This window comes from Cellulomonas sp. C5510, from assembly GCF_019797765.1.
Classification (GTDB): Bacteria; Actinomycetota; Actinomycetes; order Actinomycetales; family Cellulomonadaceae; genus Cellulomonas.
This window is the reverse complement of the sequence record NZ_CP081862.1, coordinates 2,630,471-2,861,156: the sequence shown is the minus strand read 5'-3', so window position 1 is coordinate 2,861,156 and position 230,686 is coordinate 2,630,471. Positions and strand designations below refer to the sequence as shown.

The 230,686-nt window shown below is 75.5% G+C and carries 204 protein-coding genes, 1 other RNA gene and 2 pseudogenes (2 of these 207 cut by a window edge); 118 read left to right on the top strand and 89 right to left on the bottom strand.

The annotated features are described in order from the left end of the window. Positions 1 to 397 carry the 5' portion of a TIGR03089 family protein gene (locus tag K5O09_RS13175; RefSeq protein WP_255595421.1) on the bottom strand. 377 nt of this gene lie to the left of the window's left edge, so 397 of the gene's 774 nt are visible here — the first part of the coding sequence; it begins with the start codon at positions 395 to 397; its stop codon lies off the left edge, out of view. Positions 398 to 571: 174 nt separating this feature from the next. On the opposite strand from K5O09_RS13175, the gene K5O09_RS19440 reads away from it, so the two are divergent. Genes K5O09_RS19440 through K5O09_RS13160 form a run of 3 tightly spaced genes read left to right on the top strand, consistent with a single transcriptional unit; the run spans position 572 to position 6,495 of the window. Next, positions 572 to 910, top strand: a complete 339-nt coding sequence (locus K5O09_RS19440) for a WhiB family transcriptional regulator (protein WP_304518591.1) — start codon at positions 572 to 574, stop codon at positions 908 to 910. A 27-nt stretch (positions 911 to 937) separates the two neighbouring features. Next, a complete protein-coding gene (locus K5O09_RS13165; protein ID WP_222169962.1) occupies positions 938 to 4,840 on the top strand; it encodes a glycosyltransferase in 3,903 nt (1,300 codons plus the stop codon). After that, complete coding sequence (locus K5O09_RS13160) at positions 4,837 to 6,495, top strand: DUF5719 family protein (protein WP_222169961.1); 1,659 nt, start codon at positions 4,837 to 4,839, stop codon at positions 6,493 to 6,495. The genes K5O09_RS13165 and K5O09_RS13160 overlap by 4 nt, the downstream gene beginning before the upstream one ends. Before the next feature lie 40 nt (positions 6,496 to 6,535). Here K5O09_RS13160 and K5O09_RS13155 read toward each other — a convergent pair whose 3' ends face one another. Both K5O09_RS13155 and K5O09_RS13150 read right to left on the bottom strand, forming a co-directional pair. After that, positions 6,536 to 7,459: a glycosyltransferase gene (locus tag K5O09_RS13155; RefSeq protein WP_222169960.1), complete on the bottom strand. Its 924-nt coding sequence runs from the start codon at positions 7,457 to 7,459 to the stop codon at positions 6,536 to 6,538. A gap of 12 nt (positions 7,460 to 7,471) precedes the next feature. Then, positions 7,472 to 7,951, bottom strand: coding sequence for a metallopeptidase family protein (locus K5O09_RS13150; protein WP_222169959.1), 480 nt, complete (start codon positions 7,949 to 7,951; stop codon positions 7,472 to 7,474). Positions 7,952 to 8,024: 73 nt separating this feature from the next. Here K5O09_RS13150 and K5O09_RS13145 point away from each other — a divergent pair, with 73 nt between their 5' ends. The 5 genes from K5O09_RS13145 (at position 8,025) to K5O09_RS13125 (ending at position 11,449) form a co-directional block, all read left to right on the top strand. Next, on the top strand, positions 8,025 to 8,405 hold the full coding sequence (locus K5O09_RS13145; RefSeq protein WP_222169958.1) for a DUF3499 domain-containing protein: 381 nt from the start codon (positions 8,025 to 8,027) through the stop codon (positions 8,403 to 8,405). 5 nt (positions 8,406 to 8,410) lie between these two features. Beyond that, on the top strand, positions 8,411 to 8,704 hold the full coding sequence (locus K5O09_RS13140; RefSeq protein WP_255595418.1) for a hypothetical protein: 294 nt from the start codon (positions 8,411 to 8,413) through the stop codon (positions 8,702 to 8,704). Between the two features lie 87 nt (positions 8,705 to 8,791). Beyond that, positions 8,792 to 10,249, top strand: a complete 1,458-nt coding sequence (locus K5O09_RS13135) for a phosphomannomutase/phosphoglucomutase (protein WP_222169957.1) — start codon at positions 8,792 to 8,794, stop codon at positions 10,247 to 10,249. A 3-nt stretch (positions 10,250 to 10,252) separates the two neighbouring features. Continuing rightward, positions 10,253 to 10,447 (top strand): Trm112 family protein, encoded by a 195-nt coding sequence (locus K5O09_RS13130; RefSeq protein ID WP_222169956.1) that lies wholly within the window; start codon positions 10,253 to 10,255, stop codon positions 10,445 to 10,447. Between the two features lie 75 nt (positions 10,448 to 10,522). Then, entirely contained in the window at positions 10,523 to 11,449 is a 927-nt protein-coding gene (locus K5O09_RS13125; RefSeq protein ID WP_222169955.1) for a cation diffusion facilitator family transporter, read from the top strand. A gap of 163 nt (positions 11,450 to 11,612) precedes the next feature. Here K5O09_RS13125 and K5O09_RS13120 read toward each other — a convergent pair whose 3' ends face one another. Together K5O09_RS13120 and K5O09_RS13115 are read right to left on the bottom strand one after the other, a co-directional pair. Beyond that, a complete protein-coding gene (locus K5O09_RS13120; protein ID WP_222169954.1) occupies positions 11,613 to 12,875 on the bottom strand; it encodes an MFS transporter in 1,263 nt (420 codons plus the stop codon). Positions 12,876 to 13,017: 142 nt separating this feature from the next. Further along, positions 13,018 to 15,207 carry a beta-glucosidase gene (locus K5O09_RS13115; protein ID WP_222169953.1) on the bottom strand — a complete coding sequence of 730 codons (2,190 nt, stop codon included), beginning with the start codon at positions 15,205 to 15,207 and terminating at the stop codon, positions 13,018 to 13,020. Between the two features lie 123 nt (positions 15,208 to 15,330). On the opposite strand from K5O09_RS13115, the gene K5O09_RS13110 reads away from it, so the two are divergent. Then, entirely contained in the window at positions 15,331 to 15,981 is a 651-nt protein-coding gene (locus K5O09_RS13110; RefSeq protein WP_222169952.1) for a TetR/AcrR family transcriptional regulator, read from the top strand. A gap of 88 nt (positions 15,982 to 16,069) precedes the next feature. On the opposite strand, the gene K5O09_RS13105 is transcribed toward K5O09_RS13110, so the two are convergent. From K5O09_RS13105 to K5O09_RS13095, 3 genes are all read right to left on the bottom strand, one after another. Further along, on the bottom strand, positions 16,070 to 16,999 hold the full coding sequence (locus tag K5O09_RS13105) for a glycine betaine ABC transporter substrate-binding protein (RefSeq protein WP_222169951.1): 930 nt from the start codon (positions 16,997 to 16,999) through the stop codon (positions 16,070 to 16,072). A 106-nt stretch (positions 17,000 to 17,105) separates the two neighbouring features. Continuing rightward, on the bottom strand, positions 17,106 to 17,963 hold the full coding sequence (locus tag K5O09_RS13100) for a proline/glycine betaine ABC transporter permease (RefSeq protein WP_222172789.1): 858 nt from the start codon (positions 17,961 to 17,963) through the stop codon (positions 17,106 to 17,108). Positions 17,964 to 18,001: 38 nt separating this feature from the next. Beyond that, positions 18,002 to 19,330, bottom strand: a complete 1,329-nt coding sequence (locus tag K5O09_RS13095; protein ID WP_222169950.1) for a glycine betaine/L-proline ABC transporter ATP-binding protein — start codon at positions 19,328 to 19,330, stop codon at positions 18,002 to 18,004. 602 nt (positions 19,331 to 19,932) lie between these two features. Between K5O09_RS13095 and K5O09_RS13090 the strand changes: the two genes are divergently transcribed. The 3 genes from K5O09_RS13090 (at position 19,933) to K5O09_RS13080 (ending at position 24,575) form a co-directional block, all read left to right on the top strand. Then, entirely contained in the window at positions 19,933 to 21,288 is a 1,356-nt protein-coding gene (locus K5O09_RS13090) for a sensor histidine kinase (protein ID WP_255595416.1), read from the top strand. Positions 21,289 to 21,331: 43 nt separating this feature from the next. After that, on the top strand, positions 21,332 to 21,997 hold the full coding sequence (locus K5O09_RS13085; RefSeq protein ID WP_222169949.1) for a response regulator transcription factor: 666 nt from the start codon (positions 21,332 to 21,334) through the stop codon (positions 21,995 to 21,997). Between the two features lie 1,291 nt (positions 21,998 to 23,288). Continuing rightward, positions 23,289 to 24,575: an acyltransferase family protein gene (locus tag K5O09_RS13080; RefSeq protein WP_222169948.1), complete on the top strand. Its 1,287-nt coding sequence runs from the start codon at positions 23,289 to 23,291 to the stop codon at positions 24,573 to 24,575. 23 nt (positions 24,576 to 24,598) lie between these two features. Here the strand turns inward: K5O09_RS13080 and K5O09_RS13075 are convergent, their stop codons facing one another. Then, complete coding sequence (locus K5O09_RS13075; protein WP_222169947.1) at positions 24,599 to 24,922, bottom strand: hypothetical protein; 324 nt, start codon at positions 24,920 to 24,922, stop codon at positions 24,599 to 24,601. Continuing rightward, positions 24,919 to 25,821: an alpha/beta fold hydrolase gene (locus tag K5O09_RS13070; protein ID WP_255595413.1), complete on the bottom strand. Its 903-nt coding sequence runs from the start codon at positions 25,819 to 25,821 to the stop codon at positions 24,919 to 24,921. Before K5O09_RS13070 ends, K5O09_RS13075 begins: the two co-directional genes overlap by 4 nt. A 77-nt stretch (positions 25,822 to 25,898) precedes the next feature. Here K5O09_RS13070 and K5O09_RS13065 point away from each other — a divergent pair, with 77 nt between their 5' ends. Next, a complete protein-coding gene (locus K5O09_RS13065) occupies positions 25,899 to 26,666 on the top strand; it encodes a helix-turn-helix domain-containing protein (RefSeq protein ID WP_222169946.1) in 768 nt (255 codons plus the stop codon). On the opposite strand, the gene K5O09_RS13060 is transcribed toward K5O09_RS13065, so the two are convergent. Genes K5O09_RS13060 through murQ form a run of 3 tightly spaced genes read right to left on the bottom strand, consistent with a single transcriptional unit; the run spans position 26,647 to position 30,284 of the window. Further along, entirely contained in the window at positions 26,647 to 27,762 is a 1,116-nt protein-coding gene (locus K5O09_RS13060) for a MupG family TIM beta-alpha barrel fold protein (RefSeq protein WP_222169945.1), read from the bottom strand. The genes K5O09_RS13065 and K5O09_RS13060 overlap by 20 nt on opposite strands. A gap of 51 nt (positions 27,763 to 27,813) precedes the next feature. Next, complete coding sequence (locus tag K5O09_RS13055) at positions 27,814 to 29,355, bottom strand: PTS transporter subunit EIIC (RefSeq protein WP_222169944.1); 1,542 nt, start codon at positions 29,353 to 29,355, stop codon at positions 27,814 to 27,816. 14 nt (positions 29,356 to 29,369) lie between these two features. Continuing rightward, positions 29,370 to 30,284 (bottom strand): N-acetylmuramic acid 6-phosphate etherase, encoded by a 915-nt coding sequence (gene murQ / locus K5O09_RS13050; protein WP_255595411.1) that lies wholly within the window; start codon positions 30,282 to 30,284, stop codon positions 29,370 to 29,372. Between the two features lie 126 nt (positions 30,285 to 30,410). Here murQ and K5O09_RS13045 point away from each other — a divergent pair, with 126 nt between their 5' ends. Beyond that, positions 30,411 to 31,295: a MurR/RpiR family transcriptional regulator gene (locus K5O09_RS13045; RefSeq protein ID WP_222169942.1), complete on the top strand. Its 885-nt coding sequence runs from the start codon at positions 30,411 to 30,413 to the stop codon at positions 31,293 to 31,295. 112 nt (positions 31,296 to 31,407) lie between these two features. Next, on the top strand, positions 31,408 to 32,694 hold the full coding sequence (locus K5O09_RS13040) for a CdaR family transcriptional regulator (protein ID WP_222169941.1): 1,287 nt from the start codon (positions 31,408 to 31,410) through the stop codon (positions 32,692 to 32,694). Positions 32,695 to 32,733: 39 nt separating this feature from the next. Here the strand turns inward: K5O09_RS13040 and K5O09_RS13035 are convergent, their stop codons facing one another. From K5O09_RS13035 to K5O09_RS12995, 9 genes are all read right to left on the bottom strand, one after another. After that, positions 32,734 to 33,705 (bottom strand): LLM class flavin-dependent oxidoreductase, encoded by a 972-nt coding sequence (locus K5O09_RS13035; RefSeq protein WP_222169940.1) that lies wholly within the window; start codon positions 33,703 to 33,705, stop codon positions 32,734 to 32,736. Between the two features lie 3 nt (positions 33,706 to 33,708). Next, positions 33,709 to 34,962 (bottom strand): pyridoxal-phosphate dependent enzyme, encoded by a 1,254-nt coding sequence (locus tag K5O09_RS13030; RefSeq protein WP_222169939.1) that lies wholly within the window; start codon positions 34,960 to 34,962, stop codon positions 33,709 to 33,711. After that, on the bottom strand, positions 34,959 to 36,152 hold the full coding sequence (locus tag K5O09_RS13025) for a Xaa-Pro peptidase family protein (RefSeq protein ID WP_222169938.1): 1,194 nt from the start codon (positions 36,150 to 36,152) through the stop codon (positions 34,959 to 34,961). Before K5O09_RS13025 ends, K5O09_RS13030 begins: the two co-directional genes overlap by 4 nt. Then, positions 36,149 to 37,240, bottom strand: a complete 1,092-nt coding sequence (locus tag K5O09_RS13020; RefSeq protein WP_222169937.1) for a TIGR03619 family F420-dependent LLM class oxidoreductase — start codon at positions 37,238 to 37,240, stop codon at positions 36,149 to 36,151. The genes K5O09_RS13025 and K5O09_RS13020 overlap by 4 nt, the downstream gene beginning before the upstream one ends. Then, positions 37,237 to 38,058, bottom strand: coding sequence for an ABC transporter ATP-binding protein (locus K5O09_RS13015; protein WP_222169936.1), 822 nt, complete (start codon positions 38,056 to 38,058; stop codon positions 37,237 to 37,239). Before K5O09_RS13015 ends, K5O09_RS13020 begins: the two co-directional genes overlap by 4 nt. Then, positions 38,045 to 38,842, bottom strand: a complete 798-nt coding sequence (locus tag K5O09_RS13010) for an ABC transporter ATP-binding protein (protein WP_222169935.1) — start codon at positions 38,840 to 38,842, stop codon at positions 38,045 to 38,047. Before K5O09_RS13010 ends, K5O09_RS13015 begins: the two co-directional genes overlap by 14 nt. Continuing rightward, a complete protein-coding gene (locus K5O09_RS13005) occupies positions 38,839 to 39,717 on the bottom strand; it encodes an ABC transporter permease (protein ID WP_222169934.1) in 879 nt (292 codons plus the stop codon). The genes K5O09_RS13010 and K5O09_RS13005 overlap by 4 nt, the downstream gene beginning before the upstream one ends. After that, complete coding sequence (locus tag K5O09_RS13000) at positions 39,714 to 40,736, bottom strand: ABC transporter permease (protein WP_222169933.1); 1,023 nt, start codon at positions 40,734 to 40,736, stop codon at positions 39,714 to 39,716. Before K5O09_RS13000 ends, K5O09_RS13005 begins: the two co-directional genes overlap by 4 nt. Before the next feature lie 141 nt (positions 40,737 to 40,877). Continuing rightward, complete coding sequence (locus K5O09_RS12995) at positions 40,878 to 42,512, bottom strand: ABC transporter substrate-binding protein (protein ID WP_222169932.1); 1,635 nt, start codon at positions 42,510 to 42,512, stop codon at positions 40,878 to 40,880. A 345-nt stretch (positions 42,513 to 42,857) separates the two neighbouring features. On the opposite strand from K5O09_RS12995, the gene K5O09_RS12990 reads away from it, so the two are divergent. Further along, positions 42,858 to 43,727, top strand: coding sequence for a hypothetical protein (locus K5O09_RS12990; RefSeq protein ID WP_222169931.1), 870 nt, complete (start codon positions 42,858 to 42,860; stop codon positions 43,725 to 43,727). Positions 43,728 to 43,751: 24 nt separating this feature from the next. Here K5O09_RS12990 and K5O09_RS12985 read toward each other — a convergent pair whose 3' ends face one another. Continuing rightward, the gene (locus K5O09_RS12985) at positions 43,752 to 44,741 is read right to left on the bottom strand and encodes a stage II sporulation protein M (RefSeq protein ID WP_222169930.1); all 990 of its coding nucleotides are present in this window, start codon (positions 44,739 to 44,741) and stop codon (positions 43,752 to 43,754) included. Between the two features lie 68 nt (positions 44,742 to 44,809). On the opposite strand from K5O09_RS12985, the gene K5O09_RS12980 reads away from it, so the two are divergent. Together K5O09_RS12980 and gdhA are read left to right on the top strand one after the other, a co-directional pair. Continuing rightward, on the top strand, positions 44,810 to 45,631 hold the full coding sequence (locus K5O09_RS12980; RefSeq protein ID WP_222169929.1) for an RDD family protein: 822 nt from the start codon (positions 44,810 to 44,812) through the stop codon (positions 45,629 to 45,631). A gap of 129 nt (positions 45,632 to 45,760) precedes the next feature. Next, positions 45,761 to 47,101: an NADP-specific glutamate dehydrogenase gene (gene gdhA, locus K5O09_RS12975; RefSeq protein ID WP_222169928.1), complete on the top strand. Its 1,341-nt coding sequence runs from the start codon at positions 45,761 to 45,763 to the stop codon at positions 47,099 to 47,101. A 6-nt stretch (positions 47,102 to 47,107) separates the two neighbouring features. Here the strand turns inward: gdhA and K5O09_RS12970 are convergent, their stop codons facing one another. Then, a complete protein-coding gene (locus tag K5O09_RS12970; RefSeq protein ID WP_255595408.1) occupies positions 47,108 to 47,548 on the bottom strand; it encodes a MarR family winged helix-turn-helix transcriptional regulator in 441 nt (146 codons plus the stop codon). A 68-nt stretch (positions 47,549 to 47,616) separates the two neighbouring features. Here K5O09_RS12970 and K5O09_RS12965 point away from each other — a divergent pair, with 68 nt between their 5' ends. Next, on the top strand, positions 47,617 to 49,509 hold the full coding sequence (locus K5O09_RS12965; RefSeq protein WP_370635451.1) for an ABC transporter ATP-binding protein: 1,893 nt from the start codon (positions 47,617 to 47,619) through the stop codon (positions 49,507 to 49,509). Between the two features lie 34 nt (positions 49,510 to 49,543). Here K5O09_RS12965 and K5O09_RS12960 read toward each other — a convergent pair whose 3' ends face one another. From K5O09_RS12960 to K5O09_RS12935, 6 genes are all read right to left on the bottom strand, one after another. Next, on the bottom strand, positions 49,544 to 50,065 hold the full coding sequence (locus K5O09_RS12960; protein WP_222169927.1) for a CoA-binding protein: 522 nt from the start codon (positions 50,063 to 50,065) through the stop codon (positions 49,544 to 49,546). 164 nt (positions 50,066 to 50,229) lie between these two features. Continuing rightward, positions 50,230 to 51,393 carry a winged helix DNA-binding domain-containing protein gene (locus tag K5O09_RS12955; RefSeq protein WP_222169926.1) on the bottom strand — a complete coding sequence of 388 codons (1,164 nt, stop codon included), beginning with the start codon at positions 51,391 to 51,393 and terminating at the stop codon, positions 50,230 to 50,232. Positions 51,394 to 51,445: 52 nt separating this feature from the next. Further along, the gene (locus tag K5O09_RS12950) at positions 51,446 to 52,738 is read right to left on the bottom strand and encodes a DUF58 domain-containing protein (protein ID WP_222169925.1); all 1,293 of its coding nucleotides are present in this window, start codon (positions 52,736 to 52,738) and stop codon (positions 51,446 to 51,448) included. 7 nt (positions 52,739 to 52,745) lie between these two features. Beyond that, positions 52,746 to 53,825: an AAA family ATPase gene (locus K5O09_RS12945; RefSeq protein ID WP_370635450.1), complete on the bottom strand. Its 1,080-nt coding sequence runs from the start codon at positions 53,823 to 53,825 to the stop codon at positions 52,746 to 52,748. Continuing rightward, the gene (locus tag K5O09_RS19240; protein ID WP_255595407.1) at positions 53,822 to 55,783 is read right to left on the bottom strand and encodes a DUF4350 domain-containing protein; all 1,962 of its coding nucleotides are present in this window, start codon (positions 55,781 to 55,783) and stop codon (positions 53,822 to 53,824) included. The genes K5O09_RS12945 and K5O09_RS19240 overlap by 4 nt, the downstream gene beginning before the upstream one ends. Beyond that, positions 55,780 to 57,165 (bottom strand): glycerophosphoryl diester phosphodiesterase membrane domain-containing protein, encoded by a 1,386-nt coding sequence (locus K5O09_RS12935; RefSeq protein WP_222169924.1) that lies wholly within the window; start codon positions 57,163 to 57,165, stop codon positions 55,780 to 55,782. Before K5O09_RS12935 ends, K5O09_RS19240 begins: the two co-directional genes overlap by 4 nt. 195 nt (positions 57,166 to 57,360) lie before the next feature. Here K5O09_RS12935 and mtrA point away from each other — a divergent pair, with 195 nt between their 5' ends. From mtrA to secA, 7 genes are all read left to right on the top strand, one after another. After that, positions 57,361 to 58,044, top strand: coding sequence for an MtrAB system response regulator MtrA (gene mtrA / locus K5O09_RS12930; protein WP_222169923.1), 684 nt, complete (start codon positions 57,361 to 57,363; stop codon positions 58,042 to 58,044). Positions 58,045 to 58,097: 53 nt separating this feature from the next. Then, positions 58,098 to 59,864 carry an MtrAB system histidine kinase MtrB gene (gene mtrB / locus K5O09_RS12925; RefSeq protein WP_222169922.1) on the top strand — a complete coding sequence of 589 codons (1,767 nt, stop codon included), beginning with the start codon at positions 58,098 to 58,100 and terminating at the stop codon, positions 59,862 to 59,864. Further along, a complete protein-coding gene (locus tag K5O09_RS12920; RefSeq protein ID WP_222169921.1) occupies positions 59,861 to 61,579 on the top strand; it encodes an LpqB family beta-propeller domain-containing protein in 1,719 nt (572 codons plus the stop codon). Before mtrB ends, K5O09_RS12920 begins: the two co-directional genes overlap by 4 nt. Positions 61,580 to 61,679: 100 nt before the next feature. Next, positions 61,680 to 62,552 carry a ComF family protein gene (locus K5O09_RS12915; RefSeq protein ID WP_222169920.1) on the top strand — a complete coding sequence of 291 codons (873 nt, stop codon included), beginning with the start codon at positions 61,680 to 61,682 and terminating at the stop codon, positions 62,550 to 62,552. Positions 62,553 to 62,720: 168 nt separating this feature from the next. Beyond that, positions 62,721 to 63,380 carry a ribosome hibernation-promoting factor, HPF/YfiA family gene (hpf, locus tag K5O09_RS12910; RefSeq protein ID WP_222169919.1) on the top strand — a complete coding sequence of 220 codons (660 nt, stop codon included), beginning with the start codon at positions 62,721 to 62,723 and terminating at the stop codon, positions 63,378 to 63,380. A gap of 211 nt (positions 63,381 to 63,591) precedes the next feature. Further along, entirely contained in the window at positions 63,592 to 64,890 is a 1,299-nt protein-coding gene (locus K5O09_RS12905; protein WP_222169918.1) for a winged helix-turn-helix domain-containing protein, read from the top strand. Positions 64,891 to 65,027: 137 nt separating this feature from the next. Next, a complete protein-coding gene (gene secA, locus K5O09_RS12900) occupies positions 65,028 to 67,847 on the top strand; it encodes a preprotein translocase subunit SecA (protein WP_222169917.1) in 2,820 nt (939 codons plus the stop codon). A 51-nt stretch (positions 67,848 to 67,898) separates the two neighbouring features. Here secA and K5O09_RS12895 read toward each other — a convergent pair whose 3' ends face one another. Continuing rightward, a complete protein-coding gene (locus K5O09_RS12895) occupies positions 67,899 to 68,642 on the bottom strand; it encodes an Rv3235 family protein (protein ID WP_222169916.1) in 744 nt (247 codons plus the stop codon). 263 nt (positions 68,643 to 68,905) lie between these two features. Between K5O09_RS12895 and K5O09_RS12890 the strand changes: the two genes are divergently transcribed. After that, positions 68,906 to 69,388, top strand: a complete 483-nt coding sequence (locus K5O09_RS12890; RefSeq protein WP_222169915.1) for a hypothetical protein — start codon at positions 68,906 to 68,908, stop codon at positions 69,386 to 69,388. Positions 69,389 to 69,395: 7 nt separating this feature from the next. On the opposite strand, the gene hisN is transcribed toward K5O09_RS12890, so the two are convergent. From hisN to K5O09_RS12870, 4 genes are all read right to left on the bottom strand, one after another. After that, a complete protein-coding gene (hisN, locus tag K5O09_RS12885; protein WP_222169914.1) occupies positions 69,396 to 70,190 on the bottom strand; it encodes a histidinol-phosphatase in 795 nt (264 codons plus the stop codon). Between the two features lie 27 nt (positions 70,191 to 70,217). Further along, on the bottom strand, positions 70,218 to 71,264 hold the full coding sequence (gene rsgA / locus K5O09_RS12880; RefSeq protein WP_222169913.1) for a ribosome small subunit-dependent GTPase A: 1,047 nt from the start codon (positions 71,262 to 71,264) through the stop codon (positions 70,218 to 70,220). 25 nt (positions 71,265 to 71,289) lie between these two features. Continuing rightward, complete coding sequence (gene aroA / locus K5O09_RS12875; RefSeq protein ID WP_222169912.1) at positions 71,290 to 72,609, bottom strand: 3-phosphoshikimate 1-carboxyvinyltransferase; 1,320 nt, start codon at positions 72,607 to 72,609, stop codon at positions 71,290 to 71,292. Positions 72,610 to 72,703: 94 nt separating this feature from the next. Then, positions 72,704 to 73,321 (bottom strand): DoxX family protein, encoded by a 618-nt coding sequence (locus tag K5O09_RS12870; RefSeq protein ID WP_255595403.1) that lies wholly within the window; start codon positions 73,319 to 73,321, stop codon positions 72,704 to 72,706. 77 nt (positions 73,322 to 73,398) lie between these two features. On the opposite strand from K5O09_RS12870, the gene K5O09_RS12865 reads away from it, so the two are divergent. Further along, a complete protein-coding gene (locus K5O09_RS12865; protein ID WP_304518589.1) occupies positions 73,399 to 74,175 on the top strand; it encodes a sigma-70 family RNA polymerase sigma factor in 777 nt (258 codons plus the stop codon). Then, positions 74,172 to 74,471, top strand: coding sequence for a mycothiol system anti-sigma-R factor (gene rsrA, locus K5O09_RS12860; RefSeq protein WP_222169910.1), 300 nt, complete (start codon positions 74,172 to 74,174; stop codon positions 74,469 to 74,471). Before K5O09_RS12865 ends, rsrA begins: the two co-directional genes overlap by 4 nt. A 98-nt stretch (positions 74,472 to 74,569) precedes the next feature. Here the strand turns inward: rsrA and K5O09_RS19570 are convergent, their stop codons facing one another. Beyond that, positions 74,570 to 74,644, bottom strand: coding sequence for a 50S ribosomal protein bL37 (locus K5O09_RS19570; protein WP_123371254.1), 75 nt, complete (start codon positions 74,642 to 74,644; stop codon positions 74,570 to 74,572). 138 nt (positions 74,645 to 74,782) lie between these two features. On the opposite strand from K5O09_RS19570, the gene K5O09_RS12855 reads away from it, so the two are divergent. From K5O09_RS12855 to K5O09_RS12845, 3 genes are all read left to right on the top strand, one after another. Next, positions 74,783 to 75,871, top strand: coding sequence for a type IV pilus twitching motility protein PilT (locus tag K5O09_RS12855; protein ID WP_222169909.1), 1,089 nt, complete (start codon positions 74,783 to 74,785; stop codon positions 75,869 to 75,871). Between the two features lie 70 nt (positions 75,872 to 75,941). Then, positions 75,942 to 76,811 carry a DUF4097 family beta strand repeat-containing protein gene (locus K5O09_RS12850; protein WP_222169908.1) on the top strand — a complete coding sequence of 290 codons (870 nt, stop codon included), beginning with the start codon at positions 75,942 to 75,944 and terminating at the stop codon, positions 76,809 to 76,811. Then, a complete protein-coding gene (locus tag K5O09_RS12845; protein WP_370635448.1) occupies positions 76,811 to 77,464 on the top strand; it encodes a PadR family transcriptional regulator in 654 nt (217 codons plus the stop codon). Before K5O09_RS12850 ends, K5O09_RS12845 begins: the two co-directional genes overlap by 1 nt. A gap of 6 nt (positions 77,465 to 77,470) precedes the next feature. On the opposite strand, the gene K5O09_RS12840 is transcribed toward K5O09_RS12845, so the two are convergent. Next, entirely contained in the window at positions 77,471 to 78,070 is a 600-nt protein-coding gene (locus K5O09_RS12840) for a GDSL-type esterase/lipase family protein (RefSeq protein ID WP_222169907.1), read from the bottom strand. A gap of 125 nt (positions 78,071 to 78,195) precedes the next feature. Further along, the gene (locus K5O09_RS12835; protein WP_222169906.1) at positions 78,196 to 78,345 is read right to left on the bottom strand and encodes a hypothetical protein; all 150 of its coding nucleotides are present in this window, start codon (positions 78,343 to 78,345) and stop codon (positions 78,196 to 78,198) included. A gap of 91 nt (positions 78,346 to 78,436) precedes the next feature. On the opposite strand from K5O09_RS12835, the gene K5O09_RS12830 reads away from it, so the two are divergent. Further along, positions 78,437 to 79,411, top strand: coding sequence for a GlxA family transcriptional regulator (locus K5O09_RS12830; protein WP_222169905.1), 975 nt, complete (start codon positions 78,437 to 78,439; stop codon positions 79,409 to 79,411). Positions 79,412 to 79,528: 117 nt separating this feature from the next. Next, positions 79,529 to 80,674 (top strand): GNAT family N-acetyltransferase, encoded by a 1,146-nt coding sequence (locus K5O09_RS12825; RefSeq protein ID WP_222169904.1) that lies wholly within the window; start codon positions 79,529 to 79,531, stop codon positions 80,672 to 80,674. Between the two features lie 63 nt (positions 80,675 to 80,737). On the opposite strand, the gene K5O09_RS12820 is transcribed toward K5O09_RS12825, so the two are convergent. The 5 genes from K5O09_RS12820 to K5O09_RS12800 form a co-directional block, all read right to left on the bottom strand. Further along, positions 80,738 to 84,664, bottom strand: coding sequence for a multifunctional oxoglutarate decarboxylase/oxoglutarate dehydrogenase thiamine pyrophosphate-binding subunit/dihydrolipoyllysine-residue succinyltransferase subunit (locus K5O09_RS12820; RefSeq protein ID WP_222169903.1), 3,927 nt, complete (start codon positions 84,662 to 84,664; stop codon positions 80,738 to 80,740). 285 nt (positions 84,665 to 84,949) lie between these two features. Further along, a complete protein-coding gene (locus K5O09_RS12815) occupies positions 84,950 to 85,762 on the bottom strand; it encodes an ABC transporter permease (protein WP_222169902.1) in 813 nt (270 codons plus the stop codon). Further along, on the bottom strand, positions 85,759 to 86,742 hold the full coding sequence (locus K5O09_RS12810) for an ABC transporter ATP-binding protein (RefSeq protein ID WP_222169901.1): 984 nt from the start codon (positions 86,740 to 86,742) through the stop codon (positions 85,759 to 85,761). Before K5O09_RS12810 ends, K5O09_RS12815 begins: the two co-directional genes overlap by 4 nt. 98 nt (positions 86,743 to 86,840) lie before the next feature. Beyond that, positions 86,841 to 87,926, bottom strand: coding sequence for a HAMP domain-containing sensor histidine kinase (locus K5O09_RS12805; protein ID WP_255595398.1), 1,086 nt, complete (start codon positions 87,924 to 87,926; stop codon positions 86,841 to 86,843). Further along, positions 87,923 to 88,702: a response regulator transcription factor gene (locus K5O09_RS12800; protein WP_222169900.1), complete on the bottom strand. Its 780-nt coding sequence runs from the start codon at positions 88,700 to 88,702 to the stop codon at positions 87,923 to 87,925. Before K5O09_RS12800 ends, K5O09_RS12805 begins: the two co-directional genes overlap by 4 nt. 187 nt (positions 88,703 to 88,889) lie before the next feature. Here K5O09_RS12800 and K5O09_RS12795 point away from each other — a divergent pair, with 187 nt between their 5' ends. From K5O09_RS12795 to K5O09_RS12785, 3 genes are all read left to right on the top strand, one after another. Continuing rightward, complete coding sequence (locus tag K5O09_RS12795) at positions 88,890 to 90,218, top strand: hemolysin family protein (protein WP_222169899.1); 1,329 nt, start codon at positions 88,890 to 88,892, stop codon at positions 90,216 to 90,218. Then, positions 90,215 to 91,261: a hemolysin family protein gene (locus K5O09_RS12790; protein WP_222169898.1), complete on the top strand. Its 1,047-nt coding sequence runs from the start codon at positions 90,215 to 90,217 to the stop codon at positions 91,259 to 91,261. The genes K5O09_RS12795 and K5O09_RS12790 overlap by 4 nt, the downstream gene beginning before the upstream one ends. Positions 91,262 to 91,522: 261 nt before the next feature. After that, the gene (locus K5O09_RS12785) at positions 91,523 to 92,371 is read left to right on the top strand and encodes a M15 family metallopeptidase (RefSeq protein WP_222169897.1); all 849 of its coding nucleotides are present in this window, start codon (positions 91,523 to 91,525) and stop codon (positions 92,369 to 92,371) included. Positions 92,372 to 92,449: 78 nt separating this feature from the next. On the opposite strand, the gene K5O09_RS12780 is transcribed toward K5O09_RS12785, so the two are convergent. Continuing rightward, positions 92,450 to 93,358 carry an aldose 1-epimerase family protein gene (locus K5O09_RS12780; RefSeq protein WP_222169896.1) on the bottom strand — a complete coding sequence of 303 codons (909 nt, stop codon included), beginning with the start codon at positions 93,356 to 93,358 and terminating at the stop codon, positions 92,450 to 92,452. Positions 93,359 to 93,460: 102 nt separating this feature from the next. Between K5O09_RS12780 and prfB the strand changes: the two genes are divergently transcribed. From prfB to smpB, 5 genes are all read left to right on the top strand, one after another. Further along, positions 93,461 to 94,573, top strand: a complete 1,113-nt coding sequence (gene prfB / locus K5O09_RS12775) for a peptide chain release factor 2 (RefSeq protein ID WP_222169895.1) — start codon at positions 93,461 to 93,463, stop codon at positions 94,571 to 94,573. A 172-nt stretch (positions 94,574 to 94,745) separates the two neighbouring features. Continuing rightward, positions 94,746 to 95,435, top strand: a complete 690-nt coding sequence (ftsE, locus tag K5O09_RS12770) for a cell division ATP-binding protein FtsE (RefSeq protein ID WP_222169894.1) — start codon at positions 94,746 to 94,748, stop codon at positions 95,433 to 95,435. A gap of 13 nt (positions 95,436 to 95,448) precedes the next feature. Then, positions 95,449 to 96,366 (top strand): permease-like cell division protein FtsX, encoded by a 918-nt coding sequence (gene ftsX / locus K5O09_RS12765; protein WP_222169893.1) that lies wholly within the window; start codon positions 95,449 to 95,451, stop codon positions 96,364 to 96,366. 1 nt (position 96,367) lies between these two features. Then, on the top strand, positions 96,368 to 97,711 hold the full coding sequence (locus K5O09_RS12760) for a M23 family metallopeptidase (RefSeq protein WP_222169892.1): 1,344 nt from the start codon (positions 96,368 to 96,370) through the stop codon (positions 97,709 to 97,711). Between the two features lie 97 nt (positions 97,712 to 97,808). Continuing rightward, positions 97,809 to 98,279: an SsrA-binding protein SmpB gene (gene smpB, locus K5O09_RS12755; RefSeq protein WP_222169891.1), complete on the top strand. Its 471-nt coding sequence runs from the start codon at positions 97,809 to 97,811 to the stop codon at positions 98,277 to 98,279. 36 nt (positions 98,280 to 98,315) lie between these two features. Here the strand turns inward: smpB and K5O09_RS12750 are convergent, their stop codons facing one another. Further along, positions 98,316 to 100,472, bottom strand: a complete 2,157-nt coding sequence (locus K5O09_RS12750) for a thioredoxin domain-containing protein (RefSeq protein WP_222169890.1) — start codon at positions 100,470 to 100,472, stop codon at positions 98,316 to 98,318. 457 nt (positions 100,473 to 100,929) lie between these two features. Between K5O09_RS12750 and K5O09_RS12745 the strand changes: the two genes are divergently transcribed. Next, on the top strand, positions 100,930 to 101,577 hold the full coding sequence (locus K5O09_RS12745; protein WP_222169889.1) for an alpha/beta fold hydrolase: 648 nt from the start codon (positions 100,930 to 100,932) through the stop codon (positions 101,575 to 101,577). Next, entirely contained in the window at positions 101,571 to 102,323 is a 753-nt protein-coding gene (locus tag K5O09_RS12740) for a triacylglycerol lipase (protein ID WP_222169888.1), read from the top strand. Before K5O09_RS12745 ends, K5O09_RS12740 begins: the two co-directional genes overlap by 7 nt. A 26-nt stretch (positions 102,324 to 102,349) precedes the next feature. On the opposite strand, the gene K5O09_RS12735 is transcribed toward K5O09_RS12740, so the two are convergent. Beyond that, the gene (locus tag K5O09_RS12735) at positions 102,350 to 103,735 is read right to left on the bottom strand and encodes an NAD(P)/FAD-dependent oxidoreductase (RefSeq protein WP_222169887.1); all 1,386 of its coding nucleotides are present in this window, start codon (positions 103,733 to 103,735) and stop codon (positions 102,350 to 102,352) included. 74 nt (positions 103,736 to 103,809) lie between these two features. Beyond that, positions 103,810 to 104,877: an ATP-dependent DNA ligase gene (locus K5O09_RS12730; protein ID WP_222169886.1), complete on the bottom strand. Its 1,068-nt coding sequence runs from the start codon at positions 104,875 to 104,877 to the stop codon at positions 103,810 to 103,812. 179 nt (positions 104,878 to 105,056) lie between these two features. On the opposite strand from K5O09_RS12730, the gene K5O09_RS12725 reads away from it, so the two are divergent. Further along, positions 105,057 to 106,820, top strand: coding sequence for a methyl-accepting chemotaxis protein (locus tag K5O09_RS12725; RefSeq protein WP_222169885.1), 1,764 nt, complete (start codon positions 105,057 to 105,059; stop codon positions 106,818 to 106,820). Between the two features lie 61 nt (positions 106,821 to 106,881). Here the strand turns inward: K5O09_RS12725 and K5O09_RS12720 are convergent, their stop codons facing one another. Together K5O09_RS12720 and K5O09_RS12715 are read right to left on the bottom strand one after the other, a co-directional pair. After that, on the bottom strand, positions 106,882 to 107,616 hold the full coding sequence (locus K5O09_RS12720; RefSeq protein ID WP_255595394.1) for an ABC transporter permease: 735 nt from the start codon (positions 107,614 to 107,616) through the stop codon (positions 106,882 to 106,884). Then, complete coding sequence (locus K5O09_RS12715; protein ID WP_222169884.1) at positions 107,613 to 108,578, bottom strand: ABC transporter ATP-binding protein; 966 nt, start codon at positions 108,576 to 108,578, stop codon at positions 107,613 to 107,615. Before K5O09_RS12715 ends, K5O09_RS12720 begins: the two co-directional genes overlap by 4 nt. 144 nt (positions 108,579 to 108,722) lie before the next feature. On the opposite strand from K5O09_RS12715, the gene K5O09_RS12710 reads away from it, so the two are divergent. Then, entirely contained in the window at positions 108,723 to 109,580 is an 858-nt protein-coding gene (locus K5O09_RS12710; protein ID WP_222169883.1) for a TetR/AcrR family transcriptional regulator, read from the top strand. A gap of 15 nt (positions 109,581 to 109,595) precedes the next feature. Here K5O09_RS12710 and K5O09_RS12705 read toward each other — a convergent pair whose 3' ends face one another. Beyond that, complete coding sequence (locus tag K5O09_RS12705) at positions 109,596 to 110,069, bottom strand: DUF6328 family protein (protein WP_222172778.1); 474 nt, start codon at positions 110,067 to 110,069, stop codon at positions 109,596 to 109,598. A 321-nt stretch (positions 110,070 to 110,390) separates the two neighbouring features. On the opposite strand from K5O09_RS12705, the gene ssrA reads away from it, so the two are divergent. Then, positions 110,391 to 110,758: a transfer-messenger RNA gene (gene ssrA / locus K5O09_RS12700) on the top strand. A gap of 286 nt (positions 110,759 to 111,044) precedes the next feature. Next, positions 111,045 to 111,356, top strand: a pseudogene (locus K5O09_RS12695) (MMPL family transporter); the annotation flags it as partial. Between the two features lie 39 nt (positions 111,357 to 111,395). On the opposite strand, the gene K5O09_RS12690 reads toward K5O09_RS12695, so the two are convergent. The 10 genes from K5O09_RS12690 to K5O09_RS12645 all read right to left on the bottom strand — a co-directional run bounded on the left by K5O09_RS12690 (position 111,396) and on the right by K5O09_RS12645 (position 118,753). Next, positions 111,396 to 112,940 (bottom strand): NAD(P)/FAD-dependent oxidoreductase, encoded by a 1,545-nt coding sequence (locus K5O09_RS12690; RefSeq protein ID WP_222169881.1) that lies wholly within the window; start codon positions 112,938 to 112,940, stop codon positions 111,396 to 111,398. Positions 112,941 to 113,021: 81 nt separating this feature from the next. After that, entirely contained in the window at positions 113,022 to 113,186 is a 165-nt protein-coding gene (locus K5O09_RS12685; protein WP_222169880.1) for a hypothetical protein, read from the bottom strand. 34 nt (positions 113,187 to 113,220) lie between these two features. After that, positions 113,221 to 113,385: a hypothetical protein gene (locus tag K5O09_RS12680; RefSeq protein ID WP_222169879.1), complete on the bottom strand. Its 165-nt coding sequence runs from the start codon at positions 113,383 to 113,385 to the stop codon at positions 113,221 to 113,223. A gap of 76 nt (positions 113,386 to 113,461) precedes the next feature. Continuing rightward, positions 113,462 to 113,656 carry a hypothetical protein gene (locus tag K5O09_RS12675; RefSeq protein ID WP_222169878.1) on the bottom strand — a complete coding sequence of 65 codons (195 nt, stop codon included), beginning with the start codon at positions 113,654 to 113,656 and terminating at the stop codon, positions 113,462 to 113,464. Between the two features lie 19 nt (positions 113,657 to 113,675). Next, positions 113,676 to 113,825 (bottom strand): hypothetical protein, encoded by a 150-nt coding sequence (locus tag K5O09_RS12670; RefSeq protein WP_222169877.1) that lies wholly within the window; start codon positions 113,823 to 113,825, stop codon positions 113,676 to 113,678. Between the two features lie 56 nt (positions 113,826 to 113,881). After that, complete coding sequence (locus K5O09_RS12665) at positions 113,882 to 114,436, bottom strand: hypothetical protein (RefSeq protein ID WP_222169876.1); 555 nt, start codon at positions 114,434 to 114,436, stop codon at positions 113,882 to 113,884. Further along, a complete protein-coding gene (locus K5O09_RS12660) occupies positions 114,436 to 116,271 on the bottom strand; it encodes an alpha/beta fold hydrolase (protein WP_222169875.1) in 1,836 nt (611 codons plus the stop codon). Before K5O09_RS12660 ends, K5O09_RS12665 begins: the two co-directional genes overlap by 1 nt. A gap of 3 nt (positions 116,272 to 116,274) precedes the next feature. Continuing rightward, on the bottom strand, positions 116,275 to 117,129 hold the full coding sequence (locus K5O09_RS12655; protein WP_222169874.1) for a bifunctional 2-polyprenyl-6-hydroxyphenol methylase/3-demethylubiquinol 3-O-methyltransferase UbiG: 855 nt from the start codon (positions 117,127 to 117,129) through the stop codon (positions 116,275 to 116,277). After that, positions 117,126 to 117,836, bottom strand: coding sequence for an ABC transporter permease (locus K5O09_RS12650; protein WP_222169873.1), 711 nt, complete (start codon positions 117,834 to 117,836; stop codon positions 117,126 to 117,128). The genes K5O09_RS12655 and K5O09_RS12650 overlap by 4 nt, the downstream gene beginning before the upstream one ends. Then, positions 117,833 to 118,753 (bottom strand): ABC transporter ATP-binding protein, encoded by a 921-nt coding sequence (locus K5O09_RS12645; protein WP_222169872.1) that lies wholly within the window; start codon positions 118,751 to 118,753, stop codon positions 117,833 to 117,835. The genes K5O09_RS12650 and K5O09_RS12645 overlap by 4 nt, the downstream gene beginning before the upstream one ends. A 146-nt stretch (positions 118,754 to 118,899) precedes the next feature. Here K5O09_RS12645 and K5O09_RS12640 point away from each other — a divergent pair, with 146 nt between their 5' ends. The 3 genes from K5O09_RS12640 to K5O09_RS12630 all read left to right on the top strand — a co-directional run bounded on the left by K5O09_RS12640 (position 118,900) and on the right by K5O09_RS12630 (position 123,178). Further along, the gene (locus tag K5O09_RS12640) at positions 118,900 to 120,066 is read left to right on the top strand and encodes a sensor histidine kinase (RefSeq protein WP_222169871.1); all 1,167 of its coding nucleotides are present in this window, start codon (positions 118,900 to 118,902) and stop codon (positions 120,064 to 120,066) included. Continuing rightward, a complete protein-coding gene (locus tag K5O09_RS12635; RefSeq protein WP_222169870.1) occupies positions 120,063 to 120,665 on the top strand; it encodes a DNA-binding response regulator in 603 nt (200 codons plus the stop codon). Before K5O09_RS12640 ends, K5O09_RS12635 begins: the two co-directional genes overlap by 4 nt. 470 nt (positions 120,666 to 121,135) lie before the next feature. Next, complete coding sequence (locus K5O09_RS12630; protein WP_222169869.1) at positions 121,136 to 123,178, top strand: fibronectin type III domain-containing protein; 2,043 nt, start codon at positions 121,136 to 121,138, stop codon at positions 123,176 to 123,178. Positions 123,179 to 123,542: 364 nt separating this feature from the next. Here K5O09_RS12630 and K5O09_RS12625 read toward each other — a convergent pair whose 3' ends face one another. Together K5O09_RS12625 and K5O09_RS12620 are read right to left on the bottom strand one after the other, a co-directional pair. Continuing rightward, complete coding sequence (locus K5O09_RS12625) at positions 123,543 to 124,316, bottom strand: Ltp family lipoprotein (protein ID WP_255595391.1); 774 nt, start codon at positions 124,314 to 124,316, stop codon at positions 123,543 to 123,545. Positions 124,317 to 124,586: 270 nt separating this feature from the next. Further along, positions 124,587 to 125,015 carry a type II toxin-antitoxin system PemK/MazF family toxin gene (locus K5O09_RS12620; protein WP_222169868.1) on the bottom strand — a complete coding sequence of 143 codons (429 nt, stop codon included), beginning with the start codon at positions 125,013 to 125,015 and terminating at the stop codon, positions 124,587 to 124,589. Positions 125,016 to 125,100: 85 nt separating this feature from the next. Between K5O09_RS12620 and K5O09_RS12615 the strand changes: the two genes are divergently transcribed. The 4 genes from K5O09_RS12615 (at position 125,101) to tehA (ending at position 127,163) form a co-directional block, all read left to right on the top strand. Next, positions 125,101 to 125,517, top strand: coding sequence for a type IV toxin-antitoxin system AbiEi family antitoxin (locus K5O09_RS12615; RefSeq protein WP_222169867.1), 417 nt, complete (start codon positions 125,101 to 125,103; stop codon positions 125,515 to 125,517). A 70-nt stretch (positions 125,518 to 125,587) separates the two neighbouring features. Then, a complete protein-coding gene (locus tag K5O09_RS12610; protein ID WP_222169866.1) occupies positions 125,588 to 125,848 on the top strand; it encodes a type II toxin-antitoxin system Phd/YefM family antitoxin in 261 nt (86 codons plus the stop codon). Then, complete coding sequence (locus K5O09_RS12605; protein WP_222169865.1) at positions 125,845 to 126,108, top strand: type II toxin-antitoxin system RelE/ParE family toxin; 264 nt, start codon at positions 125,845 to 125,847, stop codon at positions 126,106 to 126,108. Before K5O09_RS12610 ends, K5O09_RS12605 begins: the two co-directional genes overlap by 4 nt. Positions 126,109 to 126,191: 83 nt before the next feature. Then, complete coding sequence (gene tehA / locus K5O09_RS12600; RefSeq protein ID WP_222169864.1) at positions 126,192 to 127,163, top strand: dicarboxylate transporter/tellurite-resistance protein TehA; 972 nt, start codon at positions 126,192 to 126,194, stop codon at positions 127,161 to 127,163. Between the two features lie 16 nt (positions 127,164 to 127,179). Here the strand turns inward: tehA and K5O09_RS12595 are convergent, their stop codons facing one another. After that, positions 127,180 to 127,578 carry a VOC family protein gene (locus K5O09_RS12595; RefSeq protein WP_222169863.1) on the bottom strand — a complete coding sequence of 133 codons (399 nt, stop codon included), beginning with the start codon at positions 127,576 to 127,578 and terminating at the stop codon, positions 127,180 to 127,182. Positions 127,579 to 127,681: 103 nt separating this feature from the next. Here K5O09_RS12595 and K5O09_RS12590 point away from each other — a divergent pair, with 103 nt between their 5' ends. Both K5O09_RS12590 and K5O09_RS12585 read left to right on the top strand, forming a co-directional pair. Next, positions 127,682 to 128,296 carry a TetR/AcrR family transcriptional regulator gene (locus K5O09_RS12590; RefSeq protein ID WP_222169862.1) on the top strand — a complete coding sequence of 205 codons (615 nt, stop codon included), beginning with the start codon at positions 127,682 to 127,684 and terminating at the stop codon, positions 128,294 to 128,296. 57 nt (positions 128,297 to 128,353) lie between these two features. After that, the gene (locus K5O09_RS12585; RefSeq protein WP_222169861.1) at positions 128,354 to 129,319 is read left to right on the top strand and encodes a DUF5692 family protein; all 966 of its coding nucleotides are present in this window, start codon (positions 128,354 to 128,356) and stop codon (positions 129,317 to 129,319) included. A 24-nt stretch (positions 129,320 to 129,343) separates the two neighbouring features. Here K5O09_RS12585 and K5O09_RS12580 read toward each other — a convergent pair whose 3' ends face one another. After that, positions 129,344 to 130,708 (bottom strand): FAD-binding oxidoreductase, encoded by a 1,365-nt coding sequence (locus tag K5O09_RS12580; RefSeq protein ID WP_222169860.1) that lies wholly within the window; start codon positions 130,706 to 130,708, stop codon positions 129,344 to 129,346. Positions 130,709 to 130,812: 104 nt separating this feature from the next. On the opposite strand from K5O09_RS12580, the gene K5O09_RS12575 reads away from it, so the two are divergent. Genes K5O09_RS12575 through K5O09_RS12565 form a run of 3 tightly spaced genes read left to right on the top strand, consistent with a single transcriptional unit; the run spans position 130,813 to position 131,703 of the window. Continuing rightward, on the top strand, positions 130,813 to 131,100 hold the full coding sequence (locus tag K5O09_RS12575) for a DUF1905 domain-containing protein (protein WP_222169859.1): 288 nt from the start codon (positions 130,813 to 130,815) through the stop codon (positions 131,098 to 131,100). Positions 131,101 to 131,128: 28 nt separating this feature from the next. Further along, positions 131,129 to 131,365, top strand: a complete 237-nt coding sequence (locus K5O09_RS12570) for a hypothetical protein (protein ID WP_222169858.1) — start codon at positions 131,129 to 131,131, stop codon at positions 131,363 to 131,365. Between the two features lie 35 nt (positions 131,366 to 131,400). Then, complete coding sequence (locus tag K5O09_RS12565) at positions 131,401 to 131,703, top strand: DUF1905 domain-containing protein (RefSeq protein ID WP_222169857.1); 303 nt, start codon at positions 131,401 to 131,403, stop codon at positions 131,701 to 131,703. 16 nt (positions 131,704 to 131,719) lie between these two features. Here the strand turns inward: K5O09_RS12565 and K5O09_RS12560 are convergent, their stop codons facing one another. Beyond that, positions 131,720 to 132,556: a hypothetical protein gene (locus tag K5O09_RS12560; protein ID WP_222169856.1), complete on the bottom strand. Its 837-nt coding sequence runs from the start codon at positions 132,554 to 132,556 to the stop codon at positions 131,720 to 131,722. 113 nt (positions 132,557 to 132,669) lie between these two features. Further along, a complete protein-coding gene (locus tag K5O09_RS12555) occupies positions 132,670 to 133,023 on the bottom strand; it encodes a hypothetical protein (protein WP_222169855.1) in 354 nt (117 codons plus the stop codon). 154 nt (positions 133,024 to 133,177) lie between these two features. On the opposite strand from K5O09_RS12555, the gene K5O09_RS12550 reads away from it, so the two are divergent. From K5O09_RS12550 to K5O09_RS12540, 3 genes are all read left to right on the top strand, one after another. Further along, entirely contained in the window at positions 133,178 to 134,080 is a 903-nt protein-coding gene (locus K5O09_RS12550; RefSeq protein ID WP_222169854.1) for a LysR family transcriptional regulator, read from the top strand. Positions 134,081 to 134,129: 49 nt separating this feature from the next. Then, positions 134,130 to 135,377: an FAD-dependent oxidoreductase gene (locus K5O09_RS12545; protein WP_222169853.1), complete on the top strand. Its 1,248-nt coding sequence runs from the start codon at positions 134,130 to 134,132 to the stop codon at positions 135,375 to 135,377. A 90-nt stretch (positions 135,378 to 135,467) separates the two neighbouring features. Next, the gene (locus tag K5O09_RS12540) at positions 135,468 to 135,890 is read left to right on the top strand and encodes a VOC family protein (RefSeq protein ID WP_222169852.1); all 423 of its coding nucleotides are present in this window, start codon (positions 135,468 to 135,470) and stop codon (positions 135,888 to 135,890) included. A gap of 15 nt (positions 135,891 to 135,905) precedes the next feature. On the opposite strand, the gene K5O09_RS12535 is transcribed toward K5O09_RS12540, so the two are convergent. After that, complete coding sequence (locus K5O09_RS12535; RefSeq protein ID WP_222169851.1) at positions 135,906 to 137,219, bottom strand: NYN domain-containing protein; 1,314 nt, start codon at positions 137,217 to 137,219, stop codon at positions 135,906 to 135,908. A gap of 95 nt (positions 137,220 to 137,314) precedes the next feature. Here K5O09_RS12535 and K5O09_RS12530 point away from each other — a divergent pair, with 95 nt between their 5' ends. Continuing rightward, positions 137,315 to 138,853 carry a PucR family transcriptional regulator gene (locus K5O09_RS12530; RefSeq protein ID WP_222169850.1) on the top strand — a complete coding sequence of 513 codons (1,539 nt, stop codon included), beginning with the start codon at positions 137,315 to 137,317 and terminating at the stop codon, positions 138,851 to 138,853. A gap of 20 nt (positions 138,854 to 138,873) precedes the next feature. Here the strand turns inward: K5O09_RS12530 and K5O09_RS12525 are convergent, their stop codons facing one another. Further along, positions 138,874 to 139,332, bottom strand: a complete 459-nt coding sequence (locus K5O09_RS12525; protein WP_222169849.1) for a PPC domain-containing DNA-binding protein — start codon at positions 139,330 to 139,332, stop codon at positions 138,874 to 138,876. Positions 139,333 to 139,341: 9 nt separating this feature from the next. Continuing rightward, positions 139,342 to 140,370, bottom strand: coding sequence for an adenosine deaminase (add, locus tag K5O09_RS12520; protein ID WP_255595386.1), 1,029 nt, complete (start codon positions 140,368 to 140,370; stop codon positions 139,342 to 139,344). 372 nt (positions 140,371 to 140,742) lie between these two features. Here add and K5O09_RS12515 point away from each other — a divergent pair, with 372 nt between their 5' ends. The 11 genes from K5O09_RS12515 to K5O09_RS12465 all read left to right on the top strand — a co-directional run bounded on the left by K5O09_RS12515 (position 140,743) and on the right by K5O09_RS12465 (position 151,951). Beyond that, the gene (locus K5O09_RS12515) at positions 140,743 to 141,816 is read left to right on the top strand and encodes an ABC transporter substrate-binding protein (RefSeq protein WP_222169847.1); all 1,074 of its coding nucleotides are present in this window, start codon (positions 140,743 to 140,745) and stop codon (positions 141,814 to 141,816) included. Further along, positions 141,813 to 142,670, top strand: a complete 858-nt coding sequence (locus K5O09_RS12510) for an ABC transporter ATP-binding protein (protein ID WP_255595385.1) — start codon at positions 141,813 to 141,815, stop codon at positions 142,668 to 142,670. Before K5O09_RS12515 ends, K5O09_RS12510 begins: the two co-directional genes overlap by 4 nt. Further along, positions 142,667 to 143,452, top strand: a complete 786-nt coding sequence (locus tag K5O09_RS12505) for an ABC transporter permease (protein ID WP_255595384.1) — start codon at positions 142,667 to 142,669, stop codon at positions 143,450 to 143,452. Before K5O09_RS12510 ends, K5O09_RS12505 begins: the two co-directional genes overlap by 4 nt. Beyond that, the gene (locus K5O09_RS12500; RefSeq protein ID WP_222169846.1) at positions 143,449 to 144,240 is read left to right on the top strand and encodes an ABC transporter permease; all 792 of its coding nucleotides are present in this window, start codon (positions 143,449 to 143,451) and stop codon (positions 144,238 to 144,240) included. Before K5O09_RS12505 ends, K5O09_RS12500 begins: the two co-directional genes overlap by 4 nt. Then, positions 144,237 to 145,859, top strand: a complete 1,623-nt coding sequence (locus K5O09_RS12495) for an amidohydrolase family protein (protein WP_222169845.1) — start codon at positions 144,237 to 144,239, stop codon at positions 145,857 to 145,859. The genes K5O09_RS12500 and K5O09_RS12495 overlap by 4 nt, the downstream gene beginning before the upstream one ends. A gap of 11 nt (positions 145,860 to 145,870) precedes the next feature. Then, positions 145,871 to 147,055 (top strand): alanine racemase, encoded by a 1,185-nt coding sequence (locus tag K5O09_RS12490; protein ID WP_222169844.1) that lies wholly within the window; start codon positions 145,871 to 145,873, stop codon positions 147,053 to 147,055. A 24-nt stretch (positions 147,056 to 147,079) separates the two neighbouring features. Continuing rightward, entirely contained in the window at positions 147,080 to 148,291 is a 1,212-nt protein-coding gene (locus K5O09_RS12485) for an amidohydrolase family protein (protein WP_222169843.1), read from the top strand. A gap of 67 nt (positions 148,292 to 148,358) precedes the next feature. Then, complete coding sequence (locus K5O09_RS12480) at positions 148,359 to 149,561, top strand: NAD(P)/FAD-dependent oxidoreductase (RefSeq protein ID WP_255595383.1); 1,203 nt, start codon at positions 148,359 to 148,361, stop codon at positions 149,559 to 149,561. Positions 149,562 to 149,683: 122 nt separating this feature from the next. Next, entirely contained in the window at positions 149,684 to 150,499 is an 816-nt protein-coding gene (locus tag K5O09_RS12475; RefSeq protein ID WP_222169842.1) for a PP2C family serine/threonine-protein phosphatase, read from the top strand. A gap of 223 nt (positions 150,500 to 150,722) precedes the next feature. Then, complete coding sequence (locus K5O09_RS12470; protein WP_222169841.1) at positions 150,723 to 151,337, top strand: ClpP family protease; 615 nt, start codon at positions 150,723 to 150,725, stop codon at positions 151,335 to 151,337. Continuing rightward, positions 151,337 to 151,951 carry a ClpP family protease gene (locus K5O09_RS12465; RefSeq protein ID WP_222169840.1) on the top strand — a complete coding sequence of 205 codons (615 nt, stop codon included), beginning with the start codon at positions 151,337 to 151,339 and terminating at the stop codon, positions 151,949 to 151,951. Before K5O09_RS12470 ends, K5O09_RS12465 begins: the two co-directional genes overlap by 1 nt. A gap of 46 nt (positions 151,952 to 151,997) precedes the next feature. On the opposite strand, the gene K5O09_RS12460 is transcribed toward K5O09_RS12465, so the two are convergent. Then, entirely contained in the window at positions 151,998 to 152,402 is a 405-nt protein-coding gene (locus tag K5O09_RS12460) for a helix-turn-helix domain-containing protein (protein WP_222169839.1), read from the bottom strand. A 191-nt stretch (positions 152,403 to 152,593) separates the two neighbouring features. Continuing rightward, positions 152,594 to 153,124: a MarR family winged helix-turn-helix transcriptional regulator gene (locus K5O09_RS12455; RefSeq protein ID WP_222169838.1), complete on the bottom strand. Its 531-nt coding sequence runs from the start codon at positions 153,122 to 153,124 to the stop codon at positions 152,594 to 152,596. A gap of 124 nt (positions 153,125 to 153,248) precedes the next feature. Here K5O09_RS12455 and K5O09_RS12450 point away from each other — a divergent pair, with 124 nt between their 5' ends. The 6 genes from K5O09_RS12450 (at position 153,249) to K5O09_RS12425 (ending at position 160,197) form a co-directional block, all read left to right on the top strand. Further along, complete coding sequence (locus K5O09_RS12450) at positions 153,249 to 154,217, top strand: EamA family transporter (RefSeq protein WP_370635445.1); 969 nt, start codon at positions 153,249 to 153,251, stop codon at positions 154,215 to 154,217. Then, entirely contained in the window at positions 154,214 to 155,821 is a 1,608-nt protein-coding gene (locus K5O09_RS12445) for a SpoIIE family protein phosphatase (RefSeq protein ID WP_222169836.1), read from the top strand. Before K5O09_RS12450 ends, K5O09_RS12445 begins: the two co-directional genes overlap by 4 nt. Positions 155,822 to 155,850: 29 nt before the next feature. Further along, a complete protein-coding gene (locus K5O09_RS12440; RefSeq protein ID WP_222169835.1) occupies positions 155,851 to 156,297 on the top strand; it encodes a hypothetical protein in 447 nt (148 codons plus the stop codon). A 325-nt stretch (positions 156,298 to 156,622) separates the two neighbouring features. Next, the gene (locus tag K5O09_RS12435; protein WP_255596369.1) at positions 156,623 to 159,094 is read left to right on the top strand and encodes an RHS repeat-associated core domain-containing protein; all 2,472 of its coding nucleotides are present in this window, start codon (positions 156,623 to 156,625) and stop codon (positions 159,092 to 159,094) included. A gap of 143 nt (positions 159,095 to 159,237) precedes the next feature. Further along, positions 159,238 to 159,624 (top strand): hypothetical protein, encoded by a 387-nt coding sequence (locus K5O09_RS12430; RefSeq protein ID WP_222169833.1) that lies wholly within the window; start codon positions 159,238 to 159,240, stop codon positions 159,622 to 159,624. A gap of 225 nt (positions 159,625 to 159,849) precedes the next feature. Next, on the top strand, positions 159,850 to 160,197 hold the full coding sequence (locus K5O09_RS12425; RefSeq protein ID WP_222169832.1) for a hypothetical protein: 348 nt from the start codon (positions 159,850 to 159,852) through the stop codon (positions 160,195 to 160,197). Positions 160,198 to 160,242: 45 nt separating this feature from the next. On the opposite strand, the gene K5O09_RS12420 is transcribed toward K5O09_RS12425, so the two are convergent. Then, entirely contained in the window at positions 160,243 to 161,910 is a 1,668-nt protein-coding gene (locus tag K5O09_RS12420) for an endo-1,4-beta-xylanase (RefSeq protein ID WP_222169831.1), read from the bottom strand. Positions 161,911 to 162,071: 161 nt separating this feature from the next. Here K5O09_RS12420 and K5O09_RS12415 point away from each other — a divergent pair, with 161 nt between their 5' ends. Both K5O09_RS12415 and K5O09_RS12410 read left to right on the top strand, forming a co-directional pair. Next, the gene (locus K5O09_RS12415; RefSeq protein ID WP_255595382.1) at positions 162,072 to 162,965 is read left to right on the top strand and encodes a M15 family metallopeptidase; all 894 of its coding nucleotides are present in this window, start codon (positions 162,072 to 162,074) and stop codon (positions 162,963 to 162,965) included. 84 nt (positions 162,966 to 163,049) lie between these two features. Further along, complete coding sequence (locus K5O09_RS12410) at positions 163,050 to 163,985, top strand: universal stress protein (RefSeq protein WP_222169830.1); 936 nt, start codon at positions 163,050 to 163,052, stop codon at positions 163,983 to 163,985. A gap of 6 nt (positions 163,986 to 163,991) precedes the next feature. On the opposite strand, the gene K5O09_RS12405 is transcribed toward K5O09_RS12410, so the two are convergent. Beyond that, a complete protein-coding gene (locus K5O09_RS12405) occupies positions 163,992 to 165,035 on the bottom strand; it encodes a LacI family DNA-binding transcriptional regulator (protein ID WP_222169829.1) in 1,044 nt (347 codons plus the stop codon). Between the two features lie 293 nt (positions 165,036 to 165,328). Here K5O09_RS12405 and K5O09_RS12400 point away from each other — a divergent pair, with 293 nt between their 5' ends. From K5O09_RS12400 to K5O09_RS12380, 5 genes are all read left to right on the top strand, one after another. Then, complete coding sequence (locus K5O09_RS12400) at positions 165,329 to 166,258, top strand: carbohydrate ABC transporter permease (protein WP_255595381.1); 930 nt, start codon at positions 165,329 to 165,331, stop codon at positions 166,256 to 166,258. A 5-nt stretch (positions 166,259 to 166,263) separates the two neighbouring features. After that, positions 166,264 to 167,202, top strand: coding sequence for a carbohydrate ABC transporter permease (locus tag K5O09_RS12395; protein WP_222169828.1), 939 nt, complete (start codon positions 166,264 to 166,266; stop codon positions 167,200 to 167,202). A 70-nt stretch (positions 167,203 to 167,272) separates the two neighbouring features. After that, complete coding sequence (locus tag K5O09_RS12390; protein ID WP_222169827.1) at positions 167,273 to 168,589, top strand: ABC transporter substrate-binding protein; 1,317 nt, start codon at positions 167,273 to 167,275, stop codon at positions 168,587 to 168,589. A 93-nt stretch (positions 168,590 to 168,682) separates the two neighbouring features. Beyond that, positions 168,683 to 170,449, top strand: coding sequence for a beta-galactosidase family protein (locus tag K5O09_RS12385; RefSeq protein ID WP_222169826.1), 1,767 nt, complete (start codon positions 168,683 to 168,685; stop codon positions 170,447 to 170,449). Between the two features lie 125 nt (positions 170,450 to 170,574). Continuing rightward, entirely contained in the window at positions 170,575 to 171,993 is a 1,419-nt protein-coding gene (locus K5O09_RS12380) for a PAS domain S-box protein (protein ID WP_222169825.1), read from the top strand. Positions 171,994 to 172,028: 35 nt separating this feature from the next. On the opposite strand, the gene mtnN is transcribed toward K5O09_RS12380, so the two are convergent. The 4 genes from mtnN to K5O09_RS12360 form a co-directional block, all read right to left on the bottom strand. Next, the gene (gene mtnN, locus K5O09_RS12375) at positions 172,029 to 172,766 is read right to left on the bottom strand and encodes a 5'-methylthioadenosine/S-adenosylhomocysteine nucleosidase (RefSeq protein ID WP_255595379.1); all 738 of its coding nucleotides are present in this window, start codon (positions 172,764 to 172,766) and stop codon (positions 172,029 to 172,031) included. Beyond that, entirely contained in the window at positions 172,763 to 173,215 is a 453-nt protein-coding gene (locus K5O09_RS12370; RefSeq protein WP_222172770.1) for an S-ribosylhomocysteine lyase, read from the bottom strand. Before K5O09_RS12370 ends, mtnN begins: the two co-directional genes overlap by 4 nt. Before the next feature lie 179 nt (positions 173,216 to 173,394). Next, positions 173,395 to 174,366 (bottom strand): DNA-3-methyladenine glycosylase, encoded by a 972-nt coding sequence (locus K5O09_RS12365; RefSeq protein WP_255595378.1) that lies wholly within the window; start codon positions 174,364 to 174,366, stop codon positions 173,395 to 173,397. A gap of 66 nt (positions 174,367 to 174,432) precedes the next feature. After that, on the bottom strand, positions 174,433 to 175,266 hold the full coding sequence (locus tag K5O09_RS12360) for an alpha/beta fold hydrolase (protein ID WP_222169824.1): 834 nt from the start codon (positions 175,264 to 175,266) through the stop codon (positions 174,433 to 174,435). Positions 175,267 to 175,363: 97 nt separating this feature from the next. Here K5O09_RS12360 and K5O09_RS12355 point away from each other — a divergent pair, with 97 nt between their 5' ends. Continuing rightward, on the top strand, positions 175,364 to 175,984 hold the full coding sequence (locus K5O09_RS12355; protein ID WP_222169823.1) for a TetR/AcrR family transcriptional regulator: 621 nt from the start codon (positions 175,364 to 175,366) through the stop codon (positions 175,982 to 175,984). A 21-nt stretch (positions 175,985 to 176,005) separates the two neighbouring features. Here K5O09_RS12355 and K5O09_RS12350 read toward each other — a convergent pair whose 3' ends face one another. Both K5O09_RS12350 and K5O09_RS12345 read right to left on the bottom strand, forming a co-directional pair. After that, positions 176,006 to 176,974, bottom strand: coding sequence for an alpha/beta hydrolase (locus K5O09_RS12350; RefSeq protein WP_255595377.1), 969 nt, complete (start codon positions 176,972 to 176,974; stop codon positions 176,006 to 176,008). Then, positions 176,971 to 178,431, bottom strand: coding sequence for an MFS transporter (locus tag K5O09_RS12345; RefSeq protein WP_255595376.1), 1,461 nt, complete (start codon positions 178,429 to 178,431; stop codon positions 176,971 to 176,973). Before K5O09_RS12345 ends, K5O09_RS12350 begins: the two co-directional genes overlap by 4 nt. Positions 178,432 to 178,561: 130 nt before the next feature. Between K5O09_RS12345 and K5O09_RS12340 the strand changes: the two genes are divergently transcribed. After that, complete coding sequence (locus tag K5O09_RS12340) at positions 178,562 to 179,452, top strand: DUF72 domain-containing protein (protein ID WP_222169821.1); 891 nt, start codon at positions 178,562 to 178,564, stop codon at positions 179,450 to 179,452. A gap of 263 nt (positions 179,453 to 179,715) precedes the next feature. On the opposite strand, the gene K5O09_RS12335 is transcribed toward K5O09_RS12340, so the two are convergent. Both K5O09_RS12335 and K5O09_RS12330 read right to left on the bottom strand, forming a co-directional pair. Continuing rightward, positions 179,716 to 180,090 carry an RNA-binding S4 domain-containing protein gene (locus tag K5O09_RS12335; RefSeq protein WP_222169820.1) on the bottom strand — a complete coding sequence of 125 codons (375 nt, stop codon included), beginning with the start codon at positions 180,088 to 180,090 and terminating at the stop codon, positions 179,716 to 179,718. Between the two features lie 170 nt (positions 180,091 to 180,260). Then, positions 180,261 to 181,259, bottom strand: a complete 999-nt coding sequence (locus K5O09_RS12330) for a ketopantoate reductase family protein (protein ID WP_222169819.1) — start codon at positions 181,257 to 181,259, stop codon at positions 180,261 to 180,263. 61 nt (positions 181,260 to 181,320) lie between these two features. On the opposite strand from K5O09_RS12330, the gene K5O09_RS12325 reads away from it, so the two are divergent. Together K5O09_RS12325 and K5O09_RS12320 are read left to right on the top strand one after the other, a co-directional pair. Beyond that, positions 181,321 to 182,547, top strand: a complete 1,227-nt coding sequence (locus K5O09_RS12325) for an amidohydrolase (protein ID WP_222169818.1) — start codon at positions 181,321 to 181,323, stop codon at positions 182,545 to 182,547. A 112-nt stretch (positions 182,548 to 182,659) separates the two neighbouring features. Continuing rightward, positions 182,660 to 183,997 (top strand): S1C family serine protease, encoded by a 1,338-nt coding sequence (locus tag K5O09_RS12320; RefSeq protein ID WP_255595373.1) that lies wholly within the window; start codon positions 182,660 to 182,662, stop codon positions 183,995 to 183,997. A gap of 314 nt (positions 183,998 to 184,311) precedes the next feature. Here the strand turns inward: K5O09_RS12320 and ppdK are convergent, their stop codons facing one another. Next, positions 184,312 to 187,023 carry a pyruvate, phosphate dikinase gene (ppdK, locus tag K5O09_RS12315; protein WP_222169817.1) on the bottom strand — a complete coding sequence of 904 codons (2,712 nt, stop codon included), beginning with the start codon at positions 187,021 to 187,023 and terminating at the stop codon, positions 184,312 to 184,314. A gap of 106 nt (positions 187,024 to 187,129) precedes the next feature. Beyond that, positions 187,130 to 188,257 carry an acyltransferase gene (locus K5O09_RS12310; RefSeq protein WP_222169816.1) on the bottom strand — a complete coding sequence of 376 codons (1,128 nt, stop codon included), beginning with the start codon at positions 188,255 to 188,257 and terminating at the stop codon, positions 187,130 to 187,132. Positions 188,258 to 188,527: 270 nt separating this feature from the next. Between K5O09_RS12310 and K5O09_RS12305 the strand changes: the two genes are divergently transcribed. The 21 genes and pseudogenes from K5O09_RS12305 to K5O09_RS12210 all read left to right on the top strand — a co-directional run bounded on the left by K5O09_RS12305 (position 188,528) and on the right by K5O09_RS12210 (position 217,181). Further along, positions 188,528 to 188,974, top strand: coding sequence for a peptidase inhibitor family I36 protein (locus K5O09_RS12305; protein ID WP_222169815.1), 447 nt, complete (start codon positions 188,528 to 188,530; stop codon positions 188,972 to 188,974). A gap of 53 nt (positions 188,975 to 189,027) precedes the next feature. Beyond that, positions 189,028 to 189,939, top strand: coding sequence for a hypothetical protein (locus tag K5O09_RS12300; protein WP_222169814.1), 912 nt, complete (start codon positions 189,028 to 189,030; stop codon positions 189,937 to 189,939). Between the two features lie 55 nt (positions 189,940 to 189,994). After that, positions 189,995 to 191,005 (top strand): PhoH family protein, encoded by a 1,011-nt coding sequence (locus K5O09_RS12295; RefSeq protein ID WP_222169813.1) that lies wholly within the window; start codon positions 189,995 to 189,997, stop codon positions 191,003 to 191,005. Next, positions 191,002 to 191,454, top strand: a complete 453-nt coding sequence (ybeY, locus tag K5O09_RS12290; protein ID WP_222169812.1) for an rRNA maturation RNase YbeY — start codon at positions 191,002 to 191,004, stop codon at positions 191,452 to 191,454. Before K5O09_RS12295 ends, ybeY begins: the two co-directional genes overlap by 4 nt. Beyond that, entirely contained in the window at positions 191,451 to 192,749 is a 1,299-nt protein-coding gene (locus K5O09_RS12285) for a hemolysin family protein (RefSeq protein ID WP_222169811.1), read from the top strand. Before ybeY ends, K5O09_RS12285 begins: the two co-directional genes overlap by 4 nt. An 11-nt stretch (positions 192,750 to 192,760) precedes the next feature. Then, entirely contained in the window at positions 192,761 to 193,663 is a 903-nt protein-coding gene (era, locus tag K5O09_RS12280; protein WP_222169810.1) for a GTPase Era, read from the top strand. Between the two features lie 101 nt (positions 193,664 to 193,764). Further along, positions 193,765 to 195,261 (top strand): alpha/beta hydrolase family protein, encoded by a 1,497-nt coding sequence (locus tag K5O09_RS12275; protein WP_370635443.1) that lies wholly within the window; start codon positions 193,765 to 193,767, stop codon positions 195,259 to 195,261. A 102-nt stretch (positions 195,262 to 195,363) separates the two neighbouring features. Beyond that, the gene (locus tag K5O09_RS12270) at positions 195,364 to 196,152 is read left to right on the top strand and encodes a PP2C family serine/threonine-protein phosphatase (protein WP_255595372.1); all 789 of its coding nucleotides are present in this window, start codon (positions 195,364 to 195,366) and stop codon (positions 196,150 to 196,152) included. Beyond that, positions 196,149 to 197,636, top strand: coding sequence for an FHA domain-containing protein (locus K5O09_RS12265; RefSeq protein ID WP_222169808.1), 1,488 nt, complete (start codon positions 196,149 to 196,151; stop codon positions 197,634 to 197,636). The genes K5O09_RS12270 and K5O09_RS12265 overlap by 4 nt, the downstream gene beginning before the upstream one ends. Beyond that, entirely contained in the window at positions 197,633 to 199,207 is a 1,575-nt protein-coding gene (locus K5O09_RS12260; protein ID WP_222169807.1) for a serine/threonine-protein kinase, read from the top strand. Before K5O09_RS12265 ends, K5O09_RS12260 begins: the two co-directional genes overlap by 4 nt. 344 nt (positions 199,208 to 199,551) lie before the next feature. Further along, positions 199,552 to 204,006: pseudogene (locus tag K5O09_RS12255) on the top strand (Ig-like domain-containing protein); the annotation flags it as partial. A 33-nt stretch (positions 204,007 to 204,039) separates the two neighbouring features. Then, positions 204,040 to 205,059 carry a fibronectin type III domain-containing protein gene (locus K5O09_RS19565; RefSeq protein WP_370635578.1) on the top strand — a complete coding sequence of 340 codons (1,020 nt, stop codon included), beginning with the start codon at positions 204,040 to 204,042 and terminating at the stop codon, positions 205,057 to 205,059. Positions 205,060 to 205,117: 58 nt separating this feature from the next. Continuing rightward, positions 205,118 to 206,071: a MoxR family ATPase gene (locus tag K5O09_RS12250; protein WP_222169805.1), complete on the top strand. Its 954-nt coding sequence runs from the start codon at positions 205,118 to 205,120 to the stop codon at positions 206,069 to 206,071. Positions 206,072 to 206,105: 34 nt separating this feature from the next. Next, positions 206,106 to 207,275 (top strand): DUF58 domain-containing protein, encoded by a 1,170-nt coding sequence (locus K5O09_RS12245; protein WP_255595370.1) that lies wholly within the window; start codon positions 206,106 to 206,108, stop codon positions 207,273 to 207,275. A gap of 125 nt (positions 207,276 to 207,400) precedes the next feature. Beyond that, positions 207,401 to 209,767, top strand: coding sequence for a transglutaminase domain-containing protein (locus tag K5O09_RS12240; protein ID WP_255595368.1), 2,367 nt, complete (start codon positions 207,401 to 207,403; stop codon positions 209,765 to 209,767). Continuing rightward, complete coding sequence (locus K5O09_RS12235) at positions 209,764 to 211,383, top strand: RDD family protein (RefSeq protein ID WP_222169803.1); 1,620 nt, start codon at positions 209,764 to 209,766, stop codon at positions 211,381 to 211,383. The genes K5O09_RS12240 and K5O09_RS12235 overlap by 4 nt, the downstream gene beginning before the upstream one ends. 35 nt (positions 211,384 to 211,418) lie before the next feature. Next, a complete protein-coding gene (locus K5O09_RS12230) occupies positions 211,419 to 212,843 on the top strand; it encodes a PQQ-binding-like beta-propeller repeat protein (RefSeq protein WP_222169802.1) in 1,425 nt (474 codons plus the stop codon). A gap of 174 nt (positions 212,844 to 213,017) precedes the next feature. Continuing rightward, a complete protein-coding gene (gene leuA, locus K5O09_RS12225; protein ID WP_222169801.1) occupies positions 213,018 to 214,787 on the top strand; it encodes a 2-isopropylmalate synthase in 1,770 nt (589 codons plus the stop codon). A gap of 460 nt (positions 214,788 to 215,247) precedes the next feature. Next, positions 215,248 to 215,979 carry a DNA repair protein RecO gene (gene recO, locus K5O09_RS12220; RefSeq protein ID WP_222169800.1) on the top strand — a complete coding sequence of 244 codons (732 nt, stop codon included), beginning with the start codon at positions 215,248 to 215,250 and terminating at the stop codon, positions 215,977 to 215,979. Further along, entirely contained in the window at positions 215,979 to 216,755 is a 777-nt protein-coding gene (locus K5O09_RS12215) for an isoprenyl transferase (protein ID WP_222169799.1), read from the top strand. The genes recO and K5O09_RS12215 overlap by 1 nt, the downstream gene beginning before the upstream one ends. A 69-nt stretch (positions 216,756 to 216,824) precedes the next feature. Then, positions 216,825 to 217,181, top strand: coding sequence for a VOC family protein (locus K5O09_RS12210; RefSeq protein WP_255595367.1), 357 nt, complete (start codon positions 216,825 to 216,827; stop codon positions 217,179 to 217,181). A gap of 29 nt (positions 217,182 to 217,210) precedes the next feature. Here the strand turns inward: K5O09_RS12210 and K5O09_RS12205 are convergent, their stop codons facing one another. Continuing rightward, positions 217,211 to 217,858, bottom strand: coding sequence for a DedA family protein (locus K5O09_RS12205; protein WP_222169798.1), 648 nt, complete (start codon positions 217,856 to 217,858; stop codon positions 217,211 to 217,213). A gap of 206 nt (positions 217,859 to 218,064) precedes the next feature. Between K5O09_RS12205 and K5O09_RS12200 the strand changes: the two genes are divergently transcribed. Next, positions 218,065 to 220,155, top strand: coding sequence for a glucose PTS transporter subunit IIA (locus K5O09_RS12200; protein WP_222169797.1), 2,091 nt, complete (start codon positions 218,065 to 218,067; stop codon positions 220,153 to 220,155). A gap of 152 nt (positions 220,156 to 220,307) precedes the next feature. After that, complete coding sequence (locus K5O09_RS12195) at positions 220,308 to 221,222, top strand: PRD domain-containing protein (RefSeq protein WP_222169796.1); 915 nt, start codon at positions 220,308 to 220,310, stop codon at positions 221,220 to 221,222. A gap of 145 nt (positions 221,223 to 221,367) precedes the next feature. On the opposite strand, the gene K5O09_RS12190 is transcribed toward K5O09_RS12195, so the two are convergent. The 3 genes from K5O09_RS12190 to K5O09_RS12180 are packed head-to-tail and all read right to left on the bottom strand — an operon-like array spanning position 221,368 to position 224,143. Next, positions 221,368 to 222,276 carry a metal ABC transporter permease gene (locus tag K5O09_RS12190; RefSeq protein ID WP_222172763.1) on the bottom strand — a complete coding sequence of 303 codons (909 nt, stop codon included), beginning with the start codon at positions 222,274 to 222,276 and terminating at the stop codon, positions 221,368 to 221,370. A 23-nt stretch (positions 222,277 to 222,299) separates the two neighbouring features. Further along, positions 222,300 to 223,175, bottom strand: coding sequence for a metal ABC transporter ATP-binding protein (locus tag K5O09_RS12185; RefSeq protein ID WP_222169795.1), 876 nt, complete (start codon positions 223,173 to 223,175; stop codon positions 222,300 to 222,302). Continuing rightward, on the bottom strand, positions 223,172 to 224,143 hold the full coding sequence (locus K5O09_RS12180; protein ID WP_370635442.1) for a metal ABC transporter substrate-binding protein: 972 nt from the start codon (positions 224,141 to 224,143) through the stop codon (positions 223,172 to 223,174). Before K5O09_RS12180 ends, K5O09_RS12185 begins: the two co-directional genes overlap by 4 nt. Before the next feature lie 137 nt (positions 224,144 to 224,280). Here K5O09_RS12180 and K5O09_RS12175 point away from each other — a divergent pair, with 137 nt between their 5' ends. Together K5O09_RS12175 and K5O09_RS12170 are read left to right on the top strand one after the other, a co-directional pair. Further along, on the top strand, positions 224,281 to 225,666 hold the full coding sequence (locus K5O09_RS12175) for a glycine--tRNA ligase (RefSeq protein ID WP_222169793.1): 1,386 nt from the start codon (positions 224,281 to 224,283) through the stop codon (positions 225,664 to 225,666). 9 nt (positions 225,667 to 225,675) lie between these two features. Next, complete coding sequence (locus K5O09_RS12170) at positions 225,676 to 226,965, top strand: YibE/F family protein (RefSeq protein ID WP_222169792.1); 1,290 nt, start codon at positions 225,676 to 225,678, stop codon at positions 226,963 to 226,965. A 113-nt stretch (positions 226,966 to 227,078) separates the two neighbouring features. Here K5O09_RS12170 and K5O09_RS12165 read toward each other — a convergent pair whose 3' ends face one another. Beyond that, entirely contained in the window at positions 227,079 to 228,347 is a 1,269-nt protein-coding gene (locus K5O09_RS12165) for a YibE/F family protein (RefSeq protein WP_255595365.1), read from the bottom strand. Between the two features lie 248 nt (positions 228,348 to 228,595). Between K5O09_RS12165 and dusB the strand changes: the two genes are divergently transcribed. After that, a complete protein-coding gene (dusB, locus tag K5O09_RS12160) occupies positions 228,596 to 229,786 on the top strand; it encodes a tRNA dihydrouridine synthase DusB (protein WP_222169791.1) in 1,191 nt (396 codons plus the stop codon). A 391-nt stretch (positions 229,787 to 230,177) separates the two neighbouring features. Here the strand turns inward: dusB and K5O09_RS12155 are convergent, their stop codons facing one another. Beyond that, on the bottom strand, positions 230,178 to 230,686 hold the 3' portion of the coding sequence (locus K5O09_RS12155) for a glycoside hydrolase family 13 protein (RefSeq protein ID WP_222169790.1). The gene runs 1,249 nt beyond the window's last position; 509 of the gene's 1,758 nt are visible here — the last part of the coding sequence; its start codon lies beyond the right edge, outside the window; it ends in the stop codon at positions 230,178 to 230,180.

Below are 230,686 nucleotides of genomic sequence, written 5' to 3'. Positions count from 1 at the left end.
ACCGGCGCGCCAGGGCGGGCAGTGCGACGGCGACCACCGCGGCGTCCCGCGGCGCGGCGGCGTCCGGGCGGTCGGTGACGACGACGTCGCCGTCCGGCGCGTCGGGCGGCAGGACCGTCGCGCCCACGCGCCAGGCGGCGAGCGTCCACACGAGCGAGCGCCAGTGCGGCGGGAGGTCGACCCGCACCGTGGTGCCCGGTCCGGCGTCGAGCTCCTCGACGAGGAGGTTGGTGGTCTTGCTCACCCAGTTGTCGAGCACCGCCCCGGACAGCTCGATGCGCTCGCCGTCGGGGCCGTACCAGGTGACGCGGGGGCGCCCCGGCTCGGTGAGCAGCGCGGACAGCGTCTTGGCGACCGTGGTGGGGCGGCGGGGGCTCGTCGGGGGAGTCGTGGGCACGAACGGCAGCCTAGGTGCCGCACGACGGCGCTCAACCGGACATATCGCCCTCAGTGCCCGCCAATAGCACTCTTCCGCTTGACTACGCCGAACGACACGCGTGTAATTCCCTGGAACGGCTCGTGCTGCGGCAGCCGCCGACACTGATCACCGAGCACGACGGGGGAGGCACACATGTGGAGTCTGCTCGATGACGAGGGACCCTTCCCGTCCGACGCCGGAGCCGACGCTCCCCGCCAGGACCCGGCGCTCGCGAGCGTGCTGCCGTTGTTCGGCGCGCCCGAGGACGACGGCATCATGGGCTGGCAGGAGCGCGCGCTCTGCGCCCAGACCGACCCCGAGGCGTTCTTCCCCGAGAAGGGCGGATCGACCCGCGAGGCCAAGAAGGTGTGCTCCGGCTGCGACGTGCGGGGCGAGTGCCTGGAGTACGCGCTGGCGCACGACGAGCGGTTCGGCATCTGGGGCGGGCTCTCCGAGCGCGAGCGGCGCAAGCTCAAGCGGCGTGTGGTCTGACCCCCGCCTCGCGGGGGTGCTGACGTCGTGAGCGCCCCCGCGCCGGACGCCCCCGCGCCCGTCACCGGGTCGCTGGCTGCGCCGGCGCCCGTGACGGCGGTGCTCGTGACGCACGGTGTCACGGGTTTCCTGGCGACCTCGCTGCGCGCGCTCGCGGCGCAGGTGCGGTCCCCGGCGCGCGTCCTGGTCGTCGACGCCGGCGACCGCCCCGACCCCGCCCTCGCGGCGACCGTCCGCGACGCGGGCCTGCCCGCCGGCAGCACCACCGTCCTCACCGCCGGCGGAGCGCGGACGTTCGGCGACGCCGTGCGCGCCGTGGTCGCGGCCGAGCGCGCCGACGCCCCGCGCTGGCTGTGGCTGCTCCACGACGACTCCGCGCCCGACCCGACCGCGCTCGCCGAGCTGGTCCGGGCCGTCGAGGCCGCCCCCTCCGTCGCCGTCGCCGGCGTCAAGCAGCGCACCTGGACCGCGCCGGCGCGGCTGCTCGAGGTGGGCGTGCGCACCTCCCGGTCCGGCCGCCGCACGGTCGACGTCGAGCCCGGCGAGGTCGACCAGGGCCAGCACGACGGGCGCGAGGACGTGCTCGGCGTCGGGCTGGTCGGCGCGCTCGTGCGGCGCGACGTCTGGGAGGACCTGCGCGGTACCGACCCCGCCCTGGGCCCGTTCGGCGACGGCCTGGACCTGTGCCGTCGCGCGCGGCTCGCGGGCCACCGGGTCGTGGTCGTGCCCGCCGCGGTGGTCCGGCACGCGCAGGCCGGCTACCACGCCCTGCGTGACCCCGGCACGGACGTCGCGCAGGTCGTGGACCTCGACGCGGACGGGGAACCGGACAACGCCGACCCGCGCCGGTCGTACGCCGCCCGGCGCACCGCCCTGCTGCACCAGCGGCTGGTCTGGGCGCCGCTGCCGCTCCTGCCGCTCGTCGCGGTGATGGCCGTCCTCGCGGGCGCCGTCCGGGTGCTCGTGCGCATCGCCGGCAAGGAGCCCGCGCTCGCCGCCGCCGAGATCGCGGCCCCGCTGCGTGCCCTCGGCCGCCCCGCCGCCGTGGTGCGGGCCCGCCGGCAGGCCCGCCGCACACGCCGCCTGCCGCGACGGACGCTCCGCCCGCTGCAGGCCGACGCCCGCACGGTGTGGCGGCAGTGGCGCGACCGGCGCCTCACCCGGGCGGAGGCGCGCCGCGTCGTGCGTGCGCCCTCCGAGCTCGAGCTGCGGGAGCTCGCGGCCCTCGCGCTGCGTCGCCGCGCCGTGCTCGGTGCGCTCGCCGTGGTGCTCGTGGCCGTCACCGCGGTGGCGTTCGGCCCGCTGATCACCCGCGCGCTCGGCGGTCAGACGCTGGTCGGCGGGGCCCTGGTCACCGCTGCCTCCGGAATCGGCGACGTCTGGGACGCGACGACGAGCGCGTGGGTCGCGGGCGGGCTCGGGAACCCCGGCCCGGCGGACGCGCTGCTGACCGCGGTGCTGCCCGGCACGGTGCTCGCCGGGGGGAGTCTCGCGGTCGCCGTGACGGTGCTGCTGCTCGGCTCCGTGCTGCTGTCCGGGCTGGGCGCGTGGTTCGCCGCCGGTGCGGCGACCCGGTCGGTGGGGGTCCGGGCGTGGGCCGCCGTCATCTGGGCGGCTCTGCCGAGCCTGCTGCTCGCCGCCGGTCAGGGGCGCGTCGGGGCCGTGCTGGTGCACGTCGCGCTGCCCTGGCTCGTGCTCGCGCTGGCCCGCGCCGTCGGGGCGCAGCAGGTCGACGTCGTGCTGCCGGGCGTCGCGACCGCCGCCCGGGGCGCCGAGGCGCCGCGACCCGGCGCCGACCCCGGGGCCGGGGAGTGGCCGGACCCCGAGGCCTGGGCGCGGGCCGGCGGGCACGGGGCGGACGACGACGACCGCGGGGACGACGACCGCGAGGGCCGGGACGACCGCGGGGGGCGCGGCCACCGCGCGGAGCAGGACGTCCGTGCGCGGCAGGACGACCACGACGGCGCGGACGCACCGACCCCGGTGCGGGGCACGCCGACGGTGGCGGCGAGCGGTGGTCGCGGGGCCGGCTCCGTGACCGCCGCCGTGGACCGCCTGGCCGACGACGCCCTGGGCCCGGACCGCGTGGCCGACGCCGCCCCCGGCCCGGACCACGGGGCCGGGGCCGCGGACGGGGCCGCGGCGACCGAGGGGCAGCCCGAGGACGACCGGCCGGCGGACGCCGACGGACCCGACGCCGCCCCGGCGGTCGACGCGGGCGGGGCCGGCGAGGCGGGCGGGTCCGGCGACGCCGACGAGGCGGGCGGGTCCGGCGACGCCGACGAGGTCGTCCCGCCCCCCGTGCGGCCGTCCGGCTCGGTCGCAGCAGCCGCCGCCGCGTCGCTGGCGTTCGCCGCCGTCGCGGCCGGGGCTCCCGCCCTGCTGCTGCCCGGCGTGCTCGTGCTGCTGGTCGTGGCCGCGTGCTCGCCCGCGGGTCGACGGCTGCGCGTCGTCCTGGCGGCCGTTCCCGCACTCGTCCTGCTCGGTCCGACGCTCGCCGCCGCCGTCTCGCGGGGCTCCGAGGGCGTGCGGCTGCTGCTCGCCGACCCGGGAGCGCCCACGGCGGCGGAGGCGCCCTCCCCGGTGGCGGTGCTGCTGGGCGTGCCCGCGGAGGCGACGGCGTTCGTGCCGTCGTGGCTGCCGCTTCCCGACGCGGTGGCCGCGTGGTGGCCGGCGGTGCCGGGTGGCGCCGTCGCCCTCCTGGCCCTCCTCGCGCTCCTGCGGGGTGCGCCGCACGCCCGGGCGGTGCGCCTGGGGTGGTTCACGGCGGCCGTCGGGGCCGCCGTGGCCCTCGTGGCGGTCCGGGTCGTGGTGGGGGAGGACGACGGCGCCGCGGTGACCGGGTGGGCCGGCGCGGGGGCGTCCGTCGCCGCTGCGGGGCTCCTGACGGCCGCCGTCGTCGGGACCCGGGGCCTGAGCGCGCGGCTGGGCCGGGCGACGTTCGGCTGGCGGCAGCTGACGGCGGTGGCGGTCGCGGCGGTCGTCGTCGTGCTGCCGCTGGCCGCGTGGGGCGGGTGGGCGCTGGACGTCCGCCGCGGCACCGGGTCCGAGCTGCGGACGATGGACCGTGCGGTGGTCCCGGCGATCGGCCGGCAGACGCAGCAGTCCGCCGACGCGCCGCGCGTGCTCGCGCTCTCCCCGTCGGGCACCGGCGGGGTCACCGACTGGCAGCTCCTGCGGGGCGACGGGCCGCGGGTCGTGGACGACTCCGCCGCCACCCGCACGGCCGGGCTGAGCGGGTCGCTGGGCGACCCGGCGGCGGCGGAGCCCGACGAGGCCACCGCCGAGGTGCAGGACGCCGTGGGCCGCCTGTCGGTCGGCTCGAGCACGGACGTGGCGGCGCAGCTCGCGGCCCTCGCGGTGGCGGACGTGCTCGTGCCCCCGCTGCCCGTCGACCGCTCCGACGACGTCGAGGGCCGGCAGGCCCGGGCAGCCCTGATCGGGCGCCTGGACTCGACGCCGGGGCTGGAACGCATCACCGACGGCCGGAGCGGTGTGATCTGGCGGGTGCAGCCCTCGGCGGACGCGTCCGCCGGCACGGCGGTCACCGCGTGGGCGCGGCTGGTCCCGGACGCGGACGCCGTCCGCGACGTCGAGCGGCTGACGGGTGACGAGGTCGAGCCGGTGGCGGTGCAGCCCGGCGTGGTGGGACGCGTCGACACCCGGATCGGGCCCGGCGACGACGGTCGGCTGCTCGTGCTCGCCGAGCGCAGCGACGGCGGCTGGCGGGCGACGCTCGACGGTCGGCCGCTGCGGGTCGTCGAGGACGGGTGGCGCCAGACCTTCGAGGTGGGCGCGTCGGGCGGGCGGCTCGTCGTGGTGCACGACGCCCCCGGCGGGACGGCGTGGACCGCGGCGCAGGCGGTGGTCGGCGTGCTGGCGCTGCTGCTCGCGCTGCCGGTGCGACGCAGGCGGGCGGGGAGACGATGACGGCCACGAGCACGACCACGCGCACCGAGGGCGCCGCGGCACGGCGGGGCGGGCGTGCGGTGCGCGTCCTGTCCGGGCTGGTGGTGCTGGGCCTGGCCGGCGGCGCCGTGGCGGCCGCGACCGCTGCGCCCGCGCCTCGTGCGCCGGACGTGCCGCCCGTCGCCGTCGCCGTCGACGCCGGCCGGACGACGCTCGTGTGCCCCGGGCCGCTGCGCCTGCCGGACGAGGACGGCGCGGGGGACTCCGAGTTCGACCGCGTCCCGGTCGCCCCGGTCGAGCAGGTCACCGCGTTCGACGCAGCGCTGTCCGGCTCCGCGACCCTGACGCCGCTCGGCGGCGACGCGACCTCGTTCGACGCAGGGGCGGCGGCGCTGTCCTCCCCGGCCGCCCCGGTGGTGCTGCGCGCCGACCCGGTGGAGGGCGAGCCGGCGCGCGTCGCCGGCGTGACGTCCTCGCGCGTGACGGACGGCGACCTGCGCGGGCTCGCCGCCGGGTCCTGCGCGCGCCCGGCGTCCGACCTGTGGCTGGTCGGCGGCAGCACGTCGCTGGAGAGCACCGCGGACCTCGTCGTCGTGAACCCGGGGGCCACGCCCGCCGAGGTCGCGGTCGAGCTGTGGGGCCCGTCGGGGCCCGTGGACCTCGGTGCCGGCGCGACGACGCTCGTGGCGCCGGGCGAGCAGCGCGTGGTCGTGCTGCCGGGCGTCGCGGCGGAGCAGCGCCGGATCGCGGTGCACCTCTCCGCCGCGGGCGGTCAGGTCTCGGCGTACCTCCAGGACTCGCTGCTCGACGGCTTCACGCCCCGGGGCACGGACCTCGTCACGCCCGGCACCTCGCCGGGGACGACCCAGCTGGTCCCGGGGATCCGGGTCCCCGCGGCCGACGTCGACGACCCCGAGGCCGCGGTGCTGCGCCTGCTCGCGCCGGCCGATGGCGGTGCGACCGCCGCCGTGCGCCTGCTGGGCCCCGACGGGGACGTCGTCCTGCCCGGGGCGGAGCGGCTCGAGCTCGCCGCGGGAGAGGTCACCGACCTGTCGCTCGGCGGGCTCCCGGCGGGCACGTACACCGCCGTGGTCGAGGCGGACGCGCCGGTGGTGGCGTCCGCGTCGCTGGCCCGGGAGGGTGACGCCGGCGAGCTCGACGAGCAGCCGCGCCTGGACCGGGCGTGGAGCGCGTCCTCGCGCGCCGGCGGAGGTCTGGTCGCGGTCCCGGCGGGCACCGACGGCTACGTGACGCTCGGCGCGGTGCCGACGGGGGACGTCGGCGACGGGGACGCCGGCCCCCGGCCCACCGCCGCGCCCAGCCCGGAGCCGACCCAGGGCCAGCGCCCCGACCCCGGTGCGGACGACGACGCCCCGACGGGGCCGGTCACCACGGTGACGCTGCGGGCGTACGGCGCCGACGGGGTCGTGGCGGAGCAGGACGTCGAGGTGCCGGTCGGTTCGACGGTCTCGGTCCCGGTCGAGGACCTCGCGGAGGACGTCGTCGGCGTGGAGGTGCTGCCTGCTGACGACCCGGCCGCCGACATCGCCTGGGCGCTCGTCGCGATGGTGGAGCGCGCGGACGGGACGCTGCTGTCGGTCGTGTCCCCGCTCACGGACTCCGAGGCCGTGACGCAGGCGCAGGTGCGCGAGGGCCGCCGCGTCGGCCTGGACTGAGCCGCCGGACGACCCGCCGTCGGCGGGTCGTCCGCCCGGGTCAGCGGGCCGCGCGCAGCTCCAGCGCCTCGCGGACGCGCAGGCCGGCCGAGACGGCCACCCGCACGGGCCAGTGGTACCAGCGGGAGTACCGCCGGTGCAGGTAGCGCTCCGCGGACCGGTGGTGCGCGGAGATCATCGCCGCCGGCCGGGCCTTCCAGGACACGCCGCCCACGTGCGTGACGCGGGCGGACGGCACGTAGAGGTTCGCCCACCCGGCCAGCGCGAGGCGCTCGCCGAGGTCGACGTCCTCGAAGAACATGAAGTAGTCCTCGTCGAACCCGCCGACGGCCTCGAAGGCCTCGCGGCGCAGCAGCAGGCACGCGCCGGACAGCCAGCCGGCCACGCGCTCGGCACCGACCGTCTCCTGGCGCCGCTGGTACGCGCGCGTCCACGGGTTGCCGGGCCAGAGCTTGCCCAGCACCGCGTGACCGGCGCCCTGGGTCAGCGACGGCAGCTCGCGCGCCGAGGGGTACACGCTGCCGTCCTCGTTGAGCAGCGCGGGCCCGAAGGCACCGGCGGCGGGGTGCCGGCCGGCGGCCTCGAGCAGCACGTCGAGCGACCCGGGCTCCCACACGACGTCGGGGTTCGCGACCACCAGCCAGGGCTGGCGGGCGCCGCGCGCGCCGGCGTTCGCGCCGCCGCCGTAGCCGAGGTTCCCGCCCGGGCGCAGCACGCGTCCCCCCGCCGCCGCGGCCACCCGGTCGGCGACCTCCGGGTCGGTGCCGTTGTCGACGAGCACCAGCTCGAGGTCCGCGGTCGTCGCGCCCGCCAGGGAGCGCGTGAAGTCCGTGAGCTCGTCGCCGGGGTGGAAGACTACGGACACCACGCGGACGGCCGGGCGGTCGCCCCTGTGTGCGGGGCGGCGGTCGGCGCCGGCACCGGTGTCGTGGGGCGGGCGGGGGTCCGGTGCGGGGGTCGTCATGGCCGGCTCAGGCTACCGCCCGTCCCCGAGACCGGGGTCCACCTCGTCGGGGGAGCGGCCCAGCAGGTGCGCCACCTGCTCGACGACCACCTCGTGCGTGAGCTCGCCGAGCTCGTCGGCGTCGGCGGCGCGGGACTCGACCGGACGCCGGTACACGACGATCCGGGGCGGCAGGCCCGGCTGCGCGGGGAACGACCGGCCCAGCGGGACGCCGCCGGACTCCCAGGGCGCCGGGTTCGACGGCGGCACGTCCTCGACGGCGAACTCCACGCCGTCGAGCTCCTTGCCCCAGCGGACCTCGAGGCGCTCCACGGAGTCGAGCACGAGGTCGTCGAACCGCTCGGCGCGGGTGCGGTGCGCCGGGAGCGTCGACGGCAGCAGCGGGCCCCGCAGGCCGCGGCCTCGACGGTCCCGCCGGCGCACCGGGCCGGCAGCCCCCGACGGGCCGGCCGGGTCGCCCGGGGCCGCGGGGACGAACCGTGTCGGTGCCATCCGGGCACTGTATCCGGGTGAGGACGCGGGTCGCGCCTGCGTCCCGGGCGCGGGCGGCGGTACGGTCTACCCCGTGAGACCCGTCCGCCAGTGCACCCGCACCGCGTGCGGTCGTCCGGCGGTCGCCACCCTGACGTACGTGTACGCCGACTCGACGGCCGTGCTCGGGCCGCTCGCCACGCTGGCCGAGCCGCACTCCTACGACCTGTGCGCCGAGCACGCGTCGCGCCTCACGGCGCCCCGCGGGTGGGAGGTCGTCCGGCTGACGCCGGAGTTCGTCGAGACGGGCCCGAGCCACGACGACCTGCTGGCACTCGCCGACGCGGTCCGCGAGGCCGGGCGTCCCGCGCCGCAGCCGGCCGTCGCGGCGGCGGACGGGCTGCCCTCGCCCGCCGGGCCGGAGCCGGGCCGCCGCCGGGGGCACCTGCGCGTGCTGCGCGGCGAGGAGGACTGACCGTCGTGGCGGCCGCGGGGGGCGGCGCCTCCGGACGACGTCCGGGCCGTCGTGCACGGGCAGCGGACACGCCGCTGGGGTCGCTGAGCCACGCCGCCGCGGAGCACGCCCCGGGGACCGGTGCCTGCGAGGTCTGCGCGTCGAGCCACCTCACCCGGCTGCACCTGACGCTCGCGGACGGCACCGACGTGACGTTCGTGTCCTGCCACGACTGCGAGCACCGCGCGTGGTTCCCGCTCGACGGCGACGGGACGTCGCTGTCCCGGGACGACGTCGTGCGCCGCTCGGCGCGCGGCTGAGCCCGGGCCCGTCGAGGCCGTTCCGGTCCGGTGGACGGCCGTGCGGGGGCGTGGGCCGGACCACGCCGATGGGATACCGTGACCGTCGTGCCCGAGACGCCCGCGCTCCCTGACCTGACCGGCCTCATCAAGGCCTACGACGTGCGGGGCACCGTCCCCGACCAGCTGAACGCCGACGTGGCGCGCGCCATCGGCGCGGCGTTCGCCGAGGTCGTCGTGCTGCCCGAGGTGCGCGAGGGCGCCCGGCCCCGCGTGGTGGTCGGCAACGACATGCGCCCGTCGGGACCCGAGCTGGTCGGCGCGTTCGCCGACGGCCTCGCGAGCCGCGGCGTCGACGTGGTGCGCATCGGCCTGTGCTCGACGGACGGTCTGTACTTCGCCTCCGGCCGGCTGGACGTCCCGGGCGCCATGTTCACCGCGAGCCACAACCCGGCGCAGTACAACGGCATCAAGCTCTGCCGGGCGGGCGCGCGTCCCGTCGGCCAGGACACCGGCCTCGCGGCCGTGCGCGACCTCGCCGCCCGGTACCTGCGCGACGGCGTCCCGGCCGACGCCGGGCAGCGCGGCGAGGTCACCGAGCAGGACCTCCTCGCCGACTACGCGGCGTTCCTGCGCGGCCTGGTCGACCTGTCGGGCATCCGGCCGCTCAAGGTCGTCGTGGACGCCGGCAACGGCATGGGCGGCTTCACGGCCCCCGCAGTGCTCGGCACCGGCGCCGGCCTGCCGGAGCTGCCGCTCGAGGTCGTCCCGCTGTACTTCGAGCTCGACGGCACGTTCCCGAACCACGAGGCGAACCCGCTGGAGCCGGAGAACCTGCGCGACCTGCAGAAGGCCGTCGTCGAGCACGGCGCGGACATCGGCCTGGCGTTCGACGGCGACGCGGACCGCTGCTTCGTCGTGGACGAGAAGGGCGACCCGGTCAGCCCGTCGGCGATCACGGCTCTCGTGGGCCTGCGGGAGATCGAGCGCGAGAAGGCCGAGGGCCGCACGCCGACGGTGATCCACAACCTCATCACGTCGATGGTGGTCCCGGACCTGGTGACCGCCGCCGGCGCGAAGGCCGTCCGCACCCGGGTCGGCCACTCGTTCATCAAGGCGCAGATGGCCGAGTCGCAGGCGGTGTTCGGCGGCGAGCACTCCGCGCACTACTACTTCCGCGACTTCTTCTTCGCGGACACCGGCATGCTCGCGGCGCTGCACGTGCTCGCAGCGCTCGGCGGACAGCCCCACCCGCTGTCGGCGCTCGCCGAGCAGTACCAGCCCTACGTGGCGTCCGGGGAGATCAACTCCCGGGTGGCCGACGTCGCCGCCGCCCGCGCCCGCGTGGTCGAGGCGTACGTGACGCAGCAGGGCGCCGGGCCGGTCGCGGTCGACGAGCTGGACGGCCTGACGGTGTCGCACTGGGACGGCCAGCCGCAGTGGTGGTTCAACCTGCGCGCGTCGAACACCGAGCCGCTGCTGCGCCTCAACGTCGAGGCGGCGGACGAGGACATCATGGAGAAGGTGCGCGACGACGTGCTCGCCCTGGTCCGGCAGGAGGGCTGAGACGTGGCGGACACGACCGGCCTGGCCCCCTGGGTGCGCGAGCTGCTGCGCTGCCCGGTGACCGGCGCGACGCTCGTCGACGGCGTCGGCCCCGGAGGCGAGCCCGAGCTCGTCTCGACCGACCCGGACCGCCCGTTGGCGTACCCGGTGCGCGACGGCATCCCCGTCCTCCTCGCCGACGAGGCCCGCGCGGTCTAGCATCTCCGCTCGGGCCGCCCGCGCGGGTCGGCCCCGGGGGACCGCGGTCGCCCGCCCACCAGCGGGAGGACCGGCATGGCGCACGGCGGCGGGAACAAGGCGATCATCGCGGCGCTGTCCGCGAACCTGGGGATCGCGGTGACGAAGTTCGTCGCGTTCCTGCTCACCTCGTCCAGCTCGATGCTCGCGGAGTCGGTGCACTCCCTGGCCGACTCGGGCAACCAGCTGCTGCTCCTGCTGGGCGGCCGGCGGGCCCGGCGGTCCGCGGACGAGGAGCACCCGTTCGGCTACGGGCGCGAGCGGTACATGTACGCGTTCATCGTCGCGATCGTGCTGTTCAGCCTCGGCGGCCTGTTCGCGCTGTACGAGGCGTGGCACAAGTTCGCCGACCCGCACCCGATCGAGTCGTGGCAGTGGGTGCCGATCGTCGTGCTGCTCGCCGCGATCGTGATGGAGGGCTTCTCCTTCCGCACGGCGATCCGCGAGGCGAACCACACCCGCGGGAAGCAGGGGTGGGTGTCGTACATCCGCACGGCCAAGGCGCCGGAGCTGCCGGTAGTGCTGCTCGAGGACTTCGGGGCGCTGATCGGCCTCGTGCTCGCGCTGTTCGGTGTGTCGATGACGCTGGTCACGCACGACGGCCGGTGGGACGCGGTGGGGTCCGCGGCGATCGGCGTGCTCCTGGTCGTCATCGCGGTGGTGCTGGCCGTGGAGACGAAGAGCCTGCTGCTCGGCGAGTCGGCGTCCCGCCGCGACGTCGAGGCGATCCGGGGCGCCCTGGTGGGGGACGGCGTGCCGTCGGTCATCCACCTGCGCACCCTGCACCTGGGGCCGGAGGAGCTGCTGGTCGCGGCGAAGATCGAGGTCGACGCCACCGACTCCGCGGCGGACGTCGCGAGGGCGATCGACGCGGCCGAGCAGCGCGTGCGGTCGGCCGTCCCGATCGCCCGGGTCATCTACCTGGAGCCGGACCTCCGCCACGCCACGGCTCCCGCTCCCTGACCACGGCCGCCCCCGTCGTCGCCCCGGCCCCGGCACGCCCCGCCCGCTCCTCCCGGGGGAGGCGATCGGATCCGTGCGACCGGACACGCCCGGCGTGTCGGTGCGAACGGATCCGATCGCAGGGGGCAGGGGGGCAGGGGGGCAGGGGGCAGGGGGGCGGGAGTCAGCGCACGCGGCGGATCGCCAGGATCAGGCCCGCGCCGACGAGGGCCAGCACCGCCGCGGCCGGGAACATCGCCTGGTAGCCCACGGCCGAGATGGCGGCCGCGGCGACGATCGGCCCGACGATCTGCCCGCCGGTGTTCGCGAGGTTGAGCACGCCGAGGTCCTTGGCGGCGGTCTCCTGGTCGGGCAGCACCTCGACGTTGAGCGCCTGGTCGACCGCGTTGAACGCGCCCATGCCGACGCCGGCGACCACCGCGTAGACGAGCATCGTCCACGGGCTGGGGGAGACGGCCGGCACCAGGACGCCGATCGCGACGAGGACGCCGGCGACGACCACGGGCAGCTTGCGGCGGCCGAGCCGGTCCGACACCGGGCCCGAGACCGCGGACATCACCAGGGCGGTGACCATGAGGATCGTCGCGATGGAGGAGATGTACCCGGCGGTCGTGCCCTCACCGAGCGCCATGTAGTCGGTGAGGATGTACAGCTGGTAGCCGGAGACCGCGAACGTCGCCGAGATGATCGCGAACTTCCCGAACAGCGCCAGGTAGTAGTCCCGGCAGTCGCGCCGCGGCAGGCTGAAGGAGTCCAGCAGCATGTCCCGGCTGACGCGGCGGCGGGGGAGGTCCCGGCTGGAGGGCTCGCGCATGATGAGCGCCGCGACGGGCCCGGACAGCAGCGTCAGCCCCGCGAGGACCGCGAAGCCCGCGCCGATGCCACCGAGGAACTGCGCGCCGATGATCTGGCCGCCGTACAGCCCGGCGGAGTAGCCGAAGGCGTACACCGACGAGATGGTGCCGCGGTGCCGCGGGGCGATCCGGTCGGAGATCACCGCGATCAGCGGCGCGACGATCGCGTTGAGGAACACCTGGTAGACGGCCCACGCGACCAGCAGGGAGCCCACCGAGGACGCGCGCCCGACCACGAGCAGCAGCGCGGCGGAGCCGACCGAGCCGGCGAGCAGCCACGGGGTGCGCCGGCCCCACCGGGAGCGGGTCAGGTCGGAGAAGGCTCCGATGACGATGTTCGCGAGCGTCGCGACGATCATCGCGACCGTGGCGAGCAGCGCCACCACGGAGGTCTTGTCGTCCGGGGCGATCTCCGCGATCCGCGCGGGGAGCAGGACGGCGTTGACCCCCAGGTAGGGGCCGAGCCAGAGGAAGCAGCCGAGCGCCAGCGCGATGCCGAGGCGCACGGGCACGCGGGTCTGCTGCTCGTCGGTGGGGGCGGCCGCGTCGGCGGCCGGGAGGGTGGTGGGCATGGGGTCGTCCTCGTCGTCGAGAAGAACAGGGGGTGGTGCCGGGCGGGTGGTGCGGGCCGGCTCGCGCTGTGGCAGGGGTCGGCCGGGTCCGGACCGGTGCGGCGCGGGGGCCGCACCGGTCCGGTGCCTGGTGGTGGGGGCGTCAGAGGGTGACGACCGCCGTGGCGGCGCCGGGGTCGCCCCAGCGCGCGCCGGCCTCGATGCGGACGTCGCCGGCCGGGAGCATGGTCCGGGCCGTGCCGGCGTCCCAGCGGGCGAGCGGCGTCAGGTCGACGTCCAGCGGCACGGCCGCGGAGCCGCCCGCGCGGACCTCCACGGTCGCGAAGCCGAGCAGCTCGCGCTGGCCGGCTCGGTCGCCGTCCAGCCGCGTGCCGTAGACCTGGACCACGTGGCGGCCGTCCCGGTCGCCGGCGTTGGTGACCGTCGCGGTGCCGCGCAGGCGCCGGCCGACCGGGTCCACCTCGCCGACGGCGAGCGCGTCCGTCGTCCACGTCGTGTACGACAGGCCCGAGCCGAGCGGGTACAGGGCGTCGACGCCGCGGTGCTGCAGCAGGCGCTGCCCGAACCAGCGGTCGTACGTGATGGCCGTCGCGTCGATGTCGAGCTCGGGCAGGTGCGCGGCGTCGGCCGGGATCGCGTACGGCAGCCGGCCCGACGGGTTGTGGGCGCCGGTGAGGACGTCGGCGAGCGCGTGGCCGCCCTCCATGCCGCAGTACCAGGAGAGCAGGACACCGGGCACCTGGTCGTGCCACTCCTCCATGAGCACGGCGCCCGCCGTCACCACGACGACGACCGTGCGCGGGTTGGCCGAGGCGACCGCCCGGATCACGGCGACGTCCTCGGGGCGCAGGTGCAGGTCGCGGCGGTCGCCCCCGGCGGCGCCGGCGCCGACGACGCTGAGGCCGCTGCCCATCGCCGTCATGACGTGGTCCTGCCACGCCGTCTCCTGCGGGCCCTCGGGGTCCGGGTACAGCGCGACGAGCTCCCCCCGGGTCGCGAGCGAGCCGTCGACGAACTCGCCCTCGTCCTCCGCGGTGAACCCGACGACGACGACCGCGGCGTCCGCGCCGGCGGCGGTCCGCGCGGCCGCCTCGGGGTCGCTGCCCGGCGCGTGCCGGACGTCGACGCCCGGCAGCGCCGCGGTGATGCCCTCGAGGGGGGTGACGACGGACGGGGCGCGGACGTCGGACGAGCCGTTGTCGCCCGTGCTGGCGCGGTCGGCGAGCCGGCCGACGACCGCCAGCGACCGCAGCGCCGCGGGGTCGAGGGGCAGCGCGGGGGAGCCGGCGACGTCCTCGTTGCGCAGCAGCACCATCGCGCGGCGGGCCGCGTCCCGGGCGAGCGCCCGGTGCGGCGCTGACGCGACGACGTCGGTCGTGGGCTCCGCCTCGACCCGCCCGGCGTAGTACCGCAGCTGCGTGGCGAGGATCCGGTGCCCGGCGCGGCGGACGTCCGCCCAGGAGGCGGTGCCGGCGTCGAGCGCCGCCCGCAGGTGCGCGCCGCGCTGCTGGCGGAACGGCGCCTCGACGTCGAGCCCGGCGCGCAGGGCGGCGGTGCCGTCGCGCATGCCCCAGATGAAGTCCGTGATGACGGTGCCGGTGAAGCCCCACTCCTCCCGCAGGACAGTGGTGAGCAGGTGCTCGTTCTGCCCGGCCCACGTGCCGTTCACGGAGTTGTACGAGCTCATCACGGCGGCGACGCCCTCGTCGACCACCCGCCGGAAGTGCGGCAGGAAGTCCTCGTGCAGCGTCACGTCGTCGGCGGTCACGTCGACCGAGAACCGGGCGTTCTCCATCGAGTTGAGCGCGTAGTGCTTGACGCAGGCCATGGCGTGCCGCTGGACGCCCCGGGTCAGGGCCGCGCCCATCTCGCCGAGCAGCGCCGGCTGGTCGGAGTACGTCTCCTGGGCGCGTCCCCACGCGGGGTGGCGGGGGAGGTTGATGCAGACGCCGCCGAAGAAGTTGCCGCCGAGGGCGCGCAGCTCGGCGCCGATCGCCTCGCCGACCTGCTCCTCGAGGTCGACGTCCCAGGTGGCGCCGCGCGCCATCGAGACCGGGAACGCCGTGGCCTGCCCGACGACGCACCCGCGCGGGCCGTCGACGAACCGGATGCCGGGGACGCCGAGCCGGGGGACCGCGCCCATCACGTACGGCTCGACGTTGTAGCCGTCGGTGACGAACGAGTACATGCCCTGCCAGAACGGCGTGTCGCCGTCGAGGAGGTCGAGGCGCTCGTCGTCGGTCAGGGCCTCGTAGAGGTGCGCGGCCTCCGCCTCGGCGGGGGTGCCGGCCGCGACCGCGGCGGTGGCGCGCTGGAACGGGGTGGTGCTCATGAGTCTCCACTCGTCGTCGAGGGGCGCCCAGTCCTGTTACTGAGTGCTCATTCAGTATTCAGTACGGTAGCGCGGGAGTCGTCTCTGCCACAATGGGCGAGGCAGCACGACCGAGGAGACCAGGTGCCGCAGAGCCCCACCGCCAGCGCGTACTCGCCGCGCACCACCCGCTCGCGGATGAGCGCGTCGGACCGCCTGACGCAGATCCTCACCGTCTCCGCCGGCCTCATCGCCGAGCGCGGGTTCTGGGGGCTGACGCTGCGCGACGTGGCCCTGGCCTGCGGGATCACCGAGGGCGGCGTGCTCCACCACGTCGGGTCGAAGGAGCAGCTGCTCGTCGCGGTGCTCGAGTACCGCGACGCCGTCGACCTGGCCCGGCTCGCCGAGCTGCTCGGGGTCGACGCCGACGTCTTCGACTCCGGCCAGGACGCCGCGGTCGGCCTGCGGGACCTCTGCGCGGCCCTCGTCGAGCGCAACGCCCAGCAGCCCGAGATCGTGCGGCTGTACACCGTGCTCAACGGGGAGTCCCTCGACCCGGCCCACCCCGCGCACGACTACTTCCTCGCGCGCGAGCAGTGGGCGCTCGACCTGTTCGCCGCCGCGGCCGTCGCCGACGGCACCGCCGACGACCCGCGGGTGCTCGCCCGGGAGGTGCTCGCCGCCATGGACGGCGTGCAGCTGCGGTGGCTGCGCGACCCCGAGGGGCTCGACCTGGTGCAGGAGTGGGAGCGGATGGCGGCGCGGCTGATGGGAGAGCCGGGCGCGGTGCGCTGACGGCTCCGGCACCGCCCGCCGGCCCGGACACCACGGAGCCCCCCGCGCAGCTCGTGCGCGGGGGGCTCCGTCGTGGGGAGCGGTCGGCTCAGACGCCGGCCGCCTCCTTGAGGTCCGTCACGAAGTCCGGGTTGTCCTCGAGCCACTGCGCCGCGGACGCCGCCGGGTCGCTGCCGCCGTCCTCGTTGAACATGAGGTTCTCGAGCGAGAACAGCTGCTCGTCGGTCAGCGTGAACGCCTCGATGAGCTTGGTCAGCGTCGGGTAGTCCTCCGAGAAGCCGGTCCGGCCCACCGTGTGGATCTCCTCGGCGTCACCCAGCGCGCCCTCGGGGTCCTCGAGGTCGCGCACCGGGTAGGCGTCGTACGCCCAGTGCGGCCGCCACAGGGTCACGGCGATGTCGTCGCCGGCCGCGGTGGCGCCCTTGAGCTCGGCGAGCATCGCCGGAGTCGACGACACGACGAACTCCATGTCCTCGAGGCCGTACGTCGGGATGACCTCGTCCTGGGTGATGCGGGTCAGGCCGGCGCCCGACTCGATGCCGACGATCCGGTTGCCGACGACGTCCGCGTTCTCCGCCAGCTCGTCGAGCGACGTGATCGGGGAGTCCTCGTTCACCGCGATGGTGAGGCGGGCGTCGTCGTACCAGACGCCGAGCTGCTCCAGGTCGTCGCCGTACTTCTCGAGGTAGTCGGCGTGCGTGGTCGGCAGCCACATGTCGAAGTTGACGTCGAAGTCGCCGCCGGCCATGCCGGTGTACACGACGCCGGCGTCGGCCTCCTGGGACTCGACGGTGTAGCCGTCCTCCTCGAGCATCGTCTGGAACAGGGCGGACACGGCGATGCCCTCGTCCCAGCCGGAGTGGACGCCGATCGAGACCTCGGGCAGGTCGCCGTTGTCGAGGCGGTTCTCGTCGTCGGACGCGGAGCCCGAGCCGCTGTCGGAGGCGCAGGCGGTCAGGGCGAGGCCGAGCGCGAGCGCCGAGGCGGCGAGGGCGGAACGGCGGGTGCGGGTGCGCATGGGCATCCTTTCGTGGGTGCGCGGCAGTCAGCCGGCACCCGGTCGGGGGTCGGGCAGGTGCGGGGCGGGGGCCCCGCGGGGGTGGTGCGGAGGTGGAGCGGGACGGTCAGGCCCGCGCGGCGGCCGCGACGGCCCGGGCCGTGCGGGACCGGGTGCCGAGCGCCGAGGTGACGCGGTCCAGGAAGATCGCGAGGATCACGACCGACAGGCCGGCCTCGAAGCCGAGCGACACGTTGACGCGCTGCAGCGCCTGGACGACGTCGCGGCCGAGACCCGGTGCGCCGGCCATGCCGGAGATGACCACCATCGACAGGGCGAGCATGATCACCTGGTTGACGCCGGCCATGATGGTCGGCATCGCCAGCGGGAGCTGGATCTGCCGGAGGATGCGGCCCTCGGTGGACCCGAAGGCGTGCCCGGCCTCGACGACCTCGCGGTCGACCTGCCGCAGACCGAGCTCGGTGAACCGGACGCCCGGGGCCATCGCGAAGATCACGGTGGCGACGATGCCCGGGACGACCCCGACGCGGAAGATGACGACCGTCGGGATCAGGTAGACGAACGCCGGCATGGTCTGCATGAAGTCCAGCACCGGTCGCACGGTGCGCGAGACCCGGTCGTCCCGCGCCGCCCAGATGCCGAGCGGCACGGCGATCACCAGCGCGACCACGGAGGCCAGCAGCACGAGCGCGAGGGTGTCCATGGCGTTGCCCCACTGGTCGACGCCCGCCACGACGACGAGGCCGACCAGGGTCCCGACGGCGAGCTTCCAGCCCTTCGCGAACAGCGCCACCAGGGCGAGCGCCACCGCGATGAACCAGAACGGCGGGCCGCTCAGCGCGGTGTCGAGACCGTCGTAGGCGCCCTCGAACACCGTCTTGATCGCGGCGAACACCGCGTCGAACGTGGTGGTCACCCAGTCGATGGCGGTCTCGACGGCCTCGCCGAGCGGCAGTCGCGGCATGCCGGTGCCCGTGGTGTCCAGGGCGACGGTCGCGGCGCTCACGCGGTCACCTCCTCGTCGTGGCGGCCCGCGGAGGGGGCGGCGGTGGTGGCGTCGGCGGGCGCCTCGGGGGAGCCGCCTGTCTCGTCAGGGGCGGCCCCCGGCGCCGCCTGGCGCTGGTCGGCGGTCGGCGTGCCCCGGGGCGGGGTGCCGGTGTCGGCCGGGACCATCGCCTCGAGCAGGGTCGCCCGGGGGATCACCCCGACCAGGCGGCCCTTGTCGTCGGTGACCGGCACGGGCAGCGGCGACTCGGCCGCGGGGGCGAACACCTCGGCCAGCGGCGTGTCGACCGAGACCGACGTGAGGCTCGTGTCGATCACGCCGTCGAGCGTCTCGCGGCCCGCGCGGGTCGCCTCCACCGCGTCGGCGTCGCGCACGATGCCGTGCAGCACGCGGGACCGGTCCACCACGTACGCCGCGGCGACCTGCGCGTCGCGCATCGTCCGCAGCGCGAGGCGGGGGCCGCCGGCGGCGAACGCCACGGCGGCCGGGCGCCGCATCACCGACGAGGCGGTGAGCACCCGGGTGCGGTCCACGTCGGCGATGAACTGCGCGACGTAGTCGTCGGCCGGCGCGGACAGGATCTGCTCGCTCGTGCCGACCTGCACGACCCGGCCGTCGCGCATCATCGCGATGCGGTCGCCCAGGTACATGGCCTCGTTGAGGTCGTGGGTGATGAACACGATCGTCTTGCCGAGCGACTGCTGCAGCTCCAGGAGCTGGTCCTGCATCTCACGGCGGATCAGCGGGTCCAGGGCGGAGAACGCTTCGTCCATGAGCAGCACGTCGGTGTCGGCGGCCAGGGCGCGCGCCAGGCCGACGCGCTGCCGCATGCCGCCCGACAGCTCGTGGGGGAGCGAGTCGCCCCACTGGTCCAGGCCGACCATCGCCAGCGCCTCGTCGGCGCGGGCACGGCTCTGCTCCCGGTCCACACCCTGGAGCGCGAGCGGGTACGCGGCGTTGTCCCGCACCGTGCGGTGGGGCAGCAGCGCGAAGTGCTGGAACACCATGCTCACCTTGCGCTGCCGGATGCTGCGGAGCTGGGCCGGGCTGACGGCGCCCAGGTCGTCGTCGTCCAGCAGCACGCGGCCCGCTGTGGGCTTCAGCAGCCCGTTCAGCATGCGGATCAGCGTCGACTTGCCGGAGCCCGACAGGCCCATGACGACGAACGTCTCGCCGGCCCGGATCTCCAGGTCGGCGTCGATCACCGCCGCCGTGCCCCAGGGGCGCACGTCGTCGCGGGACGCACCGTCCCTCAGCCGCTTCACGGCCTCGCCGGGTCGTCGCCCGAACACCTTGTACACGCCCTCGACGCGCAGTCCGGTCACACATCCACCTCGTCTCTCATGACGCGCACCCCGCCTCGGCGGGCCTCGTGAGCCCGGGCGGGCACGCTCCGGGGGGCGGAGCGGGCACGTCGGCGGCCGGTGGCCGCGCGGGTCCCCGGCAGGTGCGGGGGCTGCGCGGCGGCGGCGCTCCACGGGCCCCGCTGCGGCGGCCCGGTGAGGGGCGCTGCGGGGACCCCGGTGAGGGCGTCACGCACCGACCGATCGTCGATCTGGTCGTGCTCCACCGTGCCCCATGTCGGCGGCGGAGTCGAGGCGAGGACGTGCTCATCCGGTGGATCCTGGGACGACCGGCGTCGGACGCATGTGTGCTGACCTGCGACTTTACCGATTCTTGGATCGTTATGGGGTTGTGACCTGGGCGGGTCGCCCGCCGGGTGCACCCGCGCCCCGATCGGGGGACAACCCCCGGGGGGACCGGCGGGCGCACCGGGTGCCGCGCGGGAGGGCCGACGCGGGACGATGGGGCGTCGACGGCGCCCCGCCGCCGACGGTCCAGCCGGCGGCGCGACCGGCCCGGCACGGGCCGGTCCACGACCCGCCCGGCGCACGACCCGCCCCGCACACGAGGAGCACCCGCACCGATGTCCACCAGCCAGCCGACCGCTCCGGTCTCCCGCACCGCCGAGCTCGCCCGAGGCGCGCTCTGGCGCCCGGGGGTGATGGCCAGGACGTGGCGCGAGACGGGGTACCTCGCGCTGGCGCTGCTGCTCGCGCCGTTCGCGTTCGCGCACGCGGTGCTCGCGGTCGTGCTGCCGCCGTCGCTGGCGGTGACCGTGCTCGGGCTGTTCGTCGCCGGCTGGGTCGTCGTCGCGGGCCGCGCGTGGGGCGGGCTCTACCGGGGGATGGCCCGGGGGATGCTCGGCGTCGCGGTGGCGCCACCGCTGCCCCGCCGCAGGGTGCGCGGCTTCTGGCGCCGTGCGGGCGCGCTGCTCGGCGACGGTGCGGGGTGGCGTGCGCTGGCCTTCGGTGCCCTGTCCCTGCCGCTCGCCGTCGTGTCGTTCAGCGTCTCCGTGGCGTTCCTCGCGATCGCGCTCGGAGGCACCACGCACTGGTTCTGGTACCGCTGGCTCCCCGCCCAGGAGGGCCCGGACGGCCGGATGCACCGCGGGGCCCAGCTGGCCGACGGCTACTTCGTCGACACTCCGCTGCGGCAGTGGATCCTCATCGCGATCGGGCTCGTGGCGCTGCTGGTGTGGCACCGGATGACGCTCGCGTTCGGGCACCTGTTCCGGCTGCTCAGCGCCGCGCTTCTCGGGCCGAGCGCCGCGAGCCTCCGGGTGCAGTTCCTCGAGCAGAGCCGCGGGGCCGCCGTCACGGACGCCGACGCCCGGCTGCGCCGCATCGAGCGGGACCTGCACGACGGCACGCAGGCGCGGCTCGTCGCCGTCGCGATGCAGATCGGGGACGCCCGCGAGCGGCTGGCGGGTGCCGGCGCGGACCCCGACGGCGCTGAGGCGCTCGGACTGCTCGACGAGGCGCACGGTGCCCTCAAGGACACCCTCGTCGAGCTCCGGGACATCGCCCGCGGCATCCACCCGCCGGCGCTCGACGACGGGCTCGCGGTCGCGCTGGCGACGCTCGCCTCCCGGTGCCCGGTGCCCGTCGCGGTCGAGGTCGACCTCCCCGGCCGCCCCGCGCCCGAGGTCGAGACCATCGCGTACTTCGCCGTCGCGGAGCTGCTGACGAACGTCGTGCGGCACTCCGGTGCCACCGCCGCCTCCGTCCGCGCCGACGTCGTCGACGGCGCGCTGCGGGTGCGGGTGCGCGACGACGGCTGCGGCGGGGCGCGGTTCGCGCTGCCCGGTGCCTCCGGCGGTTCCGGGCTGGCGGGCCTGTCCGACCGGGTCGCGACGGTGGACGGGTCGGTGGACGTCGACAGCCCCGCCGGCGGGCCTACGGTGGTCACCGTGCACCTGCCGCTGAGCGTGACCCCATGACGGCCCGCGCCCTCGTCCCGCCGCGGACCAGGGAGGGGGCGTCGTGCGGGTCGTGATCGCCGAGGACTCCGTGATCCTGCGCGACGGCCTCGCCGCGCTGCTGACCCGCCGGGGCCACGAGGTGCTCGCGGCCGTCGGCGACGGCGACGCCCTGGTGCGGGAGGTCGCGCTGCTCGCCGCCTCCGGCGGGGCGCCCGACGTCGCGGTGGTCGACGTCCGGATGCCCCCGGGGTTCACCGACGAGGGGCTGCGGGCCGCCCTCGCGCTGCGCGGCGCGCACCCCGGGGTCGGCGTGCTGCTGTTCTCGCAGTACGTCGAGACGCGGTATGCGGCCCAGCTGTTCGGCGGGGACGCCCGCGGCGTCGGCTACCTGCTCAAGGACCGGGTCGCGGACGTGGGGGAGTTCCTCGACGCCCTCGAGCGCATCGCCGCCGGGCGCACCGTCCTCGACCCCGAGGTCGTCAGCCAGCTCATGGGCGCCGCCCGCGTCGACCCGGGCATCGCACGGCTGACACCCCGCGAGCAGGAGGTGCTCGCCCTCATGGCGCAGGGCCGGTCCAACGGCGCGATCGCCGACGCCCTCGTGCTGTCCTACGGTGCCGTCGAGAAGCACGTCACGTCGATCTTCGGCAAGCTCGGCCTGGCCCCCGACGCCGGCGACCACCGCCGCGTCCTGGCCGTCCTCCGCCACCTCCACCTGACCCCCTGACCCCCTCCTCCCGCACCCCCTCCCGCACCCCCTCCCGCACTCCGTGCACCCCGTGCACCCCCTCCTCCCGCACCCCCTTGCACCCGTCGGAGGCTCCGACGGGTGATCGTGGTGGTCCGCGGGGCACCACGATGACGCGCGGACACCTCCGAGCGCGGTGGGAGCCTCCGAACGGAGCGTGAGTGGATCGCGGAGCGTCGAGCGGATCGGGCTCGGACCTCGCACCCGTCGGAGGCTCCGACGGGTGATCGTGGTGGTCCGCGGAGCACCACGATGACGCGCAGACACCTCCGAGCGCGGTGGGAGCCTCCGAACGGGGTGGCGCGGGAGGGGCGCGAACCGCGGACGGGTGGGACGGGTGGGGATAGCGTCGGGGGGTGCCTCGGATGACAGCGACGCAGCTCCTCTGGACGGGGGTCGGCGTCCTCGCGCTCGGCGCCCTCGGCGAGCTCGCGACCCAGACGATCCTGTTCGGTCACGGCTTCGGATACGGCATCGGGTGGACGTACCGGTTCGCCGTGGTGGCCTCCTCCGTGCTCACGGCGCTCGGGGCCGCGATGGCGGCCGGTGGGTTCGTCGTCGGCGCTCTGCAGCGCGGGCAGGTGCCCGGCCCTGCCGCGCGGCCGGCGCCGCCGTCGCCGTACGGCGGACCGGAGGGGCAGTCCGGTCCCAGCGCGTACCCCGGTGCCTACGCCGGTGCCCCGGTCCCTCCCGGCCCCGGTACATCTCCCGGTCCGGGTGCCTACCCCGGCTCCCCGGTGTACCCCGGCGCCTCGGTGTACCCCGGCGCCCCGGTGTACTCCGGCGCCTCGGTGTACCCCGGCGCCCCGGCGTACCCCGGCGCGGGCGCCGCCTACCCACCCGCGGGGTACCCGGCGCAGCCCGGTCAGCCGTCCGGCGGCCAGCCGGCTCCGGTGCACCCGGGTCAGCCGTCCGCCGCTCCGACGGGAACCGCGCCGTCGTCCGACGCGCACCCCGGTTCGGCCGCTCCGTCGGAGGGCTGGGGCGCTCCGGCGTACGCACCGCCGGCCGCCGGGCCGACCGCGGCCACGCCGGAGACGCCTGCCCCCGTCGACCCCTCGGACGCCCCCGGGCGCACCCCGGGGCCCCAGCCGCCCGCCTGACCGGAAGGGATCGGGGCGGGGGACAACCCCCGCTCCGGCCGGGGGACAAGGTGCGCCGTCCCCGGGGGACGGACCCGTTCTGACCTGCGGCTCCGCTCGCCAGGCTGGTGGTGCGCCCGACAGCCGGGCGTCCGCGCCCGCTGCGCGGTTGCCCCGGGAGCGCTGCCATGTCGACCGTCCTGCCGTCCCGTCCGACCACCGCGCCCGCGCCGGCCGGTCCTCCGTCGCGGGACCTGCCGCACGGCGCCCTCCGCCGGGACGGGAGCCTCACCCGGAGCCGGCCCCTGGTCGGCGCCGCCGCCGGCGAGACGAACGTCCTCACCCCAGCGGTGCCGGCGGGTGCGCGCCGTCGCGGACGTGACGGCTTCGTCGACGCGGTGCGGGCGGTCGGCATCCTCGTGGTGGTGGCGCTGCACTGGCTGATGCTCGAGGCCGTGTGGGACGGCGGGACGCTCGAGGTGGGCAACGCCCTGGGCCACGGCCCGGCCTGGCTGCTGACGTGGCTGCAGCCGCTCCCGCTGCTGTTCTTCGCGGCCGGCGCGGCGGCCCGGTACGACCTGGAGCGCGGTCCCGCGGTGCCGGGCCTGCGGTTCGCCGGCGTGCGCCTGCTGCGGATGGCTCCGCCGGTGGCGGTGCTGGTCGCGGTGTGGGCCGGCCTCGTCGCGGTCCTGCCGCGGGTCGGCGTGCCGGAGGCGGCGGTGGACCGCGTGGCGCGGATCGTCCCCCAGCCGTTGTGGTTCGTCGGGGTGCAGCTCGCCCTGCTCGCGCTGGCCCCCACCCTGGTCGCCACGCTGCGGCGGTGGGGCGCGTGGCGGGTCCTGGTCGTGGCGGCCGCGTTGCCGCTGGTGGTGGACCTGCTGCGGTTCTCGGACGAGCTGCCGGTGTCCGGCTGGCCGAACCTGCTGCTGGTGTGGACGGTGCCGTTCGTCGCGGGCCTGGTCCACGCGGGGCGCCGGCTGCGGCCCGCCCCTCCGGCCGCCCGGGCGGAACGTCCCGTGCTCGCTCTGCTGGCCGCCGGTGGCCTCGCTGCCGCGGTCGCGCTCATCGCCGTCGGGCCCTACCCGTCGTCGATGATCGGGCTGCCGGGGGAGGCGGTGTCGAACCTCGCGCCGCCGACCGCCCCGGTCGTCGGGTTCGCGGTCGCGCAGGTGGCGGGCGCGCTGCTGCTGCGGGAGCCGGTCGCCCGGTGGGCGGGCCGGTCGCGGGTGGTGCGCTGGGTCGGTCCGCGGTCGATGGGGTTGTACCTGTGGCACCTGTCGGCCGTGTTCGCCGTCGCCGGCGTGGTGCTGCTGGCCGTCGGGCGGGAGCTGCCGGTGCCGTGGACGTGGGACTGGTGGCTCACCCGCCCCGCGTACCTGGGGGCGGCCGCGGTCGTCCTGCTGGTGCTCCTGCGCGCGGCGGCCGGTGTCGAGCGCCTGGTCGTGCCGCGGCGGCGCGTGGTCGCCGCCGCCTGAGCCGGTGACGCGGCGCGCCCGCGTCACCGGTCCCGGACCGCGCGCAGCGCCTCGAGCGTGGCCTCCTCCCAGTGGTCCACCGCCGCCAGCGGCAGCCCGACCCAGTCCCGGAACGCCCGCCCCCGTCCGCCCGGGCTGAACACCGCGGCGCCGGGACGACCCAGCGTGGCGGTGTGCGCCGGCGAGCCGCTCCCGAGCCGCACGCCGAGCACGCCGTCGTCCAGGCAGGCGATCATCCGCTTCTCGACGGAGAGCACCGGGTGGCCCATCATCCGGCCCCGCCGCACGCCCAGCGGGGCGAGGGCCGCGGCGAGCGCGTCGAAGGCAGCCGCCGCGTCCGCCGTCATCGCGGGTCCCGCGCGGAGAGGGTGGCGCCGTGCCAAGCGGCGAGCGCGTCGGCGAACGCGGCCGGCGCGTCGGACTGGAGCAGGTGCCCGGCGCCGGGGAGCGGGACGACGGTCGCGCCGGGAAGCTCACGCTGCCAGCGCTCGAGCTCGGCGCCGCGGAACGCGATGTCCCGGTCCGCCCACAGCAGCAGGGCGGGCAGGTGCCGCAGCGCGGGCAGCCCCTGCTCGACCTCGGCCAGGAAGGCGGAGCTCCCCGTGATCTCCCGGGCGAGCCCGGAGGTGGCGGCGCGGCGCTCCGGCGTGGCGAGCACGGACCGGTACTGCCGCATCTCCGTGGCGGAGGGCCGCCGCAGCCGGTGGCCGAGGGGCACCATGACGCGCACGACGAGGTTCGCGCGCCGCGCGAGCGCCTGTCCCACCGGCCCGCCCACGAGCGCCGAGAAGCGCTCGAAGTGCCGGTCCCCGGTCACGGGCCACGCCCAGGTGTTGCCGAGCGCGAGCCCGCGGAACCGGTGCGGCACCCGCTGCGCGACCCGCAGTCCCACGGGCCCGCCCCAGTCCTGCGCGACCAGCACCACGTCCCGCAGGTCGAGTCGCTCGACGAGGCCCTCCAGCACCGTCGCGATCGACGCCGGGCGCCCGTCGAACCCGGCCGGCGCCTGCGAGAGCCCGAAGCCCGGCAGGTCGGGGGCGACGCAGCGGAACCGGTGGCCGAGGCGCGCGACCACGCCGCGCCACGCGTAGGACCAGGTGGGGTTGCCGTGCAGCAGGAGCAGCGTCGGGCCGTCGCCGTGGTCGACGGTGTGGATGCGGTGCCCGGCGATGTCGTGCACTGTCCGCCGGAACGGGTACCCGGCGACGTCGAGCCAGGGCGGAGTGGGGATCTCGGGCTGCGACACGGTGCCTCCTCGGCGGACCAGGACGCGCTACGGTTGATAAAATGAACCGTAGAGTCCCGTGACGGAGGAGCGCAAGGGTGTCCGACTACCACCAGTTCTGCGGGCTGGCCCGCGCGCTCGACGTCGTCGGCGACCGCTGGAGCCTCCTGGTCGTGCGAGAGCTGCTCGTCGCCGACCGCCGGCACAGCGAGCTGCGCGCGGCGCTGCCCGGGGTGCCCAGCAACCTGCTCGCGGACCGCCTGCGGGACCTCGTCGCCGCCGGCGTCGTCGCCCGATCCCAGGAGCCCGGCCGCAAGGCCGTCACCTACGCGCTCACCGACCGGGGGCGCGCCCTGCGCGAGCCGGTGCTCGGGCTCGTACGGTGGGGTGCCCCGCTGCTGGCACCCGGCCCCCGGCCCGGCGACGCCGTCCGGCCCCAGTGGCTCGGCCTCGCCGTCGAGGCGCTCCTGGCCTCGCGGACGTCCCCGCGGCCGGAGGTGGTGGTGCTGCGCGGCGACGGCGTCGAGGTGGTGCTCGCGACCGGCCCGGAGGGGACCCGCGTGCTGCCCGGGCCGACGGCGGAGCCGGCCGCCGTCGCCGAGGGCCCCGTCGCGCTGCTGCTCGGCGTCGCGTCCGGCGCGGTCCCCCTCGCGGCGGCGAGGGCCCGGGGCGCCCACGTCACGGACCCGCGCGGCGTGCTCGCCCGCCTGGTCGACAAGGCGGGGGTCGACAAGGCGGGGGTCGGCGCGGCGGGGGTCGGCGCGGCGGGGGTCGACAAGGCGGAGGCCGGCGCGGCCGAGGTCCCGGGGGAGCAGGTTCCACGGGCGCCGGACGAGGCGCCGGCGGTCAGCCCGCCCGGCCGCTGACCGCCGCGGTCCCGGTCCCCGCGGCCCCGGTCCCCGCGGCCCCCGCGGCGGCGTCCGGCACGAACCGCACCGTGTCGCCCGGGCGCAGCTCGTCGACGACCCCCACGTACGGCGGGGCGACGTCGGCGACGCGCGCCTGCCACGGGTGCAGCGGCCGGTCTGCCCGCACGAGGGAGACCTCCCCCTGGTAGCGCCCGGCGCCCGGGAGGTCCATCTGCAGGCTGCCCCGCGCGCGGGTGTCCCCGTTGCGGAGGTGCGACGGCGTGCGCTCCCCACGGGTGCCCTCCAGCCGGAAGGCGACCTCCCCGCTGTCGACGCGCAGCCGCCACGGCCGGTCGAGCAGGAACCGCGCGGCGGGGTCCACCCCGCTCAGCGGCACCGTGACCTCGCCGGTGTCCTCGTGCCGCTCGATCCAGGCCAGGTGGTCGTCCTGCACCACGCCCTCCGCGCACACGAGGGTGCTGCCGGGGCTGAGCCGGCGCAGCTGCAGGTAGTTGCGCCAGACGGTGCGGTGCCGCTGCTCCTCCAGTGTCGGCAGCCCGAGGCCGAGCGGGGCCCGGAACGTCACCTCGCCGGGGACGAACGCGTACAGCGGCAGGTCGCGGGCGGTGAACAGGGCGTCCTGCGCCCGGTACGTCGCCGTCGACAGGCCGGTCTCGGGCCGCGGGTAGTAGTTGTGCCAGCCGGCCAGCGGCAGCCCGGCGAGCGCGTCCAGCTCCGCGGCCTGCACGGTGCTCGCGTTCACGGCGATGCGCGCGCCGGTGCGCTCGGCGATCCGCCGGATCTCCTCGACGTCGAACCCGAAGTCGATCCGGAGCACCGTGACGCCCCAGTCCCGCAGCCGGTCCAGAGCGCCCTCGCCGCCGCCCAGCCGCTCGAGCGTCAGCGGCGACACGTCCCCGCAGAACGTCAGGCCGTGCCCGGCGTGCAGGCGGCGCAGCAGCTCCCCGTGCTCGACCAGGCGGTCGTCCTCGGGGAGGTGCAGCGACGTGAACACCAGGCCGGTGCCGCCCGGGCGCGCGGCGTGCCGCACCGCCTGCGCGACGACCTGCCGCTGCACGTCGGGGGCGTCGGTGGGGTAGAGCGACCGGAGCACGGCGGCGTCCTCTCTCGGTGGTGCGGTGCGGGGAGACGTCCCGGCCGGGGCTCAGCCGAGCCGCTGGACCATGTGCTCCTTGAATCCGAACAGGTAGGTCAGCACGAAGCCCATCACGTAGGAGACCACCAACCCGCCCACGTACCAGAGCCACTGCCCGTTCGTGATGACGGCGGTCATGAGCACGCCGGACAGCCCCAGCGCGCCGGCCCCGAACCCGTCGCTGACCTGCATCCCGAACGCCACGAACGCGCCGCCGAACCCGCCGCCGAGGCACGCGGTGATGAGCGGGTAGAACAGCGGCAGGGAGACGCCGTAGATCAGCGGCTCGCCGACGCCGAGGACGCCGATGGGCAGCGCCGCACGGATGATGCCCTTGAGCCGGGCGCTGCTGGTCTTGACGTAGATCGCGACGGCCATCCCGACCTCGCCGGCGCCCGCCATCGCCAGGACCGGGAGCAGCTCGGTGTAGCCGTGGTCGGCGATGAGCTGGGCGTGCAGCGGCGTGAGGCCCTGGTGCACGCCCAGCATGACGAGCGGCAGGAACAGCGACGCCAGCAGGTACCCGCCGACGATCCCGCCCTGCTCGAGCGCGAAGTCGATGAGCAGCCAGTTGATGCCCTGCATGAGCAGCGCGGACAACGGCATGACGACCAGCACGCACAGCACCGCGCCGACGACCACGGTCACCACGGGGACGACGAACAGGTCGACCGCCGCGGGCACGCGCCGGCGGACCTGGCGCTCGATGACGGTGAACAGCCACGCGGTGACGATCACGCCGATGACGCCGCCGAGCGCGGGGCTGAGCTCGCCGAACACGGGGATCGTGAGGGGCTGCGCGGGCGTCGCGGTGCCGTCGGGGGCGGTCCCCGCGGGGATGCCGGCGAGCGCGGGCATGTACGACACCGCGCCGGCGATGAGCCCGAGCACCGGCGTGCCGCCGAACTCCTGCGCGGTGTTGTACCCGACCAGCAGGTGCAGGGCGCCGACGACGATGGTCCCGAGGCCGGCGAACGCCAGGAACCACGGGTTGCCGACGACGTCGGGTGCCGCGACCTTCCAGATGTTCGTGATCGCGATGATGAGCCCGCAGGCGATGAAGCCCGGGATGATCGGGATGAAGATGGTGCCGATGTGCCGGAACACGGCGTGGACGCCCGTGGTCTGGCGGGCCTTCACCTTCGACTTGTTCTCGGCCTCGAGAGTGCGCAGGTCGGACGCGGCGTCCGGTGCGCCGGGGTGCCCGCCGGCCCCCTGACCGGCGGGCTGCTCCTCGGTCGGCTCCCCGGCGGTCGCGGTCGCCGGTGCGCCGACGGCGGCCGGGACCGCGGACGCGTCGTCCTCCCGCGCGGCGCGCTCGGCGAACGCGTCGCGCAGCCGCTGGGCGTGGCCCGGCCCGACGACGACCTGGAGCTGCGGGCCCTCGACCACGCCGACGACGCCGTCCAGGGCGCGGATCGCGACGGCGTCCACGGCGTCCTGGTCGGCGACGTCCAGCCGCAGGCGCGTCATGCAGTTCGTGAACGACTCGACGTTGTCCAGGCCGCCGACGAGCGGCACGAGGTCGTCGCTGAGCTTCGCGTAGTCCACGGTGGTTCCTCCGGTCAGTGCGGGGCGGGCAGGTCGGACGGCAGTGCGGCGCGCACGAAGCCGTGCGCGGCGGTCAGCCGGTCCCGGGCGGTGGCGGCGTCGGTGCCGCAGAGCAGGGCGACGATCGCGGTCTTGGCGTGGTCGCCCGCGTCGGCCAGCGCGGCGCGCGCCGTGGCGTCGTCGCACCCGGTGGCGTCCCGCACGATGCGGACCGCCCGCTGCCGGAGCTTCGCGTTGCTCGGCCGGACGTCCACCATGAGGTTGCCGTACACCTTGCCGGTGCCGACCATCGCAGCGGTCGAGATCATGTTGAGGACGAGCTTCTGGGCGGTGCCGGCCTTGAGGCGTGTCGACCCGGTCAGCACCTCGGGCCCCGTGTCCAGCTCGATGGCGATGTCCGCGTGCCGGCCGACCTCCGAGCCGGGGTTGCAGGCGACCGCCACGGTGCCGGCCCCCACGGAGCGGGCGTGGTCGAGGCCGCCGACCACGTAGGGCGTGCGGCCCGATGCGGCGAGGCCCACGACCGTGTCCTGGGCGGTGAGCCCGAGGTCGCGCAGGTCCTGCGCGCCGAGCGCGGCGTCGTCCTCGGCGCCCTCGACGGCCCGGAACATCGCGCCGGGCCCGCCGGCGAGCAGCCCGACGACCTGACCGGGGTCGGTGCCGAAGGTCGGGGGGCACTCCGCGGCGTCGAGGACCCCGAGCCGCCCGCTCGTGCCGGCGCCGAGGTAGACGAGGCGGCCGCCGGAGGACAGCGAGTCCACGGCGAGCGCGACGGCCGCGGCGATCGGGCCGAGCTGGGCGGCGACCGCGTCGGGCACGCGCCGGTCCTCCGCGTTCATCACGCCGAGCAGCTCCTCGACGTCCATCGCGTCGAGGCGTGCGGTGCGGGGGTGGGGGCTCTCGGTGCCGAGGGCGCGCAGGTCGGACACGGGGACTCCTTCGTCGATGTCGTCTGGCACCATGTTGCACCAGGATCGTGAGAAGTCAAACAACGTTTCACGAGGCCTGTGCCAGACTGGCGCGGGCGTCGACGGGCGCAGGCAGCGGGAGGGCACGTGGCGGACGGCGCGGTCGAGGTGCTCGACGCCCTGCGCGCCGCGCTCCCGCGGCTGGGCCCGGCGGAGACGCGGGTGGCCGAGGTGCTGCTGCGCGACCCGGAGGCGGGTGTCTCCGGCACCGCGGCCACGCTCGGCGAGCGCGCGCAGGTCTCCCGGGCGTCCGTCGTCCGGCTCGCGAAGACCCTCGGGTTCGCCGGTCTGCCTGCCCTGCGGGTGCGCCTCGCCCAGGACCTGTCCCGGCGGGCCGTCGAGCTCGAGCGCTCCGACATCGCGGAGGGCACGATCGTCGCCTCCGACCCCCTGCCGGAGCTGGTGGCGAAGGTCGCGTTCCACGAGGCCCGGACCATCGAGGAGACCGCCCGCTCGCTCGACCTCGACGCGCTCGACCGCGTCGCGCACGCGGTCGCGGAGAGCCACCACGTCGTCGTCCTCGGCGTCGGTGCCTCCGGCCTGGCGGCGGCCGACCTCGCGCAGAAGCTCCAGCGCATCGGCCTGATGTGCCTGTCGGCCGCCGACACGCACGTGCAGATGACGCACGCGGCGCTCGCGGACGAGCGCACCACCGCGATCGCGTTCTCGTTCAGCGGCGGCACGGTCGACGTGGTGCGTGCGCTGGAGGTCGCCGCCCGGGCCGGTGCCCGCACGGTCGCGATCACGAACGACCCCCGCTCCCCGCTGGCCGGGACGGCGCAGGAGGTGCTCCGGACGCCGGCGCGGGAGGCGACGCTGCGGGCCGCGGCGCTCGCCAGCCGCATGGCGCAGCTCGCCGTCGTCGACTTCCTGTTCATGCGCGTGGGGCAGCTGCGGTTCGACGACCTCGGGCAGGCCCTGCGCGCCACCCGGGAGGCCGTCGACCCGCAGCACCTGCCGCCCCGGACCTGACCCCGGCGGGGCCCACCGCGAAACCGGCCGGACATCTCGGGCAGGGACGATGGTCCCGGGCCGGGCGCCGCACGGGTGCGCCGCGCGCGGGGGCGGAGCGACGGGAGGCGTGATGGCGAGGACCCCTGAGGCGGTGCTCCGGGTGGCGCGGTCGATGGTCGCGGACTTCGAGGGCATCATCGGCGAGGTCACCGACCGGGTGTGGCGCAGCGTGCCCGCGTACCCGCAGGTCGTCGTGGACCGCGCGGACCTGTCCGGCCAGGTGCGGGACTCGATCCTCAACGTGCTGGTCTGCCTGATGGAGGACCGGGCGCCGTCGGCGGCGGAGCTGGACACGGCGGCGGCCAACGGCGAGCGCCGGGCGCTCCAGGGCGTCGCCCAGGCCGCGGTCATCCAGTCGTACCGGAACGCCGAGCGCAGCCTGGTGGACACCTTCCAGGCGCGGTGTGCCCGCATGCAGGTGCCCGTCGGGGCGCTGCGTGCCGGACAGCAGCAGATCGTGGCGATCCTGGACCAGCTCGAGGGCGCGATGCTGCGCACCTACGCCCAGATGCAGCAGCGCATCGCCACGCGCACCGTGCTGACGGAGCCCGACCTGATGAACCGCCTGGTCAGCGGCGAGCCGATCGACGCCGCGGACCTCGCGGGGCTGGTGCGGACGCTCGGCCTGGAGGTCACGGACACCACCCGCGTCGTGGGCCTGGCCCTCGGGGTGGCGGGCGAGGACGACGTCGACCCGGAGCACGTCGCCGAGCTGCGGCACCACGCGGTGGCGCACCTGCAGTCCGTCACCGGCTCGGCGCCCCTGTCCGGGGTCGTCCGGGAGGACGACGGGAGGCCGGTCGTGGTCGTCGCGGTGCCCTGGGAGGGGCCGGTCACCGAGCTCGGCGGGCGGCTCGCGGCCGGGCTCGACCGGCGGCGCACGGCGGTCGCGGCGATCGGCGCGGTCGGGGAGCCGCGCCGCGGGCTCGCGGCCGTCGGCGGCTCCTGCCGGCAGGCCACCGGGGCGCTCGAGGTCGGGCGGCGGCGCGGCGCCGAGCGGGCCGTCGTGCTGTTCCGTGACGTGCTGCTCGAGGTGCTGGCGCTGCGGGACGTCCGCATGGTCGTGAACATCCAGGACCGGTACCTGCGGCCGATCGCCGCGCACGAGCACCTGCTCGAGACCCTGCGGGTGCACCTCGCCACCGACCTGTCGGTCCCGGAGACCGCGCGGCGCCTGGTCGTGCACCCCAACACCGTGTCCTACCGGTTGCGGCGCATCAGCGAGCTGAGCGGCCTCGACCTGCACCGGGTGGCGGACGTGGCCCGGGCCGTGCTGGCCGTGGAGGGCCTGGGCCTCGGCATCAGCGCCCGGGCGAACGGCAGCGCGGCGCTCGACGAGGACCCCGTGGGCCGCTGACGGCGCTCCGGCCCCGGCTCACGCCAGCGGGCCGGAGGCTCAGGCCAGCAGGCCGGCGGCGCGCGCGCAGGAGGCGGCGCGGTCGAGCGCCTCGTGGGCGGGGGAGACGCCGTCGTCCATCACGACGAGGGTGTCGAGCCCGGCCTCCGCGAACGCGTGCATCCCGGCGGTGACCTCGGCGCGCGTGCCGGCGAGCGTGAACGTGCGCAGCACCTCGTCGTCCACGAGGTCGGCGCCGTCGGCCCCGGCGAGCAGTCGCTCGCGCAGCGCCTCGGCCCGCGCCGACGGCAGCCCGGGCACCGCCGTGATGGGGGACGCACCGTGCATGCCGAGGAACCGCGCGGTCCGCGACCGCACCCGGTCGCGCGCCGCCGCCCCGTCGTCGTCGCAGGAGAACGCCGCGTACGCCGTCAGGCGCAGGTCCGGCCGCGGGTGCTGCTCGCGGATCCACCGGACGTACGCGGGGGTGGACAGCACGGAGAGCATGAGCCCGTCGGCGACGCGGGCCCCGACCGCGAGCGCCCGCTCGCCCTTGACGCCGAGCAGCACCGGGACGTCCGGGCGCGCGGGCGTGAACGACAGGGCCGCGTCGAGCGGCAGCCCGTTGACGTCCTCGCGGACGACCTCGCCGGCCAGGAGCCGGCGCAGGGCGGCCGTGTAGGCCTCGAGCGTGCTGATCGGACGGGCGAACGGGATGCCGAGCCGGCCTTCCATCCAGCCCTGGTTGCTGGCGCCGAGCCCGATGACCAGCCGCCCGCCGGAGACCTCGTCGAGCGCGGCGCACTCCATCGCCGCGAGGGCGACGTGCCGGGTCCACGGGTTGATCACGCCCAGCCCGATGCCCACGCGCGCCGTCGTCGCGGCGACCGCCCCGGCCACCGCGAACGCCCCGCGCTCGAGGTAGTCCTCGCTGAGCCAGACCTCCGCGAAGCCGAGGTCCTCCGCGCGCCGGGCGAGGTCGACCGCCGTGCGCGCGTCCCGGTGGCCGGCCGGCGCGTACGCGATGCGCACGCCTCAGCCCCGTCCGGCGGCGGCGTCGAACGCGGCGAGCGTCGGCGCGATCACGGGCACGGGCGCGAGGCGCGCGGCCGTCGCCCCGACGTCCTTCAGCCCGGTGGAGGTGCCGAGCAGGACCACCGTGTCGTCCGCCCCGAGCTCGCCGCGCGCCACGAGGTCCGGCAGCACCGCGTACGTGATGACGGAGGACGCCTCGAGGTACATCCCCTCGGCGGCGGCCAGCGCGGACTGCGCGCGCATCACCTGCTCGTCGTCGGCCGTGGCGGCGGCCCCGCCGCTGGAGCGCAGCGCGTCCCAGGCCTGCCAGGTGGCCGTGGAGGACCCGATGGAGAACGCGACCGTCGGGCCGGCCGGCACGCTCGCGCCGGGGGCGAACCCGTCGCGCAGCGCCGCGACGTGCGGCCCGAACGGCTCCGCCGCGACCATGCGCGGCACGTCGTCCGCCAGCCCGAGCGCGACGAGGTCCTGGAACCCGCGGAGCGTGCCCGCGACGCCGTCGCCGTACGCCACCGGCGCGACGACCGCGTCGGGCACCCGACCGCCGAGCTGCTCCCAGATCTCGTAGGCGAGGGTCTTGTAGCCGTCGACGCCGAACGGGTTGGACCCGGACGGCGGGCTGACGTAGCCGGACACGGGCACCCAGCCGCGCTCCTCGACGCCCGCGCGCATCACGACCCACCGGTCCCGCGGGTCGTCGAACGCCACGACGTCCGCGCCGGAGGACTGCATGAGCGTCTTCATCGTCTCCGGCACGGAGGCCACCGTGAGCACCACGCAGCGCAGCCCGGCGCGGGCGGCGTACGCGGCGGTGGCGGCGCCATGGTTGCCGGTGGACGCGACGACCACGGTGTCGTGCCCCTGCTGCAGCGCCTTGGTCACGGCGACCGCCGCCAGCCGGTCCTTGTACGACCACGTCGGGTTGCGGGACTCGTCCTTGACCAGCAGCGACGGCAGCCCGACCGCGGCCCCGGCGCGCGGGACCGGCACCAGCGGGGTGCCGCCCTCGCCGAGCGACACGAGCGGCCCGGAGGGCTCGACGGGGAGCAGCGACGCGAACCGGAACACCCCCGGACCCGCACCCGGGGCGGGCAGGGCGGTGATCCCCGTCAGGTCGTAGACGGGGGAGGCGTGCACGTGCACCCCCCGGGCCAGGGCCGACGCGGACGGCCGGTAGGCCTCGGCCTCCGCGACCTCGGCGCCGGTCACGCCGTCGCGCAGCACGCCGGTGTAGGCGCTCGTCGTCCCGGTCACGCGGGCACCTCCGTCAGACCGCGGGCGAGCGTCGTCAGGGGCCGGACCCCGTCGGCGGTGACCACCAGCGCGTCCTCGACCATCATCCCGCCCCAGCCGAGCTCGTAGTACGGCGTCTCGAAGCAGAACGTCATGCCCTCCTCGAGCGGCACGTCGTCCCCGTGGCGCACGATCGGGGGCTCGTAGACGTCCAGCCCGATGCCGTGCCCGCAGTGCTGCCGCCGGTACGGCGTCAGCCCGCCCCGCTGGGTGACGTCGACGGCGAGGTCGAACAGCGCGGCGGCACCGACACCCGGACGCGCCGCCGCGAGCTGCGCGTCGAGCCCGGCGAGGATCGCGTCGTACCGCCGGGTCTGCAGGTCGGTCGCCGGGCCGACGACGGCGGTGCGGCCGATGTCCGACCAGTAGCCGTCGAGCACGCAGCCGACGTCGAACCGCAGCAGGTCGCCCGCGGCCAGCGGCCGGTCCGTCGCGACGGCGTCCGCCAGGGCGGACCGCTCGCCCGCGGTGACGACGGTGAACCGGGGGGCGGCACCGCCGTCCACCATCGTGCGGGCGACGACGCGCGCCAGCTCGGCCTCCGTGACGCCGGGGCGGGCGACGGCGAGCGCCGCCACGATGCCGGCCTCGGCCAGCCGGGCGGACCGGGCCAGGAGCGCGACCTCGCCGGGCAGCTTGCGCGCGCGGACGCCCGACAGCCAGCTGCTCGCGTCCACCCAGGTGACCTCGGGCAGGGCGGCCTCGAGCGCCGCCCGCAGCGGGGCCGGGCACGAGGCCTCGTCCAGGCCGACGGTGCCCGACGCGACCCCCGCCCGGCGGGCGGCGGCGGCGATCGCCGGTGCGGCGCCGGGGTGCTCGTCGACCAGGCGGGTGGCGGTGGCGGCGGACCCCGCGGACTCGAAGTAGAACCGGCCGAACGCCACGAAGCCGTCCTCGGCGATGCCGGCGTCGAACGCGGGGGCGGAGTCCGCGACCGGACCCGCCAGCACCGTGCGGTCGCCCGTGACCACCGCCGCCACCGAGGACGTGCCGTGGACCGAGCCGGACATCGAGCGGTAGCCGGTGGCGTAGTCGACGTTCGCGGTGGAGAGGGCGACGACCGCGTCGAACGGCGCACCGGCCAGGTGCTCGCGGAGGCGGGTCGTGCGGGCGGCGACGAGCGCCTCCCGGGGAGTCGGGGCGGTGGTCACAGGGCGGCTCCTGCCGTCGGGGTGGTGCCGGGCGGGGTGGTGCCCGGCCCGGCGCCCAGCGGCGCCAGCGCGTCCGGGGTGCCGGCGTTCACGGGCGCGATGACCTCCTCGGCGAACCGGGCCATCTGGTCGAGCGTCTCGGCCACGGTGTTGCACGCGAACAGCAGCGCGGACAGGGTCGTGACGCCGGCCTCGGCGTAGGCGTGCACCTGGTCCTGGATCTGCGCGGTCGACCCGACGAGGTTGCGCGCGGCGAACCCGCCCTGCTGGCCCTTGAGGGTCGATCCGGCGAGCGACCGCATGTGCTGGTGCAGCTGCGTGGTCTCGAACCGGGCCATCGCGTCGGCCTGCGAGTCACCCATGGCGACCGACAGCTGCGGGGCGACGTCGAAGTCCGGGGGCAGCTCGCGCCCGATCGCCTCGGCCTCCCGCCGGATGTCCGCCAGCCCCGCGGCGACCTCCGCCGGGCTGAGCACCGCCGGGAGCCAGCCCGTGCCGTACCGCGCGGCGCGCCGCTTGGAGCCCACGGCGTTGCCGCCGGACAGGATCGGCAGGGGCGTCTGCACGGGCTTGGGGTAGGACTCCACATCCTCGAACTGGAGGAACTCGCCGTGGAACGACGCCCTGCGGTCCCGCAGCAGCGTCTCGAGCGAGGCGAGGAACTCGTCGGCCTGCCGGCCGCGGTGCAGCGTGGCGCCGGGCCACATCGCGTCCGTCTCCTCGCGGTACGCCCCGATGCCGACCCCGAGCACGAACCGCCCGCCGGAGAGCTGGTCGAGCGTCGCCGCCTGCTTCGCGGCCACCACGGGGTGGCGGAACGCCATGACGGTGATCGCGGTCGCCAGCCGCAGCCGGGTGGTCCGCGCGGCGACGAACGACAGGTAGAGGTACGGGTCGTAGAACCGCGGCGGCGCGTCGAACTCGGCCCGCACGTAGCGCTGCGTGGTGACGTGGTCGTTGCCCCACACCGAGTCGAAACCCAGGCGCTCGGCCTCGACGGCGATCTGCACCGCCTGCTCCGGGTCGGCGTACGGCACGGGGTACATCAGCCCCTCCGTGCCGGTCGGGACTCCCAGTCCGAACTTCATGCGGTCTCCTCCGGGGTCGGGTCGGTGGCCGGCGCGCCGGGCAGCCGGCGGGCGCGGCGCCGCGGGTCGGCCACCGGGACGGCGGCCAGCAGCGTGCGGGTGTAGTCGTCCTGCGGGGTGTCGAGCACCGCGGCGGTCGTGCCGCGCTCGACGACGAGGCCGGCGTGCATCACCGCGACCTCGTGGGCGATCTGCCGCACCACCGAGATGTCGTGCGTGATGAACAGGTACGCGGCCTGCGTGGTCTGCTGGAGCTCGCGCAGCAGCCGGACGATCCGCCCGCGCACCGACTGGTCCAGCCCGGAGGTCGGCTCGTCGAGCACCACGAGGTCCGGCCGCGGCGCGAGGGCCCGCGCGATCGCCACCCGCTGCTGCTGGCCGCCGGACAGCTCGCCGGGCAGCCGGCTGCGCATGGCGTCCGGCAGTCCCACCAGGTCCAGCAGCTCCGTGACCCGGGCCGCGGCGGCCGCCCCGCGCTCGGCGGTGAGCCGGGCGAGCGGCTCGCGCAGGATCGCCTCGACGGTCCACCGGGAGTCCAGGGACTGGTACGGGTTCTGGAACACCATCTGCACCGACCGCCGGCGCTCGCGGTCCCACGGCCCCAGCAGGTCGAACCCGCCGAAGGTCGCGGTCCCGGCGGTGGCTCCGTGCAGCCCGGCGACGACCCGGCCGAGCGTCGACTTGCCCGACCCGGACTCGCCGACCAGCGCCAGCGTCCGGGCCGTGTCGAGGTCCAGGTCGACCCCGCGCAGCGCGTGGACGGTCCGCCCCCGGCCGGTGAACGTCCGGGTGACGCCCCGCAGCTCAAGCAGCGCCATCGCCGGCCTCCTCGCCCGCGGACACCAGGTACCGCGTGTAGTCGTGCTGCGGGGACTCGAACAGCTCGACGACCCCGGTGGTCTCCACCAGGTCGCCCCGGTACAGCACGGACACCCGGTCGCAGACCTCCGCGACGACCCCGAGGTCGTGGGTGACGAGGAGCACGCCGCAGCCGGTCTCGTCCGCGAGCTCGGTGAGCAGCGTGAGGATCTGGGCCTGCACGGTCACGTCCAGGGCGGTGGTCGGCTCGTCGGCGAGCAGCAGAGTCGGGCGGCAGGCCAGCGCCATGGCGATCATCACCCGCTGGCACATGCCGCCGGAGAGCTGGTGCGGGTAGGACCGGCCGACGCGTGCCGGGTCCGCGATGTGCACCCGGCCGAGCAGCCGCTCCGCCTCGGTGCGCGCGGACCGGCGGTCGGCCCCGGCGCCGTCGCGCTGGTGCAGCCGCACCATCCGGGCGATCTGGTCGCCGACGCGCATCAGGGGGTTCAGCGAGTCCTGGGGGTTCTGGAAGATCATCGCGAACCGGTGCGCGACCGAGCGCCGGGCGGTCGCGGTGGCGTCCGCCCCGGACACCAGGACCCGGCCGCCGGTGACCGCGATGCCGTCGGGCAGCACGCCCATGACGGCGAGCGAGGTCATGGACTTGCCGGAGCCGGACTCGCCGACCAGCCCCACGACCTCGCCCGGGTGCACGGTCAGGCTGATGTCGCGCAGCAGCGGGGTGCCCGTGCGGGTCAGGGCCACGGACAGGCGGTCGAGCTCGAGCACGGGGGTGGTCACCGGTCGCCTCCCAGGTCGTCGCCGACGAAGTGCAGGCCCATCACCGTCACCGCGATGAGCAGGCCGGGGAAGAACGCCGTCCACCACTGGCCGGTCAGCATGTTCTGGGCACCCTCGGCGACCATGACGCCCCACTCGGGCGTGGGGGCGTGGATGCCGATGCCGAGGTAGGCCAGGCCTGCGACGTTGAGGATCGAGTAGCCGCACACGAGCGTGAACTGCACCGCGGCGGGCCGGACCGAGTGCGGCAGCACGTGCCCGAACGCGATCCGCAGCCGGCCCGCGCCGGACACCCGGGCACCGTCGACGTACGCCAGCTCCCGCTGCGCGAGCGCCTCGGCGCGCACCAGCCGCACGAAGGGCGGCACCGCGGCGACCGCCAGCGCGACCGCCAGCTGGGGCGTGCTCTCGCCGATCGCCAGCAGCAGGATCATCGCGAGCACGAAGCCGGGGAACGACATGAGCACGTCCACGCACCGCATGACGACGTCGTCCACCCGCCCCCCGAGGTAGCCGGACACCACCCCGACCGCGGACCCGACGACCATGGCGAGCAGCGCGATGCTCACGCCCAGCACCAGGTCCAGCCGGATGGCGTGCACCGCCCGGGCGAACACGTCGCGGCCGTAGAAGTCGGTGCCGAACCAGTGCGCCGCCGACGGCGCCTGCAGGGCGTTCGACGGCTCGACCGCCAGCGGGTCGGCGACCAGGAACGGGCCGACGACGCCGACGACCACGAGTACGGCGAGGATGCCGGCACCGGTCCACAGGAACGGCCGGGGACGGCGGCTGCGGACGCGGGCCACGTCGGCGGTGGAGGGCCGGGCCGTGACGGCGGTCGCGGGTCCGGCGGCGGGCGGGGCGGGCGGGGTCATGCGCGGGCACCTCCGAGCCGGATGCGGGGGTCGATCAGGCCGTACGCCAGGTCGATGAGCACGTTGAGGGCGATGTAGAGGATGCCGATGACGATCGCGTAGCCCTGGAGCACCTCGAGGTCGTTGGCACGCACCGCGTCGTACGCGAGCCGGCCCATGCCGGGCCAGGAGAACAGCTGCTCGACGATGACGTTCCCGCCGAGCAGGAAGCTGAGGACCAGCCCGAGCGAGGTGAGGATCTGGAGCATCGCGTTGCGCATCTGGTCCCGCCAGAGCACGGCGCGAGGAGGCACGCCGAACGCCCGGGCGGTCCGCACGTACCCGGTGCCGGCAGTGGCGATGAGCGCGGAGCGCACCATCTTGACCACGGCCGCCGAGGCGCCGATCCCGAGCGTCAGGGCGGGGAGCACCAGGTAGCGCAGCGCCTGCCCGGCGGTCGCCGGGTCGCCCGCGAGCAGCGCGTCCAGCACGTACAGGCCGGTGACGTCGGGCGGCGGCGTCGTCCCCACCGGCAGCCGGCCGATCGGCCCGGGCAGCAGCTGCCACGTGGAGAACAGCCCGAAGATGAGCAGCAGGCCGAGCCAGAACGGCGCCATGGACGACCCGAGCACCGCGTACACGCGCCCGGCCACGTCCGCGGGCCGCCCGCGGTGCGCCGCGGCGAGCACGCCGACCGGGACGCCGATCAGGACCGCGACCACCAGCGCGGCCAGCGCCAGCTCGATGGTGGCGGGCAGCCGGGCGACCAGCTCGGTGCCGACGTCGCGGCCCGTGGACACCGCCCGGCCGAGGTCGCCCTGCGCGAGCCGCACGAGGTAGTCCCTCAGCTGCACCAGCAGCGGGTCGTCCAGGCCGTACGACGCGCGCAGCGCCGCGACGTCCTCGGGCGTGGCCTCCGGGCCGAGCCGGGCGGCGGCCGCGTCACCGGGCAGGATCCGCGTGACGAGGAAGACGACCAGCACCAGTCCGAGCACCGTCAGCGCCGAGGTGCCGAGGCGGCGCAGGACGTAACGGGTCACGGCGGGGCTCCTGTCGGGCGGCGGGGGCGGGGCGGGGGTGCGGGGCGGGGGGTGCGGGGTGGTGGAGGGCGCCGGCGCCCGCGGCCCGGGGGCAGGGACCCCGTGGCGGGCGGACGCCGGCGCGTCCTCACACCGCTGCGCTCACCCCCGGGTGAGGTACTGCAGCCGCAGCTGCTCGGTGTTGTCCTTGGTCAGGCCCGACACGCCGTCCCGGACGACGAACGTCCACGCCGGGTTGTAGACGGGCACGAAGGGCATGTCGTCGTAGATGACCTGCTGCGCCTGGGCCGAGATCTCCGCGCGCCCGGCCTCGTCGGTCGTCGCGACGCCCTCCTGCAGCAGGGCGTCCAGGTCGGGGTTCGCGTAGGACGTGAAGTTCGTCCCCGCCGCCGAGCCCGCCAGGTAGTACATCTGGTAGAAGGGGTCGGCACCCCAGCCGAGGAAGTTGTTCAGGTACATCGGCAGCGCGCGGGCGTTGGTCTGCTGCGTGAAGTCGGCGTCCGTCAGGGGCTTGAGGTCGATGTCGACCCCGATCTCCTTCAGGTTGGCCTGGACCAGCACCGCCGCCGCGGCCTCGACCGCGTTGGACTGCTTGTAGTACAGCGTCGAGCTGAAGCCGTCGGGCAGCCCCGCCTCCGCGAGCAGGTCCGCGGCGGCGTCCAGGTCCTCCTCGAACGTCCCCGCCTCGTCGGAGTGGGTCTCCATGGAGGCCGGCACGACGCCCGTGGAGGCGTTCGCGTAGCCGTACAGCACCTGGTCCACGAGGTCCTGGTAGGGCACCGCCCTGGCGACGGCCTGCCGGACGCGGGCGTCGTCGAACGGCGCCTCGCTCGTGTTGAAGCCCAGGTACTCCAGGCGGTTGGACGGCTCGGAGACGACCGTCAGCCCGTCCTCGTCCTCCATGGCCTTGACCTGGTCGAGCGGGATGCCCTGCGCGAGGTCGAGCTCGCCCGAGCGCAGCAGCAGCGCGCGCTGCGACGGGTCGGACACGAACTGGATGGTCACGCCGGTGTTCGCGATCTTGTCCGGCGCGTAGTAGTGCTCGTTCGGCTCCAGCACGAGCTGCTGCGTCGGGTCGTACGACGCGACCGTGTACGGCCCGGAGGAGTTGGCGTTCTCACGGAACCACGCGCCGGCCCACGGGTCGTCGTCGGTGGCGTTCGCCTCGCCGGTGGCCTGCGAGAAGACGCCGAGCGGCTGCATCGCCTCCATCTTGGCGAGCAGCGGGCTGGCGAAGCTGCTGGTGACCACCACGGTGCTGTCGTCGGGCGCGGTCACGTCGTCCGGGGACGCGACGCCGGCGAACGGCAGCAGCGCCTTGACGTAGCCGGGGCCGAGCAGGCTGCGCTGGTAGGACCACACGACGTCCTGCGCGGTCAGCGGCGTGCCGTCGGCGAACGCCAGCCCGTCGCGCAGGTGGAACGTCGTCGTCAGGCCGTCCTCGGACACGTCCCAGGACTCGGCGAGCGCGCCCTCGAACTCGGTGGTGCCGGTGCGCACCAGGCCGTCGGTGTCGTAGGTCTGCTCGATCAACTGCTCGACGAGGGACCCGGTCGCCACCATCGCGGCCGGCGTGCGCCAGGCCTGCGCGTCGAGCAGGTCGACGGAGCTGTCGAGGCTGATGACGAGGGGCTCCGAGCCTCCGGCGGCGGTGCTGCCGGAGGCGTCGTCGGACGGGGTGTCGCCGCCGCCGCACGCGGTGAGGGCGAGCGCGGCGGCCACGGCCGCGGCGGCCGCCACGGAGGTGCGCCGCCGCCGGGGGAGGTGTCGCTTCACGGGGGCTCCTAGCACGGTCGAGGCGGTGCGGCCCGCCGGCGCTCGGCCGGGCTGGGTCCGCGCCGTCGGGGAGCGGCGCGGTCCCGCGCCACGTCCAGCCTCGCCGCGGCCGGGGGACCGGGGCATCGGCTGCCGGGCCAAACCGCGCGGCCCCGGGTTGTCGTGGTCCCCGAGCGCCCCCACCGTCCGGTCGGGCCCGGCCACGAGGGTAGGCAGGCGCGTGTTTCGGGAGCGGGCACCCGTCGGAAACCTCGGCGAAACGCGGCCCGCCGGCCCGTGCCCGCTCCGGACGGCTTCCGGGTCGCCTCCCAGCGCGTTCCCAGGGTCGGGTGCTCGACTGGTGCCGTGCTGCACGACCGACACCGTCGCCGGACCGACGCCGTCCCCGGCCCCGCGGAGACCGATCCCGCCGAGACCGATCCCGCCCAGCCCGATCCCGCCGAGACCGATCCCGCCCAGACCGATCCCGCCGAGACCGATCCCGCCCAGCCCCGTCCGGCGGACCCGCCCGGCGCGACCCGCGCCCCCGGCGGCGGACCCTGGCAGGTCGTCCGCGCGGGCGTCGTCGACGTCAACCGGATCGCCCGCATGCTCGCCGAGCACCGGCCGTTCATCGACCTGGACGGCGACGGCCGCCCCGACGAGGTGCCGCGTGCCGAGCACGCGGGCCCCGCGACGCGGATGGTGCTGAGCCTCGGTGCCCTCGAGCACGGCGAGGTGTGGTTCGCGCGCGACGACGCCGGGGACGTCCTGGCCGTCGCGGTGTGGCTGCCGCCGGACGCGGAGCACCTCGCGCACGACCTGCACCGCGTCGTCGCGCGGGAGCTCGGCGTGACGCCGGAGCGGGACCCCGAGCCGGCGCACGCCCCGCTGCGGTCGCTGGTCGGTGCGACCGCCCGCACGCTGGTGCACCTGCGCGACTCCGACGCCGAGCGGGTGCTGATCCTGCTCGCCGACGCGGGGCGGGTCGCCGACGCGAGACGCCGCGTGCTGCTGGCGGACGTGCTCGCACCCGTGCTGCGGGCGCAGGGGGACGAGGGCCGGGAGACCCTGGCCGTGACGGTCGACCCGGCGCAGGTGGCGGACCTCGCGGCGCTCGGGTTCGCGGAGCGCGCGCGCAGCCCGCTCGGCGCGGCGTCCCTGTGGCTCGGAGCGCACCGGCCGTCTCCGGTGCCCGAGCCCGCGGCGGTCGGTCCCGCCGTGACGACGGCGTAGCCCGGACCGCGGGCGCGCGGCCGGTCAGCCGGCGTACGCCACCGCGTAGCCCGCGGCGTCCTCCTCCAGGTCGCCGGTCTCGCCCTCGCGGACGGCCCGACGGCCGAGGACGAGCGTGTACGTCCAGAACGCCGCCAGGGCCATCGCGCCGATGACGATCTTCAGCCACCACGGCAGCGTCGACCCGGTGACGAACCCCTCGACGAGGCCCGAGACCGCGAGCGCCCCGACCAGGCCGATCGCCACGGTGACGAGAGAACGGCCCTCCTCGGCGAGCGCACGCCCGCGGGGCCGGCCACCGGGCGCGATCCACGTCCAGCACAGGCGCAGGCCCGCCGCGCCGGCGACGAAGATCGACGTCAGCTCGAGCAGGCCGTGCGGGGCGATGAGCGTGAGGAACACGTCGAGGCTGCCGTGCGCCGCCATCATCCCGCCGGTGGCCCCGACGCTCACGGCGTTCTGCACCAGGACGTACAGCGGACCGATGCCGGAGATGCCGATGCCGATGCACACGGCCGCGATCCAGGCGTTGTTGGTCCACACCACGCCCGCGAAGCCGATCCCCGGGTCGTAGTAGGAGGCGAACGCCTCGTCGACGTACTGCTGGCGCTGCGCCGGGGTGCCCATCGCCGCGAGGGCGCCCGGGTCGGTGGCGACCCACCACCCGGCGACGACGGCGAGCGCGACGAACCCCGTCATCACGGCGACGGTCCACCAGCGGATCCGGTACAGCGCCGCCGGCAGCGACACGACGAGGAACCGGCGGGCGTCGCGCCAGGCGGGCTCGTGGCTGCCGGCGATCGCCGACCGGGCGCGCGCCAGCAGCTGCGACAGCCGCGCGACCGTGTCCGGGTCGGGTGCGGAGGAGCGGACGGTGGACAGGTCGGTGGCGACCGCCTGGTAGAGGCGCACGAGCTCGTCCGCCTCCGCGCCGTCGCGGACCCGGCGCCGGGACAGCTCGTCGAGCCGCGCCCACGTCGGCTGCCGCAGCGCGGAGAAGGCGTCGAGGTCCACGGCCGCTACCCTGCCACAGGACGGCCGGTCGGCAGCGGGCGGCGCGGGCGAGCAGCAGGAGGTCCGGGGTGGACGAGGGCATCGTCATCGGCGAGGGCGTCCTGCTGGACGCGCGCCCCACGTCCGTGGCGAGCCGGCTCGGCGCGGCGGTGATCGACCTGCTGGTCCTGGGGGTCGTCGCCTTCGGCGTGGTCCTGCTCGCCGTCAACGTGGTGCGGGTCGCACCGGGCGAGGACCTGCTGCGCATCCTCCTGGTCGCCGTGATGGCGCTGGTGCTCGTCGTGATCCCGACCGCGGTGGACACGCTCACGCGCGGCAGGTCGCTCGGCAAGCTCGCGGTCGGCATCCGCGTGGTCCGCGACGACGGCGGGCCGATCCGGTTCCGGCAGGCGCTGGTGCGGGCGCTCGCGGGCATCCTCGAGCTGTGGGCGACGTTCGGGTCCGTCGCGTTCATCGCGTCGCTCGTGCACCCGCAGGGCAAGCGGCTCGGGGACATGCTCGCGGGGACGTACGTGGTGCGGGTGCGCGGCAGGGTGGAGGCCCGTCCGGTGCTGACGATGCCCCCCTTCCTCGCCGGGTGGGCGCAGGGCGCGGACGTCGCGCGCCTGCCCGACGGGCTCGCGATGTCGGCGCGGCAGTTCCTCGGCCGGGCGGCGGGACTCCACCCGGGCTCGCGCGCGGCGCTCGGGCAGCAGCTCGCCGCGGAGGTCGCCCGCTACGTCGCGCCCGGCCCGCCCCCGGGCACGCACCCGGAGGCGTTCCTCGCCGCGGTCCTCGCGACGCGCCGCGACCGGGAGCACGCCGCGGGCGTCCGCGCCGCGGCGCGCGCCGAGCACGAGGCCTCCGCGCTGCACCGGCTGCCCCACGGGGTGCCCGACCCCGCCCGCTGAGGCGTGCCGCGGGCCCGTCCCCACGCCCGCCCCGCGCCCGCAGCGTGGACACCGCCGCAGCGCGGAAGGCGCTCGCCGTACCGTGAGCCACCGGTGGGGGCAGCCACGGAGGAAACGGGGACGCGGACGGTGCAAGGACAGCTCGACCAGGTGCTCGACCAGGTGCTCGTGCGGAACCCCGCCGAGCCGGAGTTCCACCAGGCGGTCCGGGAGGTGTTCGCCAGCCTCGGGCCCGTGCTCGCCCGGCACCCCGAGTACGTCGACGCCGCCGTGCTGGAGCGGCTGTGCGAGCCCGAGCGGCAGATCGTGTTCCGCGTGCCGTGGGTGGACGACTCCGGCCGGGTGCGGATCAACCGCGGCTTCCGCGTGCAGTTCAGCACCACGCTCGGCCCCTCCAAGGGCGGGCTGCGGTTCCACCCCTCGGTCAACCTCGGGATCGTCAAGTTCCTGGGGTTCGAGCAGGTGTTCAAGAACTCGCTCACCGGCATGCCGATCGGCGGTGGCAAGGGCGGGTCGGACTTCGACCCCCGTGGCCGCTCCGACGGCGAGGTCATGCGGTTCTGCCAGTCGTTCATGACGGAGCTGGCGCGGCACATCGGCGAGTACGTCGACGTGCCGGCGGGCGACATCGGGGTCGGCGGCCGCGAGATCGGCTACCTGTTCGGCCAGTACAAGCGGATGACCGGCCGGCACGAGTCCGGTGTGCTGACCGGCAAGGGCGTCACGTGGGGCGGCTCGCTGGTCCGCACCGAGGCCACCGGGTACGGCGCGGTGCTGTTCGCGCAGGAGATGCTGCGCGCCGCGGGCCGGTCGCTCGACGGGCAGCGAGTCGTGGTGTCGGGCTCCGGCAACGTCGCCGTCTACGCCATCCAGAAGGCGCAGCAGCTCGGCGGTCACGTGGTGGCCTGCTCGGACTCCGGCGGCTACGTCGTCGACGAGCGGGGCATCGACCTGCCGCTGCTCCAGCAGGTGAAGACGGTCGAGCGGCGCTCGCTCGCCGCGTACGCGGAGCGCCGTGGCGGGTCAGCCCGGTTCGTGCCGGGCCGGCGCGTGTGGGAGGTCGGGGCCGCGGTCGCGCTGCCGTGCGCGACGCAGAACGAGCTCGACGAGTCCGACGCCCGGGCGCTCGTCGCCTCGGGGCTGGTCGCGGTCGCGGAGGGCGCCAACATGCCCACCACGCCCGACGCGGTCGCGCTGCTGCAGGACGCCGGCGTGCTGTTCGGCCCGGGCAAGGCCGCCAACGCCGGCGGCGTCGCGACGTCCGCGCTCGAGATGCAGCAGAACGCGAGCCGCGACTCGTGGTCGTTCGACTACACCGAGGACCGCCTGGCGGCGATCATGCGCTCGATCCACGACCGCTGCGCGGCGACCGCCGAGGAGTACGGGGCGCCGGGCGACTACGTGGTGGGGGCGAACATCGCCGGGTTCCTCAAGGTCGCGGACGCGATGATCGCCCTGGGCGTGGTGTAGCCGACCTCAGCAGGGGTCGGCGTCGTCCACGAGGCGGTGCAGCAGGCGCAGCAGCTCGGCCTGCTCGCCGGGCTCGAGGCGCGCGAGCAGCTCCTCGGCGTGCCGCCGGCGCTGCCGGTCCGCCTCGGCGAGCACCGCGCGGCCCTCGCCGGTGACGGCGACCAGGGTGGCGCGGCGGTCCGTCGGGTCGGGCAGGCGCTCGACGAGCCCGGCCGCTTCGAGGTCGTCGACGAGCGAGGTCACCGACCGCGGGACGATGTCCAGCGCAGCCGCCAGGGCGGTCTGCCGCTGCGGCTCCGGGTTGCGGGCGGCGGTGCGCAGCAGCCGGTGCCGGGCGGGGCTGAGGTCGACGCGCTCGCGCACGTCCCGGCGCATGGTGTGGAGCGTGCGGCGCAGCAGCCAGAACAGCTCGTCACCGGGGTGCGGGGCGTCGCCGGGCAGCGTCATGCCCCCACGATAGCGAGTTCCTGACATAGAGAGGTATCCTCACTAAAGTTCGACACCCCGGAGGGCCCATGTCCATGCACGCACGCGCCGGCGGGATGGACGCCCGGTCCATGTACCGCTCGTTCCGTCTCGACCCGTCCGTCGCGCAGCGCCGCGTCACCCGCGACGTGCTGCGCCGCATCCTCACCTTCGCCCGGCCCTACCGCCGGCTGCTCACCGTGTTCCTCGTGCTCATCGCGTTCGACGCCGCCGTCGGCGCCGCGACCCCGCTGCTCTACCAGCGGATCATCGACCACGGCATCGCGCAGGGGCGCACCGGCGTGGTGCTGGGCCTCGCCGGCGTCGTCGCGCTGCTGGCCCTCGCCTCGGCCGGCCTGGCGCTCGCCTCGCGCTGGCTCTCGTCGCGGATCGGGGAGGGCCTCATCGTCGACCTGCGCACGCAGGTGTTCGACCACGTGCAGCGCATGCCGCTCGCGTTCTTCTCCCGCACCCAGACCGGCGCGCTCGTGCAGCGGCTCAACGGCGACGTCCTCGGGGCGCAGCAGGCGTTCACCTCGACGCTGTCCAACGTCGTCTCCAACGTGCTGACCGTCGTGCTCGTGCTCGCCGCCATGCTCTCGCTGTCCTGGCAGATCACCCTGGTGTCACTCGTGCTGCTGCCGGTGTTCGTGCTGCCCGTGCGCGCGATGGGCCGCCGGCTCGCCGCGGTCACGCAGGAGGCGTACGGGCTCAACGCCGACATGGGCCAGACGATGACGGAGCGCTTCAACGTCGCCGGCGCGCAGCTCGTGAAGCTCTACGGCCGCGCGGACGACGAGACCGCCGTGTTCGCGGGCCGGGCCTCCCGGGTGCGGGACATCGGCATCACCAGCGCGATGTACAGCGCGGTGTTCCGCATCGGGCTCACCCTCGTGGCGGCCGTGGCGGTCGCCATCGTGTACGGGCTCGGCGGGGTGCTGGCCATCCAGGGCTCGCTGACCGTGGGCGTCGTCGTCGCGCTGACGTCGTACCTCACGCGGCTCTACGGCCCGATCACCGCGCTGTCCAACGTGCAGGTCGACATCATGACCACGCTCGTGTCGTTCGAGCGGGTGCTCGAGGTGCTCGACCTGCGGCCCGGCGTCGACGACGCCCCGGACGCCCGCCCGCTGCCGGACGACCTGCCCCGCACCGCGAGCATCGAGCTCGACCGGGTGACGTTCCGGTACCCGTCCGCGGCCGAGGTGTCGCTCGCGTCGCTCGAGTCCGTCGCGCGGCTGCAGACCGAGGCGCCCGGCACGACGCTGCACGACGTCTCGTTCCGTGTGCCCCACGGCCACGTGGTCGCGCTGGTCGGGCCGTCCGGCGCCGGCAAGTCGACGATCAGCCAGCTGGTCGCCCGGCTCTACGACGTCACGGCCGGGGCGGTGCGGGTCGCGGGGCACGACGTCCGCGAGGTCACCCAGGCCAGCCTGCGCGACGCGGTCGGGATCGTCACGCAGGACGCCCACCTGTTCCACGACACCATCCGCGCGAACCTGCTCTACGCCCGCCCCGGGGCCTCCGACGCCGAGCTCGAGCAGGCGCTGCGCCGTGCGCAGATCGGGGACCTGGTGTCCCGGCTGCCCGACGGCGTGGACACCGTGGTGGGCGACCGCGGCTACCGGCTGTCCGGCGGGGAGCGCCAGCGGCTCGCGATCGCCCGGCTGCTGCTCAAGGCACCCCCGGTCGTGATCCTCGACGAGGCGACCGCCCACCTGGACTCCGAGTCGGAGGCCGCCGTGCAGCGCGCGCTCGCCGAGGCGCTGGAGGGGCGCACCGCGCTGGTCATCGCGCACCGGCTGTCGACCATCCGGGAGGCCGACTCCATCGTCGTCCTGGACGAGGGCCGCGTCGTGGAGCAGGGCACGCACGCCGAGCTGCTCGCGGCCGGCGGGCTGTACGCCGAGCTGTACGAGACGCAGTACGCGACCGCGGGCTGACGTCCGGGGGCGCCCGCGGGCGCTGCGGGTGCCGTCAGACCCGGCGCGGCACCCGACCCGTCAGCGTCATGAGACGGCACATCATCCGGTGCGTCCGGTCCGACGGGGTCCCGAACATCAGCGGGCAGCCGCCGTCGATCACCGTGAGCCCGCGCGCCCGTCCCTCCGCGGCCGCGGCGTCGTCCACGCTGCCCGCGTCGACGGACCGGTGCATCCAGACCTGCCCGATCCCGAGGTCGGCCGCCTCGCGGACGGTCGCGGCGGCGTGCTCCGGGCGGGTCGCCACGACCACGGCCTCGACGCCGCCCGGGATGGCGTGCAGGTCCGGGTACGCCGGGTCGTCCTCGACCGTCTCGGCGTTCGGGTTCACCGCGAACACCTGGTAGCCGGTGTCGCGCAGCCGCCGGTACACGACGTTGCCCCCGTGGCCGCCGGGCGTGCGCGACACCCCCGTGACGGCGATCCGCCGCGACGCGAGGAACCGGTCCGCCGCGTCGCGCAGGGGCGTCGTGCGCCCGTCGTCCGTGCCGGTCGCGCCGCTGCGGTCCCTGGTCATCGTCCGCTCCTCGCGGGCCGGCGCGCGGACGCGCGACCCTGTCGTCGTGCGGCACCCCTCGCGGTGGCACCGGCCCGGGCGCTGCCGTGCACCGGGTTCTGCGCGGCACGCTAGGCGCCGGCAGGTCACCGGGCCAGGGACCTTCGTGCCGGGCCGGTCCGCCGTCAGTCCCCGGCGACCACGGCGTCGTGCTCCACCGCGTCGTCGGCCGCGAACGCCGCGAGGACGCGCGCCTCGGCCCGGGCCGCGCTGCGCTCCGCGCGCGTCCACCGCCGCAGCGGGGTCAGGGTCACGACCGCCCGCGGTGTCCGCCGCGTGCCGGAGCCGCCGCCCCGTCGCTCCCGGCGCAGCCGCCAGGTCCCCGCCACGACGCCGTCCAGCAGCACCGTGCCCGGCGGCACCCCGTTGCGGCTCGCGAGCGCCGGCCGCACCTCGGGCGTCACGATCCGCGTGCGGTCGGCGTGGCCGAGCAGCACGTCGTCGAAGTCCGGCAGCAGGCGCACGGGCACCGGGACGTCCCCGGGGAGCGGGGCACCCGGCAGGTCCAGGAGCACCCGCTCGCCACGGGGCCCGTCCGCGTGCAGGACCTCGACCAGCTCGTCACGCATCCCCTCGACCACCCCCGCCAGCCGGGTGAGCCCCGACCACGCCTGCACGTCGGCGACCGTCGCCGGTCCGTACGCCGCGAGGTAGCGCCGCACGAGCGCGGCCGCGGCCGCCTCCGGGTCGCCCACCACGGCCACCGGGCGTCCGAACCACTGCTCCGCCGTCGTCCACGTCGTCACCAGGCTGCGGCCCCAGACGCCCCGGGGCGTGACCTGCACCAGCGGCAGCAGCCCGCGCACGCCCGTCGCGAGCGAGCGCGGGTCGACGCCCGGCCAGCGCGGGCCGAGCCGGGCGCCCAGGGCGGCCGCCGTGAGCGGCTCGCCGGCGAGCGCCTCCCGCCCCGCGCTCGCGAGGTCGTCGAGGTCGACGTCGCGCAGGTCGGCGGCGGACGACGTCCCGGACCGGACGTGCCGGCGCAGCACCGGGGCGAGCAGGGGCCACAGCGTGAGCGCGTCGTCCGCCGTGACGAGGTGCACCGTGTCCCGCAGCAGCGCCAGCCGCCCGACGCGGCGCCCGAGCATCGCCGTCGCCAGGTCCGCGTGGTCGAAGCCGGCCACCCGCGCGTGCAGCGCCAGGTAGGCGGACGACGGGTTCTGCGACTGCAGCGCGACCAGGTGCGCGACCTCGTCGACCGCACCGGCGGGGGTCCGGGCGTCGAGGTGCTGGCGGGCGAGCAGCGCGCGGCCCAGCCCGCGGGTGGTCACGCGGGCGGCACCGGTCACCCGGTCACCGTACGACGGGGCGCCGACAGGCCGGCCGCGCCCGGCCGCCCGCTCAGAGCCGGCCGGCGGCCTTGAGCGCGAGGTAGGCGTCGGCGAGCCGCGGCGCGAGGTCGTCGGGCAGGGCGTCGACGACCTCGACGCCGCGGGCGCGCAGCCGCTGGGCGAGGGCCGAGCGCTCGAGCTCCGTGCGCTCGGCGGCCGCGGCGTCGAACAGCGCCGCGACGTCCTCCCGACCCGCCCGCAGGCGCTCGACCTCCGGGTCACGGACCGAGGCCAGCACCACCTGGTGCCGGGAGGCCAACCGGTCGACGACGGGCAGCAGGCCCTGCTCGACGGCGGCGGGCTCCAGTGCGGACAGCAGCACCACGAGGGCGCGCTGCGAGAGGCGCTGCTGCACCTGGCCGACCAGGCCCGGCCAGTCCGCCTCGACGAGCGACGGCTCGACGCCGGCCAGCGCGTCCGCCACGGCGGGCATGAGGCGCGGTCCCGAGACGCCCGCGACCCGGGCGCGGACGGTCCGGTCGTGGGCGAGCAGCTCGACGCGGTCGCCCGCGCGGGACGCGAGCGCCGCCAGCAGGAGAGCGGCCTCCACCGAGGCGTCCAGCCGCGGCTCCTCGCCCGTGCGGGCGGCGCTGGTGCGCGAGGTGTCGACCACGATCAGCACGCGGCGGTCGCGCTCCGGCCGCCACGTCCGCACCACCACGTCGGACCGGCGGGCGCTCGCGCGCCAGTCGATCGACCGCACGTCGTCCCCGATCACGTACTCGCGCAGGGAGTCGAACTCCGTCCCCGCGCCGCGCACCTGCACCGCCGCGCGCCCGTCCATCTCCCGCAGGCGCGCGAGCCGGCTCGGCAGGTGGCGGCGGGACGCGAAGGCCGGGAGCACCCGCAGGGTCCCCGGGACGTCGAACGAGGCCTGGCGCCCGGCGACGCCGAGCGGGCCGACCGTCCGCACCGTGACCCGGTCGGCGTGCAGGTCGCCGCGGCGCGAGGGCAGCAGCGGGGTGTCCAGGTGCCGGGCCTCGCCGGGCGGCAGGTCCACCGGGTGCCGGTCGCGCCGCGCGCCCGCGGACGGCTGCCACGCGTCCCGCACCGTCCCGCGCAGGCGGCGCCCACCGGTGTGCGTGACGGTCAGCCGCGACCGGGCGTCCTCGTGCAGCCGTACCGGGCCCGCCACCTCCCGCCGCACGGCGAGCGCGCGGGGCGATGCGGCGAGCGCGGCGTCGACCGCGCACACCACCAGGCACAGCACCGCCCACAGCAGCACCGTCCCCGGAGCCGGTAGCAGCAGCACGGGCACCACGCCGACCGCGGTCAGCGCGACCGCCCGCCAGGTGATCGTCACGGGCGCCTCAGCGGGGGACCGGCACGGACGCCAGGACGGTGTCCAGGACGGACTCGGCGGTGACGCCCTCCAGCTCGGCCTCCGCGCGCAGCTGCACGCGGTGCCGGAGCGTCGGGTGCGCCAGGGCCTTGACGTCGTCCGGGGTGACGTAGGGGCGGCCCGAGAGCCACGCCCAGGCGCGCGACGTCGCCAGCAGCGCCGTGGCGCCGCGCGGGGAGACCCCGAGCGACAGCGACGGCGACCGGCGGGTGGCGCGCACCAGGTCCACGACGTAGCCGAGCACCTCGGGGGCGACCTGGACCCGCGCGACCTCGGCGCGCGCCCGGTCGAGCACCCCGGCGCCGGCGACCGGCCGCACGCCCGCCCGGACCAGGTCGCGCGGGTCGAACCCGGCGGCGTGGCGGGCCAGCACCTCGATCTCGTCGGCCCGCTCGGGCAGCGGCAGCGTCAGCTTGAGCAGGAACCGGTCGAGCTGCGCCTCGGGCAGCGGGTACGTGCCCTCGTACTCGACGGGGTTCTGCGTGGCGACGACGACGAACGGCTCGGGCAGCGGCCGCGGCGTCCCGTCCACCGAGACCTGGCGCTCCTCCATGGCCTCCAGCAGCGACGCCTGGGTCTTCGGGGGCGTCCGGTTGATCTCGTCGGCGAGCAGCAGGTTCGTGAACACGGGGCCCTCGCGGAACGAGAACTCGGCCGTGCGGGCGTCGTACACCAGCGAGCCCGTCACGTCACCGGGCATCAGGTCGGGCGTGAACTGCACCCGCTTGGTGTCCAGGTCGAGCGCCGCCGACAGGCTGCGCACGAGCAGGGTCTTCGCCACGCCCGGCACGCCCTCGAGCAGCACGTGGCCGCGGCACAGCAGCGCGATGACGAGACCGGTGACGGCGGCCTCCTGGCCGACGACCGCGCGGCCGACCTCGGTGCGGACGGCGCCGAGCGCCTCGCGGAGGTCGGCCGAGGGCGCCGGAGGGGCCGCCGGGGCGGGGGGAGCGGCGGGCGCTGCCGACGCCGCCGGGGGAGCGGCGGGCGCCGGCGGGGTCACCGGCTCCGGCTGCCACGGGGTCGGGGCGGGGTGGTCCTGGGTCACGTGGGGTGAACCTCGCTCTCGAGCTGGTCGAGCAGGCGGGCCAGGGTCTCCAGGCCCGCGTCCGACGGGGGTGGCGGTCCGTACAGCAGGTCGCGGACCTCGGTCTCGTCACGGTGCGCTGCTCGCGCGACCGCGGTGATCAGGGAGGGGGCGTCTGCCGACCGCGGCAGGCCGAGCCGGCGGGCGAGCCGCGCGGCCGTGCCGGCCCGGAGCGAGGCGGCCGCGTGACCGTGCGCCCGTGCCACCCGGTAGAGGCGTCCACGGCCGCGCGTGGTCTCGGCGGACCGCACGACCACGGGCAGGCGCTCGACGACGACGCGGCCCAGGCGCCGGCCGCGCCAGAGCGCGAGCGCTAGCACGACGACGAGGGCCTGCAGCAGCACCAGGCGGGCGGGGGGCGGCAGCAGGTCGGCGAGCCCCGGGCCGGCCGCGCCGCCGTCGCCGGTGTCGGTGGCGGAGGGCACGTACCACACCAGCTCGTCGTGCCGACCGAGCGCCCGGAGCACGAGCGCCGCGTTGCCGTCGTCCGCGACCCGGGCGTTCGTCAGCAGTCCGGCGTCGCCCAGGACGGTGACGCGGCGGCCGTCGGACTCGACGTCGGCGTAGAGGTAGGCCTGCGGCTCGGTGCCGGGCAGCGGGAAGCACAGGGAGGCACCGGCGGGCGGGCGGTTCCCGCTCACCACGACCCCCGCCCCCGAGCCCGTGATCGTGCCCGCGGCCGCGGCGTCGGTGTCGGCGCACGTGGCGGTCAGCCGCGTCGGCGTCCCGCTGCCGCTCCAGCCGGTCTCGAGCCCCGGCACGGCGGCCGCCAGCAGGTACGACGGGTCGAGCAGCACCAGGTCCGCGCCGGAGCCGACGACGGCGTCCACCTGGGGGTCGGTCAGCAGCCAGTCGCTGGTGACGAGGAGCGTCGTACCCGGGCCGGCCGCGGCGGCCGCGGCTGCCGTGCTGCGGACGTAGGTCGTGGTCACCCCCTGGTCGGCCAGCACCTCCGCGACCGCGCGGGCGCCGTTCGCGTGCGGGTTGTCCGGCGCGAGGGGGGTGGTGCTGCGGACCGGCGCGGGCAGCACCGCCGCGAGCACCGCCAGGGCCAGCACGCCGGCCACCACGAGCACCCAGCGGTACTGGCGCCAGCGCGACCGGGCGCGGCTCCGGGCGGTCGTCCCGTCGCCGAGGACGGTCCCGTCGGGACGCCCGGGGCCCGGGACGGACGGTCCGGGGGGCGTGATGACGGCGCGGGCCGGGGCGGCGGGCGCGGGTGCGGGGGGGGGTGCCTGCTGTCTCTCGGGTGGCTTGCCGGGGGGCCCCCCCCCGCCCCCCGGCGCCCCGGCGCCCCGGTGGGCCGGGTCGCGGCGAGCCGCGCGTCGAGCTCCCGCAGCGCCGCGTCGTCCGCGGCGCCCGGCACGACGTCGCCGTACACCGAGGTCGAGCAGCTCGGCCGGGACGTCGTCGCGGGGGGGGGCCCCCCCCGGGGGGGGCGGGGGCCCCCGGGGGGGCCCCCCGGGGGGGGCCCCCCGGGGGGGGGGGCCCCCCCCCCCCCCCACCACGGCGCGGAACCGGTCCGCGACCGCCGCGGCCCAGTCGCCCCGGGCGGCCGCCGCGTCCGCGGCGGCGCGCAGCTCGGCCGCGGACCGCCGGTCGTCCGCGTCCAGCACGGAACCCGCGCGCGCGAGCCGGCGGCTGCGTCGCACCGGGCCGGTGACGAGGAACGTGACGACCACGACCACGGCCAGCACCCCCACGACCACGAGGAGGGTGCCGACGTCGCCCAGCGCCGCCCCGTCGGCGCGCGCGAACAGGTCGCGCAGCCACTCCAGCAGGCGGCTGAGGATGCTCGGCTGCTGGTGGTACACGGGGTCGGCGAGCTCGCGCTCGAGCCACCCCCGCGCCTGGTCGGCGTCGGGCACGACCGGGACCTCGCCCCGCAGGGCGAGCAGCCGGAGCGCGGCGGACGTCACCGCCCGGCGTCCCCCGCCGCCCGCGCGAGCTCGACGTCCAGGCCCTCACGGCGCATCCGCACGTCGATGTAGGCCAGCGCGATGACGCCCGCCATGAACACGGTGCTGACGGTGCTGCCGAGCGCCTGGCCCACGGCCGAGAGCGCGATCCCCGCGCCGCTGGTGAGGAACGGGTCGTCGAGCAGCAGCGTCGCGATCGTCGTGAACGGGACCGCGACCAGCGACGCGACGATGCCCACGAGGATCGACACCAGCAGGTACAGGCCCAGCAGCCGCCAGAAGCTGCCGCGCGTCAGGCGCCAGGCCCGGGCGACCGACGCCCAGAACCGGCCGCCCTCGAGCATGAGCGCCGCCGGGGCGAGCATCGTGCGGACCGTCAGCCAGAACGCGGCCACGACGAGCACGGCGGCGCCGACGAGGGCGACCAGCACCGTCAGGCCGGGGCTCTCGGTGGTGTTCCAGAGCAGGATCGTCAGCCCGACCACCGCGCCCGACAGCAGCAGCACCGCGAGCGACTGCATGATCCCGAACGCGATCACCCACCACAGCCGCTTGCCGGAGCCGCGCACGACGTCCCCGACCTGCGCGCGCTGGCCGATCACCGACCGGCTGACCGAGATGATGAGCAGCCCGGTGAGGATGGACGACGCCAGCGCGGTCAGCGGCAGCCCGGCGAGCGAGGCCAGCGACGAGCCGAACGACTCGCCGACCAGGTCGAGCTCGGCCCCGCCCACGCCGCCGGTGGTGAACCAGCCGTTCACCTCGTTGGCGACCAGGCCCGCGAGGTACCACTGCACGAGGGCGCCGAGCGCGGTGGCGACCGTGACGACGACGGCGGTGAGGCCGAACATCGTCTTCGGGTTGTGCCGGATCGCGCGGAACGCGCCGTCGAAGATCTCCCAGATGCTCAGCGGGCGCAGCGGGACGATGCCGGGCTGCGCGACCGGTGGCTGGTAGGGCGCGGGGCCCCAGCCGTACGGCGTCGGCGCGCCGGGCCCCTGCTGGCCGTACCCGGGCTGCTGGCCGTACCCCGGCTGCTGCGGGTACCCGGGCGCCGGCGGGTACCCGGGCTGCTGCGGGTACCCGGGCGCCGGCGGGTACCCGGGATGCTGCCCGTGGCCCGGCTGCTGCCCGTACCCGGGCGCAGCGGGCTGCCCGGGGGCGCCGCCGTACCCGCCCTGGCCGCCCGCCGGCGTCCAGCCACCCGGACGGGCGGCGCCCGGGTGGGTGGACGGATCGCCCCACGGCGTCGCGGCGCCCCCGTCCGGGGCGGGCGGCTGCCACCCCGGGGGCGCGTACTGCCCGTAGCGGGGCGCGGGGCGCGGGTCCTCGCCGGCGTCGGGCGCGTCCTGCGGGCGGCCCTCGTCGTGCGGCGTGCTCATCGCGTGCTCCTGGCTGCTCGGGGCGGGCGGGCCGGGTCGGGTGCCCGGGCGGGGTCGTCGCGCGGGGCCCGGAGGTCCCGCGTCGCGGCTGCGGCCATCGTGCCACGTCAGCCTGGGCGGGGGCGTGCGGTCCGGCCCGCGGCCATCCGGCCGGCGTCTGCCCCGCGAGCTGCCCGCGGATGCCATCATGGTCCGATGAAGGGACGCGTTCTCGTGGTCGACGACGACACCGCCCTGTCCGAGATGATCGGCATCGTGCTGCGCTCCGAGGGGTTCGATCCGGTGTTCTGCGCGGACGGGGACGAGGCTCTGGAGACGTTCCGGGCCTCGCAGCCGGACCTCGTGCTGCTCGACCTCATGCTGCCCGGCAAGGACGGCACCGAGGTGTGCCGCCTCATCCGCGCGGAGTCGGGCGTGCCGATCGTCATGCTGACGGCGAAGGCGGACACGGTGGACGTCGTGCTGGGTCTGGAGTCCGGCGCGGACGACTACATCGCGAAGCCGTTCAAGCCGAAGGAGCTGATCGCGCGCGTCCGGGCCCGCCTGCGGCGCAGCGACGAGCCCGCCCCCGAGCACCTGCGCATCGGGGACCTGTCGATCGACGTCACCGGCCACCGCGTCACCCGCGGCGGCGCGCCGATCCCGCTGACGCCCCTGGAGTTCGACCTGCTCGTCGCCCTGGCGCGCAAGCCCTGGCAGGTCTTCACCCGCGAGGTGCTGCTGGAGCGGGTGTGGGGGTACCGCCACGCCGCCGACACCCGCCTCGTGAACGTGCACGTGCAGCGGCTGCGCTCGAAGATCGAGGCGGACCCCGAGCGACCGGAGATCGTCGTGACCGTCCGCGGCGTCGGCTACAAGGCGGGCGCGACGCCGTCGTGAGCGGGCCCCCGCCGGCACCCTTCTCGCCGGGGGCGCCGGGACGGTCGACGCGGGTGCGCCGCCTGCTGGCCGTGCGGTCCGCGGCGCGGCTGCGCCGTCTGGTGCGCGGCTGGCGCGGCTCGCTGCAGGCGCGCGTCATCACGTGGACGCTGGCCGCGGGGCTGGTGGCGCTCGTCGTGCTCGGCGGGTACCTGTCGATCAGCGTGCGCGACGGGCTGTTCACGGCCCGGGTCGACCAGGTGCTCGCGGAGTCCGCGCGGTCGGCGGCTCAGGCCCAGAAGACGTTCGACGCCTCGACGGCGGCCACCGCCCCGGAGATCCAGCAGCTCCTCAACGACATGGTCAGCGCGCTGCGCTCCGGCGGCTCGGGGGAGCGCGAGGTCTTCATCCTGCGCACGCGCGGGCAGCAGCAGCCGATCCTCGTGACGAGTCCGGCGTCGGACTCCACGCTGCTCCAGCTCGTGTCGGACGAGCTGCGCGACGCGACCGCCCGCAACGACGGCCAGCGCTGGGAGTCCGTCGCGTGGCCGGCGACGTCCTCCGGGACGGGCCGGGTCGAGCCCGGGGTCGTCGTGGGGCAGGTCGTCACCGTGCCGTCCGCCGGCTCCTTCGAGCTGTACTTCCTGTACTCGCTGCAGGCCGAGCAGGACCGCCTCGACTTCCTGCTGGGCGTCCTGGGCATCGCCGGCGTCGCGCTCGTGGCCCTGCTCGTCACGATGACCTGGCTCGTCACGCGGCAGGTCGTGCGGCCCGTGCGGCTCGCGGCGCACGTCGCGGAGCGCATCGCGGACGGCAACCTCGACGAGCGCATGGCGGTGCGGGGCGAGGACGAGCTCGCGCGGCTGGGGCGGTCGTTCAACGAGATGACCGAGAGCCTGCAGGACCAGATCGTGCGGATGGAGAACCTCTCGGCGCTCCAGCGGCGCTTCGTCTCCGACGTCTCGCACGAGCTGCGCACCCCGCTGACGACGGTGCGGATGGCCGGCGAGATGCTCTACGAGTCCCGCGACGACTTCCCGCCGGCCGTGCGGCGGTCGGCGGAGCTGCTGCAGCAGCAGCTCGACCGGTTCGAGGACCTGCTCGGCGACCTGCTGGAGATCAGCCGGTTCGACGCGGGCGCAGCCGTCCTCGACGCGGAGGCGCGGGACGTCCGCGACATCGTGGGCGCCGCCGTGGACCAGGCCGTGCCCCTCGCCGGGCGCAAGGGCACGTGGTTGTCCGTCACCCAGCCCGACGACAGCTGCGTCGCCGACGTCGACCCGCGGCGCGTCGAGCGGGTGCTGCGCAACCTCCTGGTGAACGCCATCGAGCACGCCGACGGCACCGACGTGGAGGTCACGGTGGGCGCCGACGACCGCGCGGTCGCGGTCACGGTGCGCGACCACGGCGTCGGGATGACGCGCGACGAGGCCGAGCACGTGTTCGACAGGTTCTGGCGCGCGGACCCCGCCCGCGCGCGCACGACCGGCGGCACGGGGCTCGGCCTCGCGATCTCCCTGGAGGACGCCCACCTGCACGGCGGCTGGCTCGAGGCGTGGGGCCGGCCGCACCAGGGCGCCTCGTTCCGACTGACCCTACCGCGCCGTGCCGGCATCGTGCTGTCCGGCTCGCCGCTGCCGCTCGAGCCGCCGGCGGACCCGGAGGCGGACCCGCGTCCCGACGACGCCGGCGCGCCGGAGCGTGGCGTCGACCCGGCGGCCCTCCCCGACCTGCCGCCCACCACCGGCTCGTTCGACGTCGTCGAGCGGGCGCGCGAGGCCCAGCAGGCGGTGGCCCGGCGCACGGCCGCTGCCCGTCCCACGTCCCGGGAGGACGGATGACACCCCGGCACCGGAGCCGCGGAGCCCTGGCGGGCCTGCTGGCCGTCCTGCTGCTCAGCCTCGCGGGGTGCGTCGGCATCCCGACCTCCGGGCCCGTGGGCGTCGGCGTCGAGGGCGTCACGGACCAGGGCCCCGTGGAGCCGCTGGGCGACCCGCCCCCGCAGGACGGGTCGCAGGAGGACATCGTGCGGGGGTTCCTCGGGGCGAGCGCCGCCGGGTTCAGCCGGGACACGACCACCACCGCGGACGCCGGTGACGACTTCCGCAACGCCCGCGAGTACCTGTCCGGCGAGGCCCGCCGGTCCTGGAGCCCGCGCGAGCGCGTCGTCGTGTACTCCACCGCGTCGAGCCCCGACATCCGCCTGGAGGGGCAGTACCAGGTCCAGGTGACCATCCGGGTCGCGGCCCGGATCGACGCGGAGGGCCGGTACGCGCAGGCGGGGCCGGACGCGGAGGAGTCGCTGGTCTTCGACCTGGTGCAGGACGACGACGGGCAGTGGCGCATCTCCGGTCTCGAGGACGGCGTCGTGCTGTCGCAGCCGAACTTCGAGGCGATCTACCGGTCGGCGACGGTGTACTTCGTCTCCGGCGACGGCCTGTTCCTGGTGCCGGAGACGCGCTGGTTCCCCGTGCGGAACCTCGCGACCTCCATCGTGCGCGCGCTCATCGCCGGCCCGTCGGACTGGCTGCGCGACGCGGTGCGCAACCCCATCCCCGAGGGGGCCGCGCTGCAGCCCGACGCGGTCTCGGTCGACGACGAGGGGCGCGCGGCGGTCAGCCTGTCCGCGGGGTCGCTGCCGCCCGAGCCCGAGGACCGGGCGCTGCTGCAGGCGCAGCTCGAGGCGTCGCTGCGCATCGCCCGGGTGCGGGCCGTGGACGTGACGGCCGGCGGCGTGCCGCTGGGCGCCGAGCCCGCGGAGCTGGAGCGCGGTCAGGACGGGGGCGGGTCGCTCGAGGCGCTGCACGACGGCGGGCTGGTGCGGCTCGACCAGGGCGAGCTCGTCGAGGTCGAGGGCGTGGCGTCGCTGGCGGGGCTGGACGCCCGGGACCCGGCGCGGGACGGCTCCGGTGACCTGCGCGTCGTGCTGTCCGGCACGGACCGGCTGGTGACGGTGCCGCTGACGGGCACCCCGTCGGAGCTGCTGCTGCGCGAGCCGGACCTGGTCGGGCCGTCCGTCGACCGGCTCGGGTGGGTCTGGACTGCCTCGTCGTCGCTCCCCGGGCGCCTGCTCGCGGTCGACGCGGAGGGCACGGTGGTCGAGGTCGAGGGGGAGTGGCTGCAGGGCCGCACCGTGCGGTCGGTGCGGATGGCGCGGGACGCGACGCGGGTCGCCGTCGTGTCGTCCGGGTCGGACGGCGTGCGCGTCGACGTCGCCGCGGTGGTGCGCGACGGCTCCGGCACGCCGCAGGTGGTCGGCGAGGCGTGGCGCACCGGTGTGACGCTGCTGGACGCGACCCGCGTCGTCTGGGTCGACGAGAGCACGCTCGGCGTCCTGGGGCGCTCCGGCAGCACGACGACCGACGTGTACCACCTCGTGCCGCTGTCCGGCCAGGTGCAGGCCCGCCCGCCGATCGTGGACTCGGTGGACATCGCGGGCGGCAAGGGCGACGGGGTCCTGTACGTCGCCACCGCCGACGGGGCGCTGTACGCCCGTTCGGGGTCCAGCTGGGAGCGGGTCGCGGACGGCGTGCGCGACCCGGCGTTCGCGGGCTGAGCGGGCGCCAGGTCCTCCCCAGGGCGGGGGACCGTGCGGGGGCGCGCTCGACCTGGGGACGCCGGAGGCGCGGCGGGCCGGGGCCGCGCAGCATGGCGGGATGACGCGGCTGCTGCACGACCTGGTGGACCTGGTGCTCCCCGTGACCTGCGCCGGCTGCGCGCGGCCGGGGCGCGCGCTGTGCCCGGCGTGCCTGCACCGCTGGTCCGGCCCGCCCCGCCGGTGCGAGCACGCGGCCGGCCGGCTCGACCGCCTCGACGGGACCGTCCTGCCGGTCTGGGCGCTCGCCGTGGGGGCGGGCACCGTGCGGCGCGCGGTCGTGGCGTGGAAGGACGGCGGGCGGGCCGACGTGTCGCCCTGGTTCGCAGCCGTGGTGCGCCGTGCGGCTCCGGTCCTGGTGGCGGAGGTGGCCGCCGCGCGCGCGGCGCCCCCTGCGTCCGGCGTGCCGGGGCCGCCCGGTGCGCCGCGGGTCGCGCTCCGCGGGGTGGTGCCGCCACCGGGCCGGCTGGTCGTGGTGCCGGCGCCGGCCTCGCGGGCGGGCGCGGCGAGGCGCGGCGAGGACCTGGTGGCCGGCCTGGCCGGGGCACTCGCCGCGGGGCTCGCGGACGCCGTGCCCGCCGTCCCGACCCGGCCTGCCGTGCCGACGCCACGCGTCCGGGTCCCCGCCGCGGTGCCGGTGGTGCCCGCGCTGCGTCTCGCCCGCGGGGGTGCGGACCAGGTCGGGCTCGGCGTCCGCGGGCGCGCGGCCAACCTCGCAGGCCGGGTGCGCGTGCACCCGCGTGCCCGTGCCGCCCTCGCGGGCGCCGACGTGCTGCTGGTCGACGACGTCCTGACCACGGGGGCGACGCTGGCCGCCTGCCGCGCCGCGCTGGAGCGGGAGGGGGCGCGCCCGCGCGGCGCCGTGGTGCTCGCCGTCACCCCTCCGCCCGGCGCGCCGCCGTCCTGGTTGGAACCCACGACCGCGCCGGGCTAGCGTGGTGCCCCAGAGCAGCCGGGCGGCAGGGACGTCACCCGGTTCCCGGGTCTCGGCGGGCGCGCCCGCACGAGGAGGTGGTGCCCGCATCCCGCCCCACGAGGGCGTTCGAGAGCACGCTGCCGGGCGGGGGAGGACCCCGCCCCCCGGACCTCCAGGAGGTATCCCATGGAGATCGTCGTCGCAGGCCGTCACACCGACGTCCCCGAGCGTTTCCGTCAGCACGTGACGGACAAGCTCGCCAAGCTCGAGCAGCTCGCGCCCCGTGCGCAGCGCATCGACGTCGAGGTGACCCACGAGCCCAACCCCCGGCAGGCTGCGGCCGCCGAGCGGGTCGAGCTCACCGTGGTCGGCAAGGGACCGGTGATCCGGGCCGAGGCGTGCGCGGACGACCGCTACGGGGCGTTCGACCTGGCGATCGACAAGCTGACCGAGAGGCTGCGCCGGGCGCGTGACCGGCGCAAGAACCACCGGGGGCGCTCGCAGGCGCCGACCGGTTCCGTCCCGGTCCCCGCCGAGCCCGAGCCGGAGCCGCAGGACCTCGCGCCCGAGCCCTCCGAGGACGGCGTCGTCGAGACCACCCTCGGGGACTCGCCGGTGGTGATCCGCGAGAAGGTGCACCTCGCCCAGCCGATGACGATCGACGACGCGCTGTACGAGATGGAGCTGGTCGGGCACGACTTCTTCCTGTTCGTCGACGCGGAGACGGCGCAGCCCGCGGTCGCGTACCGGCGTCGGGGCTGGAGCTACGGCGTGATCAAGCTCGACGCCGCGGTGACGACGACGGGGAGCGGCACCGCGCACGCCGGGGCGGTCGCCCAGCGCTGAGGCGCCACGCGGGCCGGCGTGTGCCGCCACCCGCACGGCAGCGCCCGCCGGCACGTGCCGGCGGGCGCTGCCGTGCCGGGCCGCGGACGTCGCGCGGCGTCGGCGGCGCGCCGCGCGGGCACCGCGGTCCGCGTCCGTGACGGCGGCGGCGGTGGAGTGCCGGCCCGGCCCCGGCCCGGACGGTGTCGGTGGCGGGCGGCACGATGGGTCGATGAGCACGACGACCCCCGCCGCCCCGCCCCGGGGGACCGCGCACCGACCCGGCGGCACGCTGTCCCTCTCGCAGGCGCGCCGCGTCGCCCTCCGCGCCCAGGGGCTCGACCGCCCCCGTGCACCGCGCACCGGGCCGGCGACCATGCGCCACCTCCAGCAGGTCGTGGACCGGGTCGGGCTGCTCCAGATCGACTCGGTCAACGTCCTCGCCCGGGCCCACCTCATGCCGACGTTCTCGCGCGTGGGGCCGTACGACACGGCGCTGCTCGACCGCGCGTCCGGTCGGGCGCCGCGGCGGCTGGTGGAGACGTGGGCGCACGAGGCGTCGTACGTCCCGCCGGAGACGTACGCGCTGCTCGGCTGGCGACGCCGCGCGTACCTGGACCACGCGTGGGGCTCGATCCGGGAGGTGCCGATGCGGTTCTCGCCGCTCGTCGCGGACGTCCTGGCCATGATCGAGGCCGACGGCCCGCTCACGGCCTCCGAGGTGCACGCGCACGTCGAGGCCGAGCACCCCCGGACGCGCACCGACTGGGGCTGGAACTGGACGGCGTCCAAGCGGGTGCTCGAGTTCCTCTTCTTCACCGGTGAGGTGGCCTCCGCGCGCCGGAACGCCCAGTTCGAGCGGTGCTACGACCTGACGTCCCGCGTGCTGCCGGCCGCGGTGCTCGACGTGCAGGAGCCGGACGAGGCGACGGCGGTGCGCGAGCTCCTCGCCATCGCCGCCCGCGCGCACGGCGTCGCGTCGGCACGCTGCCTGCTCGACTACTTCCGCGTCAGGGGCGCGGGGGCACGACGGGCGCTGGACGAGCTCGTGGAGGACGGCACGCTCGTCCCCGTGCGGGTGTCCGGCTGGGAGCGACCGGTGTACCTGCACGCCGACGCCGACCTGCCGTGTCGCGCCACCGGTCGCGCCCTGCTCAGCCCGTTCGACCCGCTGGTCTTCGAGCGCCGCCGCCTGGAGGAGCTCTTCGGTCTGCGCTACCGCATCGAGATCTACGTGCCGGAGGCGCAGCGGGTCCACGGCTACTACGTGCTCCCGTTCCTGCGCGGCGAGCGGCTCGCGGCGCTCGTCGACCTCAAGGCCGACCGGGCGTCGCGCGTGCTGCGCGTCCACGCGGCGCACGAGCCACCGGGGGCGGGCGACGACGCCGCGGAGGTCGCCGCCGACCTCGCGGACGAGCTCCGCCTGCTGGCCGGCTGGCTGGGTCTCGACGACGTGGTCGTCGGGGGCCGGGACGGCGAGCCCCGTGGGACTCTCGCGGGTGTGCTCACCGCCGCGCTCGCGACGCGCTGACGTCGTCGCCCACGCCCGGGGCGCCGGTTGCTGCCGGTCGGCGTGCCTCACCTACGATGGACAGGGCCCGGCTGTGCGGTCGGGACGCCGGGACGCCCCGCGCATCCGCGCCGGGGCGCAGCGAGTCGGGAGTGCACGTGCCTGCGATCCTCGAGAAGGTCCTCCGCCTGGGCGAGGGACGGATCCTCAAGAAGCTGTCGGGCATCGCCCAGCAGGTCAACCTGCTGGAGAGCGACTTCTCGTCGCTGTCGGACGCGGAGCTCCGCGAGGAGACCGACCGCTTCAAGGCGCGGCTGGCCGACGGCGAGACGCTCGACGACATCCTCGCGGAGGCGTTCGCGGCCGTGCGGGAGGCCGCGCGCCGCACGCTCGGCCAGCGGCACTTCGACGTCCAGCTCATGGGCGGGGCCGCGCTGCACCTGGGCAACATCGCCGAGATGAAGACCGGTGAGGGCAAGACGCTGGTCGCCACCGCGCCGGCGTACCTCAACGCGCTGACCGGCCAGGGCGTGCACGTCGTCACGGTCAACGACTACCTCGCGAGCTACCAGGCGGACCTCATGGGCCGCGTCTACCGGTTCCTCGGCCTGACGACCGGCGTCATCCTCCAGGGCCAGACCCCGGCGGAGCGGCGCGCGCAGTACGCCGCGGACATCACCTACGGCACGAACAACGAGTTCGGCTTCGACTTCCTGCGCGACAACATGGCGTGGAGCACGGACGAGCTCGTGCAGCGGGGCCACCACTTCGCGATCGTCGACGAGGTCGACTCGATCCTCATCGACGAGGCGCGCACCCCGCTCATCATCTCCGGCCCCGCGTCCGGTGACGCGAACCGCTGGTACGCGGAGTTCGCCAAGGTCGTGCGCCGCCTGCAGCCGGAGCGCGACTACGAGGTGGACGAGAAGAAGCGCACCATCGGCGTCCTCGAGCCCGGCATCGAGCGGGTCGAGGACTACCTCGGCATCGACAACCTGTACGAGTCGCTCAACACCCCCCTGATCGGGTTCCTCAACAACGCCATCAAGGCCAAGGAGCTCTTCAAGCGCGACAAGGACTACATCGTCGACAAGGGCGAGGTGCTCATCGTCGACGAGCACACCGGCCGCGTCCTGCCGGGCCGCCGCTACAACGAGGGCATGCACCAGGCCATCGAGGCCAAGGAGGGCGTCGCCATCAAGGCGGAGAACCAGACGCTCGCGACCATCACGCTCCAGAACTACTTCCGCCTGTACGACAAGCTCGCCGGCATGACCGGTACCGCCGAGACCGAGGCGGCCGAGTTCCAGGGCACGTACAAGCTCGGCGTCGTGCCCATCCCGACGAACCGCCCGATGCAGCGCGTCGACCAGGCGGACCTCGTCTACAAGGCCGAGGAGGGCAAGTTCGACGCGGTCGTCGCCGACATCGTCGAGCGGCACGCGAAGGGGCAGCCGGTCCTCGTCGGCACGACGAGCGTCGAGAAGTCCGAGCTGCTCTCCCGGAAGCTGCGCAAGGCCGGGGTGCCGCACGAGGTGCTCAACGCGAAGCAGCACGCGCGCGAGGCGTCGATCGTCGCGCAGGCGGGCCGCAAGGGCGCCGTCACCGTCGCGACCAACATGGCGGGCCGTGGCACCGACATCATGCTCGGCGGCAACGCCGAGTTCATGGCCGTCGCCGACCTGGCCGCCCGCGGGCTCGACCCGAAGGAGAGCCCGGAGGAGTACGAGGCCGCCTGGCCCGAGGCGCTCGAGAAGGCCAAGGCGGCGGTGGCGGCCGAGCACGACGAGGTCGTCGAGCTCGGCGGCCTGTACGTGCTGGGCACGGAGCGGCACGAGTCGCGCCGCATCGACAACCAGCTCCGCGGCCGCTCCGGCCGGCAGGGCGACCCGGGCGAGTCCCGGTTCTACCTGTCGCTCCAGGACGACCTCATGCGGCTCTTCAACTCCGGCATGGCGGAGTCGATGATGACCCGCGCCGGCTTCCCGGACGACCTGCCGCTCGAGTCCAAGATCGTCACGCGCGGCATCCGGTCCGCGCAGTCGCAGGTCGAGGCGCGCAACTTCGAGATCCGGAAGAACGTCCTCAAGTACGACGACGTGCTGTCGCGGCAGCGCGAGGTCATCTACGAGCAGCGCCGTCGCGTGCTCGAGGGCGAGGACCTGCAGGACCAGGTGCAGCACTTCCTGGAGGACGTGGTGGACGACTACGTCGCCGCGGCCACGGGGGAGGGCCACCCGGAGGACTGGGACCTCGAGCAGCTCTGGGCGTCGCTCAAGGCCGTCTACCCGGTCTCGATCGAGGTCGACGAGGTCGTCGAGCAGGCCGGCGGGCTCGGCCGCGTGACGCCCGAGCTGCTGCGCACCGAGCTGCTGTCGGACGCGCGCATCGCCTACCAGGAGCGCGAGCAGAGCCTCGGCGAGGCGAACATGCGCCAGCTCGAGCGTCGTGTCGTGCTGTCCGTGCTGGACCGCAAGTGGCGCGAGCACCTCTACGAGATGGACTACCTCAAGGAGGGCATCGGTCTGCGGGCGATGGCCCAGCGCGACCCGCTCATCGAGTACCAGCGCGAGGGCTTCCAGCTGTTCCAGGCGATGACCGGGTCCATCAAGGACGAGGCCGTCGGGTTCCTGTTCAACCTCGAGGTCAAGGTCGCCGAGCCCGCGCAGCCCGCCGCCGGCGGGACGCCCGTGGAGGACGCCCCGGCCGCCGGGGAGGGCGCGGGCGACGGCGCGGGGCCCGTGCTCGTGGCGAAGGGGATCGACGGGCCCGACCAGCGCGTGCCGCTGCAGTACTCGGCGCCGAGCGTCGACGGGGACAGCGGCGCGCAGGTGACCCGCAGCGGCCGTCGCGCCGCGGGCGCATCGGCCGCCCCGGCCGCCTCCGGGCGCCCGGCCGACGACGGCGCGGACGACGCCGCGAGCGGCAACCGCGAGGCGCGGCGCAAGGCGGCCAAGCAGCAGCGCCGCCGGGGCTGACCCCGGCCGCTGACCGGGGGTGGCCGGGGACCGCCGGCCGCCCCCGGCACGTCAGCCCACGACCAGGGCTGCGGCCCGCCACCGCCCCGCCACCCGGATGAGCCGGACCGCGACGGCCCGCACCCGCCCCGCGTGGGCGACCACCACGGACGCCTCGAGCGCGTCCTGGCCGACCGCGACGGCACGGACCCGCCGGACCGATGGTCGTCGCACCGGGCTCTCGGTGCGGCCCGCCAGGTCGCCCGGCGCCGCGACCGGGTCCAGCACGCGGCTGCGCGGCGCGGTGAGGGCGGCGCGGCGGGCGAGCGTGTCGTAGACCTCCGGGGTGACCCAGCGGGCGAGCTGGGCGAGCGGCCTCGTGCCGGAGAGCACCTCCACGGCGGCGAGCGCGACCATGCAGCAGGCCTGCCGTGGGTCCAGGGTGGCCGCCGGCCCGCCGGCCGGACCCGGGGGCAGCGCGGGCACCGGCACCGGCTCGGTGGGGACCCGGTCGGGGACCGCGTGGCTGTACGCGGCGACGCTGCCCGCCCCGAGGCGCTCGACGACAGGCTGGCGGGCGGGGGCGTCGTCGGCCACCGGTGCGGGCCGGCGGGGCGGGCGGCGCCGGGCCGGGAGCGGGACGGCCGTCCTGCGCGGGCGCGTCGGTCCCGTCGGGGCGGGCCCGTCCGTCGCCGGGGCGTCCCTGTCGGCGCCCCCGGGCGGGAGGACGCGCCGGCCGGAGGAGATCGCCGTCGCGTCCGCCGACGTCGTCGTCGGCGGCGCCGGCACGAGCCGCACCTCCACCACGGTGCTCATAGGTGCACCGCCGGCGGCCGTCCCGTCGTGGCGCGCGGGCGGGCGGTCTCGCCCAGGGGACCGGTCGTGGGGCGCTGGCTGGTCGTCATGTGTCCTCCGTCGGGGCGCTGGGGCGCAAGGGGACGCCAGGTCTACCCGGCACCCCGGCGCCCCCACCAATCCGGCTGCGCAGCCTGGGGACGACGGCGTCGTCTCGACCACACTCGCCCCGGTTCGTCCCGGATGTGCACCGTGCACGGGGCGTGGGCGGGCACACTGGTGCCGTGCGCCTCTACCTGCCTGCGACCCTCGACGAGCTCGACGCCCTGCTGCGCGCGGGCACCCCTCTCGCTGCCCCGCGACGGGCCCACGCGGTCACGCCGGCGCTCGCCGCGCTGCTGCCCGACGAGGACGAGGAGGGGGTGGAGTTCGCCGCGCAGCTCATGGCCGCCGACGACGCGCTCGTGCTGCTCGCAGCGCGCCCCGGGGCGCCGGGGCTGCGCCTGGTCGTGACGGTGGAGGTGCCGGACGACGCCGTCCGCGCGGGGGCGCCCGGGGACGAGGACACGGGCGACGAGGCCGCGAGCCTGGTCTCCCTGACGTCGTCCGTGGCGCTGGACGACGTCGTGTGCGCGCACGTGGACGAGCCCGCGGCTCGTGATGAGGTGGCGCTCGCGCTCGACGGCGACGACGCGGCGCTCGACGCCCTGGCCGAGCGCGACCTGCTCTGGTACGACGTGTCCGAGCTGGACCGCATCCCGCGCTAGGTGCCGTTCAGCGCTCCAGCAGGGGATCCAGCACCTGCAGCGCGGCGCCGTGCAGCCGGCCGTTGGACACCAGGGCGGAGCCTCCGAACGGCCCGTCGACCCCCTGCAGCGAGGTGAACCGGCCGCCGGCCTCGGTGACGATCGGCACGAGGGCGGCCATGTCGTGCAGCGACAGCTCGGGCTCCGCGGACAGGTCCACCGCACCCTCGGCCACCAGGACGTGCGACCAGAAGTCCCCGTAGGCGCGGGTGCGCCACACCTGGCGGGTGAGCGACAGCATGTGCTCCAGCCGGCCCTGCTCCTCCCAGCCGCTCAGGCTGGAGTAGGAGAACGACGCGTCCTGGAGCCGGCCGACCTCGGAGACCCGGAGCCGGCTCGCCGCCGCGAGCGACCGCCCGGACCACGCCCCGGAGCCCTGCGCCGCCCACCACCGGCGACCGAGCGCCGGCGCGCTGACGAGGCCGACCACCACCTCGTCGCCGTCGAGCAGCGCGATGAGGGTGGCCCACACGGGCACACCGCGCACGAAGTTCTTCGTCCCGTCGATCGGGTCCACGACCCAGCGCCGCGGACCGTGCCCGGTGTCGGGCATCTCCTCGCCGTGCACCGCGTCGCGGGGGCGGGTCCGTGACAGCTGCGTCCGCACGAGCTCCTCGGCCGACCGGTCGGCGTCGGAGACCGGCGTGAGGTCCGGCTTGGTCTCGACCCGCAGGTCCTGCGCCTTGAAGCGCGACATCGTGAGCCCGTCCACCTGGTCGGCGATCACGTGGGCGAGGCGCAGGTCGTCGTCGTACCGGGTCATGCGCCCAACCTATCCGGAAGCCGCCGGTCAGCCCGCCGGGTCCGGTGCGCCGGTCCGGCTGACCAGCAGCCGGCGGAACGAGTCCACACGCGCGGCGCGGCCTGCCCGTGCGTCGTCGTCCGGGGCCCCGGCCACCCAGTCGTCCAGCGCGCAGTCGGGCGCGTCCGCCGCGTGGGTGCAGCCGCGGGGGCAGCCCTGCGCGACCTCCGCGAGGTCCGCGAACGCGCCGAGCAGGTGGTCCGGGTCCACGTGCGCGAGGCCGAAGGAGCGCACGCCGGGCGTGTCGATGACCCACGTGCCGGCCGGCCCGGGGACGCGGAGCGCGACCGCGGACGTCGACGTGTGCCGGCCGCGGCCGGTGACGTCGTTGACGACGCCGGTGGCCCGCAGGGCGTCGGGGACGAGGGCGTTGACGAGGGTCGACTTGCCGACGCCCGAGTGCCCGACGAGCACCGACGTGCGGCCCGCCAGCGCGTCCTGCAGCGCGTCGAGGCCCTCGATCGCGTCCCCGCCCCGCCGGGTGACGACGACGCGCACGCCGATCGGCTCGTAGAGCGAGCGCAGCGTCACCGGGTCGGCGAGGTCCGCCTTGGTGAGCGCCAGCAGGACCTCCATGCCGGCGTCGTAGGCGGCGACGACGCAGCGGTCGATCATCCGGGTCCGCGGCTCGGGGTCGGCGAGCGCGGTGACGACGACGAGCTGGTCGGCGTTCGCGACGATGACGCGCTCGACCGGGTCGGTGTCGTCCGCCGTGCGGCGCAGCACGGTCGTCCGGTCGGCGATCCGCACGATGCGCGCGAGCGACCCCGCCGCGCCGGAGGTGTCGCCGACCAGGTCGACCCGGTCGCCGGGGACGACGCGCTCCCGGCCCAGCTCCCGGGCCTTCATGGCGGTGGCGACCCGCTCGCCGGGACCGTCGGCGTCGACGAGGACGGTGTAGCGGCCCCGGTCGACACCGGTGACGAGCGCCCGCTCGGCGTCGGCGTGCTCGGGCCGGGTCTTGGTCCGCGGGCGGGAGCCCCGCCTGCTCGGGCGGACGCGCACGTCCGACTCGTCGAGCGCCCTGCGCGCCACGGTCAGCGGTCCCCGGCGAGGGCGGTCACGCCAGCATCCCGTCCCACAACCCGACGAAGTCGGGGATCGTCTTGGCGGTCGTCGCCACGTCCTGCACGAGGATCCCGGGGACGGCCAGGCCGAGCAGCGCCCCGAACGTGGCCATGCGGTGGTCGGCGTACGTCCGCACGGTGCCCCCGTGCAGGGCGCGCGGCGTGATGACCAGGCCGTCCGCCGTCTGCTCGGCCTGCCCGCCGAGCCGGGTGATCTCCGCGGACAGCGCCGCGAGCCGGTCGGTCTCGTGGCCCCGCAGGTGCGCGATCCCGCGCAGCCGTGTGGGGGAGTCCGCGAGGGCCGCGAGGGCGGCGATCGTGGGGGCGATCTCGCCCGCGGCGTGCAGGTCGAGGTCGAGGCCCCGGACCGTGCCGGTGCCCGTGACGGCCAGCACGTCGCCGTCCAGCCGCGTGGTCGCGCCCATCCGCTCGAGGATGCCGGGCAGCAGGCCGCCCGGCTGGGTGGTCGACGCCGGCCACCCCGGGACGCGGACCGTCCCGCCGGCCACCAGTGCCGCGCACAGGAACGGCGCCGCGTTGGACAGGTCGGGCTCGACGCGGACGTCGCGCGCGGCCACCGGACCGGGCTCGACGCGCCAGATGGCCGGTCGGGAGTCGTCCACCACCACGCCCGCGGCGCGCAGCACCTCCACGGTCATCTCGATGTGCGGCAGGCTCGGCAGGGTCGGCCCCGTGTGCCGCACGGTGAGTCCCTGGTCGAACCGGGCCGCCGCGAGCAGCAGCCCCGACACGAACTGGGACGAGCCGGACGCGTCGACGTCCACGCTGCCGCCGCGCACCCGGCCGGCACCGGCGACCACGAACGGCAGGTGCCCGGGCGCGCCCTCCTCGTCGACCCGGACGCCGAGGGCGCGGAGGGCCGCGAGCACCGGACCCATCGGGCGGACGCGGGCCCCCTCGTCTCCGTCGAACCGGACCGGGCCGTCCGCCAGGGCGGCGACGGCGGGCAGGAACCGCATGACCGTGCCTGCCAGGCCGCACTCGACCTGCCCGGGTCCGCCGAACGGCGCGGGCGTGACGACCCAGTCGCCGGGCGACGCCGGGTCGTCAGCCACCAGGGTGCCGAGGTCGCGGAGCGCCTGGGCCATGAGGAGCGTGTCCCGGGACCGGAGCGGGGCCCGCAGGCGCCCGGGCCCGTCGGCGAGGGCCGCGAGCACGAGGTACCGGTTGGTCAGGGACTTCGACCCGGGCACCTCGACGGTGGCGTCGAGCGGGCGGGCCGCGGTCGGGGCGGGCCAGTCGGCGGCGGCGCCGACCCCGGCGGGGACGTCGTCGCGGGTGGCGTGGCTCATGCCAGCAGGCTAGCGGGACGGGCCGCGGCGACGACGGCCCCGTCCACGCCGGGGCGCGGGTCCCCCTCCGCGCCCGTTCCCGAGGCCCGCGCCCTCAGTGCGTGGCCTCGGAGACCGACCGGCGCGCGGCCCTGCCCGCTGCGGCGACGCCGGCGGCGGCGGCGCTCGACGCCGACGCGGCGGCCGCCCGTGTGGCTCGCGCGTGCTCGACGCGCCAGCGCACCGACGGACGCCCGGCGGTGTCGGCGGCGGCGATGAGGGCGCCGCCGCTCAGCGACAGGCCGCGCAGGAACCGGGTCTTGCGGGCCTTCTTCTCCTCGGCGTCGAGGTGGGCGCGCTCCTTGCGGGACGGCGGGGCGTCGGCGGCCGCGAGAGGGAGGGTGAGGGCGGCGAGCGCCAACGCGGCGGCGCGCGGTGCGCGCCCGGTGGCCAGGAGCAGCGCCGCCAGCGCGGTGGCGCCGCCGTGCGCCCGCACCAGCGTGGTCAGCTGCCCGTCGGACGGGTGGCGGTACGCGTCGAGGGCCCCGCCGAGCGCGCCGCGCGGCACCGAGGCGGACAGACGCTCGACCGCGTCCCGCGCGACGGGGACGTGCGCGGACGGGCGGCGCAGGGCGTCGACCCCCTCGCTGAGGAACCACGACGCGAAGAGCGGTCGGGCGATGCGGCGCAGCAGCATGACGTCCTCCTCCGGCGGTCCGCGACGCACGGACACCTGCGGTCCAACGTAGTGTCCGCCGCCGCGCCGCGCGCCCGGGAATGCCTGCGGCGGGCGGACGTGTTGTGCAGGCCATGAGCTGTACCACCCTGGAACGCCCTGCGCCCGCCCCTGCGGGCGCGACGCTGCCGGTGGCCTCCCCGCTGCCTGCGTCCGCCCCGGACCTGCCGGGCGTGTCCCCCGCGCGCGCACTAGGCTCGGCGCCGATGAGCGAGGACACCACACGCGCCCCCGAGTCCGAGGACGACGCGGCGCGCAGCGAGCGGTTCGAGGCCGAGGCGCTGGTCTACCTGGACCAGCTCTACGGCGCCGCCCTGCGCATGACCCGCAACCCGTCGGACGCCGAGGACCTGGTCCAGGAGACGTTCGCGAAGGCGTTCGCGGCGTTCCACCAGTACCGGCCGGGCACGAACCTCAAGGCGTGGCTGTACCGGATCCTGACGAACACCTTCATCAACACGTACCGCAAGAAGCAGCGCGAGCCGCAGCAGTCGCAGGCCGACGAGATCGAGGACTGGCAGATCGCGCGCGCGGAGTCGCACACCTCGACCGGGCTGCGCTCGGCCGAGGCGGAGGCGCTCGACCACCTGCCGGACTCGGACGTGAAGGACGCGCTCGCGCGGCTCCCGGAGGACTTCCGGATCGCGGTCTACCTCGCGGACGTCGAGGGCTTCGCCTACAAGGAGATCGCCGAGATCATGGGCACCCCGATCGGGACGGTGATGTCCCGGCTGCACCGCGGGCGGGGCCAGCTGCGCGACATGCTGGCCGACTACGCCCGCGACCGGGGTCTCGTGGCCGCGGCGCCGGCGCCCGACGGCACCGGCACGGGGACGGGGAGGGCACGATGACGGGCTGGGACGCGGCGGCGGGGACCTCCGCCGGGGGGCCGTCCGGGGGCTGCGGCCCGGAGTGCGAGCAGGCGCTCGGCCGGCTGTTCGCCTACGTCGACCGCGAGCTCGAGCCGGTCGACGCCGCCCAGGTGCGCGCGCACGTCGAGGAGTGCCGGCCCTGCCTGGACGAGGTGGCCGTCGAGACGATGCTCAAGGAGCTCGTGCGGCGCTGCTGCCAGGAGCAGGCCCCGGCCGACCTGCGCCTGAAGATCCACGCCCGTCTGACCGAGCTGCGGGTGACGCGCACGACGTGATCCCGGCGTCCGCCCGCGCGGGCGGACGAGGACGACGAAGGGCCCGGTGCGTGAGCACCGGGCCCTTCGTGCGCTTCGCGGCGGCGCCGCCCGACGCCTCAGGCGTTGGGGCGCTTGCCGTGGTTGGCGGAGCTCCCGGCGCGGGAACGGCGCTTGCGGCCACGCTTGCTCATCGATCTCTCCCTGGTCTGGCGTGCCGGCCGGACGAGGTGTGCCTCGACGGCCCAGTGACCCCCCATCGTCCCACACCCCGCGGGGCCCGCCGCACGCGGGTGTTCAAGCCCCGGGGGGTTCCGGCCGATGACAGGGGGGTGACCGAGCAGCCGCAGTCCGTCGTCCCCCTCCTGCACGCCCTGGCTCAGGCCGGCGGCTCCGACCTGCACGTGAAGGTCGGGTCCGAGCCCCGGGTGCGCGTCGACGGCCGCCTGCGACGGCTCCAGGCGCGGGCGCTGACCCCGCGGGACACGGCGAACATGCTCGACGAGGTGCTCCCGGCTGAGCTCGCGGAGGAGTTCGCGCACTCGCACGAGGCGGACTTCGCGTTCTCGCTGTCGGGAGTCGGGCGCTTCCGGGTCAACGCGTACCAGGCCCGCGGCACCTACGGGCTGGTGTTCCGGCTGGTCGCGATGGGCGCGCAGTCGATGTCGGAGCTCGGGCTCCCGGACGTGGTGGGGGAGCTGGCGCTGGAGCCGCGCGGCCTGGTGCTGGTCACGGGCCCGACGGGGTCGGGCAAGACGACGACGCTGGCGTCGATGATCGACCTGATCAACACCGTCCGCGAGGCCAACATCGTCACGATCGAGGACCCGATCGAGGTGCTGCACCAGGACAAGCGCGGCATCGTCTCGCAGCGGGAGATCCGGCAGGACACCGCGGACTTCACGGTCGCGCTGCGGGCGGCGATGCGCCAGGACCCCGACGTGATCTTCGTCGGGGAGATGCGCGACGTCGAGACGGTGCGGGCGGCGCTGTCGGCGGCGGAGACCGGTCACCTCGTGCTGTCGACGCTGCACACCATCGACGCCGCGGAGTCGGTGAACCGCATCGTCGACTTCTTCCCGCCGCACGAGCAGCAGCAGGTGCGGGTGGCCCTGGCGCAGGCGCTGCGCGGCATCGTGTCGCAGCGCCTGGTGCGCCGGGCGGACGACCACGGCCGGGTCGCGGTGATCGAGGTGCTGGTCAACACGGGTCGCACGGCGGAGGCGATCGTGGACCCGGGGAGCACCGAGCCGCTGCTGGACCTGATCCGGCAGGGCGACTACTACAAGATGCAGACGTTCGACCAGCACCTGGTGCGCCTCGTGGCGGACGGGTCCGTGTCGTACGACGAGGCCGTCGCGGTGGCCACCAACCCGCAGGACCTGACCGTCGAGCTGCGGGCGATCGGCGTGATCGCCTGACCTCTTGCGGGTGTCCCGGCGGCGTCCTACGGTGACAGAACGCGATATATCTCGAACCGAGGAGCCTGCCGTGGCCACCGAGTCCTGGGTCGTCATCGGCCCCCAGACCGTCGACGTGGAGGACGTGCGCTCGCTGCGCGTCCAGGTGAACGGCGGGCGGGTGGACGTCGTCGCGCACGACGACCCCGCCGCCACGGGCGCCCGCATCCAGGTGCACCGCGTCGACGGCATGCCGCTGGAGGTGACCTACGCCGACGGCGCGCTCTGGGCAGGTGTGCGGTCCGTCACCGGGCTCGACGGCCTGATCGACAAGCTCCGGGGGCCGCACCAGCGCGACCGGGTCGAGGTGCACGTCGCGGTTCCGCGCGGCGCGGCCGTCTCCCTCGCGTCGGTGAACGCCGACCTGCTGCTCGCCGGTGTGCAGCAGGACGCCACGGTGTCGACCGTCGGCGGCGCGGTGGTGGTCGACGGGACGCGCGGCGCGCTCGCCCTCAAGAGCGTGTCCTCGGACGTCGTCGTGCGGGACCACGCGGGTGACCTGTCCGTCGGCACGGTGTCCGGCGCGGCCACCGCGTCCGGCGCCCTGTCACGCGTCACCGTCACGACGGTGTCCGGGGAGGTCACGCTCGACTGCCTCGCGGCGAGCTCCGTCGTGCAGGTGCGGACCGTCTCGGGCGACGTGGCCGTGCGGCTGCCGGCGGGCCACGGCGTGGGTGTCGAGGCGCGCAGCGTGTCCGGCCGGGTGGTGGTCGACGGCGTCGAGCACGGCGAGCGCCGGCCGGGGCGCACGAGCGTGGACCTGCGCGACCCCCAGGCGACGTGCTTCGTGACCACGCAGACCGTGTCGGGCCACCTCACCGTCCTGCACGGCGTGCCGCTCGCGGAGCCCGTGGTGCCGCCGGCCGGCCCCGGGTCGGGCGGTCCCGTCCCGGGGCCCTGATGGCGGTCTTCGCGCACGGGCAGCTGCGGCTCTACCTGCTCTCGCTGCTCGAGGACGGGCCCCGGCACGGCTACGAGCTGATCACGGCGCTGTCCGACCGGTTCGGCGGGCTGTACCGGCCGAGCGCGGGCACGGTCTACCCGCGGCTGGCGCGGTTGCAGGAGGACGGGCTGGTCGAGCGGACGCAGGATGGCCGCACCGCGACGTACGCGCTCACGGAGCGCGGGAGGCAGGAGCTGCGTGACCGGCGCGCCGACCTGGTCGCCCTCGAGCACGACGTGGCCAGGTCGGTCCGCGAGCTGGCCGCGCGGGTGCGGACCGACGTGGTGGGGTCGGCGGCGGGGCTGCGGGCCGAGCTGGCCGCTGCCGCGCAGCAGGCGCGCGCCCGCGGGCACGAAGGGGTCGCGCTGCCGGAGGAGCCGGGGTGGCACGAGGGGCCGGGGGAGCAGGACCGCGCGGCGCGGCGGGAGCAGCGGGCCGCGCGCCGGCGTCGGGTGCGTGCCGAGGCGGACCTCGCCGAGTTCCGGGCCCAGGTCCGGGCGGCCCTGCGTGACGCCGAACAGCGCGGGGGCGTCTCGCCTCTGACCGCCGACACGGTGCGGGCCGTCCTGGTGAGCGCGCGGGTGGCGATCGAGGCGACGCTGCCCCGGTGACGCGGGCTAGACCACGTCCTCCGGGAGCCCGAGCCACGCGTTCCAGTGGGAGTGCAGCACCAGCCACGCCATGAGCCCGTAGCCGGCCTGCCCGGGCAGGGCGCCGTCGCCGGCGGCGAGGTCCGCGAGCCACTGCTCGTGCCCGGCCAGCGGGCCGAACGTGTCGACGTAGGGGTCGCGGCGCCGGGTGGTCACGTCGGCGAACGCGGCGGACAGGTCCGCCAGCGTGGTCGCGTCGATGCCGGCGCCGGGCGGCGGTCCGACGACGAAGGCCGGCATCCGACGCTGGTCCGCGGCGTCGAGGACGTTCGCGAGATTGAGCCGGCTGCGGGCGAGCGACAGGCCGGCGAGGGCATCGGCCCGGCCGAGCGCGACGACCAGCCGCGTCTCGACCTCGGGGGAGGTGCGGCGGGCGACCTCCTCCTCCCACCGGGCGGACAGGCCGGTGGTCGTCTCGCCCGGGACCGCGAGCGTCAGCACGGTGGGCGGGGCGGGTGCCGCCGTGCGGGCGACCACGCGCCCGACCCAGCCCAGGGCTCGCGGGTCGCCTGCTCCGGCGGCCAGCTCGTCCCCGACCACCACCAGGCGCAGCGCCTGCTCGCCCACGGCCGTCCCCGTCCTCTCGGTCTCGCGCGGCGGGTGCCGCGCACGTGCGGGGTCCAGTGTCGCAGCCGTGCGGTCCCGCCGCCGGTGCGACGCGCGCACGCCGGCGGGGGCGCGTGCCGGGCGTGTCACCGCAGGCCGGTGCCCTCCGTCCAGTCGTGCCGGGACGCCGGCGGGGGCCGGTGCCCGAGACCGTCGCGGCGGATGGTGTCGACCAGCCGCGCCGTGAGCCAGACGAGCAGGGTCAGGAGCCCGAGCAGGAGGATCGTGATCGCCATGGCAGGAATGCTGCCGGCATCGAGGTCCGGCCACGAGTGGCAGAACGGCCGCCTCTCGTCGAGATCCCGCCAGAGGTGGCACACTGGCCGGATGTTGCGACGCGTGACCGCCATCGCGGTCCCCGGGGTGGCCGCCTTCGAGCTCGGGCTCGTGTGCGAGGTCTTCGGCATCGACCGCACCGACACCGGCGGGCCGGCCTTCGACTTCACGGTGTGCACCCCCGAGCCGGGCCCCGTGCCGATGAAGCCCGGTCTGCGGCTCGACGTGCCGGCCGGGCTCGAGGCCGCCGCCGACGCCGACCTGGTCATCGCCCTGCCCTTCGGTGCTCCCGCCGAGCTGCCCGCGTCCGCGCTGCAGGCGCTGCGCGACGCCCACGACCGGGGCGCCTGGGTCATGAGCATCTGCTCCGGCGCGTTCGCGCTCGGCGACGCCGGGCTGCTGGACGGGAGGCGGTGCACCACCCACTGGATGTACGCCGACGAGCTCGCGCGCCGGTTCCCGCGGGCGCAGGTCGACCCCGCGGTGCTGTACGTGGAGGACCGCGGGGTGATCAGCAGCGCCGGGACGGCGGCCGGCATCGACGCCTGCCTGCACCTGGTACGACGCGAGCTCGGGGCGCGCGACGCCGCCGCGATCGCCCGCCGCATGGTGGTGCCGCCGCACCGCGACGGCGGGCAGGCGCAGTACGTCGAGACCCCGCTGCCGTGCGACGCCGACACCCTGGCGCCGCTGCTGGCGTGGCTCGTCGAGCACCTCGACGAGGAGCTCACCGTCCCGGACCTCGCCGCGCGGGCCCTGATGTCCGAGCGGACGTTCGCCCGCCGGTTCCGCGCCGAGACGGGCACCACGCCCGCCGCCTGGATCACCCGGCAGCGGCTCGTCCGGGCGCAGGAGATGCTCGAGCGGACGGCGGCAGGGGTCGAGGAGGTGGCCCGGGCGAGCGGGTTCGGCAGCGCGGCGATCCTGCGGCACCACTTCGCGCGGGTGCTCGGTACGAGCCCCCAGGCCTACCGCCGGCAGTTCGCGTGCACGGACGACGCGGAGCGTGCCGCGGCGGTCGCCTGACGGCGGGCACCGGGCGCGCGAGGACTTCACCCACAGAATGAGCACAAAACGGACATAGGTTCGCCTAACGTGGGTCGGAGCCGGGGGAGGCCCGGCGTCCCCGTGCCCGGAGGCGACATGCAGGTCAGACTCCTCCCGCTCGCCGACGTGACCGCCGATGAGGGGAGGGCCTGGCAGAACCTCGCCGCCGACGCCGTGGCCCCCAACATGTGCCTGGACCCCCGCCAGCTCCTGGCCGCCCGGCGCCTCGGGGAGCGCGTCGCCGACCTGCGGCTGCTCGTGGTGACCGAGGACGCCCGCTGGCTCGGCGTGCTGGCGTTGACGACGAAGCGCGTGATGCCGCGCGTCCCCGTCGAGGCGCTCACGACCGGTGGGGACTACATGACGCTCGAGTCCGACCGCCACCACCCGCTGGTGCGCCGAGGTCGTGCGGTCGAGGTGCTCGACGCCCTGCTCCGGGGCGCGCCGGCCGTGGGCCTGCCCGGGCTCGTGCTCCTGCGCCGGTTCCCGCTCGAGGGGCCGCTCGCCGACGCGCTCGCCGAGGTCGTGCGACGCCGCCGCCTCCCCGTCGTCGAGCGGTGCCGTGAGACCGGGGCGTGGGCGCCGCGCGAGGCGCTGACGGTGCTCGACGTCCCCGACCCGGTGGACGGCGCCATCGTCGACCCGCCGCTGTCCACCGCGCACCTGCGACCGGGCGACGCCCAGAAGATCCGCCGCGTCGTGCGCGGGATCCGGCGCGAGACCGGCGAGCCGATCGCCCTCCACCTCGACTCTGCGCGACCCGACGCGGACGACAGGTTCATCGAGCTCCAGTCCGCCGGGTGGAAGGGTGACACGGACCGCGGCGGAGCGGCCGTCGGGCTGGACCCGCGCCGCGAGCAGTGGTTCCGCGATGCCGCCCGGGCGTTCCGGCGCGACGGCGACCTCGCGGTGCTGCGCCTCGCCGCCGGCCCGCACACCCTGTGGACCGGGTACCTCGCGCGCTCCGGTGGCGGGTGGTTCGGGATGCTCGACGCGTACGACGAGCGGTTCCGGCGGTTCAGCCCGGGGTCCGTCGGCCGGATCGCCGCCATGACGTACCTGCTGGGCACCACGGACGCCCCGTTCGTCGACCCGGGGTTCGGGTCGCACTACGCCGTCGGCGCCCGCCTGTGGCCCGCGGCCCGCACGCAGGTCGACCTGCTGCTGCCGGCCGGGGGGCTCGCGGCGCACGCCCTCGTGCGCGCCGTGCCGCTGGCCCGGCGGCTGGGCCTGGCCGGGTGAGACGCCGCCGCCCCCGCGCCGGTCCCGGAGAGGGACGGCGCGGGGGCGGCGCGGGACCGGGGGTCAGCGCTCGAACGCCGCCCGCAGCAGGTCCGCCTGCTCGGCCTGGTGCACCTTCGCGGACCCCGCCGCGGTGGACGCGGACGCCGGGCGGGAGACCGCACGCACCGGGGCGCCGACGACCTGCGGCAGCGCCATCGACATGAAGCCCCACGGGCCCTGGTTGCGCGGCTCGTCCTGCACCCACACCAGCTCGGCGCCGTCGAACGGCGCGAGCGCGGCACGCAGGCCCTCCGGGTCGAGCGGGTAGAGCTGCTCGAACCGGACCACGGCCGTGTGCTCGTCCCCGAGCTTCTCGCGCTGCGCGACGAGGTCCCAGTAGACCTTGCCGGAGCAGAGCAGCACGCGATCGACCCGCGCGGCGTCCCGTGCCGCCACGTCGTCGCCGATGACCGGCCGGAACGTCCCCGACGTGAAGTCCTCGACGGGCGACGCCCCGGCCTTCAGCCGCAGCATCGACTTCGGCGTGAACACCACGAGCGGGCGGCGGGGGCGCGTGTACGCCTGGTGCCGCAGCAGGTGGAAGTACGACGCGGGGGTGGTGGGCTGCGCCACCGTCATGTTGCCCTCGGCGCACAGCTGCAGGAACCGCTCGATGCGGGCGGACGAGTGGTCCGGCCCCTGGCCCTCGTAGCCGTGGGGGAGCAGCAGCACGACGGACGAGTGCTGGCCCCACTTCTGCTCGGCCGAGGAGATGAACTCGTCGATGACGGTCTGGGCGCCGTTGACGAAGTCGCCGAACTGCGCCTCCCACAGCACCAGGGCGTCGGGACGCTCGACCGAGTAGCCGTACTCGAAGCCGAGCGCGGCGTACTCCGACAGCGAGGAGTCGTACACCCAGAACTTGGCCTGGTCCGCCGACAGGTACAGCAGCGGCGTCCACTCCGCGCCGGTCTCGCGGTCGTGCAGCACGGCGTGCCGCTGCACGAACGTCCCGCGGCGCGAGTCCTGCCCGGCGAGCCGCACCGGCGTGCCCTCGATGAGCAGCGACCCGAACGCCAGGATCTCCCCGAAGCCCCAGTCGATGCCGCCCTCGCGGGACATCTGCTCGCGACGGGCGAGCAGCTGGGCCAGCTTGGGGTGCACGGTGAAGCCCTCGGGCGCACGGACGTGCGCGGCGCCGATCCGCTCCAGCACCTTCGCCGGGACGGCCGTCTGCCAGCCGATGATGACGCCCGCGTCCTCGCGCTGGGACTCCGGGCGCTCCAGGCCGGCGACCGGCTCGGCGTCCGGCGACGGCGGGGTCCAGCCCTCCTCGCGGGTCTCCGCGAACACCCGCTCGAGCTGCGCCTGGTAGTCGCGCAGCACGTGCTCCGCCTCCTCCAGCGTGATGTCGCCGCGCGACACCAGCGCCTCGGTGTAGAGCTTGCGCACCGAGCGCTTGGCCTCGATGAGGTTGTACATGAGCGGCTGGGTCATCGAGGGGTCGTCGCCCTCGTTGTGGCCACGGCGCCGGTAGCAGACCATGTCGATGATGACGTCGCGGTCGAACTGCTCGCGGTACTCGAACGCGAGCTCCGCGACCCGGACGCACGCCTCGGGGTCGTCGCCGTTGACGTGGAAGATCGGGACCTGCAGGCCCTTGGCGACGTCGGTCGCGTACTGCGAGGACCGCGACGACGACGGGCCGGTGGTGAAGCCGACCTGGTTGTTGATGACCACGTGGACCGTGCCGCCGGTGCGGTAGCCGCGCAGCTGGGCCAGGTTGAGGGTCTCGAAGACCACGCCCTGCCCGGCGAACGCCGCGTCGCCGTGGATGAGGATCGGCAGCACGGAGAACCCGTCGCCGCCCAGGTCGATCCGGTCCTGCTTGGCGCGGACGATGCCCTCGAGCACGGGGTCCACGGCCTCGAGGTGCGACGGGTTCGCCGCCAGGTACACCCGCGTCGACGCGCCGGACTCCGACTGGAACACGCCCTCGGTGCCCAGGTGGTACTTGACGTCGCCCGAGCCCTGGACGGACTTCGGGTCCTGGTTGCCCTCGAACTCGCTGAAGATCTGCCCGTACGACTTGCCGGCGATGTTCGCGAGCACGTTGAGCCGGCCGCGGTGCGCCATGCCGATGGCGACCTCGTCCAGACCGCCCTCGGCCGCCCGGGACAGGATCGCGTCGAGCAGCGGGATGACGGACTCGCCGCCCTCGAGGGAGAACCGCTTCTGCCCGACGTACTTCGTCTGCAGGAACGTCTCGAACGCCTCGGCCGCGTTCAGGCGGCGCAGGATGCGCAGCTGGTCCTCGCGCGGGGTGGGCGCGTAGCCGGCCTCGAGCCGCTCCTGCAGCCACCGACGCTGCCGCGGGTCCTGCAGGTGCATGTACTCGAAGCCGGTGGTGCGGCAGTACGAGTCGCGCAGCAGGCCGAGCACCTGGCGCAGCGTCGCGCGGGGCCGGCCCGTGAACCCGCCGGTCGGGAACGTGCGGTCCAGGTCCCACAGCGACAGGCCGTGCGTCTGCACGTCCAGGTCGGGGTGCTTGCGCAGCCGGTACGCCAGCGGGTCGGTGTCGGCCATCAGGTGGCCGCGCGACCGGTAGGCGTGGATGAGCTCGGCGATCCGCGCGGGCTTGATGGCCTCGGCGTCCGGGTCGGCCGCCTCCTTGACCCAGCGGATCGGCTCGTAGGGCACGCGCAGGGAGGCGAACACCCGGTCGTAGAACCCGTCCTCGCCCAGCAGCTTGCGGTGCAGGATGCGGAGGAAGTCGCCGGACTGCGCACCCTGGATGATCCGGTGGTCGTAGGTGGACGTCACCGTCAGCACCTTGGACACGCCCATCTTGTTGAGCTGCTCGTCGGACGTGCCCTGGAACTCGGCGGGGTAGTCCATCGCGCCGACGCCGATGATCGTGCCCTGGCCCTGCATGAGGCGCGGCACGGAGTGCACCGTGCCGATGGTGCCGGGGTTGGTCAGCGAGATCGTGGTGCCGGCGAAGTCGTCGACCCCGAGCTTGCCGCCGCGGGCGCGCCGCACGACGTCCTCGTACGCGGTCCAGAACTGGGCGAAGTCGAGCGTCTCCGCCTTCTTGATGCTCGGCACGAGCAGCTGGCGGGTGCCGTCCGGCTTCGCCAGGTCGATCGCGAGACCGAGGTTCACGTGCGCGGGCGTCATCACCCCGGGCTTGCCGTCGACGAGCGTGTAGGCGCTGTTCATCGCGGGCATCTCGCCGAGCGCCTCCACCAGCGCGAAGCCGATGAGGTGCGTGAACGAGACCTTGCCGCCGCGGCCGCGCGCCAGGTGGTTGTTGATGACGATGCGGTTGTCGACCAGCAGCTTCGCGGGGATGGCGCGGACCGACGTGGCGGTCGGCACCTCGAGGCTGGCCTCCATGTTGGTCACGACGCGCGCGGAGGGTCCGCGCAGGCGCTGCACCTCGTCCGCGGCCTCCGGCGGCTCGAGCTCGGCCTCGCGTGCGGCCTTCGCGGCGGGCGCGTAGGGGGCGGTCGCGGGCTGCGCGGTCGCCACCGGGGACGTCGTCGGCACCGGCTCGGGGTCCCGCGGGGTGGGTGCCGGGCCCGCGGGAGCGGACGCGGCGGGGGAGGGGGCCGGGGGGACCGCGCTGCCGTCGCCGGTGTGCGCGGGCCGGGTCGCACCCGGCTGGGCGACGGTGCCGTCGCGCTCGCCGCCGGGCGTCCCGGCGTCCGGGGCCGCCACGGGCGGCGCTGCCGGGGCGGCTGCCGCGCCGCCGTCCTGCCGCGCGGAGCCGGACGCGGGACGCCGGCCGTCCGCGGGCGCCGGGGCGGCGTCCCCCGACGCGCCGTCCGGTGCCCCCGAGGTCGTCGGCTGGGGCGCCGAGGGCCGGTAGCCCTCGAAGAAGTCCCACCACGCCGGATCGACCGCGGACTTGTCCTGGAGGTACTGCTCGTACAGCTCGTCCACCAGCCACGTGTTCGCGCCGAAGTCGGCCCGGTTCACGTCTGGCTCGGCATGCTGGGACACGCGAGGATCGCCCACTTCCTCCGCGGTCACTGACCGCGTCTTCGCCGGATCGGTTCGTGGCCAACCCTACGTCCTGACTGCGTGTCGTCTCCCGTCGGGGCGGGTGACGCGCGGGTGGTTCACGTGCTCGTCACACGGCGGGTCGCCCGGGGGTGAGGGGCATCCCATCTGCGGGTCTGCGGGTGGTCTGGCCCGTGCCAACTCGGTCATGCGCAGGCCGGGGCGGACGCGCGCGCCCCCCGCCGCCGGACGGGCGACGAGGGGCGCGGGCGGCGTCGGGCGGGGTCAGGTGATGTCGCGACGCAGCGTCGTGAGGCGGCCGAGCAGCGCGAGCACCAGCGCGTAGCCGACGAGCACCAGGGCGCCCGCCGCGGGGGACAGCAGATTCCCCAGGCCGCTCGCGGAGTAGAACGACCCGCCGCTGATCGCCTCGCCGGCGGCGCCCGGCATGAACCGCGAGATCCCCGCCGTGGCGTCGTTCAGGTTGAGCACCAGCCGGGCGATCGGCTCGACGAACTGGGTGAAGGCCAGCACGACGATGATCGCCACGACCTGGTTCGGCAGCGCGAACCCGAGACCGACGCCGAGCACGCACCAGATCGTGAGCGAGAGGACCGTCCGGGCGATGACGCCCCACATCTGCGCGTCCCCGAGGAACGCGTCCGCGTCGGTGAAGGCGAACACGGTGGCGCCCGCGGCGACGGTCGCGAGGGTCCCGAGCACGCCGTACAGCAGGCCCATCGGGATCGACGCGATCAGCTTGCCGGCCACGAACCGGTTGCGGTCGGGCTGGGCCAGGAGCGTCGGCGTGAGCGTGCGGTGCCGGAACTCCGCGGTCACCGCCAGGACGCCGACCAGCAGCGGCAGGGCGTACCCGAGCGAGGCGGGCAGGGAGTACACCGCCACGGCGATGTCCCGCGGGTCGACGACCGGCGTGGCCCCGCCGCCCGTGGAGACCTGCGAGCCGCCGTCGAACGTGAAGGCGAACGCCATCATCGTCCCGAGGAACGCCATGTAGCCGACCATGACGATCAGCAGCACCCACCAGGTGCGGGTCGTGACGAGCTTCCGGTACTCGGAGACCAGGGTGTCCTTCATCGCGCACCTCCGGTGGACGCGTCGGCGGCGGTCGGCCCGGTGGCGGTCGGCGGTGCCCCGGGCGGGGCTGCGTGCTCGGCGGCGGACGACGTCAGGCTGAGGAACAGCTCCTCCAGCCCGGCCGCGTGCGTCGCGAGCTCGTGCAGCTCGAGGCCGGCCGCGAAGGCGGCGCGCCCGACGGCGGCGGCGTCCGTGCCCGTGACCTCGACGACACCCGGGGACACGAGCCCGGTCGCCCAGCCCTGCTCGGCCACGAGCGCCTCCAGACGGCCCGCGTCCGGGGAGGCGATGCGCACGCGGGGCTCGGTCATGCGCCCCAGCTCCTCGAGCGTGGAGGCGTGCACGAGGCGGCCGCCGGCGATGATGACGACGTCGTCGACGGTCTGCTGCACCTCGGACAGCACGTGCGAGGACACCAGGACGGTCCGCCCCTGGGCGGCGAGCGCCCGCAGCAGGTCGCGCAGCCAGCGGATGCCCTCGGGGTCCAGGCCGTTCGCGGGCTCGTCCAGCAGCAGCACCGGCGGGTCGCCGAGCAAGGTGGTCGCCAGCGCGAGCCGCTGCCGCATGCCGAGGGAGAAGCCGCCGACCCGGCGCTTCGCCGCGAACCCCAGCCCGACGAGGTCGAGCACCTCGGGGGCACGGGAGTCCGGGACGCCGGCCTGCGGGGTGAAGACGCGCAGGTGGTCCAGGGCCGTGCGGCCGGGGTGGAAGTCCGCGGCCTCGAGGGCGGCGCCGACCGTGCGCATGGGGCGGTCGAGGTCGGCGTAGCGGCGGCCGCCGATGGTCGCGGTGCCGCTGGTCGGCGTCACCAGGCCCAGCAGCATCCGCAGCGTGGTCGTCTTGCCGGCGCCGTTCGGGCCGAGGAACCCGGTCACCCGGCCGGGCCGGACGGTGAAGCTCAGGTCGTCGACGGCCCGGACCTGGCCGAACGTCTTCGTGAGGTGGCTGACCTCGATGGCGTGCGTCGCGTCAGGTGGCATGACCCGACCCTAGGAGCCGGCACCGACCCGGGGGATCAGCCGCGAGGGGGAGACCGCCCGCCGCCGGGCCGGGGCGCCTCCGCCGCCGGACGGAGGCGCTAGAAGGCGCCGGTCGCGGGCCGGGAGGTGCGGCGCGACGGGAGCATCACGCGCATGGTGCAGCCCGTGTCCGTGTCGGCGACCTCGACCGTGCCTCCGTGGAGCGTGACCGCCCAGCGCACGATCGACAGCCCGAGACCGGTGCCGCCCGTGGAGATCTGCCCGGTGATCGCCGGGGTGTTGCCGCGCGCGAACCGCTCGAAGACGCGCTGCCGCTGGTCCGCTGCGATCCCGGGGCCCTGGTCGACGACGTCGATCCGCACCCAGCCGCCCGCGCGGTGCGCCTCGAGCCGGACCGGCGCGCCGCGCGGGGAGTGCCGCACCGCGTTCTGCACGAGGTTCGCGACCACCTGGTGCAGGCGCTCGCGGTCGGCGGGCACCGTGAGGTCCGCCGGCTCGACCTGCACCGGGAACGTGAGGTCCTTCGAGGAGCCCACCAGCCGGCCCTCCTGCGCGGCCTCCTCGAGGAACTGCTGCAGCGGCACCTCCGTGACCTGCAGGTCGACCGCGCCGGCCTCGAGCCGCGACAGGTCGAGCAGGGTGGCGACGAGCCTGCTGAGCCGCTGCGTCTGGGCGAGCGCCGCCCGCATGGACTCCGGGTCGGGGTCGCTCACCCCGTCGACGATGTTCTCGAGCTGGGCCTGGAGCGCGGTGACCGGGGTGCGCAGCTCGTGCGAGACGTTCGCGACCATCTCGCGGCGCAGGGAGTCGGCCTGCTCGAGGTCGTCCGCCATGCGGTTGAACGCCGCCGCGAGCTCGCCGACCTCGTCGCGGCTCGTCGCGCGCACGCGGCGGCTGTAGTCGCCCGCCGCCATGGCCCGCGCGGCCGCGGTCATCTCCCGGAGCGGCGACGTCATGCCGCGGGCGAGCACCTGCGTCATGACGAGGGCGATCACGATGACGATCGGGAACGTCCGCGTCGGCCCGAGCGCGTTGTTCAGCCCGATCCACGTCAGGAGCGCCGCGACGAACACCGCCGCCGCGACCAGCACGCCCAGCTTGATCTTGATGGAGCGCAGCCGGTCGAGCGGCCGCACGTCGGGCAGCCGCCCCACGCGCGGGCGCTGGTGCCGGGGGACCGTCACGCGCCGCCGCTGCCCGTGCCGGCCGGCTCCAGCGCGTAGCCCACGCCGTGCACCGTGCGGATCAGGTCCGCCCCGAGCTTCCTGCGCAAGGCCTTCACGTGGGAGTCGACGGTGCGCGTCCCGGAGGCGTCCACCCAGTCCCACACCTCGGCCAGCAGGCGCTCGCGCGTGAGCACGGTGCGCGGGCTGGCGGCGAGCGCGAGCAGCAGGTCGAACTCGGTCGGCGTGAGGTGCACCTCCTCGCCGGCGCGGTGCACGCGGCGCTGCGCGCGGTCGATGACGACGTCGCCGACCGCGACGGGCGGCTCGGCCTGGGGCGACACGGCGGCGAGCTCGGCGGCGAGCGCCGCGCGCTGCTGGCGCCGCAGCAGGGCCTTGACCCGCGCCACGAGCTCGCGCATCGAGAACGGCTTGGTCATGTAGTCGTCGGCGCCGACCCCGAGCCCGATGAGCATGTCGGTCTCGTCGTCCCGGGCGGTCAGCATGAGGACGGGGACGGGCCGGTCGGCCTGGATGCGGCGGCACACCTCGAGGCCGTCGATCCCCGGCAGCATCACGTCGAGCACGACGACGTCGGGGTTCAGCCGGGCGGCGGCGTCGACGGCCTGGAGACCGTCGCCGACGGTCTCCACCTGCCAGCCCTCGGCGGAGAGCCGCCGCGCGACCGCGGTGGCGATGGCGGGCTCGTCCTCGACGACGAGCACCGACGTGGACGCGGAGCCCGGGGCGCCCGCGGGGCTGCCGGCGGCACCGCCGGGACGGGAAGCGAACGTCATCGACCCAGCGTAGAGCGCGGGTGTGGAGGTTTCGTATGATCGACCCCACCATGAGCAGCTCAAGTCGCTGCCGGCGTCCTCCCCGGGCCGACGAGCCCGGGGGAGACCATGCCGGCCCTCCCTGCCTCCTGAACCTCCTCGCGGGGCCCCGCGCCCGTGCCGGGGCCGACCCCCGCCGGGGTGGCCCGTGCTGACCGAGTGGCTGCTCGTGCTGCTCGGCGTCGTGCTGACCGCCGGGACCGCCGTGTTCGTCGCCAGCGAGTTCTCGCTGGTCACGCTGGACCCGGGCGTGGTCGACCGCCAGACCCGCCCCGACGACCGCCGCGGCCAGAGCGTCCTCAAGGCGCTGCGCCGGCTGTCCACCGAGCTCTCCGGCGCCCAGGTCGGCATCACCGTCACCACGGTGCTGCTCGGCTACACCACCCAGCCGGCGGTGAGCCGGCTGCTGGGCGGTCCGCTGCGGGACTCCGTCCTCGGCGCGGCGGCCGGCGGCGTCGTCGCGGTGGTCCTGACCCTCGTGCTCGTCAACGGGTTCTCCATGCTGTTCGGCGAGCTGGTGCCCAAGAACTTCGCGATCAGCCGGCCGCTCGCGACCGCCCGGTGGGTCGCGCCGCTGCAGCGGGGGTTCACGACGGCGCTGCGCCCGCTCATCACGCTGTTCAACTCGAGCGCGAACGCGCTGCTGCGGCGCGTGGGCGTCGAGCCGCGCGAGGAGCTGTCCGGCGGCCGGTCGCCGCAGGAGCTCGCCGCGCTGGTCCGGCGGTCCGCGCAGGTCGGCACCCTCGACGCGTCGACCGCGGTGCTCATCACGAACTCCATCGACTTCTCCGACCTCACCGCGGTCGACGTCATGACCGACCGGCAGCGCGTCGTCGTGCTGCGCCGGGAGGACACCGCGGCGGACGTCGTGCGGCTGTCCCGCGAGACCGGGCACTCCCGGTTCCCGGTGATCGGCGACGACTCGGACGACGTGGTCGGGATGGTGCACCTGCGCCGCGCGATCGCGGTGCCGCACGAGCGCCGTGGCGAGGTGCCGGCGGCGGCGCTGATGGTCGACGCCCCGCGCGTGCCGGAGACCGTGCACCTCGGCCCGCTGCTGGTGGAGCTGCGCGAGCACGGCCTGCAGATGGCGGTGGTCGTGGACGAGTACGGCGGCACGTCCGGCGTGGTCACCCTGGAGGACGTCGTCGAGGAGCTGGTGGGTGACGTCGCCGACGAGCACGACCGGCGCCGCACGACCGCGTCCCGGCGCGCCGACGGAGCCTGGGAGGTCTCCGGGCTGCTGCGGCCGGACGAGCTCACCGAGACCACCGGCCTGGTGGTCCCGGAGGACGGCCGGTACGAGACGCTCGGCGGCCTGGTGATGGCCGCGCTCGGGCGGGTCCCGGAGGTGGGCGACGAGGTGCAGGCGGGTGCCGTCCTGCTCCGTGTGGAGTCGATGAGCCGCCGCCGGGTCGAGCGCGTCGTCGTGCGCCCGGCCGAGGCGCCGGTCGAGGACGAGGAGGCCGGCCGATGAGCAACGGGCTCGCCCTCGCCCTGGCGATCGCGCTGCTGGCCGGCAACGCGTTCTTCGTCGCGGCCGAGTTCGCGATCATCTCCGCCCGCCGCTCGTCCGTCGAGCCGAAGGCCGAGGCGGGCGACCGCCGCGCCGTGACCGTGCTGTGGGCGATGGAGCACGTCTCGCTGATGCTCGCGTGCGCGCAGCTCGGCGTGACCGTGTGCTCCACCAGTCTCGGCCTGGTGGCGGAGCCGGCGATCGCGCACCTCATCGAGGACCCGCTGCACGCCCTGGGGGTGAGCACGAGCCTCGCGCACCCGATCGCGTTCGTGGTGGCCCTGGTCGTCGTGGTGTACCTGCACGTCGTGCTCGGCGAGATGGTGCCCAAGAACCTCGCCGTGTCCGGTCCGGACCGCGCCGTGCTGGTGTTCGGCCCGCCGCTGGTGTGGCTGGCGCGCGTGGTGCGGCCGGTCATCGGGGGCCTGAACTGGGTGGCGAACCACGTGCTGCGGCTGTTCGGCGTGGACCCCCGGGACGAGGTGGCGTCGGCGTTCACCGCCCAGGAGGTGCAGTCGATCGTCGAGCAGTCGCAGGCCGAGGGCCTGCTGGCCGACGAGCAGGGCCTGCTGTCCGGTGCGCTGGAGTTCTCCGACCGCACCGCCGCCGAGGTCATGGTGCCGGTGGCGGACCTCGTGCCCGTCCCGGCGGACGTCACGCCCGAGGACGTCGAGCGTCTCGTCGCCCGCACCGGGTACAGCCGGTTCCCCGTGCTGGGCCGCGACGGCAGCCCGACCGGGTACCTGCACGTGAAGGACGTCCTGTACGCCGACGACGCGTCCCGGCGGCTGCCGGTGCCGGCCTGGCGGGTGCGGGCGCTCGCGGTCGTGTCGCCCGGCGACGAGGTGGAGGCGGCGCTCGCGGCCATGCAGCGCTCCGGCGTCCACCTCGCGCGGGTCGAGGCGGACGGCAGGGCCGTCGGCGTCGTGTTCCTGGAGGACATCCTCGAGGAGCTGGTCGGCGAGGTGCGGGACGCGATGCAGCGCGGGGCCGTCCGGCGCTGACCGCGGCGGGCGGCGGTGGCGTGCCCGCGGGGGCCGGTTCGCCCGTCCGTGGGACCTTCGTCACACGTCCGGGTGGCCCCGGTGGGTGATCCGGGGCGACACGCCGATGATCCGTCAACGATCTCGCCGTCAGGGGGTTGGAGCGCCGCCGTGCGCCCGTTATGGTTTCGTGATCGTCCCCCCGGGAGTCGTCACCGCGGTTGGTCCGTGCCCGCCTCCCGGGACGGGATCCCTCGACCACCCGCGAGCATCGGAGGCCCCGTGGCGTCGCACAGCGCGCAGCCTGCCGCCACCGGTTCCCCGACCCGTCGCCAGCTCCGTGAGGCGTCCCGCCACGCCGCCGCCCCGCGCGCCGCAGCGCCGGCGGCCGCCGCGCCGGCGGCCTGCGACCACCGCGCGGGGCCGCTCGCCCGGTGGGGCACCCGCGCCGGGGTCCTGGTGACGCTGGCGGCCGTGACGGTCGCCGTCCCGCTCTCGCAGCAGTCCGCGCGCAGCGACGACGGGTACACCGACGCGCAGGCCGACGCGACGCTGCCGAGCACCGTGGAGGCGCTGACGTCCTCCCCGGCGGCCGTGCTGCCGCCCGCGTCCCTCGTCTCCACCGACGCGACCGCCGTGCGCGCGCAGGTCGACGTGAGCCGCTCCGAGGAGCGCGAGATCCTGCCGGGGTGCAGCGGCGAGGCCGGCACCGACAGCGCGAACGGCCAGCTGCCCGCGTCCGACCTCTGCTACCTGTGGGACGGCACGACGCAGATCCGGGCGGACGCCGCCGAGGCGCTCGCCGAGCTCAACGCGATGTGGGTCACGCGGTTCGGCACCGACCTGTGCCTGTCGAGCGGGTACCGCACCCTCGCCGAGCAGCGCGCGGTCAAGGCGGCGAAGGGCGGCCTGGCCGCGCCGGCCGGCCGCAGCAACCACGGCTGGGGCCTGGCGGTCGACCTGTGCAGCTCGCAGACCACCGGCGCCCAGTGGGACTGGCTGAACGAGAACGCCCCGGTGTTCGGCTGGGAGAACCCGGCGTGGGCCCGCCCGGGCGGCAGCGGCCCGTACGAGCGCTGGCACTGGGAGTACACGAAGGGCGTCATGGCCGACGGCGAGTACTACGGCTGACGCCGACCGACCCTCCTGCGTGCACGAAGGCCCCGCCGGTCACCGGCGGGGCCTTCGTCGTCCGTGCGGGGCGGCGTCTCAGACGAGCGTCATGCCCCAGGTCACCTCGTGGCTCGCGCCGGGCTCGAGGCGCACGAGGCGCTCGCCGGTCCGGAAGGCGTCGGCGATGCAGCTCATGGGCTCGGCGGCGACCCCGCGGCGGTCGATCAGCGGGATGCCGTCGCCGGTGCACACCTGCCAGGTGTCCATCGAGCCGTCCATCCACATCGCCGCCCCGTGCCCGTCCGGAGCGCCGAGCACGATCCAGGACAGGCCGTCGGCGTCGCGCGTGACGTCGACGAACGCGTCGTCCAGGGCGGTGCCGGCGAGCGGCTGCGGCGTGCGGCGGTCCTCGGCGCCCGCGAGCGGCCGGGTGCCGGTCGGCAGCAGGCGCTCGTCGTTCGTCACCTGCGACGTCGCGTCGACGCGCAGCGTGCAGTCGTCCACGGCGGCGTCACCGGGGGAGAGCCACGGGTGGAACCCGATGCCGTACGGCGCGGCCGTGCCGGACAGGTTCGTGGTCACGACGTGCACGCGCAGGCCCGCGTCGGACAGCGCGTACGTGACGTCGAGGCGCAGCGACCACGGGTAGCCGGGTGTCGGCACCAGGTCGTGCCGCAGCGTGACCGAGGCGTCGTCGCCCGCGACCCGCTCGAACCGGACGTGCGCGACGAGGCCGTGCAGCGCGGTGCCGCGGTCCGGCTCGGTCACGGGGACCTGGTACCCGGTGCCCTCCCAGGTGTACTGCCCGTCACGCAGGCGGTTCGGCCACGGGGCCAGGACCGCCCCGGAGTAGGCGGGCGCGAGGACGTCCTCGGCGAACGGGAGCACGACGTCGCGCCCCCCGACGGCGTAGGTGCGGACGCTGGCGCCGACCTCGGCGATCGTGGCGCGGTGCGCGCCGTGCGCGAGGGAGTGCTGGCGTCCGGACGGGGCTGGGCTGTTCACGCTCACACCGTAGTGGCTCGCGCCGCGCCCCGGCCGGGACCGCGCCCCGCGTGCGGTGGCCCTGCTCGTGGGGTCTCCCGGCAGCCGGTAGCCTGGACCGTCGTGGCAGCCACCGACTTCCCCGCCGAGATCCGCGACCTGCGCAGCACGCTCCAGTCGATCCAGGCGGTGTCCGACCCCACGGCCCTCCGGGCGAAGATCGCCGACCTCTCCGAGAAGGCGTCGGCCCCGGACCTGTGGGACGACCCCGAGTCCGCGCAGAAGGTCACGAGCGCGCTGAGCGCCGCGCAGTCCGAGCTGGACCGCGTCGACAGGCTCGGCGGTCGCATCGACGACCTGGAGACCCTGGTCGAGATGGCGACGGAGGACGGCGGCGACGCCGAGACGCTCGCCGAGGCCGAGGCCGAGCTGGTGACCATCCGCAAGGACCTCGGCGAGCTCGAGGTCCGCACGCTCCTGAACGGCGAGTACGACCAGCGCGAGGCCGTCGTGACGATCCGCGCGGGCGCCGGCGGCGTCGACGCGGCGGACTTCGCCGAGATGCTCATGCGGATGTACCTGCGCTGGGCCGAGCGGCACGGCTACCCGACCACGGTGCTCGACACCTCGTACGCGGAGGAGGCGGGACTGAAGTCGGCGACGTTCGAGGTGAAGGCGCCCTACGCGTTCGGGCACCTGTCGGTCGAGGCCGGGACGCACCGGCTGGTCCGCATCTCGCCGTTCGACAACCAGGGCCGCCGGCAGACGTCGTTCGCCGCGGTCGAGGTGATCCCGCTGATCGAGCAGAGCGACGACAACATCGAGATCCCCGAGTCGGAGATCAAGGTCGACGTGTTCCGCTCCTCGGGTCCGGGCGGGCAGTCGGTCAACACGACCGACTCCGCGGTCCGCATGACGCACCTCCCGACCGGCATCGTCGTGTCGATGCAGAACGAGAAGTCGCAGATCCAGAACCGCGCGGCCGCGCTGCGCGTCCTGCAGTCCCGCCTGCTCCTGGTCCGCAGGGCCGAGGAGGACGCGAAGAAGAAGGAGCTCGCGGGCGACATCAAGGCGTCCTGGGGCGACCAGATGCGGTCCTACGTGCTGCACCCGTACCAGATGGTCAAGGACCTGCGGACCGAGCACGAGGTCGGCAACACCTCGGCGGTGTTCGACGGGGACATCGACGGGTTCATCGAGGCGGGCATCCGCTGGCGGCGGTCCCCGCAGGACTGAAAACCGGGACGTTCCGGGCTATTCGGGCGGCCTCGCGCGTTGACGGGGCCGGTCGCCCGTTCTCACAGGGAACCGACGGCGTGTCACGGTCCGGTCACGACGGGGCGCTGCCTACGCTCGTCGCGGCCAGGACCGCACCACCCTCCCGTCCCCCAGCACTGGCCGCACCGTTGTGATCAGATTCGAGAACGTCACCAAGGTCTACGCGCGCGGCGCGCGCCCCGCGCTGGACCAGGTCACCTTGGACGTCGAACGCGGCGAGTTCGTGTTCCTCGTCGGGGCGTCCGGCTCCGGGAAGTCCACCTTCCTGCGCCTCGTGCTGCGTGAGGAGCGGCCGTCGGCCGGGCGCGTCTTCGTCGCGGGCAAGGACCTCACCACGCTGTCGTCGTGGAAGGTCCCGCAGCTGCGGCGCCAGATCGGCGCGGTGTTCCAGGACTTCCGCCTGCTGCACAACAAGACCGTCTTCGAGAACGTGGCGTTCGCGCTCCAGGTCATCGGCAAGCCGCGCCACCACATCCTGACGACCGTCCCGGACGTGCTGGAGATGGTGGGGCTGGCCGGCAAGGAGAAGCGCCGGCCCCACGAGCTGTCCGGCGGCGAGCAGCAGCGTGTCGCGATCGCGCGGGCCTTCGTCAACCGGCCGTCGATCCTCCTGGCGGACGAGCCGACCGGCAACCTCGACCCGACGACCTCCCTGGGGATCATGCGCCTGCTCGACCGGATCAACCGCACGGGTACCACGGTCGTCATGGCCACCCACGACGACGAGATCGTCGACCAGATGCGCAAGCGCGTCGTCGAGCTCTCCGGCGGCGAGATGGTGCGCGACCAGTCGCGCGGCGTCTACGGCTCGGACCGCTGAGGGAGGGGCAGACGTGCGACTGCAGTTCATCCTCTCCGAGATCGGCATCGGCCTGCGCCGGAACCTGTCGATGGCGGTGTCGGTCGTCCTCGTGACGTTCGTGTCGCTGTCGTTCGTGGGTGCCGCGGCGCTGCTGCAGATGCAGATCACCAAGATGAAGGACGACTGGTACGGCAAGGTCGAGGTCGCGGTGTACCTGTGCCCCGCGGGCGAGTCCCCGGAGCCGACGTGCGCCGGTGGCGAGGTCACCGACGAGCAGAAGCAGGCGATCCGGGACGCGCTCGACGCCCCCGACGTCGCGCCGTACATCGAGAAGATTTCCGAGGAGTCCAAGGAGCAGGCGTACGAGACGTTCGAGCGCCAGTTCGACGGGCAGTTCTGGGCCCAGATCACGACGGTCGACGACATGAACGAGTCGCTGCGCATCAAGCTCACCGACCCGGAGAAGTTCGAGGTCGTCGCGGACGTGCTCCAGGGCCGCCAGGGCGTCGAGAACGTGCAGGACCAGCGCGAGCTCTACAACTCCCTGTTCCGGGTGCTCAACAGCGCGACGCTGCTGTCCCTGGGCCTGGCCGGCGTGATGCTGCTCGCCGCGGTGCTCCTCATCACCACGACCATCCGGCTGTCGGCGATGAGCCGCCGGCGGGAGACCGGGATCATGCGCATGGTCGGCGCCTCCAACCTGTTCATCCAGCTGCCGTTCATGCTCGAGGGTGCGATCGCGGCCACCATCGGCGCCGCGCTGTCCGTGGCGGGGCTGTGGGCCGGCGTGCAGTACCTGGTCAGCGACTGGCTCGGAGGGCAGGTCGCCTGGATCCCGTACGTCACCACCAACGAGGTGTGGCAGATCGCACCGTTCCTCGTCGTCGCCGCCGTCGTGCTCGCCGCGATCTCGTCCCTGGTCACCCTCAGCCGCTACACGAAGGTCTGACATGCGCCGCAGCCGCCCGCACCGTCCCCGGGGCCGGCGCCCCCTCGCGGGGCTGCTCGCCGGCGTCCTGGCCGTCCTCGTCGGCGTCACCGCCGCGGGCTCGGCGGCCGGCGACGACCTCGACGACCAGCAGTCGCAGCTCGAGCAGCGGCAGCAGGCGAACGACCAGCAGCGCGCCGACGCCGAGGCTGCGCTCGAGGGGCTGAGCGAGGAGCTGGCGCAGACGGCGCAGGAGCTGCTCGCGGTCCAGCAGCAGCTCGGCCCGGCGCGCGAGGCGCTGTCCGCCGCGGAGGAGGCCCTCGCGGGCTACGAGCGGGAGGCCGCGCTGATCGCCGCGCGGCTCCAGGACGCCCAGGACCAGCAGGCGTCGATCTCGGCCACCATCGAGCAGGACTCGGCGCGCGCCGACGAGATCCGCTCCCAGATCGGCCAGCTCGCCCGGCAGGCGTACCAGGGGGGACCGGAGCTCTCCGGCCTGAGCGTGGTCATGGAGGCGCAGTCCGTCGAGGAGTTCACCGAGCAGTACAGCCTCGCGACCGCCGCGCAGCGCGCGCAGTCCGAGGTGCTCGACGAGCTCGCCGCGATCAGCGCCGACAACCGCAACAGCCAGGCGCGCCTCACCGCGGTGGGCGACCGGATCGCGGAGCTCAAGGACGAGGCGGACGCGAAGGTCGCCCAGGCCGAGGCGGCGCGCCAGGAGGCCGCGGACCGCGAGGCCGAGGTCGAGCGCCTGGTCGCCGAGCAGACCGCCAAGAAGAAGCAGATCGAGCAGCAGAAGTCGGCCGCGCAGGCCGAGGTCGACCAGATCGACGCCGAGGCCGCGGCCATCCGGAAGAAGCTCGAGCAGGTCGCGGCCCAGCAGCGCGAGCGCGCCGCCGCCGCGGCCGCCGCCGCGGGGACCGCCCCGCCCCCGGCCCCCAGCGGCACCGTGAGCGGCGCGCTGTTCGGCAACCCGACCTCGATCAGCCCGATCTACGTCACCAGCGAGTACGGGATGCGCCTGCACCCGATCCTCGGGTACTACCGCCTGCACGCCGGCATCGACCTGCGCACGTGGTGCGGCACCCCGATCTACGCCGCCAAGGAGGGCACCGTGCAGTGGGCCCAGTGGCGCAACGGGTTCGGCAACCAGGTGATGGTCGACCACGGGCTGGTCGACGGGAACTCCCTGATGACCTCGTACAACCACATGACGAGCTTCGTGGTCGGGGGCGGCCAGGCGGTGTCCCGCGGCCAGCTGCTCGGCTACTCCGGCAACACGGGGACGTCGGCGGCCTGCCACCTGCACTTCGAGGTCTACGTCAACGGGGCCACGGTGAACCCGCGGCCGCTGCTCGGCCTGTAGCGGAATCCGCTGGGGGTGCGGCGCACCGGCCGATAGGCTGCTGCGTCGCCACGGCACACCGCCGCACGCCCGCACCCGCACGAAGGAGGACGCCCCCATGGCCAAGCAGACCGGCCGGTCGCTCGTCGCGTCCAACCGCAAGGCCCGCCACGACTACCTCATCGAGGACGTGTTCGAGGCCGGCGTCGTGCTGACCGGGACCGAGGTCAAGGCGCTGCGCGCCGGGCGGGCGTCGCTGGTGGACGGCTGGTGCTCGGTGGACGGCGGCGAGGCGTGGCTCGAGGGCGTCCACATCCCGGAGTACTCCCAGGGCACCTGGACCAACCACGCGCCGCGGCGCAAGCGGAAGCTGCTGCTGCACCGCGACGAGATCGACCGGCTCGAGGCGAAGACCCGCGAGAAGGGGCAGACGATCGTGCCGCTGTCCCTGTACTTCCTCGACGGGCGCGCGAAGGCCGAGATCGCGCTGGCCCGCGGCAAGAAGGAGTGGGACAAGCGGCAGGCCCTGCGCGAGCGGCAGGACAACCTCGAGGCGCAGCGGGCGATGCGGGAGAAGCGCGACCGCTGACGGTCGCCCCGGACCCGCACGCCCCGCCGGGGCACGTCAGGCGAGCGACGCCCGCAGCTCCGCCGGGTCGGTGGTCGGGCGGTCGCACACGAAGCCGCGGCACACGTACGCCGCGGCGCGTCCGCCGACCAGCGGCCGGTCCCGCAGCAGCCCCACCGCGTCCGCCGAACCGGCGACCTCGTCCGGGTCGCCCTGCGCGAGCACGAGCCCCGGCGCGGTCGCGCGCGCGGCGGTCCGGACCAGGGCCACCCGCCCCGGGTCGTCGGCCCGGCCCACCACCGCGACCTCGCGGGGACCGTCCAGGACGGCCTCCGCGACGGCGAGCGCCCACCCGACGGCCCGCGGGTGGCGGTGCGCGATTGACAGCGGGTCGGCGAGCGCGAGCTCTCCAGCCTGCCGGTCCGTCGCCGAGCCGGTGAGCGCCGCCCTCATCAGCAGGGCTCCCGCGGCGGCGGCCCCGGCGTTCGGGCTGGGGCCGTCCGCGACGTCCGGGCCGCCGGCGAGGCGGCCGACCACCGGGTCGGTCTGGTCGTCCGCGGTCGCTCGGAAGCCGTGGCCCGGTGCCCGGAACCGCGCCAGCACCGTGTCGAGCAGTGCCGACCCGCGGGCGGCCCAGCGGTGGTCGCCCGTCACGCCGCCCAGCACCAGCCAGCCCTCCGCGACGGCGGCGTAGTCCGCCAGGACGCCCGGCGCCGTCCCCACCGCGCCGTCACGCGACGTGCGGGCCAGCCGGGTCAGCCCGTCGCCGCCCTGGAGGGTGTGCACGCGGTGCAGCAGCTCGGCGGCGTCCTGCGCGGCGGCCACCCACTCCCGGCGCTCCAGCACCGCGCCCGCCTCGGCGAGCGCCGCGACCGCCAGGCCGTTCCACGCCGCCACCACCTTGTCGTCCCGGTGCGGCTGCGGGCGGGTCGCACGCGCCCGTAGCAGCGCCCGGCGCACGCGCTCGAGGCGGACCTCCTCGCGCGGGTCCGGCCCGGAGCGCAGCGTCAGCACCGACGCCCCGGACTCGAACGTGCCCGCGGGCGTCACCCCGAGCACGTCCGCCGCCCACGCCCCGTCCTCCGGCCCGAGCACGGCGGTCAGCTCCGCCGGGGTCCACACGTAGGTGGCGCCCTCGATGCCGGCCGTGTCCGCGTCGAGCGACGACGCGAAGCCGCCCTCGGGGGTGCGCAGGTCCCGCAGCAGGTGCTCCGCGGTCCCCTCGACGACGCGGCGCGCCAGGTCGGACCCCGTCAGCCGCCACCAGTGCGCGTACACCCGCAGCAGCATCGCGTTGTCCTCGAGCATCTTCTCGAAGTGCGGCACCGTCCATGTGGCGTCCACGGAGTAGCGCGCGAAGCCCCCGCCGACCTGGTCCGCCATGCCGCCGCGGGCCATCGCGCTCAGGGTGCCCCCGGCCATCGCCAGGGCGCGCTCGTCTCCGGTCCGGGCCGCGCGGCGCAGCAGCCACTCCAGCAGCGGCGACGGCGGGAACTTCGGGGCGCCGCCGAACCCGCCGTGCTCCGCGTCGTACGCGTCGGCGAGCGCCGTCAGGGCCAGGTCGCCGACCCGGGCGACGGCGGCCAGGTCGAGCGCGGGGGAGCCGGCGTCGGCGGCGGGGTCGCCAGTGCGGCCCGCGTCGCCGGGGTCGGGCGGCGGGGAGCCGTCGGTCCCACCCGCGCCGTCGCCCCGTCGCGCACCGGCGCCCGGTCCCGCGGCGCCGCCCACCGCCGCGAGCAGCTCCGCGGCCCCCGCCCGGACCTCGTCACGCCGCTCCCGCCAGGTCCGGGACAGGGCGTCGAGCACCTGGCGGAACGACGGCCGCCCCGCGACCGGCACCGGCGGGAAGTACGTCCCGCAGAAGAACGGGTCGCCGTCCGGGGTGGCGAACACCGTCATCGGCCAGCCGCCCTGCCCGGTCATCGCCTGGGTCGCGGCCATGTACGCCGCGTCCAGGTCCGGGCGCTCCTCGCGGTCCACCTTGATGTTCACGAACCCGCGGTTCATCACGGCGGCGACCTCCGGGTCCTCGAAGGACTCGTGCGCCATGACGTGGCACCAGTGGCAGGACGCGTAGCCGATCGACACCAGCAGCGGGACGTCCCGGCGGCGGGCCTCGGCCAGGGCATCCGGGCCCCACTCCCACCAGTCGACGGGGTTGCCGGCGTGCTGGCGCAGGTACGGGCTGGTGCTGCGGGCGAGGCGGTCGGCCATGCCCTCCACTGTCACCCGGGCGGCGCCGCGCCGCGAGCGCGAGGGCGCGCCAGCGGTCGCCGACTCGAGCGACGTCGTCCAGAGTCATCGGAGCGCGCCCGCCGGCGGGCGCGCTCCGACCCCCTGCGTGCACGCCGTCCGCGCCCCGTCCGTCACTGCCCCGTCCGTCACCGCACTGCCCGTCACCGCACGCAGCCTGGAGGCCGCCCTGCCCTCGACCAGCCGGACCACGCCGCCCACTCCGGCCACCGCGCCCGCGACGCGGCCGCGCCCCACCCCGCCCGCACGGCCCCCCGCGCCGGACCCGCCGCGGGCCGCCCCGGCCGCGGCTCCGTCGCGCCCAGGCGGGCCGGGTGACCGCCGGGCGCGGCCGCCGGAGGGGCGCTCCGTTCGGGGGACCGGCGCCGGCGAGCGCCTCGTCGTCGCCGCCTGCGGGGACCCGGACTCGCCCCCGGTCGTGCTGGTGCACGGCATCGGCGTCTCGCACCGGTACTGGCGCCCGCTGGCGGCGGAGCTGTGCCGCGATCGACGGGTGCTCGTGCCGGACCTGCCCGGCTTCGGCCGCAGCCCCCGGCCGCAGCGTGTCCCGGCGGTGGGTGACCTGGCGGACGTCGTGCTGGGGCTGCTGCGCGGCGTCGAGGACGCGGTGCTCGTGGGGCACTCGATGGGGGCGCAGGTCGTCGCCGAGGCCATGCTGCGCGACCCGCGGGCGGTGTCCCGGGTGGTGCTGGTGGGCGCCGTGGTCGACCCGTCCGCGCCGTCGGTGGCCGGGCAGGCGGCGAGGCTCGCGCGGGACGCCCGGTACGAGCCGCCCGCCGTCAACGCCGTCGTCGCCACGGACTACCTGCGTGCCGGTCCGCGGTGGTTCTCGGCGGTGCTGCCGGAGATGTTCGCCTACGACACGGCGGCGGCCGTCAGCAGGCTGCCCGGCCCGGCGCTGCTGGTCCGCGGGGAGCACGACCCGGTCGCCACACGCGACTGGCACCGGCGCCTGGCGGCGCTCGCACCCCGGGGGACCGTGCGGGAGGTGCCGCGCGCGGGCCACATCCCGCAGGCGACCCACGCCCCGCTGCTCGCCCGCTGGGTGCGGGAGGGCGCGTGGTGACGGCGCGCGCACGCCGGCGGCCGGCCGAGGTGGCCGCCCGCACCGCGTGGCGGGTCCTCGACTACGGGTACGCCGGCTGGCGGCAGGCCGCCGCGCTGCTGTCGCGGACGCCGCCGGGCGCGTGGGCCCACCCCGCGGCGCGCCGCCCGCCGGAGGTGCTGCTGCTGCCCGGCGTGTGGGAGCCGTGGCGGTTCCTCGAGCCCCTCGGGGGCGCCCTGCACGCCCGAGGGCACGCGGTCCACGTCGTCCCCGGGCTCGGGTTCAACGGCGGCGGCCTCCCCGAGATGACCGAGCTCGCCGCGGACCGCGTCCGGGAGCTCGACCTGCGGGGTGCGGTCGTCGTCGCGCACTCCAAGGGCGGCCTCATCGGCAAGGCGCTGCTCGGCCGCGCGGACGTGCGGGACCGCCTGCGGGGCATGGTGGCCGTCAACACGCCCTTCGCCGGCTCGCCCTACGCGCGGTGGCTCCCGGTGCCGGCGCTGCGCGCGTTCCTGCCGGACGACGAGGTGCTCACCGCGCTCGCGGCCCAGCGGGCCGACCACGGCCGCATCGTGGCGGCCGCCACCCGCTGGGACCCGCACATCCCCGGCGACGGCGCGCTCCCGGGCGCGCGGCTCGTGCGTCTGCGGACGCCGGGGCACTTCCTGCCGCTGTGCAGCGCCGAGCTGCGCAGCGTCGTCGCGGCCGAGCTCGACCGGTTCGCGGCGAGCCATCCGGGTGCCGACGGCGCCCGGACGTCGCGCTGAGGCCGGTCGGCCGGCGGACTCCTCGGTCAGCTCCCCGCGACGTCGTCCGCGCGCCGGGTGGGGTGCTCCGCGCCGCGCGAGCGCAGCACCGTGCGGCCGACCACCTGCTGCCAGGTGGCGGTGCGCTCGGAGCGGCCCCGCCCGACGAACGACACGGCCCAGTGCAGCAGCGTCGTCACGCGGTTCTTGAACCCCACGAGGTACACGAGGTGCACCCCGAGCCACAGCAGCCAGGCGAGGAACCCCGACACCTTCACGGCGCCGATGCTCGCGACCGCCTCGAACCGCGAGACCGTCGCCAGGCTGCCCTTGTCCCGGTACACGAAGGGGCCGCCCGAGGGCTCGCCCCGCAGCCGGCGCACGATCTCCTGCGCGGCGTACCGGCCCGTCTGCATCGCCGCGGGGGCGACCCCGGGCACGGACGTGCGCGCCGCCATGTCGCCGACCACGAACACCTCGGGGTGCCCGGGCAGCGAGCCGTTCGGCTCCACGACCACCCGGCCGGCCCGGTCGACCTCGGCGCCCGTCCGCTCGCCGAGCAGGCGCCCCAGCGGGGACGCCGCGACGCCGGCCGCCCAGATCTTCGTCTGGGCGTCGATGCGCGTGCGCCGGCCGTCGGGGTCCTCCACCGCGACCGAGTCCGCGTCGACGTCGACGACCTTGTGGTTCATGAGCAGCTCGACGCCCAGACCCTCGAGCGTGCGGGCGGCGGCGTCCTGGAGCTTCTCGGGGTAGCCGGGCAGCACCTTCGGCACCGGGTCGACCAGCAGGATGCGTGCCTGGGCGGGGTCGAGGTGCCGGAAGTTGCCGCGCAGCGACCGGTGCGCGAGCTCCGCGAGCTGGCCGGCCATCTCGACGCCGGTCGGGCCGGCGCCGACCACCACGAAGGTCGTGAGGCGGGCGCGGTCCGCCGGGTCGGTGGCGAGCTCCGCCAGCTCGAACGCCCCGAAGATGCGCCCGCGCAGCTCGAGGGCGTCGTCGATGCTCTTGAGGCCCGGCGCGTGGTCGGCGAACCGGTCGTTGCCGAAGTACGACTGCCCGGCGCCGGCCGCGACGACCAGGCTGTCGTAGGAGGTGCGCGTCTCCCCGAGCGGCGAGGACGACACCACGACGCGCTGCTCCACGTCGACGTCGGTCACCACGCCCAGCAGCACGCGCGCGTTCCGTTGCCGCCGCAGCACGTCCCGGGCGGCGGGGGCGATCTCGCCGACGGAGAGCACGCCGGTCGCCACCTGGTAGAGCAGCGGCTGGAACAGGTGCGTGGCGGTGCCGTCGATGACGGTCACGCGGACGGGCGCGTCGGCCAGGGCCTTCGTCGCGAACAGCCCGCCGAACCCGGCGCCGATCACGACCACGTGGTGCGGCCGGGCGGGGGAGGGGGCCTGGTCCGGGGCCGGTGCGGTGTGGCTCATCGGGGGTCCTTCCGCGGGAGGAGGCGGGACCCGATCGACCCTACGAGCGCACTCCCCGGTGCGCGCGGCGGGGCTCAGGACGGCGGCGCGAGGATCTCCGACAGCCGGAACCCCACCGGTTCCTCGAGCTGGGCGTAGGTGCAGGTCGCCGGGTCGCGGTCGGGCCGCCAGCGGCGGAACTGGGCGGTGTGCCGGAACCGGTCGCCCTCCATGTGGTCGTACGCCACCTCGACGACGAGCTCGGGCCGCAGCGGGACGAACGACAGGTCCTTCCCGGCGCTCCACCGGCTCACCGCACCGGGCATCCGCTTGCCCTCGTGCGCGGACTGGTCCGCCCAGTCGCCCCACGGGTGCCCGGCCAGGTCGTCGGCGCGCAGCGGGGCGAGCTCCTCGACGAGGGCTCTGCGGCGGGGCATCGGGAACGAGGCGGCGACGCCGACGTGCTGGAGCCGGCCGTCGTCCGTCCACAACCCCAGCAGCAGCGAGCCGAGCACCGGCCCGGACTTGTGCCACCGGAACCCGGCGACCACGCAGTCCGCCGTGCGGGCGTGCTTCACCTTGAACATCGCGCGCTTGTCCGGCTGGTAGGTCCCGTCGAGCGGCTTGGCGACCACCCCGTCGAGGCCCGCGCCCTCGAACCGCCGGAACCAGCCCTGCGCCTCCGCGAGGTCCGCGGTCGCCGGTGTGACGTGCACGGGCGCCTGCGCCCCGCCGAGGGCGTCCACGAGGCGCGCGCGGCGGTCGCGCAGCGGCGTGCCCATGAGGTCGTCGTCGCCGAGCGCCAGCGCGTCGAACGCCACGAACGAGGCCGGTGTCTGCTGCGACAGCAGCCGCACCCGGCTCTCCGCGGGGTGGATGCGCTGCTGCAGGGCGTCGAAGTCGAGCCGGTCGCCCGCGACCACGACGATCTCCCCGTCCAGGACGCAGCGCTCCGGGGTGTGCGCCCGCAGCTGCTCGACCAGCTCCGGGAAGTAGCGCGTCATCGGCTTCTCGTTGCGGCTGCCGAGCACCACCTCGTCGCCGTCCCGGAACACGATCGTGCGGAAGCCGTCCCACTTGGGCTCGGTGTGGCCGAGGTCGGGGATCTCGGGCACCGCCTTGGCCAGCATCGGCGCGACCGGGGGCATGACGGGCAGGTCCATGGCGCCCATCCTGCTCGGCGTCGGCGGGACCGGCCAGGGGTCACGCGTCGGCGCGGGGGCGTGGTGCTGCACGAACGTGCAGCACGGGCGGGACGCAGGTCCCATGCCGGTGGGCCTGTGCGCGCCGATCGGGGCGACACAGCGCCTCAGGGGGCGCACCGACCCATCCAGGGGGACCCATGTCCGTGCCCGCACTCCATCCACGACCCGACGGCACCACCTCGCCCGGGCGCCCGCACCGCCGCCGTTTCGGGGACCTGGGCGTCCGCACCCGCATCGTCGCGTCCGTGCTCGTCGGCGTCGTCGCGGCCGGGGCCGTCGGCGCCTCCGCGCTGGCCGCCCTGGCGCGCACCGACGCCGCCACCGCCAGCGTCTACGACGACGACCTGCTCGGCTTCGAGCGCGTCGCCGCGATGCGCCGCTCGACGCTCGAGATGCGCCTGGACGTCACGAGCCACGCGCTCGCCGCCGACGAGGCCTCCCGGCAGGCGTTCGTCCGTGACATCGCGGCCCTGGACGCGGCGATCGCGGAGGACCTCGGCGCCGTCGTCGAGGACGCCGGCGGCGCCGGGGACGAGCCCCTCGCGGAGGGCGCGGCGGCGTTCGCCGACGCGCTCGCGTCCTACCAGCAGCTCCGCGACGGGACGCTGCTGCCCGCTGCCGAGCGGGGCGACATAGCGGCCTGGCAGCGGGCGCGTGACATGCAGGCGGCCCCGCTGATCACCACCATGATGGACGCGCTCGCCACGATGGTCGACGGCGAGAAGGCATCCGCGCAGGAGTCCGTCGCCGAGGCCCACGCCGCCTACGTCTCGAACCGCACGCTCGTGGTGGCGCTGCTCGCCGCGGGGCTCGTGCTGGCGCTCACGCTCGGGCTCGTCACCGCGCGCGGCATCCTGCGGGCCGTCGAGCGCGTGCGTGTCGCGTGCGACGCCCTCGCCGACGGTGACCTGACCGTCGAGGCCGGGCTCGACACCCAGGACGAGCCGGGGCGCGCGGCGCAGTCGCTCGACCGCGCGATCGGCACGCTGCGGGAGGTCGTCGGTGACATCGACACCACGTCGGTCACGCTCGCGGCGGCCGCCGAGCAGCTGTCCGGGTCCGCCCAGCAGATCGCCGCGCAGGCCGAGCAGACCGAGGCTCAGGCGGGCGTGGTCTCCGCAGCCGCCGAGGAGGTGTCCCGCACCACGCAGACCGTCGCCGCCGGCACCCAGCAGATGGACGCGTCGATCCAGGAGATCAGCCGGTCCACGAGCGAGGCGGCGCGCATCAGCGACCAGGCGGCCCGGTCGGCCGCGGAGACGACGGCCGTCATCGAGCGGCTGGGGGAGTCGAGCCGGCAGATCGGTGACGTCGTGAAGTCGATCGCGGCGATCGCCGGGCAGACGAACCTGCTCGCGCTCAACGCGACCATCGAGGCGGCGCGGGCCGGGCAGGAGGGCAAGGGCTTCGCCGTGGTCGCCGGGGAGGTCAAGGACCTCGCGCAGGAGACGGGCGACGCCACGGAGGACATTGCGCGCCGCGTCGAGGCCATCCAGGCCGACGCGGCCCGTGCCGTGGAGGCGGTCGCGGAGATCTCCCGCGTCGTCGGCGCGGTGCACGAGCTGCAGACCACGGTGGCCGCGGCCGTCGAGGAGCAGACCGCCACCACCGCGGAGATCGGGCGCAACGTCACGGAGGCCGCGGGCGGCTCGGGGCAGATCGCGGAGAACATCGCCGGTGTCGCGCAGGCCGCGGCGGTCACGCGGGACGGGTCCGCGGAGTCGGAGCGGGCGGCGGGCGAGCTCGCGGCGCTGTCGGGGAGGCTGCGCGGCGTCGTGGGGCAGTTCCGCTACCGGGTGCCGGCCGGGCCGGGTGGCGTGTCGCCCGAGCTGCCGCAGCAGCGCGAGCCCGCGCGCCGAGACGCGCCCGACACCGCGTTCGTCACGCTGCCGACGGCGTGACCGGTGGGGCGCCGGCCGGGTCGACATCCCGACCGGCGCCCCGCGACGTCGCCGCGACCCGTCAGGCGCGCCGGCGCAGCGCGACGACCGCCCCCGCGAGGGACGCCGCGCACCACACCACCAGCACCACCAGCGACCGCCCGGGCAGCGAGAACGTGTCGCTCACCAGCCCGGCGCGCACCAGCTCGGCCATCGGCTGGATCGGCAGCCACTCGTGCACGCCCTGCAGCCAGCCGGGCATCCGCTCCGCCGGGTACGACACGGGGGAGAACAGCAGCACGATGAACACCAGCGCCTGCGTCACGAGGGCGGCGACGGCGGGCGGCAGCAGCGACGCCATCGCGTACCCGACGGCGGCGGCGGTCAGCGACACCAGCAGCGAGCCGGGCACCAGCCACGGCGCGAGGCTCAGGTCGACGTCGAACCGCAGCACGCCCGCCACGACGCCGAGCACCATGCCGGGCAGCGCGAGCAGCGTCCACACCAGCAGGTCGCTGAGCAGGAACGCCGAGCGGGGCACGGGCAGCGTCCGCATCCAGTCGAGGCTGCCCTCGGTGCGGGACTGGCTGAGCATCTGCGGGGTGATGACGAGGCCGATCGTGATGAGGGTGACGGTCGGCGCGCCGGTCGCCAGGTAGAGCGCGGTGACCGGGTCGGGGTCGCCCACCAGCAGGCCGTAGCCGATCACGGTGGCCACGGCCATGAAGACCTGGACGACGACCATCAGCGGCAGGTACGCGGACTGACGTCGGAACTGCCACTGCGCGAGCATGAGGGTCTGGCCGACGGCGGTCACGCGGCCTCACCCGCCGTCGCCAGCGCCTCGGAGCGCTCGTGGCCCACGAGGTCGACGTAGACGTCCTCGAGCGAGGCGGGTGTGAGCGCGTAGCGCTCGAGCCGTCCCGCGGCGACCTCGGCCTGCGCCCAGCGCACGACCTCCGCCGCGTCGTCGGCACGGACCGTGCCGGTCTCCCGGCCGCGGGTGCTCGACACCGCCCGGACCGCGGGGTGCCAGGTCAGGCCGGCGCCGGGGGAGACGTCCGCCTCGACGGTGAGCGTGCCCTGGAGGTGAGCCGTCAGGCCGGCCGGGGTGTCGTCCGCGAGGACCACGCCGCGGTCCAGCACCGCGAGCCGGTCGACGACGCGCTCCGCCTCGCGGACGTTGTGCGTCACCAGCAGGACGCCTCGGCCCTCGTCGGCGAGCGCGCGGATCTGCTGCCACAGCAGGCGGCGGCGCACGGGGTCGACGTCGTTGGTCGGCTCGTCGAGCACCACCAGACGCCCGGGGGTCACGACGGTCATGGCGAAGGCCGTCAGGCGTGCGATGCCGCCCGACACCTTCTCGGCGGGGGTGTCCGCCCAGGGCCCGAGGTCCAGGGCCTCCAGCAGCCGAGCCACCCGGTCCCGCACGGCCGCGCGCTCGCCGCCGCGGATCCGCCCGACCAGCTCGATCGCCCGCCGCGGGGTCAGGCCGGTGATCGGCACGTTCGCCTGCGCCTGGATGCTCGTGCGGCGGCGGGCCTCGTCCGGCTGCGCCACGGCGTCGACGCCGTCCAGCAGGATCGTCCCCGCGTCAGGTCGGACCAGGCCGACGACCTGGTTGACGAGCGTCGTCTTGCCGGCCCCGTTGTGCCCGAGGAGCCCGACGACCTGGCCGGCGTCGACGTCGAGGTCGATCCCGTCGTTCGCCTGCACCCCGTTGCGTCCCCGGTAGCGCTTGCGCAGCCCTCGGACGCGCAGCACCTCCTGCGTCGCCATCCCCATCCTCCTCGCTCGGAAACCGATCGGTACATGCCGGACGGTAGCAGATACCTATCGGCAGATACCAGACGGTATGTCGCGCTGATCTGCGATGACGTGACAGATATACCGATCGGTACGCAGGGAGGTACGATGGGCCGCATGTCACGACAGGACCAGCACGACGAGGACCGCTCCCGCACGCCGGGGGTCGACGACTCGATCAGCGCCGCCACGCGCGCCCTCGCCGACGCGACCGCGACCCTGACCCGGCTGCTCGGCAAGCAGGCGCAGTCCGTCGTGCCCGAGGTCAGCGAGGCGCTCGCCGCCGGCCTGCGCGAGGCCTCCCGCGGACTGGCCGACGCGTCCGAGAACGTCGCCCGCCGCGGCGGGGACCACCGCGCCCGCGAGAACCGCCGCGAGAAGGTCGACCGCACGCGCGCCGACCTGCTGGACGCCGCCTCGCGCGTCATCGCCGCCAAGGGCTACGAGGGTGCCTCCGTCGGGGACATCGCCGCCGAGGCCGGCTACACCAAGGGCGCCCTCTACGCGCACTTCGGGTCCAAGAGCGGGCTGTTCCTCGCGCTGGCACGCGAGCGGCTCGGCATCGCCATGGACGACCCGGCGCTCGACATGCCCGGGCTCACCGACGACGGCGTCGACACCGAGGCGCTCGCCGACTGGATCCGCGCCACCCAGGACGACCCGAATCTGCTGCTGTCCCTGGAGTTCCTCAGCTACGGGCTGCGCAACCCGTCGGAGGCCGGCGAGCTCGTCGAGCTGCACGTGCGGTCGTTCGACACCGCCACCGCCCAGGCCGTCCGCATCCGGCAGGCACGCCGCCGCGCCGCCGGCGAGGAGCCCGGCCCCGACGAGCCCACCCAGCAGGACCGCGACCTCACGCTCGCCATCATCAGCGTGCTGAACGTCGTGACCCTGGAGGGCAAGCTCACCGGCTCGCCGCACATGTCCCCGGAGGCCGGCGCGCGCATCATCGCGCGGCTGCTCGCCGAGGACTGACCGGGGCCACTCCGGCTACGCGCGCCGCGCGCCGCGCGCCAGACGCAGGGGGACCAGCAGCCACACCACCGTCAGGCCCACCAGCACGGCGCCGCCCGCCCACAGGCCCGCCGCCCGGTCCACGACCACGTCGAACAGCAGCAGCGCCGCACCCGCCAGCACCAGCGCCAGCAGCGCCAGCCCGGTCTGCGCCAGCCGGTCCGCCGACGCCACCAGCTCCCGCTTCAGGTGCCGGCGGAACAGGATCCGGTGCAGCGACACGGGCGCCACGATGAAGCCCGTCGCCGCCACCGCCAGCACCACCAGCACCAGATACACGCCCTTCTGGTAGGCGTCCAGGTCGGCGAACCGCTGCTGGAACGGCACCGTCAGCAGGAACCCCGTGAGGATCTGCACGCCCGTCTGGGCCACGCGCAGCTCCTGCAGCAGCTCGTTCCAGTTCCGGTCCATGCGCTCGTCGGGTGTCTCGTCCCGGCCGTCCGACGCCAGTCGGTCCGGGACGCGGTCGTCGCGGTGCGGCGCGTCGTCGGGGCGGCGGTGAGATCCCGCCCGCCCGCGCGTCTGCTCGGTCACGGTGTCCTCCCTGGACGGCGCCGGCAGGGGGACCGGCGCCACGCACCGCGTATCGTCCCGCCCCCGGGCCGTGCGCGCAGGTCGAGGGCGACGTGCCCGCTCCCGGGGGCGTCGGCAGGCGGGAATGACCGTGCGGGGGGCGGTGTTGGACACGTATGCTGGACGCGTCGCGCACGGTCCCCGGGGTCACCCGGCGAGCGGGCGGGGCGGTTGACAACTCCACAGCAGCACCCACTTGGGGGTGATCGGTTTCGACGGTGATCGTCGAGCCAGGAGAAGCGGGCCGAGGACACACGGTTATCTCGCTAACGCTCCGTGTAAACCCATAGGTGCCGATTCCAAGCGCACCGACTTCGCCCTCGCCGCCTGAGCGAGCCTCGAAGTCCGTCAGCCTGAGCTAGCTTCCGACTCAGTTCCTGGCGTCATCTAGGGAGCCACTGCTCGCAGTCCTCGTCGTCGGGGCTGCGGGGACTTTCAGGCGACTGGGCCCGTCCGCGTCTTGTCTGCGTGAGCGCGGGGGCCGAGAAAAGCAGCTGCAGACTGCGCCCGGAGAAGCCCTGGTTCCACGTCATCGGACGCGGGTTCGATTCCCGCCACCTCCACCACGAGGTCTTCGTAGATTGCGGAGACACTCTTCGTAGAATCGCTTGAGGCCCGTCCCTGCTGGGGCGGGCCTCACGTGTGTCTTCTGCTGGCCGTCTGGCCGAGGACTCCTGGGCGTCTGCCGGGGTCACGTCGTGGTCCTGGTTGATCACGCCGAAGGGGACGTGCGCGCTGGGCGCGACCTTCTGGCGCGTCGGCAGAGCGCGGCGGTGTTGCGGAGCAGGGCGGGGTGCTGCTCGGTGACCCGTTGCCCGGCCTCGAGGTCGGTGTCGACGACGTCGAGATGCTCGGGGTGGTCGTGCCGCCGACGTCGCCGCCATCATGATCTCGGTGTTCGGCGGCTTCGTGCTCTCCCCCTCGGTGATGATCCAGGCGATCGGCTTCGGTCTCGCGTCCGGCGTGCTGGTCGACGCCTTCGTCGTGCGGCTGCTGCTCGACCCCGCGGTGACGCACGTGCCGGGGAGGCACGCCTGGCGGCTGCCGCGCTGGCTGGACCGCATCCTCCCGGACGTCGACGTCGACGTCGACGTCGAGGGCGCCCAGCCCGAGCGGGCGACCACGGACACCGCGCCGATCCCCGCGGCCGTCCCCGTGCCGTAGCCGGCGCCCGGACCGGCAGCCCCGTCCGGGGGACGGGGCTCAGCGCTCGCCTGCCCGGGCGAGCGCGGCAGCGGACACGGCGACGCGTGCGGCGTTGGCCCCGGACATCCCGTGCACGCCCGCGCCGGGGGGCGTGGAGGCCGAGCAGAGCAGGACCCCGGGGACGCCCGTCTCGTACGGGCGCAGCGCGCGGGGCCGTGCGACGAGCTGCCGGAGGTCGTTGGCGCCACCGCACACGTCCCCGTCGACGGCGTTCGGGTCGTGGGCGGCCAGCTCGGGGACGGTGCGGTGCCACGTGCCGACGACGGCGCGCCGGATGCCGGGGGCGAACCGCTCGATCTGCGCGAGGACGAGGTCGGTCGCGTCGCCCGGGAACCCTCGCGGGACGTGCGCGTACGCCCAGACGGGGTGGACGTCGTGGCCGTCGAGCCGGACCGAGCGCGTGTCGTCCGCGACATGGGGCTGGGCGAGCACGACGAACGGCCGCTCGGGCAGCCCTCCGTCCCAGCACTGCCCCTCGGCGGCCGCGACCTCGTCCGCGGCGCCGCCGAGGTGCACCGACCCCGCGCCGGCCACCGCGGGGTCGGCCCACGGGATCCCGTCGCGGACGGCGAGGTCGACGCGGAACGCCGCCGGCCCGTGGCGGAACCGCTGGTAGGCGGCCCTCTGGCGGCGGGGCTGGTCGGTGCCGAGGATGCGCGCTGCGGCAGAGGGAGACGTGTCGAGCAGCACGGTCCCGCGTCCGCGCCTCGGGTCGACCCCCGTCAGCCCGGCGACGTCGTCGAGGTGGTCGACCCGGAACCCGGTGGTGATCGTGCCGCCGAGCTCGAGGAGGATCCGCGCCAGGGCGGTGGTGATGGACTGCGAGCCGCCGACGGCGAAGGGCCATCCGTGGCTGTGCCCGAGGGCCCCGAGCAGCGCGCCGACCGCGCCGGAGCCCGGCAGGTCGAGGCTCGTGAACGCGTGCGCCGCCAGGCCGGCCGCGAGGCCCGCGGCCTGCGGGGTGGTGTACGAGGCGGCACGCCGCGCGCCCGGGACCAGTGCGGGGACGCCGAACCGGGCCAGCAGGAGCGGGTGCCGGGGAAGGTGCACCAGCGGCTGCATCACCTCCGTGAGCAGGTCGGGCATCCGTGCCACCAGCGGGCCGTTCCGCCTGCGCCACCGTGCGCCGTCCGCGCCGAGGCCCGCGGCGGTCCGCTCGAGGTCGCGGTGCAGCACCCCGGCGTCGGCGCCGTCCAGCGGGTGCGCGAGCGGTGCCGGAGGGTGGACCAGCCGCAGGCCGGCGTCCTCGGGAGCGAGGCCGGCGTCGCGCAGGTCCTGGAAGAACGGCGACGCCGCCGCCATCGGGTGCACCGCGGAGCAGTCGTCGTGGAGCAGGCCCGGCAGGATCCGCTCCGACGTGCGCGCGCCGCCGCCGATCGTGCTGCTCTGCTCGACCACGTGCACCACGAGCCCGGCGCGGGCGCACTCGATCGCGGCGGCGAGCCCGTTCGGCCCGGCGCCGACCACGACGGCGTCCGGCGGGCGGCGCCGGGTGCCGCCCCGGGCGAGGGGGACGACCAGGTCGCGGTGCTCGGTGGACATCGGCCTCTCCTGGGGTGCGGGTCCGGTGGTGCGCCGCGCGGTTCCCGGGGACGACGCGGTGCGCCGTCCCCGGGAACCGGGTCAGTCGACCATGTCGCCGACCTGTGCGCCCGCGAGGGCGGCCGCGACGACGGCGCTCGCGAACGCGACGGCGGCCGGCGTCGCCGCGAGGGGCCGGAGCTCCCCGAGGGTCGTGCCGGTCGGGCGGTCGAACTCCTGGTTGTCCAGCACGGACGACGTGCGCATGGTGCTCTCCTCCGGAAGGTGCGGGGCTCGGGGCTCAGTTCCCGACGGTCTCCTCGACCGCGTACGCCGCGACGGCGGCCGCGAGCACGGCCGTCGCCGCCGCGGCCGCCAACGGGGTGGCGGCGAGCGCGCCCTCCGGGGCGACCAGTGTGGCCTCACCCGTGTCGAACGGGTGCGCCGCGAGGACTGCTCCTGTCATGTGTCACCTCCTCTCGTCGGGGGGAGGCGCGGTGCGTGGGCGACCGCGCCGGGGTCGGCTCTCCGCGGGAGCCTGCTCACCGCCGTGGCCCGCGGCCGCGGGTGAGGAAGCCCCATCCCGCGGCCGCGAGCGCGATGACCGCCACGACCACGACCAGCAGCACCCCCAGGTCGACCCCGAGGACGGTGCCGATCAGGATCGCGGCCATCGCGACGGCGGGAGCGGCGACCAGCAGCGCGCCCTCGGCGCGGCTCATCCCGGACCGGGTCACGGCGCTCACCTCCGTCGGGTCAGCCGTTGGCCTGGGCGTACGTGTACGCCGCCACGGCGCCGGCCACGGCGGCGACCAGCGGCGTCGCCCCCAGCGGGGACTCCTCGGCGTGCAGGGCACCCTCGGGTGCGTCGAACGGGGCGGCGGCAAGGATCGTCGAGCTGAGCATCGTTCTCTCCTCTTCTCGGTCGCCCGCACGCGGGTGCGTGCGGGACAGCAGGGGTCTCACCGGTGCGTCGCCGCGTGCGGCGCGAGCACCTCCTTGCGGGAGACGAAGATCTCCTCGAGCGGCTCGTCCGCGTAGCCGCTCTCCCGGGCGATCGCGAACTGGAACGCCTCGACGCCGTCGGCGCCGTCGAGGAGCACGCGCCGGCGGACGAACCCGGCGAGCATCTGGTAGTCGGGGCCGTCCTCGAAGCCGACGCCCACCTGCTCCACCGTGCGCAGGAAGCGGCCGACGACGTCGAAGATCCCCTTGTCGACCCGTCGCTCGGGGAACCAGAGCACGTGCCGGACCCGCCTGGCCGGGGCCAGGTGGGTGTGCTGCCACTCGCCGATGCGTCCGTCCCGACGCACCCGGTGCAGCAGCACGACGTCCTTGTTGGCGGGGACCGGCGCGAAGAAGCGCCAGTTGGGCAGCAGCACCGACGCCCGGTCGATGCCGCGGACGCGGTCGAAGTTCTGGTTCGGGTGCTGGCCGGTGGCGGTCGCGAGCACCCAGGCGGCCAGCGCGACGACGACCACGACAGCGGCGTCGCCGCGGTCCCGGCGCGCGGACATCACGCGGACTCCGCGACGGCGGCACCCGACCAGGGGCGGCGGGCGGACAGGTCGTCCACGAACCTGCGGATGTGCTCGGCGACCGCGGCGACCGGACCGGCCGCGGTCAGCAGCCCGTCGTGCGTGCCGCGGACCACGAGGTGCTCGCCGTCGGGGTGCCGCTCCGCGAGCCCGCGGTGGGCGGCGGTCGCGGCCGGGTGCAGCGCCGCGCTGGTGGAGGCGGTCAGGACGAGGGCCGGCACGGCGGGCCGCCGCGCGGGTGCGGGGGGCGCGAGGATGCGCGCCGTCGCAGCCCGCCACTCCAGCCGTCCGGCCCGCCAGATCCCGGGGTCCCGGTAGACGGCAGCGATCCGCCGTGCGGAGCCGGGCGACGCGGGGATCGCCCACACCCGCGGGCTGAGGAACGCCCCCCACCCGGCCCGCAGCGACCGTTCCATCAGCGGGAAGCTCGCGGTGAGCGTGTCCATCGACTCCTGGTCGACCGCGCTGGCGCCGTCCGGCGTGAGGGTCCTCGCGGTCGGGTCGAGCAGCACCAGACCCGTCGGAGCCGTGCGCAGCGCGTCGGCCGCCTCCAGGGCGAGGAAGCCCCCGAGGGAGTGCCCGACGAGCCAGACCTCCCGCCCGCGGCGGTACCGCTCGACCAGGTCGTCGAGGTCCCGGGCGTGGTCGGCGAGCGCCGGCCCCCGGCCCGCCGTGCTGGCGCCGTAGCCGGGCCGGTCGTACGTGAGCGTCGCGTACGCGCCACCGAGCTGCTGCACGAGCGCGTCCCAGTACTCCTGGGTGGCGACGAGCGAGTTCTCGAACACCAGCAGGGGCGCGGTGGGGTCCGTGCCCTCGCTGTACCGGACCGCCAGCCGGCTCCCGGACGTGGTGGGGACGAGGCGCTGGCCCGCGCGGGGACGCCGTGCCGCGCGGTGCCAGGTGAGCTGCGCGCACGCGGCGGCTCCGGCGCCGGCGAGTGCGGTCGCACCGAGCACGCGCGGCAGGGTGTCGTCCCGTCCGGGGGCCGTCCCGGCGGTGTAGAGCACGGCCGGCTGCAGCGCGAGGAACGCCGGGAGGAACCGCCCGAGCCCCATGACCCCGGCGATCGACGCGTGCATCCCCGCGACAGCGCCGAGGTACGCGACGCGCAGGCCGCGGTGGGGGAGGAACACCGCGGGGAAGCCGCACTCGAGGGCCAGGGTGCCGATCTCGCCGGCCCGCGCGAGCACGGGGTGCCGGTGGACGATCCGGTACACCGGTTCGGCGCCGTAGGTGCGGGTGCGCATCACGCCGTCGAGCGCGGAGCCACGCCGCCAGGGCTCGCCGGCGAGCTTGACCCAGCCCGACACCAGGTAGGCGAGCGTGGCCTGCGACGCGAGCGTCCACAGCACGGCGTTGGTCGTGCGGGTTCCCGGGCGGGCGCGGGCGACGGCGGACAGCGCCTGGGTGAAGAACCCGACCTGGTCCGAGCCGTCGCCACCGTTGTGGTGGACGGGGGCGGTGAGCAGGCCGGTCCCGGCGTTGACGGCTGCCGCGACCGCGCGCACCCGCCGGTCCCGGACCGGGGCCAGGTGCACCGCCGATGCCGCGATGCGCGCGCAGTGCAGGGCCGTCAGCACCGGGGGCCGGGCGACGACGTCCAGCACGCTGCGCACCGCGCGCTGCTCGGCCAGGCCCGTGCGCCGCAGCTGCTGCCAGTCGTTGAAACCGCCGGGACGCCGGTTCGCGCCGTTGGCCAGGTGCTCGAGACTGGACCAGAGGGTGACGAGCGCCGACAGCCGCTCGGTGGCGGTGAGGGCGCCGTCCCTGGTCTCGAGGTGGCGGAGCGCGCGCCGGAGGTCTGAACGGTCCACGGGTCAGCCTTCCTGGTCGGGTTCCGGGGGCGGGGGCCCGGGACGGCGGTACACGGCGGTCGCCGTCGGCGACGCCGGAGTCAGCGGGGCGCCGCGGAGGCCCGCGCTGCGGCCGGCCGGGACGAGGCCGGCGGCTGTCGCGTACGCGTCGACCTCGTCGAGGGACGTCACGCGACTGCTCTCGCGGGCGAAGGTCGCCGTGCCGGCATCCAGCCAGCAGTGCTCGAGGTCCCACCGTCGGCCGTCGAGGTGGGAGAACGTGGCGAGCATCCGGCGGTCGCCCGGGTAGGCGACGGCCCAGGACCGGTCGGCGGTCGGGTGCAGGGCGAGGACGGCGTCGGCGTGGTGCGTCTCGACCACCAGCACGCCGCCGGGACGCAGGGCGGCGGCTGCGGCTGCGACGGCGGCCGCCTGGCCGCGCGGCTCGGTGATCATCGAGAGGGTCCCGCAGACGCACAGCACGGCGTCGAGGCCGGTGGGCAGCGTGACGTCGGTGATGTCGGCGAGCAGGGGGGAGACGAGCCCGCGCGGGTCGTGGGAGCCCAGCTCGCCCAGCATCGCGGCGGACACGTCGACGCCGAGGTACTCGACCGGTCCGTCCTCGTCCCGCAGCAGGGAACCGGCCAGCGGGAGGGCGACCCGACCGGTCCCGACGCCGAGCTCCGCGAGCCTCCGGGTCCGCCCCGGCAGCACCTGCCGCAGCCAGGCGAGCTCGTCGGTCCCGATCGCCTCCCGCGGGAAGACGGCGTCGTAGAAGGCGGCGAACTGGTCTCCGTACTCGCGGTAGCCGGCGCGACCGTCGTGCCCGCTGCCGCTGGTCCCGGCGGACGGCCCGGGGCGGGTGAGCGCCGCGGTCACGACCGGGGCTCCCACTGCAGCGTCGACCGGGTCACGAGCAGGCCGACCGCCGCCCAGCCGAGCGTCGGGCCGAGCAGCAGCAGCGCGCGCGCAGCGGTGACGCCCGAGGTCCACGCCTCGGAGACGAGCGCCGCCGCGGCGCCGCCCGGGAGCGCGAGCTTGACCGCGACGAGGTCGTCCACGCCGGTCAGCAGGGTCCAGGCGGCCGCGCCCAGCGTGAGCAGGAACAGTGGCACGGTCGTGACCTGCGCGTGCTCGGGAGAGGTGGTCACACCCCACGTCGCCAGCGCCAGCGCGAGGAACATGGCCTCGACGGCCAGGACGGCGGCGAGCACCACGACGCCCTGGGACGGTGCGGAGCCCGTCGCCGCGACGACCCCGAGCACGACGACGACCTGGGCGAGGTTGACCCCGACGACGGGCAGGAGGAGACCGGCGAGGACGGCGCGGTCGGGGAGGGCCCCGCTGCGCAGCCGCTTGAGGAACAGCGTCTGGCGCCGCCCGGCGAGCGTGGTCGTCGCCGTGATGTACACGCCGAACGCCGCCATGACGACGACCTGGAGCGCGGCGACCGGGCCGCCGCCCCCGAAGGTGTCCCGCATCGCTACCAGGTACACGGCGAAGGCCAGCGGCATCAGCAGCGCGGACACCGCGACGACCCGGTTGCGGGCCAGCATCGTGAGCTCGGCCCGTGCGACGGCGGTCACGACGCCACCGCCGTCGCCGGGCGCAGGTCGTCCCGTGCGGAGGTGCCGTCGACCTGCCGGAAGATCTCGGCGAGGCTCGGCGGCGTGCACCGCAGGTTCTCGAGCTCGACCTGCTCGCGCTCGGCCCACCGCAGGAGCTCGAGCAGGTCGGCCTGCGGCTGACGCGTCCCGACGCTGAACCGGCGGCCCTCGCGGTGAGCGGGCCAGCGGGGCGGTGCGGCGGACGCCTCGAACTCCAGCACGGAGGGCATCGTCCCCACCAGCTCGGCGAGCGAGCCCTCACGGACCAGCCGGCCGCGGTGCAGCACCCCGATCCGGTCCGCGTGCTGCTCGGCCTCCTCGAGGTAGTGGGTGGTGAGCAGGACGGTCGTCCCCTCCCGGCGCAGGTCGGCGACCAGCTCCCACAGGCGGTCGCGGGCAGCCGGGTCGAGCGCGGTCGTCGGTTCGTCGAGGAACAGCAGCGGAGGTGACCCGTACACGGCCATCGCCAGGTCGAGCCGTCGGCGCTCGCCGCCGGACAGCTGCACGACGCGGACGTTCGCCTTGTCGGCGAGGCCGACCCGGTCGAGCAGCGGGGGCACGTCGTCGCGGCGCCCGCTGAGCCGCCCGACGAGGTCCAGGCTCTCCGCCACGGTGAGGTCGGCCGCGAGCCCGGACTCCTGGAGCATCATGCCGACCCGGGGCCGGGTCCGCCGCCGGTCGGCAGGGTCGCCGCCGAGCACCCGCACCGTCCCGCCGTCGGGAGCGCGGTGCCCCTCGAGCGTCTCGAGCGTCGTCGTCTTGCCCGCCCCGTTGGTGCCGAGCAGCGCGTAGAGCTCGCCGTGCTGCACGTCGAAGCTCACGCCGTCGACGGCGGTGACGTCGTCGTACCGGCAGGTGAGGCCGACGACCTCGACCGGGACTGGTGCGCTGGACATGGGCCCAGCGTGCGAGGACGGCTGCGGCGCGGGTAGTGCGCGGGATCACGGGGTGGGGTGACCGGTGACACCTGTCCGCATGACACGAGTCACGGCGGTGGCGCGAGAGGGGTGTGAGCAGCGCGGACCCGTGCCACAGTGACCTCATGGGGGAGGACGAGGTGGGCGGTGCGCCCCCCGTCGCGTCGCCCGGGCTGGATGCCGCGCGCAACGAGCGGCTCGTCCGCGTCGTCTGGATCGGCGTCGTGCTCGTCTTCGGCGGTCTCGGGATCGCGGGTGCGCTCGCGGGGCCGCGGACCCACGTCCTGACGGTCGCCGCGACCGTCGTGGTCGCGTGCTACCTCGGGTGGTTCGCGTGGCGCTGGCCGCACCCCGACGTCGGGGTGCGGCCCGTCGCCGTCCTCGGCGTCGGCGTCCTGGGCTGGACGGCGCGGCTCGCGCTGCCGGAGGACCCGAACGTCGGGTTCGCGCTGCTCGCTCCCGCCGCCCTGGCCGCGACGACCTGGCGGCTGCGGCCGGTCTGGCTCGCGGCGGCGGCACTCGTGCTGGCCGGGGTGCCGCTGGCCGTCGTGGCGGCCGGCGGCAGGCCCGCCTCGGAGGTCTGGGACGACCACGGCGAACCGACGGTGTTGATCCTCGCCGTCGAGCTGCTCGTGTTCCTGACCGTCGCGACCTCCTGGGCGTGGTACCAGCGGTGGGAGGAGGACCGGGTGCGGGAGCGCGACCTCGTCCTGACGCGGGAGCGGCTGCGGTTCGCCGCCGACCTGCACGACGTCCAGGGGCACACCCTGCTCGCGATCAAGTTCAAGACGGAGCTCGCGCGCCGCAGCCTCGACGGCGACGTCGAGCGCAGCCGCGCCGAGCTCGCGAGCATCGAGCAGCTCGTGGTGGAGCTCGAGGCCCAGACCCGGCAGATCGCCCAGAACAGCAGGCAGACGTCGCCGGCGCTGGAGCTGGGGAACCTGCAGGCGCTGCTGGCCGCCGCCGGGATCGACACGCGCGTCGACGCCCCCGGCCGGTCGCTCGACCTGTGGGACGAGGAGGTCGCCCTGGTGCTGCGCGAGGCAGCGAGCAACGTGCTGCGGCACGCCGACGCCTCCCGGGTCGACGTCGTCGTACGGGAGGACTCCCTCACGGTGGCGAACGACGGCGTGCTGCCCAGCAGCCGCGAGCCGGGGACCGGCCGGGGCCTGCGTGGTCTGCGTGACCGGCTCGCCGCCGGCGGGGCCGTCGTCGACTGGGGGTGCGAGGGCGAGGTGTTCACCGTCCGGGTGACCCGTCGCCCGGGCACCCGGGGGCGGGGTCCGGCGTGATCCGCGTCCTGCTCGCCGACGACGAGACCCTGCTGCGGACGGCGCTCGCGTCCCTGCTCGAGCTCGAGGGGGACATCGCGGTCGTCGCGCAGTGCGACGACGGCCCGTCCGTGCTCGCCGAGTCGGCGCGCCACGCGGTCGACGTGTTCCTGCTCGACCTCGAGATGCCCGGGGCGAGCGGCCTCGAGACGGCCGCGGAGCTGCTGGCCGCCGACCCTGGACGGCGCGTCGTCGTCGTGACCCGCCACGCCCGCCCCGGGGTGCTGCGCACGGCGCTCGAGACCGGTGTGCGCGGCTTCGTCCCGAAGAGCGTGGCCGCCGGGGAGCTCGCCGCGATCATCCGCCGCGTCCACGTCGGCGGGCGGCACGTGGACCCGGTGGTGGCGTTCGACGCGATGCAGTCCGACTGCCCGCTCACCGATCGCGAGCTCGACGTGCTGCGGTTGACGCAGGAGGGCCGGTCCATCGCGGCGATGGCGGGGGAGCTGCACCTCGCGCCCGGCACCGTGCGGAACTACTTGTCGAACGCGATCACCCGGCTCGGGGAGCGGAACCGGCACGACGCCGCGCGCCACGCCCGCCGGCAGGGCTGGATCTAGCGCAGCAGGCCTGGCACGACCGGTCGGCGTCACGCCGGCGGCGGCGCGACGCGCTGCTGTCACCGAGACGGCAGCGCCCTCGGCGCGGTCACCTGCGGGGCCTCCTCGACGCGGGCCTGTGCCGGCCGGGCAGGACGACCCCCGGCGCCTGCTGCACGCGATCGGTACCGACGTCCCGGCCGGTGATCGTGGCACGTGCCCTGGGGGCGCTGCGGGCGGGGTGATCAGGCCGGGCGTCGACCCGGCCTGCCCGGTGGCCGCCCCGCGCTGGGTGGTACCACCCGCGACGGGGAAGAAGTTCGCCCGCGACTCTTCATCTCTGCGGGTGCCGTGCCGACAAGGGGGTGATGCGTCACCGGACGTGACGTGCCGCGAGCCGCTGTTCCCGACCGAGGAGAGTCACCATGTCCAGGCCTGGAGCCCGTACCCGTGCGACAAGGGGGTGGCGGCGGATCGCGATGATCGCCGCCGTGCTCCTGCTCGCCCCGACGGCCGCCGTCACGGCCCCCGGGACCGCGGTCGCCGCCGGTGAGGCCGCCGGCGGGACGACGGCCGGCGCCGCCGTCCCGCTGCCGGTCGCGAACCTCGACTCCAGCGTCGACGTCACGAACGTCGGGTCCGTCTCGTCGGGATCGCGGCAGACCAGCACGCAGCCGTACTGGGACAACACCACCTGGTTCTCCTACACCCCGACGGAGACGGTCCGGGTGTACATCCGCGCGACGTCGCTCTCCCCGTCCGGCTGGGACAACACGCTGGAGGTGTGGACCGCCGCGGGCTCGTTCGTGGCGCACAACGACGACTCGTACAGCCTGGACGCCGCCGTCACGGTGACGCTCACGGCCGGCGTGGACTACCGGATCGCCCTGGGCGCCTACCAGCCCCCGTACAAGGGCACCGCGCGGCTCACCTTCGCGACGCGCGTCCCGAGCCCGCCGCGCGATGTGCAGGCCACGCCGGGTGACGGCTCGGTCGCGGTCTCCTGGACCGTGCCCGAGGACGTCGCCGGAGGCGTGACGTCGTACGAGGTGCTGTGCACCCCCGAGGGCGGCACGGAGGCGCCGTGCGCGACCGTCACCGGCACCCCGCCGGAGACGTCGACGGTGGTCTCCGGCCTGGACAACGGCGTCTCCTACGGCATCCGGGTGACGGCCTCCAACGTGATCGGCCCCTCCGACCCCGCGGCGGCGCCGTCGGCCGGCGGCACCGTGCCGCGGGCGACGTCGGCGGTCGCGCTCGGCACGAGCGTCGCGAACCCGGCCAGCGGTGAGGCGTTCGACGTCACCGCGTCCGTGACGGCCGGCGGCACGCCCGTCGACGGCGGCACGGTGGACCTGACGATCGCCGGGACGGTCCACGCGGGGGTGCCCGTCGTGGACGGCGTCGCCACGGTCACCGGCGTGCATCGCCCCGCGGGGACGACCGCGCTCGCGGCCACGTTCTCCGGGACCACGGCGGTCGCCGGGTCGAGCGCCTCGTCGGCGGTCGTGGTCGTCAAGGCCGGGCAGACGGTCACGATCGACTCCCCGGGGAACGACCTGACGTACGGCGCCGCCGCGGTGCAGCTGGTCGGCCGCTCCTCCGCGGACCTGCCGGTCACCTTCACCGGGTCGGGGGCGTGCACCGTCTCCGACGGCTACCTCGAGCTCACAGGGGTCGGCGACTGCGAGATCGTCGCGACGCAGGCCGGCGACAGCGAGACGGAGGCGGCCTCCGCGAGCATCCAGGTCACGGTCGGCAAGCGGGTCCAGCACCTGACGCTCCCGGCGCTCACCGGGCTGACCGTCGGCTTCGCGCCGATCCCGGTCGCCGACGTCTCGGACGTCGGTCTGCCCGTCACCGTCACCGCCACGGGCGCGTGCCGTCTGGTCGACGGGGCCGTCGTCGGCACCGGGGTCGGTGCGTGCGAGCTGGTGGCGACGGCGGAGGGCGACGAGGTGACCCTGCCCGCCACCACGACGGTCACCGGGACCATCGCGGCGGTGCCCACGGTGCCCACGGTGCCCACGGTGCCCACGGTGCCCACGGTGCCCACCGTGCCCACCGTGCCCACCGTGCCCACGGTGCCCACCGTGCCCGCCACGGTGCAGGCCGAGCTCGGGCGGAGCCTCGGTGCGGTCGCGCAGGGCACCCCGGTGTCCGCCACCGGCACCGGGCTGCTGCCCGGCTCGGAGCTGGTGCTCGAGGTCCACTCGACGCCCCAGGTCATCGGGACGGCGACGGTCGGCGCGGACGGCACCGCGACCGTGACCGGGCTGCTGCCCGCGGGGCTCGAGGCGGGTCACCACCGCCTGATCGCCGTGGGCACCGCCCTCGACGGCAGCCGCGCCGAGTTCGTGATCCCCTTCGCGCTGACGACTGACGGGACGTTCGCGCGCATCGCCGACCGGTCCCTCCCGGCGCTCGCCGTGACGGGCTCCGAGGTCGGCGGGGCGGTCGGGCTCAGCGTGCTGTGGCTCGTGGCCGGTGCGGGGATGGTCCTCGTCGCCCGGCGGAGGCTCGCCCGGCGCTGACCGCCGCGTCGCGGACCGGCCCCCGTCGGGGTCGGTCCGCCCGCGCCCGCGCTCACGAGGAGCCCGCCGGTCACGGCGGGCTCCTCGTCCATGATCCGCGACCGCGCAGACGCCGCGCGAGGCGCACGCGGCCGAGCACCTCGCCCCGGTGGGCGCGTACCGGCACCTCGTCGGGCCCGACGCGCACCAGCGCCTGCACGCGAAGGCGGTGGGGCGGGGGAGAGGACCCACCGTGGTGCTCGCCGAGCTCGGGGTGCCCGCATCCGGCTCGGAGGTCGTGGCCTTCGTCGGAGGCTCCGGACCTTCCGCCCGCGCGAGAGCCCGTTCGCGCCGGTGCGGCGGTCCCGCGCTCCGACGCGACCGGCTACAGCCCCGTCGTGCTCACCCCGTACTCCGCCTGCTCGGCGGTGAAGCCCTCGTAGAGCAGCTGGTCGACGAGCCCCTGCCGCGAGAACGCGGTGTACGAGAGGTAGTCCGCGGCCTTGGCGGCCGCCTGCGCGTTCCAGTCGACGCCACCCTCCGCCTCCAGGCGCGCGATGGCGAACTCGGCGTCGGCGGTCACGTACCCCTCGAACTCGAGCTGCCCGATCAGGCCGCTCCGGGAGAACGACATGTAGTCCAGGTAGTCCGTCGCGGTGCGGTAGGCGTTCTGCTGCGCGACGCTGCCGATGCGGGCGGCCTCCGCGGCGGCCGCCTCAGCCGCGGCCGCCTCCTCCGCCACGCGCTTCTCCTCGGCGACGCGGTCCGCCTCCGCCTGCGCGGCCGCGTCGGCCTCCTCCTGGGCCTTCTGCTCCGCCTCGGCCTCCTCGGCGGCCCGGCGCTCGGCCTCGGAGTCCTCCTCGTCGGCGACGTCCTCCGTGGTCACCGCCCCGTCGATGGCCTGCCCCGAGGCGGTGTCGTCGGCAGCCGTCGGTTCGCGTTCGCTGCCCCCGGCGATGCCCGCCACGGCGAGGAGGAGGACGACGACGCCGCCGACGCCGACGAGCACCTTGTGGCGTGCGACCCACGACCTGCGGGGCTCGTCGCCGGGGGCCGAACCGGGCGGCTGCGCCAGACCGGACGAGTCGGGGTGAGGGAAGAGGGCCGTCGGGTCCGCCGGCTCCGGGGCCGTCGCGTCGAGGGGTGCCTGTCCCGGCACGCCGGCGTCACCGTCGTCGACCCACAGCGGCCATCCCGCCGGTGCCGGCCCCCATGCGGGGTCAGGCTGCCAGCCGGGGCCGGGAGTCCACCCCGCAGGAGCGGGAGGCCAGTTCGGCGGTGGGTTGAAGCGTGAAGCCATGACGTGCCCCCTGGTGAGTCTCTCGGCGATGCCGCCGCGCCGTCGCGGGGCCGCGTCCACGGTCCCACCCCCGGGTAGTGCGTCGCGGCCGGCTTCCGGGTGAAGTCCGTGACCCTCGGGAGGCAGAGGTCAGCGCCGCCCCGCCCGCTCGTACCACGCCAGCCACGCCGCTCCGGCGTCCCCGGTCCGCCGACGCAGCGCCGAACGCCGGATGCGCATCGGCCGCAGGTCCACCCAGCTGCTCCGCGTCAGCCCTGGCAGGGGGTGTGGCACGCGCGCGTAGTCCGTGGGCCGCGCGGACTGGTCCTGGGAGGTCAGCCGAGCGACCGTCACCCACCGCCCGCGCCGCGCCAGGACGACGACCGGCCGGTCCTTCGCGCCCGTGCCGTCCCGGTAGGGCACCATCGCGAACCACACCTCGCCCGGGCGGGCGACCGGGGCGCCGGCCCGGCCGAGCAGGCGGAGCAGCAGGACGACCCCGCCGGCCGCGAGGACGAGCAGCCACGGGCGGTCGGCGAGGACGTCGCGGAAGGCGTCGGGGACGACGGAGTCGATCACGGGACGGAGTGTGCCAGGGCTGCTGCGCGCGGATCGCGTGTCATCGGCGAGCATGAGAGCGGCTACTCGCTTCACTCTGCAGTTCTTGGTCGAGCCGACTCGCACCGCGCTGTACGGCGACCGCGTGCCGGTGCTGACCGGGTTGAGCGCAGCCCGGATGCACCGCGCCCTGCCGCGGGCGATCGGCGTCGGCTACGTCGCTGTCCCCACCCAGCGCAGGGCCCGGCGCCTGACCGACCGCGACGGTGAGGTGTGGTTCGTGACCCGGGCCGTCGCCGAGCTGGACGCCGTCGCCGTGACGACCGATCTGGGTCGGGCTCTGGTGACGACGCCGGAGCGGACCGTTCTGGACCTCGCCCGGTTCGGTCCTCGCGACGAGGGTCCAGAGGTCCAGGAGGTGATCGCCGCTCTGTGGCCGCGCTGTGACCGCGCGACGCTCCAGCGGATCGCCGACGAGCAGCGCAGAGGCGCGACGCTGCGGCGCGTGCCGGCGGGACGATGACGCCGGAGGACGGGGCCGACCTGGCTCAGGTCGCCACGGGAACTCGCTCGCAGTGACTAGAATCATGGTCATGACGACCACGACCTCCCTGGCGCACGTGAAGGCCCACCTGTCGGCTGTCGTCGGCTCGGTGCACGACACGCACGAGCGCGTCGTCATCACCCGGAACGGCGAGCCGGCCGCCGTGCTGATCTCGCCTGACGACCTCGCAGCGCTCGAGGAGACGCTGGAGATCCTCTCCGACCCGGAGACGATGGCCGATCTCCGGGCGGCGCGGGAGGAGATCGCGAAGGGGGCGACGGTCGAGCTGTCCGAGCGTCCTCGCCGATGAGCTACCGGGTGCGCTGGACGTCCGCTGCTCGCCGCGCCCTGGCGGACGACCTGCCGGAGGCGGTTGCGGCTGCGGTGTGGGAGTTCGTGGTCGGACCGCTCGCCGACAACCCGCACCGGGTGGGCAAGCAGCTCGTCCGCGAGCTGGAGGGGTTCTGGTCCGCGCGGCGCGGCCAGTACCGGGTGATCTACGTCATCGACGACGGCGAGGTCGTGGTCACGGTGGTGAAGGTCGACCACCGTCGCGACGTGTACCGCTGAGCGGCCGTGCCGGAGGAGGGCTCGCCGCCCGCGGCGCTACCGTCAGCGGTGTCCCGTCCCCGGCACCTCGGAGGGTCCTGCCCGTGCGCACGCTCCAGCGCGTCCCCGCGAGCTTCTTCGGCATGGTCCTCGGCCTGGTGGGCCTCGGCAGCGCGTGGCGCTACGGCGCGACGGTCGGGCTGGTGCCGCACTGGGTGGGGGAGTCGGTCGTCCTGATCGGGTGCGCGGTGTGGTGCGTGCTCGCGGCGGTCCTCGTGTACCGGTGCGTGACGGCGTGGGAGGGCGTCGTGCGGGAGTGGCGCGACCCGGGGCTGTTCTCGTTCCTGAGCCTGGTGCCGGCGGGCGGGATCCTCGTGTCCGTCGGGCTGCACCCGTACGCGCCGGTGGTCGCGGCCGTGCTGCTGTGGCTGGGCGTGGCGGGGCAGCTGGTGTTCGCGGCGGTGCGGTGCGCGCCGCTGTGGTCGGGCACGCAGCCGCTCGACGCGACGACGCCGGGGTTCTACCTGCCGCTCGTGGCGGCGAACCTCATCAGCGCGATCGGCGTGGCGACGGTCGGGCAGGCGCAGCTCGGGTACCTGTTCCTCGGGGCCGGGGTGGTGTCGTGGCTGACGCTGGAGCCGCTCATCACGCACCGGCTGCGGACCGGGCCCGAGGTGGCGCCGCGGGCGCGTGGCGTGATCGGGGTGCAGCTCGCCCCGGCCTTCGTCGCCTGCTACGCGTACCTGGTGGTGGACGGTGGCCGCGTGGACGCCGTGGCGCTGGTGCTGTTCGGGTACGGGGTGCTGCAGCTCGTGCTGCTGCTGCGGCTGTGGCGCTGGCTGCTCGCGGGCGGGTTCACGGCGGGGCTGTGGGCGTTCTCGTTCGGGCTCGCGGCGATGGCGAACACCGGCCTGCGGATCGCGCACGCGGAGGTGGACACCGCCGTGCGGGTGGTGGCGGTGGTCGTGGCGGCCGTCGGGACGGCGTTGCTGCTCGCGCTCGCGGCGGGGACCGTGGTGCTGCTGGCGCGGGGTCGGTTGGTGCCGCCGGCGACACCGGCGGCGACGCTGCCCTGAGGCAGGCCGCGCGCGGTCAGGAGCCGTCCGCCTCCGACGCGGGCAGCGGCCCCCGGCACAGGCAGAACGGGTGCCCGGCGGGGTCGGCGTAGACCTGGAACACCTCGTCCGTCGTGCCGAGGTCGGGCGCCGCCCGGAGCAGCCGCGCCCCGAGCCCCATCGCGCGCTCGTGCGCCTCGGCGAGGTCGTCGACCCAGACGTCGAGGTGGATCTGCTGCTGCTGCGGCCCGTCGGGCCAGACCGGCGGCACGTGGTCCGGGGCGAGCTGGAAGCCCATGCGCCACTCGCCGTCGACGACGACGTTGTGCCAGTCGTCCTCGGCCTCGACGGTGCCGTCGAGCAGGGCTGCCCAGAAGCCGCTCTCGGCGGCGAGGTCGGGGGCGTCGAACACGTGGATGAGCCGGTGCACGCGCATCGCAGCATCGTGGCACCGCCCTCCGGCACGGGGAAGAGGAGGGGCGCGGACGACGGGACGATCGTCCCATTGACGATGTGTCAATGAGTTCTACCGTGGTGCCATGACCAGCGGCGAGAGCACCCGGCGCACCGTCCTCGACCCCGAGGAGCGGCGGACCGCGCTGCTCGACGCCGCGGAGCGTGCGTACGCCGAGCGCGGGCTCAGCCGCACCACCGTCAGCGACGTCGCCCGGGCCGCCGGCGTGACGCGCGGGCTCGTCTACCACTACTTCCCGACCACCGAGGACCTGCTGGACGCCGTCCTCGAGCGCCGGGTCGAGGCGTTCGCGGAGTCCGTGCGGGCCTGGGACGCGAACCGCACCGTCGGGGACGTCGAGGGCGCGCTGCGCGACGTCGTGGCGCTGTTCCGCGCCCAGACCGCCTCGGACGACCCGGTGCGGGCCGACCTGCACCGGCCGGAGAACGCGGCGCTCTACCAGCGCTTCGTCGACCGGGCCGTCGCGGCGGTCGTCGACACGCTCCAGGTCACCACCGTCGAGGCGTACTCCGCCCGGCACGGGCTGGCCATCGAGCACGTCCGCGCGACGTTCGTCGTGCTCGTGCACGGGCTCGTCGGCCTGGTCCGCACCGAGCCGGACGTCCCCGACGCCGTCCTGGCCTCTCTCGTCCGGCAGACCCTGCGGCTCGACCTGGTCGGACGACGACCGGCGCCCTGACCGGGCGCACCCCCGCGCCGCCGCTGGACGCGACGGCTCCGCTCGCAAGGAGGCACCGTGTTCCTGTTCGACCAGATCCCCTGGTACTCGGCCCTGATGTGGTGCGTCGTGCTCGCCGCGCTCATCGGGCTCAACGAGGTCACCCGCCGCTGGCGCGCCGCCGGGCTGGCGTTCTTCGTGGCGCTGCCGGTGGTCCTGACGATCTTCGTCTGGCCCCACACCGCCGGGGCGGGCTCGTCCACCGGCACGTGGTTCCACTGGGTCAAGGTGTACTCGGCGCTCGCCGGGTGCCTCGGCTTCATGGCCCTGCGGTACCACCCGAAGCTGGCCGCGAAGCGCTGGGCGCTCGCGTTCCCGGCCGCGATCCTCGCCATCAACATCGCGGAGGCCGTGCTGCGCGACTTCCAGGTCGCCGGCATGTCGGAGGGAGTCGTCGACGGCGTCTACATGGTCCCCGGCCCGTGGAACGTCATGAACGGCGTCGCCGGCATCCTCAACCTCGTCACGATCTGCGGCTGGGCCGGGATCATGATCAGCCGCTCGCCGAGCCGCGACATGATCTGGCCGGACATGCTGTGGTTCTGGATCATCCCCTACGACCTGTGGAACTTCGCCTACGTCTACAACTGCGTCGGCGACCACGCGTTCTACGCGGGCGCGGCCCTGCTGATCTCCTGCACCATCCCGGCGTTCGTGTTCAAGCGCGGGGCGTGGCTGCAGCACCGGGCCCACACCCTGGCGCTGTGGATGATGTTCACGATGGCGTTCCCGACGTTCGTGTCGTCGTCGGTGTTCGCGGTGGAGTCCTCGCACGACCCGGCCGCGCTGTTCACCGTCAGCGCGATCTCGCTCGCCTCGAACGTGGCGCTCGCGGTCTACCAGGTGCACCGGATCGTCACCACGCGGCGCAACCCGCTGACGGGCACCGAGCTCTACCCGGAGCTGCCCGCGTACCGGAAGGTCGTCGCCGAGGAGCAGGCCGCCGTCGAGCGGCAGGAGCAGCGCGTCCTCGCCGCAGCCTGACCCACCGGGACGTCCCGCCCGCCGTCACCCGGCGGGCGGGACGTTCTGGTTCCGGCGGAACAGGTTGCCCGGGTCGTACACCGCCTTCACCGCGGCCAGCCGGTCCCAGGTGGCACCCGGGTAGGCCGCGCGGACCCGCTCCGGCCCCTCGTCCGCGAGGAAGTTCACGTAGGCGCCCGGGTTCCCCTGGTCCAGCAGGGCGGCGGTCTGCGCGACCCACGCCGCGCGGCGCTCGCGGTCGTCCGGTCCGTCCACGAACGCGGCGACGTTGCCCATCAGCCGGGCCGACCGGTGCGCGTACGCCGTGGCCTGCGGGTCCACCCGCGCGATCGCCCCGCCGAGCGCGCGGAGCTGCACCACCCGCATCCCGTCGACCGCGGACAGCCGCTCCACCAGGCGCTCGGCGAGCGGCAGGTCGACGTGGTCGGTCAGCAGCGTCAGGGCGACGGCCCGTGGGTGGTACTCCGGGTCGGCCGGCGGGAACAGCTCGGGGTAGGGGACCGGGCGCACCAGGTCCGCCAGTGGCTCCCCGAACGCGCGCAGCGGCGCCAGCGCCGCGTCGGCGGCCTCGACGGGACCCGACCAGCAGACCAGCGCCATGAGGACGAGCGACCCGTGGTGCTCGGCGGGCACGAACGGCAGCGGCGGGCAGGGCATGACGTTGACGATCGCGGACAGCTCGTCCGGGGCGGCCTGGGTCGCGGTGACGAACCCGGCGACCGCGGCGGGCGTGGCCGGCAGCACGAGCATCCCGCCGACCACGCCGTCCAGCGGGTGCAGCCGCAGCTGCAGCCGCGTCACGACGCCGACGTTCCCGCCGCCGCCCCGCAGCGCCCAGAACAGGTCCGGGTGCTGCTCGGCGTCCGCGCGCACCACCCGCCCGTCGGCGAGCACGACGTCCGCGGCCAGCAGGTTGTCGATCGTCAGCCCGTGCGCCCGCGAGAGGTAGCCGACGCCGCCGCCCAGCGTGATGCCGGAGACGCCGACCGACCCGGTGTCCCCGAACCCGACCGCCAGCCCGTGCGCCGCCGTGGCCGCCGTCACGGCACCCGCGGTCAGGCCCGCCCCGACCCAGGCGGTCCGCCGCTCGACGTCGACGGTGAGCTCCGTGAGGTCGCGCACGTCGACGACGATCCCGCCGTCCACCGACCCGTGCGCGGCGTTGCTGTGGCCGCCGCTGCGCACGGCGAGCGGCAGCCCGGACTCCCGGGCCACGGTCACGGCGGCGGCGACGTCGGCGTCGTCGAGCGGTCGCACGATGACCGCCGGGCGCGGGTCCGCACCGCCCGGCACGACGGCGCGCAGGGTGTCGTAGTCGGGGTCCTCGGGCGCGACCACCCGGCCGCGGAGGCGGGTGCGGAGGTCGGCGAGCGCGGTGCTGACGGACATGGGGGCTCCTGGGCGACGTCGGCGGAACCAGGGTCGCGCCGGGGGAGCGACGGGGGCAAGGGGCCGGGCGGGCCGGGTCTCCGCCGCCTGGCTACGCTCGCCGGATGGATCTGCGGTTCACCGGTGAGGTCGTGCACTGGCGCGGGCCGGCGCCGTTCCACTTCGTGCCCGTGGGCGAGCAGGAGGCCGCCGCGCTGCACGCCGTGTCGGCGCTCGTGTCCTACGGCTGGGGCGTGATCCCGGTCGCGGTGACGCTCGGGCGGACGCAGTGGACGACGTCGCTGTTCCCGCGCGACGGCGGCTACCTGGTCCCGATCAAGGCCGCCGTGCGCCGGGCCGAGGACGTCGAGGTCGGCGACACGGTGACGCTCCGGCTCGTCGTCGCCACCTGACGGGCCGCGGCACGGCATGCTCGGTCCCGTGCCCGCTCCCCGCCGCCGCGCGTCCGCCCTCGTCGTCGCGGTCGTCGGTGCCGTCGTCGCGGGGATCGGTGCCTGGCTGCTGACCCGCCGGCCGAGCGGCTGGTTCGCGTACGCGCAGCTCAGCGAGCAGGTCTACCGGCCGGGCGCGGGGTCGTCGGCCGCGGGGGTCGCGTGCGTCGTGGTGGGCGTGCTCCTCGTCGCCGGGGCGGGCTGGCTGGCGCTGCGGCGCCGCTGAGGGTGCGTGTCGGCGCCGTCGGGCACCATCGGGGCATGACCTTCGACTTCGAGGCGCCGCTGTGGGAGTGGGACGCCCGCCGCACCGAGCGGTGGACGTTCGTCAGCGTGCCCGAGGAGGCGTCCGACGAGATCCTCGAGCGGGCCGGGGTGTTCGCGCGCGGGTTCGGGTCGCTGCGGGTCGAGGTGACGGTGGGCGGCACCACGTGGCGGACGTCGATCTTCCCCGACGGGAAGCAGCGGGCGTACTCGCTGCCGGTGAAGCGGGCCGTGCGCGACGCGGAGGGCCTGACCACCGGCGGGCCGGTCCGGGTGCGGCTCCGGGTGCTCGACGTCTGACGCGTCACGGCGCCGGTCAGGGCCGACCGGCGCCCGGCGCGTCGGACGGTTCGTTCACGGTGTCCCCGTCGAACCCGAGCGGGTCGTCCGGCCCGACGACGAACGCCTCCAGCGCCGGCTCGGCCAGCACCGCCGCGACCGCCTGCCGGGTGCCGCCGACGAGGGTCGAGTCGTGGTCGACCTCCGTCCCGACGCACCAGGCGCGGTCCTGCGGCCAGATCAGCGCGGGCGACCGGCCGTCGCCGTCGCCGGGCCCCCGGGCCACGTCCGCCACGGCGTCGAGCGGCCCTGCGACCAGCAGGTAGTCGCGGGCGGGCAGCCGGAACCGCGGGGCGTCCCACTCGGCGTCGGTGAACGCGCGCGGCACGGGCTCGGTGCGGGCCACGCGCCCGTCGACGACGGTCATCCGCACGGAGCCGCCGTTGAGGGCGCCCCAGCCCTCCCACACCGCCATCAGGCACCGGTCGGCGGTCGCGGTGTGCGGGGCCAGCGCGCGGCAGAGCGCGGTGAGCTGGGGGAGGGCGAGGTGACCCTCCGCCGGCCGGCCGTGCGGCCAGAGCGCGGCGTCGGGGTTCCACGGGTCCGCGTCGTCGCCCCCGACGAGGCGGTGCCACTGGACCAGCGGGTGCAGGGTGCGCCCGGTGACCGCGGCGACGTCGGCCCACCGCAGCGGCGCCCACGGCGCGTCGTCCGGCGCGTCGGGGAGCGCCCCGACGACCGGGTGCAGCACCCGCGCGTACGCCTCGAACCCGCCCGGCAGCAGCCCGGTGACGGTGGTCCAGCGGCCGAGCCGCGGGCGGATCCAGTCGCCGGCCGAGACGTCGTCCAGCACGGCGGCGCGGTCGGTCCACATGCCGCGATCGTCGTCGCCGCGTCGCCCGCGCCGCAACCGACGGCGTGGCTCAGGGGCGGCCGGGCTCCCACGGGGCCGGCCTCGTCGGGAGCGGCAGGTCGACGCCGCGCAGGTCAGGCGGCGAGGTCGACGGCGCCCAGCGGCTGGCCCGCCGGTGCCGGGCCGGGGTGGACGGTCGCCGCCGGGGCGTCGCCCGCGGTCCGCGCCGCCTCGCGCGCCCGCTGCCGGCGGGCCCGCAGCACCACGGCGACGGCGTGCACGCCGACCACGGCCCACACCGCGTTGGTGACGACCGACGGCCACACGCCGCTGCTCGCCGCGACGAGTCCCATGAACAGCCCGGAGATGACGTTCGCGAGCTGGTACCGCCCGGAGGTGGGCGCCCAGGTGCCGCGGGTGACGAGGACGTAGGCGACGAGGCACGTGACCGCGCCGACCCAGCCGAGCGCGGTGACGAGAGCGGACACGGGCGTGCTCCAGGAAGGTCCAGGGGTGGGTGAGGGGGTGCCGGGCGGGCCGTCCTGCGGCCTCCCGACGGCACCAGTGTGCGTCCGGATCGGGTTCAGCACAATCGAATGATGTTGAGACCGGGGTGTAGCGAAACTGAACTAGTCTGACGGCATGCCCACCGACCCGCGCCGCCTCGCCGTCCTGCTCGCCGTGCACCGCGCCGGCGGGGTGCTCGCGGCCGCCGACCTGCTGCACGTCACGCCGTCCGCGGTGTCCCAGCAGATCGCCCGCCTGGAGGCGGAGGAGGGGGTCCCGGTGCTCGACAGGGGGCCGCGCGGGGCGACGCTCACGGCGGCCGGTCGCATCCTCGCGGAGGCCGCGGAGCGCATCGAGTCCGAGCTGGTCGAGGCCCGCAAGTCGCTGGCGGCGCTCGGCGGCGAGCTGTCCGGGCGGGTGACGGTCGCCGGGTTCCAGACGGCGATCCGGGCGGTCGTCGCCCCGACGTTCGCGGTCGTGGCGGAGCGCCATCCCGGCATCGAGCTCGTCGTGGAGGAGCGCGACCCGGCCGAGTCCATGCGGCGCCTCCGGGAGGGTGACGCCGACGTCGTGCTGCTGGAGCGCGACGAGGACGCCGACACCCACGTGCCGCGCGGGCAGCGGGACGTCGTGCTGCTGGAGGAGCCCTGGCGGCTCGTGCTCCCCGGCTCCGTCGCGACGCCCACCCAGCTCTCCGACCTCGCGGGGGTCACGTGGCTCGCGGCCGAGCGGAACACCGCTGCCGCGCGGGCGATGGGGCGCGTCACGGCCACCCTCGGGACGGCCACCGTCCGGCACGTGTACTACGACTTCGACGTCGCCCTGGCGCTCGTCGCGGCCGGGCAGGGGGTCGGGCTGCTGCCGGCGCTGGCGCTGCAGGGCGAGCTCCCGGACGGGGTGACGGTCGCGACGGTGCCCGGGCTCGGCTCGCGGCGGCTCGTCGCCCGCCACCGGGCCACCCGCCGGGAGCCCGGCCCGGCCGTCGTGGCGGTCATCGAGGAGCTGCTCGCGGTGGCCTCGGGGCTCGACCTGGTGTGAGGCGCCGCGCCCCCGGGCGGGTCGGAGGGAGCACCCCTAGGCTCCCCGCATGGACTGCGACGTCGTGGTGGTGGGTGCCGGACTGGCGGGCCTGACCTGCGCGCGGGTGCTGCACGCCCGTGGGCTCGACGTCCGGGTGCTGGAGGCGGCGGAGGTCGTCGGCGGCCGGATGCGCAGCGACCGGGTCGACGGGTTCACGCTGGACCGCGGGTTCCAGGTGGTCAACCCCGCCTACCCGGCCCTGCGCCGGGAGGTCGACGTCGCGGCGCTGCGGGTGCAGCCGTTCCTCGCGGGCGTCGCGGTCCGCCGCGCGGACGGCCTGGCGCTGCTCGCCGACCCCCGGCGGGCGCCCGGAGCGCTGCCGGTGACACTGGGCAGCGGGTACCTGCGCGTCGGCGAGCTGGCGGCGCTCGCCCGCTGGGCCGCCCCCGCGCTCGGGCCGGTGCGCTCGCTCGAGGCGGGGCCGGACACCTCGCTGGCGGAGTCGTTCCGCGCGGCCGGCGTCGACGGGCGGCTGCGCCACGAGGTGCTCGAGCCGTTCCTCGCCGGCGTGCTGGCCGACGAGTCGGGCTCGACGTCCGCGGCCTTCGTGCGGCTGGTGGTGCGCTCGATGCTGCGCGGCACGCCGGGCATCCCGGTGGGTGGTGCCGGTGCCCTGCCGGCGCTGCTCGCGGCCCCGCTGCCGCACGTGGCGACCGGGGTGCGGGTCGACGCGGTCGAGCCGGTGCCGGGCGGACACGCGGTGCGGGTGGGCGGCGGCGGCATCGCGGCGCGCGCCGTGGTCGTCGCCACGGACGCGGCCACCGCCGCGGCCCTCACGGGGGTCGAGGCGCCGCCGGTGCGCGGCCTGAGCACGACGTGGTGGGAGGCCGAGGGCGTCCCGCGGGTCGACGCGGTCGTGGTGGACGGGCGGCGACGCGGACCGGTCGTGAACGCCGCGCTGGTGTCGGCCGTCGCGCGGGGCTCCGCGCCGGCGGGCGCGCAGCTCGTGCAGGCGACGTGCGTGCTGGCCCCCGGCCCCCGGGGCCCCGCGGCGCGACCCGACCCCGCCGTGGTGCGCCGGCAGGCCGGCGAGATGCTCGGGGCCGACCCGCGGGGCTGGCGCGAGCTCGCCACGCACGAGATCACGGCGGCGCTCCCGGCGGTGCCGCCGCCGCTGCGGGTGCGGCAGCCGGTCGACCTGGGGGACGGACGGTACGTGTGCGGCGACCACCGGGACACGCCGTCGCAGCAGGGCGCGCTGGTGTCGGGCCGCCGGGCCGCGCGGGCGGTCGCCCGGAGGCTGCTCGGGGTGTGAGCGCGCGCCGGGCGCTTGACGGCGGGAGGACGGCGGCGGCAGTGTGATCGGCATCACACCAGCGGTCGTCCGACGCCGAGGAGAGCCCCCATGCCCGTCCGCCTCAACCCCTATCTCGGCTTCCGCGACACCGCCCGCGAGGCGATGGAGTTCTACCGGTCCGTGTTCGGTGGCGAGCTCACCATCAGCACGTTCGCGGACTTCCACGCGAGCGAGGACCCCGCCGAGCAGGACAAGGTCATGCACAGCCAGCTGGAGACCCCCGGCGGCCTCGTGCTCATGGCGTCCGACACCCCGAACGCCATGGCGTACACGCCGGGCGACACCTTCTCGGTGTCGCTCAGCGGCGGGGCGGACGCCGACGCGGAGCTGCGCGGCTACTGGGAGAAGCTGTCCGAGGGCGGGCGGGTGATCGAGCCGCTCACGGTGGCCCCCTGGGGGGACGCGTTCGGCATGGTGACGGACAAGCACGGCGTCACGTGGCTGGTGAACATCTCCGGCGACGCCGCCTGACCGACCCGCTGCGGGTCAGTCCTCGGGGTCGTCCAGCAGGCCGCCGCCGACCCAGTCGTCGATGGCCTGCTCGTCGGCCTCGGTCAGCTCCATCCGCGCGCCTCGGCACAGGCCGATGACGTTGTCCGCCCAGGCCTCCGCGATGTCCTCGGCCGTGACGTCGGAGGTCAGCTCGAGCCCGGCGTACAGCACGCCCGAGATCACGAAGTTCACGGTGGACCGCCCGACCGCCGCGCCGGCCTCCTGGCACGCGTCGCGCACCCGGCGCGCCGTCGTGGCGCGCTCGAACGGGTGCGCGCGGACGTCGTCGGCGAGCGTCGTCAGCAGGACGCGGTAGTTCTCCTTGCTGAGGCCGGGCGTGTCGGTGACCGCGATGACCTGCCGCTGCAGGGCGGTCGGGTCGGTGCCCGGGGCGGGGGAGGCGGCGCCGGGCAGGTCGGCCTCGCCGAACCGCTTGGGGTCCCACACGTAGCCGGGCGACGGCCGCGCGGCGACCCCGAGCTCCGGGACGACCTGCGCGAGCCACGGCAGGAACCCGCCGGCGCCCGCCCAGCGCGTCGTCGGCAGCGTCGGGTCGGCCTGCTGCGCGGCCTGCGCCACGGCTCCCGTGGGGACGGGCCGGTCGGCCGAGCGCACCCGCTGCAGGACGGCCCGCCGCGCGGCGAGCGACCCGGCGCTCGCCGCCGCGGGGGCGGTCACCGGGGCGAGCGGCGCGGTCGAGACGGCGGCCTCGGGGACGACCTCCGGCGCGGGTTCGGCCTCGACCGTCTCGGCGGTGGCACCCGCGGTCACCAGCTCGGCGAGGTCGTCCGCGGTGATGACGGTGTCCGCCACGGCGCGGTACGCGCTGGCCGCGGGGCTCGCGGTGATGATCGTGACCCGGCGGTCGGCCGCCCGGCAGCGCTGCACGAGCGGCGTGAAGTCGGCGTCGGCGGACACGATGACGAACTCGTCGTACCGGGTCGCCCCGTCGAGCGCGTCGACGGCGTCGAGCACGAGGTTGATGTCGGCGCTGCTCTTGCCCTGCTGGGTGAGCGACGGGCAGTCGACCACCTGGAAGCCGGCGCGCGTGAAGTTCGGGCGGAACCGGGAGAACACCGACGGGTTCAGGTAGCAGGCGCGCACCAGGAACCGGCGGGTGAAGTCGCCGTCGGCGTCCGAGCCGCTCTCCAGCTCGGCGAGCCAGTGACCCGGGTCGGTCGCGAACGCCTCGGCGGCGTCCGGGTCGAGCCGGCGCAGGCCGATGTACACGTTGTCGAAGTCGACGAACATGGCGGTGCGCAGGCGGCGCGGCTGGTCCGGGCGGTCGAGCGGGGCGTGGGTGGTCACGGGTCCATCCTGCCGTGGACGGGGGCGGTCCCGCGCCCGGGCGCCTCCGTAGACTGTCCCGGTGCCGAGCGGGGACCGGGTGGTGAGCAGTGGACGTGCGTGACCTCCTGGCCGACCCGGAGCTGGGGCTGAGCCTCGTCGCGGCGGAGCCGGACGCGCTCGACCGGCCCGTGCAGTCCGCGTACATCACGGACCTGCCCGACCCGTCGCGGTTCCTGTCGACAGGTGACGTGGTGCTCACCTCCGGGCTGTGGCTGGACCGGCCGGGGGGCGCGGCGACGTTCCTGGGTGCGCTCGCGCAGCAGGGCGTCGCGGCGGTGGTGCTGGGGCTGATCGAGATCGGCGTGATCCCCGACGAGGTGATCGCGACCTGCCGGGACCGGGGGCTCACGCTGCTCACGGTGTCGCCCGGGGTGTCGTTCCGGCGGATCGCCGACGTCATCGCCGCGCAGCAGCCGGGGTCCCCGGCCGGGTTGGCGAGCCGGACGATGCGGTTCAGCCGGCGGATCGCCGACGCCGTGGCGCGCGGCGGCGGCGTCGCGGAGCTGCTCGGTCAGCTCACCGCCGAGTTCGCCGTGGGGTGCTGGGTCATCGACGAGACCGGGGCGCTGCTCGCGTCGGCGGGGGCGGCGCCGGACCGCGCGCAGGTCGCGGAGCAGTGGAACGCGGTGATCGCCCGGGAGCACGAGCGCCGGGTGATCGTCCCGGGTCCCGGGGGGCCGGCGACGGTGGTGCGCACCGGCACGCGTGACCGGTCGGGGTTCCTGGGGATCTGGGGCGACCACCGCGCGTTCTCCGACGAGGTCACGCTGGCCGTCGACGCCCTGGTGGGTGCGCTGCGGGTGGAGATGGAGCTCGCGGCCCGCTGGCGGGAGACCCGGGACGCGCAGGTCGCCGCGCTCATCACGTCCATCCGCGACCAGGAGGCGTCCCCGGGCGCGATCTCCGCGCGGATGCGCCTGGAGGGCATGGCCCCCCAGGACGAGACGACGATCGTCGCCGCCCGGGTGGACGACCCGCGGTTCCCGCGCGCGGCGACGCTGGAGATGCTGCAACGCACCCTGTCCGCCCGCGGGCACCGCGTCATGGGCTGCCGCACGGACGACCTCGCCATCCTGCTGGTGAACGGCGCGGGCGACGACGAGCGGCCGCTCGCGGAGCACCTGACGGAGGAGTACCACCTGCTGCTCGCCGGGCGGCAGCTCCGCGTGGGTCTCAGCGACCCGGTCAGCGGCGTGAGCCGCCTGAACTCGGCCATCGCCACGGCGGTCGAGCGGGTGCAGAACGCGGCGGGGACCGGGCCCGTCGTCGTGTCGACCTCATTGCACGTCCAGTCGCACCGCGCCCTGCTGCGGATGCTCGGGGAGAGCACGCGCGCCGGGTACGCCCGGGAGGTGCTGGCGCCGCTGGTGTCCTACGACGAGCGGCACAACGCGGACCTCGTCGGCACGCTGCGGGCGTTCCTCGACGGAGGCGGGGCCTGGCAGGAGACGGCGCGCCAGCTGCACCTGCACACCAACACGCTGCGCTACCGGATCGCCCGCATCGAGGAGCTGACCAACCGCGACATGGGCACGATGGCGGACCGCGTGGACCTGTTCCTCGCGATGGCCTGCCTGGACGAGTCCGAGTAGCCCGCGGCGACCGCGCCTCCTCAGGCGAAGCGCATCGTCGGGATGCCCCACGCCCGCGGGTCCGGGACCCGCAGCAGCGCGGGGGAGACGACCTCCTCCACCAGCACCTCGACCGTGTAGTGCGCCTCGGCCCCGAGCAGGTGCCCGGCGAACCCCGCCGCGGCGGCGTTCTTCACGCCCACGGCGAGGTGCACGTGCGGCGTGGCCGCCTGCGCCTCGGCGTCCCACAGGATCGTCCCGCTGCCGATGCCCTCGGAGTAGGTGACGGTGACCTCGTGGGGCAGCGGCGGCTCCTGGTCGGCGACCGGGGTGTCCGCGGCGATGAACCGCACCGACCGGAACGCCCCGGAGAACACGGGCACGAACCCCTGCCGGATGCCGTGGGCGCGGCACGCCTCGGCGAGGGAGGACAGCACCTCGTCGCCCGGCTCCAGCACGACGGCGACGCGGCGCCCGGTGGTGACCTCGCTGCTCTGCACGCGTCCGCCTCAGCCGGCCGCGGCGTCGTCGGAGCCGGCGGCGAGCGCGGGCACGGCGGCGCCGGTGGCGAGCGCGTACGCGCGGATCTCCGCGAGCAGCGCCGCCTTGCCGGCCTCGGGCAGGAACGACGACACCACGGCGTTCGCGGCGAGCACGCCGACCTGGTCCTCGGTGACCGTGCCGGCCGCGACCAGCGCCCGCACGTTGTCGTCCAGGTAGCCGCCGAAGTACGCCGGGTCGTCCGAGTGCACCGACGCGCGCAGGCCCTCGTCGAGCATCACGGCGATCGGGTGGTCGGCGAGGTCCGGGCCGGCGGTGCGCAGCGCGACGTTGGACAGCGGGCACACGGTCAGGGGGGTGCGGGTCTCGCGCAGGTGGGCGACCAGCTCGACGTCCTCCAGCGCGCGGTTGCCGTGGTCGATCCGCTCGGCGCCCAGCACGTCCAGGGCCTCCCAGACGTAGTCGGGGCCGCCCTCCTCGCCGGCGTGCGCCACGCGGTGCAGGCCCTCCGCGGCGGCGCGCTCGAAGACGTCACGGAACAGCGACGGGGGGAAACCGACCTCGCTCGAGTCGAGCCCGACGCCCAGCAGCAGCGACCGGTGGGGGAGCACGGCCTCCAGCGTCGCCATCGCGGCGTCCGGCCCGAGGTGCCGCAGGAAGCAGACGATCAGCCCGCCGGACATGCCGTGCCGCTCCCGCGCGCCGGCCAGGGCGTCCGCGAGGCCGAGCAGCACGTCCGCGACGGGCACGCCGCGCTCCGTGTGGGACTGCGGGTCGACGAACACCTCGGCGTGCCGCACGCCCGCGGCCGCGGCGCGGTCCAGGTAGCGGGCGCCGAGGTCGAGGAAGTCCTCGCGGGTGCGCAGCACGTCGAGGTTCGCGTAGTAGACGTCCAGGAACTCCTGGAGGTCGCGGAACGGGGCGCCGCGACCCGCGCCCGCGGGGACGGGCAGGCCGTGGCGCTCCGCGAGCACGCGGATCAGCTCGGCGTCGAGCGTGCCCTCGATGTGCACGTGGAGCTCAGCCGTCGGCCACACGTTCGCCTCCCGCTCCTGGTCGTGGTGCGCGCGGTCCGCCCCACGCTCGTCCGGAAGCCAACCACAGGGCCGTGGGCTGCTGCTTCGTGCGATCCACCAACGACGCGGCGGGGCGCTCGGGGCGCGCGCTGGGCGATCCGCCGGGCCGACCCCGCAGGGGTCCTCCCGTGTGACGCGCGTGTGACGCGCTCGGTGTGTCGCACAACGGACCGCACCGTCCGGGGGCGCCAGGTTCGGAGGATCCCACATGGCGACCGGGCGGGCCCGACCTGTCTGATGGAGGACGTCGCCGGGTCCGCCCGCGACGCCCTCCCCCTGGCACCGCGGCCACCCGATGTGTCCGGGTGGTCGCACGACGTGATCGAGGTTGACGTGACCCGCACCATCACGACCCCGCGCCCCCGGCGCCGCACCGCCGGCCTCGCCGCTGCCGTGGCCGTCGCCGGCCTGCTGCTGTCCGCCTGCTCGGGCGGGGGCGACGACGACGCGGCCGGTTCCGGCGACGACGCGGGCGAGTCCTTCGACGCGGTCAGCGTGCAGCTGTCGTGGCTGAAGAACCAGCAGTTCGCCGGCGAGTACCTCGCGGTCGAGGACGGCCTCTACACGGACGCCGGCTTCCCGGAGGTCACGCTGACCGCGGGCGGCTCGTCGGCCACCAGCGCGGAGGCCGCGGTCGCGACCGGCCAGGCGTTCGTCGGCCTGTCGTCCCCGCTCATCACCGCCCCCGCGATCCAGGGCGGCGCGGAGCTCAAGATCGTCGGCGCCACCTACCAGCGCAACCCGTTCGCCCTCGTGTCCGGCGCCGACGCGCCCATCACCGGGCCGGACGACCTCGCGGGCAAGACCGTCGCCGTCTCCGACTCGAACACCCTGGTGTGGAACGCGTTCCTCGCGGCGAACGACATCGACCCGGCCGACGTCACGACGGTGCCGCTGTCCGACACCTCGATGCTCACCACCGGCCAGGTCGACGGGTTCATCGGCTACACCACGACGGGTGCCGCCGCCCTGGAGGCAGCCGGGTTCCCCGCGACCGAGTTCCTGCTCGCCGACGAGGGGCTGCCGATGGTCGGCGAGGTGCTCGTGACCTCGCAGCAGGCCATCGACGAGCAGCCCGAGCAGCTCAAGGCGTTCCTGCTCGCGACGGCCGAGGGCTGGCGTGCGGCGCTCGACGACCCGGAGCGTGCGGTCGACCTCACCGTCAACACCTACGGCAAGGACCAGCAGTACGACGCCGACGCGATCACGCTGTCGTTCGAGCGGCAGGCGACGCTCATCGAGTCCGACGACACCGCGGCGAACGGCCTGCTGACCATCACGGACGAGCTGCAGGAGGGCACCATCGCGTCCCTCGCCTACGCGGGCATCGACATCGCCGCCGACGATCTGTTCGACCTGTCGCTGCTCGACGAGGTGTACGCCGAGAACCCGGACCTGCTCTCGTGACGTCCTCCCCCCTGTCCGCACCCGTCCCCGCGCAGCCGGCCCCCTCGGCCGCGGGGGCGGGTGCGCCCACGTCCGCGCCCGGCATCGAGATCACCGGCCTGAGCAAGGAGTTCCGCTCCGGCCGGCGCACGGTGACGGCCCTGGAGGACGTGAGCCTGTCGACGCCGCGCGGGTCGTTCCTGTCGCTGCTCGGCCCGTCCGGCTGCGGCAAGTCGACGATCCTGCGGATCCTCGCGGGCCTCGAGACGCCGACCGCCGGCACCGTCGCGGTCAACGGCACCCCCGTCGCGCCCGGCAAGCGCGCGGACGGCATGGGCATCGCGTTCCAGGACCCGGCGCTGCTGCCGTGGCGGTCCGTGCAGAAGAACATCCGGCTGCCCCTGGAGATCCAGAAGCGCCGCGACGACGGCATCGTCGACGAGCTGATCGACCTGGTCGGCCTCCGCGGGTTCGAGAAGGCCCGCCCCGCGCACCTGTCCGGCGGCATGCGGCAGCGCGCGTCCATCGCCCGGGCGCTCGCGGTCCGGCCGGACTTCCTGCTGCTGGACGAGCCGTTCGGCGCCCTGGACGACATGACCCGCCAGCGCCTGAACTTCGAGCTGCAGCGGATCTGGACCGAGCGCTCCGCGACGACGCTGATGGTCACGCACGGCATCGCGGAGGCGGCGCTGCTGTCCGACGTCGTGGCCGTGATGTCCGCCCGCCCGGGGCGCATCGTCGAGGTCGTCGAGATCCCGTTCGAGCGCCCCCGGACGCCGGAGATGATGCGGACGCCCGAGTTCCACGAGGTGGTCGACCACCTGTCCGGGCTGCTGTTCGCGCCCGGCGGTGCCGGCACGAAGGGCGACGAGTGAGCGACGTCGCCGCCCGGTTCCGCGGCGCGCTGGCCCGCCCGTGGGTCGGCGGCACCGTGGGCATCGTCCTGCTGCTGGCCCTGTGGTGGGCGATGACCGCGAACCTGGAGAACAGCACCTCGTTCCCGTCGCCGGTGGACGTGGCCCGCTCGGCGGTCGCGGACGGCTGGCCGTTCTACGAGGCGAACGTGGTCCCGACGCTGACGCGCGCCGCGCAGGGCTACCTGTGGGGCAACCTCGCGGGCCTCGCGCTGGCCGCCGTCGTGCTGGTGGTGCCGCGGCTGGAGGACGTCATCACCCAGCTCGGCGTCATCTCGGCGTGCCTGCCCGTGACGGCGATCGGCCCGATCGTCATGGTGATCTTCGGCGGCCGCGCCTCGGCGATCTTCCTGGGCGCGCTGCTGGTGTTCTTCACGACCCTCGTCGGCGCCATCCTGGGGATGCGCTCGGCGAGCCGCAGCTCGCTGGACCTCGTCACCGCGTACGGCGGCGGCCGGTGGACGCAGATCCGCACGGTCCAGCTCATGTCGGCGCTGCCGGCGATCGTCACCGCCCTGCAGGTGGCGGTCCCGGCAGCGCTGCTCGGAGCCGTCGTCGGGGAGTACCTCGGCGGCATCGACTCGGGCATCGGCGTGGCGCTCAACGCGGCGCAGCGCCAGATCCAGCCGGACCGCGTGTGGGCGCTGAGCATCCTGGCCGGGCTGATCGCGCTCGGCGGGTACGCGCTCGTCGGGCTGGTCGGGCGGGTCCTGACCCCGTGGGCGTCGGAGCGTCGGTCGTGACCGGCGGCACGGGGCGGTTCGTCGCCCGCCGGGCCGCCACGCTCGCGGCGGCCGTGGTCGTCGCGCTCGGCGTGTGGGTGGCCGTGCTCGCGGCGTTCGACGTCAGCCCGCTCATCGGCAAGCGGCCGTGGGACGTGTACGCCTACGTCGTCACGGCCGAGGGCGCCGCGGACCACCGCGCGACCATCGCCGCCGACCTCGCGGTGACCGTCCGGGACGCCGGCATCGGGTACGTCGTCGGTCTCGCCGCGGCGTTCCTGCTCGCCGTCGTGTTCTGCGTGTCGCCGGTGCTGGAGCGGATCGTCATGCCGACCGCCATGGTGCTGCGCTCGATCCCGCTGGTGGTGCTGACCCCGCTCATCACGCTGATCTTCGGCATCGGGCAGGCGGGCGTGACGGCCATCGTCATCCTCGTGGTGTTCCTGCCGGCGCTCGCGAACATCCTGTACGGGCTGCGCAGCGTCTCCGGCGAGCACCGCGACCTGGTGCTCGCGTACGGCGGCTCGTCCTGGACGGTGCTGCGCAAGGTGGCCCTGCCGGCGGCCGTGCCGTCGACGCTGGCCTCCGCGCGGATCGCCGTCCCGTCGGCCGTCACGGGCGCGATGATCGCGGAGTGGCTGTCCACCGGCGAGGGCCTCGGCGGCGCGATCTCCAAGGCGGCCGGCTCGTTCGGGTACGACGCGATGTGGGCGTCCGCGATCACGGTGGCCGCGGTGACGATGCTCGCCTACGCGGTGCTGAGCGTCGTCGACGCCGTGGTCACCGAGCGGATGGGGCAGCTCACGTGACCGACGTGACGCTGGTGCTGCGCGGGGGGACCGTCGTGGACGGCACCGGCGCGGCGCCGGTCGTCGCGGACGTGGCGCTGGCCGGGGACCGGATCGCGGCTGTCGGACCGGGTCTCGGCGCCCCGGCAGGCGCCCGGGTGCTCGACGTGCGCGGGCTCGTGGTCGCCCCGGGGTTCGTGGACGCGCACACGCACTCCGACGTCGTGCCGTTCATGGCCGAGCCGCAGCCGTTCAAGGTGCTGCAGGGCGTCACCACGGAGGTCGTGGGCAACTGCGGCAACTCCGCCGCCCCGCTGGTGGACGAGCGGGCGGTCGAGCTGCACCGGCCGATCTCCAGCACGGTCGCCGCGGGTGTCGCGGGGCACTGGAACCAGCCCCGCACGTTCGCGGGGTACCTGGACGCCGTCGAGCGGTACGGGCCCACCAACCACGTCGCGTCCCTGGTCGGGCACAGCACGCTGCGGATCAGCGCGAACGGCATGGCCGAGCGGCTGGCCCCGGGCGCCCTCGACCGGATGGTCGCGCTGGCGGAGGACGCGTTCGCCGAGGGGGCCTTCGGGCTGTCGAGCGGCCTGATCTACGCGCCCGGCGTGTACGCGGACACCGACGAGGTCGCAGCGCTCGCCGCCGTCGCCGCCCGCTGGGGCCGCCCGTACGCCACCCACATGCGCGACGAGGGCGACGGCCTCGCCGACTCGCTGGGCGAGACGTTCGACGTCGCCCGGCGCACCGGCGTGCGGGTGCAGGTGTCGCACTGCAAGGCGGCGGGGCGCCGCAACCACGGCCGCGCGGGCGAGCTGCTGGCAGCCCTGCGGGCGGCGCGCGCCGAGGGCATCGACGTGCACGGCGACGCCTACCCGTACACGACGGGGGAGAGCTTCCTCACCGCGCTGCTCCCGGCCGAGGCGCAGGTGGGCGGGCGCGCGGCGCTGGTGGCCCGGCTGTCCGACCCGGCGGCCCGCGCGGCGCTCCGGGCCCGGGCGCTGGCGGGCGGACCGGGCGCCGGGTCGTGGACCCAGACGACGCCGGGCGGCGTGCTGCTCAGCATGCACGCGGAGACCGCGCTGCTCGGGCGCAGCGTCGCGGACGTCGCCGCCGAGCGCGGGCTCGACCCGTGGGACGCCCTGTGCGACCTGGTGCTGGCCGACCCGGGCGCGATGATGGTCTACGAGCTGATGGCCGAGGCGGACGTCCGGGAGATCCTCGCGGACCCGCTGGTCGCCGTCGGCTCGGACAACTCCGTGCCGGTGGGCAACGCGCACCAGCGCGGCTGGGGGTGCTTCCCGACCGTGCTCGGGCGGTACGTCCGCGACCTCGGTGTCCTCGACCTCCCGGAGGCGATCCGCTCCATGACCTCGCTCGCCGTCGACGCGCTCGGGCTGCCCGGCCGCGGGCGCCTGCTGCCGGGACTGGTCGCGGACGTCGCCGTGGTCGACCCCGCCACCGTGGGGCACGCCGGGACCCCGCAGCGGCCGTGGGAGCGGCCGACGGGGGTGCGGTACACCGTGCTCGCGGGGCGGGTCGTCGTGGAGGACGGGGAGTTCACCGGCGTGCGTGCCGGGCGGGTGCTGCGCGCGGGCCGGCCCGAGCGACCGTCGCCCCGGGGCGCGGCGGCGTGACGGGGCGCCGCGTGGAGGTCGGACCCGGGGGCCGCGGGGACCGCACCATCGCGGACCTCGAGCTGCCCGCGATGGTGCTGCACGACGCGGCGATCGACCGGAACGTCCGCGTCATGGCCGACTGGTGCCGCGCCGCGGGCGTCGCGCTGGCCCCGCACGCCAAGACGCACATGTCCCGCGACCTCGTGCGGCGCCAGACCGAGGCGGGTGCCTGGGGGTTCACCGCGGCGACGCCCGCGCAGGTCCGGACCCTGACGGCGTGGGGCGTGCGGCGCGTGCTGCACGCGAACGTGCTGGTCGACGCGTCCGCCATCCGGTGGGTCGCCTCCGAGCTGCTGACCGCCGACGCCGCCACGGAGTACCTCTGCTACGTCGACAGCGAGGCGGGGCTGGACCTGCTGCTCGCCGAGCTCGCGTCGCTGCGGCCCGCCCGGGCGCTGCCGCTGCTCGTCGAGCTCGGGTTCGCGGGCGGCCGGACGGGCGTGCGGGACGACGCCGCCGCACTCGCGCTGGCCCGGCGGGTCGCGGCGAGCCCCCACGTCCGGCTCGCCGGGGTGTCGGCATTCGAGGGGCTCATGCCCGCGGGCGACGACCCGGGCGCCCCGCGCGGAGCGGTCGAGCTGCTCGGCCGGGTGCGGGCGCTGGTCGGCGCGATCACCGCCGAGGGCCTGGTCGCGGGCGTGCCCGTCGTCACCGCCGGCGGGTCCTCCTACCCCGACCTGGTGCTGCGCGAGCTCGCCCCGGCCCGCTGGGACAGCCCCGTGACGACCGTGCTGCGGTCCGGCTGCTACGTGACCCACGACCACGGGGTGTACGAGCGGACGTCCCCGCTCGGCTCCGGGCGCGGGGACGGCACACTGGTCCCGGCGTTCGAGCTGCGCGCCTCCGTGCTGTCCCAGCCGGAGCCCGGCCTGGCGATCGTCGGCTTCGGCCGCCGCGAGGCCCCGACGGACGACCGGCTGCCGCGCGTGCTCGGCGTGCCCGGCCAGGAGGACCGCGACGTGACCGGCTGGGAGGTCACCGGCGTCAACGACCACCACGCGTTCCTCCGGGTCCCGCCCGGGACCGACCTCGCGCCCGGGACGGTGCTGCGCCTCGGCATCAGCCACCCCTGCGGCGCGTTCGACCGCTGGCGGCACCTGCCGCTGGTCGACCTCGACGGCCGCGTGGTCGGCGAGATCACGCCCGCCCTCTGACCGACTCCCGCGAAAGGCCCCTGCATGTCGCACCACGCCGACCCCGAGCACGTCCTCGACGGCCTCCCGCTGTGGGACGGCGACCGGGAGGTGGGGCCCGCCCGGCTGACCTGGTCCGGGGACCGCATCCTCGGCGTCGAGGAGGCGCCCGCCCGGCACACCGACCTCAGCGTCATCCCGGGGCTCGTCGACACGCACGTGCACCTCGGGTACGCGGCCGGCGCGCCCGCGGCCGACCCGTCGGCCTGGCCGATCCTCACCCCGCCGGAGGAGCGGTCGCTGCACGTCGCCGCGAACGCGCTGCGCTGCGCCCGGGCGGGCGTCACGACGCTGCGCGACCTCGCGGCGGACTCCGTGCAGCTCGCGGTCGGGCGTGCGTTCGACGCCGGCGTGCTCGCCGGGCCTCGGCTGCTGTCGCACGGGCAGGTCGGCATGACCGCCGGCCACGGGGACCTGTTCGTCCCGCCGCACTACCCGCACCGCCCGCCCACCGCGGACAGCCCGGACGAGTGCCGCAAGCTCGTGCGGGTGTGGGCGCGCTCCGGGGCAGCCGGCGTGAAGATCTACACCTCCGGTGGCGTGCTCTCGATGGGCGACAAGGTCGGCTGGCGCAACCAGACCCGCGACGAGATCCGCACGACCGTCGACGAGGCGCACGCGCTCGGCATGCTGGTCGCCGCGCACACGCACTCGGTGGAGGGGCTCGACATCGCGCTCGCGGAGGGCGCGGACTCGATCGAGCACGGCACCGCGATCGCCGAGCACCACCTCGCCGCGCTGCTCCAGCGGGACCTGCCCGTCGCCCCGACGCTGCTCATCAACGACATCATCGCCGAGGCGCGCCGTCCGGTCTCCGCCGAGGCGCAGGCCAAGGCCCGCGACGTCGTCGCGCTGCGGGACGCCGGGTTCGCCCGTGCCGCCGAGGCCGGCGTGCGGTTCGTGCTCGGCACCGACGCGTCCGGGCAGTTCGTGCAGTTCGGGGACCAGATGGAGGAGGTCCGCCAGATGGCGGCCATGTTCGGCTGGTCCGCCGAGCGCACCCTGCGGTCCGCCACGTCCGACGCCGCGGACGCGATCCGGCTCGGGTCCACCACGGGGCGCCTGCGGGCCGGGCTCGGGACCGACTTCGTGGTGCTGCGCGGGCGGCCGTGGGAGGACGTGTCGGCGCTGCGCGTCGAGAACATCGTGGCGGTCGTGTCCCGCGGGCGCGTCGTGGCGGGGACCCTGCCCGGCTGACCCCGCGGGGTGGCGGACTGCCCGGCGGCGCGCGACGCTGAACAGGCGGGACACCACGAGGACAGGGGTGAGCACGGTGCGTGACAGCTACGACTACGTCATCGTCGGCGCGGGCATGGCGGGGGACGCCGCCGCGCGCGGCATCCGCGAGGTCGACCCGGACGGGACGATCGCGGTGGTCGGCCGGGAGCCGACCGCCCCGGTGACCCGGCCGGCCCTGACCAAGAAGCTCTGGACGGACCCGGAGTTCACGTTCGACCAGGTGTGGCTGCACACCGCGGAGGACACCGGGGCCGAGCTGCTGCTGGGGGAGTCGGTCGTCGCGGTCGACGTCGCCGGCCGCACGGTCACCACCGACGCGGGCATCACGCTCGGGTACGGGCGGCTGCTGCTCGCGACGAGCGGGCACCCGCGCCGGGTCGGCGGCCTGGAGGACTCCGGCCGGGTCCTGTACTTCCGCACCGTCCGCGACTACGAGCGGCTGCGCGACCTCGCAGGCGGCGGCCGGCACGTCGTCGTGGTCGGCGGCGGCTACATCGGCACCGAGCTGGCGGCCGCGCTGGTGCAGAACGACACCCGCGTCACGCTCGTGCACCCGGCCGCCACCCTGACCGGGGGGACGTTCCCCGCGGGGCTCGCCGAGCACCTGGAGCGGATGTACGTCGAGCGCGGCGTCGAGGTGCTCGGCGGCGCGCGGGTCGCGTCCGGGACGTCCGGGCCGGACGGTGTGACGGTCGTGCTGGAGGACGGCCGGGAGATCGCCGCCGACGCCGCCGTGGTCGGCGCCGGCATCGAGGTGGAGACGGACCTCGCGCGGTCCGTCGGGCTCGACGTGGACGACGGCATCGTCGTCGACGACCGGCTGCGGACCTCCGACCCCTCGGTGTACGCCGCGGGCGACGTCGCGCAGTACCCGGACCGCATCCTCGGGCGCCGTCGCGTCGAGCACGTCGACAACGCCACGACGATGGGCCGGCAGGCCGGCCGGAACCTCGCCGGTGCCGACGAGCCCTACGACCACACGCCGTTCTTCTACTCCGACCTCTTCGACGCGGGCTACGAGGCCGTCGGCCGGCTGGACTCCTCGCTCGAGACCGTCGAGGACTGGCACGTCGAGCCCTACGACACCGGCGTCGTCTACTACCTGGACGGCGGGCGGGTCGCGGGCGTGCTGCTGTGGAACGTGTGGGACGCGACCGACCGGGCGCGCGAGGTCATCGCGCACCAGACCGACGTCACGCCGGAGGCGCTGCGGGGGCTGATCCGCTGACCGCGGGGGTGTGCACCGGACGAGCCCGGCCCGGGTCCTGGCACCCAGCCCGGTCGGTCGGGACCCGCCGGACGTGGCATCGTGGGAGCACGAGACAACTCCGTCCCTCCCGGAGGTGCCGCATGCCGCTGTCGCTCGTCACGGCCCTGCGATCCGTCACGGGCGCGCACCGCGCCCAGAACCAGGACGCCGCAGGCTCCGCGACGGGCTACGCCTTCGTCGCCGACGGCGTCGGCGGCCACGCGGGCGGCGACGTCGCGTCCTGGACGGTGACGCACCGGCTGATGGCCGTGCTGCGCGCGACGGACGCCGGCCGGTGGAGCGACGAGGACCTGCGGGAGGCGCTCGCCGTCGCGAACGCCGACCTCGCGGTGCGGGTCCGGCGCGAGCCCGGGCTGACCGGCATGGCGACGACGTTCACCGGCATCTTCTGCGGCGAGGACACGATGCGGGTGCTGCACATCGGCGACTCCCGCGCGTACCTGGTGCGCGACGGCGTGGGGCGCCGCGTCACCCGCGACGACTCCCTCGTGCAGCTGCTCGTCGACAGCGGGATCCTCTCCGCGGCCGACGCCGCGCAGGACCCCCGCCGCAACGTGATCCTGCACTGCCTGGCCGGCGACGCCGCCGACGCCACCCACACCACGCTGCTCGAGGTCGACGCCGAACCGGGCGACCGGTGGCTCATGGCCACCGACGGCCTCACGGACTACGTCCCGGAGGACCGGGTGCTCGCGCTGCTGCGCGACGCGGCGTCCCCTGAGGCCGCCGCGGAGTCCCTGGTCGCGGCTGCCCTGGAGGCGGACGCGTGGGACAACGTCAGCGTGGCCGTGGCGGACGTGGTCGCAGGCGAGGCGCCGGAGGCCGGGGCTGCTGCGCACGTCGCGGGCTCGGCGGCGGACGAGGCGCTCGGGGCGGTGCTCGACCTGACGCGCTGACCGGTCCGGTCACCCGCCCCGCCCGCTCGTGCGAGCGACGTCGAAGTTGCAGCAGATGCGGGGTTCGACGCCCGGAACCCCGCATCTGCTGCACTCTCGACGGCCCTGCGGATCGAGGGTGGGCGAGGGATCTGCTCGGGGCGGATCTGCTGCGCGCAGATCTGGGGGGCCGGAGTACTCGGGCGGTGCGAGCGTGGCGGGACCCGACACCCAGGAGGTTCCCGTGCCCAGCACCGCCACCACCCCACCGACCCGAGCCTTCGACGACGACCTCGCCGCGCGGCTGCTGCACCAGCGCATCGTCGTGCTGGGGCAGGAGGTCGACGACGCCGTCGCGAACCGCGTCTGCGTGCAGCTCCTGCTGCTGTCCGCCGAGGACCCGCGGCGCGACATCGCGCTGTACATCAACTCGCCGGGCGGGTCGATCAGCGCGGCGCTCGCCATGTACGACACCATGCGGCTGATCCCGAACGACGTCGCGACGCTCGCGATGGGGCTCGCGGCCAGCGCCGGGCAGTTCCTGCTGAGCGCCGGCACGCCCGGCAAGCGGAACGTCATGGCGCACGCCCGCGTGCTCATGCACCAGCCGTCGGGCGGCATTGGCGGCACCGCGGTCGACATCGCGATCCAGGCGCAGAACATGGCGCACACCAAGCGGACCATGCAGGCCCTCATCGCCGAGCACACCGGGCAGTCCGTCGAGACCATCGAGCGCGACTCCGACCGGGACCGCTGGTTCACCGCCGAGGAGGCGCTGGCCTACGGGTTCGTCGACCGGGTGGTCACGCGCCTGGACGACGTGCGGCCGGACGCGACTCTGCACCGGGCGGGTCTGTGATGGCCGGCCAGTACACGGTGCCGGTGGTCGTCGAGCAGCGGCCGACGGGGGAGCGGCACGCCGACGTGTTCTCACGGCTGCTGTCGGACCGGATCATCTTCCTCGGGACCGAGATCGACGACGGGGTCGCGAACGTCGTCATCGCGCAGCTGCTGCACCTGCAGTCGGAGGACCCGGACCGGCCGATCCACCTGTACCTGAACTCGCCGGGCGGGTCCGTGACGGCGCTGCTCGCGATCTACGACACGCTGCAGTACGTGCGGCCCGACGTCGCGACGTTCTGCCTGGGGCAGGCGGCGTCCGCGGCGGCGGTGCTGCTCGCGGCGGGGACGCCGGGGCAGCGGCACGTCCTGGAGCACGCGCGGGTGCTGCTGCACCAGCCGTCGGGCGGCGGCCAGGGCACGGCCGCCGACCTCGAGCTGCAGGCCGCGGAGATCCTGCGGCTGCGCGGGCAGGTGGACGAGATCCTCGCCCGGCACACCGGCCGCACCGTGGAGCAGCTCCGCGTCGACACCGACCGGGACCTCGTGCTGACCGCCGCGCAGGCCGTCGAGTACGGGATCGCGGACGCGGTGGTGACGACCGTCAAGCGACCGCGCGCGGCGGCGGCCTGACGACGACGGTCCGCGGGCGGCCCGCGAGGCTGCCCGCGGGCCGGTCTCAGGCGGCCAGCAGCACGGGCGTGCGGGCCGGGGCGCGCAGCGGCACCACGGGCGCCGGCATCCCGGGGGCCGCCGGGCCGAGCGGCCGGTCGGGCGATGCCGTCAGGTCGAGCACCGCGTGCCCATCGGCGCGCGCGAGCTGCGCGTACGCCTCGCCGACGAGGTCGACGATGCGCAGGCCCAGCGCCCGGCACACGGCGGCGATCACCTCGGACGACGCCTCCTTGCGGCCGCGCTCGACCTCCGACAGGTACGGCACCGACACGCGGGCGGCGTCGGCGACGTCGCGCAGCGTCCGGCCCTGGCGCTCGCGGTGCCGTCGCAGGATCGCGCCGACGAGGACGCGCAGGGGCGGCTCGGGTCGCGGCCGGGTCGTGCGCGGAGTGGCGGGGAGCTGGGGCACGGGGCACCTCCTGCGGGTCCCGGCCACGGTAGCCCGCGCACCGGCTGCGGCGCGGGCGCGTCGTTCTGCCGTCAGCAGACGGGAACCGGACCGCGCGACGGGTCGGCGTCGAGCGCGCTCCAGGGGCCTCGTCGCCCAGGCCTCCCGGTGGCTGCGCCGGGCGTCGTGGGGGCGCGGGTCGTCTCGCCCGGTCAGGACGCTTCCACCGCCGCGAGCAGCTCGCGCAGCATCGCGTCGATCTCCCGTCGGCGGCGCGCCGGGATGCCGGCGAGCAGATGCTGCTCGGCGGCGAGCCCATCGGCTACGGCCTGGTCCACCATGTCGACCCCCCGGTCGGTGAGGCTGATGCGCAGGCCGCGCCGGTCGGCGGGATCGGGGCTGCGCCGCACGAGCCCGGCGCGCTCCAGCCGGTCGAGCCGCTGCGTCATGCCGCCGGTCGTCAGCATGAGGGTGGCCGACAGCGCCGACGGGGACAGGTCCCCGGCGCCGCCGGCGCGCCGCAGCGTCGCCAGCACGTCGAAGTCGCCGCGCGTCAGGTGGGAGCGGGCGTAGGCGGCGGCGGTCGCGTCCCCGCCGGCGCGCGCCAGGCGGAAGATCCGACCGAAGATCCCCATGGCCTCGGTGTCGAGGTCGGGCCGCTCGCGGGCCCACTGCTCGAGGATGTGGTCGACGCCGTCGGGCGCGGGGCGGTCGGGGGTGTCCGCGGGTCGGTCGGTCGCCATGGACGCAGTCTGCCACTCGCTCTCTTGACAGTCACTTGGCAACAAGTAACTTAGAGGGTAAGCAATGAGAGGCGAGCGCTGTCGTCGAACCCGGCGCGCGGCACAGCCGGCGAGCGGAGAGCGGGTGGTCAGCGTGGGCGGTGTCGACGGCGGCGCGGTGGTGAGCGGGTCACGGCAGGGCGCGCGGACGGACGTGCTGCTCACGGCGACCACGGCCGCGGCACCCGTGCTGTGGGGCACGACCTACCTCGTGACCACGGAGCTGCTGCCGGACGGCCGGCCGCTGCTGGTCGCGGCGCTGCGTGCCCTGCCGGCGGGCCTCCTGCTGCTCGCGGTCACGCGCCGGCTGCCGTCCGGCGGGTGGTGGTGGCGGGCGGCTGTGCTCGGCGCGCTCAACATCGGCGTGTTCTTCGCGCTGCTGTTCGTGGCCGCGTACCGGCTGCCGGGCGGGGTCGCGGCGACGCTCGGCGCGGTGCAGCCGCTGCTCGTCGCGGCGCTCGGCGCGGTGGTGCTCGGGCAGCGGGTGCGGGTCGGAACGGTCGTCGCGGGGCTCGTGGGTGTCGCCGGGGTGGCGCTGCTCGTGCTGCGGGCGACCGCCCGGCTCGACGCCACCGGTGTGGTCGCAGGGCTCGCGGGCGCCGTGGCGATGGCGCTGGGTGTGGTGCTGACGGCGCGCTGGGGCCGGCCCGTGCCGCTGCTCGCGTTCACGGGCTGGCAGCTGACGGCGGGCGGCCTGCTGCTGGTCCCGCTCGCGCTGGCCGTCGAGGGACCGCCGCCGCGGCTCGACGCCGGTGCCGTGGCGGGCTTCGTCTACCTCGGGCTCGCGGGGACGGCGCTCGCGTACGCGCTCTGGTTCCGCGGCGTGGGCCGGTTGCCCGCGGCGCGCGTGTCGTTCCTGGGCCTGCTCAGCCCCGTGGTGGCGGCCGTGCTCGGGTGGGCGGCGCTCGGTCAGGCGCTGAACGGCTGGCAGGTCACCGGCGGCGTGCTGGTGCTCGGGTCCGTGCTGGTCGCGCAGCGGTCGTCCGCGTCCCGCGCCGTCGTCCGCCCGCACGCCGCGCCCGGAGCGGGGGTCACGCGTACTGTCGGCGCGTGAGGTCCCCCTGGTTCCGGCGCGTCACCGCGGGCAGCACCTGCGGCCTCCTGGCGCGCGACGTGGACTGGGAGGCGACCCCGCTGGGCCCGCCCGGGACCTGGCCGACGTCGCTGCGGGTGGCCGTCGAGATGTGCTTCGCGACCCGCTTCCCCGTGCTGGTGGCGTGGGGCCCGCAGCTCACGATGATCTACAACGACGGCTACCGCGAGATGCTCGGCTCGGACAAGCACCCGTCCGCCATGGGCTCGCCCGTGGCGGAGGTGTGGAAGGAGATCTGGGAGGACCTCGAGGAGTCCGTCGAGCGCGTCATGGTGCACGGCGAGCCGACCTGGGTGGTCGACCAGCACCTCGTCATGCACCGGTCCGGGTACGACGAGGACGCGTACTTCACCTACTCCTACTCACCGATCCGCGACGCCGCGGGCACGGTGGGCGGGCTGCTCGACATCGCGACGGAGACCACGACGCAGGTGGTCGAGGGCCGGCGCATGCGGCTGCTGGGAGACCTGTCGGTGCGCCTCGCGGCGGCGCACGGAGACCTCCCGGAGATCAGCCGGGCGGCCACCGCGCTGCTGGCGGACTCGCAGGACGTCGCGGCCGCCGAGCTGCACCTCGTGGACCCCGACGGTCACCTGACGCTGCTGGGCAGCTCCGCCCCGGGGACCCCAGGGCCCCTGCCCGAGCACGTCGTGGCGCGGGTGGCTGAGACGGACGTCGCGGAGGAGCGCGGACGCACGCTCGTGGTCCCCCTGCCGCCTCCCGCGACCGGCGCGGTCGTGCTGTCCGCGGCCGAGCGCCGGCCGTGGGACGACGGCTACCGGTCGTTCCTGCGGCTCGTCGCGTCAGCGGTCGGTGTCGCGGTGGCCGGCACGCTGCGGCACGTCCGCGAGGTCGACCAGCTCCGTGCCGTCAGCGACACCTTCCAGGCGGCGATCGTCCCCGAGGGCGTCGCGCTGCCCGGCATCGTCGCCCGCTACCGGCCCGCGGCGGGCGACCTCGCGGTCGGCGGCGACTGGTACGACGTCGTGCAGATCACCCCCGGCCGGCACGCCCTGGTCATCGGCGACTGCGTCGGGCACGGCCTCGACGCCGCCGCCCGCATGGGCCAGCTCCGCGCGGCCACCCGGTCGCTGCTGCTGCAGGACGCGACCCCGGCGACGGTGCTCGAGGGGCTCGACCGCTTCGCCCGCACGCTCCCGGGCGCCGAGTGCACGACGGTGTTCTGCGCGGTCGTCGACGAGCAGGCCGGGACGCTCACGTACTCCGCGGCCGGTCACCTGCCGCCCGTGCTGCGCCGCGCCGACGGCGAGACGCGCCTGCTCGACGGGGCCCGCGGCGCCGCCCTCGCGCTCAGCGGCCGCCGCCGGACGCAGTCCACGGAGACGCTCGCGCCCGGGGACCTCGTGATCGCGTACACCGACGGCTTGATCGAGCGGCGGGGCGAGGCGCTGCCGCACGCCATCGACCGGCTCGCCGGCGTGGTCGCCGCGCAGCCCGGGCACGCGTCGCCCGAGGACGTCGCGGACGACCTGCTGCGGTCCTTCGCGCCCCACGGCTCCGACGACGACGTGGCGCTGGTCGTCTACCGGGCGGTCTCCGCGTAGGGACGGCGCCGGGGTGCGACGATGCGTCGGTGCCCGAGCTGATCCGGTTCCAGAGCGCCGTCCCCAGCCGCAGCGGACGCCACCCCGGCGTGTTCGCGCTCGTCAACGCCCTCGGACGGCAGGGCCTCCTCACCCCGGAGGACACCGCCTGGTGGCGGGACGCCAACGCCCGGATGACCGCCGCGTACCCCGACCCGTCGACCGTCGTCCCCGGGTGCTACGACCAGCAGGCCCACCCCGGGGCCTGCGCGTGGTTCAAGGTCGGCAGCGCCGCGCCGCTCGCCGCCACCGGGGAGTACCTCGACGTGCTCGACCGGTACGGCGTCGGCTGGATCGAGCTGCACACCACGCACCCGGGGCACGTCACGTACGAGGACGACGTGCAGGTGGTCGCGGTGCCGTACACGTACGAGGCGGACTGGTGGGTGCACGACGATATGCCGGGGCTCGCGGCGGGGGCTCCTCGGGACCTCTGAGCGAGTGCTGTGCCCGAACCGTCAGAGGTCGAGGTGAGAACGCGTGTGGCGACGGCGAGCGGGTGCTAAGAGAGTTATCCGCCACGCGTCACGCGCCCGGTGGTGACTCGGCTCCGGGATTCGGCAGACCGATGCCCGTGGGGATCGGTGATGCAGTTCGGACATCGGCCACCAGAGAATCGCCCGCTCGCAGGCCTTGTGCCTCTTGATTCGACGAACTCGAGTGTGTGGCGACCAAACTGGAGCGAAGGCGGCCTCGGCCGTGTCTGTCCTGGCGGCCAGCCGTTCTCATCTCCCCACATAAGTCACGCTCACGGAGTACGACCTGCTCGGGCGCCCGACCGCGGTGGTGGCGCCCAGCGGCGCGCGCACCTCGACGACCTACGACGCCGCCGGTCAGGTCACTGCGGTCACGGCCCCGGACGGCTCGACGACCACCACGACCTACGACAGGGCCGGTCGGGTCAAGACCGTCACCGATGCTGACGGGCGCGCGATCACCAACACGTACGACGCCGCTGGACGCCAGGTCCTGCTGACCCGCGCGGACGGGTCGGCGATGGCTTGGGGGTACGACGCCGCCGGGCAGCTGACCACGGCCGCCGACGCTGACGGTCAGGTCACGACCTACGGCTACGACGCGGCGGGCAATCTGACGTCGCGCTCCACGACCCTGGGCACCACGACGTTGACCTACGACGGGGCCGGCAACCTGACCTCGCAGACCGCGCCTGACGGAACGGTGACGACCTACACCTCCGACGCCGCGGACCGGGTCACCGGGATCGACTACCCGGAGAGCACCCCGGACGTCACCTACGCCTACGACTCAGCCGGCCGGCTCACATCGACCACCGATGGGACGGGGACCTCGACGCGCGCCTACGACGCGGCCGGCCGGCTGACCAGCGAAACCCGAGCCGGGTCCCTGGTCTCCTACGAGTGGGACGCCGACGGGAACCTGGTCGCCCTGACCTACCCCGACGGGATCCGCACCACCTCGACGTACGACGCCGCCGGCCAGCTCGACGAGGTCACCGACCCGCAGGCTGGGACGTTCGACTACGACTGGGCACCCGACGGACAGGTGGCCCAGGTGACCTACCCCAATGGGGTGACCACCGCCCTCGAACACGACGGGCAGGGCCGGCTCACCGAATCGAGCACCGTCGACCAAGGCGGCGCCACGCTGCTGGACCTGGCCTACAGCTACACCGACGCCGGGCTGCTCGCCGAGCAGACGATCACCCGTGACCAGACCACGGTGGCGTCGCAGTACGGCTGGGACGCCCGCGGCGCCCTGGACGAGGTCAGCGGCAATCTCGCCGGCGACATCGCCCTGACCCCTGGTGGCCAGGTCACCGCGCTCGAGGACGGCACCACCCTCTTCTACGCCCCGACCGGCGTCCTGGCTTCCACCACTCAGGGCGCGGTCACCACGACCTACACCTACGACGCCCGTGGCAACCGCACCACCCGTACGGTCCCGACGCCTGATGTCGATGGAGCGGGCTCGATGGCGACAGCCTCGGAGCCGTCGGGCGGCGAGACTGGCCCGGTCGCACCCGCCGCGGACGGGACGACAACCGAGGCGCTGCCCACCGGCGAGCCCTCCCCGGATCCGACCAGCACCAGCGTGGTGCCGGAGACGGCGGCACCCGAGCCGACCGATGATCCGGCGGGCGAACCGGGCGCAGAGCCGACCGCAGGCGAGCCGACGTCCGAGGACCCGTCCGCAGGCGATACGGGCCTGGACGAGCCGGCGAGCCAGATAGGGGCTGATGTCTTCGGCTGGGACGCCGCGAACCGGCTCACGACGGCCACGGTGGACGGCACGGAGTACGCCTACGGCTACTTCGCCGATGGGCTGCGAGCCACCGCGGCCACCGGCGAGCAGCAGACCTCGTTCGTATGGGCGACTGCCGCCGCTGTGCCCCGGCTGCTGACCGACGACGCACACCGCTACCTCTACGGGCCCTCGAGCACCCCGATCGCCCAGATCGATGACGGTGGCACCGTGCACTACCTGCACGCCGACCTCACCGGGAACATCCGTGCCGTCACCGACGAAGGCGGAGCGGTCGTCGCTGCTTCGGACTACAGCGCATACGGCATCGAGCACGCCGTGAGGGACGCCGCGGTCTCCGAGGTCACTGCCTTCGGCTACGCAGGCGAGTACGCCGACGCGACCGGGCTGATCTACCTGCGAGCCCGTTACTACGACCCCGCCACCGCGCAGTTCCTGTCCGTCGACGCACTCATCGACCTCACCCAAGCCCCCTACGGCTATGCCAACGGCAACCCATTGCAGTTTGTAGATCCACTTGGACTGACGTGGTGGAATCCCTTGTCGTGGACCGGCGATACGTACGATGTCATTGCGATGTCCGCTTCGGCGGTTTCTCTTGCTGCCTCACTCGTGGCGTACGGATCACTCGCTACGGTCGTGGGTGCACCGGTTGCGGCGGTAGCAGCGTCTGTTGCCGGAGTTGCTGAAGGAGTCGCGGTGGTCGCCTCCGCGGGAGGAGTCATCCAGCACCTACGGGCTGGCGAGACCGCTGACGCGGTCATCAGTGCCACGGGGGTCGTTCCGGGAGTCGGCATGGTCTCGCGAGCGGTGTACGAGGCGAGATTCGCCGGACGTGCGGCTCAGTACGGTATGCGCACGGCAGGGACCGCCTGGCGGCAGGTTGCACAAGGAGTGGAGGCCGGAACGTTGTGGGGAAGCGGAATGGGGCAGTGGTTGCAGAACGTCACTGAGTGGACCGGCCTTGCCTCGGCCTGCGGAGTCCGCTAGTGGCACCGCCCGTTCGAGTGACCTCGTCGCTCGGGCGTGTTCTTGTCTTCGTGCTGACGCCCGTCTGCTCGATCGGTCCCCGAGTCGGGGGCGGACAAGCAGCCCCCCTTCTCGATCGCGCTCGCAATGAGGCGGCTAGTTGGGTGGAAGCGAGCTGGGGTGACAGTCCACAACCTTCCGTCCGGCTCGGGCAACGCCGGCTCCTGCACGCGGCCTGCATTCTTGGGTTTGTTGCTTTTTCACTCCCCGCGTTCGTGGTCTTCGGGATCGGAACGGGTTTCGACCTTGCGTGGGCGCGGGTGGTGGGTGCGTGCTTGATGGTGCCGGCATCATGCTTCCTCGGCATCGATGCAGGGATGCTCGTCCGCTCGTTCGGAACTCATCTTGATTTCTACGAGTGGGACAGGGCCGGGCGCCCGGACACGTGGACATTCAGGACGTGGTCCCAGCCGAGAACCGCAGACATGGCGTTTGCTCTGTTCGTGTCCGCCGTGCTGTCCGTTTTCTTCGTCGCCTTGATGCTCGGCTGACGGGAGATGAGGTCGATCAGGGGCAGCAGAGCCGTGGCGGGCGGAGCCGGCTCGAGGCGAGGCCAGGGGGCCCGCGAAGAGGGTCTTCCGCGGCGTCTCCTCGCAGGCTTCTATGCCGTGCCTCTGTGCGCGTTGTGGACTTTCATGGGGATCAGGTTCGCCGGAGAGACCCGTCGCGACCGGAGCAGGGAGGTGGTCCGCCGCGCCATCTCTCCCACGCCGGACATGGGCCTGCGGCACGGGGTGATCGGCGCGGTGGCGCCCCTCGGGGCGGTTGCTGGTTTCGTCGTCACGCTGGCGGGGGTCGGGCTGACGTGGGCGACGGGTGAGCCTGCCGCCGGGGTCGTCGCCCTCCGAGCGGCCACGGTCGCGGCGTCATGGTCGATCGTCGTCGGGTTCCGGCAGCTCTTCGAGGGGCGGGATCACCGTGCCTGGAAGGCCGCGGGGGAGCCTGACGCGTGGCGGCCGAGCGTCCTCTCGCAGCCGGTCGCGATCGACCTCGCCGTGTGGATCGTGCTGTCGACCGTGCTCGCCACCGTCGTGTCGGAGGTCGGGGTCACGCGCGGCCTCTGACACCGCGCGTGGTGGGTCCTGCTCCCGACGAGAGGTGCCTCCGTCCTACCCGCCCCCGCCGAGCCCCCGGACGAAGCCCCAGAACGCCGGCTTCGCCTGGAGGTCGTCGTCGAACAGCAGCGGCGCCTCGAAGGGCCGGTCCTCCGGCCAGGTGCGCAGCCACGACCGCGTGTCGTACACGCCCCACACGGTGATCGACGCGACGCCGCGGGACCGGGCGGTCGCGACCAGGGCCTCGACCTGCTCGCCCTGGCGCTCCAGGCGGTCCGACGGGGTGCTGTCGAGGTGCTCGTCGCGCCCGGAGATCGCGACGTCGAGCTCGGTGACCGCCTGCTGCACGCCGAGAGCGCCGACGGCGTCGAACGTGGCCGCGACCTGGTCGACGTCGGTGGTGAGGCTCGCGTGCATCTGGTGGCCGACGCCGTCGACGGGGACGCCCTGCGCCTGGAGGTCGGCGACCAGGCGGACGAGCGCGCGGCGCCGGCCGGGGGCGTCGGTGTCGTAGTCGTTGAGGTACAGCGCGACGTCGGGGCCGAACGCGTCGCGGGCGATGCGGAACGCCTCGGCGACGTAGTCCGGTCCGAGGATCTCGTACCACCGGCTGTGGCGCAGGCCGTCGGGCTGCTCCGGGTCGAGAGCCTCGTTGACCACGTCCCACGAGGTCACCGGGTTGTCCGCGCCGTAGCGCTCGGCCAGGTGGGCGGCGATCGCCTGCGTGTGGGTCCGCAGCCGGTCGAGCAGCAGGGCCTGGTCCTCCGGGGCGGAGGTCAGCGGCCGGCCGTCGGCGTCCTCGAAGAACCAGTCCGGCGTCGAGCGGTGCCACACGAGGGTGTGCCCGTGGACGGTGAGGCCGTGCTCGACGGCGACGTCCAGCACGGCGTCCGCGGGGCCGAAGTCGAGCTCGCCCTCCCGCGGCTGCACCACCGCGGGCTTCAGGGCGTTCTCCGGGGTGATCTGGTCGGCGTGCCGCAGCAGCAGCTCGGCGGGCCGGCCGGTGAGGTCCTGCGGGCCGACCGCCATCCCGATCGGCACGTCCGCGACGTCGCGCAGCGCCGGCACGTCCTCCTGGACCGGGGGAGCGGGCCGCTGCACGGCGACGTCGTCCAGGCGCAGGTCCGCCAGGGACGCGGTCGTCTCGGCGTAGAGCCGCCACTCGCCGTCGCCCTGAGGGACCTGCGCGGTGCCGGTGAGGTGCACCCACTCGTCCGGGCCGACGGTGCCGCGCGCGGCGTGCACGTAGACCGGCTCGGCGCCGTCGCGCTCGAGGGTGAGCTGCACCTCGGCGTCGCCGGCCGCGCCGCCCTCGCCGCCCTCGACGCCCCCGTCGGCTCCGAGCCGAACCCACGCGGACACCGTGTGCACCTGGCCGCGGGCGAGCAGCCCCGAGACGTCCACGGCCGCGCCGTGCCACGGCTCCTGGCGGCCGGTGACGAGCAGGCTGCCCGCGCCCGAGCGGGTCGGGTCGTCCGCGGTCGAGACCTGCACACCGTCGCCGAGCGCCTCCCAGCCGTCGTCGCCCTCGTCGAACCCGCTGCTCAGGACGGTGGTCAGCGCGTCGGCCGGCGGTGCGGAGGCTGCCGGCACGGAGGACGGCGCCTCAGTGGGCGCGGGGTCGGCCGCGGGCTCGTCACGCTGGGTCAGCACGATCGCGAGGACCAGGACGAGAGCGAGGACGACGGCGCCGGTGCCGAGCAGCAGGGCGGGACGTCGCACGCGGTCGTCCTCCGGGTCGGGGTTCGGGAGGTGCCACGGTAGGCACGCCCCGGGCAGTGCCGCCAGCGGCCGCCGGATGTCGCTGCCCCGCGCGGGCAACGGGCGTCACGACCGTCGCAGCCCGGCCACCGCCTGCCGGGGCCGGTGCGTACGCTGGCCGGGTGCGGTCGGGGGGCGCGGCGCAGGGCGGACCGGGGCGGCGGGGGAGGACCACGGCCGTCGCGGTCGCCGGTGTGCTCGCGACGGTGCTGGCGGCGTCGGCGTGCGGTCCGCCGGAGGGCGCCCGCGACGCGGTGTCCGCCGCGCCGGGACCACCCGTCGCGGGGGACGCGGCGGCACCATCCGCGACGTCCGGCCCCGCGACGGCCCACACCGCCACGCCGGACGCCACGGTCGCAGACGCGCGGGACGCGACGCCGCCGCCCGTCACCGCTCCCGAGGTCCCGTGGGCCGACGTCGGCGCCGTCGAGCCGGACGCCCTCGCCGCCGGCTTCGCGGGCACGGTCTCGCCGATCACCCCCGACCTGGCCGAGCGGATGTCGGCGTCGTGGCGCGACGGCTGTCCGGTTCCGCTGGCGGACCTGCGCTACGTCACGGTCACGCACCGGACGTTCGACGGCGGGGCCGCGACGGGGGAGCTGGTGGTGCACGCCGACGTCGCCGACTCCGTCGTCGCGGTGTTCGGCGAGCTGTTCGCGCTCGGGTACCCGGTGCGGTCGATGCGGCTGGTGGACGACTTCGGCGGCAGCGACGACGCCTCGATGGCGGCGGACAACACGTCGGCGTTCAACTGCCGGCCGATCAGCCGCGGCACCGGCTGGTCGGAGCACGCCTACGGCCGGGCGATCGACCTCAACCCGGTGGAGAACCCGTACGTGCGCGGTGCGCTGGTGCTGCCGCCGGAGGGCGAGCCGTTCGCGTCCCGCCCGGACGTCCCGGGTGTCGTGCACGCCGGTGACGCGGTGGTGCGGGCGTTCGCCGCGCACGGCTGGCAGTGGGGCGGGGACTGGGTCTCGCCGGCGGACTACCAGCACTTCTCGACCACCGGTCGCTGACGTGCCACCAGGGACTCTCGCCCCTGGTGCGCGCCCCGCTCCGGAGAGACGCTGGAGGCACGCATCGGCAGCGGGAGGTGCCAGGTGGAGGACAGGATCGTCGTCGGGTACGACACGTCCGGCGAGTCCGCCGCGGCGGTCCGGTGGGCCGCGTCCGAGGCGGCACGGCGCGGGTGGACGCTCGACGTGGTGCACGTCTGGGGCTTCGCCGGCCAGGAGGGCGGCGGGGCGGGCGACTCGTGGCTGGGTCGGCAGGTGCTGGCGCAGGTCCAGGAGGTCGCCGACGAGGGCGTGGCCCTCGCGCGGGATGCCGCGCCCGGGCTGGACGCGCGGGGGACGGTGCTGCACGGCCCGCCGGCCGCGGTGCTCGTGGAGCGCGCGACCGGTGCCCGGGCGGTGGTCCTCGGCCGCCACGGAGCGGGGCGGTCGGCCGGTGCCCTCATCGGGTCGGTCACGTCCGGCGTGCTGCACCACGCGGTGTGCGCGGTGGTCGTGGTGCCGGACGGGGTGCGCGCCGGCATCGGGGGCGAGCCCGTGGTCGTCGGGTTCGACGCGTCGCCGGGCGGGTTCGGGGCGCTCGAGGCGGCGTGCGACGCGGCGCGGGTGCACGGCGCCGAGGTGGTGGTGCTGACGGCGTGGACGCCGACGTCGGAGACCACGGCGATGTCCTACTGGGCGCTGGCCTACCCGCGGCAGTCTCCGGGCGAGGTCGCCCTGGCGGAGGCGGAGCGGGTGCTCGACCGGGCGCGGTCGTGGGCGTCGTCCCGGCACGACGTCACGGTGACGTGCGACCTGGCGGAGGGCCGCGCGGCGGACGTGCTGGTGCGCCGGTCGCGGCACGCGGCCCTGGTGGTCGTGGGGACGCGCGGGCGTGGCGGGTTCACGAGCCTTGTGCTGGGCTCGACGAGCCGCTCGGTGGTGCACCGCGCGCACTGCCCGGTGCTCGTGACCCGCGGGGTGCGGGCCGTGGAGGAGGCGGCTGCGGCGCACGCGGGGGCCATCGGCGGCGCCGGGGGCTGAGCGTCGTCAGGACCGCGGCGGGGCGGTGCTCGCGCGCACGACCAGGCGGGTGGGCACCACCACGCGGCTGTCCTCCAGCGGCGTGCGCTCACGGATCTGCCGCAGCAGCAGCTCCATGAGCCGCTCGCCGATGAGGTGGAAGTCCTGCTGCACGGTGGTCAGCGGCGGCCACAGGTACTCGGCGAGCGGGATGTCGTCGAACCCGACCACGGAGACGTCGTCCGGCACCCGGCGGCCGCTCTCGGCGAGCGCGCGCAGCACGCCCGCGGCCATCTCGTCGTTCGCGCAGAACACGGCGGTGGCGTCCGGGTCGGCCGCGAGCCGCCGGCCCGCCTCGTAGCCGGAGCGCGCCGACCAGTCGCCGCGCAGCGGCTCGGGGACAGGGCGGCCCGTGCCGACGAGGTGCTCGCGCCACGCGGCCACGCGCACCTCGGCCGGCGCGGAGTCGTCAGGCCCTGCCACGTGGTGCACGGTGCGGTGGCCCAGATCCAGCAGGTGCTGCACGGCCAGGTGGGTGCCGGTCACCTGGTCGGCGCCGACCGCGGGGTGGTGCCCGACGAACCGGGAGTCGGACACGACGACGGGCAGCCGCGGCGGCAGGGCCAGCGTGACGGGCGTGGCGGTCTCGGCCCGGATGATGACGAGGCCGTCGATGGACTGGTGCGACAGGCGCGCCACCGCGTCCGTGACGTCGTCCGAGCCCGGGGTGCGGATGTCGACCAGGCTCACGGTGTAGCCCTCGGCGCGGGCGGCCTCGACGACCGCCTCGACCGTGCGGGACTCGCCGGTACGGGCGAGGCGGTGCGCGATCAGGCCGATCGTGCCGAACGAGCCGTAGCGCAGGGCGCGCGCCGCGTGGTTCGGGGAGTAGCCGAGCTCGTCCATCGCGGCGAGCACCCGGTCGCGCGTCGCGGGGCGGACGTTGTCGGCGCCCGTGGACACCCGCGACACCGTCTGGGACGAGACCCCGGCGAGCTGCGCGACGTCGGCGATGGACGGTCCGGGGCGTGCGCGCGCGGCGAGCGGCGCGTCGGCGGTCTCGGACGTCATGGCGCTGATCATAGGCCGTGGTGACGTCACCATCTGCGGCACCGCGCCCGCGACCGGCGGCGCACGACGTCGCCGCCCCGGGGACGCCGTCGGAGCGCCGACGCGCGCTCTCCGCCTGCACCTGTCCGCGGGACGACGCGGATGGTGACGTCACCATCTTGTGACCTGCCAGCGGGCGCCGACGCGTTGACACGCGGTCGTCCGCCGTGGCAGCGTGACGTCCGCCCCGCCGATGTTGACGTCAACATCCGACGACACCGGCCCGGGCGACGACCCCGAAGGAGTGGCTCGCAGTGACGCAGACCGTCCCCCTCCCCGCCGCCGCGGCACCCGCCCGCGCTGCCCGGCGGCGGCCCGTCCGGCGCGGACGGTGGACCGGGTGGGGCTTCGTCGGCCCGTTCATGGCCGTGTTCGCCCTCGTGTTCCTCGCGCCGATCGCCTACTCGCTGTACCTCAGCCTGTTCCGGCAGCAGCTCGTCGGCGGCAACGCGTTCGTCGGGCTGGAGAACTACCGGCGTGCGTTCGCCGACCCGCAGTTCTGGTCGGCGTTCGGCCGGGTGTCGCTGTTCCTCGCGGTGCAGGTGCCGATCATGCTCGGCATCGCGCTCCTGGTCGCGCTCGCGATCGACTCCGGGCGGCTGTACGGCACGTCGTTCTTCCGGATCTCGATCTTCCTGCCGTACGCCGTGCCCGCGGTCGTCGCGACCCTCATGTGGGGCTTCATGTACGGCACCCGCTTCGGCCTGGTCGGCAACCTCAACGACGCGCTCGGGATCTCGCTGCCGAACCCTCTGTCGCCCGACCTGGTGCTCGCGTCGATCGGCAACATCGTGACCTGGGAGTTCGTGGGCTACAACATGCTGATCTTCTACTCGGCGCTGCGCGTCGTGCCGCGGTCGCTGTACGAGGCGGCGGAGATCGACGGCGCCGGCCAGTGGCGGGTCGTCACCGCGATCAAGCTCCCCGCGATCCGCGGCGCGCTCGTCATCGCGACGATCTTCTCGATCATCGGGTCGTTCCAGCTCTTCAACGAGCCGAGCATCCTCCAGAAGCTCGCCCCGAACGCGATCACGACGCACTTCACCCCGAACCTGTACGCCTACTCGCTGTCGTTCTCCGGCCAGCAGTACAACTACTCGGCGACCGTCGCGATCATCATGGGCGTCATCACGATGGTCATCGCCTACGTCGTCCAGCTCCGCGGCATGCGGAAGGGGGCGTGAGGACGATGACCACGACCGCACCGGCCACCACGCCCGCCGCCCGGCCCGCCCGGCCCGGCCGCGGCCCCCGCCTGCGCACCCCGCGGCGGCACAGCGTCGACCGGCCCCGCCGCAGCGGCCTGCTGACGGTGCTCACCGCCCTGGTGTGCCTGTACAGCCTGGTCCCGCTCGCCTGGCTGCTCATCAACGCGACCAAGTCCCAGGGCGACCTGTTCACGTCGTTCGGCCTGTGGTTCTCGGGGAGCCTCCACCTGGTCCAGAACGTCGCCGACACGCTGACCTACGACGACGGCATCTTCGTGCGCTGGCTCGCCAACACGCTGCTGTACGTCGTGGCGGGCGCCGGCGGCGCGACGCTGCTCGCCGTGCTCGGCGGGTACGGCCTGGCCAAGTTCACGTTCCCCGGCAAGCGCGCGGTGTTCGCGGTCGTCATCGGCGCCGTCGCGGTCCCCGGCACGGCGCTGGCCGTCCCGACGTTCCTCATGTTCAGCCGGATGGGCCTGACCAACACCCCGTGGGCCGTCATCATCCCGTCGCTGATCTCCCCGTTCGGGCTCTACCTCATGTGGACGTTCGCGGCCGAGGCGATCCCCACCGAGCTGCTCGAGGCGGCCCGGGTGGACGGCGCGGGGGAGGCGCGGACGTTCGCGCAGATCTGCCTGCCCCTGCTCGCCCCCGGCATCGTCACGGTGCTGCTCTTCACGATGGTCGCGACCTGGAACAACTACTTCCTGCCGCTGATCATGCTCAAGGACCCCGACTGGTACCCGCTCACCGTGGGGCTCAACGCCTGGAACGCCCAGGCCGCGACGGCCGGCGGCGAGGCGATCTTCAACCTCGTGATCACCGGGTCCGTCCTGACCATCCTGCCCCTGGTCGTGGCCTTCCTGTTCCTCCAGCGGTACTGGCAGTCGGGCCTCGCGTCCGGCTCCGTCAAGGAGTGACCACCGGCGTCCCCCGATCCACCCGACCCCACCCCCCCCGCGGTTCCGACAACGAAGTGAGAGGACCCCTATGTCCACCCCCCGCACCCTCTGGCGCGGCGCCGCAGTCGTCGGCGCCCTGACCCTGGCCCTGACGGCCTGCTCCTCCGGGGGCTCCGGCGGCGGCTCGTCCGACGACTCCTCCGGCTCCGCCGAGAGCGGCTCGCTGCTCGTGTGGGCCTGGGACAACACGGTCGAGCCGATCGCCGAGTCCTACATGGACGAGCACCCCGACGTGACGATCGACGTGGTCAACGCCGGCACCGGCAACGACCAGTACACGGCGCTGCAGAACGCGGTGGCCGCCGGGTCCGGCATCCCCGACCTCGCGCAGGTCGAGTACTACGCCGTGCCGCAGTTCGCGATCGGCGGGGCGCTCGCCGACATCTCCGGCCTGGGCGCCTCCGACCTGGAGGGCACGTACAGCCCCGGCCCGTGGTCGGCCGTCCACCAGGGCGACGCGATCTACGGCCTGCCGATGGACTCCGGCCCGATGGCGCTGTTCTACAACACGACGGTGTTCGAGAAGTACGGCGTCGACGTCCCCACCACGTGGGACGAGTACCTCGACGCGGCGCGGGCCCTGCACGCCGCCGACCCGAGCGTGTACATCGCCAACGACACCGGCGACGCCGGCTTCACCACCTCGATGATCTGGCAGGCCGGCGGCCACCCGTTCCAGGTGGACGGCACGGACGTCACCATCGACCTCGCCGACGCGGGCAGCCAGAAGTTCGCCGACCTGTGGCAGCAGCTCATCGACGAGGACCTGCTGGCGCCCATCTCGTCCTGGAGCGACGAGTGGTACCAGGGCCTGGGCAACGGCACCATCGCGTCCCTGACCATCGGGGCCTGGATGCCGGGCAACCTCGAGGCGGGCGTCGAGCAGGCCTCCGGGCAGTGGCGCGTGGCGCCGATGCCGCAGTGGGAGGCCGGCGCGAGCGCGTCCGCGGAGAACGGCGGCAGCGCCCTGTCGGTGATGGAGGCCAGCCCGAGCAAGGACCTGGCGTACGACTTCCTCACCTACCTGTCGAACGGACCGGGCACCGAGATCCGCATCGACGCCGGCGGCTTCCCCGCCACGACGGCCGACCTGGAGTCGGACGCGTTCCTCGGCAAGGAGTCCGAGTACTTCGGCGGCCAGAAGATCAACGAGGTCCTCTCGCAGTCCGCGGCCGACGTCGTCGAGGGCTGGCAGTACCTGCCGTTCCAGGTCTACGCGAACAGCATCTTCAACGACACGGTCGGCCAGGCCTACGTCTCGGACACCTCGCTGGCCGACGGCCTCGCGGCGTGGCAGGAGCAGGCCACGACGTACGGCAATGACCAGGGCTTCACCGTCCAGTGACGCCCGCGGCCGGCGGCGGGGGCTCCTCGTCCCGCCGCCGGCCGGCACCGCCCGACCCGCCCCGCCCTCACGCCCCAGGAGCCCTGACCCACCATGCCGACGTTCGAGATCGGTGACCGCGACTTCCTGCTCGACGGCCGGCCGCTGCAGGTGATCTCCGGCGCGCTGCACTACTTCCGGGTGCACCCCGACCAGTGGGCGGACCGGATCCGCAAGGCGCGGCTCATGGGGCTCAACACCATCGAGACGTACGTCGCCTGGAACGCGCACGCCCCGCAGCGCGGGCGGTTCGACCTGGACGGCCCGCGTGACCTCGGACGGTTCCTGGACCTGGTGGCCGCGGAGGGCCTGCACGTGATCGTCCGGCCCGGCCCGTACATCTGCGCCGAGTGGGACGGGGGCGGCCTGCCCGGCTGGCTGCTGGCCGACCCGGACGTCGGGGTCCGCCGGAACGAGCCGCGCTACCTCGCGGCGGTCGAGCAGTACTACGACCAGCTGCTCCCGCTCGTCGCGGAGCGGCAGGTCACCCGCGGCGGTCCGGTCATCGCGGTGCAGGTCGAGAACGAGTACGGCGCCTACGGCGACGACCCGGAGTACCTGCGGGCGCTCGTGACGATGGTGCGGGACCGCGGCATCGAGGTCCCGCTGCTGACGTGCGACCAGGCGGACGACGCCATGCAGGAGCGCGGCGGCCTGCCGGAGCTGCACCGCACCGTGACCTTCGGCTCCCGCGCCGTCGAGAAGCTGGAGCTGCTGCGCCGGCACCAGCCGACCGGCCCGCTCATGTGCATGGAGTTCTGGAACGGCTGGTTCGACTCGTGGGGCGGCCACCACCACGTCGCGCCGGCGGAGGCCAACGCGGGGGACCTCGACGACCTGCTGCGGCTCGGCGCCTCGGTGAACCTCTACATGTTCCACGGCGGCACGAACGCCGGCTTCACCAACGGCGCCAACGACAAGGGCACCTACGCGCCGATCACCACGTCCTACGACTACGACGCCCCGCTCGCCGAGGACGGCAGCCCCACGCCGAAGTACCACGCGATGCGCGAGGTGATCGCCCGGCACGCCCCGGTCCCGGACGAGGTGCCGGCGGAGCGCGCCCCGGCGCCCGAGGCGGTGGTGGAGCTGACCCTGCGGCTGCCGCTCGCGGACGCCGTGCCGGTGCTCGGCGAGGCGAAGGCGTGGGACCACCTGCCGACGACCGACGAGCTCGGCCAGTGGACGGGCTTCACGCTGTACCGCACGTCCGTGACCGCGCAGGACCAGGTGCTCGTGCTCGGCGAGGTGCGCGACCGTGCCGTCGTGGCGCTCGACGGGGAGCCGGTGGGCGTGCTCAGCCGCAGCGAGGGGGCGCGCGCGCTGCCGCTCCCGGCACGTGCGGGCGAGCTGACCGTGCTGCTCGAGGACCAGGGGCGCGTCGGCTACGGGCCGCGGATCGGGGAGCCGAAGGGGCTGGTCGGGGGCGCGCGGACCGCCGTGCGGGAGCTCACGGCCTGGGAGACCGTCGGCCTGCGGCTGGACGCCGTCGACGCGGGCCTCGCGACGCTGCTCGCCGCCGCCCGGCAGGTCGACCCGCAGCGGCCGGTGCGCGGGCCGGCGTTCCTCGCCGGCGTGGTCGACACCGTCGCCGGGGCCGACCACTTCCTGCGCCTCGACGGGTGGTCCAAGGGACTGGTCTGGGTGAACGGCCACCTGCTGGGCCGGTACTGGTCCGCCGGGCCGACCCGCACGCTCTACGTCCCGGGGCCGCTGCTGCGCGCGGACGGGAACGAGGTCGTCGTGCTCGAGCTGCACGCCGCGCCGGGCGCCCGGGTCGCCTTCGTCGCCGGACCGGACCTGGGGTACACCGAGCCCTAGGTGCTAGCACCCAGGAGGTGCACAGACCACCCGCGGCGCCCTCAGAACGGCTCCGCGCCCGCCGATGACACGGACGAAGACCCGGCCCGCCCGCCGGGCCGGGCCGGGCACGAGGGGTGGTCGCAGTGGACGTCACGCAGCCCGTCGGCGTCGTGGCGCCCTCCTGCGCCCCGGCGCAGGGCGACGGTCCCGACCCGCTCGCGCGGCGCCTGGCCCAGCCCGCCGGGCGCGTCGCGCTGCTCGAGACGCTGATCGAGGCGGCCCCGGTCGGCGTCGGGCTCGTCACGCTCGATGGCCTCACGCCGCTGACGAACGCGACGCTGCGGCGGCTCCTCGGCTACTCGGACGAGGAGTTCGCGCGCATGCCGTTCTCCGCGTACACCGCGCCGGAGGACGTCGACGAGAACGACCGGCTCTTCGAGGCGATGCTCACGGGTGCGGGCGACCAGTTCGCGATGGAGAAGCGGTTCGTGCGCAAGGACGGCACCACGCTGTGGGTGGAGCTCACCGTCTCGCTGGTGCGCGACGCGCAGGGGCGCCCGGACTACGCGATCGGGATGACGCAGGACATCACCGAGCGCAAGCGGCTCGCGGACGAGCTGCGGGCGGCGGAGCTGCACTACCGGCTGATCGTCGAGCACGTGCCCGCGGTGGTGTACATCGCGGAGCCCGGCCCCCAGGGGCGCTTCGTGTACCTCAGCCCGCGGCTGGAGTGGATGCTCGGCTACTCGCCGCAGGAGTGGCTGGCGGACCCGGGTCTGTGGCGGCGCTCGATGCACCCCGAGGACCGCGAGTCGTTCCGCCCCCACGAGGACCTGGTGCCGCAGGTGCGCGAGGGGGAGATGTTCCCGTCGAGCACCTACCGGCTCCGGCACCGCGACGGGTACGACGTGTGGGTGCGCGACGACGCCGTCCTGCGCCGCGACCGCGACGGCCGGCCGGTGCTGCACGGCGTGCTGCTGGACGTCACGCAGGAGAAGACGCTCGAGGAGCGCCTCGCGCACATGGTCGACCACGACGCGCTGACCGGCCTGGTGAACCGCGCGCACTTCCACCGCCTCGTGGACCAGGCGCTCGCCGACCGGCGTTCCCGGGCGGCGGACGCTCCCGGTGACGGCGCCGGTCTCGCGGTGCTGTACGTCGACCTCGACGACTTCAAGGCCGTCAACGACGGTTTCGGGCACGCGGTGGGCGACCGCGTGCTCGTCGCCGTCGCCGACCGGCTCCGGGCCCTCGCGCCTGCGGGGAGCACGGTCGCGCGGCTCGGGGGCGACGAGTTCGCGCTGCTCATCGCGGGCGTCCCGGACGCGGGCGCCGCGGCCGCCGGCGTGACCGCCGCCCTCGGGGAGGTCACCGTCGACGTCGCCGGGGAGACCGCGCGGGTCGGGGCCAGCGTCGGCGTCGCCGTGGCGAACCGCTGGCACACCACCGAGCTGCTCCTGCACGACGCAGACCAGGCGATGTACCAGGCGAAGCTCGCCGGCGACGGGCCGGGCGGGCACAGGCACACCGGGTTCGACGGCCGCCGGGCGACCCGCGGCTGAGGACGGGCCCCGCCCGGTGCTGCGGTCCCGGGCGGTCAGTCCGCCGCGCCGCGCCGCGCCAGCATGCCCAGCACCACGGCGGCGGACCGCTCCGCGGCGTCGTCCACGTGCGTGAGGAAGTCGTCCGCGCCCGCCGGGCCGCACAGGTCCGAGATCCCGCGCACCGCCAGGAAGGGCACGCCGTAGACGTGCGCGACCTGCGCGAGCGCGGTGGACTCCATGTCGGTCGAGAGCCCGCCGGGGAACCGCTCACGCACCGGGCCGACCAGCGACGCGTCCACGAACGCGTCCCCGGAGAGCATCTGCCCGGTCCGCACGGTGAGGTCGCCCGCGTCGGCGCCGAGCGCGGCCCCGCGCAGCGCCGGGTCACCCCGGTACCCCGCCGGCATGCCCGGCACCTGACCCAGGGCGTAGCCGAACGCCCGCGCGTCGGCGCCGGTGTACACGTGCTCGGTGCCGACGACCACGTCGCCGACGTGCACGCCCGCCTGCACGCCGCCCGCCGACCCTGCCGAGATGAGCGCGGGTCCCCGGCCGCCGCGAGCCGCGGCGACGAGCACGAGCGCCGCGGACGCCGCGGACGCCGCGTTCGCCAGGCCGATGCCACCGCGGACGAGCAGCACGTCCTGCCCGGCGACGGTCAGCAGACGGTGCTCCGCGCCCCCCACGGTGGCGGGGTCGCCGACGGCGTCGGCCCGCTCCAGGAACGGGGCGGCCTCGTCCGGCATGGCGACGGCGACGACGGTGCCGACGGTCGCGAGCGAGGCGGTCACGCCGTCACCGTGCTCCACTCGGCGCGGTGCGCGAGGAACTCCCGGGCGGCCCCCTGCGCACCCTCGAGCGTGTGGTTGGCGCCCCAGCCGCACTGCACCTCGTTCGCCGCGGGCACCTCCTGCGCGGTCGTGATGTCGGCGAGCGTCTCGGCGACCAGCTCGTGCACGTCCTCGTCCGCCCACTCGCCCTGCAGGATGAGGTAGAAGCCGGTCTGGCAGCCCATCGGCGAGAAGTCGATCACGCGGTCGCTGTGGTTGCGGGAGTGCTCCGCGAACAGGTGCTCCAGGGAGTGCACGACCGGCATCTCGAGGTGCGCCCGGTTCGGCTGCGCGAAGCGGATGTCGTACTTGCTGATGACGTCGCCCGCCGGCAGCGCCTTCGTGTCGGCGAGCCGGATGTACGGCGCGACGACGGTCCGGTGGTCGAGGTTGAACGACTCGACGTTCATGCGGGGCTGGTTCACTGCGGTCCTCAGGTTCGCTCGGGGGACGGCCCGGGACACGCCCCGGCCGCAGGACCCATTGTGCAGCGGACCGGCGACGTCCGGTACTCCACGGGCCGGTCGCGCCGCGGGGAGCGGCCCCGGAGGGCGGGGCGCGGTGGCGCGGGCGCGGCGGTGCGACCCGGTCAGGCCGGCCGCACCGCCCGACGGGGCAGCGGGCGGGTGCGGTGGCCGCGCGTGCTGCGCTCGGTGAGCTCGAGCAGCCGCACGACGCGCGCCCGGTGCGGCGCCCACGGTGCGAGCACGTCGAGGACCTCGTGCTGCTCGACGCGTCGTCCCACCACCCCGTCGCCGACCAGCCGGGGCAGGTGGAGGTCGCCGACGGAGACCGCGTCCGCGTCCCCGAGCGCCCGCCGGGTGGTCTCCGCGACCGTCCAGCCGCCGATGCCGGGCACGGTCAGCAGGCGCCGGCGCAGCTCGGCGGGCTCCAGGTCGACGGCCTCCTGCAGCCGGCGGGCCACCGCTGCCGCCCGCAGCACCGTCGAGGCGCGCCGGTCGTCGACGCCGGCGCGCCTCCAGTCCCACGACGGCACCAGGCGCCACCCCTCGGCGTCCGGCGGGACGCGCATGCCGTCGGGCGCCGGACCGGGCGGGACCGTCCCGTGCTGCAGCAGCAGCCGGCGCCAGGCGTCGTGCGCGTCCACGGTGACGACCCGCTGCTCCAGGACGGCGGGCACGAGGGCGCCGAGCACGTCGCCGGTGCGCGGGATGCGCAGCCCCCGCAGCCTCCGGTGGGCGGCCGCGATCCCGGCGTGGCCGGCGGGCTCGAACGACCGCAGGTCGTCGCGGGCGCCCAGCAGGTCCGGGGCCCCCGCGACGGCGTGCTCGGCGCCCGGGCCCCACGCGGACGCGTCGACGCGTCCGGGACCGGCCCGCAGCAGCAGCGTCGCGGGTCCCGCCGGCGTGCGCAGCGCGAGCCACACGGTGCCGTCCCGCCGGATCCGCACGCTGGGGTCGCCGGGGCCGTGGCGCACCATCATCAGGGTGAGCCGCAGGTCGAGCGGGCCGTCGGGCCGGAGCGTGCGCGCCGCGGGCGGCCGTGCGGTGCCGGGTCCGTCGGCGGGCGCCGGTGCGGGCGCGTCGCCGGTCGGGTGCATGTCGTCCAGCATGACGGACGCCGCCGACACCCCGGCGTGCGGGGTGCCGGCGGCGTCGGGTCGGGGTCAGCGGGCCAGGAAGTCCAGCAGGACCCGGTTGACCTCGTCCGCGTGCGTCCACAGCAGGCCGTGCGGCGCGCCCTCGATCTCGACGTACTCGGCCTGGGGCACCGCGGCGTGGAACGGGCGGCCCGTGGCGTCGACCGGCAGGATGCGGTCGGCGGTCCCGTGCACGATCAGCGCGGGGACGTCGATGGCGGCGAGGTCGCCGCGGAAGTCCGTGGTCCAGGTCGGCACCGCGGCGCTCGAGGCGAACCACGACGCCCCCGACGCGACGTCCCAGGAGTGCCGCAGGGCCTCCTCGGACAGCCGCGACCCGAGGGTCTCGTCGGTGTTGTAGAAGTCGGCGTAGAACGACGTGAAGTAGGCGTACCGGTCGGCGGTGACGGCCGCGAGGATGCCGTCGAAGACCTCCTGCGGCACACCGGACGGGTTGTCGTCCGTCTGCAGCAGGAACGGCTCGAGCGACGCCAGGAACGCCACCTTCGCGACCCGCTCGGAGCCGTACCTGCCGAGGTACCGCGCGACCTCGCCGGTGCCCATCGAGAAGCCGACGAGGACGACGTCGCGCAGGTCGAGCGTCTCCAGCACGGTCGCGAGGTCCGCGGCGAACGTGTCGTAGTCGTAGCCGGTCGTCGGCTGGCTGGACCGCCCGAAGCCGCGGCGGTCGTACGTGATGACGCGGTAGCCCGCCGCGAGGAGGGCCGCGGACTGCTTCTCCCACGAGTGGCCGTCGAGCGGGTACCCGTGGATCAGCACGACCGGCCGGCCGGAGCCGTGGTCCTCGTAGGACAGCTCGATCGGCGTCGTGTTCTCGGTCCCTACGGTGATGAACGACATGGTGCGCCTCTCCCGGTCGGTGGAGAACGAGCGTTCTCCGTGATGTCGGCTACACTAGAGAACGAACGTTTTCAGCGCAACCCCCGGGAGATGACGCATGGTCGACCAGCTCGTGACGGCACACCCCGGCACCCGTCCTGCGCACGCCGACGACACCGACGCCGCCCTGCGCGAGCAGGTGCTCGACGCCGCCGACCGCCTGTACTACCGGCGAGGCATCCAGGCGGTCGGGATGGACGAGCTGAGGACCGAGGCCGGGGTGCCGCTCAAGCGCCTCTACCGGATGTTCGGCTCGAAGGACGCGATCGTCGCGGAGGTGCTGCGTCGCCGGCACGCGATGTGGGAAGAGGGGCTCACCGGCGCGGTGCTCGCGGCCGCCGGGCCCCGCGACCGGCTGCTCGCGATCTACGACTACCTCGCCGGCTGGTTCGCCGACGGGGACTTCCACGGCTGCATCTTCATCAACTCGTTCGGCGAGCTCGGCGGCTGCTCCCCGGAGGTCGCCGCCCTCGCCCGCGAGCACAAGGCGGGGTTCCAGGCCTACGTGGCCGAGCTGGTCGACGTCGCCGGCGGGCCGCCGCAGCTCGCCGCCCAGCTCGCGATCCTCGCGGAAGGCGCGCAGACGACCGCCGCCATCTCCGGCTCGCCCGAGGCGGCGGTGCAGGCACGGGCGGCGGCGCGGACGCTCATCGACGCCGCGGGGCTGCGCGAGGACTGAGCCCGCGCGCGGCGCGACCGGTCAGGCCGCGCGGCTGCCGCTCACGGCGTCGAGCCACTCGAAGACCGCGGCGACGTACGCGGCGAACGGCTCCGGTGCGGACAGGGACAGGTCGTGCACGCCCCCCGGCACCGTCACCAGCGTGACGTCCTCGCCGAGCCGCGGTGCGCGCGCCCAGATCTGCTCGACGTCCAGCACCGTGTCCTGCGCGTCGAGCAGCGGGTTGGTGCGCGAGTTGGGCCCCGACTCCGCCGCGGTGCACACCAGCACCGGCGCCTCGATCCGCAGGCCCCGCGCCAGCCGCGCCTGCCCCCGGCGCACGGCCCGCAGCCAGCCCGCCCGCACGGGGAAGCCCTCCGCGGGCTTCAGGCGGCGGTCGTACTCCCACCGGCCGCCGTTGTCGACGTGCAGGTGCCAGGAGTACGCCGACGGGCCGTCGGCCAGCACGCGCATCGGGTCGACCGGGCCCAGGCTGTCGAGCACCCACGTCGACACCACGCGGTGGAACCAGCGCGCGTGCAGGTCGAACCACGGGCTGTCGAGCACCAGGGCGTCCACGGCCGCCCGCCCCGCGGGGCTGCTCGCCCACAGCGCCGCCGTGAGCCCGCCGGTGGAGTGCGCGTGCACCGTCAGCCGGTCGTGCCCGAGCACGTCGCGGACCAGTCGGGCGGCCAGGCCGAGGTCGTCCCGGTACTCCGCGAGGTCGGTCACGTAGTGCGGCACCTGGCCGTCCCGCCACGACCGGCCGCACCGGCGCAGGTCGACCGCGTAGAACGTGTGACCGCGCCGCTCCCACTCCTGCGCGAGGTGCGTCTGGAAGAAGTAGTCGTTGAACCCGTGGACGTGCAGCACGGCGGGCCCCCCGGGCTCCGCGGCCGGGGCGGGCGCGCGCCGGACGACGGTCGCCACCAGGTCCGGGTCGGACGCCGAGAGGGCGAGCGTCGTGCGCTGCCAGCCGGGACCCAGCAGGTCCGGCTCCCAGGCAGTCACCGTGCACCCCCGCCCGGCCGCGGCGCACGGGCGGGCACGCGGGCGGCGGGCAGCTGCAGGGGGAGCAGGGCCGCGAGCCCGAGCGCGAGGACGAGCACGAGACCCAGGATGCCCCACCGCTGCGACCCCGAGACCGCGACGAAGGTCGCGAACGCCAGCGGCGCCAGGAAGCTCGCCGCCCGGCCCGTCGTCGCGTACAGCCCGAACAGCTGCGACTCACGCCCGGGCGGTGCGAGCCGTGTGAGCAGCGAGCGGCTCGCGGACTGCGCCGGCCCCACGAACACGCACAGCAGCAGGCCGCACGCCCAGAACGCCGCCGCACCGGCGTCGGCCAGCAGGAACGTCGCCACCCCCGCGACGACCAGCCCGGCCAGCGCGGCCACCACGAGCGCCCGGGGACCGACCCGGTCGTCCAGCAGGCCCGCGAGCACGGTGGACACGCCCGCCACGACGTTCGCCGCGATCGCGAAGACGACGACCTCGCTCGCGGAGAACCCGAACGTGCCGGACGCGATCACCGCCCCGAACGTGAAGACGCCCGCGAGCCCGTCGCGGTACACGGCGCTGGCGAGCAGGAACAGCACGGTGCTGCGCGAGGTCCGCCAGAGATCCCGGACGTCCGCGGCCACCTGCCGGTACGCCCCGACCGCCGCGCGCCACCCGGCACGAGCCCCCGACGCACCGGCGGCCCGCCGCGCGGCCGCCGGTGCGGGGTCGTCCGGGACCGCGACGAGCACCGGCACCGCGAACGCGGCGAACCAGACCGCCGACAGCAGCACCGCCACCCGGATGTTCGCGCCGTCCGCCGGCGTCACACCGAACCAGCCGACCTCCGGGTCGATGAACCCGACGAACAGCACGAGCAGCAGCACGATGCCGCCGAGGTACCCCGCACCCCAGCCGATGCCGCTCACGCGGCCCAGCGTCGCCGGCGTCGCCACCCGGGGCAGCAGCGCGTTGTAGTGCACGGACGCGAGCTCGAACGTCAGGTTCGCCGTGGCCAGCAGCGCGATGCCGAGCAGCAGGTTCGCCGTCAGCGCGTCCGGGTCGGGGCGGACGAGCGCCATCGCCGCGCACAGCACCACGGTCACGGACGTGTGGACGGCCAGACCGCGCCGCCGTCGGCCGGAGCCGTCGGCCCGCGTCCCCGCGACGGGCGCGAGCAGGGCGATCGCCGCGCCGGCCGCGGTGAGCCCCCAGCCGAGCCACGTGGAGTGCTCCGCCAGCGCGGCGTCGAGGGCTGCGCCTCCGGCGGCCGCGACCTCCGGCTCCACGAACGCGTCGGACGTCAGCCACCGGGTGAAGACGAACGTCGTGATGACCGCGTTGAACGCGGCCGACCCCCAGTCCCACAGGGCCCACGCGGCGACCGTGCGGCGGCGGGCGGGTCGTGCAGGACCCGCCGGACGCCGGGGCGCGGCGACGGGAGGCGGGGGCGGGACGGCGTCGGCGTGCACGGACCAGGGATACCCCGGGCCGGCGTCCGGCGCGTGTCGACCCGCTGAACGGGCCGCGACGGGACGTGAGGAGATGCCGGGGCCGCGGGGCGCGGTTGCCCGTCCTCGCGGCCGGTGCCTACGGTCCGCCATGGCCTCGGACATCCGGATCGGCATCTCCGGCTGGCGGTACGCGCCCTGGCGAGGGGTGTTCTACCCCACGGGCCTGCCGCAGCGCCGCGAGCTGGAGTTCGCTTCCCGGCGCCTGCGCAGCATCGAGGTCAACGGCTCGTTCTACGCGCTGCAGCGCCCCGAGTCGTACCTCGCCTGGCGCGCGGAGGTCCCCGAGGGGTTCGTCTTCTCGGTCAAGGGCGGTCGCTTCGTGACCCACATGAAGAAGCTCGCCGACGTCGAGGTGCCGCTCGCGAACTTCTTCGCCTCGGGCGTGCTCGCGCTCGGACCGGCCCTCGGGCCGGTGCTGTGGCAGCTGCCGCCGACGCTCGGGTTCGACGCCGGCCGGCTCGCACGGTTCTTCGACCTGCTGCCGCGGACGACGGCGGCCGCCGCCGAGCTCGCCGGACGGCACGACGAGAGGCTCGACGGCCGGGCCTGGACGACCACGGACGACGACCGACCGCTGCGCCACGTCCTCGAGGTGCGGCACGCGTCGTTCGAGGACCCCGCGTTCCCCGCCCTGCTGCGCGAGCACGGCATCGGGCTGGTCGTCGCGGACACCGCGGGACGCTGGCCGTACCTGGAGGACGTGACCGCCGACCTGGTGTACGTGCGGCTCCACGGCGACTCCGAGCTCTACGTGTCCGGCTACGACGACCCGGCCCTGGACCGGTGGGCCGACCGGGTGCGCGCCTGGAGCGCCGGGGGAGAGCCGGCGGACGCCCGCCGCCTCGGCCCCGCAGCACCCGCGGTGCCCGGTGGTCGCGACGTCTTCGTGTACTTCGACAACGACACGAAGGTCCGTGCGCCCGTCGACGCGATGGGACTGGCCCGCCGCCTGGGCGTCGGCCCGCCGGACCCGGGCTGACGCCGCGACGCCCGACCGCCGCGCCCCGACCCGCCCGCCCCGCCTCGCTCTGACCGAGCCGCTCCGCCCTGACCGACCCGACGCGACCCGCCCCACGTGCGCGCCTCTCCGCGCGAGAGGCCACCACCGGGGGTGCGCGTGCCCCCAGCACCCCGGCGACTGGCCTCTCGGTGCGGGGGCGGCTCACGCGGCAGGGGGCAGGTGCAGATGCAGCCGGGCGGGGTGCGGGCGGGCGGTGCTGTCGGGCGGGACGGCCCGGCGGGTCAGCGGTCGCGGCCGCGCAGGCGGTCGAGCTCGCGGCGCTCGCGCTTGGTCGGGCGTCCGGCGCCACGCTCGCGGACGCCGGCCGCGGCCACGTGCTCCGGGGGCGGGGGCGGCGGGGTGCGGTCGACGTAGCACGCGGCTGCCGGGACGGGGCCGACGCGGCGCTCGACGACGTGGGCGACCTCGACGATCCGCTCGGGGCCCTCGCCGCGCACGCGTACCTCGTCCCCGACGCGCACGGTCGTGGCCGGCTTCGCGCGATCGCCGTTGACGCGGACGTGGCCCGCCCGGCACGCCGCCGCGGCGAGCGCGCGGGTCTTGGTCAGCCGGACGGCCCACACCCACCGGTCGACCCGCGTCGAGGGTGGCCCCACGGGCAGCCCGGGCAGCGCGGCGGGCGCGGACTCTCCTGCCGTCGCACCCGTCGCACCCGCCGCACCCGCCGACGGCCGCTCGCGTCCGGCACCCGCCCCCGCGGGAGCCTCCGACCGCGGGCGGAGGTCACCCCCGTCGACCGGACCCGCGCCCGCCGTCGGCACCGGGCTCAGCCCGCCGCGCGCGCGGTGGCCAGGACCTCCGCCGGGTCGTGCCCGCCGGGCTGCTCACCCCGCGCCGCCGCGTCCTCGACGAGCCGCAGCAGCGTGGCGTTCACCGGTACCGGCACGCGGTGCAGCCGTCCGAGCAGCGCGATCTCGCCGTTCAGGTACGCCGCCTCCACCGAGCCCGCGCCCCGCACGAGGCTCTGCCACGTGGAGCCGCCGCGCCGGTCGACGCCGGGCAGGTCGACCAGGGTGAACCCCTCGCGGGCTCGCGCCTCCTCGGCGGAGTCGACGGGAGAGACGCCCGCGGCGGCCAGCACCTCGCGCGCCTCGGCGACCGCGGCGTCGGCGAGCTCACGCGCTGCGCCGCGCACCGGGCCGCAGAGCGCCTCGACGGCGTTGCCGAGGTTGCTCAGCAGCTTCGCGTACTTCCACGCGGCGACGTCCTCGACGACGGGCGCGCGGAACCCGGCGGCCTCGAGGTCGCGGGAGACCTCCGCCAGGTCGGCGTCGGCCGCACCCGCGGGCACGGACCCCAGCGTCAGCACCCCGGTGACCGGGGAGCCGGAGGCAGACACCCGGCCCGGCTCCAGGAACGTCGCGGGGAGCCAGACGCACATGCCGGCCACCCGGGCGAACCGCCGCAGCGCGGTGCGCTCGTTGTCGACGCCGTTCTGGGCGCACACCAGCAGCAGGTCCTCGCCGGCGGTGCGGCCGCCGTCGACGGGGCGACCGGCCCAGTCGGCCAGCGTGGTGTCGGTGTCCTGCGACTTCACGGCGAGCACCAGCACGTCGTCGCGCCGCAGCTGGACGTCCTCCGGCCGGGACGCGACGGCGGTGCGCACGGTCCGGGCGCCCGCGGGCGTCGTCAGGTGCAGGCCGCCGGACCGCAGCGCGTCGAGGTGCGCGCCGCGCGCGACGAGCACGACGTCCCGGCCCGCCTCGGCCAGCAGCCCCCCGATGGTCCCGCCGACCGCGCCGGCGCCGATGATCACGTATCGCACCCGGTCACCCTGCCACACCCCTCGGCACGGGTCGGCGGGGACCGGGCATACGGTGGAGGTCATGACCTCCTCCTCTCTCGTCGCCGTCACCGGCGGCTACGTCGTCCCCGTCAGCTCCGAGCCCGTCGAGGGCGGCACCGTCCTGATCCGCGACGGCCGCATCGAGGCGGTCGGCGCCGACGTGGCGGTCCCCGAGGGCGCGACCGTCGTGGACGCGACCGGGCGCTGGGTGCTGCCGGGCTTCGTCGAGGCGCACGGCCACGTCGGCATCCACGAGGAGGGCGAGGGCGTCGCGGGCGACGACACGAACGAGATGACCGGGCCGAACATGGCCGCGGTCCGGGCGATCGACGCGGTGAACATCGACGACGAGGGCTTCCGGGACGCGCTGGCCGGCGGCGTCACGTCCGTCGTGGTGAAGCCGGGGTCCGGCAACCCGATCGGCGGCCAGAGCGTGGCCCTGAAGTCGTGGGGCGGCCGCACCATCGACGAGCAGGTGATCTCCGCGGCCGTGAGCGTGAAGTCGGCGCTCGGCGAGAACCCGAAGCGCGTCTACGGCGGCAAGAACCAGACGCCGTCCACACGCCTGGGGACCGCGTTGGTGATCCGCGAGGCGTTCACCGCCGCGCAGCACTACCGGGCGGCGCGGGCCGCGGCCGAGTCCAAGGGCGAGCCGTTCAAGACGGACCTGGGGCTGGAGACGCTGGCCCGGGTGCTCGACGGCGAGCTGGTCTGGGACCAGCACACCCACCGGCACGACGACATCGCCACCGCGATCCGGCTGGCCGACGAGTTCGGGTACCGCCTGGTGGTCAACCACGGCACGGACGGGCACAAGCTCGCGGACGTGCTGGCGGAGCGGGACGTGCCGGTGATCTTCGGCCCGATGTTCACGTCCCGGTCGAAGGTCGAGCTGCGCGACCGCGCCATCGCGAACCTCGCGGCGCTCGCCCGGGCGGGTGTGCGCGTCGCGATCACGACCGACCACCCCGTCGTGCCGATCAACTTCCTCGTGCACCAGGCGACGCTCGCCGTGAAGGAGGGGCTGCCGCGGCAGACCGCGCTCGAGGCGCTGACGGTCAACCCGGCCGCGTTCCTCGGGCTGGACGGCCGGGTCGGGGCGCTGGAGCCGGGGCGAGACGGCGACGTCGTGGTGTGGTCGGGGGACCCGCTCGACGTGCACGCGCGTGCGGAGCACGTCCTCATCGAGGGTCGCACCGTGTACACGTGGGACGTCGAGGCGTCGCGGGGCCGGGTCGTCGAGCGGTCGGAGCGCTTCGCCGGCTGAGGCGACCGATCCACGGCCGGCTCTCAGGGAAGGTCCAGCCCGCGTCCTGGTCCGCGGGGTGCACTCAGGGGCATCGGCGCCGCCCCGGCGCCCGCCCCGCAGGAGGTGCCCCGTGGACCACGAGACCGCGCCCCGGCCGACCCCGGCCCAGCCCCACGACCCGACGACCGCGCCCGGCCCCGGTCCCGATGGCGACCAGCCGCCGGTGCCCCGCCGCTCGCGGCGCCGGCGGACGGCCGTCGCGCTGCTCGCCTCCGGGGCGGTCGCGGCCGGGCTGGTGCTGGGCGGGACCGCGTACGCGCTCGGCCTGCCTGACGGTGGGGCGGACCCGGGCCTGGCGGCGGCGCCCTCGACCGGGAACAGCTTCGGCACCGGCCGTCAGCAGGCCGGTGCGGGCGGCTGGGACGGGCCGTCGACGACGCTCCCCGGCGGGGGCTCCGGCGGCGCGGGCTCCGGGTCCTCCACCGCCACTCTCGACGCGACGACCGCCACCGAGGCGCAGCAGAGCGGCGTCGTGCTGATCTCGACGGTGCTCGGCTACCGGTCCGCTGAGGCTGCCGGCACCGGTGTCGTGCTGACGTCCGATGGGCTCGTCGTCACGAACAACCACGTGGTCGAGGGCGCGACGCAGATCACGGTCACCATCGGGTCGACGGGGGAGACGTACACGGCCGAGGTCGTCGGCACCGACGCCACGGCGGACGTCGCGGTGCTCCAGCTCCAGGGCGCGTCCGGCCTCACCCCCGCCGCGCTCGACGACGACGAGGCGGGTGTCGCGGTCGGCGACGCGGTGACGGCCGTCGGCAACGCCGAGGGCGGCGGCGTGCTGCTCGCGGCGGACGGCACGGTCACGGGCCTCGACGAGTCCATCACCACGCAGGCCGAGGGCGTGTCGTCGGGGGAGTCGCTCAGCGGGCTGATCGAGGTCGACGCCGACGTGGTGTCCGGCGACTCCGGCGGCCCGCTGCTGGACGACGAGGGCGAGGTCGTCGGCATCACGACCGCTGCGTCGTCCGGCTCGGCGGACATCACCGGCTACGCCATCCCGATCCAGGACGTGCTCGACGTGGTGACGCAGATCGTCGCAGGCCAGGACACCGACACGATCACGCTCGGCTACCCGGCGTTCCTCGGGGTGCAGCTCGCGACGACGGGCGGTGACGCGGCGGCCGTGAACGGCCTGCCCGGCTCGGCGACCGGGTCGACCACGGGCGGCGCGGCGGGTGCTCCGGTCGCCGGCGTCATCGACGGGACCCCCGCCGCGCAGGCCGGCCTGGTCGCCGGGGACACGATCACGGCCGTCGACGGCGTGACGGTCGCGGACGGTGACGCGCTGAGCGCGGCGCTCGCGGCGCACGCCCCCGGCGACCAGGTCGCGCTGACCTGGACCACGGCCACCGGTACGACGCAGTCCGCCACGGTCACCCTCGTCGAGGGCCCGGCCGACTGACCCCGGCCCGGTCGACTCACCCGCTCCGCCGGATCCCCGCCACCGAGAGTCCAGGACACGCCCACGTCCGCCGCTGATCCCGGGCGTGTCCTGGACTCTCGGCGGCTCAGAGCGCGGGAGCGGGAGCGCGTGCGAGCGCGGGTGCGGAAGGGCGCGCGGGTGCGGAAGGGAGCGCAGGTGCGGAAGGGAGCGCGGGTGCGGAAGGGAGCGCGGGTGCGGAAGGGAGCGCGGGTGCGGACGGGCGCGCGGGTACGGACGCCGCGGGGCCGCCGTCCCGGTGTCCCAACCGGGGCGGCGGCGGCGCGGTCGTCCCCTCAGCGGACGTCGGTGTCGGGACCCTGGATCGCGGCCCTGCCGGCCTCGAGCCGCGCGACCGGCACCCGGAACGGCGAGCAGGACACGTAGTCCAGCCCGGCCGCGTCGAAGAACCGGATCGACTCCGGGTCACCGCCGTGCTCGCCGCACACCCCGACGGTGAGGTCCGGTCGGGTGGCCCGGCCCTCCTCCACCGCGATGCGCACGAGGCGCCCGACGCCCTTGGTGTCGATGGTCTCGAACGGGGAGATGGTCAGCACCCCGTTCTCGAGGTACTCCGGGAAGAACGCCCCCTCGACGTCGTCCCGGGAGAAGCCCCACGTGGTCTGCGTGAGGTCGTTGGTGCCGAACGAGAAGAACTGCGCCACCTCCGCGATCCGGTCGGCGGTGAGCGCGGCGCGGGGCAGCTCGATCATCGCCCCGACCGGCAGGTCGAGCGCGACGCCGCGGGCCCGGCCGACCTCGCCCATGATCCGCAGCGCCTCGTCGCGGACCAGGTGCAGCTCCATCACGGAGCCGACCAGCGGGACCATGATCTCGGCGTGCGGGGTGCCGCCGGCCTCGAGCCGGTCGGCGGTGGCCTCGCAGACCGCCCGGATCTGCAGCGCGAACAGCCCCGGCACCACGAGCCCGAGGCGGACGCCGCGCAGGCCGAGCATCGGGTTCGCCTCGTGCATCCGGCGGACCGCCGCGAGCAGCTTGACGTCCGCCGGGTCGACCTCGCCGCGCTCCTCGGCCAGGGCGACCTTGACGGACAGCTCGGTGAGGTCGGGGAGGAACTCGTGCAGCGGCGGGTCGATCAGCCGGATCGTCGTCGGCAGCCCGTCCATCTCCTCGAGCAGCGCCGCGAAGTCCGCCCGCTGCAGGGGCAGCAGGGCGTCGAGGGCGGCCTGACGCTCGTCGTCGTCCTCCGCGAGCACCACCCGCTCGACCAGGACGCGGCGCTCGCCGAGGAACATGTGCTCGGTGCGGCACAGCCCGATGCCCTGGGCGCCCAGCGAGCGCGCCCGGCGGGCGTCCTCGGCGGTGTCGGCGTTCGCGTGCACGCGCAGCCGGCGCGTGGTGTCGGCGTGGGTGAGGACGCGGTCGACCGCGCGCACCAGGTCGGCCGTCTGGTCGTCGTCGCCGGCCTGCGCGAGCGCCGCGTCCAGCCCGGACTCCAGGTAGGTGCTGACCGGGGACGGGACGACGGGCACCGCGCCGAGGTACACCTCGCCCGTCGAGCCGTCGATGGCGATCGTGTCGCCCTCGGAGACGACGTGGCCGCGGACGGTCATCGTGCGGGCGACCGGGTCGATCACCAGCTCGTCCGCCCCGACCACGCAGGTGCGGCCCATGCCGCGTGCGACGACGGCCGCGTGCGACGTCTTGCCGCCCCGGGCGGTCAGGACGCCGACCGCCGCGATCATGCCGCCGAGGTCGTCCGGGTTGGTCTCGCGCCGCACCAGCACGACGTCCTCGCCGTGCGCCGCGCGCTCCTGGGCCATGGCCGAGTCGAAGACCGCGTGCCCGACCGCCGCACCGGGGGACGCCGCCATGCCCTTCGTGAGGAGGGTGCGCTCGGCCGTCGAGTCGAACTGCGGGAACATCAGCTGCGAGAGCTGCGCCCCGCTGACCCGGGCCAGCGCCTCGTCCATCGTGATGAGGTGCTCGTCGACCAGCTGGGTGGCGATCCGGAACGCCGCCGGCGCCGTGCGCTTGCCGACGCGGGTCTGCAGCATCCAGAGCTTGCCGCGCTCGACCGTGAACTCCACGTCGCACAGGTCGCGGTAGTGCGTCTCGAGCCGCCGCATGGCCTGGCGCAGGTCCGCGTACGACTGCGGGTCGACCTCCTCCATCTCCGCGAGGCTCAGCGTGTTGCGGATCCCCGCGACGACGTCCTCGCCCTGCGCGTTGACCAGGTAGTCGCCGTAGTCACCGGTGTGCCCGGTCGCGGGGTCGCGTGTGAACGCCACCCCGGTCCCGGACGTCGGGCCGAGGTTGCCGAACACCATCGAGCACACGTTGACGGCGGTGCCCAGGTCGTCGGGGATGCGCTCGCGGCGGCGGTACAGGCGTGCGCGGTCGGTGTTCCAGGACCGCAGCACGGCGACGATCGCGAGGTCGAGCTGCTCGCGCGGGTGCTGGGGGAACTCCCGGCCGGACTCCGTGCGGACGATCTCCTTGAACGAGTCGACGAGGTGCCGCAGGTCGGTCGCGTCCAGGTCGACGTCGTCGTGCACGCCCTTGGCGGCCTTCGCCTTGTCGAGCGTGTCCGCGAACAGCTCGCCGTCGATGTCCAGCACCGTCTTGCCGAACATCTGGATGAGCCGGCGGTACGAGTCCCACGCGAACCGCTCGTCGCCGGAGAACTCCGCGAGCCCGACGACGGACGCGTCGTTCAGCCCGACGTTCAGCACCGTCTCCATCATCCCGGGCATGGAGAACTTCGCCCCGGAGCGCACGGACACCAGCAGCGGGTCGTGGAAGTCGCCGAACCCGCGGCCCAGCGCGTCCTCCAGCCGGCGGACGGCCATCGTGACCTCGACACGCAGCTCGGCCGGCAGGTGCCCGGTGCGCATGTACGCCCGGCAGGCGTCGGTCGTGATGGTGAAGCCCGGTGGCACCGGCAGTCCCAGCCGGGTCATCTCGGCCAGGTTCGCACCCTTGCCGCCGAGCAGGTCCTTCTGGTCCTTGTCACCCTCGGAGAAGTCCTGGACATAGCTGGCCACGTGTACCTCCGCGTACGACGTCCGGGGGAGCGCCGTTGCCCCCGCCTCCGGCGAGTCTCCCTCCGCCGGTCGCTCCAGGAGAAGGGACCATCGGCCCTCGACGTGGTCACGCCGCGTGTCGTGCAGGGGGCCCGTCGCCGACCCGAAGCCCGTGCTCCAGCCACCGGCGGACGCGCCGCTGGACCGGGCGTTCGGCCGCCCGGTGCAGCGCGACCGCGACACCGCCGCACACCGCGCACGCGGCCGCCAGCACGACGGCGGCCGCCGTGAGCGGCGACAGCAGGTCGATGACCGCCCAGCCCACGTACTCGTGCGTGAGGTAGAGCGGGTACGTGAGCAGCCCCGCCGCCGTCAGCCAGCGCGCGTCGACCCTGCTGACCTGCGGCACGAGGGCCGCCGCCGCCACCAGGCCCACGACGAGCACCACCCCCGCGGCGACCACCGCCGGGGAGGTGCGCGGTCCGGACGCGATCGCGTCGATGGCGGACGTCGTCCGCGTGGCGGCTACGGCCGCCGCGGTCAGGGTGTTCGCCACGAGGACGAGCCACAGCACGGCGCGCCCGCCCTCCCGTCGGATGACGAACACCGCCATCCCGGCGCAGAAGAGCGGCAGCCACTCCGTGAGGGACGCGAACCGGGCCACCGACGGCACCTGGAGCGCGACCAAGGTGACCGCCGGCGCCACGGCGCAGAGCGCCACCACCCTGGGCGCCGTCAGGCCGATCCGGGCCATCACGGCGACCACGACGTAGAACTGCAGCTCGACCCAGAGCGTCCAGTACACCCCGTCGACCCGGGGCACCCCCAGGGGGTCCTGCAGCATCGTCAGGTTGACCAGCACCTCGCCGGGCGTCCGGGCGTCGAAGCCCGGCCACGCCCAGCGGAGCGTGGCGGTGAGCAGGACGGCCGCCCAGTAGGCGGGGAACAGCCGGGAGACGCGTGACGCGACGAGCGCCCGCGCCGGCCGTCCCCACGCCGACAGCAGGATCACGAACCCGCTGATCGCGAAGAAGAGGTGAACGCCCAGGTAGCCGTAGCGCGAGACCGCCGCGAGCCCGGGGAACACGGTGTGCGGGAGCCCGGCGGCCCAGCGGGAGTGGTCGCGGGCCGTGAGGTGGAACAGGACGACCGAGACGGCCGCCACGAGACGGAGCAGGTCGAGGACGCCGAGGCGGGGCAGATGATGGGAAACCGTCGTATTCGCATTTGGCGCGCGCGCCCCGATCGTCGACATGTCGGAAGGCTATGGGCCGGACGGCGGGTGGACCGTTCCACCTCCTACAGTCGTGCGATTTCCTCGCAGGGTCCGTTGCGCTCGACGAGTGGATATGATCCGGGCTGGCGTGGGGAGGAGATTGACGTGTGATCCGCCTCACAGTCGCTGCGCCGTGGTGCCAGCTGTGCGACGGTCGAACCGCTCGCCCGTCCGGTCATGAATTCGCCACGGCCTGTCAGGGCAGCTTTCTTCACTGTTGAGGGGGGCCCGAGGCAGGGAGTTGTCATCATGAATCCGAACGACCATGTGCGCGTGCGCCACGGAGTCCTTCGACGGGTCTCCACGCTGGCTGCTGGAGTTCTGATGCTCTTCGTTGTCGGCGCTGCGGCGGCCAGCGCGGCGAGCGCGGCTCCGTCAGGGTGTCCGTCCGGGTACTCCTGCGGGTGGAAGGACCGCGACTACCTCACCGCGGGAACGAGCAAGGCGCTCGTCTTCAGTTGCTTCGTCAAGGACATCACGAAGGTCGCCGGCGCCTGGGACAACAACATCACGTCTGTCTTCAACAACAGCTCGGGAGGAAACACTGCGATCTGGTTCACTGATATCGACTACAAGGGCGCGAAGCTGTATGTCTCGGCGAACAGCGGAATCAAGCGACTGAACGAGTCCAACGCCACAGTGAACGACCGCATCAGTTCCGGGTACTTCGACACCGCCGCGTGCCGGAACAAGTGACCGACTCCGAGCGGGCGCGTCGGCGCCCGCTCGGACGGCTTCGAGGAGCTGAGGTGCTCGGACGACGGATCGTCGCAGGTGGGGCCCTCTGCATCGCGCTCACCGGGTGTTCTGCGAATGTCGGTCAGTCGATCAACGAGCCGGCAGCAGCGTCCCCGCCGGGGATGGCGGAGTGGGCGCTCCCGCTGGACGACTACCTGTTCGGCGACATGAACCTCGTCGCGCGGGCGGTGTCGGAGTCGTACGCGAACTGCCTGAGGGCGAAGGGGATCACCATCCCGGAGATCGCCGTCGACGTCGAGGCGCTTCGTGACAGACCCACGTCGGTGACGAACGTGCATCAGCGCAGGCTGTTCTCGGTCGCCATCGCGAGGGAGCACGGCTACCGGTACGCCGCCTTCGACGAGCTTCCGGACCCGCAGCCCTCGCCGGAGGTGCCCGCGGCCGACAGCTCATCCGTGGCTCGCTCTTGTGCTGATGAGGCCGCGTCGCAGTTCGAGGAGCTGTCCCTGACGCCTCTGCACTACTCGCTCGCAGCCGAGGCGTACTTCGGGGCAAAAGCCGACGAGGCGGTGCTGGAGGCTGCGCGGCGGTGGCGCGATTGCCTCCAGCGTCAGACCGAGATCGTGCTCCCCGACGACCCCGAGGCCATGCCGACCGGGCCGATCGAGGTTCAGCTCGGCATCGCGGCGCCCGACCACGCACGTCGGGCCACCGAGCGCGAGATCGAGTTCGCTGTCGCGGACGCTCTCTGCCGCGAGGAGTCGACGTACACGGCCACCTTCTACCGCGCTGAGCACCGGCTCAGTGCCGAGGCGCTGGCGGGCAACCGCGCGGTTCTCGAGGCCGAGCTGCGGAGACACCGCACTCTCATCGACCTCGCGGTCGCGACCCTCACCGACGACACCAGACCGAGCGCTGACCCTGTGCTGCGGCGGCCGGACGAGCAGGCCGGCGGTCGGTAGACTGCCCCTGCCAACACGTCCCTCACCGAACGGAGCGCCGGCGCGAGCCGAGCACATGGCTGAGACCACACCCGACCGCCCCGAACGGTCGCTCCCCGGCGCCGCCCGGGTGGAGCACCGGATCACCATCCCGTCCAGCGTGTCCATGGTGGAGCTGCTGGGCATGGACGACCAGGTCCTGCGCGCGGTCGAGCAGGGCTTCCGCACGGTCGACGTCCACGTGCGCGGCAACGAGGTCACGCTCGCGGGCCCGGCGGGGGACGTCGCGCTGGTGGCGCGCCTCGTCGACGAGCTCGTGGAGATGGCCGCCGGCGGCACGCCGCTGACCCCGGACGTGGTGACGCGCTCGGTCGCGATGCTCACGGCGGGCACGACGACGCGGCCGGCGGACGTGCTGACGTTCAACATCCTGTCGACCCGCGGCCGGACGATCCGGCCGAAGACGTCGGGGCAGAAGGAGTACGTCGACGCGATCGACCGCAACACGATCACGTTCGGCATCGGCCCGGCGGGCACCGGCAAGACGTACCTCGCGATGGCGAAGGCCGTGCAGGCGCTGCAGGCCCGGCAGGTCAACCGCATCGTCCTGACGCGCCCGGCGGTCGAGGCGGGGGAGCGGCTCGGGTTCCTGCCGGGCACGCTCAGCGAGAAGATCGACCCGTACCTGCGGCCGCTGTACGACGCGCTGCACGACATGGTGGACCCGGACTCGATCCCGCGGCTGATGGAGGCCGGGACGATCGAGGTGGCGCCGCTGGCGTACATGCGCGGCCGGACGCTGAACGACTCCTTCATCATCCTGGACGAGGCGCAGAACACCTCGGCCGAGCAGATGAAGATGTTCCTGACCCGGCTCGGCTTCGGGTCGAAGGTCGTGGTGACCGGCGACGTCACGCAGGTGGACCTGCCGTCGGGCACGACCTCCGGCCTGCGCGTGGTCGAGTCGATCCTGGCGGACGTCGACGACGTGGCGTTCTGCCGGCTGAGCTCCTCCGACGTCGTCCGCCACCGCCTGGTGAGCGACATCATCGACGCCTACGCACGCTGGGACACGAACCGCACATGAGCATCGAGGTCAACAACGAGTCCGGCCACGAGGTCGACGAGGCGGAGTTCGCCGCGCTCGCGCGGTTCGTGCTCGACCAGATGCACGTCCACCCGCAGACGGACCTGTCGATCCTGTTCGTCGGCACGGACGTGATGACGGACCTGCACGTGAAGTGGATGGACGAACCCGGCCCCACGGACGTGCTGTCGTTCCCGATGGACGAGCTGCGCCCGGGACGCGCGGACGACCCGACGCCGCCCGGGCTGCTCGGCGACGTCGTGCTGTGCCCCGAGGTCGCCGTCGAGCAGGCGCGCGCCGCCGGGCACTCGACGGTCGAGGAGCTGCTGCTGCTGACGACGCACGGGATCCTGCACCTGCTCGGGTACGACCACGCGGAGCCGGAGGAGGAGAAGGAGATGTTCGGGCTGCAGCGCCAGCTGCTGCTGACCTTCCTCGCCGGGCGATGAACGCCGTCCCCGTCGGCCTCCTGGCGACGCTGACCGTCGCGGCCGTCCTGGCCGCCGCGGTGCTGTCCGCGGGCGAGGCCGCGGTCCTGCGCATCGGTCGCTCGGCCGTGGCGGACCTGCTCGCCGCCCGCCACCCCGCGGCGGAGCGCGTCCGGAGGCTCGCCGAGGACCGCGTGGCGGTCGCCGGTTCCGCGGGTGTGGTGCGGCTGCTGTGCGAGATGCTCGCGGCCGTCTGCCTGACGCTCGCGATCGCGGCGTCCGACCTGCAGTGGTCGCTCGAGCTCGTCATCGCGGTGCTCGCGTGCGCGTTCCTCACCGTCGTGCTCGCGCGGATCAGCCCGCGGTCGCTCGGCCACCGCCACCCGTCGCAGGTGCTGGCGTTCACGTCGCGCCTGCTCGTGGCGGTGCGCGCCGTCGCCGGCCCGCTGGTGCGCGTGGCGCCGTCCGCGGGCGCGGACCTGGACGAGGACGGGCTGCGGGAGATGGTGGAGCGCGTCGGCGACTCCCCGGCCATCGACACCGACGAGCGGGCCATGGTGCGCTCCGTTCTGGGCCTCGGCGACACGCTGACCCGCGAGGTCATGGTGCCGCGCACGGACATGGTGACCACCGGTGAGGCGACGCCGCTGCGCAAGGTGCTGTCGCTGCTGCTGCGCTCGGGGTACTCCCGGGTGCCGGTGGTGGGCGAGCAGGTGGACGACCTGCGCGGCGTGCTCTACCTCAAGGACCTGGTGCGGCGGCTGCAGGACGATCCCGCTGCCGCGGAGGCGCCGGCGGTGTCCCTCGTCCGGCCCGCGGTGTTCGTGCCCGAGTCCAAGCCGGTCGACGAGCTGCTGCGCGAGCTCCAGGCCGGCGCCTCGCACCTCGCGATGGTCGTCGACGAGTACGGCGGCATCGCGGGCCTGGTGACCATCGAGGACGCGCTCGAGGAGATCGTCGGCGAGCTCACCGACGAGCACGACCCGTCCGCCCCGCAGGTCGAGGACCTCGGGGGCGGCGCCTACCTCGTCCCCGCGCGCATGGCCAAGGACGACCTGGGCGAGCTGTTCGGCCTCGAGGTCGAGGACGACGACGTCGACACCGCGGGCGGCCTGCTCGCGAAGGCGCTCGGCAAGGTCCCCATCCCGGGGTCCGCCGGTGAGATCCACGGGCTGCGCCTGGTCGCCCAGGGCACGGAGGGCCGCCGCAAGCGCGTCGCCCGCGTCCTGGTGTCCCGGGCTCCGGAGCCGCAGGACGACGACGTCGAGCCCGCCGGCGAGCGCGCCGTGCGCGAGACCCACCCCATGGACCAGTGACGGAGACACCCGTGACCCACCGCTCCGGCTTCGCCTGCCTCGTCGGGCGACCCAACGCCGGCAAGTCGACCCTGACCAACGCCCTCGTGGGCCAGAAGGTCGCGATCACCTCCGGGCGGCCGCAGACCACCCGGCACACGATCCGCGGCATCGTGCACCGGCCCGACGCGCAGCTCGTGCTCGTCGACACCCCGGGCCTGCACCGGCCTCGCACGCTGCTCGGCGAGCGGCTGAACGACCTCGTGCGCGACACGCTGACCGAGGTCGACGTGGTGGGCTTCTGCCTGCCGTCGGACCAGAAGGTCGGCCCGGGCGACCGCTTCATCGCCGAGCAGCTCGCAGCGCTGGGCCGTCGCACGCCGGTGGTCGCGATCGCCACGAAGGCGGACCTGGTCGGCAAGCAGCGGCTCGCCGAGCACCTGCTGGCCGTGTCGGCGCTCGGCGACTGGGCGGACGTCGTGCCGGTGTCGGCGGAGTCCGGCTACCAGGTCGACGTGGTCGAGCGGGTGCTGATCGGCCACCTGCCCGAGGGGCCGGCGCTGTACCCCGAGGGCGAGCTGACCGACGAGCCGGAGGCCGTCATGGTGGCCGAGCTGGTGCGCGAGGCCGCGCTCGAGGGCGTGCGCGACGAGCTGCCCCACTCGCTGGCGGTCGTCGTCGAGGAGATCGTGCCGCGCGAGGTCGCCGCCGGGGAGCGGCCGCTGCTGGACGTCCGCGTCCACCTGTTCGTGGAGCGCGACAGCCAGAAGGCGATCGTCATCGGCCGCGGGGGGTCGCGGCTGCGGGAGGTCGGCACCCGGGCGCGGCGCGGCATCGAGGCGCTGCTCGGGTCGCGGGTGTACCTCGACCTGCACGTGAAGGTCGCGAAGGACTGGCAGCGCGACCCGAAGCAGCTCGGGCGGCTGGGCTTCTGACCGGCAGCGGCCCGGCCGGCGACGGGGAGCGCGTCGCGGCGGTTCCCGCGCCCGACGCCGACGGGTCCCGGGACGCCGGGCGCGTCGGGGATACTCGGGACGTGCGTTACCGGACCGCGGGCGGAGCCGTCGTGGGGGCGATCGTCCTCGCGGTGCTCGGTGCTCTCATGGGGCCGCAGTGGGCCCCGGTCCCGATGACCGACCCGCTGACGGTGCAGGCCGCCGACACGGCGATCCCCGGCGCTCCCCGGACCGGCCCGTACGAGGTGCGGTCGTCCGTGGTGGACGTCGAGCTCGACGGGGCGACCGTCGAGGCCCGCCTGCTGCTGCCCGTGGGCGCGGGGGACGAGGTGCCCGGCGTGGTGTTCGTGCACGGAGCGGGCACGGGCCGGTTCGCGGATGCGTTCGTCGACCAGGCGCGGGTGCTCGCGGAGGCCGGGGTCGCGACGCTGGTCCCGGACAAGCGCCTGGACACGTACACGCTGCGGCACCGCGACTACGTGGCGATGGCCGACGACTACCTGCGCTCGGTCGACCTGCTGCGCACGGTCCCGGGGGTCGACCCCGGCCGCGTGGGTGTCTACGCGGAGAGCGAGGGTGCCTGGATCGCGCCGGTCATGGCGGCGGAGCAGCCCGCCATCTCCTTCGTCGTGCTCGTCTCCGCCCCGGTGGTGCCGCCCCGGCAGCAGGCGGCGTTCGCGGTCGACTCCTACCTGCGCAACACCGGGGTGCCGCAGCAGGTGTTCCGGGCGATCCCGCGGGCCGTCGGCATGTCGCTGCCCGGTGGCGGCCTGGACTACGCGGACTTCGACGTCGCCCCCTACCAGCGCCGCATGACGCAGCCCGTGCTGGTCGTCTACGGCACCGCGGACGCGTCCATGCCCGTGGTGCAGGGCGCCGAGCAGATCATCCGGGACGTCGCGATCGCCGGGAACACCGCGTACACCGTGCGGTACTACCGCGGCGCGGACCACGGCATCCGGGTGGACGGCGACGTGTCACCGACGTTCCTGCGCGACCTCACCGGCTGGGTGCGGGGCCTGCCCGCGACGAGCAGCACCTGGCCGCGCGTGGCGGGTGCGCAGCCGGAGCAGCTGTACTGGGCCGCGCCCGTCCCGCAGCCGCGCTGGCTGGGCGACGGCGACGTGCTGCTGTTCCTCGTGCTCGGGGCGGTGGGACTCGTCGTGCTGCTGCCGGCGGGGCGGTGGGTCGTCGTGGGCGTGCGCCGTGTCCGGGGCCTGCCGGCCGAGCCGGGGCGCGACCGGGTGCTCGGGCGGCGGCTCGCGCTGCTGTCCGCGGCCTCGGTCGGTACGGTCGTGGCGCTGGTCTGGTACCTGGTGGCGGTCGCGCGGCTCGCCCTGGGGTACGAACGCAACGGCTGGGTGGTGCAGGGCGGCTGGGTCGTCGTCCGGGTGCTCGGGCTCGCGGCGGTGCTCGCGGCGTCGGCCGTGGTCGTGCGGCTGCGTCAGCTCCGGCTGTCGGGGCAGCCGCTCACGCGCGGCGTGGTCGGTCACGTGGTGCTCTGGGGCACGTGCGTGGCCTGCGCGGCGCTGCTGGTGGTCCTCGCGTACTGGGGGGTGTACCAGCTGGGCATCTAGGGGTGCCCGGATGGTGGTGAAGTACCGGCAGGATGGTGTCCGACCGAACCGAGGGGAGCGCAGGTGCGGACGACGTGGGGCTCGGCCTCCGACAGAGGGCGCGTGCGGACGCTGAACGAGGACGCGCTGCTCGCGCACCCTCCGGTGTTCCTGGTCGCCGACGGCATGGGCGGGCACGAGGCCGGCGACGTCGCCAGCCGGCTGGCGGTCGAGGAGTTCGCCCGCCTGGCGGGACTCAGCGCCGTCGACCCCGCGGACCTGCACGCCTGCTTCCGGCGCGCCGCCCAGCGGATCCGGGCGACGTTCGAGCGCCGTGAGGGCGGCACGACCGTCTCCGGGGTCGCCCTGGGCGAGCACGAGGGCGCCGCGCACTGGCTGGTCTTCAACGTCGGCGACTCCCGCGTGTACCGCTGGGCGGACGGCGAGCTCGCGCAGCTCACGGTCGACCACTCGGTCGTGCAGGAGCTCGTGGACTCGGGTTCGCTCACGCGCGCCGCCGCGGAGCGTCACCCCGAACGCCACGTCCTGACCCGCGCCCTGGGCACGGGTGCCGACCCGGAGCCGGACTACTGGACGCTGCCCGCCCGGCCCGGTGACCGCATGCTCGTGTGCTCCGACGGCGTGAGCGGCGAGCTGGCCCCGGAGGAGATCGCGGACGTGCTGGCCACGAGCGCCGGCAGCGGCGCCGCGGCGGCCGAGCTCGTGCGGCGCGCGGTCGGGGCCGGCGGCCGCGACAACGCCACGGCCGTGGTGGTCGACGCGCAGGTCCTCGCGGACGGGGCAGGCGGATGGCTTGCCTTCGGTGCCGAGGATGCCGATAGGACATGGGACGAGACGGTCGACGGGGCCACGATCCCGCGACCCCGGAGCCACCAGGAGGACTCTCGGTGACCGTTCCCGAGTACACCCCCGGCGACTGGTACGCCGTCGTCGCGGGAGGCGTCGTGCTGCTGCTCGCGCCGAGCACCCCGCCCGAGGTCGTGCGTGACGTCTGGGCGTCCGCGCCGGAGCGCGGCGGCGGGCTCGGCGCCCAGCTCGACGCGCTCGTGCGGCACGGCATCGGCGGGCTGCACCCCTTCGCGGCCGTCGACCTCACCTCCGGCGCGGTCCAGACGGCGCTGCGGGGCGACGTCGAGGTCGAGGTGGTCCGCGGCACGCGCGCCGAGGTGCTCGCCGCGCCCGACGTCGTGTCGTGGTCGGAGCGTGCGGTCGGGTCCGCCGACGAGGTGACGGTGCGCGTGGCGGGCGCCGGCCGCGGCCCGGCGCTGCCGATCGTGAGCGGCGTCGTGCGTGCCTCGCGGGTGCGGGTGCGCGTGTCCGACGACGCAGCGGCCGCGCCGGCCGAGACGGCACCCGTCGTCCACGCGGCGGCGCCCGTCCCGGTCGCGACGGCTCCCGCGGCGGAGGCGCCGGCCGGACATGCGCGCCGCCACGAGGTCGAGCCGGGCGAGGTCGTCGAGAGCGACGCGACCGCGGCCGCCGAGCCCTCGCAGGACGAGCTCGTCGACGACGGTGGTGCGGTCCGGCCGGTGCCGTCCGCGGACCCGGAGCCCGCCGTCGACCGCGCCGTCGCCCCGGGGGGCGCCGCCGAGCCGGAGCCCGTCGCGCCGGAGCCCGTCGCGCCGCAGCCCGTCGCGCCGCAGCCCCGCGCCGAGCCGGTGCGCGCCGTCGGGCGGGGGACGGCCCCGGGCGACGCCGAGGACGCCGACGGCACGGACGGGTCCGACGCGGAGCCGATCGTGTGGCCGCCGGTCACGGTGGCGGCGGACGACGCACCGCTGGCACCGGCGCCCGCACCGACCACGGCGCCCGCCCCCACGCTTCCCGGACCGGCCTCCGCCGACGACCACGACGGCCTGACGATCCTCAGCGGGGAGCTCGCCTCCATCCGCCAGAACCTCCCGTCGTGGGCGCTGTCCCAGACCGGGGAGTGGCCGTCGGGCGCGGTGGTGCCGACGCCGGCCCCCGGGCCGGGCGTCCCGGGCGGCCAGTCCGCGGCGGCCGCGGGCCCCGGTGCCGTGGCGACCTCGGCCCCCGTCCCGCGGCTGGCGCTGTCGACCGGCGTGCGGGTCCCGGTGGACGGGGTCGTGCTCATCGGCCGGGCGCCTCAGGCCGACCGCGCGCCGGAGGGCGCCGAGGCGCGCCTCGTGACCGTCCCGAGCCCGGAGCACGACATCTCCCGCACGCACGCCGAGGTCCGCCTCGAGCTGGGCAGCGTGCTGGTGACCGACCTGTACTCGACCAACGGTGTCAGCGTGTCCTCCGGCGGGCTCCCGCCGCGCCGCATCGCCGCCGGTGAGCCGGTCGTGGTGCGCGACGGGGACGTCGTCGACCTCGGCGACGGCGTGACGTTCACCCTGGAGCCGGGTGCGTGACACGCGGACGTGAGGCCTCGCAGCCGCCGCGCCTCCCGGGCTACACGGTGCAGCGGCTGCTCGGCGCGGGGGGATCGGCGGACGTGTTCCTGTACCAGCAGGAGCTGCCCCGTCGGCTGGTGGCGGTCAAGGTGCTGCTCGCGGGCGTCGACGACGCCGCGCGTGACGCGTTCGAGCGCGAGGCGGACCTGACGGCTCGGCTCTCGCACCACCCCTCGATCGTGACGGTGCACCAGGCGGGCCTCGCCTCCGACGGCCGGCCGTACCTCGTCATGGAGTACTGCCCGCTGCCGGGCCTCGGGCAGCGGTACCGCGCCGAGCGGTTCGAGGTCGCCGAGGTGCTGCGTCTCGGGGTGCAGCTCGCGTCCGCCGTCGAGACCGCCCACCGCGCGGGGATCCTGCACCGCGACATCAAGCCGGGCAACGTGCTGACGACCGAGTTCGGCCGGCCGGTGCTGGCGGACTTCGGGATCGCCGCGACGGTGGATGCGGGCGGCCCGGCCGTCGGCATGTCGATCCCGTGGGCGGCGCCCGAGCTGCTGGCCGCCCGGCCGCACGGCGATGCCCGGTCCGACGTGTACTCGCTGGCGGCGACGCTGTTCTCGGCGCTCGCCGGCCGGTCGCCGTTCGAGCGCCCCGGCGGCAGCAACGAGGCCGCGGACCTGGTGGGACGCATCGAGCGCGGCACCCCGGTGCCCCCCGCGCGGGACGACGTCCCGGACCGGTTGCGCACCGTGCTCGCCCGGGCGATGGCCCGGGACCCGCAGCAGCGGCACGCGCACGCGCTGGACCTCGCGCACGACCTGCGCGCCGTCGAGGCCGACCTCGGCCTGCCCCTGACGCCGCTGGACGTGGCGGACGTGCGCGCCGAGCCGGGGACCCCCACCGCCGCCGAGCCCGACGCGACGCGCGCCCGCCCCGTGCTCGAGGTCGCGCCGGGGCCCCGGTCCGCGGCGCCGGCCGGCCCGCCGGTGGACGTCGGTTCCGGCCCGGACGCGACGCGCCTGCGGCCGGTCCTCACCGTGCCGCCGGACGCCGCCGCACCGCGGGTCGCCCCGCCGGCGCCGCACGCCGCGCCCTCCGGCCCGGGCGCGCCCGAGGGGGACGACCTGGTGGAGGTCCGCGAGGTGCGCCCCGGCGTCCCGGCGCGGTCGCGCACCGGCCGCCTGCTCGCGGTCGCCGGGTCCGTCGTCGTCATCGCCGCGGCCGTCGTCGCCGTGGTGCTGCTCGCGGGCCGCCCGGACGGCACGCCCGACCCCGGCCCGGACGACGACTTCCCCGGGCCGGCCGGATCGGTCTCCTCGACGGTGCCGAGCCCCACCAACCTGTTCGGCACCCGCGAGGACGACGGCTCGGTCGTCTTCACCTGGACGAACCCCGACGAGCAGGACGGCGACACGTACCTGTGGGGACGGCGCACCGCCACCGGTGAGCCGCAGCTCGCGGTCGTGGACGACACCACGGTGACCGTGCCCTCCGACGGGACGGCGGCCGAGGTCTGCGTCGAGGTCTCGATCGTCCGGGCCGACCGCCGGGTGTCCACCGTGCCCGCCGAGGGGTGCGTGCCGTGAGCCTGCGCTGGACCCGCCGCCGCGCCGCGTCGACGGCCGCCGTGGTCGCCGTGCCCGCCGTGGTGGCGACGCTCGCGCTGGTCAACCCTGGCTTCCCCCTCGCGCAGGTGGACCTCAACGACGGCGCCGTGTGGCTGACGTCGACGAGCACGCTGCAGGTCGGGCGGTACAACGCCCAGGTCGAGGAGCTCAACGCGGGCCTCGTGGCGACGAGCACGGAGTTCGACGTGCTGCAGGACGCCGGCGAGGTGCTGGTGGTCGAGCCCGGCACCGTGTCCGTCGTCGACCCCGCGGGCGTCTCGGCGGCCGCGCAGGTCGCGGTGCCGGCGGGGGCGCAGGTGTCCATGGCCGGCGGGACCGTGGCCGTCACCGACGCCGACGGCCAGGTGTGGGTGCGCACGTTCGCGGACCTGCCGCTGCTCCGGACGAGCGACGAGCCGGACGCCGACGTCGGCGCGGGAGGGCTCGCCGTGGCCACGACGACCGGCGCGGCGCTGGCCGTCGAGGCGGAGACCGGCGAGGTGACCCGCCTGGAGCCGGTCGCCGGCGGGGCGGCCCGCGTCGAGCCCGGGCCCGCGCTCGACGGGCCCGTGGACGCGCTGACGGCCGTCGGGGACGTCCCCGTGGGGCTCGACGGCGCGACGGTGCGCACGCCCGGCGGGTCGAGCGACCTCGGTCTCGCGCAGCCCGTGCTCCAGCAGCCCGGCCCTGCCGCGGGAGCCGCGCTGGTCGCCGGCAGCGCGGGGCTGGTCGAGGTCGACCTGTCCTCCGGGTCGGTGTCGGCCGAGCACGACGCCGGCGGGGCCGGCAGGCCCGCCGCACCGGTGCGGGTGGGGTCGTGCGCGCACGCCGCGTGGCCCACGACGACCGCGAACTACCTGCTGCTCTGCGACGGGCAGGGTGCCGACGTGCGCGACCTCACCGGCGTGACGACGGCCGACCAGCTCGTCTTCCGGGTGAACCGGCAGGTGGTCGCGCTCAACGAGGTCGTCGAGGGCCGGCTGTGGCTGCCCCTGGAGGACACCGAGGTCCGCGAGCCCGAGTGGAAGGACGTCGTCCCGGAGGACGAGCCCGACGAGCAGACCGACCAGAGCGACGGCGACCGGACCACGCAGGAGCTCGTGCCGGAGTGCTCCGCGACGAGCGCACCGCCGACGGCCGTCGACGACGAGTTCGGCGTCCGGCCCGGGCGCACCGCGATCCTGCCGGTCATCGACAACGACACGTCCTCCGACTGCGGCATCCTCGTCATCACCGACGTCGACCCGCTGCCCGCGGAGATGGGAACGCTGCGCCAGGTGTACGGCGGGCGCGCGCTGCAGATCGAGGTCCCGGCCGGCGCGTCCGGCAGCGCGACGTTCTCGTACACCGTCAGCGACGGCCGCGGCGCGACCGCGCCCTCGACGGCGCAGGTCACGGTCACCGTCCGTGACGCGTCGATCGACGAGCCCCCTGTGCAGGTGCGCACCGGCGAGATCCGCGTCGAGCAGGACGCGTCCGCGACCTACCCCGTGCTGTCCGACTTCAGCGACCCCGACGGCGACCCCCTGACGCTGGTGGGCGCCGTGGCCGAGAGCGGCACCGCACGGTTCCGACAGGACGGCACCCTCACCTACGTGGCCGACGGCGGCGAGCTCGGCCGCACCGTCGTCCGGGTGCTGGTCTCGGACGGGGTCTCGACCACCGAGGGCACGCTGGACGTCGACGTGCGCGCACCCGGCTCGACCGACCTGCGGGTGGACCCGCTGCACGCGGTGACGTACGTCGACCAGGAGGTCGAGCTGGCGCCGCTCGACGCCGTGCGGACCCGGGGCAGCGAGCCCGTGCGGCTCGCAGGTGTCGAGCAGGCCACCGGCGTCACCGTCACGCCCGACCTCGACGCCGGGACCTTCTCGTTCAGCGCGCCGACCGCCGGCACGTTCTACGTCTCGTTCACGGTCACCGCACCGCCGCAGCAGGCCGTCGGGCTGGCCCGCATCGACGTGCGCGAACGCCCCGACGAGCCCGAGCCGCCTGTCGCGGTGCTGGACCGCGCCTACCTGCCGCAGGGCGGGCAGACGACGGTCGCCCCCCTGGCGAACGACACCGACCCGGCCGGCGGCGTCCTGCTGCTGCTCTCCGTCGACGCGCCCGACGGGTTGCGCGTCGCCGTGCGCAAGCGGGAGCTCGTGCAGGTCTCCGCCGTCGGTGTGCTCGCGGCACCGGTCACGTTGCAGTACGTCGTCTCGAACGGCACGCAGACCGCGACCGGGCAGATCATCGTGTCGCCCGTGCCGGCGTTGGCGTCCTCGCAGCCGCCCGTCGTGCCGAACGCCACCGCCGACGTGCGCACCGGCGGGGTCGTGACCGTACCCGTGCTGGAGGACGCGTACGACCCCGACGGCGACGAGATCAGCCTGTCGCCCGAGTTCGCCGAGCCGCTGGGCGAGGGGGAGGGCCTGCTGTTCGTCGCCGGCGACGTGCTCCGGTACCAGGCGCCGGCGGACCCCATGACGGTCCACGCGACGTTCGTCGTCCGGGACTCCGACGGGAACGAGACCGCCGCGACCCTCACGGTGCGCGTCCACGAGTCCGACGCCGCGACCAAGGCGCCGCCGCGCCCCCAGGCGCTCGTCGCGCGCGTCTTCGCCGGCGACACGGTGCGGATCCCGGTCCCCCTCGTCGGGATCGACCCGGACGGCGACGGGCTCACCCTGCTCGGCGTCGCGTCGGCCGGCACGAAGGGGCGGGTCACGGCCGTCGGCGCCGACTACCTGGAGTACGAGGCGCTGCCCGACGAGGCCGGCACGGACACGTTCACCTACGCGGTCGAGGACTGGACGGGGCAGCGTGCGGTCGCCACGGTGCGGGTCGGCATCGCCGCCCGGCCCGGCGACAGCAACCGGGTGGTGGCGCGCGACGACACCGTCACCATCCGCCCCGGCCAGCGGGTCGAGGTCCGCGTGCTGGAGAACGACACGGACGTGTCCGGCGGCACGCTCTCCCTGCTGGACGACCTGGAGGTGCCGGACGGCATCACGGCGTCGGTGGTCGGCAGCCGCCTCGTGGTGCAGGGCGACGCCGCGGGTGTGATGCCGATCGGCTACACCGCGCAGAACACCCGCGGGGCCCGGTCCGGCGCGGTCCTGACCGTGACCGTCGACCCCGAGGCGCCGGTGCTGCCGCCGATCGCCCAGGACGTGGTCGTCCCGCCGGTCGACACGGTCGGGCTCACCTCCGTCGACGTGGACGTGCTCGCCGTCGCCCAGAACCCGAGCGGGCCCCTGGACGACCTCGTGGTGTCGGTGCCGCGCTCCGCCGCCGACGTCGCCTCGGTCGGCGAGGACGGTCTGGTCACGGTGACGCTCGCGGCCACCGCCCAGACGATCCCGTACCTGCTGACGAACCGCTCCGCGGAGGGCGTGCGGTCCTACGCGTTCATCTCGGTGCCCGCCCTCGGCTTCTTCCCGCCGACCGCCCGGCCCCGGGCGCCCGAGCTGCGGGTGGCGAGCGGCGAGACGCTCACCATCCCGCTCAGCGAGCAGATCCAGGTCGCCCCCGGGCGCGAGGCGCAGGTGTCGGACGCGACGCAGGTCACCGCGACGCGCTCGGACGGCTCGTCGCTCGTCGTCGACGACACCACCGTCCGGTACACGCCCGCCGCGGGCTATGTCGGTCCGGCGTCGATCACGGTGCCCGTGACCGACGCCACCGGCCCCGGCGACACGAGTGCGCGCACGGCCGTGATCACGCTGCCGATCACCGTGTACACGCTCGACGACTACCCGCCGGTGTTCGACCCCGCGGTCGTGGACGTCGGGCCGGGGGAGCCCGCGGCCACCGTCGACCTGCTCGCGTTCACGCGCGGCGTCGAGGGTGCGTCGGGCGCGGACACGTACACGTACCGCCTCACGTCGGGGCAGCCCGCGGGCTTCACCGTCGGCCTGTCCGGCAGCCGGCTCACGGTCGCCTCGGACGTCGGCACGCCCAAGGGCACGCGCGCCACGCTGCAGCTCCAGCTCGGGTACGGGCGGTCGTCGTCGATGGACGTGCAGGTGGAGCTCCGCACGATCGCGAGCACCCGGCGCGTCGCCGTCGTGAACAGCGTGGCGCTCGGGGACGGCGTGCAGGGTCGCGAGCGCGTCGTGGACGTGCTCGCCGGTGCCTACAACCCGTTCCCGGACCAGCCGCTGCGCGTGGTCTCGGCGACCGTCGAGACGCCCGGCACCGGCACCGCCGCCGTGTCCGGGCAGAACGTGGTGCTGCGCCCGGCCGCCGACCTGGTCGGGGAGATGGTGGTCCGCGTCCGCGTCCGCGACGCCACGGGGGACCCCGCCCGCGAGGTGTCCGCCGGCATCTCGCTGCGCGTGCGCGGCAAGCCCGCCACCCCCGCAGCCCCGCGGATCGGCGAGGTGCGCGACGGCACCGTCGTCCTGTCCTGGACCGCCCCGGACTTCCGCGGCGAGCCCATCACCGGCTACCAGGTCGTCGCCAGCCCCGACGGCACCCGCACGCCCTGCGCGAGCACCACCTGCACCATCACCGGCCTGACCAACAACGTGGAGTACACGTTCACCGTCGCCGCCGAGAACGCCGTCGGCATGTCCGACCCCAGCCCGGCGTCCGCCGTCGCACGGCCCGACGCCGTCCCGGACACCCCGGCGCCGCCGCGCTGGACCGGCTTCGGCGACGGCGAGCTCACCGCGGTCTGGGACGCCCCGGCCAGCAACGGGTCGCCGGTGACGTCGTACACGCTCATGCTGTCTCCCGCGCCGCCCGGAGGCTCCGCGACCGTCACCACGTCGGGGACGTCGTACACGTTCGTGGGGCTGGCGAACGGGACGGCCTACACGGTGCAGGTCCGGGCGCACAACCGAGCGCCGGAGCCGAGCGCGTGGAGCGGGGTGTCGGGGACGGAGGTGCCGGCCGGTGTCCCGGGGGAGCCGCCCGTCACCGCGCAGCCCGTCGCCTCGGACGAGGGGCGCCAGATCGACGTCACCTGGGCGCCGCCGGCTGACAACGGCGACGTCGTCCGCGGGTACCGCGTGGTCGTCGCGGGCGGTCCCGGGGCGGGGACCTTCGAGGTGGCCGCGTCCCAGACGCTCTACCAGCTGCGGAACGCGTCGAACGGGGCGGAGTACACGTTCGAGGTCAGCGCCCGGAACAAGGCGGGGTGGGGCGACCCGGGGAGTGCGAGCGCGATCGCGTTCGGCGTGCCGTCGGCCCCCCGGGCCCCGACGGTCGTGCGGACCTCGAGCGATGCTCCGCCCGGCCAGGGGTTCGTCGACGTCGACTGGCCCGAGGCGGACGGCAACGGCTCGCTGGTCACGCGGTACGAGGTGCAGACGACGGCCGGCTCGCCCTCGGTCGTCGGGCGGACCGCGCGGGTCTCCGACCTGCCCGCCGGCGCTCGGCCCACGATCTCCGTCCGCGCCTGCAACGCCCGCGGCTGCGGCGCGTTCGGAGAGGGGACGACCGTGGACGCCGGAGTCGTCCGCACGCTTCCGGGAGCCCCGACGAGCCCGGAGATCCAGACCGCCTCTCCCGACCCGGTCACCGGGAGGCCCGCGCAGCTCGTGCTGTCGTGGGTGGCCCCCGGCGAGACCGGCGGCACCGCCGTCGAGGAGTACGAGTACCAGGTGGCGGTGAACGGGGCGCCTCTGCGTGCGGGCCGATCGACCGCGACCACGGAGACGATCGACCTGCCCCAGCTCGCGACGAACGGCTCGACGATCACGCTCTCCGTGCGCGCGCGCTCCGGCACGGGGTGGGGCGGCTGGACCGCGCCTCCCGCGAGTCTCACGGTGACCTGGACCGAGCCCGGGCAGCCACCGGACCCCGGCGACGGGACCGACCCCGGCGCCTCCGGGTGACGCCCGCCCTGCCGATGAGACAGACGACCCCCTTCCCCCGACAGGAGACGACCACCCGATGACCCCCGAGCAGTCCGCCTGGTTCGCCGAGACGTTCGCCTCCCTGGTCGCCAACGTCTCCCGCGCGGTGCTGGGTGCCGACCGGGCCGTGCGGCTGGTGCTGACGGCGATGGTCGCCGAGGGCCACGTGCTCCTGGAGGACGCGCCCGGCACCGGGAAGACGTCGCTGGCCAAGGCCATCGCCGCGTCGGTGCAGGGCACCCACCAGCGCATCCAGTTCACGCCCGACCTGCTGCCGAGCGACGTCACGGGCGTGACGATCTGGGACCAGGGCGCGCGCACCTTCCAGTTCCACCCGGGCCCGGTGTTCACGTCGGTGCTGCTCGCGGACGAGATCAACCGGGCGTCGCCGAAGACGCAGTCCGCGCTGCTCGAGGTGATGGAGGAGGGCCACGTCACCGTCGACCGGGACACGCACCCCGTGGGGCGCCCGTTCGTGGTGGTGGCGACGCAGAACCCGATCGAGCAGGCGGGCACGTACCGGCTGCCGGAGGCGCAGCTCGACCGGTTCCTGGTGCGCACCTCCCTCGGCTACCCGGACCGGACGTCCACGGTCGAGATCCTGTCGGGGGCGCGGGACCGCACGCGGGCGCTCGACGCGGTCGTGACCACGGCCGGCGTGGTCGAGATGTCGGAGCTCGCCCAGACCGTGCACGTCGACGGTGCGGTGCTGGACTACGTCGCCCGGCTGCTGGAGGGGACCCGCGAGGACCCGCAGACGGCGCTCGGCGGCAGCGTGCGGGGTGGGCTCGCCCTGGTCCGGTGCGCCCGCGTGCAGGCCGCGGCGGCGGGCCGGTCGTACGTGATCCCGGACGACGTGAAGGACCTGGCCGTGCCGGTGCTGGCGCACCGCCTGGTGCTCGACCCGGAGGCGGACTTCCTCGGCGCGACGGCCACGCAAGTGGTCGAGCGCGTGCTGGCCGCGACGGCACCGCCGGTGGCGCGGGCGTGAGCTGGTCCGTCCGCACCTGGGCCGGGGCGGCGCCGTGAGGCGCTCGCACACCCGGCTGTCGGGCGTCGGCTGGGGCGCGGGGCTGCTCGGTGCGGCCTCCGCGGCCGCCGGCGTGCTGCTCGGCTGGGTGGAGCTCGCCGCGGCGGGTGCCGCCGGCGTCGCCGCCCTGGTGGTGGCCGTCGCGATGACGTGGGGGCGGCTGCCGCACGCGGTCCGGCTCGACCTCGCCGACCGGCGGGTCCGGGTGGGGGAGCGGGCGTTCGGCGGCGTGGTGGTGACGGCGCCCGCCGGTCGCCGGACCCGGGCGGTGCGGCTCGAGCTGCAGGTCGGGCAGGGCCGCGCCGAGCTGCAGGTGCCGTCCCTCGCACCCGGCGCCGAGCACGAGGAGCTGTTCGCGGTGCCGACGGAGCGCCGGGCCGTCGTGACGGTCGGTCCCGTGCGGGCCGTGCGGGGCGACGCGCTCGGGCTGGCGGTGCGGCACGCGGTGACGACCGGCTCGGAGGAGCTCTACGTCCACCCCCGCGTCGTCATGCTGACCGGCGCGGACGCAGGCCTGCTGCGGGACCTGGAGGGCGGCTCGACCCGCGACCTGTCGGACATGGACCTGGCCTTCCACGCCCTGCGCGACTACGTGGTGGGGGACGACCGGCGCTCGATCCACTGGCGCACCACCGCGCGGCGCGGCGTCCTCACCGTCAAGCAGTACGAGGACACCCGGCGCACGCAGACCGCCGTCGCGCTCGCCACGGACCCGCGCGACTACGGCCACGCCGACGACGACGCGGAGCTGGAGCTCGCCGTCTCGGTGGTGGCGTCCCTCGGGGTGCACGTCATCGCCGAGGAGCACCCGCTGGCCGTTCTGGCCGGCGCGGGGCGCGTCCGGACCACGGCCCGGCGCCCGCTGCTCGACGACTGCTCGGCGATCGTCTGCGGTCCCGACGGCACCGCGACGGCGCTGCTCGGGCGCCGGATCGCGCGCGAGGCCCCCGACGTGACGCTCGCCTTCCTCGTCACCGGTGCCGTGGTCGCCGACGCGGACCTGCGCGCCGCTGCGCGGCACGTGCCCGAGGGCACCCGGACGCTCGTGGTGTCGTGCGACCCGGGGTCCGCCGTCCACGTCCGCACGCAGCGCGGGCTCAGCCTGGTCCGGCTGGGCGCGCTCGACGACCTGCCGCGCGCCCTGCGGCTGGCGGCGGCCGGATGAGCACCGCGACCGCCCCCTCGACCGCCGCGGCGGTGACGCCTCCCGGGCCCCCGCCGGGTCCGCCCGGTGGGCCGGCCCGGCGTCCGCGCGGGTCGGGGCGTCCCGCGGCTGCACGGCGGCGCGGCGTGCCGCGCGGCGCGGCGGCCGTCGCCGACGTGCTCGTGCTCGCCGTCGCGACCGCTGCCGCGCTGACACCGTTGCTGCCCGTCTACGGCGGGTCGGCGCTGGTCGTGCCCGTCCTGGGCGGCGTGCTGCTCGGTGCCGCCGTCGGCGTCCTGACGGCGTGGACCCGGTGGTCGCCGCCGGTCACGGCCGCGGTGCTGCTCGCCGTCGCCGTGCTCGCGGGCGGCCCGCTGGCGACACCCGGCGAGACCGTCGGGGGTCTGCTGCCGACGCCGGCGTCCGCGGTCGCGGTGGTGCGCGGGTCGGTCCTCGGGTGGAAGGACGTCCTCACGCTCCAGCCCCCGCTCGGCGGGTCCGGCTGGTTGCTGGTGCCCCCGTACGTGCTGGCGCTCACCGCGACCGCCGTCGGGATCCGGCTCGCGCTCGGCACCGGTCGCGCTGCGCCGGCGGCGGCAGCCCTGCCCGCCGTGTGCCTGGCGGTCGCGGTGCTGCTCGGCACGCACACGGTGGTCGCGCCGGCGGCGGTCGGCACGGCACTCGCCGGCGTCCTGCTCCTGTGGGCCTCGTGGCGCGCGGGGCGGCTCCGTGCCCGGCGCCCGGTCGCCCTCGTCGCTCTCGTCGCCGTGGCCGCCGGGGCGGGCCTGGGCGCGGGCGCCGTGGTCGACCGGAGGAGCGACCGCTTCGTGCTGCGTGACGAGCTCGTGCCGCCGTTCGACCCCCGCGACTACGCCAGCCCGCTGTCCGCGTTCCGCGCGTTCGTCAAGGACGACGACACGGTGGACCTGTTCACGGTGACGGGGCTGCCCGAGGGCGCGCGGGTGCGGCTCGCGACGTTCGACCGGTTCGACGGTGTGGTCTGGAACGTCGCGGGCGACGGCTCGTCCCGCGCCTCCGGCGAGTTCCGGCGGGTCGGCGAGACGGTCGGCGACCGGGCGGCCGAGGAGGCGGACTCCCGGGACGGCAGCCGCGTGCAGGTGCGCGTGCAGGTCGACCAGCTGGACGGCGTGTGGCTGCCGACGGTCGGCGACGCGGTGTCCGTGCGGTTCGCCGACCAGGAGGACCAGGCGCGGCTGCGGTTCAACGACGCCACCGGGGCGGCCGTGCTGACCGGCGGGCTCGACACCGGCCTGACGTACACGCTGGACACGCTCGTGCCGGCCGTGCCCGACGATGCCGCTCTCGGCTCCGCCACGGGCCGCGACCTCGACCTCCCCGAGCCGCAGGCGGTGCCCGACGCGGTGGTGGCGGCCGCCTCCGACGCCGTCCGGGACGCGGAGACGCCGGCCGAGGTCGCCCGGGCGCTGGAACGGACGCTGTCGGAGAACGGGTTCTTCTCCCACGGCCGCACGGACCAGGGCGACTACCCGTCGCTCTCCGGGCACGGGGCCGACCGGGTCGCGACGCTGCTCGACGGCGAGCTCATGGTCGGCGACGACGAGCAGTACGCGTCCGCGATGGCGCTCATGGCCCGGGAGCTGGGCCTGCCCGCGCGCGTCGTCATGGGCTTCGTCCCCGGCGCCGACGAGGACGGCGACGCCGGGGCGGACGAGGCGCCGGCCGCAGACCCCGGCGACCCCGTGGTGGTCACCGGGGCCGACGTCCACGCGTGGGTGGAGATCGCCTTCGCGGGTCACGGCTGGGTGCCGTTCGACCCCACGCCGCCGGAGAGCCAGACACCGCAGGACGAGACCGAGACCAGCCAGGCCGACCCCGAGCCGCAGGTCGCCCAGCCCCCGCCGCCGGCGCCCGACCCGGTGGAGCCGCCGCAGGACGACACCGAGCAGCCCCAGACGCAGGACCCGGCCGACGAGTCCGGCTGGGCGCTCTGGCAGCGGATCGCGCTGGGCGTCGCCGCGGGGTCCGGCGGGCTGCTCCTGCTGCTGTCGCCGTTCCTCGTCATCGCGGCGCTCAAGGCCCGCCGCCGTCGTCGCCGTCGCCGTGACCCGGTGCCGCTGCGCCGCGTCGTCGGGGGCTGGCAGGAGGTGCTGGACCTGGCGACCGACCTCCGGCGCGACGTCGACCCGGTCGCGACCCGCCGCGAGGGCGCCCGGGCGCTCGACCTGGCGTTCACCGCAGCGGTCCCGGTGCCGACACGTCGTGGACGCGCTGCGGCTCCCGGGCCGAACGCGGCCGGGGCCGAGGCCGGCGCCGCCGTGGTCGCGCTCGCGGAGCGGGCGGACGCCGCCGTCTTCGGGCCGGCCGACCCGTCCGTCGCGGACGCGCGCGACTACTGGGCGCAGGTCGACCGTGCGCTCGACCACATGCGAGCCGCGACCCCGCGCCGGCAGCGCTGGCGCGGCCGGCTGACCACCCGCTCGCTGCGCCCCCGTGGCGGGCGAGCCCGACGCACCACAGGAGCAGGACGATGAGCAGCACCTCCGGCGGCGGAGTCCCCGCCGTGCACGGGGCACCACCGGCGCCGATCGGCCGCCGGGTGACGGCGTCGCTGGTCGACGGCGTGCTGACCGCCCTGGTCTCCGCTCCGCTGTGGGCGGCCACCGTCCCCGCTGTGACCGCGTCCGCCCGCCAGGACGCGACCCCACCGGCGCCACCGGGCGGGCTGCTCGCCGCCGGGCTGATGCTGCTGCTGGCGTGGGGTGTCGTCCAGTGGGTGTGCCACGGCACGCGCGGGTGGACCGTGGGGCGCCGCCTGCTCGGCCTGCGGACGGTCGACGTCCGCAGCGCCCGGCCGCTCGGGCTGGGGCGCGCGCTCGTCCGGTCGCTCGTGGTCGCGCTCGGGGCTCTCGCGTGCGGGGTCGGGCAGCTGCTCGTGCTCCTCAGCCCGCTGTTCGACGGCACCGGTCGGTACCGCGGCTGGCACGACCGGGTGGCCGATGCGGTCGTCGTCGACGTCCGGGGTCTGCCCGCCTCGCGGCGCGTCGCGTCCTGGGAGCCCGTCCGCCGGCCGGCGACCGAGCCCGTCGTGGCCCGCGAGGTCCCGTGGGCCACGCCCGAGGCACCCGAGGCACCCGAGGCCCCCGCGGCCCCCGAGGACCCGGCCGGCGCGGCGACCCCCGCCGACCGGGGCACCGACCACCTGCTCGACGCGGCACGTGCCCCCGAGCCGGACGCCCCCGCGCGCACCCGGTGGGCTGCACTGGCCGGGGAGAGGCAGCTCGACGTGCCGGGCCTCGTCCTGCCTCCGCTCGGCAGGCCCGGCCCGGGCCCGGACCTCGACACCCGGCAGATGCCGACGGTGCCGGCGGTGCCGACAGCCGGTGCGGTGCCCGGTGGACCCGCCGTCCTGGGTGGCGCCGGGCGCGCGGGACGGCACGCCGCGGTCGGCAGATCGGCGGACCCGGCCCCCGCCGGCGCCGGGTCGTCGGTGCCGACGCCGCCTCACCCGGATGCGCCGCCCGGGCACGGGGAGCCGCGTGGGCACGGCGTTCCTGCTGCGCACCCGGAGCCTCGCACCCCGCTGCCGACCGCGGCGCCCGTGCGGGCCGTGCCCGCCGCGCCGTCGGCTCCGTCGCCGGAGGCTGCGCCGGCGTCGCCCGCGTCCACGCCGCCCGAGCTGTCCACGCGGCCCTCGCCGCCCTCGCCCGCCGCGCCGTCCCCGTCCGTGCCTCCGCTGCCGACCGTCCCTCCGCTGCCGACCGTCCCTCCGCTGCCGCCCGAGCTCTTCCCGGCCGCGACGCCGTCGACCGGGCCGGACGCCCCGCGCTCCTGGGCCGTCCGCCTGCCCGACGGGACGGTCGTCGGGCTGGAGGTCCCCCTGCTGGTCGGTCGCAACCCCGAGCCGCAGCCGGGCGTCCGGGTGGCGCCCGTGAGCGACCCGGGCCGGTCGGTGTCCAAGACGCACCTCATGCTCGGGGCCGACGACCACGGGGCCTGGGTCGTGGACCGCGGCTCCACCAACGGCACCCTCGTCACGCTGGCGGACGGGCAGCGCATCGTGTGCCTGCCGGACCGCCGCGTCCGGTTGACCGACGGCTCGCTGGTGGCGTTCGGCGACCTCTCGCTGTCCGTGGGGCTGCGCGCCTAGAGTGACGCATAGGCCGCGCGCGGTCTCGTGCGACGATGCAGGACGTCGAGCTGGTCGACGTCGGGGGGACGGGTGCGGCCCGGGACCCCGTGGCCCTCGCGGGACGGCACCGCCGCACGGCACGGCCGGGCCGGAGCCGGACGCCCCTCCGACGGTGGGCGGTCGTGTCGCTCACGGTGATGCTCGTGGCCGGCGGCGCGGTGGGCGCGGGGCTGGCGGCGGGCGGCTACCCGGCCCGTCCTCGGGCAGCGGCCGGCATGCTCCACCCGGTGGACGACCCGCCGTGGACGCGGTGGCACGCGCCGGTGCCGCGCTCCGACGACCTGCTCGCCGCAGACGGGGTGCTGCTCGGCACGTCCGTGCGCGAGGGCCGCTTCCGGGTGACCGCCTGGGACGTCGCGACCGGCGGACGCCGCTGGGACCAGGACCTCGGCCCCGTGGCCGGCACCCGGCCGCTCACGGGGTGCCTGCCGGACCGCGACGGGACGAGTGCCGTCGTCGTGTGCGTGGTGGAGCCGCCCGTCGTGCCGACGGACCCCGCGCGCCCCTCGACGGTGCCCTTCCCCGCACCGGACGAGCGCTGGGCGCGGGTGTCCGCGCTCGACGCGGCGACCGGTGCGGTGCTCAGCACGTCCACGCTGGTGGGGCGGCTGGCGGCGGTCGAGCGGCTGGCGGACGACGTCGTGGTGCTGAGCATCGCGCCGGACGGTCACCCGCAGGTCGCCCGCTACTCCGCCGAGGGCGGCCACCTGCGCTGGTGGTACCGGGGCGACGAGCCGCTGCGGCTGCGGTCCGGCATCGTCTCGGGCTCGGAGCTCCGGGTGGACGACGCGTTCGTGCTGGTGCAGGGGTGGTCCGCCTCCGTGCTGGACGCCGCGGACGGCTCCGTCATCACCACCGGGACACCGCAGTGGTACACGATCGGCGCCCTCGCGCAGGGCGTCTTCGGCACCTGGTCGAGCGGTCAGGGCGGCACCGTGCGGGACCGGAGCGGCGCGGAGCTGTTCCGGTCGTCGGCGCTCTTCCCGTCGTTCACGGCCACGGACCAGCAGCCGCCCGACGTGCTCGTCTTGGACAGCGGCGGCAGCGTCGTCGGCCGGTCGTTGCCGGACGGCGACGAGCTGTGGCGGCTCGACACGTACCGGGCGGTGCGGCTGCGCGTCGACGGCAAGCTCGTCCTGGTGGGTGTGGACGGCTACCAGGTGGCGGACGTCCGCACGGGCGACGTGCTGTGGCAGACGCCCGGCCGGACGCTCATGTGGTGGGCGCCGCTCACCGACGGGCGCCTCGTCCTGTCGGCCGGCCGGACGGGCTCCGGGACGCCGACGATCGAGGCGCGGCGGCTGGCCGACGGGGCCCTGGAGTGGAGCCTGCCGGTGCCCGACGGCGTGCGGGCGGTCACCGAGGTCGGCGGCCACCTGGTGCTCCGGACGCGCGACGAGATCCTGCTGCTGCAGTGACGTCCGGATGCTGAGCGCTTGCGGTCCGCCCGACGGGCGGGGGTACAGTGCAGATGTGCTCTCGCTCCGCACCCTCCTCCTTCGCCGCCGCGACGAGGCCCTCTAGGCCGGATCCTCGTCGCGGTGTTCGGTGCGCCGGCTGACCCGCAGCACCCGCGACGCGAAGGACCTCCGATGAGCTACCACGACAGCAACCCCCAGCAGCCCTCCGGCATGCCGGTGCACAAGTACCGCCCGTTCGCCGACCAGATCCGTGTCGATCTGCCGGACCGGACCTGGCCGACGAAGCAGATCACGAAGGCCCCGCGCTGGTGCGCCGTCGACCTGCGCGACGGCAACCAGGCCCTGATCGAGCCGATGAACGCCGCCCGCAAGCTGGCGATGTTCGAGCTGCTCGTCGAGATGGGCTACAAGGAGATCGAGGTCGGCTTCCCGTCCGCCTCGCAGACGGACTTCGACTTCGTGCGGATGCTCATCGACGAGGGCCGCATCCCCGACGACGTCGTCATCCAGGTGCTGACGCAGTCCCGCGAGCACCTGATCGAGCGGACGTACGAGGCGATCGCCGGCGCGAAGCAGGCCATCGTGCACCTGTACAACTCGACGTCGGTCCTGCAGCGCGAGGTCGTGTTCCGGTCCGACGAGGACGGCATCGTCGACATCGCCGTCTCCGGCGCCCGGCTGTGCAAGAAGTACGAGGAGAGCGTCCCGGGCACCGAGGTGTTCTACGAGTACAGCCCCGAGTCGTACACCGGTACCGAGCTGGAGTTCGCGGCGCGCATCTGCAACGCCGTGCTCGACGTGTTCGAGCCGACGGCCGACAAGCCGGTGATCATCAACCTGCCGGCGACCGTCGAGATGGCCACGCCCAACGTCTACGCGGACTCCATCGAGTGGATGGGCCGGAACCTGCGGTACCGCGAGCACGTCGTGCTGTCGCTGCACCCGCACAACGACCGCGGCACCGCCGTCGCCGCCGCCGAGCTGGGCTACCTGGCCGGCGCCGACCGCATCGAGGGCTGCCTGTTCGGCAACGGCGAGCGCACCGGCAACGTCTGCCTGGTCACGCTCGGCATGAACCTGTTCAGCCAGGGCGTCGACCCGGAGATCGACTTCGCCGTCGGCGGCGGCATCGACCACATCCGGCGGGTCGTCGAGCACTGCAACCAGATGGTCGTGCCCGAGCGGCACCCCTACGGCGGCGACCTGGTGTTCACGGCGTTCTCCGGCTCGCACCAGGACGCGATCAAGAAGGGCCTGGACGCCCTGGAGGCGCGGGCCGCGGCCGAGGGCAAGGGCGTGGACGACCTCGTCTGGGCCGTGCCGTACCTGCCGATCGACCCGAAGGACGTCGGCCGGTCGTACGAGGCGATCATCCGCGTCAACTCGCAGTCCGGGAAGGGCGGCATCAGCTACCTGATGAAGTCCGAGCGCGACCTGGACCTGCCGCGCCGCCTGCAGATCGAGTTCTCGCAGGTGGTCCAGCGGTTCACCGACGCGAACGGCAGCGAGGTCACCGCGGACGAGCTGTGGCGGATCTTCACCGACGAGTACCTGCCCGTCGAGCCGGGCTCCGACCTCGCGCCGTGGGGCCGGTTCGCGCTGCGCGGCACCCGCACCACCAGCGGCGAGGAGGGCCCGGACACGCTTGCGGTGGACCTCGTGGACGGCGGCGTCGACCGCACCGTCGAGGCGTCCGGCAACGGGCCGATCGCGGCGTTCGTCGCGGCGCTCGGGCAGGTCGGCGTGCGCGTCCAGGTGCTCGACTACGCCGAGCACGCCCTGTCCGCCGGTGGCGACGCGACCGCCGCCGCGTACGTGGAGTGCGCGGTCGGCGACCAGACCCTCTGGGGCGTCGGCATCGACCCGTCCATCACGACCGCGTCGCTCAAGGCCATCGTGTCCGCGGTGAACCGCGCCGAGCGCGCGTCCGCCCCCGCCTGACCCGGCGCGGGCCCCACGACGGGGGCCGGCGCCACCCCTGACCGGCCCCCGCGCCCGGTCCCGCCCACCGCGCCACCCGCGCGCCGGTGCGGGGCCGGGCGTCGCCGCGTCCGGTCTGGAGCGGTCCCGCGCTCGGCCGGGGCCGCGCCCACATCGACTCCCACCCCGGTCGTTCGGATCCGAACGACCGGACTCGCCGGGCGTGTCGGTGCGAACGGATCCGAACGACGGACCACCGGAGAGCGGCGGGCCGGGCAGTCGGGTGTGGCGGGCGGCCGGGTGTCGGGGGTGCACGGGCGGAGGGATCCGAACGACCAGGCGCGCCAGGCGTGTCGGCGCGAGGGGATCCGAACGGCCGGAGGCTCGGGACGTGTGGGGGACGGGGGCGCTCGGTGCAGGGTGCGCGGGCGGGCGGCGCGGGCAGCACGCGAACGGGGGCGCGGCGGGGGACAATGGGGACGTGAGCCTCTACCGCGACGAGGCGATCGTGCTGCGCACCCACAAGCTCGGGGAGGCGGACCGGATCGTCACCCTGCTGACCCGCACCCACGGCAAGGTGCGCGCGGTCGCGAAGGGGGTCCGGCGCACCACGTCCCGGTTCGGGTCGCGGCTCGAGCCGTTCATGCACGTCGACGTGCAGCTCAGCACGGGCCGGAACCTCGACGTCGTGACGCAGGTCGAGACGCTCGGCGCCTACGGCCGGCCGGTTTGCGAGGACTACGCCCTGTACACCGCGGGAACCGTGATGCTCGAGACCGCCGAGCGGCTGGTCGAGGCGGAGCGGGAGCCGTCGCTGCAGCAGTACTGGCTGCTGGTCGGTGCCGTGCGGTCCCTGGCCTCGCGCGAGCACGCGCCGGGGCTCGTGCTGGACTCGTACCTGCTGCGCGCGCTCGCGATCGCGGGGTGGGCGCCGTCGTTCACCGACTGCGCGCGCTGCGGCCGGCCCGGCCCGCACCACTCGTTCGCGGTCGCGCAGGGCGGTGCCGTCTGCCTGTCCTGCCGCCCGCCGGGGGCGACCGCACCGGCGCCGGAGACGTTGAGCCTGCTCGCCGCGCTGCTCGCCGGCGACTGGCCCGTGGCCGAGGCGTCCGCCGAGCGGCACCGCAAGGAGGGCAACGGGCTGGTGTCCGCGTACTCCCAGTTCCACCTGGAGCGCACGCTGCGCTCGCTGCCGATGGTCGAGAGGATCTGATGCCGGTCCCACCGCCGCCGCACCCCAGCGGCGCCCGCCCGCCCGTGCTGCCGAAGGAGCTCGTCCCGAAGCACGTCGCGATCGTCATGGACGGCAACGGCCGGTGGGCGAACGCGCGCGGTCTGCCCCGCACGGCCGGGCACGCCGCGGGGGAGGCGTCCCTGCTGGACGTCGTCGCCGGCGCCATCGAGATCGGCGTGACGCACGTGTCGGCCTACGCGTTCTCGACGGAGAACTGGTCGCGGTCGCCGGAGGAGGTGCGGTTCCTCATGGGCTTCAACCGTGACGTCCTGCGCCGCCGCCGCGACGTGATGAACGACTGGGGCGTGCGGGTGCGCTGGGCGGGTCGCCGGCCGCGGCTGTGGCGGTCGGTGATCTCGGAGCTCGAGGAGGCCGAGCGCCTGACCGCGGGCAACACGACCTGCACGCTCACGATGTGCGTGAACTACGGCGGGCGGGCGGAGATCGCGGACGCCGCGAAGGCGATCGCGCAGGACGTCGCGGCGGGCCGGCTGCGCGCGGACAAGGTCAGCGAGAAGACGGTCCAGCGGTACCTCGACGAGCCGGACCTCCCCGACGTCGACCTGTTCCTGCGGTCGTCGGGGGAGCAGCGCACGTCGAACTTCATGATCTGGCAGGCGGCGTACGCGGAGCTCGTGTTCCTGGACGAGCCGTGGCCGGACGTCGACCGGCGCCACCTGTGGCGGGCGATCGAGACGTACGCCCGGCGCGACCGCCGCTACGGCGGCGCCGTGGACGCGCCCGCGCCGGCCTGAGGCCCGACCTGCGCGGACGCAGGGAGCGGACCGCGCCCGCGTGTCGGTGCCCGGCCCTACGTTGGGGTCATGAGCGCGATGGCAGTGGGCATGATCACCTTCGACACGACCGACGCGGTGTCGCTGGCGGGCTGGTGGGCGCGGCACACGGGCGGGACGGTGCGGGACGACTCGGGCGGCTGGTTCGTGATCGTGACGTCCGACTCCGGTCCGACGCTGGCGTTCCAGCGCGTGGCGGATCCGACTCCGGGCAAGAACCGGCTGCACCTGGACCTGCACGTGCCGGACCGCACCGCCACGGCGCAGGAGCTCCTCGCCGACGGCGCGACCCTCGTCGCCGAGCGGGCGGAGCACGGGTTCACGTGGACGGTGCTGGCCGACCCGGACGGCAACCAGTTCTGCCTGGCCCAGGAGGACGGCGCCTGACGGCGAGGCTGCGACGGGGCGCGGGGGCGTCAGGCGACGCGTGAGGTGCGGTCCGCCGGCAGGTCCGTCGCCGCCGGCTCGCCGGACGCGTTCCGCCGGCCGGACCGGTGCCGACGCACGGCGACCGCGACGACGACCGCGACGAGGGCGACGACACCCGCCAGCGCCCAGGGGGAGCGCGCCGCCAGCCCCACGGCTCCCCACACGACGCCGAGCCCGACCGTGCCCCAGATCGCCGACCAGGCGACGCTCCCGGGGACGGACGCGACGACGAAGCGCAGGTACGGCATCCGCAGCAGCCCTGCGCCGACGAACACCGCGGTCTGCACCCCGACGGTCACGTAGGCGAAGGTCACGGCGAGCGGACCCCAGCGGTGCACCAGGGCGAGCCCGCGCCGCGCGGTGCGGGTCCGCACGAGCCGCCGGGCCCGGGCGCGCAGGGCCGCGCCGCGGCGGGCGTCGTCCTCGGCAGCGGCCGGGCCGGTGTCAGCGGCGGTGGCGTCAGCGGCGGGCGCACCGGGCGCCGCCTGGTCCGCGAGGTGCGCGGCGCCGGAGTACACGCCCCGCCCGAGCCAGTAGAACAGGTGCGAGCGCGCCATCACGATGACGAACAGGGCGGCGAACACGAACCACAGCGGGCGCCCCGCCATCCCGTACGCCGCAGCCACGTCCGTCACCCCCGGGAGTCTACGGGGGCGGCCTCGGGACGTTCGTCCGGGATCCCGCACCGGTGGGCGCGTGCTACTGTCCTCGCCGAGCTTTCGCTCATCCACAGGATTGTTACCCGCCACCGTCGCGGGGCAAGACCTGGGTCGCAGAGATGCGTCCCGGGTCTTTTTTTGTGCCCGGACGCCGGTGGACGTTTCCAACGAGGGAGTCCCAGATGACGTCCGCGACGACGCGCGACAGGGCCGAGGAGATCATCGCGGCGGTCGGAGGACCGTCGAACGTCCTCAGCCTCACCCACTGCGCCACCCGGCTGCGCTTCGAGCTGCGCGACGCCTCCGTGGTCGACCAGCCGACCGTGGAGCGGATCCCCGGCGTGATGGGCGCGGTGCCGCAGTCCGGCGACCGCTACCAGGTCGTCATCGGCGGCGCGGTGCAGACCGTGTACACGCAGATCATGCACCTGCCGGAGATGGCCGGCGTCGGCGCGGCCCGGCAGTCCGACGCGGACGTGAAGGCCGCGGCGCGGTCGAAGGCGCGCGGCAAGGTCGCGTGGCTGGACGCGGTGTTCGAGTACCTGTCGGACTCGTTCCGCCCGCTGCTCGGCGTGCTGCTGGGCGCGTCCCTGATCATCGCGTTCGCGGCGGTGCTCGACGCGCTCGGCGTCGTGGACTTCCGCGCTGCCGACAAGCCGGCCACCTGGGTGTTCGTCGACGCGATGTGGCGGGCGGTGTTCTACTTCCTGCCGATCATGGTGGCGTACAACGCCGCGAAGAAGCTGCAGGTCGACCCCTGGCTCGGCGCCACCGTCATGGCCGCGGTCATGACGCCGAACTTCCTCAGCCTGACGGACGCCGCGTCGACCGTCTGCACCACCAACGCGACGCTCGGCACGACGGCCTGCGTGGCGGACGTCTTCGGGCTGCCGATGCAGCTCAACGACTACGGCGGCCAGGTCTTCGTGCCGCTCATCATGGTCGCGGTGCTCGCGCCGCTGTACCGCGGACTGAAGCGGGTGTTCCCGGAGAACATCCAGATGGTCTTCGTGCCGTTCCTGTCGATGGTCGTGATGATCCCGGTCACGGCGTTCCTGCTGGGCCCGCTGGGCATCTGGCTGGGGTCGGGGCTGGGAGACGGCCTGGCGTGGCTGAACGGCAACGCGCCGATCGTGTTCGCCATCGTGATCCCGCTGATCTACCCGTTCCTGGTGCCGCTGGGCCTGCACTGGCCGCTGAACGCGCTGATGCTGGTCAATCTCAACACCCTCGGCTACGACTTCATCCAGGGCCCCATGGGCGCGTGGAACTTCGCCTGCTTCGGCGCCACCGCCGGCGTGCTCGTGCTCGCGGTGCGGGACAAGGACGTGCAGATGCGGCAGACGGCCACGGGCGCGCTCGCCGCGGGTCTGCTCGGCGGCATCTCCGAGCCGTCGCTGTACGGCATCCACCTGCGGTTCAAGCGCATCTACCCGCGCATGCTCGTCGGCTGCCTCGTGGGCGGTGTCATCATCGGCGTGCTCGGTGGCGTCGACACCCAGGCGTTCGCGTTCACCTCGCTGCTCACCATCCCGGTGTTCGACCCGATGCCGGTGTACGCGATCGCCGTCGCCGCGGCGTTCGCGGTGTCGATGGTGCTGGTGATCGTGTCCGACTACCGCACTCCGGAGCAGCGAGCCGAGGCCGCCGCGGCCCGCGCCCAGGCGGAGGCCGACCTCGCGCTCGAGGCCGCCGCCCCCGGCGCCGCCCCTGCTGCCACGTCGCCGGCCGCCGCGTCGCCGTCCGCCTCCCCGGTGGCGACCGCCACGGCCGCCGCTCCGGCCGCCGCCCCCGCCGCGGTGGCGCCGGCGTCCGCCCCGACCACGGTCGTGGCCTCGCCCGTCGCCGGCGAGCTGGTGCCCCTCGCGCAGGTCGCGGACCCGGTGTTCGCCTCGCAGGCTCTCGGTGAGGGCGTCGGCGTGGTGCCGACGTCCGGCGAGGTCGTCGCCCCGGTCGCCGGGGAGCTCGTGACGGTCGCGGACACCGGGCACGCCTTCGGGATCAAGACGGCCGACGGCGTCGAGGTGCTCGTGCACGTCGGCATCGACACGGTCCGGATGGCGGGCGAGGGCTTCGCGGTCGCGGTCGTGAAGGGCCAGCACGTCGCGGTCGGCGACCGACTCGTGACCGTGGACCTCGACGCGGTCCGTGCCGCGGGCTTCGACACCACGACGGTCGTGACGGTGCTCAACTCGCGGGCGCTGACCTCGGTGTCGCCGCGTCCGGCGGGTAGCGTCGTCCCGGGCGACACGGTCGTCGACGTGCAGCCCTGATCCTGACCGCACCACCCGGCGGCGGACGGCGCGGCGTCCGGCCCCTCGCGGGCCGGGGTGCGGCGCCGTCCGCCGCGGCCGCCCGTCCGCAGCTCCCGCCGCACCCCGCAGCACCCACCCCAGCAGCCCGACCTCGACTCAGGAGCGACGCCGTGGACGTCCTGCGCGTGTTCAACAACAACCTGGTGCTCGCGCGCGACGACCGTGGCGCCGAGGTGATCCTCACGGGCCGCGGCCTGGGGTTCCAGGCGAAGCCGGGGGACCGGGTCGCCGAGGACCGGGTGGTGCGCGTGTTCCGTCCGGACGACGGGCGTGACCCGGACCACCTGGCCGGGTTGCTGGCCGGCATCCCGCCGGAGCACGTGCAGCTCGTGGGGGAGGCGCTCGCCGAGGTCGGCCTCGACCGGCTCGCGGCGAAGCCGGCGCTGGTCGTCGCGATGGCGGACCACATCGGCTTCGCCCTGCGCCGAGCGGAGCAGGGACAGGCGGTCGAGTACCCGCTGCTGGCGGAGGTGACCAACCTCTACGCCGAGGAGCACGAGCAGGCCACCGCGCTGCTCGCGGCGGTCAACGCCCGGGTCGCCACGCCGCTGCCCCCGACGGAGGCGGTCGGCCTGGCGCTGCACCTCGTCAACGCCGGGTTCGCGACCGGGGACCTGTCGTACAGCTACACGATGACGGGGCTGATCCAGCAGTTCCTCGACGTGGTGGCCGGGGCGTACGGCGTCGACCTGGTCCCCGGCAGCGTGAGCGTCGGCCGGTTCGTCACGCACCTGCGCTACCTGTTCGTCCGGATCCACCAGCGTCGCCAGCTCGATGACCGCCGCCACTCGGAGGTCGGTGACGCGATCCGCCGGACCTACCCGGAGGCGTCCGAGACCGCGGACCGCCTCGCGCGGCTGGTGGAGCTGCGCCTGCAGGCCGGACTCACCGAGGACGAGGTCTCGTACCTCGCGCTGCACGTCGCGCGCATCGCGCAGGACTCCCGTACCCAGGACGACGCGCGCCCGGACGACGCGCACGGTGCGACCGCCGGAGGACCCGGCGAGGCGGTCGTCGGGGCGTAGCGCCCCCCCTCGTGGGGCTCCGCCGGCGAGCGCTCCGCCGGCAGCGCTCCGCCCTAGCAGCGCTCCGCCCCAGCAGCGCTCCGCTGGCAGCGCTCCGCCCTAGCAGCGCTCCGCTGGCAGCGCTCCGCCCTAGCAGCGCTCCGCCCTAGCAGCGCTCCGCACCGGCGACAGGCAGTTCGACGTCGTCCGGCAGCTCGGGGTGCGGGTCGTGGTGCGGCGCATCGGACTGCCGCGGGCGCAGCAGCGGGCGGGTGACCGCGACCAGCGCGTACAGGCCGATGGCGAGGAGCACGATCGTTGCGCCCGGCGGGATGTCCTCCCAGTACGTGATGGACAGCCCGACGATGCTGACGCCGACCCCGATCCCGCTGGCCACGGTCATCGTCCGGGCGAACGACCCGGCGAGGAGCTGCGCGACGGCGACGGGGACGATCATGAGCGCCGACACGAGCAGCAGCCCGACGACGCGCATCGCGATCGTGACGGTGAGCGCGGACATCGTCGCGACCACCATGTTGAGCGCGGTCACGGGCAGACCGGAGCCGCGCGCGAACTCCTCGTCGTGGCTGACGGCGAAGAGCACGTGCCGCAGTCCGAGGCCGACCGCGAGCACCCCGACGGCCAGGCCCACGGTCCACCAGAGGTCCCCGGTCGAGACGGTCGAGATGGATCCGAACAGGTAGGACACCAGGTTGGCGTTGGTGCCGCCGGCGAGCTTGATGAGCAGCACGCCGCCGGCGATGCCGCCGTAGAACATGAGCGCGAGCGCCAGGTCGCCTGAGGTGCGGCCGCGGGCGCGCACCCACTCGATGACGACCGAGCCGATGATCGCCGCGACGACAGCGCCGGGGACGGCCAGCGTGTCCTGCGGCACCAGCCCCGCCCAGGTGCCGACGAGCCAGCCCAGCGCGACACCGGTCAGGGCGACGTGCCCGATGCCGTCGCCCATCAGCGCAAGGCGCCGTTGCACCAGGAACGTCCCCACGACCGGAGCGGCGGCCCCGACCAGGACCGCCGCGAGCAGGGCGCGCTGCATGAGCGGGGACGACAGCATCGACCCGAGGGTCTCGAACCAGGTCACGGGAGGACCTCCATCGACAGCCCGGTCGACCCGGCCTCGGGCGGCGGCGGGTCGGCGTGCGGGTGGGTGTGCTGGTGGCCGGCGCCGGCGTGCTCGCCGCGTGCGGTCGGCGGGGGGCCGTCGTAGACGACCCTGCCGTGGCGGAGGGCGACGGCGCGGTCGATCAGGTCCGCGAACGCCCCGAGCTCGTGCAGGATGACGAGGACGGTCCCGCCGGCGCGCTGCCGCTCGCGCACCGTGGCGACGAACGTCTCCTGCGTCGGCAGGTCGATGCCGGAGGTCGGCTCGTCCAGCACCAGCAGCTCGGGGTCGCGCACCAGGGCGCGCGCGATCAGCACCCGCTGCTGCTGCCCGCCGGACATCTGGAGCACCGACCGGCGCGCGTGCGCCGCCATGCCGACCTCGTCCAGGGCGGCCAGTGCACGGCGACGGGCGTCGTGGGGCGGGCGGAGCCGGCGCCCGTGCACGAGGCCGGACATCGCGACCTCGAGCGCGGTCGCGGGGACGCCTGCGCCGACCGGCAGCCGCTGCGGCACGTAGCCGACGCGCTCCCACGGCACGCCCGGACCGAGCGGTGCCCCGAGCAGGTGGACCTCGCCGGCGGTGCGCGGGACGATGCCGAGCAGCGCCCGGACCAGCGTGGACTTGCCGGAGCCGTTCGCGCCCAGCAGCGCGACGACCTCGCCGCGCTCGACGCGCAGCCCCACGCCGGACAGGATCGGCTGGCCCCCGAGGACCACGTCGACCCCGCTGGCGGAGACGGCGGGCACGGCGGGCACGGCGCCGGTCGGTGCGGGCGCGCCGCCGGTCCGCGCTGCCGGGTCGGCCGGGGTCGCCGGGGGGCCGGCGGGACGGTCCGGTGCGTCGGTCATGCGCACGAGAGTGCCGTACGCAGCGTCTCCAGGTTGGTCTTGGCGACGGAGACGTAGTCCTGCGTGTCGTCCGTGAGGCCCTCGAGCGGGTCCAGCACGGCGGTCTCGACGCCCAGCTCGTCGGCGAGCGTCTCGGCGACCTTCGGGCTCGCGAGGGTCTCGAAGAAGATCGTCGTCACGCCCTCGGCGCGCACCACGTCGCCCACCTCGGCCAGGCGCGCCGGCGACGGCTCGCCCTCGGGGTCGACGCCGGAGATGCCGACCTGCTCGAGGTCGTAGCGGTCCGCGAGGTACGAGAACGCCTCGTGCGTGGTGACGATGGTGCGGCTCTCGCAGGTGGCGAGCCCGGCGGCGTACTCGTCGTCCAGGTCGGTCATGGCCTGCGCGAACGTGCGGGCGTTCGCCTCGAACTCGTCCGCGTGGTCGGGGTCGAGCTCGCCGAGCTGCGCGGCGACGTCGTCGGCCACGGCGGGCAGCCGGCTGGGGTCCAGCCAGAAGTGCGGGTCGAGGGAGCCGTGGTCGTGCTCCTCGCCGTGCTCGTCGCCGTGCTCGTCGTCCGCGTGCTCCTCGCCGTCCTCGTCGTGCTCGGCGGCGTGCAGCTCGGTGTCCTGCGCGGCGTCGACGACGTGACCCGGCGGGTTCGCCTCGACGGCCTCGTCGACGGCGGCCTGGAACTGCGAGAGGTACACCACGAGGTCCGCGCGCCCGACCTGGTCGACCTGCGCGGGGGAGAGCTCGAGGTCGTGCGGCTCCGCCCCGGGCGGGGTCAGCGAGTCGACGGACACCAGCTCGCCGCCCACCTGCTCGGCGACGTACTGCAGCGGGTAGAAGGACGCGAGCACCTGGACGCCGTCGTCGCCGCCCGACCCGCCGGAGCCGTCGCCGCCGCCCGACGAGCAGGCGGACAGCACGAGCGCCGCTGCGGCGGCGGGGACGAGGGCCGAGAGGGCGCGGCGACGAGTGGACATGAGAGCCATTCTCGCTGTGTTGAGAACGAGTGTCAAAACACGACGCCCCGGGTGCGGGTGCCGCCCGGTAGCCTTGCTCGCGATCACCCTCCCGCGTCACCCAGGCGCGGCGACCCCCGGCACCAGGAGCACTCACCGTGGCAGCACCCTCCCGTCTCGACTCCGTCGTCTCCCTCGCCAAGCGGCGCGGCTTCGTCTTCCAGAGCGGGGAGATCTACGGCGGCTCCCGCTCCGCGTGGGACTACGGGCCGCTCGGCGTCGAGCTCAAGGAGAACATCAAGAAGCAGTGGTGGCGCACGGTCGTGCAGGGCCGCGACGACGTCGTGGGCCTCGACTCCGCCGTCATCCTGCCGCGCCAGGTGTGGGTCGCCTCCGGCCACGTCGGCGTCTTCACCGACCCGCTCACCGAGTGCCTCTCGTGCCACAAGCGGTTCCGCGAGGACCAGATGATCGAGGAGTTCGAGGAGAAGAAGGGCCGCGCGCCCGAGGGCGGCCTCGCCGAGATCGCCTGCCCGAACTGCGGCACCCGCGGCCAGTGGACCGAGCCGCGCGACTTCAACATGATGCTCAAGACCTACCTCGGCCCCGTCGAGGACGAGTCCGGCCTGCACTACCTGCGGCCCGAGACCGCCCAGGGCATCTTCGTGAACTTCGCCAACGTGCTGACCACGGCCCGCAAGAAGCCGCCGTTCGGCATCGGCCAGATCGGCAAGTCGTTCCGCAACGAGATCACCCCCGGCAACTTCATCTTCCGCACGCGCGAGTTCGAGCAGATGGAGATGGAGTTCTTCGTCGAGCCCGGCACGGACGAGACCTGGCACCAGTACTGGATCGACCAGCGCACCGACTGGTACGTGGACCTGGGGATCTCGCGCGAGAACCTGCGGCACTACGAGCACCCGGCCGAGAAGCTCTCGCACTACTCCAAGCGCACCGTCGACATCGAGTACCGCTTCGGCTTCAGCGGCTCGGAGTGGGGCGAGCTCGAGGGCATCGCGAACCGCACCGACTTCGATCTGTCGACGCACTCGAAGCACTCCGGCCAGGACCTGTCGTACTTCGACCAGACGAAGGACGAGCGCTGGGTGCCGTACGTCATCGAGCCGGCCGCGGGCCTGACCCGGTCGCTCATGGCGTTCCTCGTCGAGTCGTACCACGAGGACGAGGCGCCGAATGCGAAGGGCGGCGTCGACAAGCGCACCGTGCTGCGCCTCGACCCGCGCCTCGCCCCCGTGAAGGCCGCGGTGCTGCCGCTCTCCCGCAACGAGGCCCTGTCGCCGAAGGCCCGCGACCTCGCCGCCGAGCTGCGCCGGTCGTGGAACGTCGACTTCGACGACGCCGGCGCCATCGGCCGCCGGTACCGCCGCCAGGACGAGATCGGCACCCCGTTCTGCATCACGGTGGACTTCGACACGCTCGAGGACCAGGCCGTCACGATCCGGCACCGCGACGACATGACGCAGGAGCGGGTCGCGCTGGACCAGGTGACCGGCTACCTCGCGCAGCGGCTCGTCGGGGCCTGAGCCCCGCGCGTGCACACCCACGGCCACCACGCGGGCGGTGACGTCCCCGACCTCCGGGTCGGGCGGCGGGCCCGTGTGGTGGTCGTCGTGCTGCTGGCGGTCGCCGCGGCCGCGACGCTCGCCGGGCTGGCGTGGCTGTGGCCGCGCACCGCGACCCCCGTGCTCGACACCACGCCGGAGGGCTCGTCGTACCAGGTCGTGACGGTCACGGACACCGACCTGCTCGCGGACGCGCAGACCGGGCCGGCGCTGCTCGCCGAGACCGCGGCGGGGGAGACCGTCACGGTCCAGGTCGCGCCCGAGTACCTCGACGTCGTGAGCGCGGGCGACCGCATCCGCGTGCTCGCGCTGCCGCAGGCGACCGGCGCGGCGCCCTACGTCTTCGTCGACCTCGTACGGGGCCCGCCGATGGCCCTGCTCGCGGCGGTGCTCGTCGTCCTCGTGCTCGCGGTCGCCCGGCTGCGCGGCGTCGGCGCGCTGCTCGGGCTGGCCGTGTCGGTCGCCGGCGTGCTCGGGTTCACCGTCCCCGCGCTGCTGGTCGGGAAGCCGGCGCTGCCGGTCGCGCTCGTCACCGCCGCGGCGCTGCTGTACGTGCTGCTGTACCTCGCCCACGGGGTGTCCGTGCGCACCTCGGTCGCGCTGCTGGGCACGCTCGGCGGACTGCTCGCGACCGGCCTGCTCGCGGCGTGGGCCACCGGGGCGACCCACCTCACCGGGCTGAGCGGCGAGCACGCGCTCGACCTGCTGTCGCTCGCCCCCGACGCGAGCCTGCGCGGCATCCTGCTGTGCGGCATGGTGCTGGCCGGGCTCGGCGTGCTCAACGACGTCACCATCACGCAGGCGTCGGCGGTCTGGGAGCTGCGCGCGGTGTCGCCCACGGCGTCCCGGCGCGAGCTGTTCGCCGGCGGGATGCGGATCGGCCGCGACCACATCGCGTCCACGGTCTACACGGTGGCGTTCGCGTACCTCGGGGCGGCGCTGCCGCTCGTGCTGCTGGTCGCGATGTCGGACCGGACGCTGCTCGACTCGCTGACGTCCGGCGAGATCGCGGAGGAGGTCGTCCGGACGATGGTCGGCTCGATCGGGCTGGTGCTCGCGATCCCGCTGACGACGGCCGTGGCCACGGCGCTGGTCCCGGGCCCCGCGGTGCCGGACCCGACCGCGCCGACCTCGACGGTGCCGGACCCGACCGTGCCGGAGTCGACGGTGCCGGACCCGACCGTGCCGGATCCGACCGTGCCGGACCCGACCCGACCCGCCTCACCCGCGCGCGAGGGGACCGGCCCCGCTCTGCCCTGACCGGGCCCGCGTCCCCGCACGAGGGTGCAGCAGGTGTGGGCTTGCACGGCCAGAACCCCGCATCTGCTGCGACGCCGACGGGCTCGGGCAGGCTCGGTCCGGCGCGGGCGCGGTCAGCCCGTACGGCCCGGGGTGTCGACCTCGGCGACCGTGTGGACGTGGGCGTGCGCGTGCCCGTCGGGTGCCGCGTGCCGGGCCGGCGCCGCGCCGGACCGCGTGACCACCAGCGCCGCGATGGCGGTCGTGAGCGGGATCGCGAGCACGAGGCCGATCGAGCCGACCATCGTGCGGACGATCTCCTCGGCGAACTCCCCGCTGGTCAGCGTCGGCCCGAGCGGCAGCTGGTAGAGCTCGAGCAGCAGCAGCACGGGCAGCGCCGCGCCGGTGTACGCGAACGCGATCGTGTAGACGGTGGACGCGATGTGGTCCCGGCCGATCCGCATCCCGCCGCGGAACAGCTCCGACCGGGTGGCCGCGGGGGACGCGGCGCGCAGCTCCCAGACGGCCGACGCCTGCGTGATGGTGACGTCGTTGAGCACGCCCAGACCGGCCAGCACGAGCCCGCACAGGAACAGCCCGCGCAGGGACGTCGCGCCGCTCTCACCGAGCAGCTGCGCGAGCCGGTAGGAGTCCTCGGTGCTGACACCCGACAGCCGCGCCCACTGCGCCCCGACGACTCCGAGGGCGGTCGTGACCGCGAGCCCCGCGAGCGTGCCGAGCAGTGCTGCCGAGGTGCGGAGCGACAATCCGTGGGCGAGGTACAGGACGACGACCATGATGAGCGTCGACGCGCTCAGCGCCACCACCACGGGGTTCTCACCGCGGACCAGCGCGGGCAGCACGTACACGCCGATGACCGCGAACGCGATCAGCAGCCCGATCAGCGCCCGGAGCCCGCGGCTGCGCGCGACGAGGATGATCGCCAGGGCGAACACCAGCGCGATCGTCACGAGCGGCAGGGTGCGGTCGAAGTCGTGCCACGCCCAGACCTCGGGGTCGGAGCCCGACGCGGGGTAGTGCTCGACGAGGATGCGTGTCCCCGCGGGGACGTCCGCGGCGGTGGTCGACGCGGTGGCCCACACCTCGACGTCCCGCCCACGCTCGGGGCCGCTGGTGACCGTCGCGGACACCCGCAGACACGGGACCTCGGCCGGGATCGTGCCGTCCGGCTGCCGGTCCTCGACGGTGCCTTCGCACTGCTCGGCGGACGTGCCCGTGACGGTGGCGGTGGGGTAGTCGATGTCGACGGCACTGATCGTGCGGCCGCTGTCGATCTCGCCGTGCGGCCAGGTCAGCGCCACGCCGACAGCCGCGGCGAGCACGAGCGGCAGCAGGATCGCGGCGATCAGACGACGGGTGCGCAGCGCGGTGGGGGTCGGCACGGAGGCGATTCTGCCGGGTCCGCCCGGCGCGCACCCGGCATGCGCCCGGCGGCGGCCCCGCCCACGCCCCGGTGCCCGGCCTGCGCGGGCTCGGCTCGCGCCCCGCTCGGCCGCGCGCACGTCCGACGGACCCGCCCTCTGCGCTTGCACGGCCGACCCGCCTGTCGTGCGCGTGCGTACGGCTCCGCGCACCTGCTCGCCGCGTCCGCCCCGCGCGTGCGGCGCGGGAGCTGGGGGACAATCGACGCATGACCGCTGTTCCCGTCGCCCCGGCCGCGCCCGCGACCGACCGCCCCGTGCTGCCCCCGCTGCGCATCGGGCCGCTGTCGGTCGACACCCCCGTGGTGCTCGCCCCGATGGCGGGCGTCACGAACGCGGCGTTCCGGCGGCTGTGCCGGGAGTCGGGCGCGGGGTTGTACGTCGCGGAGATGGTGACGTCGCGCGCGCTGGTCGAGCGCGGCGAGGAGTCGATGCGCATCATCTCGCACGCCCCGGACGAGCGACCGCGCTCCGTGCAGGTGTACGGCGTCGACCCCGCGACCGTCGGTGCGGCGGTGCACCTCATCGCGTCGGAGGACCGCGCCGACCACGTGGACCTCAACTTCGGGTGCCCGGTGCCGAAGGTCACGCGGCGTGGCGGCGGGTCGGCCCTGCCGTGGAAGCGAGGGCTGTTCGAGTCGATCCTGCGCGCCGCCGTCGACGCGGCCCGCCCCTACGGCGTCCCGGTGACCGTGAAGATGCGCAAGGGCATCGACGACGACCACCTGACGTACCTGGAGGCCGGCCTGGTCGCCCAGGACCTCGGCGTGGCGGCCGTGGCGCTGCACGCGCGCACGGCCGAGCAGTACTACTCCGGCACCGCGGACTGGGAGGCGATCGCCCGCCTCAAGGAGACCGTGACCGACATCCCGGTGCTCGGCAACGGGGACATCTGGTCCGCCGAGGACGCGCTGGAGATGGTGCGGCGGACGGGGTGCGACGGCGTGGTCGTCGGGCGCGGCTGCCAGGGGCGCCCGTGGCTGTTCGCGGACCTCGCAGCGGCGTTCGCCGGAGCGCCGGAGCGCATCCGGCCGGGCGCGCGGTACGTGGCGCAGGTGATCCGTCGGCACGCCGAGCTGATGGTCGAGCACTTCGGCGACGAGGGGAAGGCGCTCCGCGAGCTGCGCAAGCACATGGCCTGGTACTGGAAGGGCTACGTGGTGGGCGGCGAGCAGCGGGCGGCGCTCGGGCTGGTGTCGTCCCTCGCGGAGCTGGACGACCGGCTGGCGGCGCTCGACCTCGACCAGCCGTACCCCGGGGAGGCCGCCGAGGGCCAGCGCGGCCGGGCCGGCACCCCGAAGCGCCCGCACCTCCCGGACGGCTGGCTGGACTCCCGCGAGCTGTCCGAGGAGTTCCGCCGCGCCCTGCACGAGGCCGAGCTGAGCGTCTCCGGCGGCTGACCCGCCCGCGACCCGAGCCCCGCGCGCACCCGCGCACCCGCCCGCCCGCGCGCTGTCGAGTCCGCCGAGAGTCCAGGACACGCCCGGATCCGCGCGCGATCGATCGGCGTGTCCTGGACTCTCGGCGGGTCTGCGCGTGTGGGCGCGTGCCGGCACTGCGCTGCGGCCGCAGTTGCAGGGCGATCCGGACCGCGGTCCGGGTCGAGAGGCCAGGACACGCCCGGATCCGCGCGCGATCGATCGGCGTGTCCTGGACTCTCGGTGGGTCTGCGCGTGGGTGCGAGCGCGCGGGCGGGTGCGCGAGCACGCAGGTTGCGCGCGGGCGCAGGTTGCGCGAGCACGCAGGTTGCGCGCGGGCGCAGGTAGCGCGCGGGCGCGAGCGCGCGGGCGGTCAGCGGGTGCGGAGCCAGACGGTCGTGTCCGCGGGGAGCTCAGCGCCCGCCGGGGCGTCGCCCGGCAGGCCCGAGGCGAGCAGCAGCTCGGCGCCGTCCGGCAGGGGCACCGGGGCCGAGCCGAGGTTCGCGACGACGAGCACGTCCCCGTTGCGCACCGCGATCACGTGGTCCTGGCCGTCGTACGCCGGCTCCCACGCCGCCCCGCCCGTCCCGAGGCCCTCCGCGCGACGCAGGCGCAGCGCCGCCCGGTACAGCTCGAGCGTGGACCCCGGGACGCCGTCCTGGGCATCCGCCGCGTACGCCGCCCACGACGCGGGCTGCGGCAGCCAGGTGTCGCCGGTGGCCGAGTACCCGAACCCTGGCTCCTGCGCGGACCACGGCAGCGGCACGCGGCAGCCGTCCCGGCCGAGCTCGGCGCCGCCCGTCCGGAAGTACGCCGGGTCCTGCCGCAGCGCGTCGTCGAGCGCCGTGTGCTCGGGCAGGCCGAGCTCCTCGCCCTGGTACA

Bases quoted from the DNA above. Each gene is read 5' to 3' on its own strand.
- K5O09_RS19440 (WP_304518591.1), top strand. From the start codon at position 572: ATGTGGAGTCTGCTCGATGACGAGGGACCCTTCCCGTCCGACGCCGGA.
- K5O09_RS13160 (WP_222169961.1), top strand. From the start codon at position 4,837: ATGACGGCCACGAGCACGACCACGCGCACCGAGGGCGCCGCGGCACGG.
- K5O09_RS13155 (WP_222169960.1), bottom strand. From the start codon at position 7,459: ATGACGACCCCCGCACCGGACCCCCGCCCGCCCCACGACACCGGTGCC.
- K5O09_RS13150 (WP_222169959.1), bottom strand. From the start codon at position 7,951: ATGGCACCGACACGGTTCGTCCCCGCGGCCCCGGGCGACCCGGCCGGC.
- K5O09_RS13125 (WP_222169955.1), top strand. From the start codon at position 10,523: ATGGCGCACGGCGGCGGGAACAAGGCGATCATCGCGGCGCTGTCCGCG.
- K5O09_RS13120 (WP_222169954.1), bottom strand. From the start codon at position 12,875: ATGCCCACCACCCTCCCGGCCGCCGACGCGGCCGCCCCCACCGACGAG.
- K5O09_RS13115 (WP_222169953.1), bottom strand. From the start codon at position 15,207: ATGAGCACCACCCCGTTCCAGCGCGCCACCGCCGCGGTCGCGGCCGGC.
- K5O09_RS13105 (WP_222169951.1), bottom strand. From the start codon at position 16,999: ATGCGCACCCGCACCCGCCGTTCCGCCCTCGCCGCCTCGGCGCTCGCG.
- K5O09_RS13100 (WP_222172789.1), bottom strand. From the start codon at position 17,963: ATGCCGCGACTGCCGCTCGGCGAGGCCGTCGAGACCGCCATCGACTGG.
- K5O09_RS13090 (WP_255595416.1), top strand. From the start codon at position 19,933: ATGTCCACCAGCCAGCCGACCGCTCCGGTCTCCCGCACCGCCGAGCTC.
- K5O09_RS13080 (WP_222169948.1), top strand. From the start codon at position 23,289: ATGTCGACCGTCCTGCCGTCCCGTCCGACCACCGCGCCCGCGCCGGCC.
- K5O09_RS13075 (WP_222169947.1), bottom strand. From the start codon at position 24,922: ATGACGGCGGACGCGGCGGCTGCCTTCGACGCGCTCGCCGCGGCCCTC.
- K5O09_RS13040 (WP_222169941.1), top strand. From the start codon at position 31,408: ATGGCGAGGACCCCTGAGGCGGTGCTCCGGGTGGCGCGGTCGATGGTC.
- K5O09_RS13020 (WP_222169937.1), bottom strand. From the start codon at position 37,240: ATGAAGTTCGGACTGGGAGTCCCGACCGGCACGGAGGGGCTGATGTAC.
- K5O09_RS13015 (WP_222169936.1), bottom strand. From the start codon at position 38,058: ATGGCGCTGCTTGAGCTGCGGGGCGTCACCCGGACGTTCACCGGCCGG.
- K5O09_RS13005 (WP_222169934.1), bottom strand. From the start codon at position 39,717: ATGACCCCGCCCGCCCCGCCCGCCGCCGGACCCGCGACCGCCGTCACG.
- K5O09_RS12970 (WP_255595408.1), bottom strand. From the start codon at position 47,548: ATGACGCTGCCCGGCGACGCCCCGCACCCCGGTGACGAGCTGTTCTGG.
- K5O09_RS12965 (WP_370635451.1), top strand. From the start codon at position 47,617: ATGTCCATGCACGCACGCGCCGGCGGGATGGACGCCCGGTCCATGTAC.
- K5O09_RS12960 (WP_222169927.1), bottom strand. From the start codon at position 50,065: ATGACCAGGGACCGCAGCGGCGCGACCGGCACGGACGACGGGCGCACG.
- K5O09_RS12935 (WP_222169924.1), bottom strand. From the start codon at position 57,165: ATGAGCACGCCGCACGACGAGGGCCGCCCGCAGGACGCGCCCGACGCC.
- mtrA (WP_222169923.1), top strand. From the start codon at position 57,361: ATGAAGGGACGCGTTCTCGTGGTCGACGACGACACCGCCCTGTCCGAG.
- K5O09_RS12920 (WP_222169921.1), top strand. From the start codon at position 59,861: ATGACACCCCGGCACCGGAGCCGCGGAGCCCTGGCGGGCCTGCTGGCC.
- K5O09_RS12915 (WP_222169920.1), top strand. From the start codon at position 61,680: ATGACGCGGCTGCTGCACGACCTGGTGGACCTGGTGCTCCCCGTGACC.
- hpf (WP_222169919.1), top strand. From the start codon at position 62,721: ATGGAGATCGTCGTCGCAGGCCGTCACACCGACGTCCCCGAGCGTTTC.
- K5O09_RS12905 (WP_222169918.1), top strand. From the start codon at position 63,592: ATGAGCACGACGACCCCCGCCGCCCCGCCCCGGGGGACCGCGCACCGA.
- K5O09_RS12895 (WP_222169916.1), bottom strand. From the start codon at position 68,642: ATGAGCACCGTGGTGGAGGTGCGGCTCGTGCCGGCGCCGCCGACGACG.
- hisN (WP_222169914.1), bottom strand. From the start codon at position 70,190: ATGACCCGGTACGACGACGACCTGCGCCTCGCCCACGTGATCGCCGAC.
- aroA (WP_222169912.1), bottom strand. From the start codon at position 72,609: ATGAGCCACGCCACCCGCGACGACGTCCCCGCCGGGGTCGGCGCCGCC.
- K5O09_RS12865 (WP_304518589.1), top strand. From the start codon at position 73,399: ATGAGCTGTACCACCCTGGAACGCCCTGCGCCCGCCCCTGCGGGCGCG.
- rsrA (WP_222169910.1), top strand. From the start codon at position 74,172: ATGACGGGCTGGGACGCGGCGGCGGGGACCTCCGCCGGGGGGCCGTCC.
- K5O09_RS12845 (WP_370635448.1), top strand. From the start codon at position 76,811: ATGGCGGTCTTCGCGCACGGGCAGCTGCGGCTCTACCTGCTCTCGCTG.
- K5O09_RS12835 (WP_222169906.1), bottom strand. From the start codon at position 78,345: ATGGCGATCACGATCCTCCTGCTCGGGCTCCTGACCCTGCTCGTCTGG.
- K5O09_RS12830 (WP_222169905.1), top strand. From the start codon at position 78,437: ATGTTGCGACGCGTGACCGCCATCGCGGTCCCCGGGGTGGCCGCCTTC.
- K5O09_RS12825 (WP_222169904.1), top strand. From the start codon at position 79,529: ATGCAGGTCAGACTCCTCCCGCTCGCCGACGTGACCGCCGATGAGGGG.
- K5O09_RS12815 (WP_222169902.1), bottom strand. From the start codon at position 85,762: ATGAAGGACACCCTGGTCTCCGAGTACCGGAAGCTCGTCACGACCCGC.
- K5O09_RS12810 (WP_222169901.1), bottom strand. From the start codon at position 86,742: ATGCCACCTGACGCGACGCACGCCATCGAGGTCAGCCACCTCACGAAG.
- K5O09_RS12800 (WP_222169900.1), bottom strand. From the start codon at position 88,702: ATGACGTTCGCTTCCCGTCCCGGCGGTGCCGCCGGCAGCCCCGCGGGC.
- K5O09_RS12790 (WP_222169898.1), top strand. From the start codon at position 90,215: ATGAGCAACGGGCTCGCCCTCGCCCTGGCGATCGCGCTGCTGGCCGGC.
- K5O09_RS12760 (WP_222169892.1), top strand. From the start codon at position 96,368: ATGCGCCGCAGCCGCCCGCACCGTCCCCGGGGCCGGCGCCCCCTCGCG.
- smpB (WP_222169891.1), top strand. From the start codon at position 97,809: ATGGCCAAGCAGACCGGCCGGTCGCTCGTCGCGTCCAACCGCAAGGCC.
- K5O09_RS12750 (WP_222169890.1), bottom strand. From the start codon at position 100,472: ATGGCCGACCGCCTCGCCCGCAGCACCAGCCCGTACCTGCGCCAGCAC.
- K5O09_RS12735 (WP_222169887.1), bottom strand. From the start codon at position 103,735: ATGAGCCACACCGCACCGGCCCCGGACCAGGCCCCCTCCCCCGCCCGG.
- K5O09_RS12730 (WP_222169886.1), bottom strand. From the start codon at position 104,877: ATGGACCTGCCCGTCATGCCCCCGGTCGCGCCGATGCTGGCCAAGGCG.
- K5O09_RS12725 (WP_222169885.1), top strand. From the start codon at position 105,057: ATGTCCGTGCCCGCACTCCATCCACGACCCGACGGCACCACCTCGCCC.
- K5O09_RS12715 (WP_222169884.1), bottom strand. From the start codon at position 108,578: ATGGCGACGCAGGAGGTGCTGCGCGTCCGAGGGCTGCGCAAGCGCTAC.
- K5O09_RS12710 (WP_222169883.1), top strand. From the start codon at position 108,723: ATGTCACGACAGGACCAGCACGACGAGGACCGCTCCCGCACGCCGGGG.
- K5O09_RS12690 (WP_222169881.1), bottom strand. From the start codon at position 112,940: ATGTCCACCGAGCACCGCGACCTGGTCGTCCCCCTCGCCCGGGGCGGC.
- K5O09_RS12685 (WP_222169880.1), bottom strand. From the start codon at position 113,186: ATGCGCACGTCGTCCGTGCTGGACAACCAGGAGTTCGACCGCCCGACC.
- K5O09_RS12680 (WP_222169879.1), bottom strand. From the start codon at position 113,385: ATGACAGGAGCAGTCCTCGCGGCGCACCCGTTCGACACGGGTGAGGCC.
- K5O09_RS12670 (WP_222169877.1), bottom strand. From the start codon at position 113,825: ATGCTCAGCTCGACGATCCTTGCCGCCGCCCCGTTCGACGCACCCGAG.
- K5O09_RS12665 (WP_222169876.1), bottom strand. From the start codon at position 114,436: ATGTCCGCGCGCCGGGACCGCGGCGACGCCGCTGTCGTGGTCGTCGTC.
- K5O09_RS12645 (WP_222169872.1), bottom strand. From the start codon at position 118,753: ATGTCCAGCGCACCAGTCCCGGTCGAGGTCGTCGGCCTCACCTGCCGG.
- K5O09_RS12640 (WP_222169871.1), top strand. From the start codon at position 118,900: ATGGGGGAGGACGAGGTGGGCGGTGCGCCCCCCGTCGCGTCGCCCGGG.
- K5O09_RS12610 (WP_222169866.1), top strand. From the start codon at position 125,588: ATGACGACCACGACCTCCCTGGCGCACGTGAAGGCCCACCTGTCGGCT.
- K5O09_RS12605 (WP_222169865.1), top strand. From the start codon at position 125,845: ATGAGCTACCGGGTGCGCTGGACGTCCGCTGCTCGCCGCGCCCTGGCG.
- K5O09_RS12595 (WP_222169863.1), bottom strand. From the start codon at position 127,578: ATGCGCGTGCACCGGCTCATCCACGTGTTCGACGCCCCCGACCTCGCC.
- K5O09_RS12590 (WP_222169862.1), top strand. From the start codon at position 127,682: ATGACCAGCGGCGAGAGCACCCGGCGCACCGTCCTCGACCCCGAGGAG.
- K5O09_RS12580 (WP_222169860.1), bottom strand. From the start codon at position 130,708: ATGTCCGTCAGCACCGCGCTCGCCGACCTCCGCACCCGCCTCCGCGGC.
- K5O09_RS12575 (WP_222169859.1), top strand. From the start codon at position 130,813: ATGGATCTGCGGTTCACCGGTGAGGTCGTGCACTGGCGCGGGCCGGCG.
- K5O09_RS12565 (WP_222169857.1), top strand. From the start codon at position 131,401: ATGACCTTCGACTTCGAGGCGCCGCTGTGGGAGTGGGACGCCCGCCGC.
- K5O09_RS12560 (WP_222169856.1), bottom strand. From the start codon at position 132,556: ATGTGGACCGACCGCGCCGCCGTGCTGGACGACGTCTCGGCCGGCGAC.
- K5O09_RS12550 (WP_222169854.1), top strand. From the start codon at position 133,178: ATGCCCACCGACCCGCGCCGCCTCGCCGTCCTGCTCGCCGTGCACCGC.
- K5O09_RS12545 (WP_222169853.1), top strand. From the start codon at position 134,130: ATGGACTGCGACGTCGTGGTGGTGGGTGCCGGACTGGCGGGCCTGACC.
- K5O09_RS12540 (WP_222169852.1), top strand. From the start codon at position 135,468: ATGCCCGTCCGCCTCAACCCCTATCTCGGCTTCCGCGACACCGCCCGC.
- K5O09_RS12485 (WP_222169843.1), top strand. From the start codon at position 147,080: ATGTCGCACCACGCCGACCCCGAGCACGTCCTCGACGGCCTCCCGCTG.
- K5O09_RS12475 (WP_222169842.1), top strand. From the start codon at position 149,684: ATGCCGCTGTCGCTCGTCACGGCCCTGCGATCCGTCACGGGCGCGCAC.
- K5O09_RS12465 (WP_222169840.1), top strand. From the start codon at position 151,337: ATGGCCGGCCAGTACACGGTGCCGGTGGTCGTCGAGCAGCGGCCGACG.
- K5O09_RS12455 (WP_222169838.1), bottom strand. From the start codon at position 153,124: ATGGCGACCGACCGACCCGCGGACACCCCCGACCGCCCCGCGCCCGAC.
- K5O09_RS12425 (WP_222169832.1), top strand. From the start codon at position 159,850: ATGGGCCTGCGGCACGGGGTGATCGGCGCGGTGGCGCCCCTCGGGGCG.
- K5O09_RS12405 (WP_222169829.1), bottom strand. From the start codon at position 165,035: ATGACGTCCGAGACCGCCGACGCGCCGCTCGCCGCGCGCGCACGCCCC.
- K5O09_RS12395 (WP_222169828.1), top strand. From the start codon at position 166,264: ATGACCACGACCGCACCGGCCACCACGCCCGCCGCCCGGCCCGCCCGG.
- K5O09_RS12390 (WP_222169827.1), top strand. From the start codon at position 167,273: ATGTCCACCCCCCGCACCCTCTGGCGCGGCGCCGCAGTCGTCGGCGCC.
- K5O09_RS12385 (WP_222169826.1), top strand. From the start codon at position 168,683: ATGCCGACGTTCGAGATCGGTGACCGCGACTTCCTGCTCGACGGCCGG.
- K5O09_RS12370 (WP_222172770.1), bottom strand. From the start codon at position 173,215: ATGAACGTCGAGTCGTTCAACCTCGACCACCGGACCGTCGTCGCGCCG.
- K5O09_RS12365 (WP_255595378.1), bottom strand. From the start codon at position 174,366: ATGCACCCGACCGGCGACGCGCCCGCACCGGCGCCCGCCGACGGACCC.
- K5O09_RS12360 (WP_222169824.1), bottom strand. From the start codon at position 175,266: ATGTCGTTCATCACCGTAGGGACCGAGAACACGACGCCGATCGAGCTG.
- K5O09_RS12355 (WP_222169823.1), top strand. From the start codon at position 175,364: ATGGTCGACCAGCTCGTGACGGCACACCCCGGCACCCGTCCTGCGCAC.
- K5O09_RS12340 (WP_222169821.1), top strand. From the start codon at position 178,562: ATGGCCTCGGACATCCGGATCGGCATCTCCGGCTGGCGGTACGCGCCC.
- K5O09_RS12325 (WP_222169818.1), top strand. From the start codon at position 181,321: ATGACCTCCTCCTCTCTCGTCGCCGTCACCGGCGGCTACGTCGTCCCC.
- K5O09_RS12310 (WP_222169816.1), bottom strand. From the start codon at position 188,257: ATGTCGACGATCGGGGCGCGCGCGCCAAATGCGAATACGACGGTTTCC.
- K5O09_RS12305 (WP_222169815.1), top strand. From the start codon at position 188,528: ATGAATCCGAACGACCATGTGCGCGTGCGCCACGGAGTCCTTCGACGG.
- K5O09_RS12295 (WP_222169813.1), top strand. From the start codon at position 189,995: ATGGCTGAGACCACACCCGACCGCCCCGAACGGTCGCTCCCCGGCGCC.
- ybeY (WP_222169812.1), top strand. From the start codon at position 191,002: ATGAGCATCGAGGTCAACAACGAGTCCGGCCACGAGGTCGACGAGGCG.
- K5O09_RS12285 (WP_222169811.1), top strand. From the start codon at position 191,451: ATGAACGCCGTCCCCGTCGGCCTCCTGGCGACGCTGACCGTCGCGGCC.
- K5O09_RS12250 (WP_222169805.1), top strand. From the start codon at position 205,118: ATGACCCCCGAGCAGTCCGCCTGGTTCGCCGAGACGTTCGCCTCCCTG.
- K5O09_RS12235 (WP_222169803.1), top strand. From the start codon at position 209,764: ATGAGCAGCACCTCCGGCGGCGGAGTCCCCGCCGTGCACGGGGCACCA.
- K5O09_RS12230 (WP_222169802.1), top strand. From the start codon at position 211,419: ATGCAGGACGTCGAGCTGGTCGACGTCGGGGGGACGGGTGCGGCCCGG.
- leuA (WP_222169801.1), top strand. From the start codon at position 213,018: ATGAGCTACCACGACAGCAACCCCCAGCAGCCCTCCGGCATGCCGGTG.
- K5O09_RS12215 (WP_222169799.1), top strand. From the start codon at position 215,979: ATGCCGGTCCCACCGCCGCCGCACCCCAGCGGCGCCCGCCCGCCCGTG.
- K5O09_RS12210 (WP_255595367.1), top strand. From the start codon at position 216,825: ATGAGCGCGATGGCAGTGGGCATGATCACCTTCGACACGACCGACGCG.
- K5O09_RS12200 (WP_222169797.1), top strand. From the start codon at position 218,065: ATGACGTCCGCGACGACGCGCGACAGGGCCGAGGAGATCATCGCGGCG.
- K5O09_RS12190 (WP_222172763.1), bottom strand. From the start codon at position 222,276: ATGCTGTCGTCCCCGCTCATGCAGCGCGCCCTGCTCGCGGCGGTCCTG.
- K5O09_RS12185 (WP_222169795.1), bottom strand. From the start codon at position 223,175: ATGACCGACGCACCGGACCGTCCCGCCGGCCCCCCGGCGACCCCGGCC.
- K5O09_RS12180 (WP_370635442.1), bottom strand. From the start codon at position 224,143: ATGTCCACTCGTCGCCGCGCCCTCTCGGCCCTCGTCCCCGCCGCCGCA.
- dusB (WP_222169791.1), top strand. From the start codon at position 228,596: ATGACCGCTGTTCCCGTCGCCCCGGCCGCGCCCGCGACCGACCGCCCC.